At 48.4% G+C, this 228,238-nt stretch carries 230 protein-coding genes, 2 tRNA genes and 1 pseudogene; 122 read left to right on the forward strand and 111 right to left on the reverse strand.

Annotation, left to right across the window (positions count from 1 at the left end; translation table 11 throughout):
* Positions 1-692: 692 nt before the first annotated feature.
* The 5 genes from XMM312_RS04210 to XMM312_RS04230 all read right to left on the reverse strand — a co-directional run bounded on the left by XMM312_RS04210 (position 693) and on the right by XMM312_RS04230 (position 5,120).
* The gene (locus XMM312_RS04210; protein WP_173488759.1) at positions 693-1,880 is read right to left on the reverse strand and encodes a tyrosine-type recombinase/integrase; all 1,188 of its coding nucleotides are present in this window, start codon (positions 1,878-1,880) and stop codon (positions 693-695) included.
* Positions 1,881-2,085: 205 nt separating this feature from the next.
* Positions 2,086-2,161 (reverse strand) — tRNA-Phe (locus tag XMM312_RS04215).
* 67 nt (positions 2,162-2,228) lie between these two features.
* Positions 2,229-2,498: an oxidative damage protection protein gene (locus XMM312_RS04220; RefSeq protein WP_173481822.1), complete on the reverse strand. Its 270-nt coding sequence runs from the start codon at positions 2,496-2,498 to the stop codon at positions 2,229-2,231.
* A complete protein-coding gene (mutY, locus tag XMM312_RS04225; protein WP_173488760.1) occupies positions 2,499-3,551 on the reverse strand; it encodes an A/G-specific adenine glycosylase in 1,053 nt (350 codons plus the stop codon). It lies immediately after the preceding gene.
* A gap of 12 nt (positions 3,552-3,563) precedes the next feature.
* Entirely contained in the window at positions 3,564-5,120 is a 1,557-nt protein-coding gene (locus XMM312_RS04230; protein ID WP_173488761.1) for an AsmA family protein, read from the reverse strand.
* A gap of 123 nt (positions 5,121-5,243) precedes the next feature.
* Between XMM312_RS04230 and hisB the strand changes: the two genes are divergently transcribed.
* The 9 genes from hisB to cysZ are packed head-to-tail and all read left to right on the forward strand — an operon-like array spanning position 5,244 to position 10,373.
* A complete protein-coding gene (hisB, locus tag XMM312_RS04235; RefSeq protein ID WP_173481825.1) occupies positions 5,244-5,837 on the forward strand; it encodes an imidazoleglycerol-phosphate dehydratase HisB in 594 nt (197 codons plus the stop codon).
* Between the two features lie 3 nt (positions 5,838-5,840).
* Positions 5,841-6,491: an imidazole glycerol phosphate synthase subunit HisH gene (gene hisH / locus XMM312_RS04240; protein ID WP_173482644.1), complete on the forward strand. Its 651-nt coding sequence runs from the start codon at positions 5,841-5,843 to the stop codon at positions 6,489-6,491.
* A 26-nt stretch (positions 6,492-6,517) separates the two neighbouring features.
* Positions 6,518-7,258 (forward strand): 1-(5-phosphoribosyl)-5-[(5-phosphoribosylamino)methylideneamino]imidazole-4-carboxamide isomerase, encoded by a 741-nt coding sequence (gene hisA, locus XMM312_RS04245; RefSeq protein ID WP_173482643.1) that lies wholly within the window; start codon positions 6,518-6,520, stop codon positions 7,256-7,258.
* Between the two features lie 10 nt (positions 7,259-7,268).
* A complete protein-coding gene (gene hisF, locus XMM312_RS04250) occupies positions 7,269-8,042 on the forward strand; it encodes an imidazole glycerol phosphate synthase subunit HisF (RefSeq protein WP_173481828.1) in 774 nt (257 codons plus the stop codon).
* Between the two features lie 22 nt (positions 8,043-8,064).
* The gene (locus XMM312_RS04255; RefSeq protein WP_173481829.1) at positions 8,065-8,667 is read left to right on the forward strand and encodes a DUF416 family protein; all 603 of its coding nucleotides are present in this window, start codon (positions 8,065-8,067) and stop codon (positions 8,665-8,667) included.
* Positions 8,667-8,939, forward strand: coding sequence for a hypothetical protein (locus XMM312_RS04260; RefSeq protein ID WP_173484187.1), 273 nt, complete (start codon positions 8,667-8,669; stop codon positions 8,937-8,939). Before XMM312_RS04255 ends, XMM312_RS04260 begins: the two co-directional genes overlap by 1 nt.
* A complete protein-coding gene (locus tag XMM312_RS04265) occupies positions 8,936-9,367 on the forward strand; it encodes a hypothetical protein (RefSeq protein ID WP_173481831.1) in 432 nt (143 codons plus the stop codon). The genes XMM312_RS04260 and XMM312_RS04265 overlap by 4 nt, the downstream gene beginning before the upstream one ends.
* Positions 9,368-9,377: 10 nt before the next feature.
* Positions 9,378-9,608, forward strand: coding sequence for a hypothetical protein (locus XMM312_RS04270; protein WP_173481832.1), 231 nt, complete (start codon positions 9,378-9,380; stop codon positions 9,606-9,608).
* A gap of 6 nt (positions 9,609-9,614) precedes the next feature.
* Complete coding sequence (cysZ, locus tag XMM312_RS04275) at positions 9,615-10,373, forward strand: sulfate transporter CysZ (RefSeq protein ID WP_173481833.1); 759 nt, start codon at positions 9,615-9,617, stop codon at positions 10,371-10,373.
* A 6-nt stretch (positions 10,374-10,379) separates the two neighbouring features.
* Here cysZ and phoR read toward each other — a convergent pair whose 3' ends face one another.
* The 4 genes from phoR to phoU all read right to left on the reverse strand — a co-directional run bounded on the left by phoR (position 10,380) and on the right by phoU (position 14,128).
* Positions 10,380-11,666 (reverse strand): phosphate regulon sensor histidine kinase PhoR, encoded by a 1,287-nt coding sequence (gene phoR / locus XMM312_RS04280; RefSeq protein ID WP_173482639.1) that lies wholly within the window; start codon positions 11,664-11,666, stop codon positions 10,380-10,382.
* A 9-nt stretch (positions 11,667-11,675) separates the two neighbouring features.
* Complete coding sequence (gene phoB, locus XMM312_RS04285) at positions 11,676-12,371, reverse strand: phosphate regulon transcriptional regulator PhoB (RefSeq protein ID WP_173481835.1); 696 nt, start codon at positions 12,369-12,371, stop codon at positions 11,676-11,678.
* A 71-nt stretch (positions 12,372-12,442) separates the two neighbouring features.
* A complete protein-coding gene (gene ubiA, locus XMM312_RS04290) occupies positions 12,443-13,303 on the reverse strand; it encodes a 4-hydroxybenzoate octaprenyltransferase (protein ID WP_371739804.1) in 861 nt (286 codons plus the stop codon).
* Between the two features lie 105 nt (positions 13,304-13,408).
* The gene (gene phoU, locus XMM312_RS04295) at positions 13,409-14,128 is read right to left on the reverse strand and encodes a phosphate signaling complex protein PhoU (protein ID WP_173481836.1); all 720 of its coding nucleotides are present in this window, start codon (positions 14,126-14,128) and stop codon (positions 13,409-13,411) included.
* A gap of 198 nt (positions 14,129-14,326) precedes the next feature.
* On the opposite strand from phoU, the gene ppk1 reads away from it, so the two are divergent.
* Both ppk1 and XMM312_RS04305 read left to right on the forward strand, forming a co-directional pair.
* Complete coding sequence (gene ppk1 / locus XMM312_RS04300) at positions 14,327-16,396, forward strand: polyphosphate kinase 1 (RefSeq protein WP_173481837.1); 2,070 nt, start codon at positions 14,327-14,329, stop codon at positions 16,394-16,396.
* Complete coding sequence (locus tag XMM312_RS04305) at positions 16,380-17,891, forward strand: exopolyphosphatase (RefSeq protein ID WP_173481838.1); 1,512 nt, start codon at positions 16,380-16,382, stop codon at positions 17,889-17,891. The genes ppk1 and XMM312_RS04305 overlap by 17 nt, the downstream gene beginning before the upstream one ends.
* Here the strand turns inward: XMM312_RS04305 and pstB are convergent.
* From pstB to uvrD, 6 genes are all read right to left on the reverse strand, one after another.
* The gene (pstB, locus tag XMM312_RS04310) at positions 17,888-18,688 is read right to left on the reverse strand and encodes a phosphate ABC transporter ATP-binding protein PstB (RefSeq protein ID WP_254442847.1); all 801 of its coding nucleotides are present in this window, start codon (positions 18,686-18,688) and stop codon (positions 17,888-17,890) included. The genes XMM312_RS04305 and pstB overlap by 4 nt on opposite strands.
* A 50-nt stretch (positions 18,689-18,738) precedes the next feature.
* Positions 18,739-20,046, reverse strand: a complete 1,308-nt coding sequence (gene pstA / locus XMM312_RS04315) for a phosphate ABC transporter permease PstA (protein WP_173484185.1) — start codon at positions 20,044-20,046, stop codon at positions 18,739-18,741.
* The gene (gene pstC / locus XMM312_RS04320; RefSeq protein WP_173484184.1) at positions 20,039-21,421 is read right to left on the reverse strand and encodes a phosphate ABC transporter permease subunit PstC; all 1,383 of its coding nucleotides are present in this window, start codon (positions 21,419-21,421) and stop codon (positions 20,039-20,041) included. The genes pstA and pstC overlap by 8 nt, the downstream gene beginning before the upstream one ends.
* 69 nt (positions 21,422-21,490) lie before the next feature.
* The gene (locus XMM312_RS04325) at positions 21,491-22,522 is read right to left on the reverse strand and encodes a substrate-binding domain-containing protein (RefSeq protein ID WP_173481842.1); all 1,032 of its coding nucleotides are present in this window, start codon (positions 22,520-22,522) and stop codon (positions 21,491-21,493) included.
* Positions 22,523-22,693: 171 nt separating this feature from the next.
* Positions 22,694-24,244 carry an inorganic phosphate transporter gene (locus XMM312_RS04330; RefSeq protein ID WP_217363589.1) on the reverse strand — a complete coding sequence of 517 codons (1,551 nt, stop codon included), beginning with the start codon at positions 24,242-24,244 and terminating at the stop codon, positions 22,694-22,696.
* A gap of 156 nt (positions 24,245-24,400) precedes the next feature.
* Positions 24,401-26,605 carry a DNA helicase II gene (gene uvrD / locus XMM312_RS04335; protein WP_173481844.1) on the reverse strand — a complete coding sequence of 735 codons (2,205 nt, stop codon included), beginning with the start codon at positions 26,603-26,605 and terminating at the stop codon, positions 24,401-24,403.
* 131 nt (positions 26,606-26,736) lie between these two features.
* On the opposite strand from uvrD, the gene XMM312_RS04340 reads away from it, so the two are divergent.
* Positions 26,737-27,906 carry a GAK system CofD-like protein gene (locus tag XMM312_RS04340; RefSeq protein ID WP_173488763.1) on the forward strand — a complete coding sequence of 390 codons (1,170 nt, stop codon included), beginning with the start codon at positions 26,737-26,739 and terminating at the stop codon, positions 27,904-27,906.
* A gap of 96 nt (positions 27,907-28,002) precedes the next feature.
* Here XMM312_RS04340 and XMM312_RS04345 read toward each other — a convergent pair whose 3' ends face one another.
* Positions 28,003-28,968, reverse strand: coding sequence for a homoserine kinase (locus XMM312_RS04345; protein WP_173481846.1), 966 nt, complete (start codon positions 28,966-28,968; stop codon positions 28,003-28,005).
* Between the two features lie 106 nt (positions 28,969-29,074).
* Here XMM312_RS04345 and polA point away from each other — a divergent pair, with 106 nt between their 5' ends.
* The gene (polA, locus tag XMM312_RS04350; protein ID WP_173488764.1) at positions 29,075-31,831 is read left to right on the forward strand and encodes a DNA polymerase I; all 2,757 of its coding nucleotides are present in this window, start codon (positions 29,075-29,077) and stop codon (positions 31,829-31,831) included.
* Positions 31,832-31,857: 26 nt separating this feature from the next.
* Here the strand turns inward: polA and yihA are convergent, their stop codons facing one another.
* A complete protein-coding gene (gene yihA / locus XMM312_RS04355; protein WP_173481848.1) occupies positions 31,858-32,493 on the reverse strand; it encodes a ribosome biogenesis GTP-binding protein YihA/YsxC in 636 nt (211 codons plus the stop codon).
* Positions 32,494-32,692: 199 nt separating this feature from the next.
* Between yihA and XMM312_RS04360 the strand changes: the two genes are divergently transcribed.
* The 11 genes from XMM312_RS04360 (at position 32,693) to XMM312_RS04410 (ending at position 40,874) form a co-directional block, all read left to right on the forward strand.
* A complete protein-coding gene (locus XMM312_RS04360; protein WP_173481849.1) occupies positions 32,693-33,286 on the forward strand; it encodes a cytochrome c in 594 nt (197 codons plus the stop codon).
* Positions 33,287-33,395: 109 nt separating this feature from the next.
* On the forward strand, positions 33,396-34,028 hold the full coding sequence (locus tag XMM312_RS04365; protein WP_173481850.1) for a thiol:disulfide interchange protein DsbA/DsbL: 633 nt from the start codon (positions 33,396-33,398) through the stop codon (positions 34,026-34,028).
* 110 nt (positions 34,029-34,138) lie between these two features.
* Positions 34,139-35,767 (forward strand): ubiquinone biosynthesis regulatory protein kinase UbiB, encoded by a 1,629-nt coding sequence (ubiB, locus tag XMM312_RS04370; RefSeq protein ID WP_173481851.1) that lies wholly within the window; start codon positions 34,139-34,141, stop codon positions 35,765-35,767.
* A gap of 9 nt (positions 35,768-35,776) precedes the next feature.
* Positions 35,777-36,184, forward strand: coding sequence for a phosphoribosyl-AMP cyclohydrolase (gene hisI, locus XMM312_RS04375; protein WP_173481852.1), 408 nt, complete (start codon positions 35,777-35,779; stop codon positions 36,182-36,184).
* Complete coding sequence (locus XMM312_RS04380) at positions 36,177-36,506, forward strand: phosphoribosyl-ATP diphosphatase (protein WP_173481853.1); 330 nt, start codon at positions 36,177-36,179, stop codon at positions 36,504-36,506. Before hisI ends, XMM312_RS04380 begins: the two co-directional genes overlap by 8 nt.
* 50 nt (positions 36,507-36,556) lie before the next feature.
* Positions 36,557-36,802: a twin-arginine translocase TatA/TatE family subunit gene (gene tatA / locus XMM312_RS04385; RefSeq protein ID WP_173481854.1), complete on the forward strand. Its 246-nt coding sequence runs from the start codon at positions 36,557-36,559 to the stop codon at positions 36,800-36,802.
* Between the two features lie 6 nt (positions 36,803-36,808).
* On the forward strand, positions 36,809-37,309 hold the full coding sequence (gene tatB / locus XMM312_RS11655) for a Sec-independent protein translocase protein TatB (RefSeq protein WP_173481855.1): 501 nt from the start codon (positions 36,809-36,811) through the stop codon (positions 37,307-37,309).
* A complete protein-coding gene (gene tatC, locus XMM312_RS04395; protein WP_173481856.1) occupies positions 37,287-38,117 on the forward strand; it encodes a twin-arginine translocase subunit TatC in 831 nt (276 codons plus the stop codon). Before tatB ends, tatC begins: the two co-directional genes overlap by 23 nt.
* A 16-nt stretch (positions 38,118-38,133) precedes the next feature.
* Complete coding sequence (locus XMM312_RS04400) at positions 38,134-38,811, forward strand: tRNA-uridine aminocarboxypropyltransferase (protein ID WP_173481857.1); 678 nt, start codon at positions 38,134-38,136, stop codon at positions 38,809-38,811.
* Between the two features lie 151 nt (positions 38,812-38,962).
* Positions 38,963-39,616 carry a peroxiredoxin gene (locus tag XMM312_RS04405; RefSeq protein WP_173481858.1) on the forward strand — a complete coding sequence of 218 codons (654 nt, stop codon included), beginning with the start codon at positions 38,963-38,965 and terminating at the stop codon, positions 39,614-39,616.
* A gap of 103 nt (positions 39,617-39,719) precedes the next feature.
* Positions 39,720-40,874: a glycerate kinase gene (locus tag XMM312_RS04410; RefSeq protein WP_173481859.1), complete on the forward strand. Its 1,155-nt coding sequence runs from the start codon at positions 39,720-39,722 to the stop codon at positions 40,872-40,874.
* On the opposite strand, the gene trxA is transcribed toward XMM312_RS04410, so the two are convergent.
* Positions 40,861-41,235, reverse strand: coding sequence for a thioredoxin (trxA, locus tag XMM312_RS04415; RefSeq protein WP_173481860.1), 375 nt, complete (start codon positions 41,233-41,235; stop codon positions 40,861-40,863). The two genes, XMM312_RS04410 and trxA, sit on opposite strands and share 14 nt — an antisense overlap.
* Before the next feature lie 135 nt (positions 41,236-41,370).
* Between trxA and XMM312_RS04420 the strand changes: the two genes are divergently transcribed.
* Positions 41,371-42,411 carry an NAD-dependent epimerase/dehydratase family protein gene (locus tag XMM312_RS04420; RefSeq protein WP_173481861.1) on the forward strand — a complete coding sequence of 347 codons (1,041 nt, stop codon included), beginning with the start codon at positions 41,371-41,373 and terminating at the stop codon, positions 42,409-42,411.
* Positions 42,412-42,478: 67 nt separating this feature from the next.
* Here XMM312_RS04420 and secB read toward each other — a convergent pair whose 3' ends face one another.
* The 3 genes from secB to XMM312_RS04435 are packed head-to-tail and all read right to left on the reverse strand — an operon-like array spanning position 42,479 to position 43,666.
* Entirely contained in the window at positions 42,479-42,961 is a 483-nt protein-coding gene (gene secB, locus XMM312_RS04425) for a protein-export chaperone SecB (RefSeq protein WP_173481862.1), read from the reverse strand.
* A gap of 28 nt (positions 42,962-42,989) precedes the next feature.
* On the reverse strand, positions 42,990-43,253 hold the full coding sequence (gene grxC / locus XMM312_RS04430) for a glutaredoxin 3 (protein WP_173481863.1): 264 nt from the start codon (positions 43,251-43,253) through the stop codon (positions 42,990-42,992).
* Entirely contained in the window at positions 43,250-43,666 is a 417-nt protein-coding gene (locus XMM312_RS04435; protein WP_173481864.1) for a rhodanese-like domain-containing protein, read from the reverse strand. The genes grxC and XMM312_RS04435 overlap by 4 nt, the downstream gene beginning before the upstream one ends.
* A gap of 167 nt (positions 43,667-43,833) precedes the next feature.
* On the opposite strand from XMM312_RS04435, the gene gpmI reads away from it, so the two are divergent.
* The 4 genes from gpmI to XMM312_RS04455 are packed head-to-tail and all read left to right on the forward strand — an operon-like array spanning position 43,834 to position 48,595.
* On the forward strand, positions 43,834-45,384 hold the full coding sequence (gene gpmI, locus XMM312_RS04440) for a 2,3-bisphosphoglycerate-independent phosphoglycerate mutase (protein WP_173488765.1): 1,551 nt from the start codon (positions 43,834-43,836) through the stop codon (positions 45,382-45,384).
* Between the two features lie 6 nt (positions 45,385-45,390).
* The gene (locus tag XMM312_RS04445) at positions 45,391-46,518 is read left to right on the forward strand and encodes a murein hydrolase activator EnvC (RefSeq protein WP_173488766.1); all 1,128 of its coding nucleotides are present in this window, start codon (positions 45,391-45,393) and stop codon (positions 46,516-46,518) included.
* A 24-nt stretch (positions 46,519-46,542) separates the two neighbouring features.
* Positions 46,543-47,817 (forward strand): S41 family peptidase, encoded by a 1,275-nt coding sequence (locus tag XMM312_RS04450; protein ID WP_173484173.1) that lies wholly within the window; start codon positions 46,543-46,545, stop codon positions 47,815-47,817.
* Between the two features lie 10 nt (positions 47,818-47,827).
* The gene (locus XMM312_RS04455) at positions 47,828-48,595 is read left to right on the forward strand and encodes a 3',5'-cyclic-nucleotide phosphodiesterase (RefSeq protein WP_217364313.1); all 768 of its coding nucleotides are present in this window, start codon (positions 47,828-47,830) and stop codon (positions 48,593-48,595) included.
* Here the strand turns inward: XMM312_RS04455 and XMM312_RS04460 are convergent.
* Genes XMM312_RS04460 through coaBC form a run of 5 tightly spaced genes read right to left on the reverse strand, consistent with a single transcriptional unit; the run spans position 48,592 to position 52,971 of the window.
* On the reverse strand, positions 48,592-49,776 hold the full coding sequence (locus XMM312_RS04460) for an MFS transporter (protein ID WP_173484171.1): 1,185 nt from the start codon (positions 49,774-49,776) through the stop codon (positions 48,592-48,594). The genes XMM312_RS04455 and XMM312_RS04460 overlap by 4 nt on opposite strands.
* A complete protein-coding gene (gene slmA / locus XMM312_RS04465; RefSeq protein ID WP_173484170.1) occupies positions 49,776-50,375 on the reverse strand; it encodes a nucleoid occlusion factor SlmA in 600 nt (199 codons plus the stop codon). Before slmA ends, XMM312_RS04460 begins: the two co-directional genes overlap by 1 nt.
* Positions 50,372-51,286, reverse strand: a complete 915-nt coding sequence (gene argB, locus XMM312_RS04470) for an acetylglutamate kinase (RefSeq protein ID WP_173484169.1) — start codon at positions 51,284-51,286, stop codon at positions 50,372-50,374. The genes slmA and argB overlap by 4 nt, the downstream gene beginning before the upstream one ends.
* A 31-nt stretch (positions 51,287-51,317) precedes the next feature.
* Complete coding sequence (gene dut, locus XMM312_RS04475) at positions 51,318-51,773, reverse strand: dUTP diphosphatase (protein ID WP_173481872.1); 456 nt, start codon at positions 51,771-51,773, stop codon at positions 51,318-51,320.
* A 1-nt stretch (position 51,774) separates the two neighbouring features.
* A complete protein-coding gene (gene coaBC, locus XMM312_RS04480) occupies positions 51,775-52,971 on the reverse strand; it encodes a bifunctional phosphopantothenoylcysteine decarboxylase/phosphopantothenate--cysteine ligase CoaBC (RefSeq protein ID WP_173484168.1) in 1,197 nt (398 codons plus the stop codon).
* 99 nt (positions 52,972-53,070) lie between these two features.
* Between coaBC and radC the strand changes: the two genes are divergently transcribed.
* From radC to hemB, 8 genes are all read left to right on the forward strand, one after another.
* On the forward strand, positions 53,071-53,745 hold the full coding sequence (radC, locus tag XMM312_RS04485; RefSeq protein WP_173488768.1) for a DNA repair protein RadC: 675 nt from the start codon (positions 53,071-53,073) through the stop codon (positions 53,743-53,745).
* Between the two features lie 317 nt (positions 53,746-54,062).
* Complete coding sequence (locus tag XMM312_RS04490) at positions 54,063-54,497, forward strand: transposase (RefSeq protein ID WP_173481875.1); 435 nt, start codon at positions 54,063-54,065, stop codon at positions 54,495-54,497.
* 657 nt (positions 54,498-55,154) lie between these two features.
* Positions 55,155-55,391, forward strand: a complete 237-nt coding sequence (gene rpmB / locus XMM312_RS04495; RefSeq protein WP_173481876.1) for a 50S ribosomal protein L28 — start codon at positions 55,155-55,157, stop codon at positions 55,389-55,391.
* Positions 55,392-55,408: 17 nt separating this feature from the next.
* Positions 55,409-55,576, forward strand: coding sequence for a 50S ribosomal protein L33 (gene rpmG, locus XMM312_RS04500; RefSeq protein ID WP_027854336.1), 168 nt, complete (start codon positions 55,409-55,411; stop codon positions 55,574-55,576).
* Between the two features lie 221 nt (positions 55,577-55,797).
* Positions 55,798-56,676 carry a DMT family transporter gene (locus XMM312_RS04505; RefSeq protein ID WP_173488769.1) on the forward strand — a complete coding sequence of 293 codons (879 nt, stop codon included), beginning with the start codon at positions 55,798-55,800 and terminating at the stop codon, positions 56,674-56,676.
* Positions 56,677-57,489: a bifunctional DNA-formamidopyrimidine glycosylase/DNA-(apurinic or apyrimidinic site) lyase gene (mutM, locus tag XMM312_RS04510; protein WP_173481878.1), complete on the forward strand. Its 813-nt coding sequence runs from the start codon at positions 56,677-56,679 to the stop codon at positions 57,487-57,489.
* Positions 57,489-58,373 (forward strand): alpha/beta hydrolase, encoded by an 885-nt coding sequence (locus tag XMM312_RS04515; protein WP_173481879.1) that lies wholly within the window; start codon positions 57,489-57,491, stop codon positions 58,371-58,373. Before mutM ends, XMM312_RS04515 begins: the two co-directional genes overlap by 1 nt.
* A gap of 346 nt (positions 58,374-58,719) precedes the next feature.
* Positions 58,720-59,736: a porphobilinogen synthase gene (hemB, locus tag XMM312_RS04520; RefSeq protein ID WP_371743468.1), complete on the forward strand. Its 1,017-nt coding sequence runs from the start codon at positions 58,720-58,722 to the stop codon at positions 59,734-59,736.
* 6 nt (positions 59,737-59,742) lie between these two features.
* Here hemB and XMM312_RS04525 read toward each other — a convergent pair whose 3' ends face one another.
* Entirely contained in the window at positions 59,743-60,597 is an 855-nt protein-coding gene (locus XMM312_RS04525; RefSeq protein ID WP_173488771.1) for an NAD-dependent epimerase/dehydratase family protein, read from the reverse strand.
* A 46-nt stretch (positions 60,598-60,643) separates the two neighbouring features.
* Here XMM312_RS04525 and XMM312_RS04530 point away from each other — a divergent pair, with 46 nt between their 5' ends.
* Genes XMM312_RS04530 through XMM312_RS04540 form a run of 3 tightly spaced genes read left to right on the forward strand, consistent with a single transcriptional unit; the run spans position 60,644 to position 64,139 of the window.
* The gene (locus XMM312_RS04530; RefSeq protein WP_173481882.1) at positions 60,644-61,546 is read left to right on the forward strand and encodes a hydrogen peroxide-inducible genes activator; all 903 of its coding nucleotides are present in this window, start codon (positions 60,644-60,646) and stop codon (positions 61,544-61,546) included.
* A 6-nt stretch (positions 61,547-61,552) separates the two neighbouring features.
* Positions 61,553-63,628, forward strand: a complete 2,076-nt coding sequence (recG, locus tag XMM312_RS04535; protein ID WP_173488772.1) for an ATP-dependent DNA helicase RecG — start codon at positions 61,553-61,555, stop codon at positions 63,626-63,628.
* Positions 63,603-64,139 carry a DUF501 domain-containing protein gene (locus XMM312_RS04540; protein ID WP_254442848.1) on the forward strand — a complete coding sequence of 179 codons (537 nt, stop codon included), beginning with the start codon at positions 63,603-63,605 and terminating at the stop codon, positions 64,137-64,139. Before recG ends, XMM312_RS04540 begins: the two co-directional genes overlap by 26 nt.
* A 58-nt stretch (positions 64,140-64,197) precedes the next feature.
* Here the strand turns inward: XMM312_RS04540 and XMM312_RS04545 are convergent, their stop codons facing one another.
* The 3 genes from XMM312_RS04545 to rsmD form a co-directional block, all read right to left on the reverse strand.
* A complete protein-coding gene (locus XMM312_RS04545; RefSeq protein WP_173481884.1) occupies positions 64,198-64,443 on the reverse strand; it encodes a YfhL family 4Fe-4S dicluster ferredoxin in 246 nt (81 codons plus the stop codon).
* A 32-nt stretch (positions 64,444-64,475) separates the two neighbouring features.
* A complete protein-coding gene (gene coaD / locus XMM312_RS04550; RefSeq protein WP_173488773.1) occupies positions 64,476-64,955 on the reverse strand; it encodes a pantetheine-phosphate adenylyltransferase in 480 nt (159 codons plus the stop codon).
* A 124-nt stretch (positions 64,956-65,079) separates the two neighbouring features.
* The gene (gene rsmD / locus XMM312_RS04555) at positions 65,080-65,691 is read right to left on the reverse strand and encodes a 16S rRNA (guanine(966)-N(2))-methyltransferase RsmD (protein ID WP_173481886.1); all 612 of its coding nucleotides are present in this window, start codon (positions 65,689-65,691) and stop codon (positions 65,080-65,082) included.
* Positions 65,692-65,938: 247 nt separating this feature from the next.
* Here rsmD and ftsY point away from each other — a divergent pair, with 247 nt between their 5' ends.
* The 10 genes from ftsY (at position 65,939) to XMM312_RS04605 (ending at position 72,091) form a co-directional block, all read left to right on the forward strand.
* Positions 65,939-67,210: a signal recognition particle-docking protein FtsY gene (gene ftsY / locus XMM312_RS04560; RefSeq protein WP_371740528.1), complete on the forward strand. Its 1,272-nt coding sequence runs from the start codon at positions 65,939-65,941 to the stop codon at positions 67,208-67,210.
* Positions 67,211-67,215: 5 nt separating this feature from the next.
* Positions 67,216-67,881 carry a cell division ATP-binding protein FtsE gene (gene ftsE, locus XMM312_RS04565; RefSeq protein ID WP_173481887.1) on the forward strand — a complete coding sequence of 222 codons (666 nt, stop codon included), beginning with the start codon at positions 67,216-67,218 and terminating at the stop codon, positions 67,879-67,881.
* Positions 67,871-68,848: a permease-like cell division protein FtsX gene (ftsX, locus tag XMM312_RS04570; RefSeq protein ID WP_173481888.1), complete on the forward strand. Its 978-nt coding sequence runs from the start codon at positions 67,871-67,873 to the stop codon at positions 68,846-68,848. The genes ftsE and ftsX overlap by 11 nt, the downstream gene beginning before the upstream one ends.
* 171 nt (positions 68,849-69,019) lie before the next feature.
* Positions 69,020-69,880, forward strand: a complete 861-nt coding sequence (gene rpoH, locus XMM312_RS04575; RefSeq protein ID WP_173482621.1) for an RNA polymerase sigma factor RpoH — start codon at positions 69,020-69,022, stop codon at positions 69,878-69,880.
* A 73-nt stretch (positions 69,881-69,953) separates the two neighbouring features.
* Positions 69,954-70,337 carry a DUF423 domain-containing protein gene (locus XMM312_RS04580; RefSeq protein WP_173482620.1) on the forward strand — a complete coding sequence of 128 codons (384 nt, stop codon included), beginning with the start codon at positions 69,954-69,956 and terminating at the stop codon, positions 70,335-70,337.
* Positions 70,334-71,032: a tRNA (guanosine(46)-N7)-methyltransferase TrmB gene (gene trmB, locus XMM312_RS04585; protein WP_173482619.1), complete on the forward strand. Its 699-nt coding sequence runs from the start codon at positions 70,334-70,336 to the stop codon at positions 71,030-71,032. Before XMM312_RS04580 ends, trmB begins: the two co-directional genes overlap by 4 nt.
* A gap of 1 nt (position 71,033) precedes the next feature.
* On the forward strand, positions 71,034-71,249 hold the full coding sequence (locus tag XMM312_RS04590) for a VF530 family DNA-binding protein (RefSeq protein WP_173481892.1): 216 nt from the start codon (positions 71,034-71,036) through the stop codon (positions 71,247-71,249).
* 16 nt (positions 71,250-71,265) lie between these two features.
* Positions 71,266-71,514, forward strand: a complete 249-nt coding sequence (locus XMM312_RS04595; RefSeq protein ID WP_173481893.1) for an RNA-binding protein — start codon at positions 71,266-71,268, stop codon at positions 71,512-71,514.
* Positions 71,515-71,552: 38 nt separating this feature from the next.
* Complete coding sequence (locus tag XMM312_RS04600) at positions 71,553-71,840, forward strand: hypothetical protein (RefSeq protein WP_173482618.1); 288 nt, start codon at positions 71,553-71,555, stop codon at positions 71,838-71,840.
* Between the two features lie 65 nt (positions 71,841-71,905).
* Complete coding sequence (locus XMM312_RS04605) at positions 71,906-72,091, forward strand: CPXCG motif-containing cysteine-rich protein (protein WP_173481895.1); 186 nt, start codon at positions 71,906-71,908, stop codon at positions 72,089-72,091.
* Between the two features lie 95 nt (positions 72,092-72,186).
* On the opposite strand, the gene XMM312_RS04610 is transcribed toward XMM312_RS04605, so the two are convergent.
* The 4 genes from XMM312_RS04610 to purT all read right to left on the reverse strand — a co-directional run bounded on the left by XMM312_RS04610 (position 72,187) and on the right by purT (position 76,574).
* Positions 72,187-72,459: a hypothetical protein gene (locus XMM312_RS04610; RefSeq protein ID WP_173481896.1), complete on the reverse strand. Its 273-nt coding sequence runs from the start codon at positions 72,457-72,459 to the stop codon at positions 72,187-72,189.
* Entirely contained in the window at positions 72,459-73,391 is a 933-nt protein-coding gene (locus XMM312_RS04615) for an SPFH domain-containing protein (protein WP_173481897.1), read from the reverse strand. The genes XMM312_RS04610 and XMM312_RS04615 overlap by 1 nt, the downstream gene beginning before the upstream one ends.
* Before the next feature lie 191 nt (positions 73,392-73,582).
* The gene (locus XMM312_RS04620; RefSeq protein WP_254442850.1) at positions 73,583-75,385 is read right to left on the reverse strand and encodes an ABC transporter ATP-binding protein/permease; all 1,803 of its coding nucleotides are present in this window, start codon (positions 75,383-75,385) and stop codon (positions 73,583-73,585) included.
* A gap of 13 nt (positions 75,386-75,398) precedes the next feature.
* Positions 75,399-76,574, reverse strand: a complete 1,176-nt coding sequence (purT, locus tag XMM312_RS04625; protein WP_173481898.1) for a formate-dependent phosphoribosylglycinamide formyltransferase — start codon at positions 76,572-76,574, stop codon at positions 75,399-75,401.
* A gap of 126 nt (positions 76,575-76,700) precedes the next feature.
* On the opposite strand from purT, the gene XMM312_RS04630 reads away from it, so the two are divergent.
* Positions 76,701-77,549: a WYL domain-containing protein gene (locus tag XMM312_RS04630; RefSeq protein ID WP_173481899.1), complete on the forward strand. Its 849-nt coding sequence runs from the start codon at positions 76,701-76,703 to the stop codon at positions 77,547-77,549.
* Here the strand turns inward: XMM312_RS04630 and XMM312_RS04635 are convergent.
* Complete coding sequence (locus tag XMM312_RS04635) at positions 77,546-78,388, reverse strand: fumarylacetoacetate hydrolase family protein (RefSeq protein ID WP_173482617.1); 843 nt, start codon at positions 78,386-78,388, stop codon at positions 77,546-77,548. The genes XMM312_RS04630 and XMM312_RS04635 overlap by 4 nt on opposite strands.
* A gap of 150 nt (positions 78,389-78,538) precedes the next feature.
* Positions 78,539-78,934: a hypothetical protein gene (locus tag XMM312_RS04640; protein WP_173481900.1), complete on the reverse strand. Its 396-nt coding sequence runs from the start codon at positions 78,932-78,934 to the stop codon at positions 78,539-78,541.
* Between the two features lie 143 nt (positions 78,935-79,077).
* On the opposite strand from XMM312_RS04640, the gene XMM312_RS04645 reads away from it, so the two are divergent.
* Both XMM312_RS04645 and XMM312_RS04650 read left to right on the forward strand, forming a co-directional pair.
* Positions 79,078-79,782: a response regulator transcription factor gene (locus XMM312_RS04645; protein WP_173484163.1), complete on the forward strand. Its 705-nt coding sequence runs from the start codon at positions 79,078-79,080 to the stop codon at positions 79,780-79,782.
* Complete coding sequence (locus XMM312_RS04650; RefSeq protein WP_173488774.1) at positions 79,782-81,038, forward strand: HAMP domain-containing sensor histidine kinase; 1,257 nt, start codon at positions 79,782-79,784, stop codon at positions 81,036-81,038. Before XMM312_RS04645 ends, XMM312_RS04650 begins: the two co-directional genes overlap by 1 nt.
* A gap of 32 nt (positions 81,039-81,070) precedes the next feature.
* Here the strand turns inward: XMM312_RS04650 and glnK (XMM312_RS04655) are convergent, their stop codons facing one another.
* From glnK (XMM312_RS04655) to glnK (XMM312_RS04665), 3 genes are all read right to left on the reverse strand, one after another.
* Positions 81,071-81,409: a P-II family nitrogen regulator gene (glnK, locus tag XMM312_RS04655; RefSeq protein ID WP_173481903.1), complete on the reverse strand. Its 339-nt coding sequence runs from the start codon at positions 81,407-81,409 to the stop codon at positions 81,071-81,073.
* A 200-nt stretch (positions 81,410-81,609) separates the two neighbouring features.
* The gene (locus tag XMM312_RS04660) at positions 81,610-82,860 is read right to left on the reverse strand and encodes an ammonium transporter (protein WP_173481904.1); all 1,251 of its coding nucleotides are present in this window, start codon (positions 82,858-82,860) and stop codon (positions 81,610-81,612) included.
* Positions 82,861-82,895: 35 nt separating this feature from the next.
* Positions 82,896-83,234 (reverse strand): P-II family nitrogen regulator, encoded by a 339-nt coding sequence (gene glnK, locus XMM312_RS04665; protein ID WP_173481905.1) that lies wholly within the window; start codon positions 83,232-83,234, stop codon positions 82,896-82,898.
* A 293-nt stretch (positions 83,235-83,527) separates the two neighbouring features.
* Between glnK (XMM312_RS04665) and XMM312_RS04670 the strand changes: the two genes are divergently transcribed.
* The 3 genes from XMM312_RS04670 (at position 83,528) to rep (ending at position 87,400) form a co-directional block, all read left to right on the forward strand.
* Positions 83,528-83,776, forward strand: coding sequence for an accessory factor UbiK family protein (locus tag XMM312_RS04670; RefSeq protein WP_173481906.1), 249 nt, complete (start codon positions 83,528-83,530; stop codon positions 83,774-83,776).
* Positions 83,777-83,815: 39 nt separating this feature from the next.
* Positions 83,816-85,309 (forward strand): YifB family Mg chelatase-like AAA ATPase, encoded by a 1,494-nt coding sequence (locus tag XMM312_RS04675; protein ID WP_173481907.1) that lies wholly within the window; start codon positions 83,816-83,818, stop codon positions 85,307-85,309.
* A gap of 75 nt (positions 85,310-85,384) precedes the next feature.
* The gene (gene rep, locus XMM312_RS04680) at positions 85,385-87,400 is read left to right on the forward strand and encodes a DNA helicase Rep (protein ID WP_173481908.1); all 2,016 of its coding nucleotides are present in this window, start codon (positions 85,385-85,387) and stop codon (positions 87,398-87,400) included.
* Between the two features lie 51 nt (positions 87,401-87,451).
* On the opposite strand, the gene XMM312_RS04685 is transcribed toward rep, so the two are convergent.
* The 5 genes from XMM312_RS04685 to XMM312_RS04705 all read right to left on the reverse strand — a co-directional run bounded on the left by XMM312_RS04685 (position 87,452) and on the right by XMM312_RS04705 (position 90,312).
* Entirely contained in the window at positions 87,452-87,871 is a 420-nt protein-coding gene (locus XMM312_RS04685) for a cytochrome c5 family protein (RefSeq protein ID WP_173481909.1), read from the reverse strand.
* Between the two features lie 315 nt (positions 87,872-88,186).
* The gene (locus XMM312_RS04690) at positions 88,187-88,855 is read right to left on the reverse strand and encodes a rhodanese-like domain-containing protein (RefSeq protein WP_173482616.1); all 669 of its coding nucleotides are present in this window, start codon (positions 88,853-88,855) and stop codon (positions 88,187-88,189) included.
* An 82-nt stretch (positions 88,856-88,937) separates the two neighbouring features.
* Positions 88,938-89,606, reverse strand: coding sequence for a rhodanese-like domain-containing protein (locus tag XMM312_RS04695; protein ID WP_217362111.1), 669 nt, complete (start codon positions 89,604-89,606; stop codon positions 88,938-88,940).
* Positions 89,607-89,656: 50 nt separating this feature from the next.
* Positions 89,657-89,818 carry a hypothetical protein gene (locus XMM312_RS04700; RefSeq protein ID WP_173481911.1) on the reverse strand — a complete coding sequence of 54 codons (162 nt, stop codon included), beginning with the start codon at positions 89,816-89,818 and terminating at the stop codon, positions 89,657-89,659.
* A 149-nt stretch (positions 89,819-89,967) separates the two neighbouring features.
* A complete protein-coding gene (locus tag XMM312_RS04705; protein ID WP_173481912.1) occupies positions 89,968-90,312 on the reverse strand; it encodes a hypothetical protein in 345 nt (114 codons plus the stop codon).
* A gap of 89 nt (positions 90,313-90,401) precedes the next feature.
* Between XMM312_RS04705 and rluF the strand changes: the two genes are divergently transcribed.
* The 7 genes from rluF (at position 90,402) to XMM312_RS04740 (ending at position 95,433) form a co-directional block, all read left to right on the forward strand.
* Positions 90,402-91,388 carry a 23S rRNA pseudouridine(2604) synthase RluF gene (rluF, locus tag XMM312_RS04710; protein ID WP_173482615.1) on the forward strand — a complete coding sequence of 329 codons (987 nt, stop codon included), beginning with the start codon at positions 90,402-90,404 and terminating at the stop codon, positions 91,386-91,388.
* Between the two features lie 185 nt (positions 91,389-91,573).
* Positions 91,574-92,146 (forward strand): cytochrome b/b6 domain-containing protein, encoded by a 573-nt coding sequence (locus tag XMM312_RS04715; protein WP_173481914.1) that lies wholly within the window; start codon positions 91,574-91,576, stop codon positions 92,144-92,146.
* Complete coding sequence (locus XMM312_RS04720) at positions 92,136-92,522, forward strand: DUF1924 domain-containing protein (protein WP_173481915.1); 387 nt, start codon at positions 92,136-92,138, stop codon at positions 92,520-92,522. The genes XMM312_RS04715 and XMM312_RS04720 overlap by 11 nt, the downstream gene beginning before the upstream one ends.
* 15 nt (positions 92,523-92,537) lie before the next feature.
* On the forward strand, positions 92,538-93,155 hold the full coding sequence (locus XMM312_RS04725) for a diheme cytochrome c (RefSeq protein WP_173481916.1): 618 nt from the start codon (positions 92,538-92,540) through the stop codon (positions 93,153-93,155).
* 64 nt (positions 93,156-93,219) lie between these two features.
* Entirely contained in the window at positions 93,220-93,429 is a 210-nt protein-coding gene (locus XMM312_RS04730) for a PepSY domain-containing protein (protein WP_173481917.1), read from the forward strand.
* A 2-nt stretch (positions 93,430-93,431) separates the two neighbouring features.
* Entirely contained in the window at positions 93,432-94,103 is a 672-nt protein-coding gene (locus tag XMM312_RS04735) for a response regulator transcription factor (protein WP_173481961.1), read from the forward strand.
* A 1-nt stretch (position 94,104) separates the two neighbouring features.
* On the forward strand, positions 94,105-95,433 hold the full coding sequence (locus XMM312_RS04740; RefSeq protein ID WP_173482614.1) for a sensor histidine kinase: 1,329 nt from the start codon (positions 94,105-94,107) through the stop codon (positions 95,431-95,433).
* Positions 95,434-95,517: 84 nt separating this feature from the next.
* Here the strand turns inward: XMM312_RS04740 and XMM312_RS04745 are convergent.
* Positions 95,518-95,594: transfer RNA gene (locus tag XMM312_RS04745), tRNA-Arg, on the reverse strand.
* A gap of 242 nt (positions 95,595-95,836) precedes the next feature.
* On the reverse strand, positions 95,837-96,871 hold the full coding sequence (pyrC, locus tag XMM312_RS04750; protein WP_173488775.1) for a dihydroorotase: 1,035 nt from the start codon (positions 96,869-96,871) through the stop codon (positions 95,837-95,839).
* A 165-nt stretch (positions 96,872-97,036) separates the two neighbouring features.
* Here pyrC and XMM312_RS04755 point away from each other — a divergent pair, with 165 nt between their 5' ends.
* Positions 97,037-97,252, forward strand: a complete 216-nt coding sequence (locus tag XMM312_RS04755) for a DUF2892 domain-containing protein (protein ID WP_173481920.1) — start codon at positions 97,037-97,039, stop codon at positions 97,250-97,252.
* A gap of 30 nt (positions 97,253-97,282) precedes the next feature.
* Here the strand turns inward: XMM312_RS04755 and XMM312_RS04760 are convergent, their stop codons facing one another.
* Together XMM312_RS04760 and XMM312_RS04765 are read right to left on the reverse strand one after the other, a co-directional pair.
* The gene (locus XMM312_RS04760) at positions 97,283-98,158 is read right to left on the reverse strand and encodes a DMT family transporter (RefSeq protein ID WP_173488776.1); all 876 of its coding nucleotides are present in this window, start codon (positions 98,156-98,158) and stop codon (positions 97,283-97,285) included.
* Entirely contained in the window at positions 98,145-98,540 is a 396-nt protein-coding gene (locus XMM312_RS04765) for a nucleoside-diphosphate sugar epimerase/dehydratase (RefSeq protein ID WP_173481922.1), read from the reverse strand. Before XMM312_RS04765 ends, XMM312_RS04760 begins: the two co-directional genes overlap by 14 nt.
* Positions 98,541-98,642: 102 nt before the next feature.
* Between XMM312_RS04765 and XMM312_RS04770 the strand changes: the two genes are divergently transcribed.
* Both XMM312_RS04770 and XMM312_RS04775 read left to right on the forward strand, forming a co-directional pair.
* The gene (locus XMM312_RS04770; protein ID WP_217362110.1) at positions 98,643-99,371 is read left to right on the forward strand and encodes an AzlC family ABC transporter permease; all 729 of its coding nucleotides are present in this window, start codon (positions 98,643-98,645) and stop codon (positions 99,369-99,371) included.
* A complete protein-coding gene (locus tag XMM312_RS04775; protein WP_173484136.1) occupies positions 99,368-99,688 on the forward strand; it encodes an AzlD domain-containing protein in 321 nt (106 codons plus the stop codon). The genes XMM312_RS04770 and XMM312_RS04775 overlap by 4 nt, the downstream gene beginning before the upstream one ends.
* On the opposite strand, the gene XMM312_RS04780 is transcribed toward XMM312_RS04775, so the two are convergent.
* Both XMM312_RS04780 and XMM312_RS04785 read right to left on the reverse strand, forming a co-directional pair.
* Positions 99,657-101,393 (reverse strand): diguanylate cyclase, encoded by a 1,737-nt coding sequence (locus XMM312_RS04780; RefSeq protein WP_173484135.1) that lies wholly within the window; start codon positions 101,391-101,393, stop codon positions 99,657-99,659. The two genes, XMM312_RS04775 and XMM312_RS04780, sit on opposite strands and share 32 nt — an antisense overlap.
* 9 nt (positions 101,394-101,402) lie before the next feature.
* Complete coding sequence (locus XMM312_RS04785; RefSeq protein WP_254442851.1) at positions 101,403-102,662, reverse strand: PotD/PotF family extracellular solute-binding protein; 1,260 nt, start codon at positions 102,660-102,662, stop codon at positions 101,403-101,405.
* A gap of 189 nt (positions 102,663-102,851) precedes the next feature.
* On the opposite strand from XMM312_RS04785, the pseudogene XMM312_RS11445 reads away from it, so the two are divergent.
* From XMM312_RS11445 to XMM312_RS04800, 4 genes and pseudogenes are all read left to right on the forward strand, one after another.
* A pseudogene (locus XMM312_RS11445) lies at positions 102,852-103,256 on the forward strand (ATP-dependent zinc protease); the annotation flags it as partial.
* 75 nt (positions 103,257-103,331) lie between these two features.
* Positions 103,332-104,225 (forward strand): 30S ribosomal protein S6--L-glutamate ligase, encoded by an 894-nt coding sequence (rimK, locus tag XMM312_RS11450; RefSeq protein ID WP_217362114.1) that lies wholly within the window; start codon positions 103,332-103,334, stop codon positions 104,223-104,225.
* 25 nt (positions 104,226-104,250) lie between these two features.
* Positions 104,251-106,710, forward strand: a complete 2,460-nt coding sequence (locus XMM312_RS04795; protein ID WP_173488777.1) for a glycoside hydrolase family 3 protein — start codon at positions 104,251-104,253, stop codon at positions 106,708-106,710.
* A 117-nt stretch (positions 106,711-106,827) separates the two neighbouring features.
* The gene (locus XMM312_RS04800; RefSeq protein WP_173488778.1) at positions 106,828-107,253 is read left to right on the forward strand and encodes a rhodanese-like domain-containing protein; all 426 of its coding nucleotides are present in this window, start codon (positions 106,828-106,830) and stop codon (positions 107,251-107,253) included.
* Positions 107,254-107,322: 69 nt separating this feature from the next.
* On the opposite strand, the gene XMM312_RS04805 is transcribed toward XMM312_RS04800, so the two are convergent.
* The 7 genes from XMM312_RS04805 to XMM312_RS04835 are packed head-to-tail and all read right to left on the reverse strand — an operon-like array spanning position 107,323 to position 113,365.
* Positions 107,323-107,703 carry a rhodanese-like domain-containing protein gene (locus XMM312_RS04805; protein ID WP_173481928.1) on the reverse strand — a complete coding sequence of 127 codons (381 nt, stop codon included), beginning with the start codon at positions 107,701-107,703 and terminating at the stop codon, positions 107,323-107,325.
* Positions 107,704-107,713: 10 nt separating this feature from the next.
* Complete coding sequence (locus XMM312_RS04810) at positions 107,714-108,406, reverse strand: Crp/Fnr family transcriptional regulator (protein ID WP_173481929.1); 693 nt, start codon at positions 108,404-108,406, stop codon at positions 107,714-107,716.
* 17 nt (positions 108,407-108,423) lie between these two features.
* Positions 108,424-109,095: a cytochrome c gene (locus XMM312_RS04815; protein WP_173488779.1), complete on the reverse strand. Its 672-nt coding sequence runs from the start codon at positions 109,093-109,095 to the stop codon at positions 108,424-108,426.
* Positions 109,092-110,426: an NAD(P)/FAD-dependent oxidoreductase gene (locus tag XMM312_RS04820; RefSeq protein ID WP_173488780.1), complete on the reverse strand. Its 1,335-nt coding sequence runs from the start codon at positions 110,424-110,426 to the stop codon at positions 109,092-109,094. Before XMM312_RS04820 ends, XMM312_RS04815 begins: the two co-directional genes overlap by 4 nt.
* A complete protein-coding gene (locus tag XMM312_RS04825) occupies positions 110,423-110,725 on the reverse strand; it encodes a c-type cytochrome (RefSeq protein WP_173484129.1) in 303 nt (100 codons plus the stop codon). The genes XMM312_RS04820 and XMM312_RS04825 overlap by 4 nt, the downstream gene beginning before the upstream one ends.
* A gap of 10 nt (positions 110,726-110,735) precedes the next feature.
* Positions 110,736-111,959, reverse strand: coding sequence for a hypothetical protein (locus tag XMM312_RS04830; RefSeq protein ID WP_173488781.1), 1,224 nt, complete (start codon positions 111,957-111,959; stop codon positions 110,736-110,738).
* A gap of 11 nt (positions 111,960-111,970) precedes the next feature.
* Positions 111,971-113,365 carry a cytochrome ubiquinol oxidase subunit I gene (locus XMM312_RS04835; protein ID WP_173488782.1) on the reverse strand — a complete coding sequence of 465 codons (1,395 nt, stop codon included), beginning with the start codon at positions 113,363-113,365 and terminating at the stop codon, positions 111,971-111,973.
* Between the two features lie 258 nt (positions 113,366-113,623).
* Here XMM312_RS04835 and XMM312_RS04840 point away from each other — a divergent pair, with 258 nt between their 5' ends.
* Entirely contained in the window at positions 113,624-114,835 is a 1,212-nt protein-coding gene (locus XMM312_RS04840; RefSeq protein WP_173481934.1) for a hypothetical protein, read from the forward strand.
* A 78-nt stretch (positions 114,836-114,913) separates the two neighbouring features.
* Here XMM312_RS04840 and XMM312_RS04845 read toward each other — a convergent pair whose 3' ends face one another.
* The 10 genes from XMM312_RS04845 to pyrE all read right to left on the reverse strand — a co-directional run bounded on the left by XMM312_RS04845 (position 114,914) and on the right by pyrE (position 125,509).
* Positions 114,914-115,966, reverse strand: a complete 1,053-nt coding sequence (locus XMM312_RS04845) for a GTP-binding protein (RefSeq protein ID WP_173481935.1) — start codon at positions 115,964-115,966, stop codon at positions 114,914-114,916.
* Positions 115,967-115,978: 12 nt separating this feature from the next.
* The gene (locus XMM312_RS04850; RefSeq protein WP_173481936.1) at positions 115,979-117,589 is read right to left on the reverse strand and encodes an amino acid ABC transporter ATP-binding/permease protein; all 1,611 of its coding nucleotides are present in this window, start codon (positions 117,587-117,589) and stop codon (positions 115,979-115,981) included.
* On the reverse strand, positions 117,586-119,271 hold the full coding sequence (gene cydD, locus XMM312_RS04855) for a thiol reductant ABC exporter subunit CydD (protein ID WP_173481937.1): 1,686 nt from the start codon (positions 119,269-119,271) through the stop codon (positions 117,586-117,588). The genes XMM312_RS04850 and cydD overlap by 4 nt, the downstream gene beginning before the upstream one ends.
* 73 nt (positions 119,272-119,344) lie before the next feature.
* The gene (gene cydX, locus XMM312_RS04860) at positions 119,345-119,449 is read right to left on the reverse strand and encodes a cytochrome bd-I oxidase subunit CydX (protein ID WP_173481938.1); all 105 of its coding nucleotides are present in this window, start codon (positions 119,447-119,449) and stop codon (positions 119,345-119,347) included.
* 12 nt (positions 119,450-119,461) lie between these two features.
* Positions 119,462-120,598: a cytochrome d ubiquinol oxidase subunit II gene (gene cydB / locus XMM312_RS04865; RefSeq protein WP_173481939.1), complete on the reverse strand. Its 1,137-nt coding sequence runs from the start codon at positions 120,596-120,598 to the stop codon at positions 119,462-119,464.
* 2 nt (positions 120,599-120,600) lie between these two features.
* Positions 120,601-122,169, reverse strand: coding sequence for a cytochrome ubiquinol oxidase subunit I (locus XMM312_RS04870; RefSeq protein ID WP_173481940.1), 1,569 nt, complete (start codon positions 122,167-122,169; stop codon positions 120,601-120,603).
* 145 nt (positions 122,170-122,314) lie between these two features.
* The gene (modC, locus tag XMM312_RS04875) at positions 122,315-123,397 is read right to left on the reverse strand and encodes a molybdenum ABC transporter ATP-binding protein (RefSeq protein ID WP_173481941.1); all 1,083 of its coding nucleotides are present in this window, start codon (positions 123,395-123,397) and stop codon (positions 122,315-122,317) included.
* Positions 123,394-124,086, reverse strand: coding sequence for a molybdate ABC transporter permease subunit (gene modB / locus XMM312_RS04880; protein ID WP_173481942.1), 693 nt, complete (start codon positions 124,084-124,086; stop codon positions 123,394-123,396). The genes modC and modB overlap by 4 nt, the downstream gene beginning before the upstream one ends.
* Complete coding sequence (modA, locus tag XMM312_RS04885) at positions 124,079-124,858, reverse strand: molybdate ABC transporter substrate-binding protein (protein ID WP_173481943.1); 780 nt, start codon at positions 124,856-124,858, stop codon at positions 124,079-124,081. The genes modB and modA overlap by 8 nt, the downstream gene beginning before the upstream one ends.
* Before the next feature lie 3 nt (positions 124,859-124,861).
* Positions 124,862-125,509 (reverse strand): orotate phosphoribosyltransferase, encoded by a 648-nt coding sequence (gene pyrE / locus XMM312_RS04890; protein ID WP_173481944.1) that lies wholly within the window; start codon positions 125,507-125,509, stop codon positions 124,862-124,864.
* A 167-nt stretch (positions 125,510-125,676) separates the two neighbouring features.
* Here pyrE and XMM312_RS04895 point away from each other — a divergent pair, with 167 nt between their 5' ends.
* Entirely contained in the window at positions 125,677-126,450 is a 774-nt protein-coding gene (locus XMM312_RS04895; protein WP_173481945.1) for an exodeoxyribonuclease III, read from the forward strand.
* Positions 126,451-126,496: 46 nt separating this feature from the next.
* Here the strand turns inward: XMM312_RS04895 and XMM312_RS04900 are convergent, their stop codons facing one another.
* From XMM312_RS04900 to rph, 3 genes are read right to left on the reverse strand one after another with little or no spacing between them, the layout of a single operon-like run.
* A complete protein-coding gene (locus tag XMM312_RS04900; RefSeq protein ID WP_173481946.1) occupies positions 126,497-127,105 on the reverse strand; it encodes a hypothetical protein in 609 nt (202 codons plus the stop codon).
* Positions 127,106-127,108: 3 nt separating this feature from the next.
* The gene (locus XMM312_RS04905; protein WP_173481947.1) at positions 127,109-127,693 is read right to left on the reverse strand and encodes a HupE/UreJ family protein; all 585 of its coding nucleotides are present in this window, start codon (positions 127,691-127,693) and stop codon (positions 127,109-127,111) included.
* 31 nt (positions 127,694-127,724) lie between these two features.
* The gene (gene rph / locus XMM312_RS04910; RefSeq protein WP_305792080.1) at positions 127,725-128,492 is read right to left on the reverse strand and encodes a ribonuclease PH; all 768 of its coding nucleotides are present in this window, start codon (positions 128,490-128,492) and stop codon (positions 127,725-127,727) included.
* A gap of 85 nt (positions 128,493-128,577) precedes the next feature.
* On the opposite strand from rph, the gene XMM312_RS04915 reads away from it, so the two are divergent.
* The gene (locus XMM312_RS04915; RefSeq protein ID WP_254442852.1) at positions 128,578-129,429 is read left to right on the forward strand and encodes a YicC/YloC family endoribonuclease; all 852 of its coding nucleotides are present in this window, start codon (positions 128,578-128,580) and stop codon (positions 129,427-129,429) included.
* A gap of 54 nt (positions 129,430-129,483) precedes the next feature.
* The gene (locus XMM312_RS04920; RefSeq protein WP_173481664.1) at positions 129,484-129,879 is read left to right on the forward strand and encodes a DUF3429 domain-containing protein; all 396 of its coding nucleotides are present in this window, start codon (positions 129,484-129,486) and stop codon (positions 129,877-129,879) included.
* Positions 129,880-129,883: 4 nt separating this feature from the next.
* Here the strand turns inward: XMM312_RS04920 and XMM312_RS04925 are convergent, their stop codons facing one another.
* From XMM312_RS04925 to bktB, 9 genes are all read right to left on the reverse strand, one after another.
* The gene (locus XMM312_RS04925; protein WP_173488783.1) at positions 129,884-130,351 is read right to left on the reverse strand and encodes a MaoC family dehydratase; all 468 of its coding nucleotides are present in this window, start codon (positions 130,349-130,351) and stop codon (positions 129,884-129,886) included.
* A gap of 71 nt (positions 130,352-130,422) precedes the next feature.
* The gene (locus XMM312_RS04930; protein WP_173481666.1) at positions 130,423-131,349 is read right to left on the reverse strand and encodes a branched-chain amino acid ABC transporter permease; all 927 of its coding nucleotides are present in this window, start codon (positions 131,347-131,349) and stop codon (positions 130,423-130,425) included.
* A gap of 3 nt (positions 131,350-131,352) precedes the next feature.
* Complete coding sequence (locus XMM312_RS04935; RefSeq protein WP_173481806.1) at positions 131,353-132,231, reverse strand: branched-chain amino acid ABC transporter permease; 879 nt, start codon at positions 132,229-132,231, stop codon at positions 131,353-131,355.
* A gap of 64 nt (positions 132,232-132,295) precedes the next feature.
* Positions 132,296-133,501, reverse strand: coding sequence for an ABC transporter substrate-binding protein (locus XMM312_RS04940; RefSeq protein WP_217363841.1), 1,206 nt, complete (start codon positions 133,499-133,501; stop codon positions 132,296-132,298).
* 51 nt (positions 133,502-133,552) lie between these two features.
* Positions 133,553-134,266, reverse strand: a complete 714-nt coding sequence (locus XMM312_RS04945; RefSeq protein ID WP_173481667.1) for an ABC transporter ATP-binding protein — start codon at positions 134,264-134,266, stop codon at positions 133,553-133,555.
* A complete protein-coding gene (locus XMM312_RS04950) occupies positions 134,266-135,045 on the reverse strand; it encodes an ABC transporter ATP-binding protein (RefSeq protein WP_173481668.1) in 780 nt (259 codons plus the stop codon). Before XMM312_RS04950 ends, XMM312_RS04945 begins: the two co-directional genes overlap by 1 nt.
* 257 nt (positions 135,046-135,302) lie before the next feature.
* Positions 135,303-137,060, reverse strand: coding sequence for an acyl-CoA dehydrogenase (locus tag XMM312_RS04955; protein WP_173481669.1), 1,758 nt, complete (start codon positions 137,058-137,060; stop codon positions 135,303-135,305).
* A gap of 14 nt (positions 137,061-137,074) precedes the next feature.
* On the reverse strand, positions 137,075-139,198 hold the full coding sequence (gene fadB / locus XMM312_RS04960; RefSeq protein ID WP_173481670.1) for a fatty acid oxidation complex subunit alpha FadB: 2,124 nt from the start codon (positions 139,196-139,198) through the stop codon (positions 137,075-137,077).
* Positions 139,199-139,282: 84 nt separating this feature from the next.
* On the reverse strand, positions 139,283-140,461 hold the full coding sequence (gene bktB / locus XMM312_RS04965) for a beta-ketothiolase BktB (protein ID WP_173481671.1): 1,179 nt from the start codon (positions 140,459-140,461) through the stop codon (positions 139,283-139,285).
* A gap of 144 nt (positions 140,462-140,605) precedes the next feature.
* Between bktB and XMM312_RS04970 the strand changes: the two genes are divergently transcribed.
* Positions 140,606-141,610 (forward strand): AraC family transcriptional regulator, encoded by a 1,005-nt coding sequence (locus XMM312_RS04970; RefSeq protein WP_173481672.1) that lies wholly within the window; start codon positions 140,606-140,608, stop codon positions 141,608-141,610.
* On the opposite strand, the gene XMM312_RS04975 is transcribed toward XMM312_RS04970, so the two are convergent.
* On the reverse strand, positions 141,607-142,632 hold the full coding sequence (locus tag XMM312_RS04975; RefSeq protein WP_173481673.1) for an MBL fold metallo-hydrolase: 1,026 nt from the start codon (positions 142,630-142,632) through the stop codon (positions 141,607-141,609). The two genes, XMM312_RS04970 and XMM312_RS04975, sit on opposite strands and share 4 nt — an antisense overlap.
* 19 nt (positions 142,633-142,651) lie before the next feature.
* Positions 142,652-144,292, reverse strand: coding sequence for a fatty acid--CoA ligase (locus tag XMM312_RS04980; protein WP_173481674.1), 1,641 nt, complete (start codon positions 144,290-144,292; stop codon positions 142,652-142,654).
* Between the two features lie 179 nt (positions 144,293-144,471).
* On the opposite strand from XMM312_RS04980, the gene XMM312_RS04985 reads away from it, so the two are divergent.
* From XMM312_RS04985 to XMM312_RS11660, 3 genes are all read left to right on the forward strand, one after another.
* Entirely contained in the window at positions 144,472-147,222 is a 2,751-nt protein-coding gene (locus tag XMM312_RS04985) for a cache domain-containing protein (RefSeq protein ID WP_173481675.1), read from the forward strand.
* Positions 147,223-147,228: 6 nt separating this feature from the next.
* Complete coding sequence (locus tag XMM312_RS04990; protein WP_173481676.1) at positions 147,229-147,927, forward strand: response regulator transcription factor; 699 nt, start codon at positions 147,229-147,231, stop codon at positions 147,925-147,927.
* A gap of 341 nt (positions 147,928-148,268) precedes the next feature.
* A complete protein-coding gene (locus XMM312_RS11660) occupies positions 148,269-148,376 on the forward strand; it encodes a hypothetical protein (protein ID WP_371740525.1) in 108 nt (35 codons plus the stop codon).
* Here the strand turns inward: XMM312_RS11660 and XMM312_RS04995 are convergent.
* Both XMM312_RS04995 and XMM312_RS05000 read right to left on the reverse strand, forming a co-directional pair.
* Complete coding sequence (locus tag XMM312_RS04995) at positions 148,326-148,598, reverse strand: MaoC/PaaZ C-terminal domain-containing protein (RefSeq protein ID WP_173481677.1); 273 nt, start codon at positions 148,596-148,598, stop codon at positions 148,326-148,328. The genes XMM312_RS11660 and XMM312_RS04995 overlap by 51 nt on opposite strands.
* An 18-nt stretch (positions 148,599-148,616) precedes the next feature.
* On the reverse strand, positions 148,617-149,642 hold the full coding sequence (locus XMM312_RS05000; RefSeq protein ID WP_173481678.1) for an MBL fold metallo-hydrolase: 1,026 nt from the start codon (positions 149,640-149,642) through the stop codon (positions 148,617-148,619).
* 187 nt (positions 149,643-149,829) lie between these two features.
* Between XMM312_RS05000 and XMM312_RS05005 the strand changes: the two genes are divergently transcribed.
* Positions 149,830-150,294, forward strand: coding sequence for a DMT family transporter (locus XMM312_RS05005; RefSeq protein WP_173481679.1), 465 nt, complete (start codon positions 149,830-149,832; stop codon positions 150,292-150,294).
* Between the two features lie 38 nt (positions 150,295-150,332).
* The gene (locus XMM312_RS05010) at positions 150,333-151,136 is read left to right on the forward strand and encodes an enoyl-CoA hydratase-related protein (protein ID WP_173481680.1); all 804 of its coding nucleotides are present in this window, start codon (positions 150,333-150,335) and stop codon (positions 151,134-151,136) included.
* A gap of 165 nt (positions 151,137-151,301) precedes the next feature.
* Here the strand turns inward: XMM312_RS05010 and XMM312_RS05015 are convergent, their stop codons facing one another.
* The 6 genes from XMM312_RS05015 to XMM312_RS05040 are packed head-to-tail and all read right to left on the reverse strand — an operon-like array spanning position 151,302 to position 158,755.
* The gene (locus tag XMM312_RS05015) at positions 151,302-153,188 is read right to left on the reverse strand and encodes an AMP-binding protein (protein WP_173481681.1); all 1,887 of its coding nucleotides are present in this window, start codon (positions 153,186-153,188) and stop codon (positions 151,302-151,304) included.
* 41 nt (positions 153,189-153,229) lie between these two features.
* Positions 153,230-154,120: a 3-hydroxyisobutyrate dehydrogenase gene (gene mmsB, locus XMM312_RS05020; RefSeq protein WP_173481682.1), complete on the reverse strand. Its 891-nt coding sequence runs from the start codon at positions 154,118-154,120 to the stop codon at positions 153,230-153,232.
* A gap of 38 nt (positions 154,121-154,158) precedes the next feature.
* Positions 154,159-155,256, reverse strand: coding sequence for an enoyl-CoA hydratase/isomerase family protein (locus XMM312_RS05025; protein ID WP_173481683.1), 1,098 nt, complete (start codon positions 155,254-155,256; stop codon positions 154,159-154,161).
* Between the two features lie 10 nt (positions 155,257-155,266).
* Positions 155,267-156,043 (reverse strand): enoyl-CoA hydratase, encoded by a 777-nt coding sequence (locus XMM312_RS05030; protein ID WP_173481684.1) that lies wholly within the window; start codon positions 156,041-156,043, stop codon positions 155,267-155,269.
* Between the two features lie 18 nt (positions 156,044-156,061).
* Entirely contained in the window at positions 156,062-157,219 is a 1,158-nt protein-coding gene (locus XMM312_RS05035; protein WP_173481685.1) for an acyl-CoA dehydrogenase family protein, read from the reverse strand.
* A 42-nt stretch (positions 157,220-157,261) separates the two neighbouring features.
* A complete protein-coding gene (locus tag XMM312_RS05040) occupies positions 157,262-158,755 on the reverse strand; it encodes a CoA-acylating methylmalonate-semialdehyde dehydrogenase (RefSeq protein WP_173481808.1) in 1,494 nt (497 codons plus the stop codon).
* Between the two features lie 257 nt (positions 158,756-159,012).
* Between XMM312_RS05040 and XMM312_RS05045 the strand changes: the two genes are divergently transcribed.
* From XMM312_RS05045 to XMM312_RS05070, 6 genes are all read left to right on the forward strand, one after another.
* The gene (locus XMM312_RS05045; RefSeq protein WP_256368478.1) at positions 159,013-159,786 is read left to right on the forward strand and encodes an AraC family transcriptional regulator; all 774 of its coding nucleotides are present in this window, start codon (positions 159,013-159,015) and stop codon (positions 159,784-159,786) included.
* Between the two features lie 12 nt (positions 159,787-159,798).
* Positions 159,799-160,194 carry a GFA family protein gene (locus XMM312_RS05050; protein ID WP_173481687.1) on the forward strand — a complete coding sequence of 132 codons (396 nt, stop codon included), beginning with the start codon at positions 159,799-159,801 and terminating at the stop codon, positions 160,192-160,194.
* Between the two features lie 83 nt (positions 160,195-160,277).
* The gene (locus tag XMM312_RS05055) at positions 160,278-161,435 is read left to right on the forward strand and encodes an acyl-CoA dehydrogenase family protein (RefSeq protein WP_173481688.1); all 1,158 of its coding nucleotides are present in this window, start codon (positions 160,278-160,280) and stop codon (positions 161,433-161,435) included.
* A gap of 3 nt (positions 161,436-161,438) precedes the next feature.
* On the forward strand, positions 161,439-162,542 hold the full coding sequence (locus XMM312_RS05060) for a CaiB/BaiF CoA-transferase family protein (RefSeq protein ID WP_173481689.1): 1,104 nt from the start codon (positions 161,439-161,441) through the stop codon (positions 162,540-162,542).
* 44 nt (positions 162,543-162,586) lie between these two features.
* Positions 162,587-164,242, forward strand: coding sequence for an AMP-binding protein (locus tag XMM312_RS05065; RefSeq protein ID WP_173481690.1), 1,656 nt, complete (start codon positions 162,587-162,589; stop codon positions 164,240-164,242).
* Between the two features lie 72 nt (positions 164,243-164,314).
* Positions 164,315-164,719: a PaaI family thioesterase gene (locus XMM312_RS05070; protein ID WP_173481691.1), complete on the forward strand. Its 405-nt coding sequence runs from the start codon at positions 164,315-164,317 to the stop codon at positions 164,717-164,719.
* Positions 164,720-164,722: 3 nt separating this feature from the next.
* Here the strand turns inward: XMM312_RS05070 and XMM312_RS05075 are convergent, their stop codons facing one another.
* From XMM312_RS05075 to XMM312_RS05125, 11 genes are all read right to left on the reverse strand, one after another.
* Positions 164,723-165,337, reverse strand: a complete 615-nt coding sequence (locus XMM312_RS05075; protein WP_173481692.1) for a response regulator transcription factor — start codon at positions 165,335-165,337, stop codon at positions 164,723-164,725.
* 2 nt (positions 165,338-165,339) lie between these two features.
* Positions 165,340-166,851, reverse strand: a complete 1,512-nt coding sequence (locus XMM312_RS05080) for an ATP-binding protein (protein WP_173481693.1) — start codon at positions 166,849-166,851, stop codon at positions 165,340-165,342.
* On the reverse strand, positions 166,848-167,672 hold the full coding sequence (locus tag XMM312_RS05085; protein WP_173481694.1) for a class I SAM-dependent methyltransferase: 825 nt from the start codon (positions 167,670-167,672) through the stop codon (positions 166,848-166,850). Before XMM312_RS05085 ends, XMM312_RS05080 begins: the two co-directional genes overlap by 4 nt.
* 47 nt (positions 167,673-167,719) lie before the next feature.
* Positions 167,720-169,411: an AMP-binding protein gene (locus XMM312_RS05090; protein ID WP_173481695.1), complete on the reverse strand. Its 1,692-nt coding sequence runs from the start codon at positions 169,409-169,411 to the stop codon at positions 167,720-167,722.
* A 33-nt stretch (positions 169,412-169,444) separates the two neighbouring features.
* Positions 169,445-170,029 (reverse strand): peroxidase-related enzyme, encoded by a 585-nt coding sequence (locus XMM312_RS05095; RefSeq protein WP_173481696.1) that lies wholly within the window; start codon positions 170,027-170,029, stop codon positions 169,445-169,447.
* On the reverse strand, positions 170,029-170,952 hold the full coding sequence (locus XMM312_RS05100) for a hydroxymethylglutaryl-CoA lyase (RefSeq protein ID WP_173481697.1): 924 nt from the start codon (positions 170,950-170,952) through the stop codon (positions 170,029-170,031). Before XMM312_RS05100 ends, XMM312_RS05095 begins: the two co-directional genes overlap by 1 nt.
* A complete protein-coding gene (locus XMM312_RS05105; protein ID WP_173481698.1) occupies positions 170,952-172,946 on the reverse strand; it encodes an acetyl/propionyl/methylcrotonyl-CoA carboxylase subunit alpha in 1,995 nt (664 codons plus the stop codon). The genes XMM312_RS05100 and XMM312_RS05105 overlap by 1 nt, the downstream gene beginning before the upstream one ends.
* Before the next feature lie 6 nt (positions 172,947-172,952).
* Positions 172,953-173,747, reverse strand: a complete 795-nt coding sequence (locus XMM312_RS05110) for an enoyl-CoA hydratase/isomerase family protein (RefSeq protein ID WP_173481699.1) — start codon at positions 173,745-173,747, stop codon at positions 172,953-172,955.
* 9 nt (positions 173,748-173,756) lie between these two features.
* Positions 173,757-175,364: a carboxyl transferase domain-containing protein gene (locus XMM312_RS05115; RefSeq protein WP_173481700.1), complete on the reverse strand. Its 1,608-nt coding sequence runs from the start codon at positions 175,362-175,364 to the stop codon at positions 173,757-173,759.
* A gap of 71 nt (positions 175,365-175,435) precedes the next feature.
* Entirely contained in the window at positions 175,436-176,602 is a 1,167-nt protein-coding gene (locus tag XMM312_RS05120; RefSeq protein ID WP_173481701.1) for an isovaleryl-CoA dehydrogenase, read from the reverse strand.
* A gap of 21 nt (positions 176,603-176,623) precedes the next feature.
* Positions 176,624-177,040 (reverse strand): MerR family DNA-binding transcriptional regulator, encoded by a 417-nt coding sequence (locus XMM312_RS05125; RefSeq protein WP_173481702.1) that lies wholly within the window; start codon positions 177,038-177,040, stop codon positions 176,624-176,626.
* A gap of 300 nt (positions 177,041-177,340) precedes the next feature.
* Between XMM312_RS05125 and XMM312_RS05130 the strand changes: the two genes are divergently transcribed.
* The 11 genes from XMM312_RS05130 (at position 177,341) to XMM312_RS05180 (ending at position 188,046) form a co-directional block, all read left to right on the forward strand.
* The gene (locus XMM312_RS05130) at positions 177,341-178,108 is read left to right on the forward strand and encodes an ABC transporter ATP-binding protein (RefSeq protein WP_173481703.1); all 768 of its coding nucleotides are present in this window, start codon (positions 177,341-177,343) and stop codon (positions 178,106-178,108) included.
* On the forward strand, positions 178,105-178,815 hold the full coding sequence (locus XMM312_RS05135; protein ID WP_173481704.1) for an ABC transporter ATP-binding protein: 711 nt from the start codon (positions 178,105-178,107) through the stop codon (positions 178,813-178,815). The genes XMM312_RS05130 and XMM312_RS05135 overlap by 4 nt, the downstream gene beginning before the upstream one ends.
* A 92-nt stretch (positions 178,816-178,907) precedes the next feature.
* Positions 178,908-180,119 carry an ABC transporter substrate-binding protein gene (locus tag XMM312_RS05140; protein ID WP_173481705.1) on the forward strand — a complete coding sequence of 404 codons (1,212 nt, stop codon included), beginning with the start codon at positions 178,908-178,910 and terminating at the stop codon, positions 180,117-180,119.
* Between the two features lie 62 nt (positions 180,120-180,181).
* Positions 180,182-181,069 carry a branched-chain amino acid ABC transporter permease gene (locus XMM312_RS05145; protein WP_173481706.1) on the forward strand — a complete coding sequence of 296 codons (888 nt, stop codon included), beginning with the start codon at positions 180,182-180,184 and terminating at the stop codon, positions 181,067-181,069.
* 8 nt (positions 181,070-181,077) lie between these two features.
* On the forward strand, positions 181,078-182,007 hold the full coding sequence (locus tag XMM312_RS05150; protein ID WP_173481707.1) for a branched-chain amino acid ABC transporter permease: 930 nt from the start codon (positions 181,078-181,080) through the stop codon (positions 182,005-182,007).
* 77 nt (positions 182,008-182,084) lie between these two features.
* Positions 182,085-183,266 (forward strand): acetyl-CoA C-acyltransferase, encoded by a 1,182-nt coding sequence (locus XMM312_RS05155; protein WP_173481708.1) that lies wholly within the window; start codon positions 182,085-182,087, stop codon positions 183,264-183,266.
* A 17-nt stretch (positions 183,267-183,283) separates the two neighbouring features.
* Entirely contained in the window at positions 183,284-184,045 is a 762-nt protein-coding gene (locus XMM312_RS05160) for an SDR family oxidoreductase (RefSeq protein WP_173481709.1), read from the forward strand.
* A gap of 23 nt (positions 184,046-184,068) precedes the next feature.
* Positions 184,069-184,521, forward strand: a complete 453-nt coding sequence (locus XMM312_RS05165; protein ID WP_173481710.1) for a MaoC family dehydratase — start codon at positions 184,069-184,071, stop codon at positions 184,519-184,521.
* 19 nt (positions 184,522-184,540) lie between these two features.
* Positions 184,541-186,490, forward strand: a complete 1,950-nt coding sequence (locus XMM312_RS05170) for an acetoacetate--CoA ligase (protein ID WP_173481711.1) — start codon at positions 184,541-184,543, stop codon at positions 186,488-186,490.
* A gap of 4 nt (positions 186,491-186,494) precedes the next feature.
* Positions 186,495-187,280 (forward strand): alpha/beta fold hydrolase, encoded by a 786-nt coding sequence (locus tag XMM312_RS05175; protein ID WP_217363843.1) that lies wholly within the window; start codon positions 186,495-186,497, stop codon positions 187,278-187,280.
* 10 nt (positions 187,281-187,290) lie between these two features.
* Positions 187,291-188,046, forward strand: a complete 756-nt coding sequence (locus XMM312_RS05180) for an enoyl-CoA hydratase (protein WP_371731463.1) — start codon at positions 187,291-187,293, stop codon at positions 188,044-188,046.
* Between the two features lie 8 nt (positions 188,047-188,054).
* On the opposite strand, the gene XMM312_RS05185 is transcribed toward XMM312_RS05180, so the two are convergent.
* A complete protein-coding gene (locus XMM312_RS05185; RefSeq protein WP_173481713.1) occupies positions 188,055-189,074 on the reverse strand; it encodes an AraC family transcriptional regulator in 1,020 nt (339 codons plus the stop codon).
* 166 nt (positions 189,075-189,240) lie between these two features.
* Between XMM312_RS05185 and XMM312_RS05190 the strand changes: the two genes are divergently transcribed.
* The 11 genes from XMM312_RS05190 (at position 189,241) to XMM312_RS05240 (ending at position 203,943) form a co-directional block, all read left to right on the forward strand.
* A complete protein-coding gene (locus XMM312_RS05190; protein ID WP_173481714.1) occupies positions 189,241-190,080 on the forward strand; it encodes a 3-hydroxyacyl-CoA dehydrogenase family protein in 840 nt (279 codons plus the stop codon).
* Between the two features lie 107 nt (positions 190,081-190,187).
* Positions 190,188-191,816, forward strand: coding sequence for an acyl-CoA synthetase (locus XMM312_RS05195; RefSeq protein ID WP_217362097.1), 1,629 nt, complete (start codon positions 190,188-190,190; stop codon positions 191,814-191,816).
* A gap of 47 nt (positions 191,817-191,863) precedes the next feature.
* The gene (locus tag XMM312_RS05200) at positions 191,864-192,613 is read left to right on the forward strand and encodes an electron transfer flavoprotein subunit beta/FixA family protein (RefSeq protein WP_173481716.1); all 750 of its coding nucleotides are present in this window, start codon (positions 191,864-191,866) and stop codon (positions 192,611-192,613) included.
* 13 nt (positions 192,614-192,626) lie between these two features.
* A complete protein-coding gene (locus XMM312_RS05205; protein WP_173481717.1) occupies positions 192,627-193,553 on the forward strand; it encodes an electron transfer flavoprotein subunit alpha/FixB family protein in 927 nt (308 codons plus the stop codon).
* Positions 193,554-193,627: 74 nt separating this feature from the next.
* A complete protein-coding gene (locus tag XMM312_RS05210) occupies positions 193,628-195,397 on the forward strand; it encodes an acyl-CoA dehydrogenase (protein WP_173481718.1) in 1,770 nt (589 codons plus the stop codon).
* 38 nt (positions 195,398-195,435) lie between these two features.
* The gene (locus XMM312_RS05215; protein ID WP_173481719.1) at positions 195,436-197,064 is read left to right on the forward strand and encodes an electron transfer flavoprotein-ubiquinone oxidoreductase; all 1,629 of its coding nucleotides are present in this window, start codon (positions 195,436-195,438) and stop codon (positions 197,062-197,064) included.
* A 250-nt stretch (positions 197,065-197,314) separates the two neighbouring features.
* Positions 197,315-197,746, forward strand: a complete 432-nt coding sequence (locus XMM312_RS05220) for a rubrerythrin family protein (RefSeq protein ID WP_173481720.1) — start codon at positions 197,315-197,317, stop codon at positions 197,744-197,746.
* A 59-nt stretch (positions 197,747-197,805) separates the two neighbouring features.
* Positions 197,806-199,146: a heterodisulfide reductase-related iron-sulfur binding cluster gene (locus XMM312_RS05225; protein WP_173481721.1), complete on the forward strand. Its 1,341-nt coding sequence runs from the start codon at positions 197,806-197,808 to the stop codon at positions 199,144-199,146.
* A 10-nt stretch (positions 199,147-199,156) separates the two neighbouring features.
* The gene (locus tag XMM312_RS05230; protein WP_173481722.1) at positions 199,157-199,741 is read left to right on the forward strand and encodes a DUF3501 family protein; all 585 of its coding nucleotides are present in this window, start codon (positions 199,157-199,159) and stop codon (positions 199,739-199,741) included.
* Between the two features lie 127 nt (positions 199,742-199,868).
* Positions 199,869-200,867, forward strand: coding sequence for an efflux RND transporter periplasmic adaptor subunit (locus tag XMM312_RS05235; RefSeq protein WP_173481723.1), 999 nt, complete (start codon positions 199,869-199,871; stop codon positions 200,865-200,867).
* Between the two features lies 1 nt (position 200,868).
* Positions 200,869-203,943, forward strand: coding sequence for an efflux RND transporter permease subunit (locus XMM312_RS05240; RefSeq protein ID WP_173488785.1), 3,075 nt, complete (start codon positions 200,869-200,871; stop codon positions 203,941-203,943).
* Here the strand turns inward: XMM312_RS05240 and XMM312_RS05245 are convergent.
* Complete coding sequence (locus tag XMM312_RS05245) at positions 203,940-204,992, reverse strand: aldo/keto reductase (protein ID WP_173488786.1); 1,053 nt, start codon at positions 204,990-204,992, stop codon at positions 203,940-203,942. The two genes, XMM312_RS05240 and XMM312_RS05245, sit on opposite strands and share 4 nt — an antisense overlap.
* Before the next feature lie 187 nt (positions 204,993-205,179).
* On the opposite strand from XMM312_RS05245, the gene gmk reads away from it, so the two are divergent.
* From gmk to spoT, 3 genes are all read left to right on the forward strand, one after another.
* A complete protein-coding gene (gene gmk, locus XMM312_RS05250) occupies positions 205,180-205,797 on the forward strand; it encodes a guanylate kinase (protein ID WP_173481727.1) in 618 nt (205 codons plus the stop codon).
* Positions 205,798-205,862: 65 nt separating this feature from the next.
* Positions 205,863-206,075 (forward strand): DNA-directed RNA polymerase subunit omega, encoded by a 213-nt coding sequence (gene rpoZ, locus XMM312_RS05255; RefSeq protein WP_173481728.1) that lies wholly within the window; start codon positions 205,863-205,865, stop codon positions 206,073-206,075.
* A gap of 63 nt (positions 206,076-206,138) precedes the next feature.
* On the forward strand, positions 206,139-208,265 hold the full coding sequence (gene spoT / locus XMM312_RS05260; protein WP_173481729.1) for a bifunctional GTP diphosphokinase/guanosine-3',5'-bis pyrophosphate 3'-pyrophosphohydrolase: 2,127 nt from the start codon (positions 206,139-206,141) through the stop codon (positions 208,263-208,265).
* Between the two features lies 1 nt (position 208,266).
* Here the strand turns inward: spoT and XMM312_RS05265 are convergent, their stop codons facing one another.
* Positions 208,267-210,174, reverse strand: coding sequence for an ATP-binding cassette domain-containing protein (locus tag XMM312_RS05265; protein WP_173481730.1), 1,908 nt, complete (start codon positions 210,172-210,174; stop codon positions 208,267-208,269).
* A 67-nt stretch (positions 210,175-210,241) separates the two neighbouring features.
* Here XMM312_RS05265 and XMM312_RS05270 point away from each other — a divergent pair, with 67 nt between their 5' ends.
* On the forward strand, positions 210,242-210,709 hold the full coding sequence (locus XMM312_RS05270) for a TIGR02444 family protein (RefSeq protein ID WP_173481731.1): 468 nt from the start codon (positions 210,242-210,244) through the stop codon (positions 210,707-210,709).
* A gap of 93 nt (positions 210,710-210,802) precedes the next feature.
* Positions 210,803-211,495 carry an FKBP-type peptidyl-prolyl cis-trans isomerase gene (locus XMM312_RS05275; protein WP_173482565.1) on the forward strand — a complete coding sequence of 231 codons (693 nt, stop codon included), beginning with the start codon at positions 210,803-210,805 and terminating at the stop codon, positions 211,493-211,495.
* A gap of 63 nt (positions 211,496-211,558) precedes the next feature.
* Here the strand turns inward: XMM312_RS05275 and rsd are convergent, their stop codons facing one another.
* Positions 211,559-212,026: a sigma D regulator gene (rsd, locus tag XMM312_RS05280; RefSeq protein WP_173481733.1), complete on the reverse strand. Its 468-nt coding sequence runs from the start codon at positions 212,024-212,026 to the stop codon at positions 211,559-211,561.
* 72 nt (positions 212,027-212,098) lie between these two features.
* On the reverse strand, positions 212,099-213,664 hold the full coding sequence (gene gshA / locus XMM312_RS05285; protein ID WP_173481734.1) for a glutamate--cysteine ligase: 1,566 nt from the start codon (positions 213,662-213,664) through the stop codon (positions 212,099-212,101).
* Between the two features lie 165 nt (positions 213,665-213,829).
* Between gshA and XMM312_RS05290 the strand changes: the two genes are divergently transcribed.
* The 3 genes from XMM312_RS05290 (at position 213,830) to XMM312_RS05300 (ending at position 218,037) form a co-directional block, all read left to right on the forward strand.
* Entirely contained in the window at positions 213,830-216,100 is a 2,271-nt protein-coding gene (locus XMM312_RS05290) for an ATP-binding protein (RefSeq protein ID WP_173488787.1), read from the forward strand.
* Positions 216,097-217,458 (forward strand): sigma-54 dependent transcriptional regulator, encoded by a 1,362-nt coding sequence (locus XMM312_RS05295; protein ID WP_173488788.1) that lies wholly within the window; start codon positions 216,097-216,099, stop codon positions 217,456-217,458. Before XMM312_RS05290 ends, XMM312_RS05295 begins: the two co-directional genes overlap by 4 nt.
* Before the next feature lie 69 nt (positions 217,459-217,527).
* Positions 217,528-218,037 (forward strand): hypothetical protein, encoded by a 510-nt coding sequence (locus tag XMM312_RS05300; RefSeq protein WP_173481737.1) that lies wholly within the window; start codon positions 217,528-217,530, stop codon positions 218,035-218,037.
* A gap of 10 nt (positions 218,038-218,047) precedes the next feature.
* On the opposite strand, the gene ilvA is transcribed toward XMM312_RS05300, so the two are convergent.
* The gene (gene ilvA, locus XMM312_RS05305) at positions 218,048-219,562 is read right to left on the reverse strand and encodes a threonine ammonia-lyase, biosynthetic (RefSeq protein ID WP_173481738.1); all 1,515 of its coding nucleotides are present in this window, start codon (positions 219,560-219,562) and stop codon (positions 218,048-218,050) included.
* Positions 219,563-219,689: 127 nt separating this feature from the next.
* Here ilvA and rpiA point away from each other — a divergent pair, with 127 nt between their 5' ends.
* A complete protein-coding gene (rpiA, locus tag XMM312_RS05310) occupies positions 219,690-220,361 on the forward strand; it encodes a ribose-5-phosphate isomerase RpiA (protein WP_173488789.1) in 672 nt (223 codons plus the stop codon).
* 61 nt (positions 220,362-220,422) lie between these two features.
* On the opposite strand, the gene XMM312_RS11605 is transcribed toward rpiA, so the two are convergent.
* The 3 genes from XMM312_RS11605 to XMM312_RS05320 all read right to left on the reverse strand — a co-directional run bounded on the left by XMM312_RS11605 (position 220,423) and on the right by XMM312_RS05320 (position 223,807).
* Positions 220,423-220,545 carry a hypothetical protein gene (locus XMM312_RS11605; RefSeq protein ID WP_256368476.1) on the reverse strand — a complete coding sequence of 41 codons (123 nt, stop codon included), beginning with the start codon at positions 220,543-220,545 and terminating at the stop codon, positions 220,423-220,425.
* 104 nt (positions 220,546-220,649) lie between these two features.
* The gene (locus XMM312_RS05315) at positions 220,650-223,127 is read right to left on the reverse strand and encodes an ABC transporter permease (RefSeq protein ID WP_173488790.1); all 2,478 of its coding nucleotides are present in this window, start codon (positions 223,125-223,127) and stop codon (positions 220,650-220,652) included.
* Positions 223,124-223,807: an ABC transporter ATP-binding protein gene (locus XMM312_RS05320; protein ID WP_173488791.1), complete on the reverse strand. Its 684-nt coding sequence runs from the start codon at positions 223,805-223,807 to the stop codon at positions 223,124-223,126. Before XMM312_RS05320 ends, XMM312_RS05315 begins: the two co-directional genes overlap by 4 nt.
* Before the next feature lie 94 nt (positions 223,808-223,901).
* On the opposite strand from XMM312_RS05320, the gene XMM312_RS05325 reads away from it, so the two are divergent.
* A complete protein-coding gene (locus XMM312_RS05325) occupies positions 223,902-224,510 on the forward strand; it encodes an arylesterase (RefSeq protein ID WP_254442853.1) in 609 nt (202 codons plus the stop codon).
* A 48-nt stretch (positions 224,511-224,558) separates the two neighbouring features.
* Here the strand turns inward: XMM312_RS05325 and XMM312_RS05330 are convergent, their stop codons facing one another.
* The gene (locus tag XMM312_RS05330) at positions 224,559-225,143 is read right to left on the reverse strand and encodes a superoxide dismutase (RefSeq protein WP_173488792.1); all 585 of its coding nucleotides are present in this window, start codon (positions 225,141-225,143) and stop codon (positions 224,559-224,561) included.
* Positions 225,144-225,357: 214 nt separating this feature from the next.
* Here XMM312_RS05330 and XMM312_RS05335 point away from each other — a divergent pair, with 214 nt between their 5' ends.
* Entirely contained in the window at positions 225,358-225,642 is a 285-nt protein-coding gene (locus XMM312_RS05335) for a hypothetical protein (protein WP_173481743.1), read from the forward strand.
* On the opposite strand, the gene nudE is transcribed toward XMM312_RS05335, so the two are convergent.
* Positions 225,643-226,188, reverse strand: coding sequence for an ADP compounds hydrolase NudE (nudE, locus tag XMM312_RS05340; protein WP_173481744.1), 546 nt, complete (start codon positions 226,186-226,188; stop codon positions 225,643-225,645).
* Between the two features lie 40 nt (positions 226,189-226,228).
* Here nudE and yrfG point away from each other — a divergent pair, with 40 nt between their 5' ends.
* The 3 genes from yrfG to hslO all read left to right on the forward strand — a co-directional run bounded on the left by yrfG (position 226,229) and on the right by hslO (position 228,214).
* Positions 226,229-226,891, forward strand: a complete 663-nt coding sequence (gene yrfG / locus XMM312_RS05345) for a GMP/IMP nucleotidase (RefSeq protein ID WP_173481745.1) — start codon at positions 226,229-226,231, stop codon at positions 226,889-226,891.
* Entirely contained in the window at positions 226,888-227,268 is a 381-nt protein-coding gene (gene hslR, locus XMM312_RS05350; RefSeq protein ID WP_173481746.1) for a ribosome-associated heat shock protein Hsp15, read from the forward strand. Before yrfG ends, hslR begins: the two co-directional genes overlap by 4 nt.
* Positions 227,269-227,335: 67 nt before the next feature.
* On the forward strand, positions 227,336-228,214 hold the full coding sequence (hslO, locus tag XMM312_RS05355; RefSeq protein WP_173488793.1) for an Hsp33 family molecular chaperone HslO: 879 nt from the start codon (positions 227,336-227,338) through the stop codon (positions 228,212-228,214).
* The last annotated feature ends 24 nt before the right edge of the window (positions 228,215-228,238 follow it).

Genomic DNA, 228,238 nt, shown 5'->3' on the forward strand with positions numbered 1-228,238 from the left:
GGCTCATTTTTCGGTACATTTCCGCCCTGTACATCGAACCTTAAAGTACCGTAGACTGGCGTAATCAGTACGCTTGTTAGCTATTAAAGTGCTCGTGGAAGGCAACATAGAAGCCTCGAGGCACCATTCTTTAAGGCTTGCAGATGTTGCAGGCCTTTTTTGTTTGTGCCCCGTACACCCTTAAAATTACTAAGCCGAATAACCTCAAAGGTAATAATCGCAAGGTATTCAGCGTAGGTAACTTTCTAGGGATACCCTCCACGTAACACCTCAAAGTAGTCATTCCTAAGCGTGCGTCCTAAGAACTGTTTTAAGGCGTGGTAAAACTTACTTTGTGGACTTGCATTTATAACGCTCCGAAGGGTAGAAGTGCTCTACCGATATACCTAATAGCGGTTTTTGTCATTCTGCCGATTTTAGTTCTCTACTCTGGAGGGAATGCGCAAAACGCTAGTTACTACATAGGCGATCCCGATACCACGAGATTGCAGGCACGCTTCTTCGTTAAAGCATGTATATTTACTGCGCTACTTGTTGTTTATGTACTGATAGCCTTTAGAGGCACTTGGCGCTACTTCCTTGATAAACGAAAGTGGCGCAAGTTAGTTGGTGCGCTAATGGTTTTACTCCAGCTACCCATGCTGTTGTTGGCATTCTCAGAAAACATACGTATTGGGTATCTGCTGTTCTTCTCAATCCTCGCTGATCTTTAGCATCCACTGACTCTTCATTTCAATTGAATGGCCTTCTCCATAGTGCTGTCCTACTGAGGCTTTTGCCCACCCACCAAGCTCGTCTATTAGCTCAGTAGGGCACTCAACATTCCTCAACCTGTCCCTGAGGCTATGCCTGAATGAATGCACTACACATCCATCAGGTACTCTTGGTTTAAGCCATTTATTCAATGCACCACTGGCTGAATTAGCCTTGGTAGATTTCCCATCACAGAATTTTGGTATTAACGGTGCCGAGAGAGCCCTGCATCGGCTTATGAGTAATTTGGCCGCTGACAGTGACGCCCCCACGAGAGGAACAATACGCTCACTCTCAGCTGTCTTTAGCCTTCGCCATGGATGTGGCTGAACAATAATATGTGGGTTGTCTGTCAGTACAACATCAGACGCTTGAAGACCAAGGGCTTCAGCTAAGCGAAGCCCAGTGTTTGATATGAGAGCTATGGTGAGCCTTGGGTCATCCGCAATCGCTAAGCATTCCGTTTGTACTTTCCTTATGTGAGCAACTGGTATTGGTTTGCGCAGAATGCTCCCTTTATTTGGTTCAGCAAAGTGAATGGCTGAGAATGCTGATACGGTTGGTAAGTCCTTCTCCCTAGCAGTGAAGGTGACAATGGCTTTAATGGTAGTAATTATTCGCTTCGCACTTGCTGTAGATAGCCCTCTCTCTTGGATTAGGTAATCTCTAAAAGCATTCGCTAGTTCTCGGTTGTACGCATTGATTGGATGAATGCCAACCGATTCCTCTATATATCTAACTGCACGCCTTACTGAACCATAAAACTCTTCAGGCCGATTAGTTCCTTTCTGGCTTAGGTAATATTCTGCGGCTTCAGTAAGAAGTGGGCTGTTTGAAAATGACTCTGTTGGGCTGACTAATGCTGTGGTGAGAGCAGGAGAATAATCCTGCCTGAACTTATTAGCCCAGTTACCCAAGGCGGAGAAGGTGAGAACTTCCCACTCACGCTCTAATTCATAGCTAATCTTCTGAGCGCGGCGGCGTGCAATCTCAGGATGGCGTGTGTGAAGGGATGTGCGTATCCGGTCTAGACGGTAGTGCTGAAGAACCCTCTTCGGAACCCTCCGGCAGTAATAGAAATAGCCGTGTTTACTTTCTATGTAGTTCGATTGCCTCTTTTGTACCAAAATTTGTACCCCACGCCTTAAAACAGTTCTTAGGACGCACGCTTAGGAATGACTACTTTGAGGTGTTACGTGGAGGGTATCCCTAGAAAGTTACCTACGCTGAATACCTTGCGATTATTACCTTTGAGGTTATTCGGCTTAGTAATTTTAAGGGTGTACGGGGCACAAACAAAAAAGGCCTGCAACATCTGCAAGCCTTAAAGAATGGTGCCTCGAGGCGGAATCGAACCACCGACACGAGGATTTTCAATCCTCTGCTCTACCAACTGAGCTATCGAGGCAACTCATTGGAGGCGCGTATTAAACCGAGATCTGCTTTGGGTGTCAACAGTCTGATTTAAAAAATCTTTATTTAGTGGGTACGTAGCCTTCGGCTTTCTCGAAATCTTCTCCAGCGAAGAACTTTTGCATTTCGCCTTGTAAGAATTTGCGCGATTCTGCATCCATCATGTTGAGGTGCTTTTCATTGATCAACATGGTTTGGTGATCGGTCCACTCTTGCCATGCTTTTTTAGAGATGTTGTCGAACACATCTTGGCCGATTGGGCCGGGGTAGGGTGCGCGCTCTAGGCCTTCTAGTTCTTCTTGGTACTTACGACAAAATACAGTGCGTGACATTTAACTCTCCTTGTGTGCGGCGCTGAGTGTATCAATCAGTGTCTTAACAGGCGCCGCTAAGCCAACTTCGCTAGGTTGTACGCTGTTATACCAGAGTGTGGTTCGCTCTTCCATGACGTGTTCGACTTGCAGGTAGTCTGCATTGATGACGACGGGTGTGATCTCTAGGTGGTAGTGCGAGAAGGTGTGTCTAAACGGCTCTAGGATCTCTAGGTTGTTTTGATCAACTGCCCAGTGCATCTCTATATCCCGTAGGTCTGTGACTTCTGGAAAACTCCACAGTCCACCCCATATGCCTGCCGCAGGCCGTTGCTCGAGAAGGAACTTTTCACCCTCTTTTATCAACAACATAAAGGTCTGTTTTGTGGGCTTCTCTTTTTTGGGTTTTGATCCAGGAAAATCTGTAACGCGATCTGCTTTTAGAGCTAAACAACCGTCGCTAATTGGGCAATCTGCACAACGGGGTTTGGAGCGAGTGCAGAGTGTCGCACCAAGATCCATCATCGCTTGGGTGTAGTCGGCATTGCGGCTATTCGGGGTCAATGAATCGGCATGATCCCAAAGCCGATTAGCGACTTGAGTATTGCCGGGCCAACCTTCGACAGCAAAGTATCGTGCTAAGACGCGTTTTACATTGCCATCCAGAATGGCTGCTTTGGTGCCATAAGCAATGGAACTCACTGCGGCAGCGGTTGATCGTCCTACACCTGGAAGTTGCTCGAGCAGGTGGGGGTCTTGCGGGAAGTGACCTTTAAACTCATTAACGACCATGTTGGCGGCTTTGTGCAGGTTTCTGGCGCGGGCGTAGTAACCCAGACCGGTCCAGTGATGCAAAACTTCATCAATCGGTGCTTTGGCTAAGGCTTCGACTGTGGGGAAACGCTCCATAAAGGCGTTGTAGTAAGGAATCACAGTCGCTACTTGGGTCTGCTGCAACATGATTTCAGAGATCCAAGTGTTGTATGCGCTTTTTGTCTGTTGCCAAGGGAGGTGCTTGCGACCGTGTTGATCAAACCATTTCAACACGATCGCAGAGAAGTGACTGTTATCCATTCGGTCTCTTTATTAATTACCGAACAGCCCTTTAATCAGAGATCCGGCGTCTTGGCTTTTCAGCTGTTCGCCCAATTTATCTTTAAGAGAGTCTTGTAGCTTCTCTTTGGCTTGCTGTTCGAGTGCTTCTTTTTTCTTGTCGATCTCTGCTTGCAGCTTCTCGCCAGCTACTTTCTTCAGCATGTCACCAACAAAGCGGGTATCCAGTTTGCAGAGTTTAACAGGGTCGGTGTCGAATGTGCCTCTGCAATTGACGGGGATACGGGTGCCACGCAGTGCTGGATTGATGCCACAGCTCTTCTGGAAGAGGTCCTCTTTTATGGTAAGCCCAAGGGTGTAATCCAGTGACTGTTTGGGCAGGTTAACGGTCCCGTTGGCATCTAGGTTGGCGGCATCGACACTAGCTAGAAGTTCAGGATTGGTCACAACGCCATTTTTAATAATGAAATCGCTGCTCAGGTTAGCAATCGGGGTGGTTTTGTCGACCTGGTCAGGGTTGAAGCCGAACGAAGTGATGTTCTCGATCTTTTGGCAAAGCTCTTGTGCCATATCGATCCCTTTGATTACCCCTTCGTCAGCGGTCAGTGTCATTTTGCCGTTGAGGTTTTCGATGAATGCCTTAACGGATGTCCCCTTAGTGCTCAGCGTTCCTGCTAGGTCGACTTTGGCCGAGAGTATGGGATCTTCCATAGCCAGTGCCATCAGTTGTTCAGCGGCAATGTCTTTAAACCTTGGATTGAACGTTAAGGTTGGCGCTTTGTTATCTGCTCGAATCTCGGCAGTGGCATTTAAAGAGCCACCAAAGGCTTTAGCATCTAACTGATCGACGGTCAGCACGCCCCCTTTGGTTTTGGCGCTGAGTTTTATGTCAGAAATGGTCTGCTTTTTGAGGATAAGGGTGTCGAGCGATAGCTGGTAGGTAGAGTTATCAGCAATGGGTAGTGATATCTCGATTGGATCTGTTGGCCAGCCTTTTTCGGAAGAACTACTATTTGCTTCAGTGTCGCTTGAGGGTAGGTAGCGATCCAGATCTATGCGGTCCCCTGCTAAATTCACTTGCATGGCAAGGCTGTTCAGATCGACGGTTGTTGACCCTTTAAAGCGGCTTTCATCAAATTGTAGATCGATGTTGGAGAGAGTCAGAATCTGCTTCTCGGTATCGAATTGCAGAGCTGTTGTCAGATCGATGGCTAGATCGAGGTTGCCCTGGTCTTGATTGGGCATAGAGAGCATCAGCCCTTTGATTTGAATGCTGTCCGCTTCAATTTTGCCGCCCAACAGTGCTGAGATACTAATAACGGCTCGTGCGTTTTCGAGGGTGGCCTGTTGTTTAGAGTCGTTCGTTTGTGCAGAGATATCGCTCAGCTCCACCGCAAGCGTAGGGTAGAGCGACCAGCCGATCGGGCCATTTATTGCCAGTTCAATGCCAGCTTTTTCTTTGGCTTGCTGCTCGATTTCGGCTTTGTATTCGTTGGGATCAAACAGGTAGGCCATGTAGCCTGCCAGTGCACCAACCATTAAAACAGCCAGCAAAAGTAGAGCGACGATTATTCGAATAGCGACTTTCATAGTGTGTTCCAAATTAGGGATTTACATTCAGTGTAGTCGAAAATTAAAAAAAGCCAGTTAACCTGCCGTTTCCAGCGCGATTTCGCTATACTTGCGCTTTGCGCATGACTAGCGGAGAGAAACATGGCTGCACGCACAGCAAACGTATCACGCGATACGCTAGAAACTCAGATCAGTGTTGAGATCAATTTGGACGGTACCGGCGAGTTTAAAGCCGATACTGGCGTCCCTTTTCTTGAGCACATGATGGACCAAATTTCGCGTCACGGCTTGATTGATATCAACGTCAAAGCGAATGGCGATACACACATCGATGATCACCACACAGTCGAAGATATCGGCATTACACTGGGCCAAGCGTTTAAGCAGGCAGTTGGTGATAAAAAAGGCATTCGTCGTTACGGCCACGCTTACGTGCCACTTGATGAGGCATTGTCACGTGTCGTGATCGACTTTTCGGGTCGTCCAGGTCTAGAGATGCACGTCGATTTCGTGCGTGGTTCTGTGGGTGGTTTTGATGTCGATCTGTTTGGCGAATTCTTCCACGGTTTTGTGAATCACGCGGGCGTTACGCTGCACATTGACAACCTGCGCGGTAAGAACACTCATCACCAAGCAGAGACTGTTTTCAAAGCCTTTGGCCGCGCTCTACGTATGGCATTGGAGTTTGACGATCGTGCTGCCGGCATGATGCCTTCAACTAAAGGGTGTCTATAAGTTATGAGCACGATTGCCGTTATTGATTACGGTATGGGTAACCTGCACTCGGTTGCCAAAGCGCTTGAACTGGTTTCCGACGACGGCACTCAGGTCGTGTTGACGGCTGATCCACAGAAGGTTCGCGATGCGGATCGCGTCCTTCTGCCAGGTGTTGGCGCTATTCGCGATTGTGTAGCAGAGATGCGCCGTCTTGGTGTGGATCAAGAGGTGAGCGAAGCGATCAGCTCTGGAAAGCCCTTCCTAGGTATCTGTGTGGGTTACCAAGCACTGACTAACTTCTCTGAAGAGAATGGCGGTGTGGAGTGTTTAGGCGAGTTTGAAGGCCGTGTTAACTTCTTTGGTAAAGATCTTAAAGACGACAACGGCGACAAGCTTAAAGTGCCGCACATGGGTTGGAATCAGGTTCAGCAGAGTATTGATCACCCACTTTGGCAGGGCATAGAAAACGACACACGTTTCTACTTTGTGCACAGCTACTACGTTAAGTTGGCGGAACAAGCATTGGTTGCCGGTACCGCAAATTACGGTGTCGACTTTGATGTGGCTTTGGCAAAAGACAATGTCTTTGCTACGCAGTTCCACCCAGAGAAGAGCTCGAAAGCGGGCCTTCAGCTTCTAAAGAATTTTGTAAATTGGAACGGCCAAGTTTAAGTCGTTCACCCATAGGAAAAGCTTCAATGTTAATTATCCCTGCGATTGATCTTAAAGACGGTAAATGTGTGCGCCTGCGTCAGGGCCGTATGGATGACTCAACCGTATTCTCTGACAACCCCGTTGATATGGCGGCAAAGTGGGTCGATGCGGGATGTCGACGTTTGCACCTTGTCGATTTGAATGGCGCGTTCGCAGGCGAGCCAGTCAATGGTGGTATCGTTCGTGAGATCGCTAAAGCATACCCTGATCTACCGATTCAGATCGGTGGCGGTATCCGTTCTGCAGAGACCATTGAAGCCTACCTAGATGCCGGCGTCTCTTACGTGATTATCGGTACTAAAGCGGTTAAAGAGCCTGAGTTTGTTACCGAGATGTGTAAAGCCTTCCCAGGCAAAATAATTGTGGGTCTTGATGCGCAAGATGGCCGCGTTGCGATTGATGGTTGGGCGGAAGTGACTGATGTAATGGCGGTTGATCTGGCTAAACGTTTCCGTGATGACGGTGTCTCTTCAATTGTCTACACCGATATCGCTCGTGACGGCATGATGCAGGGCGTTAACGTAGAGGCTACCGTTGATCTGGCGGTACAGGGCGGTATTCCTGTTGTCGCTTCAGGCGGTGTCACGAACATCGACGATATCCGTGCATTGGCGGAAGTGGCTGACCAAGGCATTTTGGGTGCGATTACTGGCCGAGCTATTTATGAAGGCACACTGGATGTGGCTGAAGCACAGGCTCTTAGCGATCAGCTGACGGCTAAGTAAGGATTTATAGATGGCACTAGCGAAGCGCATTATCCCTTGTCTGGACGTCGAAAACGGACGCGTCGTTAAAGGCGTTAAGTTCCTCGATATTCGTGATGCTGGTGATCCAGTTGAGGTCGCCCGTCGATACGACGAACAGGGGGCTGATGAGATCACCTTTTTGGATATCACAGCCAGCCATGAAGGCCGTGACACGATGGTGCATACGGTTGAGCGTATGGCGTCGCAAGTGTTTATCCCGTTGACCGTTGGCGGTGGTGTTCGTACCTGTGACGATATTCGTACGCTGTTAAATGCTGGCGCTGATAAGGTCTCTATTAATACGGCAGCCGTATTTAACCCCGAGTTTGTGAAAGAGGCAGCGGATCGTTTTGGTAGTCAGTGTATTGTCGTGGCGATTGATGCAAAACGAGTCTCTGCTCCAGATGAAGAGGGCCGCTGGGAGATCTTTACCCACGGTGGCCGTAAGCCAACCGGCCTAGACGCTGTTGAATGGGCGCAAAAGATGGAAGAGCTTGGTGCAGGTGAGATTCTACTGACCTCCATGGACCAAGACGGTGTGAAAAGTGGTTATGATTTAGGCGTGACTCGAGCAGTGTCTGAAGCGGTGACCATTCCCGTCATCGCATCAGGTGGCGTTGGTAACTTAGATCATTTGGTTGATGGCTGCATCGAAGGCAAAGCCGACGCAGTGCTGGCCGCCTCTATTTTCCACTTTAACGAATACACAGTACCCGAAGCGAAAGCGTACATGCGTGAGCGCGGTATTGAAGTACGTCTTTAATCAACGGCAAAGGTAGGCATCGATGCTAGATCCCAATGAACTAGAAACTGAGATTCGTAACCTTGAGCACTGGCAGCAGGTTGCCTTCTCTGCTGCGCTGACCGAGCGTATGTTCAATAACTTCGCGCTGTTCTCCAAGTTGATGGAGTTTGGCGATTTAGATCGCATGCGCACAGTGCTTGATGGCGTATGGGGTGAATTGGCTCAAAACGGCAGCAAGCTAAACTACGACGTTCAGCTTGGCCATGTTGACGATAACCTGGTGGATCTCGATGAGTTCGACACCTTTGGTGCCATTCCTGCCCGCGATGCAATGCTGGCGCTCTACTCAACGCTGATGTGTAAGCTAGAGAAAGAGGCGAGCGACGCGGTTGCGGTATCGAACCTCTCTTACGAGACCGTATCGGCTTACATTGAGTTTGCTGAAGCGGACGATCAGATGTCTGATGAAGAGCTGATCCGCATGATCAACTCTCACGACATGATGCTGGATGAAGATGCGTTTCAGAGCGAAGTTCTGGAACAGCTAAACGGCGCTAAACAGAATGCTGCAACCATTTCAGCTCTGCGTGAACTTGGTGAAAACCAAGGCATTTCAAACATAGGGATCAGCGACGAAGAGTAATGCTTAGACTGGGTCTTATTCTTCTGATTGTTCCAAGCCTCGCACTGATGGGGGCTTACATGTACGAGCAGCACTTGATCGAGAGCTGCACGGCGACCGGTGGCTTCTACGACTATGCTCTCTCAGAGTGTAATCCACAGACAGAACAACCTTTCATTCCTTTTATGGTGCGCTACCCACTGTTGGTGAACGGCGGCATGCTGTTGAGTGTGTTGGGTCTTCTGTTAACCATCGTTGGCCTCTATAAACCCAATAAGCGAGACGTTGCGTGATTAAAAAGATCATCTGGGCTCTTATTTTAATGTCAGGCATCGGCTTCTACCTCTGGGCAGAGTTTGCCGGTGATGATTGGCTAGAAGCGTTTAACTCAGAGCGACAACAGGCGGCTGCCGAGTTCTTTGCTAAAGGTGAAGAGCAGGGTAGGGTAAAAACGGACGCAGCTTGTTTTGATGATGCTATTGGTCAGATTGCTGAGTGCTTAAGCATCTCGTGTACGGTCGATGCCGGTCAGTATCTACGCGGTTGTTGGGGCGTTGCCGAACGTGCAGAGAGCTTCTGTGATGGGGTGCCTGAGTTCCAAGAAGAGAAGACTGAAGATGAGAAAGAGTGGGCTCGTTTTGCCTGCTACGATCTGAACAGTCGCGGCGATGGCTGCCGTCTTCTGATGCGTCAAAAGCAGCAGCACTGCGCAACACAATAAGGACAATTGAATGAACTACTATTTAGCAGCGATGGAGCCCTTCCTATTCTGGGGTGGCTTGGGCATCTACATCATCTCTCTGGCCATGTATGGAACTCGCAGTGGCGATTGGAAAGCGATCATTCGCTTTTGGGAGCCGCTACTCAAACTTAACCCAACCGAGTTTCGTATCAACCGCATCGGTCTGAGCGGCATGATTCTGGCGGTTGTGATTCGAGTCTACCTAAACTTCCTAGCGTAATTCACCATGCGCACGAACTCGCCTTTCTCAGGGTTGGCCTATCTAGGCCGCGGTTTCAAAATGCTGTCGGAGCCCGGTCTTCGCGCCTTTGTATTGGTACCTTTGCTGATCAATACAGTCATCTTTGTTGGGGCGATCTATCTTCTGGTGACCAACTTCTCTGCTTGGGTTGATGCTCTAATCGCCCTTTGGTTACCCGATTGGGGGTGGTTGGATTATCTAATCTACTTCTTATGGCCTATCTTCGCGTTGGTCTTGGTGCTGATGGTCTATTACGGCTTCTCGGTTGTTGCGAACTTTATAGCCGCGCCATTCAACGGCATCCTTTCAGAACGGGTCGAGCAGCGTCTGCGAGGCGATGCGATCAGCAATGAACTCAGCCTATTGCAGATGATTCCCGGCACCCTCGCGCGTGAGTTAGCTAAGTTGGCGTACTTTATTCCAAGGGTTTTGCTCTTGTTGATTCTAGGCTTTATCCCGCTCATAAACCTAGCGACCCCAGTGCTTTGGTTCATCTTCAGTGCGTGGATGATGGCGATTCAATACATCGACTACCCGATGGATAACAACGGCCTGACCTTCAAGCGAATGAAGGGGTTATTGAAAGAGCGTCGTTGGTCTGCGTTAAGTCTAGGCTCGGTGATACAGCTTGGCATGTTGGTACCCCTGCTGAATCTGATTTTGATGCCGGCGGCAGTGATTGGCGCAACGATCTTTTGGGTGGAAGAGTATGAAGCTGATGGTGAGCAGGGGCGTTTAAAGTAAGCGCTGCTAAATCTTAACCACTCGACTTTCAGGGAAGGTCACACTGAAGCGACTACCTTCACCCGGTTTGCTAGTTACTCCCAACTTAGCATTGTGCCGAACCAACACGTGTTTCACTATGGCCAGCCCAAGACCAGTACCACCACTGTCGCGTGATCGACCCTCATCCACTCGGTAGAAACGTTCTGTGATTCTTGGAATGTGCTCTGCTGGTATACCGACACCGGTATCGGTCACTGAAAACTGTACGCCGTTGTCCAGTTTCTCCAGTGCTATATCAATGACTCCGTTAGCCGGTGTATATCGAACCGCATTGAACACAAGGTTGGAGAGGGCGCTACGTACCTCACCCTCATTACCAAGAATCTCAAAGCCTTGGTCCATTTTGAGCGAGATTTGATGCTGTTTTGGCCCTGACACCTCTTTTGCTTCTTCTGTGATCCTTTCTAGCATTTCTCTAATGAAAATGGGCTTTCGGCTCTTATTTTCTGAGCTGGTTTCCAAGCGAGAAAGGGTTAGAAGGTCAGCAATCAGAGCAGCCATACGACTGCTCTGAGACTGCATAGAGTGGATCGCTTTTTGTATTGGTTTGGGCAGCTCTTGCTCTTGTAATGTCTCCAGATACCCATGAATAACTGTGATTGGAGTTCTCAGTTCGTGTGACGCATTGGCTAAGAAGGTATGACGCATAAGGCCAATTTTTTCGCTCTCAGAGATATCCCTAACAATTAGAACTTTGTCACCTTCACCAAAGGACTCTACACGGTACTCAAGCACTCTTTTCTGGTCTGCTGAGTCTGCTTTGAATGAAGCGATATGAGACGATTGAGAGTAAAATTCTAAAAAATTAGGTTCAGAAAAGACCTCCTGTACCCTTTTATGTTTCTGCTCAATGGTTATCTCTAATATCTCTTCAGCGGCATTATTCCACCACTCAATATTGTCTTGATTATCAATGATGACGATGGCGTCTTTCATGGCAGAGGTGGCTGCTTGAAACTGATCCATATCGGCATGGATCTCATCGTATTCTGCTTCCGTCTTATTCCGATAGTTGGCTATCGAGCGAACAATACGCCCCTGTTCAAAGGGTAATTTAGGATCTGGCGAGCTGAGATTTTGGTCTAGCCAAGTGACTAACTTTGCGTTCAGCAGCGAACTCAATATCGACCAAAGCAAAGAGCCAAATAATGCACCCAGTATTAGGTTGTGACTTGTAAAAAAACCGAGAACTGCACCAGCAAGAGTAAAGCTGAGAAGGCCAAGTAGTTGGCGTGCTATCGATTCGGTCACAAATCTATCCTAGAGTTTGGTTGAAAAACGGTATCCTGTACCACGAACTGTTTGGATTAAATTACCAAGGTCTGGCCCTAGTGCTTTGCGAAGACGTCGAATGTGCACATCCACTGTTCGCTCCTCCACATAGACATTCCCGCCCCAAACCATATCTAATAATTGGCCCCGGGAATAGGCTCTATCTTGATGTGTCATAAACAGATGAAGCAGTTTGAACTCTGTTGGACCTAGATTGAGCGACTGGCCGGAAGCATCCGAAACCCGATGTGAGACTGGATCTAAAATAATCCCACCGATTGAGATGGCGCCCTCATCACTCTCGGGAAGGCTTCTTCTAAGAACCGCTTTTAAGCGAGCGATCAGCTCTTTGGGTGAAAAAGGCTTAGTAATGTAATCATCTATACCCGCTTCAAGGCCCTGAATTTTATTGTCTTCATCAGCTTTCGCCGTCAGCATGATGATCGGTAGGTCTTTGGTGGTAGGGTCGCTGCGAAGGCGTTTGGCTAGCTCTATTCCGCTGGTACCAGGCATCATCCAATCGAGCAGCATCATGTCAGGCTTTTCATCAATGACCATGGCATGGGCTGTTTTTGCATCACAGGCCTCTAGTGTCTCAAAGCCGGCGAGCTCTAGTGCCATTACAATCATTTCACGAATAGCGGATTCATCATCAACGATCAGTATGCGTCTGGAACGACTCATGGTAACTCTCTCATCTGTTTCATTGACCTCATTAAATGATGCTTTCGTTACAAAAAGATGACAATGACGTTTTACAGTGCGTAATCAGCAGCTAATCCCACCAAAACAACTAGTTCAGCATAGTGATTATTTAAAAATGCTTTGAAACAGGGCATGCGTTCACGATCTTTTATCAGCCAGTGCTGGTAGATAAAGAACCCTACAGCACCTATCAGTCCAAGATAGAAATAGATTCCAAGGGATTCCAGTATTCCAATCCAAACCAGTACAGCAAGAGCAGCAATCTGTAGGCCGGCTATAGCCATGCGATCGTATTGGCCAAAAAATACAGCTGTCGATTTGATGCCTATCTTTAAATCATCATCCCGATCGACCATGGCGTACATGGTGTCATAAGCGACCGTCCATAAAATTTTAGCAAGGAAGACTAACCAGCCGACTAATGGCACTTCGCCTAAGGTTGCAGCAAAGGCCATCGGAATTCCCCAACCAAACGCCATACCCAAAACGACTTGGGGGAAGTGGGTGTAGCGCTTCATAAAGGGGTAGCTGAAGGCTAATAACAGAGCGATGGGCGATAGCAAGATCGCGGCTTTGTTCGTGAACAGCACTAAGATAAACGCGATCAGCATTAATCCGACGAACAAGCCAATGGCTTCTTTGCTAGTGATGCGTCCCGTTGGGAGTGGGCGTTCTGAGGTGCGCTTTACATGGCCATCCACTTTGCGGTCTGCAAAGTCGTTGATGACACAGCCGGCTGAACGAGTCACCCATACCCCAAAGGTAAAGATAAACAGTAGATCCCAACTGGGTAAGCCACTTGCGGCGATCCATAAAGCCCAGAGAGTTGGCCATAACAAGAGATAGGTGCCAATCGGTTTGTCTGCTCGCATCAATTGCCATGCGGCATGGAGTTTATCTGCAGTGATCACAAGTGACTCAAGTATCTTTAAATTAAGGTGGTAGTATGAAGTGAGGGAGTGCTTAAAACAACAAAGCCACCTGAAGGTGGCTTTGTTAGAAGCAGAGTCGCAAGCTTACTCTCGAACGATCTTTTTGATCTCTTTAGTCTTCATGTGACGAACATCGGTACCGCTGACTTGGTAGATGACTTGCTCAGCCAAATTGCAGGCATGGTCACCGATTCGTTCTAGTGCACGAAGAATCCAGATAATATTTAGCACACCACTGATAGAGCGTGAGTCTTCCATCATGAAAGTGATTAAAGCTCGCATGGTCGACTGGTATTCACGATCAACATGTTTATCACTCTTGACCACTTTGTACGCTAATTCGATGTCACGATTTTCAAAAGCGATTAATACTGAGTTGAGCATGTCTGTGACCATCTCACCAATGTGGCTGACCTCATGAAGACTTTTGCTACTCGATTCATTATTTGACAGATCGATGGCCTGTTTGGCAACGCGAGAGGCTTCATCTCCGATACGCTCCAGATCAACAATGGCACGGTTGATTGACAGAACCAGCCTTAAATCAACGGCTGCTGGCTGGCGAAGCGCAATGATCTGTTCACACGCTTTATCTATCTGATTTTCGAAGCGATTGGTCTCTCGATCCAGCTCACGAGTTGATTCAGCCAGTGAGATATCTTGATTGAGCAGTGCATGCAAAGAGTCAGTGACTTGCTGCTTAACGGTTCTGCCCATCTCTAAAAATTCGGAACGAAGCCTCTCAAGCTCTTCGTTGAACTTATTTGATGTGTGTTGCGAATAGATCTCGCCACTGTCGCGCATTACAAACCCTCTTTTTAGGTCAACTAGGTCTAATTACCTTTAGTATTTCAAAAGAATGTTAGAGATTTGTGACAGTTTCGTGTCGATTTGGTTAAAGGAAAATATATCTCTAAAGGGTAGGCTTACCTTGCGATAAAACTTATGATTATCAAAGAAATCAGCTTTTTAGGCTGTTGAGATAAGCCCAATGGACACGCAATGCAGTTAATTGAAAAAGAGTTAAGTTGGTTATCGTTCAATGAACGCGTACTGCAGGAAGCTGCGGATGTAAACGTACCCATCATTGAGCGTGTCCGTTTTTTGGGTATTTACTCCAGCAATTTAGATGAGTTTTTCAGAGTTCGGGTTGCAGACTTGCACCGTCGCCTACGTCTTGAGCAACTAGGCAAGGTCGAACCCAAAGGGATGTCGGCTGAAAATCTGTTACATCTAGTGAATGAGAAGGTACAAACTCTCGCAGATCGTTTTAATGACATCCACATTGATGTCATCAAGGGACTCGCCCGTCGCAATATCTTTCTGATCAATAACGATCAGTTGAACGAGAAAGAGGGTGGCTGGTTACGGAAATACTTCCGAGATGAGGTCCTGCACCACATCACACCCATCTTAGTGAATGAGAACACCAAGCTTGCTAGCGTCATGAATGACGAAGATGCGTACCTGATGTGTGCCCTAAAAAAAGGGACTTCAGTTCAGTATGCACTTCTTGAAATTCCTTCTGATAAAACCAACCGATTTATCCAACTGCCTCGAATCAAAGGTCAGCGGCGAAAGCCAATCATCGTGCTCGATAACGCCATTCGCTATTGCGTTGACGATATCTTTGATGGATTTATCGATTTTGACTCGACCGAAATGTTTGCCGTTAAGGTGACGCGAGATGCGGATTATGACTTAGAGCGTGATGTTGAGTTATCCCTACTAGAGAAAATGTCTCAAGGCATCAAACAGCGTGATACGAATAGGCCTGTGCGACTGGTCTATGACGAAATGATGCCTGATTACATGTTTGACTTCATGTGTGAGAATTTGGGGCTACAACCCGATGCGGAAACCACTGCGAGCGGACGTTATCGAAACTTTAAAGACTTTATTAATTTTCCAAATGTTGGTCCTCGCTATCTAGAGAACGAAAAGCTCTCGGCTCTGAATAGTCATCAATTTGATAGTGCATCGAATGTATTCGAAGCGATCTCTAAAGAGGACATTCTGCTCCACTACCCCTACTATAAATTTCGTTATTTGACTGATTTTGTGCGTGCGGCGTCGTTCGATCCCGCTGTTAAGCAGATACAGGTAACGGTTTATCGAGTAGCGAACAATAGTCAGATTCTCAAATCACTGATCGAGGCTGTTAAGAACGGTAAAAAAGTGATTGTCATTGTCGAACTCAGTGCACGATTTGATGAAGAGGCGAATATTGAATGGGCACGTGAACTTACTGAGGCAGGGGTTGTTGTTGAGTTTGGTGTTGCCTCACTTAAGTGTCATGCAAAAATAATTCACGTCGTCCGAGAAGAGGAGGGTGAAGAGGTTGCTTATGGTTACATCAGTACGGGTAACTTGAACGAGAAAACTGCTCGAATTTACACTGATTTTGGTCTGTTTACTAAACGACCTGAGATTACAGAAGAGCTCGATAAAGTCTTTGATTTTATTATCAATCCTTACAAAAATTTCAAGTTCAAACATCTTCAAGTTAGTCCAAATTACAGCCGTGACCCAATCAATCAATTGATTGATGATGAGATTGAAGCGGCACGCAATGGCAACCGTGCCGAGATCTTTTTGAAAGTGAATAATCTAGTCGACGAAGGACTCTCTAATAAACTTTATGAAGCGAGCCAGGCGGGAGTCAAAATACGTCTAATTGTTCGCGGAATGTGTAACATTTTAGCCGGTATACCAGGCGTGAGTGACAATATCAAAATCATCAGTATTGTCGATCGCTATCTTGAGCATGCTCGTGTGTCACTGTTTTATGCTGGTGGTAAACGAAAGATGTTTTTAACTTCTGCTGACTGGATGACTCGCAACATCGACCACCGAATTGAAGTCGGTTGCCCAATTTTGGATAAAAATGTTCGTAAGCTCATTAAGGACCAGCTCGACCTACAATGGCGAGATAACACTAAGGCTAGAGCCTTAGACCCGGAGCAGGCCAATCATTATGTAACTCGTGGCAATCGTAAGAAAATACGCTCACAGATGGCGATTTACGACTACTTAAAACAGCTGGAGCGCTCTCGTGAACGACAAGCATAACTCTGAATCTGAATCACGACACTTTGCAGCGATTGATCTAGGTTCTAATAGTTTTCACATGTTGGTCGTGCGTCAACTTCACGATGATGTGCAGCCCCTTTTTAAACACAAAGAGCGTGTTCGCTTGGCTGAGGGTTTAGACGCTAAAAATAACCTCTCTGAAGAGGCTATCGAACGAGGAGTCGCAGTACTCAAGACATTTGCTGAACAACTAACGCCCTTTCCAAACTGTACTGTGCGCGTGGTCGGTACACACACCTTGCGAATTGCTAAGAATCGCAGTGAATTTCTTGCCTCTGCTAGACAAGTCTTTCCATACCCCATCGAGATTATCAGTGGTCAAGAAGAGGCTCGCCTGGTTCATTTGGGTGTTTCAAGTTCAGAGCACTTAGCGGGTAACACCTTGGTCATTGATATTGGTGGCGGGTCCACTGAGGTTGCACTCGGTCGTGAGAATAGCTTGGAATTAGGTCGCTCTCATACTATGGGTTCGGTGAGTTTTACCGAGGCCTTCTTCAGTAAAGGCGTTGATAAGGCCTCTTATAAAAAAGCGAAGCTCTATGCGCAACAGCAGCTGGAACGCTTTTCTGCCCTCTTTGCATCCATCGGTTGGAATCAAGTCCGGTGTACTTCAGGTTCAGCACAAGCGATAGCGACAGCCAGTGAAAACTTGGGCTATGATCCGAAAGAGATTTCCGCTAAATCGATAAAAGCCTTACGTAAATTAGTCGTCAAAAATGAGTTATCCAGTAAAGTTGTAAAAGGCATTAGTGAGCAACGATTGCAGATTTTCGCTGGTGGTTTGGCGATTCTAGATGCCGTTTTCTCTAGCCTCGAGATTGAGCAAGCCAAGTTTTCCTCTGGTGCGTTACGTGAAGGTTTGCTGGGAGAGTTTACGGCGTCATCGGGTGATCAGCAGGATACTAGAACGCGTGCGATTCGCTCATTGATGGCACGTTACCACGTTGATACCAAGCATGCGGAGCGAGTCAGTGATACCGCAACGAAACTTTGGCGGCAGTTAGCTCCAGAATTACGACTTCCGGTTTTTACTCGTCGTTACCTGCAATATGCGGCACTGACACATGAGGTAGGACTAAACCTAAATTCAAGTGGTTTGCAGAAGCATTCAGCCTATATTTTAGAGCATTCAAACCTAGCCGGTTTTAGTTTCGACCAGCAAAAGCTGGTCGCGCTAATGGTTCGATTGCATCGTAAAAAGATTAAAAAGTCCCTAGTGACCAACCTTGGCATGCTATCCAAAAAACATGCCATCGCGTTGATTCTGATTTTACGTATCTCTGTTATCTGGCACCTAAGTCGAAGCAGCGAGTACCCTGAAGTACCTAAAATTGAATTCGATGGCGAACGACTCACCCTCTCATTAGATGCAGAGGTCAGTGATGAATATCCACTCCTGATTGCGGATCTGGAGCGGGAAGAGTCTTTCTGTAAACAGTACGGCATCGATATGCGAATTGAATTTCTGCTCTAACCAAAACGGCCTGTAATGTAATCCTGCGTTAGCTGGTGTGATGGGTTGGTGAAGATCTGTTCAGTATTACCCACCTCAATCAGATCACCCAGGTGGAAGTAGGCTGTACGATCAGAGACACGCGCTGCCTGTTGCATTGAGTGCGTGACGATAACGATGGTGTACTGACTTTTAAGCTCTTCGATCAACTCTTCAACCTTTGCTGTCGCAATAGGGTCCAGTGCGGAACAAGGCTCATCCATAAGAATGACCTCTGGGCTTACCGCAATAGCGCGTGCGATGCATAGACGCTGCTGTTGACCGCCCGATAGGCCTGTACCCGGTTGATCTAGACGATCTTTAACTTCGTTCCAAAGGCCCGCTTTCTCTAGTGCTGACTCTACGATGTCGTCCAATTCACTTTTGCTTTTCGTTAAGCCATGAATACGAGGACCGTAAGCAATGTTGTCGTAGATCGATTTAGGGAATGGGTTTGGCTTTTGGAAAACCATGCCGACACGCGCACGAAGTGGTACAACGTCCACGGATGGCGCGTAAATATCCTGGCCATCCAATGCGATAGTACCCTCTACTCGACAGATATCGATGGTATCGTTCATACGGTTCAAGGTACGAAGGAAGGTTGATTTACCACAGCCGGATGGGCCGATGAAAGCAATGACTTCCTGCTCACCAATATCGATGGTGACATCATTGATGGCATGTTTGTCGCCGTAGTAAACGTCAACATTACGAGCAGTCATGCGCGGGTTTTCAACAAACACATTACCCGTCGTTTTGATATTACTGTTTTCCATCTTCTTGTCCGTTGAATTGTTTAAGTCTTTAGATTCGTTCATTTTTTCGCTTACCAACGACGCTCTAGCTTCTTACGAAGCAAGATTGCAGCAGCATTCATCGTGATAAGGAAGGCCAGTAGTACGATGATTGCAGCACTGGTTTTCTGAATAAACATTCGCTCTGCAAAGTCAGCCCACATAAAGATTTGAACCGGTAATACTGTCGCAGGGTCGGTAAAGCCACCAGGAATATCAACAATGAAGGCGACCATACCAATCATCAACAGTGGTGCGGTCTCACCTAGAGCTTGCGCCATACCAATGATGGTACCCGTCAGCATACCCGGCATCGCCAATGGGATGACATGGTGGAAAATGGTCTGCATTTTCGACGCGCCAATACCCAGTGCGGCATCACGAATACTCGGCGGTACTGCACGAATCGCCGCGCGCGAGGAGATGATAATCGTCGGCAGAGTCATCAGTGCCAGTACGATACCGCCCACTAGCGGAATAGATCGTGGCATACCAAAGGTGACGATGAAGATCGCCAAGCCCATGATACCGAACACCACTGAAGGCACTGCCGCTAGGTTGTTGATATTGATCTCAATGATCTCAGTCCAGCGGTTTTTCGGAGCAATCTCTTCAAGATAGACGGCTGCTGCAACCCCAAGAGGGAAGGCGATGCTGACACAGATAGCCAGGGTCAGGAGCGATCCAAAAAGCGCTCCTTTGATGCCTGCCATCTCTGCATCACGCGATGCAGAACCGAAGAACAGGTAGTCACTTAACTCGTAGCTGATTAAACCGGCTTCTTGCCACTTATCTACGATCTCAATGGTGAAGTCGTTGATTCGACGATCCTTTTCTGGGGTCTCACGTTTAATGAATCCACGCAGGAACGAGTCGATATCATCATCCACAGCAAACTTAATCGTTTGGGTTGTCCCCATCAGTTCAGGGTTCGCCTTTACGAAATCGATCAGGCGCTGTGAGCCACCCGAAGAGACCATCTTACGAAGGGCCTTCTTGGTTTTTCGGCCTCCCTCTTCACCAATAGAGGCCAGTGAGGCTTCCAAAATAATTTTGTCGGCATCGCCCGAGAAAAGCGAGGCATCTGACATATCACCTTGTGGGTCAAGACGCGCTTTGTCCAATACCACATCCAGCTGAACGTAGTGCTGGAACATACCTGGCAAGCCTTTCGTTAAGATGCCCGAGAACAGAATGACTAGGAATGTTAACGCTAAGCCAACAGCCGATAAGCCCATCAGACGAAAGCGCTTCTCTTTCTTGCGACGTTGTTTAAGTGACGCTTCAACGCGCGCAGTCGCCTCTTGAGGTGAGAGGCCTTTGAATGCCTTGTTAGTCATATTGTTCCCTGTACTTCTTAACAATTTGAAGGGCGAAGAAGTTTAGACCCAAGGTCAAAATAATCAGCATCGTAGATAGCGCAAATGCTGATAGTGTTTTCGCCGACTCAAACTCTTGGTCACCGACCAGAATTGTAACGATCTGAGATGTCACCGTTGTGACAGCATCGAGAGGGTTGAACGAAAGGTTAGCCGCTAGGCCCGCAGCCATTACTACGATCATGGTCTCACCGACTGCACGAGACACCGCAAGAATGACGGCCGCAACAATACCCGGTAGGGCCGCAGGAAGAACTACTTGGCGAGTCGTCTCGCTTTTTGTTGAGCCCAGTCCGTAAGCTGCATCACGAAGTGATTGAGGTACAGCGTTAATCACGTCATCTGAAAGTGATGAGACGAATGGAATGATCATAACGCCCATGACGAGACCTGCCGCGAGTGCTGATTCAGACGCAACAGTAAGACCTAATGATTCCCCCAACCCTTTGATAGCAGGTGCAACAGTTAAGGCTGCGAAGAAGCCATAAACCACAGTGGGTACGCCGGCAAGAATCTCAAGAAGCGGTTTAACAGTAGAGCGTACTTTGGGTGATGCATACTCTGCTAGATAGACCGCACTGGCTAGACCGACAGGCACTGCAACGATGATCGCGATAGATGAGATTAATAAGGTGCCGGCAAACATCGGAAGCATACCGTATTTAGCTTCACCTCCACCCGATCCAGCGCGCTCTGCGCCTTCGAATTGAGGGTTCCACTCGGTACCAAAGATGAAATCAGTTGGCGGTACCAGTTGGAAGAATCGAATGGTTTCAAACAGTACAGACAGTACGATACCAATGGTTGTTAGTATCGCGATAGTCGATGCTGCAATCAGACCGTATGAGATCAGCTTTTCTACACCGTTACGTGCACGAAAATCGGAATCGATCTGACGGTAAGCGATTAGACCACACACAGTTGCTAGGCCTAATACCACGGCTGATTTCAGCATCGTAGAGGTTGCAGCCCAGCCAATCCAAGCATCTCCTGCTTGCAGAACCCATGCTTCAGGTTCACCAAAACGGATGCCTGCGACTATGTTTTCTACCTTGGCGAGCGCCACAATGGCTTGTGAGCCACCGGCAGCAAGGATTTCAGGAGGATAGAAATCACGCACCCAGCTCTGGAACAGCTGAATATCGATGATAGACCAGAGAATCAATACAACAACCGCTGGGAAGAAGGCTAAAGAGCCAGCCCAAAGGCCATAGTAGTTCGGAAGTGAGTGGAATACCTGCCCATTTGATCGAGCGATAAGAACCGTCCTTTTAGCTATGAAGTAAAAGGCGAGACTGATGACTGTTAAAATAATTAGCAACGAAGTCAGTGTCATTTCAGTATCTCAAATGCTGCAAAATCCGGCCTGTAATACAGGCCGGATTAATTTCAATCTAGGATTGGGTTACTTAAGAGCATCAGCAGTAAGAACTGGCAGTGCTGTCATGCGAGCAGCCATCTCTTCACGTTCTGCAGTTGGCATTGGGATCATGCCTGCGTCCGCTAGGATGCCATCTTCGTCCCAGTGTTTAGTCCACTCAGTCATGTACTCAGCAATGCCTGGTACAACACCAACGTGCTGGTGTTTAACGTACATGAACAGTGCGCGTGATGCTTTGTAAGAACCGTCAGCAATCGCTTCGAATGTTGGTGCTACGCCATCCAGTTTCGCACCCTGTAGAGTGTCAGAGTTCTGATCAAGGTAAGAGAAACCGAAAATACCGAAAGTTTCTGAGTCTTCTTGCAGCTTTTGAACGATCAGGTTGTCCTGCTCGCCAGCTTCGATGTACGCACCGTCAGTACGCATCGCACGACAAGACTTTGCTTTTTTGCCTGCTGCTTTTAGTGCTGCTTTCATCTCGTCGTCTTTTTTACAGAACGCTTTTTCGTTGATGATTTCAGCGAATGATGCACGAGTACCAGAAGTCGTTGGTGGACCGTAGACACGGATTGCAACATTTGGAAGCGCTGGGTTAACGTCTTTCCAAGTTTTGAATGGGTTATCAACTAGCTCACCGTTAACGGCCACTTTAGCTGTTAAGGCTTTACCAAGGTCTGAGCGAGAGATCTCTAGTTGAGCAGCGTCTTTAGAGTTAGCAAATACGATACCGTCGTAGCCGACTTTGATCTCAGTGATCTTCACGCCGTTTGCATCACAGTACTCTAGTTCGCCACTCTTCATGCGTGAAGAAGCGTTACCGATATCGATGAACTCAGTACCGATGCCGTCACAAACGCCTTTTTTACCAACAGAAGAACCGCCTGATTCAACAACAGGTGTGTTGAACGCTGGGTTACGACCTAGACGCTCAGCAACGATTGTTGCGAATGGAAGAACGGTAGATGAACCAGCGATGCTCACGTTATCTCGGGCCATTGCTGGAGTGCTCATTAGAGCGGTTAAAGTAGCAGCTGTTGTTGCGAGTCGTAGGAACATTTCAAACTCCTTAGTTTCTAAATCAGTCGGTAGGCTGTCGCTTACCTCTTTGATAACTATTAGGCGCTTGCTTTGTTACAACTCTGTGAAGCGTTTATGACAATTTAATGATAAATATAAGACGCAAAAAAGCCCCACGAAGGGGCTTTTTGATGGATAGTTTGGCGTTTATTAGACCATGATTCCACGGATTACGTAGAACAGAATCGCAGCCAATGTACCTGATGCTGGAACTGTAATAATCCATGCAGCGGCAATTTTGTAAACAGCTGAACGCTTAACCAACTCCTGTTTGTAAGCTTTCTTAAGCTGCTTGCGCTCTTTTTTGCTCAGCTCTGCAGAGGCTGTTTTCTTCTTAAGTTGCTTAAGCATTTTAGCTTTGTCATCGATTGATGCACTTTCAAACTTAGCAAGAAACTCTTCTACTTCCTCTTGATCGGCGCCTTGGTGGTGCGATTTGATCTCGTTGATCATGCGTGCGTGGCTTGATTTCAAGTACTCACGAAGGAAGCCCACACCGAATACACCGCCCACAGCAATGTGAGTTGAAGAGACTGGAAGACCTAGCTGAGAAGCGATGATAACCGTGATCGCTGCCGCCATAGCGATAGAGAATGCACGTGTCTGATCCAACTCAGTAATCTCAGAACCAACAGTTTTGATCAGTTTTGGACCAAATAGTGCTAGACCCAACGCGATACCTAGAGCACCGATCATCATGACCCAAAGTGGGATTGCTGCTTTCGTTGAAATGCCGTGGTTAACGATCGCATCGTTGATCGCCGCTAGTGGACCAATGGCGTTTGCAACGTCGTTTGCACCGTGTGCGAAACTTAGAAGTGCTGCAGCGAAGATTAGAGGAATGGTGAACAGTTTGTTAACACCCGCTTTGTCGTTATCCAAGCGGTCAGCTGCTTTAGCAACCAGACCTTTAACAATGAAGTAGATAACAACCGCAATGGCTAGACCGATTAGAAGAGCTGTCACAAAATCGAGTTTGATCAGCTTCTTAACGCCTTTAAGTGCTAGGTAAGTCGAGAATGCCCAAGCCATCAACATGATCAGCAGAGGTACCATCTTCTTAGCTGCAACACGCATGTCCGACTTATAAGTAATGGTGCGTTTGATTAGGTATAGGAAACCAGCTGCAATCAGACCGCCAAGTACAGGTGAGATCACCCAGCTTGCTGCGATCGCGCCCATCTTGTCCCAGTTAGCAATACCAAAACCGCCTGCAGCGATACCAGCACCCAATACACCACCAACAATAGAGTGAGTAGTAGAGACAGGAGCACCAACAGCCGTTGCTAGGTTAAGCCATAACGCACCGGCGAGTAGTGCGGCTAACATCAACCAGATAAAAGTATCGGCATCGCCAATCACTTCAGGGTTGATGATCCCTTTTTTAATTGTGCTGACTACGTCACCGCCTGCAATTAAAGCACCAGATGCTTCAAAGATAGCCGCGATAATAATAGCGCCTGTTAGGGTAAGCGCCTTTGAACCTACTGCTGGGCCGACGTTATTGGCTACGTCGTTAGCGCCGATGTTCATTGCCATGTAACCACCGATCATTGCGGCAATGACAAGGATGTAACTTCCTGGGATATCCCCAACTTGTGCTGAGATAAAGAGAACAATACCTACTAGGAAGAGTAGGGCGTAACCGATGCGCATAACATCGCCACGGTTAGATGCTGTCGCTTTATCAAGCTTATTCATATCTTTGATTTCCAAGAGAAGCTCCTCTTGCTTGGTTCATTGATTTACCACTACTTAAAGTAGTCGCTAATTTAAGTTGACGCTATTTAAATACACTTTTGTTACAAGAATGTTACACAGGTGTAATTTTTCTTTAAACAAACTGAAATGTTTTGCTCACAGCGTCGTAAGATTAGCAAAACCAACGACCAGCCATTTGGTGCCTTCATAGTCGAAGTTCACCTGTACTCGGGCTTTCGGTCCGGACCCCTCGAAGTTTATGACCATGCCATCACCAAATTTAGGGTGGTTGACCCTCTGGCCTAGACTGAGTTGAGTGTCGGGCACTTCGCTGGCAAAAGCGGATTGTGGTGTGAAGCTGACCTCCATATCCGAGCCACTCGAAAGCGGTCGGCGAACGCTAGCATTCAGGCGCACCTCTTCTATCAACTCCAATGGAATCTCCTGAATGAAGCGTGAAGGGCGGTTGTAGTTGTCTTGGCCATGAAGTCGGCGGGACTCAGCATAGGTCATGTAGAGTTTCTGCATGGCACGCGTAATGCCTACATAACAGAGGCGGCGCTCCTCTTCTAAACGTCCGGGCTCTTCGGCCGACATGCTGTGTGGGAACAAGCCTTCTTCCATACCGCATAGGAAGACCAGCGGGAACTCCAAGCCTTTCGCTGAGTGCAGTGTCATCAGTTGAACGCTGTCGGTATTGGGATCCGCCTGTGATTCACCGGCATCCAGTGCAGCTTGATCAAGAAAGGCTGCCAGCACGGAAGGGAACTCAGGGTTCTCCTCCTGGGACCACTGCTGCTCAAACTGGCGCGCTGCGGTCACTAGCTCTTCTAAGTTTTCGATGCGTGATTGAGCTTTTTCACCTTTCTCTTTTTCATGGTGAGCAATCAGTCCAGAGAAGCGAATGGTATGTTCTGTCCGCTCCTGCAGGGATGCCTCTTCTGTATCAACCGTCAACTGATTGACCAGATCTAAGAAGGCCTGCAGTGCATTGCCGGCACGTGCAGGTAGTTTCTTATGCTCGATAATCTCGTTCGAGGCTCGCCACATTGATATGCCTTGGCTTCGCGCGTAATCGCGTACCTCTTCAATGGTGCGGGTGCCGATGCCTCGGGTTGGCACGTTAATGACGCGCTCCATCGCCGTATCGTCATCGCGGTTGGCTATTAGGCGCAGGTAGGCGAGGGCATTTTTAATCTCTAAACGCTCATAGAATCGTTGGCCGCCATAGATGCGATAGGGAATTGCGGCACGGATCAGCATCTCCTCAAGCACACGGGATTGTGCGTTGGAACGGTAGAGAATGGCGCTCTCGTCACGACGATTACCATCCGATACCCACTGTGCGATGCGATCGACAATGAATCGCGCTTCATCCTGTTCATTAAAGGCTGCGTAGAGGCTGATAGGATCGCCTTGATTGCCCTCGGTCCACAGCTCCTTACCCAGTCGTCCAAAGTTGTTGCGAATGACGGCATTGGCCGCAGACAGAATGTTGTCTGTCGAGCGGTAGTTCTGCTCTAACTTGATGGTCTTAAGCCCACCAAAGTGTGCCTCAAGGTTTTGAATGTTCTCAATACGTGCGCCACGCCAGCCGTAAATCGACTGATCGTCATCGCCCACGGCCATCAGTTTGTGTTCACCCTGACAGAGCAGGCGCAACCAAGCGTACTGAATGGCGTTGGTGTCTTGGAACTCGTCTACTAAGACGTAACGGAAGCGCTCTTTGTAGTGCTGCAGCAGTTGTGGGTTCTTATCACGCAGCAGTTCAAGGCAGCGCAGCAGGAGTTCACCAAAATCGATCATGCCGCCGCGATCACAGGCTTGTTCATACGCCTCATAGACACGTATTAAGGTGTCTTGTACCAGGTCACCGGTGCGCTCTAGATGTTTACTGCGTAGCCCTTCATCTTTCTGTGCATTGATGTACCACTGAATCTGTTTCGGCGGCCAGCGTGAATCGTCTAATCCCATCTCCTTAGAGATGCGTTTAACCAAACGTAACTGGTCATCGGAGTCCATGATCTGGAAGTTCTCACGCAGCCCGGCCTCTTGCCAGTGCGAGCGAAGCAGTCGGTGCGCCAAGCCGTGGAAAGTACCGACCCACATGCCATGCACATTGACGTTGAGCAGGCTCTCGATACGTCCACGCATCTCTTTAGCCGCTTTATTGGTAAAGGTAACCGCCAATATCGAATAGGGTGAAATCTGCTCGGCTTCTATCAACCAAGCGATTCGGTGAACCAAGACACGCGTCTTGCCTGATCCTGCACCGGCCAGCACCAGAAGGTTGCTGATATCCGCGGTAACCGCTTCACGCTGCGCATCGTTGAGGGAGTCGATAATGTGAGTTACATCCATAGTGCCGCACTGCTCAAAAAGAGAAATTACTGAATGGGCGTACAGTATACGCATAATTATTATGGGAGTCTTGGCATTCCTACGCAGCAAACTTACACTGGGATGACATATCCACCTTTATTGAGTAGTGAATGCCCTTATCTGCTGACCATACGACTGCCCGTTTGGCTGAGTATCAAGCCAACCCTGATACCGGGCCTAAGTTGCTTTTTTTTAGCGGTGGCACTGCGTTGAATGGCTTTTCGCAGATTCTCAAACGCTATACCCATAACTCTATTCATTTAGTGACTCCCTATGACTCTGGCGGCAGCTCCGCTGTGTTGCGAAACGCATTTGATATGCCTGCTGTTGGCGATTTGCGCTCCCGCATGATGGCGTTAGCTGACGCTTCACTCGCCGGTCACCCTGAAGTGATCGAGCTGTTTGCGTACCGCCTGCCGACCGATGAATCACAGTCGTTATTACGTGCAAGGGTCGAGGCGATGCAACAACGCAACGACAGGCGCGTTCAGTCCATTCCCGAGCCAGTTCAGAGCATTATTTGTGATTTTTTAAACTACTTTCTTGAGTCAGCCCCCAAGGATTTTGACTTCAGGCGAGCCAGTATTGGTAATCTGATATTGGCGGGGGGCTACCTGAGCCATAATCGATCATTAGATCCTATTGCTCTGCTGTTTAGTCGTCTGGTTCATGTTAGAGGCCAAGTACGCACTGTTACGGACGAGTGCGGTGAACTGAAAGTGACGACAGAGAGTGGGCGAGAGATCATCGGGCAGCATCGGATGACAGGAAAAGAGTCCCAGCCATTAAATGAGCGTATCGCCTTACTTGATCTGCATTTGCCGCAGGGCACGGAATCGCATTTGGCTGATCAAGAGAGAGGTTGGATCAATTCAGCAGATCTGGTCGTCTTCCCGCCCGGTAGTTTCTATAGCAGTATTCTGGCTAACCTACTCCCCAAAGGGGTGGGTAAAGCGATCATGGATAACCCTGCCAGCAAAGTGTATGTCCCAAATTTAGGTATGGATCCTGAGCAGTTTGGTATGACCTTGCAGGAGCAGGTTGAGCAGTTGGAACGATTTGTTGCTCGAGATGCAGGCGGTGGTTTTCAAGGTGGATCGGAGCGCTGTATCGATATTCTGCTGACCGATTCCACACTGTTGAGTGGCATTGATGCAGAGTTTCTAAACTGGCTTGGTAAGCGTGGCATTCAGCTTTTGGATGTTGATCTGGCTAATCCTGAACGCACAGATCGCTACGACGAGATTAAGTTGGCGGAAGCTTTATTATCACTGGCATAGATAGATGGGTCAGACCAGAGGTCAGACCCACCGGTTCCTCACAGGTGTCTGACCTCCGGTCTGACACCACTATCTTTTAAATGTAGAAATTCGTTCCTACAGCTGACTCGGCGATTTAATTCGGTGCATCAGCACCTGTTTAAACTCATCAGGGTCTTTCAGTGTCTTATCGCTGCCGTTGCCTTGCTGGGCATCAACCCAAGGCTCAAGGCGTGATAGCCAAAAACGCATCGCGGCGGTACGAGTCAGCTGCGGCCAAACCTCATGCTCTTCTGCACTAAAGGGGCGAATCGCTGAATAGGCTTTTAACAGCGCTTGCTCTCTCACCGGATCAATCTGCAGATTCTCATCCAGACACCAATCATTGGCGACAATCGCAAGGTCATAGAGCCAGTAGGCGGTTGCCGCATTGTAGATATCCAGAATTGCCGTCAGCTTATCCTCATGGAACAGCGCGTTGTCATGGAAAAGATCGCCATGGGTAATGCCCATCGGCAGGTTGGTGTAGGTGTCGCGTAGCTCATCAAACCGAGCGACCTCTTCGGATAGCAGATCACGAGACTCTGAATCGATAAAAGGCGCGAGTCGTTCACTCTCTCTGCGCCACCAAAATACCCCACGGTGTGCCTGACGCTTTAGATAAAAATCCTTAGAGGCTTGGTGGTAGTGTGCAAGGGCTGTGCCGATTTGAGCACAATGATTGGCCGTCATAAGCTCGCGTTTTAGGTGTGCACCGGGGTATCGCGGTTGAATAATGGCCGGTTTTTTTGAGATCTGTTTCAGACCAATGCCATTGCGATCTTCGATGGCATAAGAGACGGGAACATTACGTTTCGCTAGCCAGCTGCCCAGTTCAACAAAGAAAGGTGCCTCATCTCTGTCAAGCTCTTCAAAGAGAGTGAGTACATACTCCGCCTGCTGGCCGCTCTTTTCTGTTGTTAAGAAAAAGTTGGTGTTTTCAATACCACCGTCAATGCCTTTAAGTGCCACGGCCTGGCCAATATCAAAATCAGCGAGCAGTTTGTCGAGGTCGGTGTCAGACACCTGAGTGTATACAGCCATGGTTGGTTCTCAATGATCAGGGGCTATCTGCTGCTAAAGCTTGGGTGCAGCAGCGCTTTTGTCTATGATTGTGTGCCTTGCTTAAAAATACAATAGATATCTTATTATGACCGACACAAAAGCCCCCGTAGTTCTCGTTGATGGCTCCTCTTATCTGTTCCGCGCCTTCTTTGCGTCACAACAGGCTGATTTAAGAACATCCGACGGACGTCCAAGCGGTGCGGTGCGACTGGTCACCTCAATGATGCGCAGTCTGCTAAAGAGTTATCCAAACTCTCCTGTGGCGGTCATCTTCGATGCTAAGGGTAAAACCTTCCGTGATGAGATCTATCCTGAATACAAAGCACAGCGTCCTCCGATGCCCGATGATCTGCGTGAGCAAATTGAGCCGGTTCACAACATTATTAAGGCAATGGGATTGCCACTGTTGGTGGAAGAGGGCGTCGAAGCGGATGATGTGATCGGTACACTGGCGCGCCAGGCCGAAGCGCACAATTTAGAGGTTGTGATCTCAACGGGCGATAAAGATATGGCGCAGTTGGTCGATGATAAGGTCACCCTAATCAACACCATGACTGACACTAAGATGGATCGCGACGGGGTGGTCGAAAAGTTTGGTATTCCCCCAGAATTGATCATCGATTATCTGGCTCTGATGGGCGATAAGGTCGATAACATTCCAGGTGTGCCTGGCGTGGGCGAGAAGACAGCACTGGCGCTTCTGCAAGGTATTGGCGGTATCAGTGACCTCTACCAAAATCTCGATAAGATTGCCGATCTAACCTTCCGTGGCTCTAAAACCATGGCCAAGAAACTTGAAGAGCATCGTGAAGCGGCTGAGCTCTCTTATCTGTTAGCGACTATTAAAACGGATGTTGAACTGTCGATCTCTCTATCGGATGTGCACCTTCCGCAACCTGATAACGCTTCGTTGATTGAGCTGTTTAAGGATTACGAGTTCCGCTCATGGGTGGCGCTATTAGAGGGCCCCGATGGGCAAGCTGTTGAAGACTCTGCGCCTTCAAACGAGCCCGTTGCTCCTAAGCCCAGTGTTGAACGCCACTACGAAACCATTTTGGATCAGGCGACGGCCTCTGCGTGGTTTGCCAAACTGCGCGCTGCGGGCACCTTTGCCTTTGATACCGAGACGACCAGCCTAAACTACATGCAAGCTCAGTTAGTGGGTGTCTCATTCTGTTGTGAAGAGGGCAAAGCGGCCTACTTGCCACTGGGCCATGATTACGTCGGCGTGCCGGAGCAAGTTAATTTTGATTGGGCGTTAGCTGAGCTTAAAACGCTGCTCGAGGATGCCTCCCTCAATAAAGTGGGTCAGCACATTAAGTACGATATGAATGTGCTGGCGCGATATGGCATCAATGTTCAGGGCGTATCAGCCGATACCATGCTGGAATCCTATGTACTGAACAGCACCGCGACACGCCATGATATGGACAGTTTGGCTAAGTTCTATCTAGATGAGAGTACCATCAGCTTTGAATCCTTGGCCGGTAAAGGCAAGAAGCAACTGACCTTTAATCAGATCGAGATAGAGCAGGCCGCCCCTTATGCCGCTGAAGATGCCGATATTACGTGGCGTCTGCATGAGACCTTGCAGCAAGCTCTAAATGAAGTGCCTTCGGTGAAACCGATTCTAGACGAGATCGAGATTCCACTGATTCCGGTTCTGTCACGCATTGAACGCAACGGTGCGCTGATTAAATCGGTACTGCTGGCGCAACAGAGTGCTGAGATCGAGCAGCGCCTTAAGGTGTTAGAGAACGACGCGTTTGAAGCGGCGGGCGAGCCGTTTAATCTATCCTCACCTAAACAACTGCAGACCATTCTGTTTGAAAAGCAGGGGCTGCCGGTGATTAAGAAGACTCCGAAAGGCGCCCCGTCGACGGCAGAAGAGGTGCTGCAAGAGTTGGCGCTGGAGTACCCACTGCCCAAGCTGATTATTGAGCACCGCGGTCTAACCAAATTGAAATCGACCTACACGGACAAGCTGCCGACGATGGTTGATCCCAATACGGGTCGTCTGCATACCTCATACCATCAAGCGGTGACGGCTACAGGACGTCTCTCTTCGACTGACCCGAACCTGCAGAATATTCCGGTTAGAACGGCCGAAGGTCGACGCATCCGACACGCCTTTGTCGCTCCAGAGGGCTACCGCATGGTGGCGGCCGACTATTCACAGATCGAACTGCGCATTATGGCGCACCTCTCTGGCGATGCGGGATTGGTCAATGCCTTTGCCAATGGCGATGACATTCACAAAGCGACGGCTGCCGAGGTCTTTAAGGTCTCACCGGATGAGGTCAGCACCGATCAGCGCCGCAGTGCCAAAGCGATCAACTTCGGCTTGATCTACGGTATGTCTGCGTTTGGTTTGGCCAAGCAGTTGGGTACGTCGCGTAAAGAGGCGCAGACCTACATTGAGCACTATTTCGAAACCTACCCAGGTGTCCAAAACTACATGGAGAGCACCCGCGACATGGCGCGCGAGCAGGGGTACGTTGAGACCATCTTTGGTCGCCGTCTCTACTTGCCAGAGATCAACGCCCGTAACCCAATGTTGCGCCAAGGGGCTGAACGGACTGCGATCAACGCTCCGATGCAGGGTACCGCCGCCGATATCATTAAGCGCGCTATGTTGGCGGTAGATGCTTGGCTAACAGAAAGCGGCTTTGATGCCAGAATGATCATGCAGGTGCACGATGAATTGGTCTTTGAAGTGGCTGTAGATCAGGTTGATGCATTTAATGCTGAGATTAAACGTCTAATGGAGTCGGCCGCTGAATTGAGTGTGCCGCTGTTGGTCGAAGTGGGTGTCGGGGATAACTGGGAGCAAGCGCACTAAGCTTGCCCCCATTCACACAATTAGCTCTATTCTGCGTCGAACGGCTCTGGCAATAGCCAGCTGTCTAAACGGTTACGTAGCTGATCAACGCCCGTTTTCTTCAGTGCTGAAAAGACCTGTACGCTGACTTTGTCGGCCAGACGCTCTTTGGTCTCTTTCTTAATTTTCAACAACGTAGCCTGAGCTGGGCCGCGTTTTAGCTTGTCGGCTTTGGTGAGCAGAATGTGCAGTGGCACGCCCGTAGATTCACACCAGTCGATCATCATCTCATCGAACTCTTTCATCGGATGGCGGATATCCATCACCAGTACCACCCCGCGCAGACATTGACGGCGCTGTAGGTAGTCATCGAGATGCTTTTGCCAGTGCTCTTTCATTGCGATCGGCACTTTCGCATAGCCATAACCAGGAAGGTCGACAATGCGCACACCTTCGACATTCAGATCGAAAAAGTTGATCAGCTGGGTGCGACCTGGTGTTTTTGAGGTGCGCGCTAAACTGTTTTGATTGGTTAGCGAGTTAATGGCACTCGACTTGCCGGCATTGGAGCGCCCAGCGAAAGCAACTTCTGCACCGACATCCTCTGGACACTGACTGAGTTTTGCTGCGCTTATAAGAAAACGTGCTGTGTTGTAATGAATTTGTTCTAACTCTTCAGTCATATCTGGCCTTTAGTACTATATAAGTACGGGGTTTATCGGTTTTCGTTATAGATGATTAGGTTTATAATGCACCGCAATTTTAGCGCTGTCGTCAACTCGTAACCACCAAAAGTGAAAAAAACGAGCGCGTTGAACGGATTCGACGAAGCCAGCACCACTGGTTTCAAACTTTTCAAAGATGAAATGTGGGTAGAGAGCCATGAAAAAAGTATTACTCGGAATGTTGATCAGCGTTGGTCTGGTTAGCGGATCGAATGCGGCAGATGTCGCTCAATTAACGGCTGTATGTGCTGGCTGTCACGGTGCTGATGGTAACAGTATGGTGGGTAACTTTCCTAAGATTGCCGGCCAAGGCCAGCCATACCTGCTAAAGCAGCTTAAAGAGATCAAGTCAGGTGCACGTGCTATTCCTGAAATGACCGGTCTTCTTGATGCGATGAGCGATGATGAGCTTGCTGCGATTGCCGCTCACTACGCGGGTAAAACGATGGTTGGTGGTCAGGCAGATCCAGCACTGGTTGAGCTTGGTCAGAAGATCTACCGCGCAGGTAACCCAGAGAGTGGCGTTGCAGCGTGTACTGCCTGTCACGGTCCTGCAGGTAAAGGCATTACGTCTGCAGGCTACCCAGCTCTAGCGGGTCAGCACGCTCAATACACTGAGAGCACGCTTAAGAAGTTCTACTCAGGTGAGCGTAACAACGATCCAAACGCGATGATGCGTACGATCGCTGCGAACATGAAAGAGAACGAAATGAAAGCGGTAGCCGCTTACATCCAGGGTCTATACGAGTAATCGTAGACTTCTATAAAGAGGCAGCTTCGGCTGCCTTTTTTGATTTCAGCTTCAATTCAGCCATGACCATTACTTTAGTTATTAAAGATAAATTCCAAGGAACTAAATCATGTTAAGACGTTCATTCAATCTGTTTGCTGTTGCCGTTTTGTCGCTTGGCGCCACACTTGCTCATGCGACAGAGTGGAAAGCGGGTGAGCACTACACCGTTCTTAAGCAGCCTGTACCGACAGCGGATGCGAGCAAAATCGAGGTGGTTGAGGCCTTTGGTTACTCTTGTCCGCACTGTAATGCCTTTGAGCCGATGCTTCACGCTTGGAGCCAGAAGCTTGCAGACGATGTGACGTTTGAAAATATGCCGGTTGTGTTTGGCCGCAGTTGGGAGCCGCTCGCTCGTGCATATTACGTAGGTAAGCTATTGGGCGTTAAAGATAAGGTTCACCAAGCGATGTTTGATGCGATTCATGTTGAACGTCGTCGTTTCCGCAGCCCAGAAGATATCGCTGAAGTATTTGAAGAGCATGGCGTGTCGAAACAGGACTTCCTTAAGACCTACAATTCCTTTGCGGTTGGCATGCAGTTGAAGCAGAGTGATGCGCGTGTCCGTGGATACCAGATTCAGGGTGTACCCAGCATCATCGTTAACGGTAAATACTTAGTCACCTCTACTCTAACGGGCTCACACGCCAACATGTTGAAAGTGGCAGAACACCTAATCGAGAAAGAGCGCAACGCTCAATAAAGGCACAATAACCTTCTAACAACTGCTCCTTTTGGAGCAGTTGTTTTTTTATACTCCTCTAAGGTGGCATAATAGCCGCTTCATTATCGATCAGTGCTGGCGGCCGTTTCGTGCAAAGCATTCTTAGAATCATCAAAATTTATTGGGTTATCGCCCGTTTTCGTCTTGATACCTTCATCAACACGACCCGCTTGCCTTGGTACCTTCGCCTTGTGGTTACGCTTTTGCCTTGGCGTCTCTTCTTCCGTGCCAACGGCAGCTCTGAGGCGCGTTTACGCGGCGCATTGATCGCTTTAGGTCCTGTATTTATTAAGTTTGGACAGACCCTATCAACCCGACGTGACTTGCTGCCGCCAGATCTCGCCAATGAGTTGGCACTTCTGCAGGATCGAGTGCCTCCGTTCGAAGGCGCACAAGCGCGTAAGTTGATAGAGAAACAACTGGGTGCCAGTGTCGATGAGCTTTTTGCAGAGTTCGATGCCGAACCCCTAGCCTCGGCATCCGTTGCCCAAGTTCATCCAGCCCGACTGAAAGATGGCCGTGCTGTCGTTGTTAAGGTGATTCGCCCTGGTATTGAGCGTGTGATCCGCCAAGATGTTGCGCTGCTCTATGTCATGGCTCGTATGGTGCAGAATCTTTGGTCCGAGGGTAAGCGCCTGCGCCCCGTTGAGGTGGTTGAAGAGTACGAGCAGACCATCTTTGATGAGCTCGATCTGCGTAAAGAGGCGGCCAATGCGACTCAGCTAAGACGTAACTTTGCCGACTCAGATATTCTTTACGTGCCCGAAGTTTATTGGGACTTCACGCGTCAAAGCGTCATGGTGATGGAGCGTATATCCGGTATTCCTGTAGCGGATGTCGACGCTTTGCAAGCTCAGGGTACCAATATGGAGAAGCTGGCTGAACGTGGCGTAGAGATCTTCTTTACCCAAGTCTTCCGTGACAGTTTTTTCCATGCTGATATGCACCCAGGCAATATCTTTGTGTCGCGTGAAAATCCTGACGACCCACAATACATTGCCGTTGATTTTGGTATTGTGGGATCGCTTTCACCTGAAGATCAGAGCTACCTGGCCCGTAATATTTTGGCCTTCTTCCAGCGCGACTACCGTTTGGTGGCACAGCTACACATCGACTCCGGTTGGGTACCTGCTGATACCAATGTTCACGCTTTCGAGACCGCTATTCGCAGTGTTTGTGAGCCGATTTTTGAAAAGCCATTGAAGGACATATCCTTTGGAATGGTGCTGTTAGGACTGTTTCAGACGGCGCGTCGCTTTAATATGGTCGTGCAACCTCAGCTGATTCTTCTACAAAAAACCTTGCTCAATATTGAAGGGCTGGGTCGGCAGCTCTATCCAGAATTGGATCTTTGGAAAACGGGTAAACCCTATCTAGAGAACTGGATGAAAGAGCGTATGGGTGTCAAAGCGATGATCAAGAATATCAAGCAGCAGGCACCGGATTGGATTGAGAAGTTACCGCAAATTCCACAACTGGTATTTGATAACTTGCAACAAAACCGTCAAGCGGGTGAGTTAGAGTACCAACGCATGCTGGCTTTGCAGCAAGCGCAAGAGCAGCGATCACGTAATACACGCCGTACCCTACTGTTGGCAGCCACTTTAGCAGCTGCGACAGCATTGGCAGAGCCGGCCGTATTGGCTTGGGTAGAATCCCTACCCGGTTATGCTTGGCTGCCAGCCGGTTTGGCTTGGCTGCTTGTGTGGCGGGCATAGGAAAGAGAGATGTCTTGGTTAGATGAAATTAAGTGGGATGATCGTGGTTTAGTACCGGCGATCGCTCAAGATTACAAAACCGGTGAAAACCTAATGGTCGCTTGGATGAACCGCGAGTCATTAGAGTTGAGTGTGGCCGAAGGGCGTGCCATTTATTGGTCGCGTTCGCGTCAAAAGCTTTGGCGTAAAGGTGAAGAGTCGGGTAATGTTCAGCAGCTGCACGCGATCCGTTTGGACTGTGATGCAGATGTCATTCAGTTGAGCGTTGAACAAATTGGCGAAGTGGCTTGTCATACAGGTCGTCGTAGCTGTTTTTACCGTAAGCTCAATAGTGAGACCGGCGAATGGCAAGTTGAAACGGACGTGCTGAAGGATCCAGCGCTGCTGTATGCGAAAGAGGATACCAAAGGTGAATAACGTTATTGGCGAACTGTCCGCTATTCTTGAAGAACGTAAAGGGGCGTCAGCTGACTCGAGTTATGTAGCCAGTCTTTACTCTAAAGGGTTAAATAAAATCTTAGAGAAAGTGGGTGAAGAGGCGACTGAAACCATCCTTGCGGCTAAAGATGCAGAAAAGAGTGGTGACAATTCGGAGCTAATCTACGAAACTGCTGATCTTTGGTTCCATACCATGGTGGCGTTAAAGCACTTAGATGTGTCACCGGAACAGGTTTTAGAGGAACTGGCACGACGTTTTGGTCTGTCAGGCCTTGAAGAAAAAGCAAATCGCACCAAATAATAGGTGTATAACAAACTAAAACAGAACAACAACGCGTTAGGAGAACTGTAATGGGTTTTGGTGGTATCAGCATTTGGCAATTGGTTATCGTACTCGGCATTATCATTCTGCTGTTCGGTACTAAGAAACTTCGTAACCTGGGTGGTGACGTAGGTTCAGCTGTAAAAGGCTTCAAAAAAGCAATGTCTGATGAAGGCGCAAAAGAAGAGCCTAAATCAATCGCTCAAGAGAGTGATGCAGAGTTCAAAGCTGCAGACGCTGAAAAAACTGAAGATAAAACCGAATCTAAGTCTTAATTTAAGATGTTTGATATCGGTTTTGCCGAGCTGCTCATCGTTGGTGTAGTAGGTCTGGTCGTACTTGGTCCAGAGAAACTGCCGACAGCAGCTCGCACGGTTGGCCTATGGGTAGGTCGTATTCGCCGCTCTATCGGTTCGATTCAACGCGAGATCAATGAAGAGTTGCGCGTTGACGAGCTAAAACGCACCACGGCGATGAGCAAAGATCAGCTAGAGAAAGAGCTTGGTGATGTTACCGAATCTTTCCAGCGTCCTTTTGGTGAGGATTCGCCTGCAGAAAAAGCGGCACCTGACGCCCCCAAAACCGACTTTGACCCAACTTCATTTACCAGTGACCCTTCCGTTCACGAAGCTTACAAGCCAACCGCCGTAGCCGAAGAGAACGCTCAAGAAGAGAGCGCTGCCCAAGTCGCTGAATCAGATGTTGCCGAGCCGGTAACTGCTGAACCAGCTGAGCAGCTAGCGGACAATACAGAGCAGAATGAGCCAAACAAACACAGCTGATAAAGAGCAGCCATTAATTGCCCACCTAATCGAGTTACGCCAGCGCGTCATGCGCATCGTGTTGTTCGTGTTGGTGATTTTTGCGGGGCTTTTCTACTTCGCGAATGATCTTTATGCCTACCTATCGGCACCGCTGACTGCGCTGCTGCCTGAAGGGACCAGCATGATCGCGACGGACGTTACGTCGCCGTTCTTTGCGCCCTTTAAATTGGCATTGGTGTTAGCGGTATTCATCGGTATTCCTTACATTTTGCATCAGATCTGGAGCTTCATCGCACCGGGTCTATACGAAAATGAGAAGCACCTTGCCGTGCCTCTTCTGATCTCATCGATCTTCCTCTTCTACGCCGGTATTGCCTTTGCCTACTTCGTGGTCTTCCCACTGGTATTTGGCTTCTTTACCAGCGTAGGTCCAGAGAACGTTGCGGTGATGACGGACATCAGCAGCTATTTGAACTTCGTTCTAAAACTGTTCTTCGCTTTCGGTGTGGTCTTCGAGATCCCTATCGCAACGCTGTTACTGATCTGGTCAGGCGCGACAACTGCACAGTCACTGGGTGAAAAACGTGCCTATGTGATCGTTGGCTGTTTTGTTGTCGGCATGCTGCTGACACCGCCAGATATCATCTCTCAATCACTACTCGCGCTGCCAATGTGGCTGCTGTTCGAAGTAGGTCTGATCATGGGCCGTATCTTTGTTCGCAACACGGATGAAGAGGAGTTTGAAGATGAGTTCGCCGCGGCCGAAGCCGAAGACGATGCAAACCGTTCAGACTCAGAAGAGACTGATAGCAGCGCTAAAAGCTAAGTTTTAACGCTGCTCAATGCCTCAGATCGACAACCCCCCTCGTAAACCCTTTGTTACGCGTGGTGCTAATGTAAAGCGCTGTGAACATTGCCGTCTGCCAATCACCGCCTGTATCTGTGAGTACCGATCTGAGGTTGAATCACAGGTTGAGTTTGTGGTGCTGATGCATCGCTACGAAACCTATAAACCCACCAATACCGGTAGGCTAATCGCCGACAGTATCGCTAAAACCCGCGTCATAGAGTGGCAAGGTCGCAAAGAGCCAGGTGACGAGTTAACAGCTTTACTGAACGATCCCTCTTATCAGCCTATCATTGTCTTCCCACCCGCAGAGGACTACCTCGAGCGAATGACAACGCCCGTTGAGGTCCAACAACGTTCGGGTAAGCCACTTTTAATTCTGCTGGATGGTACCTGGCGACAAGCGCGCAGGATCTTCCGCCACTCTGACTACCTACAACATCTACCAGTGATCAGTCTGGATGAAGTGCGCGAGTCGAGTTATGGATTGCGCAAAGCGATTCATGAAGGACAACTCTGCACCGCCGAAGTTGCCATCGCACTGCTTGAACAGTTAGGCGATGAACCTGCCTCGAACCACCTCAATGCCTATTTCAAACGCTTTAATCAGCACTACGTCGCTAGTCGTGGTCGATTAGCCAAGCGTGATCGTGACACAGGCGAACTAGTTTAAGTTCTTTTTTCGCCAAGCTCTTCGATGACCAACATAGATATAATTTATCAAGGCCATAAACATAATAAAATTTATTATGTATTTTTGTTATGTAACTATAACCATATCGACTGAAGATAAGTCGAAATTAAATTAACAATGGAGATAAACCATGGCTTTACGTATTAATGATACTGTCCCAAATCTTGATCTTGTCACTGATCAGGGTGAATTCAAGCTTCATGATTTCATTGGTGATAGCTGGACAATCCTTTTCAGCCATCCGAAAGACTTTACTCCAGTATGTACAACTGAATTTGGCGCAGTTGCTCAACTGGCCGATGAATGGGCGAAGCGCAATACCAAAGTGATCGGTCTATCGGTTGACGGTGTTGATGAGCACAAAGAGTGGAAGTGCGATATCGAGAGCTTTGCCAATGCAAAGGCTAATTTCCCAATCATTGCTGATGAGTCGCTAGAGGTTTCTAAAGCACTCGATATGTTGCCAGCGGAAGCATACCTTCCTGATGGCAGAACAGCAGCTGATTCTGCTAGTGTTCGAGTTGTATTCATTTTTAGCCCAGATAAAAAGCTTCAGCTTTCGATGACATATCCGATGTCTGTTGGTCGCAATTTTGCTGAAGTACTGCGTGCGCTTGACGCACTTCAAGCTTCTTACGGTGTGCCAATTGCGATGCCAGCTAACTGGGTGCCTGGTGAGGACGTAATCGTAGCTCTATCACTTAACGATGAAGAGGCTAAAGAGCGTTTTGGCGATGTAGACATCAAGCTGCCTTACCTACGCACCACTAAGCAGCCCTCTTAAGACCGGTTCTGTAATAAGACCCAGCCATGTGCTGGGTTTTTTATTGCTTGATGCAGTGCACAATGCGATAGTTGGGTGAGTCCCAACTTCTGGAGCCTTGTTGATGAAGCTAGTCATTGCCCCTGATTCGTTCAAAGAGAGCCTAGATGCAGAAGGCGTCGCACGTGCGATTGCCAAAGGCATTGAGTCAACGCTAACGGATGTCGACATTCACTGCGTACCTGTGGCGGACGGTGGCGAGGGAACGACGGAAGCGCTGATTGCAGCAACCTCTGGGAAGCAACACACGGCCGAAGTGACGGGGCCATTAGGGGGCTCCCTCAATGCTATCTGGGGCGTACTGGGTCACCAAGAGGGTGTGCCACTGACAGCGGTGGTCGAAACAGCGGCAGCCTCAGGATTGGATAAGATACTGCCTGAACAGCGTGATGCCCTAACAGCTTCAACCTATGGTACGGGTGAGCTGATCCTTAAAGCCCTGGATCAAGGCGCGCGTCGCATCATTATGGGCTTAGGAGGCAGTGCCACCAATGATGGTGGAACGGGATTGTTAAGGGCTCTGGGTGCTAAGTTTCTTGATGCGGCAGGTCATGAACTTGCCGAAGGGGGTGCGGCACTGGCTGATCTGGATCGTATAGATCTAACCGGATTTGACCCACGTTTAGCCGAGACAGAGTTCTTAGTCGCCTGTGATGTTGATAATCCGCTGTTAGGTGAGCGGGGGGCTTCTGCTATTTTTGGTCCGCAAAAGGGGGCGACACCTGAACAGGTTCAACAGTTGGATGACGCCCTAACTCGATTGGCCGACGTGAGTGCTGACTTGTTGGGTAAGGATTTACGAGATCGTGCCGGCGCTGGCGCAGCGGGTGGCCTTGGCTACGCGTTGGTTCAGTTTTTAGATGCTCGCTTAGCACCAGGTATCGATCTGGTGCTGGAGGCGGTCGATTTCCATAAAACGCTTGAGGGTGCCGATCTGGTGATTACCGGTGAGGGACGCATGGACGGTCAAAGTCTAAGCGGTAAAACCCCGGTTGGCGTTGCACGTTGGGCTAAACAGCACGACTTGCCTGTAATTGCACTCTGTGGCTCTATTGGTGAGGGTGCAGAGGGCGTGCATGACGTGGGGATAGATGCACTTTTCTCAGTGGTTCCAGGTGTTTGTAGCTTGGAAGAGGCGCTTGCTAATGGCGCTGAAAATTTAGAAAGAACTGGCGCCCAAATTGGACGCCTGTTGAGCCTGAAGACTATTCAGCTTTAGCTGCGGCTTGTTGCTCAATCTCTGCACGAACGGTATCCATATCAAGTTCAGCCGCTTTGGTCAGCAGTTCGCGAAGCTGTCCCGCTTGCAGTGCACCGCCTTCGTTGTAGATCAGAATGTTGTCGCGGAAGATCATCAGTGTTGGAATCGAGCGAATGCGGAACTCTGCTGCAATTTGCTGTTCAACCTCAGTATTCACCTTACCAAAGACAACGTCTGGGAACTCTTCAGAGACGGTATCAAAGGTTGGGCCAAAGGCTTTACAAGGACCACACCAAGGCGCCCAGTAATCGACAATCACAAAGTTGTTTTGCGTAATGGTCGATTCAAAATTCTCTTGGTTTAGCTCAATAACCGCCATGTTGCTCTCCTAATGTTTAGTTTATATTAGAAACAGCTTATCAATGATTGATGGCAGTTAATAGGATTAAAGCGGTCTAGGTCTAAAACACTAGCGTACGTGATACATTAATTAAAATTTAGAAGAGTCCTTTATATGAACATAGATCGTTCTCTTTCCGTCGCAGTGACGGGTGCTACAGGCTATGTTGCTGGTTGGATTATTAAGCGCTTATTGGAAGAGGGGTTAACTATACATGCCACGGTGCGTGATCCCGAGGCCACCGATAAACTTAAAGCGTTGAACGCCTTAGCTGATGGAAGCCCGGGTACGCTTAAATTCTTCAAAACCGATCTGCTCTCCAAAGAGGGGTTTGCCGATGCGATCGAGGGGTGTGGTGTTGTATTTCATACCGCATCGCCTTTTACCTCAAATTTTAAAGACCCGCAGCGGGAACTTATTGATCCTGCGTTGATCGGTACCCGCAATGTGCTCGAGACGGCTAAATCCTTCGAAACCGTTAAGCGGGTGGTGGTCACCAGTTCTTGTGCTGCAATCTATACTGATGCGACAGAGTGTGACTCGGTCGAGGGCGGCGTGCTAACGGAAGCAAACTGGAATGAAACCGCATCCATAGACTATCAGCCCTATTCGTATTCAAAAACTCTGGCCGAACGTGAAGCCTGGCGCATCGCTGAGGATGCATCGTTTGACTTGGTGACGATCAATCCCTGTTTAGTGATGGGGCCAGCGATAGGTGGCATTCCAACGTCAGAGAGTTTCTCGATCATCGAACGTGTGGGTTCGGGTGAGTTCAAACAGGGTGCGCCACGTTTAGGTATTGGTTTTGTTGATGTTCGAGAGGTCGCAGAAGCTCATCTACGTGCAGCCTTCACCCCTGAGGCAGTAGGGCGCTTTATTCTTTCTGGACACTGTAGCGACCTACTAACCGCACTACTGACACTGCAAGCGCGATTCGGAAAGGACTACAAACTTCCCAAGAGAGCTGCACCTAAATGGTTGGTTTGGTTGCTTGCTCCGTTCATTAAATTGGATCGAAAGTTTATTGCTAACAACGTCAACATCGAATGGCGAGCGGACAACAGTAAGAGTCGGGAGGTATTAGGTATTGAGTATCGTCCACTCTCTGAAACGATGAATGATATGTTCGAGTATTGGGTGGAGCATCGATCGTAAAACACCGATCTTTAGACAACAAAAAAGGAGGCATTCGCCTCCTTTTTATATTGTGTGCAGTGCGTGCTTATTCAGCCGCTTCAGCTTCGCCTTGCTCTGCTTTCTGCTGTTCCATTACTTGCTGAACTTTCTGTGCGTACAAAGCATCGAAGTTCACCTGTGCAAGCATCAGTGCAGGGAAGCTAGCTTTAGTCGCTAGGTTGTCTACTGCTTCACGTGCGTATGGGAATAGAAGCGTTGGGCAGTATGCACCTAGAGTGTGGTGCAGCTGTGCTGGCTCAAAGCCGCTGATCTGGAAGATAGCTGCTTGCTGTACTTCGATCAGAAAGGCTGTTTCATCTTCTGTCTTAACGGTCACAGTCAGTGTTAGGTTCACTTCGTAGTGATCATCGCCCAGTACACGGCTAGCCGAATTAACATCTAGACCAACCTGTGGCTGCCAAGCTTTGTTGAAAATTTCTGGGCCAGCAGGTGTTTCAAGTGATGCGTCTTTTAGGTAGACACGTTTCATACCAAACTGTGGTGCTGGTTGCTGATTCTCTTCAGACATGTTGCTTCCTTACTTTTAATCGTTCTAATTATTCGCCGGCGTTGTTTGCCAGCAGTCCGTCCAGTTCACCATTGCGCTCAAGTGCGAACAGATCGTCGCATCCGCCAACGTGGTGCTCGCCGATAAAGATTTGAGGAACGGTACGTCGACCACTGCGTTCCATCATTTCAGCGCGTTTTGTTGGATCCTGATCTACGCTGATCTCGTTAAATGAAACACCTTTGTGATCAAGTAACATCTTTGCACGAGTGCAAAAACCGCATAGAGCTGAGCTGTAAATTTCTACTGTCATTTTGTTACCACTGGCATGCTTTGGTGGCGCCACTCAGAGATGCCTCCGGTAAGACGCATCGCCTGTGTGAATCCAGCCGATTTCATTTTGCGACACGCGGTGCCCGCTGTCTGACCCATGTTACACACTACAATGATCGGCTTCTCTTTGTACTGATCCAACTCAGTCATGCGGCGATCGAAATCAGCCAGTGGAATGTTGATCGAGTTAGTCAGGTGGCCAGTGCTGAAATCTTTGTGCGCTCGGATATCAAGAACAACAGCATCTTCTTTATTGATTAGGCGCGTTGCTTCAGCCGCCGTCACTGATTTACCGCCTTTCATACGCTCAGTAAAGATCAGCATGGCTAGGGTAAATGCCCAAGCAACAACCATCATGGTGTGATTGCCGATAAATTCGATTACGTTTTCCATTTCAGACCTGTGTATGCAATAAAAATTAATGCGCGAAAGTATACATTGCAGAGCCTCAAGGGATAAGGGGGCTGACTGAAAAATCACCAATGTTTAATGGTTTTAACGGGCCTCAACGGTTAAAATCTCTATCAATCTAAAGTCTTATAACCGGAATATTCATAACTATGAGTGATATGCGCACCCCAAGAGCGCTTCTTATCCTAGATGGGTACGGAGTCGAAGCCACTGAATCATCAGCTGTAGCCGCTGCTAATACGCCTGTTTGGGATGGTCTATTGGCCAATAATCCAAACTCACGTATTCAAACATCGGGCATGGCCGTGGGCCTTCCAGATGGTCAGATGGGCAACTCCGAAGTAGGGCACATGAATATCGGTGCAGGCCGAACGGTTTACCAAAACCTGACACGTATTTCCAAAGCGATTGCCGATGGTGACTTCTTCGAGAACAGCGCGCTGGTTAACGCGATGGATGCCGCGATTGCAAAGGGTAATGCGGTGCATATTACTGGCTTGTTATCCCCTGGCGGTGTTCACAGCCACGAAGATCATATTGTTGCGTTGGCTAAAATGGCCGTTCAACGCGGTGCGAAGCAGGTTTACCTACACGCTATTTTGGATGGTCGTGATATGCCGCCTCGCTCTGCAGAGCCGTCTATTGCCGCTGCTGAGAAGGCGTTTGCAGATCTGGGCGTAGGCGCCATCGCTACCGTTGTCGGTCGTTACTACGCAATGGATCGTGATAACCGTTGGGATCGTGTGCAGACGGCATACGATGCCATGACAATGGGTAAAGGTGTTCAAACGGCTGCGTCCGCTCAAGAGGCGCTCTCTGCTGCTTACGCTCGTGATGAGAACGATGAGTTTGTCGCGGCCACCGTGATTACTGACGCATCGGGTGCGCCAGTGGGTACGATCAATGATGGTGATACTCTAATCTGTGCTAATTTCCGCCCGGACCGTGCTCGTGAAATTACGCGTGCCTTTGTTCTGGATGATTCATTCGATGGTTTTGAACGCGCTAAACGCCCAGCACTTGCTGACTTTGTCATGCTGACCGAATATGCAGCGGATATCCCGGCCTCTTGTGCCTACCCTCCTCAAAAGATCAGTAATGATTTGGGTGAGTACCTTTCGGGTATGGGTAAAACTCAGTTGCGTATCTCTGAAACCGAGAAGTATGCACACGTCACCTTCTTCTTTAACGGTGGTCAGGAAGAGGTCTACCCAGGTGAAGAGCGCATCTTGGTGCCCTCTCCCGATGTGGCTACTTACGATTTGAAACCTGAAATGAGCTTACCAGAGGTGAGTGAGAAACTCTGTGAGGCTATACGAAGCCGTCAATACGATCTGATTGTCTGCAACTTCGCCAATGGTGATATGGTCGGTCATACCGGTAAATTTGATGCAGCGGTTAAAGCCTGTGAAGCGGTCGACGAAGCGCTTGCTAAGGTGCTGGCGGCGATGGCAGAAGTGGACGGTGAGACACTGATCACAGCCGATCACGGTAACGTTGAGTTGATGGTCGATCCAAACTCAGGACAGCCTCATACATCTCATACCAACTGGCCAGTCGCTTTGATCTACGATGGTCCTCGTAAAGCGTCGCTAACCCTAGCGGATGGCGCGCTATGTGATCTGGCACCGACGCTGCTGGATCTAATGGATATTGATAAGCCGTCTGAAATGACCGGCTCTAGCCTGGCTTCACGCTAATCCGTGTTGCGCCACTGGCTCCTTCTAGGTCTCTTCTGTTGCTCCCCAGCATTAGCGGGAACGGCTGAAGAGACTGAGCAGAAAATCAAACAGCTGACTGCACAGATGCAGTCACTGCAAAAAAGTGTCGCTAAAAAACAGGGCGACCAGCAAGCGCTCCAGAAAAAACTTCGTGAAGATGAGCGTAAAATTGCTGAAATTTCCTCTAAAAAGCGCGAAGTGTCCCTATCTATCAATAAACTAACTGGTCGAGCGAATACGCTAACCAGTGATCAGACTCGTCTAAAACAGGCGGTCGAAAAAGAGCGCGCATTGTTAATCTCTTTGCTGCAAGAGCAGTACCGTAAAGGTCGTCAGCCAAGACTGAAAATGATTTTGAGTGGTACAGAGCCACAGACGGTTGATCGCATGCTGCGCTACTACGATCACCTCAGCGATGTTTTAAAAACGCGAGTGACTAGCTACCAAAGGCTATTAAGTGACTTTGATCAGAATCGCGCAGACCTCAGTGCGACAGAGTCGCAACTAGTGTCTGAAAAGCAGGCGCTAGTTGAGCAGGAAAATCGCTTAAAACAAGCCTACCAGCAGCGCTTAAAAACCTTGGATGAAATCAAGCGAGACATTGGCAGCGAGAAAAATCAGTTGGTCAAACTTGAGCAAGATCGCAAACAGCTTGAGTCTCTCCTCGTTGAGATAGAGCAGTCGCTGAAAGATAACTTCGTCGATATCGATACGCCGCAGATTGCCAAACGCAAAGGGAAGTTAGATTGGCCGGTGTCGGGTAAGTTGGCTCTTAAATATGGCAGTAAAAAGAGCACGCTATCGACCGATGGTATCTTCATCAGTTCCGATCCAGGTAAGGCTGTTAGAGTGATCCATCCAGGTCGTGTTGTCTTTTCTGAATGGTTAAGAGGCTATGGGCTTTTGATCATAGTGGACCATGGGGATGACTACCTCAGCCTCTATGGTCACAATCAGAGTCTGTTGCGTAACACAGGTGATTGGGTGCAAGCGGGCGAGACCATATCACTCACCGGTAGCAGTGGTGGCTATGATCAGACTGGCCTCTACTTCTCATTACGTCATAATGGTAAGAGTTTTAACCCGGTTCCCTGGCTAAATAAAAAGAGATAATTCGAATCAGTGATAGGTGGTTTTATGTTGTTCCGTTCCGTTAGCTTTCTGCTCCTTTCAAGCCTCTTATCATTGAACGTCTTTGCCTACCCGATAGAACAGACCAGTGAAGAGTCCTCCGAGAATCAGTTGCCACTCGATGAGCTGCGCCGTTTTGCGGAGGTATTTAGCAGTATCAAAAAGAGTTACGTCGAACCGGTTACTGATCAGCAGTTATTAGAAGATGCCATTGCCGGCATGGTACGTGGCTTAGATCCGCACTCGGACTACTTGATTAAAGAGGCGTTCGATAACCTGCAAGAACACACGAACGGCGAGTTCGGTGGATTGGGCATCGAAGTCGGTATGAAGGATGGCTTTGTACATGTCATTACGCCGCTGGACGATACCCCTGCTCAAGAGGCCGGTATCAAAGCGGGTGACCTCATCACTAAATTGGGTGATACGCCGGTTCAAGGTATGTCTCTCAGTGACGCAGTGAAATTGATGCGCGGCAAAATTGGTGAGTCGATTCGCATCACCATCATGCGTGAAGGCGTCGATGCCCCCTTTGAAGTTGAGTTGGTTCGTGCAGCAATCAAGATTCGAAGCGTCAGAAGTCGCCTGTTAGAGCCTGGCTTTGGGTATGTGCGAATCAGTGAGTTTCAAGCTAATACAGGTCAGGATCTGTTAGATGCTCTGGCTAAGCTGCAAAAAGATGAGGCGCTTAAAGGGCTTGTCTTGGATCTGCGAAATAACCCTGGTGGCGTGCTTCAGGCGGCTGTTGCGGTGTCGGATGCATTCTTGGATGAAGGTCTGATTGTCTATACAGAGGGCCGCATTGCTCGATCTGAGTTGGAGTTTAATGCCACAGATGATGTGGCGATCGGTAATGTACCGTTAATCGTGCTGATTAATGGTGGGTCCGCATCGGCGTCAGAGATCGTCGCAGGGGCTCTGCAGGATCAAAAACGTGCCGTAATTATGGGAACCCAGAGTTTTGGTAAAGGCTCGGTACAAACGGTTGTTCCGCTGTCAGAAGATCGTGCTGTTAAAATTACGACGGCACGCTACTTTACACCCAATGGACGATCCATTCAGGCGCAGGGTATCAGTCCTGATGTGGTGGTCGAAGACCTACAGCTGGATCGCAAAGCCCCTAATCTAGATCAGGTACGCGAAGTGGATTTGGCAGGTCACCTTGAGAACGAGTCAGAAGAGACAGTTCAATCCTCAGTGCAGTCCGATTTAGCCGGTGATGACTTCCAGCTCTATCAAGCGCTGACTATGCTCAAAGCGTTGAACATCCTTAATCGATGATTGATCAGTGATGAAGGTTCGAAATTTAGGTTGTTCAGGAGGCTTGGCAGAGGGGCTGTTCACCACCAGCTTTCTATTGGATGAGCGCACACTCTTAGATGGGGGCACTGGGGTTGGTCTCCTTAGCTTAGCGCAGATGAACCAAATCGAAACGGTGCTGCTGACCCATGCCCACATGGATCACATAGCGGGCGTCGCCATGATGCTCGCTTCTCTTTCTGAGCATCGTCACAAGCCAATTATCTTAGCGGCACCTAAAGAGGTGTTAGAGGCGGTTAAGGCGCACATATTGAACTGGGTGATCTGGCCAGACTTTTCAAAAATACCCAACGAGCAGACCCCGGTTCTTGAATATCTTGAGCTAGAGCCCTTACAAAGATTGGAGTTAAACGGCTATCAGGTGATGCCGATTCCTCTGTCGCATACGGTGCCGAGTTTTGCCTACCGGATCAGCAAAGGAGAGGGTGCTTTCTGCTTTTTTGGTGATACCGGACCGACCGAGTTGGTGTGGCAAACCCTGAACCAGCAGCCGGTCTCAGATATCTTCATAGAACTCTCCTACCGAAATGACTCTGCCGAACTGGCTGGAATCAGTAAGCACTATACATCGGTTACTTTGGCTGAGGATTTGGCCAGATTAGACGAGGCCAGCAAGGTGCACATCATGCATCTAAAACCGGGGGCGGAAGATCAAATCATTGCAGAGTTTTCTGACCAGTCTAAATCACTGCCTCATAGCTTCGATCTCTGCCATGAGATCGAAACCTTCAATATTTAACGCGTTGCATCGACCTTGCCGGTGCCACTGATTGGCCAACCGGCCACCGCTTGTGCAATCAGCAGCAAGACAAGCGTGAGCATCGGCAGTGTCCAAGCTTGTTGCCAGTCGTAAAGAGCGCCGATCAGACTCGGTGCGATGCTTGCGAGCAGATAACCGACCCCTTGGACCATGGCTGACAGAGCGGTTGCTTGGCGCATATCATGCGACTTCATCGCGATCAGAGCCAACGCAAGTGAGAGCGAAGCCCCACCATAGGTACCTAAACAAGCGACCCACAAGTAGCGACCTTCAATGGGCGCTAGCCATATTCCAAAAACGCCCACCAAGCCGATTAAGGTGATGATCGCGACAATGCTGCGTTGCGTTGGCAACTTAGCCGCTATCATCGGGGTTAGGAGTGCCGCCGGTATACCGATCATGGTGAAGATGGCGGTCATCAGCCCTGCTTCTGCATCACTTAACCCTGCATCCATAAAGATGCGTGGAAGCCAAGTCGCTAATACATAGAACTGAATAGACTGCAGTCCCATGAAAGAGGCCAAAGACCAAGCTCGTGGTAAACGCCAAACGCTGCTGCTGACACTGTTCGGTGCAGCCGGTTTAAACTTAACCCGCAACATCGGCAGCCAGACCAATAGAGCAATGATCGGCAAGATGGCCCAAACGATCATAGGCACATGCCAATCATTAAAGGCATCTCGCATCGGGATCGCGGAGTAGAAGCTAAACGCGGCCCCTGTGGTTAGCACCAGTGTATAGACACCGGTCAGTGAGCTCGCGTTCTCTGGGAAGAGTCCCTTAACCAATGATGGAATCAGTACATTCAAAATGGCGATGCCGGCCCCCAGTGCTAGCGTGCCAGAGACCATCATCCCATAGTCGCCAAAGAGGCGCGCCGCTGCTCCTATGCCAAGAGTCAGCAGAGCAAGTGCCACGACTTTCATCGGTGCTAAACGGTTAGCAACCCAGGGCACGACCAGAGAGAATGAGGCAAAACAGAGCAGTGGCAGTGTCATCAAGAAGCCGAACGCAGCTGCTGAAATCCCCAGGTCCGACCGAATATCCTCGACCAGCGGGCCGATAACGACTAGGCCGCCGCGAAGGTTGGCTGCGGCCAGCATCAAGGCAAAGATCGCCGCAAAAAAACTGAGGCGATCTTTGAAGTAGTTATTACCCATCAGTTCGATGGGCTTCTGAACAGACCGATTGACATGCGGGACCACTGTTCTGGCCAGAACTCCGTGGGGCGTTTCTTGAAGTCCGTTCTAACGTACTGGCGAATGCGACCTTCAGCCGTTGCCAAAATCAAGTTGGCGGTAGAGCCGGCTGGCAGCTGGGTGCGAATACCCTCTTTCAATTCGGCTTCGCGTAAGGTCTGCTTGATTTGCGTCTCGATACGCTCGAACAGTTGATTAATTTGACCGCGCAGACGCTCATTTTCGCCCGAAAGAGCATCACCACCAAGCAGTCGGCACATCCCTGGATTGCGCTCTGAAAAGGCGAGTAGCAGGGTAATGATCTGCTCAACCTGACGAACAGCGCTGACATCGGATTGTGTGATGGTCTTAATGCGTGTGAATAGGGCCTGTTCGATAAATTCGATTAGCCCTTCAAACATGCGCGCTTTACTTGGGAAGTGGCGGTAGAGTGCCGCTTCTGATACCCCAACATCTTTTGCAAGGGCCGCCGTGGTAATACGTTGTCCTGGATTGACCTCCAGCATCTGGACGAGTGCTTGGAGAATTTGGTCGCGTCGTGAAATTTTGGTCTCGCTCATGCTTCCACCTTCAACGATTTGTTAGAGATCAGGGTGCCGACACCTTCGTCAGTGAAGATCTCCAGCATGCAGGAGTGCTCGACACGACCGTCGATGATGTGCGCTGAAGTCACGCCTGATTTTACCGCACTCAATGCACAGTCGATTTTAGGCAACATGCCGCCGTAGATCGTGCCGTCGGCAATCAGAGCATCGACCTGTTGGGTTGAGAGGCCTGTTAACACCTCGCCCTCTTTGTCCATCAATCCCGCAATGTTGGTCAGTAGGATCAGCTTCTCTGCCTGAAGAACTTCTGCAATTTTACCCGCGACTAGGTCCGCGTTGATGTTGTATGAGGCACCGTCTGTACCAACCCCAATAGGGGCGATGACTGGGATGATGTCCGAATCTACTAGCATCTCTAGAACGCTGACGTTAACACGCTCAACTTCACCGACGTGGCCGATATCGATGATCTCGGGTGCTTCCATCTCTGGCGTCTTGTGTTTTACTTTCAACTTGCGTGCACGAAGCAGGTCGCCATCTTTACCGGTCAGGCCGATCGCTTTACCGCCAGCGGAGTTGATGAGGCCGACAATCTCTTTGTTGACCATGCCGCCCAGCACCATCTCAACCACGTCCATGGTTGCCGTATCGGTGACACGCATACCATTAATGAAGTGAGATTCGATCTTCAATTTGTCGAGTAGATCACCAATCTGTGGGCCGCCCCCGTGCACAACAATGGGATTTAGTCCAATCAATTTCAGCATAACGATGTCGCGTGCAAAGCTGGCTTTTAGCTTCTCATCGGTCATGGCGTTGCCGCCGTATTTAACGACGATGGTTTTACCGACGAAGCGTTGAATATAGGGAAGCGCTTCAGAAAGGACGGTGGCGGTCGAGATCGCTTGTTGGCGTGTTAATGGCATGGTGAAAAAACCTCTAAATCAAATGTAAAAATTAGTGACGACCCGAAGAGCCAAAGCCGCCTTCGCCGCGATCCGTCTCAGTAAACTCTTCGACAAATTCAAAATCAGCTTGAACCACAGGAACCAAAACTAACTGTGCGATGCGCTCGCCTGGCTCAACTGTGAAAGTGGTTTGACCACGGTTCCAGCACGAGACAAATAGCTGGCCCTGGTAGTCAGAATCGATCAAGCCAACCAGGTTGCCAAGCACGATGCCATGCTTATGCCCCAGGCCAGAACGTGGAAGAATCATTGCGCAGAGGCTAGGGTCTTCAATAAAGATCGACATGCCGGTTGGAATCAGTTCGGTTTGGCCTGGCTCTAGAGTCAGCGGCGCTTCAACACAGGCACGAAGATCCAGACCCGCTGATCCAGTGGTGGCGTAAGTTGGCATGGGAATCGAGTCACCTAGGCGCTTATCTAGGATTTTTACTTGTAGCTTTTGCATATCAATCCATCAATTGTGAAATGTGTGAAATGAGTTGTTCGGCCAATTCGCTCTTACCGGCTTTGGGAAGAGGGAGTTCGCCGTTAGGTCCAACCAGAATGACTTCATTCTGATCAGCATTAAATCCAATATCGGCTTGCGAGACGTCGTTAGCAATCACCAGATCCAGCCCTTTGCGAACCAGTTTGCTGCGAGCGTACTCAACGAGATTTTCAGTCTCAGCAGCGAAGCCAATCATCAGTGGGCGCTCAGGTTGCGCGGCAATGGTAGCGATGATGTCTGGATTCTTGGTTAATAGAATCTCCATCACCTCTTCGGCCCCTTTCTTGATCTTCTGCTCTGCGACCAGTTGCGGACGGTAATCGGCCACAGCAGCGGCGCCAATGAAGATGTCAGCTTGTTCTGACGCAATCAAAGCGGCTCCAAGCATCTGCTCTGCTGACTCGACATCAACTCGTCGAACCCCTTTAGGCGTTGGCAGTGATACAGGCCCTGCGATCAAGGTGACATTGGCACCCGCTTTAGCGGCTGCTGAAGCCAGTTCGAATCCCATTTTGCCTGAGCTGTGATTCGAGATGAAACGAACAGGGTCGATCGCTTCACGGGTAGGACCAGCGGTAATCACAACGCTCTTCTCATTGAGCGGACCGTTCGCAATTAGATTGGCGCAACTGGCTAGGATATCAGTGGGCTCAATCATGCGACCAGGCCCCGTATCACCACAGGCCTGTTCACCCGAACCAGGTCCAAAGATATTGACGCCTTGAGATAGCAACGTCTCTAAGTTCTGCTGGGTGCGAGGGTCACGCCACATAGCCTGGTTCATGGCTGGCGCTAACGCGATAGGCGCGTCCGTCGCTAGACAGAGGGTTGTCAGCAAGTCGTTTGCCATGCCGCCTGCAAATCGAGCCATAAAGTCAGCCGTCGCTGGCGCTACGATGATGAGATCCGCCCAACGGGCCAGCTCAATATGCCCCATGCCCTGTTCAGCTTCCGGATCGAGCAGAGACTGATGCACAGGGTTGCCCGATAGCGCTTGTAGGGTCAGCGGGGTGATGAACTCAGCACCTGCATCCGTTAGAACAACGCGTACCTCCGCGCCGACTCCTTTGAATAGACGCGTCAATTCAGCTGCTTTATACGCTGCAATACCGCCAGTGATACCGATCAAAATGTGGCGGTTAGTAAGTCTATGCATACCTCGAAAGCCTTATAAACAGTGACAATGTTTAAATTGAATTATCTTCTATACTGGGATCAGAGTATAGCGAAATATCGTTCATCACAGGGAGGTGATATGAAAATTTTGGATTGGCCAAGTTCAGAGAGGCCGCGTGAGAGACTATTGCAACAGGGCGCATCGGCGCTGAGTGATGCTGAGCTGCTGGCTCTTTTTGTAGGGCAGGGGTTGCCGGGCTGCAATGCCGTCGATCTGGGCCGCCAGTGGTTGGATCAAGCGGGTAGCTTAAATGCACTGCTCAATAGAGAGTGTGAACGCTTTATCGATTTGGCCGGCGCCGGTGTTGCTCGGTACGTTCTGCTTCAGGCAGCTCTGGAGCTGGGGAAACGCTACCTAGCCAGTGAAATAGCACAACGTTCGGTGATCGAGAGTCCGGAATCGGTTAAGGCCTATCTTAGCCATGAGCTGGCCGGCGCCAGCCGAGAGCACTTCGGTTGTCTGTTTCTGGATGCACAGCATCGAGTGATTAAATGGCAGATACTCTTTTCTGGCACGTTAAATGCGGCTGCGGTCTACCCCAGAGTCATCGTTGAAGCGGCGCTGTCGCTCAACGCCTCAGCCGTTATTCTCGCCCATAACCACCCCTCAGGTGTCTGCGAGCCCTCGATGGCCGATCAAACCATTACCCAAAAAATCTCAGAAGCGCTAGCTCTGATCGACATCAAAGTGCTCGATCATCTGATCATAGCGGGCAGCCAATCAATGAGTTTTGCAGAGAGGGGGCTGCTATAGGTCACGGTTTACCTGCGGTAATTCGTTCTTACGGGGTGGGGGTTGCGATGATGCGTCGCGGTTTGCCTGTGGCAATTTGTTCCTACGGGGTGTGGGATGTGATGATGTGTCACGGTTTACCTGCGGCAATTCGTTCCTACAGGGTGGGGGTTGCGATGATGTGTCGCGGTTTGCCTGCGGCAATTCGTTCCTACAGGGTGGCGTTGTAGGAGCGAATTTGAGCGAAGCGAAAAACCGCGAAAATAAAAAACCGCGCATAAAATCGCAAAACACAAACAAATACCGCAAACATAAATTACATAACTCAAGGATGAGTCATGATTAAAAAACCAGGTTACAGTTCGTTAAGAAAAGGCCGTGTTTCGATTCCAGGGCAGATTTATCATCTAACCACGGTGACGCTGGGGCGCCAGTGCTTTTTTGAAGATTTTCATGTGGCTCGATCTCTAGTTAAATGCCTGCACAGTCAACAGATTGAGAGTCTGGCCTATGTCATAATGCCCGATCATTTCCATTGGCTAATTCAACTCAATGAACACTCAGGTTCAATTTCACATGTGATGAGAAAAGTTAAGCTGAGTTTGGTTAAAGGTCAGGGTATCAGCTGGGAAAAAGGCTTTTATGATCGAGCGATTAGGCGATCGGATGATATTGAGAGTATTGCTAGATACATTGTGATGAACCCAGTAAGAGCGGGTTTGGTAACAACAGTCAGAGAATATCCGCATTGGGATGCCATATGGCTTGATTAGACGTGTCACGGTTTGCCTACGGCAATTTGTTTCTTCGGGGTGTGGGTTACGATGATGTGTCACGGTTTGCCTGCGGCAATTCGTTCCTACAGGGTGGAGGTTTCGATTGGGTGTCACGGTTTACCTGCGGCAATTCGTTCCTACGGGGTGTGGGTTACGATGATGTGTCACGGTTTACCTGCGGTAATACGTTCCTACGGGGTGTGGGTTACGATCATTTGTCACGGTTTGCCTGTGGCAATTCGTTCCTACGGGGTGTGGGTTACGATGATTTGTCACGGTTTACCTGCGGTAATTCGTTCTTGCGGGGTGGGGGTTGCGATCATGTGTCACGGTTTACCTGCGGTAATTCGTTCTTACGGGGTGGCGTTGTAGGAGCGAATTTGAGCGAAGCGAAAAACCGCGAAATCTAAAAACCGCGAACAAAACCGCAAAACCACGATCTCACATCACTCCTAAGATTGAACAAAAAACAGACAAAAAGGTGGCGTTTGGGGTGGTTCTTCTGTAATATCACGCGCCTCTGTCTCATTGGTACGGGATTTCTGTCTCGTTTTCGGACGCTCCGCCTGAGATTGCCAAGGTTTTCGTTATGAAAGTGGCATTCAATAAATATCTGACAGAGTAAAAGAAAACACTATTAACTGAGGTTTTAAAATGTCTCGAGTATGTATGGTTACTGGCAAATCCCCAGTAACAGGAAACAACGTTTCCCACTCACAACGTAAAACACGTCGTCGCTTCCTACCAAACCTGCACTGGCACCGTTTTTGGGTAGAGAGCGAAAACAAATTCGTTCGTCTACGCGTATCTTCTAAAGGTATGCGCATCATCGACAAGAAAGGCATCGACGCTGTTCTTGTTGACGTTCGTAAAAATGGCAACAAAGTCTAAGCATAAGGAGCTAAGTCATGGCTAAAGGCGCACGCGAAAAGATCCGACTAGTCTCTTCTGCAGGTACTGGTCACTTCTACACTACAGATAAGAACAAGCGTAACACTCCGGACAAATTCGAATTCAAGAAATACGATCCGGTTGTTCGTAAGCACGTTATCTACAAGGAAGCTAAGATCAAGTAATTGATACAGCATCCCAAAGATACCCGCATTCGGTTACACTGATGCGGGTATTTTTTTGCCTGCTATAAACTGGCTACGCAGCGCCGGTGACTGGCTTCAGCCTGTCATCCGCTATATCAGCGTATTCCAGTCTTAGTAGTGTAAAACAAAAGAGGATGACAGGCTGAAGCCAGTCACCCAAGCTACTATCAGAGTGCAATTTGTTGGATTGGGATTAATAGATGACAAGATCATGGATGAGTGTTGTACCTTTTGCATTTGTTCTGCTTTGGAGCACCGGCTTTATCGGTGCTCGATACGGTTTGCCCTATATTGAACCGTTTAACTACCTATTTATCCGTATGCTGTTCACGTTGGCGGTCTTCTTTTTATTGATTCAGATCTTCCGTGGACGTTGGCCGAGCTGGGATGTCGCTAAACATCAGTTGGTTACGGGATCGTTGATTCATGCAGGCTATTTGGGTGGCGTATTTGCAGCCATCAAGTTGGATATGCCGGCCGGTGTAACGGCGATTATTGTCGGTCTGCAGCCGCTACTGACCGCCTTTATCTCACAGATATGGCTCAAGTCGAAGTTGAGCCCTATGGGTTGGGTTGGGTTGTGGCTTGGCTTGATCGGCGTCGTGACAGTGCTCTGGTCAGGTGTGGCGGATGAGGAGATTACCCTTACGGCGGGAGCGATCACGGCCGCCTTGGTGGCACTCTTTGCGATCTCTATTGGCACCCTCTATCAGAAACGTTTTGGTGGGGGGGCGGATCTTCTTACTGGATCGTTCATTCAATACGTGATGACGGCGATTATCATGGGCGCTTTAACCTTCGCTTTTGAGACTCAAGAGGTGGTTTGGCACATTGAGTTAATTGGCGCGTTGACCTGGTTGGTGCTTGGTCTGTCGCTCTCTGCTATTTTGCTATTGATGTTGATGATTCGTGAAGGTGAGTCAGCCAAAGTAGCCAGCTATTTCTATCTTGTTCCGCCCGCAACAGCGCTAGAAGCTTGGTATCTGTTTGATGAGCGTCTGTCGATGCTAACCTTGGTGGGTGTGGCTGTGACGGTGCTAGGTGTCTTTTTAACCCAACGTGCGGCTAAGGTGAGTTAAGTGCCAGAGTTACCCGAAGTAGAGACAACACGACGAGGCATAGAGCCGCACATTGATCAGCAGCGTGTGGCCGATTTTGTGGTGCGTGAGCCTCGTTTGCGTTGGTCTGTGCCTAGTGAAATTCCTAAAAACATCGTTGAAAAAAAGGTTAATAGCGTCGAACGTCGAGGAAAATATATCCTGATACGTTTTGATGAGGGCGATCTCATGGTGCACTTGGGTATGTCAGGTAGCTTGAGAGTTCTTCCCAAAGGAACAGAACCGGCCAAACATGATCATGTGGATCTCGTGATGGAAAATGGCTTGTTGGTGCGCCTAACCGATCCTCGCCGTTTCGGTTCTGTGCTCTGGCAACCCAAAGGTGAGACGCACAAGTTATTGGAGAAGCTAGGCCCAGAGCCTCTGTCCGATGCATTTAACGTGGATTATCTGTTTAAGGCGTCACGTAATCGCTCTCTAGCCATCAAGCAGTTCATCATGACCTCTGAAGTCGTCGTCGGTGTTGGCAACATTTATGCTAATGAGTCTCTCTTTAGAGCGGGTATCGATCCGCGTAAGCCGGCGGGTAAGGTGTCAAAACAGCGTTATGAGCGTTTGGTCGGCGAGATTAAGAGCGTGCTTGAGTACGCCATCACGCGCGGTGGTACTACCTTAAGGGATTTCCTCTCCAGTGACGGCAAGCCAGGTTATTTTGCGCAAGAGCTCTCGGTCTACGGTCGAGGCGGTGAGGCCTGTAAATCCTGTGGCTCGACGCTTAAAGAGATTCGTCAGGGTCAACGGGCGACGGTATTTTGTCCTAGGTGTCAGCGTTAATGAGCTTTAGGCAGGCGTTCCCCGTTGAGACGGTAGAGCAGAAGGCTCGTCGTCAGGGGTTGGGTATTTCGGATGCGCTGACACATCGTGAAGTGTGGCGATTGGATGCCAGCATTAATGTCGAGATCTACCCTGTCTCGCACAGCGCCCCCAATATTCTGTTTCTCGCAGGGATCGGCACCTATGTCGAGCTCTATGCTGAATTAGCTGTAGCCCTTAATCAGCAGGGTTTTAATGTGATTGCGGTCGATCCTCCGGGACACGGCTACTCTGCAGGTAATCGCGGTCGATATACTGTTGAACAGTTCCAGCATCACCTTTCCCATGTGCTGAATGCCCTTGAATCCCGCTTTACCGGTCCATGGTCCGTCTATGGTTACTCGATAGGGGCTGTCACGGCGGTTGCGTTGGCTGAGCTAGATCAGCGCATTCAATCGGTGCTCTGTACCACGCTGCTGTTAGGGCAAGAGCCTCCCGATATGATGTATGCCTTGGGTTGGAGCTGGACTCGCTTCAGCGCTCTGTGGTTTCCCAATATGCGCCTGCCACTTAAGAGCTTTATCGATTTTGAGTCGCTTCTGGGTGATCACCCCGCAGGGCCCTACATCAATGACGATCCATTGATTATCTTTGACTACCCTCTGGCAACGCTTGCTTCACTGTTTACCCATCAAGCTGGGATTGCTGATTCGGTGTTCCCATTTACATTGATCAATCTGCAAGGTGATCATGATGAGGTGTTATCCAAAGAGTATGCGCTACGTGTGGCTAATAGGATTAAGCAGCCGATGCATTTGGAGTTCATTGAAGGGGCTGGGCATATGATGCCCTGGGATGATCCCGAGGATCTGGCGCATCGCATCGCATTGCTGTTGGGCAAATAGCAGGCAAAAAAATAGGGCGGCCACTCCATGGCACGCCCTGTTGGAAGACTTTCCTTGCAACCTAGTCGCGTCCTGCGATGTCCCTGTGTTGCTTTACTTCCATTGAAACCAATCCTTGGTCTCACCGGGTCAATCCATGACCTCAGTTATTCCGTGGTGCGTACTTTAGGGATTGAGATAGGGTTTGTATATAGTCATAACAGCTAAAAAGAGGTTATTTAGATATTATTTAGTTATATGTAAATAACCAAAGCCATTTTTGTGTCGATTTGTTGGTCGGCGGGTTAGTCTTGCCGCCATCTTGAGCGTTATACTTGTTAAAAATCATCTACTAATGAGGTGTCTCGTGGCATTCGATCCTAGCCAACGCATTTTTCCACTCACTCGCATGCGTCGTATGCGTGCTAGCACTTTCTCTCGTGATTTGATGCGTGAGAACCAGCTGACAGCCCCAGATCTGATCTACCCAATGTTTGTGATTGAGGGCGAAGGTGAGCGTGAAACGGTCCCCTCTATGCCGGGTGTTGAGCGACTCAGCATTGATCTGCTTGTTGATGCCTGTCAGGAAGCTTATGAACTAGGTATTCCTGCCGTGGCTCTATTCCCAGTCACACCTGCATCCGCTAAGTCTGAAATGGCCGAAGAGGCATTCAATCCAGAGGGTTTGGCACAGCGTGCCGTGCGAGCGATCAAAGCAAAATTACCAGAACTGGGTGTGATTACTGACGTTGCGTTGGATCCATTTACTACCCATGGACAGGACGGCATCATCGATGAAGAGGGTTACGTACTCAATGACATCACTGTTGATGTATTGGTGAAGCAGGCGCTCTCACACGCTGAAGCGGGCGCTGATGTGGTGGCCCCGAGTGATATGATGGATGGCCGTATTCAGGCGATCCGTGAAGCGCTAGAGGCCGGTGGTCATGTCAATACTCGCATCCTTGCCTACTCTGCCAAGTATGCAAGTGCTTACTACGGTCCTTTCCGTGACGCAGTAGGCTCTGCCGGTAATCTTGGCAAAGGCAATAAATACAGCTACCAGATGGACCCTGCTAACAGCGATGAAGCCCTGCACGAGGTTGCTCTCGATCTAGCTGAGGGTGCTGATATGGTGATGGTAAAACCGGGTATGCCCTATCTTGATATCGTGCGCCGTGTGAAAACTGAGCTACGTGTGCCTACCTATGCTTACCAAGTGAGCGGCGAATATGCGATGCACATGGCGGCGTTTCAAAATGGCTGGTTGGATGAGGAGTCGGTGATGATGGAGTCACTGCTGGCATTCAAACGAGCAGGTGCCGATGGCATCTTGACCTACTTTGCCGTTAAAGCGGCACGCCTGCTTAAATCGAAGGCTTAACCGCTGTTAAGTGATCTGCCTCTGTTGCGATTTGAAATCATCCAGCAGAGGCGCAAATCCGGCTTTGTAGTCCTGGTATCGACAGACAAAGCCACTCTCCCTCATCGCTCTGTTAGCGATGCGTTTATTCCCGCCACGCTGTATCGGCTCCTGATGATGGGCTGCCACGCCCAGTTGCTCTGCAAGCCACTTGGTAATCTCATGAATCGGTGCTGGGTGACCGTCGCTGGCTAAATAGAGTTCTTTCAGTGGTTGTTGGTCGATCGCTTTGCCAATTAAGTGCACAACAAAATGGGCCAAGTCGTCACTGTGTATACGATTGCTAAAATGAGTCGGCGTCTCTAACGCAATGGTTCCACTGAGGATGCGTTTTAGAAGGTGGGTACGGCCAGGGCCGTATATGCCGCTGCTGCGGATCAGGGTGCAAGCTGATCGCTGTTTAAACTGTGATTCGCCTTCCAAAAGTAGAACGGAGTGCGCCGTGTTAGGTTCAGCAGCGCTGAATTCATCAATCCACTCACCACGGTTTTGAGCATAGACGCCGGTTGAGCTAACCACAAAAGAGCGTATCGGTGCAGTTGGCAGTGCTTTTAATATGGCAGCCGGGGCATCGACGTATATCTGTCGGTAGTGCTCAATATCGCGTGATTTTGCGGCGGCCGAGAAGATGACGTAATCGACTTCTGGAAGGGGCGGGAGATTTTCAATTTCATAAAAGTCGCACGCTATTGGTTGTACGCCTTCCGATAGCTGGTCTATATTACGTCTAAGACCATAGACCTTATGTTGTTTACTGATGAGCTTGGTTGCAATGGTATTGCCCAAGTCACCACAGCCAATGATTAGAAAACGTTTCGACACGGTAGTGTTCTCCCTTTAGTCGTTAAAGATTACCAGAGGATCGAAAATGACGCTTACAGAACTTCGCTACATCGTCACGCTAGCTCGTGAACAGCACTTCGGCCATGCCGCCGAAAAATGCTTTGTCAGTCAGCCGACGCTCTCTATCGCCGTTAAAAAGCTGGAAGATGAGCTCGGTGTCGCGTTGTTTGAACGCAGTAAAAACGCCGTACGCGTGACGCCCATAGGTGACAAAGTAGTGCGTCAAGCACAGCGCGTATTAGAGCAGGCTGAAGCGATTAAAGAGCTCTCCCGTGAAGGTAAAGATCAGCTGGCTACCCCGTTACGTGTGGGTGCAATTTACACCATCGGTCCCTACCTTTTCCCTCGTCTAATTCCCGAAGTTCAGCAGATTGCACCGCAAATGCCTCTCTACATCGAGGAGAATTTGACCGAAGTTCTTCGAAGCAAAATACGCACTGGTGAGTTGGATGCGATCATCATCGCGTTGCCTTTCCATGAGCCCGATGTGCTGACTCGGGCGGTTTATGATGAGACCTTCAGTTTAATTACTCCAAAAGGGCATGAGCTGAGCAAAGCGGGCTCAGTGGACTCTCAGAAGTTGAACGAGCTGGATATGCTGCTGCTGGGTGAGGGGCACTGTTTCAGGGATCAGGTACTGGAGGCCTGCCCAAGCTTGAATCAGTCGTTCCATGATCAACACAGAGTCACTGAAGGCAGTTCACTAGAGACCATTCGTATGATGGTCGCCTCTGGCTTAGGAACCAGCGTGTTACCAGAGTCGGCTTTAGCGAATCACCCCTCCAATTCGTTGGTTGATATTGTGCCGTTCAATGATCCCAAACCGATGCGATCGGTTGCTGTTGCTTGGCGTGCCAGCTTCCCTCGTCCACAGGCGATTGATGTGTTGGTTGATGCCATCGCTAAGTGCCGAGCGTTGGATAGTTAACTGGCCGTGTCTTCTCAGGTAGCCCATCGAAAGGTCACTGAGCTAAAGGGTGTTGGCGCTGCGCTAGCGTCCAAACTTGGCAAGCTAGGTATTCATAACTTTCAGGATCTGCTGTTTCACTTGCCGTTGCGCTACCAAGATCGAACGCGCATCACTGCGATAGGAGCGATGCGCCCCGGTGATGAGGTGGTGGTTGAGGCGCGTGTAATCGCGTGTGACATCGTGATGGGGCGCCGCCGAAGCCTGGTCTGCCGTATTCAGGATGGCACTGGTACCCTAACTCTGCGTTTTTTCCACTTCAGCGCTGTGCAAAAGAGCGGCTTGATCAATGCGGATATTCGCTGTTTTGGCGAGGTGCGCCCTGGTGCAAATGGTTTAGAACTGATTCATCCCGAGTACAAGCTGATGAAGGGCGATGGCTTTGATCAGTTGGAAGAGACGCTGACCCCAATCTATCCATTGACTGAAGGTTTGACTCAACCGCGCCTTAGAAGCCTGGTAGGGCAGGCACTCTCCGCTTTAGGTTCTGAACCCTTAGATGAGTTGCTGCCGGACTCTGAGCTAGCGCGCAACCATTACCCCTCACTAACCGATGCCGTGCGCTTTCTTCACCAGCCTCCTGTTGGTGTGGATTTGGAGTCGCTACTTGAAGGGCAGCATCCAGCGCAGAGACGCTTAGCTTTCGAAGAGTTATTGGCACATAACCTATCGCTTCGCGTGGTACGTCATCAGATGCAGACGCAAGGTGCGCCAGCGCTGAAATCGACGGGTCGACTCACGCTGCCGTTTCTAGATCGGCTGCCTTTTTCACTTACAGAGGCTCAGCTTCGTGTGGCACGAGAGGTGGCCCGTGATATGGGGCGCCCTTTGCCGATGTTGCGGTTGGTGCAGGGTGATGTGGGCTCAGGTAAGACCATGATTGCTGTATTGGCCGCGTTACAAGCGGTTGAAAACGGCAAACAAGCGGCGGTTATGGCTCCGACAGAAATTCTGGCCGAACAGCATCTAATCAACTTTAAAAGTTGGCTGGAGCCGCTTGGGATTAAGGTCTCGTGGTTGGCGGGTAAGGTAAAAGGTAAAGCACGGGAAGCGGCATTAGCTGAGATCAGTGGTGGTGAGGCTCAGGTGGTTGTCGGAACCCACGCCCTGTTTCAAGATGAGGTCGCCTTCCATGATCTGGCGATGGTTGTGATTGATGAGCAGCATCGATTTGGCGTCGATCAGAGGCTAAGTTTGCGTGAAAAGGGGCGAAATGACGGTAAAATACCTCATCAGCTCATAATGACCGCTACCCCCATCCCTCGTACACTAGCAATGAGTGCTTACGCTGACCTGGACTGCTCCATCATCGATGAGCTACCACCGGGCCGAACGCCAGTGCAAACGGTCGTGATTGATGACAGTCGTCGCGATCGAGTGGTTGAGCGCGTTGAACAGAACTGCAAACAGGGCCTGCAGGCCTATTGGGTCTGTACGCTGGTAGAGGAGTCCGAAGCGCTGCAGTGTCAGGCAGCCGAAACGACTGCCGAAGAGCTGCGCGAGGCTCTGCCCGATCTTAGAATTGGTCTGGTGCATGGTCGTCTGAAACCGGCCGAAAAAGCGGATGTGATGGCGCAATTCAAAGCGCATGAGTTGGATCTTTTGGTGGCTACGACGGTGATTGAGGTCGGCGTAGACGTTCCGAATTCGAGTTTAATGATCATCGAGAACCCCGAACGACTGGGATTATCACAGTTGCATCAGTTACGCGGCCGTGTAGGTCGAGGGTCGCGAGAGAGTTTTTGTGTTTTGATGTATCATGCGCCTCTTTCGCAGCAGGGTCGCGACCGTTTGGCAATCATGCGTGAGACCAGTGACGGTTTCCGTATTGCAGAGCGTGATCTTGAGTTGCGAGGCCCGGGTGAGGTGTTAGGCACCCGCCAGACAGGCATGATGAGTTTCAGAATCGCCGATCTGCAACGTGACGCTGACATGCTCGACAGTGTCCAGCAGACAGCAGAGCGCATAGAGACATCAACAGAATTAACCCGTCAGCTGTGTGATCGATGGATCCTCAATGCTGATCAATACGCACAGGTTTAAGATGCAACCAACAGAGAGACAGCTTCAAATAGTACGCCAGCAGATCGGTCGCGAGCCTCGCGGTATCGAGGCGATAGCGGCACAAACCCCTAGTGGTGTGCCATTGGTGTTACAGATGCGAAGCCTGATCGATGATAAGCCTTTCCCAACCCTCTATTGGCTGAGCAGTAAGGATTTAAGTGTTGAGATCAGTCGTGTCGAGATGACGGGCTGGATTAAGCGTTTTGAGGAGGAGCTGCAAGAGGATGCAGAGCTTCGTGATACCTACATGGCGCAGCAGAAACACTACATGGAGCGCCGCTGGGAACTGATGCGTCCGGAGGACAGACAGCGAATCGAAACTCTTGGGTTCACTAAGATGTTCAACGAGGTAGGCATTGGCGGTATTGCTAACTGGGACAAAGTTCGTTGTCTGCACATGAACTACGCCTACCACTTGGTGGAGCCCAATGTGGTTGGCCAGCGTCTTGATCAAGAGTTTCAGATGAACGAGCTGGCGCCGGAGTTTTAGGTTAATCAGGCACAAAAAAACGCGACCCAAGGTCGCGTTTTTTTGTCTTTGAGTTCGATTAGCCAACCAGCTTCTCGTACTTGATCATCAGTTGCTCTTCAGTTTCAACGTGATCAGGATCTTTTGGAATACAGTCAACCGGACAAACCTCAACACACTGTGGCGTGTCGTAGTGGCCTACACACTCAGTACATTTACTTGGCTCGATCTCGTAGATCTCATCCCCTGGGCTGATCGCCTCGTTAGGACATTCTGGTTCACACACATCACAGTTGATGCATTCGTCGGTAATCATTAGTGCCATCGTGTCTACCTCACTCTAGGCTCAAATCTAAACTAGTTAGAAAAATGTCGTTTCAATGCCGCATCGACAGCCGGATGAACAAACTCTGTCACGTCTCCACCTAATGACGCGATTTCGCGAATCAGCGTCGATGAGATGTACGACAAGTGTTCAGCCGGTGTTAAAAACAGGCTCTCAGCTTGTGGAGCCAACTTTCGGTTCATATTGGCAAGCTGAAACTCATATTCAAAATCTGAAACCGCTCGCAAACCTCGTAAAATGACGTCGCATTGCTGATCTTTCAAAAGATCGATCAGTAGGCTGTTAAAGCCAACCACTTCTACGTTGTCGAGGTGTGCCAAGGATTCGCGTGCAAGTTCTACTCGAACATCCAAATCCAGCAGGGGACGTTTTTTTGGGCTCTCTGCCACAGCGACTACAATCTGACCAAACAGTTTGGAGGCTCTCTCCACCAAATCTACATGGCCGTTCGTAATAGGATCAAACGTTCCTGGGTAAGCTACCCTTTTCATCCCAGCTACTCCTAATAGCGGTAATATTCCCGCGGATGGTAACGGAATTGCGTCAAGGCGACAAATTATAGGAGAAACTTTTAATAATTAATAGATATATTAAATTATTTATCTATAACTAAAATTAATTTCTTTTATACAAGCGGTAGCTGACGTCACCTGCCTGTTTGTCGCGATACAGTTGCCAGTTATCTGGAACTAATAGGGTACTTAGCGATCTCTCAGTCTCTATATATATCATCGATCCATCTGCAAGAACTTGATTTTCCTCAAGTAGCTGACAGATGCCTGAAACTAAGTCTTTGTTGAAGGGGGGGTCTAAGAAGACCAGGTCGTATCGAAATTCACGGCTCGCTTGCTGCAGGAGCCATTGAGTAGCGTCTGTTTCGAGCACTTCAGCGTTTTGTGCCTTCAGCTCTTGCAGATTGTGTTTAAGTGAATTGCAGACCAAGCGCGATGCATCAATCAGTGTGGCGTGAGCTGCACCGCGCGACAGCGCTTCAAACGCCAGCGCACCGCTGCCGCTAAACAGATCCAGGCATTTGGCTGCTGGTGTGTAAGCTTGTAACCAGTTGAATAGCGTTTCTCGAACCCGATCCGGTGTTGGGCGAAGTCCTTCACTCTCTGGAAAGCTCAGTTTTCGTGAGCGCCAATCTCCGCCGATGATGCGAACGAACGAGTCATTTGCTCGATTATGAGGGGCGGGTTTGCTGTTTCTGTTGCGTCTAGGGCTCATTGAAAAAGGTCTCTGCCAAAGCAGTTTTAGGTAAACAGAAATTTTAACCTCAGCTTAGGCTAATAGATAGGCTTTCACAGCGTCTGATGTGGTAGAATTCTGGACTTATATTTTGACTGTTTAGTTCCCTCTGATTAGGACTGTTTAGACTATGGAATCTCTCTACAACTGGATGCTTGATAACGGCTATGATCCAGCCATTATCCCTTACGTTGCGGCCGCTTTTGCCGTCGTCATTTTGATTGTGATGATGCGTTATCTGAAAGGGGATAAAACTGAGGCTATTCAGGATTCTGCTTCAGAAAAAAGCGTTGAAGAGAGCGTTACAGAGGCCCCAGTTGAAACACCATCGGTTGACGAAGCGCCCGTTGAAGAGCCGCCTGTTGCTGAAGACGCAGTCGAAGAGGTAGTTGAGCCAGCAGCTGCAGAAGAGACGGTTGAGCCAGAAGCTGTTGAGACCGAAGTGGAGGTTGAACAGACTCCTGCAGAGCCAGAGCCAGAGCCAGAGCCAGAGCCAGAGCCAGAGCCAGAGCCAGAGCCAGAGCCAGAGCCAGAGCCAGAGCCAGAGCCAGAGCCAGAGCCAGAGCCAGAGCCAGAGCCAACAAAAAGCTTCTTCGATCGTGTTAAATCCGGTCTAAGTCGCACGAAAGCCGGCCTGACTGAGCAGATTACAACCCTCTTCGCCGGTAACCCTGAGATCGATGAAGATCTTATGGAAGAGATCGAGACCTTGTTGCTGATGGCCGATATTGGCGTTGAGGCAACGACAGAGATTATCGAACGTTTAACCGATCGTGTAGAGCGTAAACAGCTCTCGGATGGCGACGCTCTGCAGGCGGCTCTGAAACAGGAGCTGGCCGAGCTATTAGAACCCGTTGATCAACCGCTTGAATTACAGAGTGACAAATCCCCAATGGTGATTCTGATGGTGGGTGTTAACGGTGTCGGTAAAACAACGACCATCGGTAAACTGGCCAAGAAGTATCAGGGTGAAGGTAAGTCGGTGATGTTAGCGGCGGGTGATACCTTCCGTGCCGCGGCGGTTGAACAGCTTCAGGTTTGGGGTGAGCGAAATAACGTCCCAGTGGTTGCTCAACATACCGGTGCAGACTCAGCCTCTGTTCTATTTGATGCGCTTGAGTCAGCTAAAGCGAAAAACGTTGATGTATTGATTGCAGATACAGCGGGTCGTTTGCAGAACAAAGATAACCTGATGCAAGAGTTACAGAAGGTTGTTCGTGTGATGCAGAAGTTAGATCCTTCGGCGCCACATGAAGTGATGTTGGTACTCGACGCGGGTACGGGTCAGAACGCCATCAGCCAGGCTAAAGAGTTCAAAGAGGCGGTGGGCGTGACGGGCATTACCCTAACGAAACTCGATGGCACAGCGAAGGGCGGTATTATCTTTGCCATCGCCAAACAGTTTGGTCTGCCTATTCGATTCATCGGTGTCGGTGAGCAAGCTGATGACCTACGTCCTTTTGAAGCGAAAGCTTTTGTTGAGGCGTTGTTCGACTAACTCCTATGGCGGCTATTCAATTCACTAACGTCAGTAAGCGCTATGACTCTGGTCAAGAGGCCCTAAGGTCTGTCGACTTTACATTGGAGTCGGGCGAGATGGCCTTTTTGACAGGCCACTCGGGAGCAGGGAAGAGTACCCTGTTAAAACTGCTGACGCGCGTTGAGCAACCTAGCCGTGGTGATGTGTGGGTCGGTGATCAAAATCTATCTGAATTGTCTCGCAGCGAGATTCCGCAATATCGCCGAACCCTGGGTGTGGTCTACCAGAATCATCGTCTGTTAGAAGATCGCACTGTTTACCAGAACATTGCACTTCCACTGCGTATCGCAGGCTATAACGAAGAGGATATTGGTCGTCGCGTACGCGCGGCACTCGATCGAGTAGGACTGTTGGAGTCAGAGCAGAAGCTCCCACAGGCGTTATCGAGTGGCGAGCAGCAGCGTATCGGTATTGCGCGTGCCATTGTTCATAAGCCTAGGGTGCTGATTGCCGACGAGCCGACCGGTAACCTCGACCCTAGACTCTCTCTCGACATCATGAGTCTATTCGAGCAGTTCAACCGCATTGGAACGACCGTCTTGATCGCGACCCATGATGTGGCGTTGATCAAGCGAATGCGTCATAGAGTGCTGATTTTAGATAAGGGGCGACTGCGTCATGTCCAGTAGTGAGACTCGATCACGCGGCGCCTCTGATATCAGCGTCAGCCGTTGGCAACGCGTTAAACACTGGGCGGTACAGCACCGTCTAGAGAGTGCCGATGCCGTTAAGCGTCTTCTACATAATCGACTGTCGACGCTGGTGACACTGCTGCTATTGGCGGTTGTACTCGCTGTGCCAACCTTTATGTATTCGCTGTTGGGTAATTTGAAACAGCTGACACCGGGTACTGACTTTGAGCCTCAGCTTGCACTCTATTTAAGCCCAGAACTCAAAGCCGACGAGTTAGATCGATTCAGCCGTTCACTCCTGCTGCGTGATGATCTACTTTCGGTTGAATTGATCAGTAGCGATGTAGGTGCCAGCGAGTTTAAAAGCCACTCTGAACTGGGTGAGCTGATCAACCTATTGGATGAGAATCCACTCCCAGCGGTTGTGCTCGCGACGCCGCGTGATCAAGATCCTGCGACCATGAAAGCACTGCGTGAAAGCATGGCAGCCTTGCCAGAGGTGGATGTCGCCGAGTTAGACGTAGAGTGGTTAGAGCGTCTCGAAGTGATTTTAGGCTCATTCTCCAGCATCAGTTTTGTGCTGGCGCTGTTATTGGGTATGACCGTGCTTCTGGTGATCGCTAACACCATTCGTACCATGATCAGCAGTCGCCAAGAGGAGATTGAGGTCAGTTTGTTGATAGGCGCTACCGCTGCTTGGGTGAGACGCCCATTCCTCTATGCAGGACTGCTGTACGGACTCTTTGGTGCACTGTTGAGCCTAGTATTGGTTTACTTCTCACTGGCACTTGTCGAAGCGCCATTGGCTGAGTTAACAGAGCTCTATATTGGTCGTTTTGATCTTCAGGGACCTGATTTGTCATTAATCATGGCGCTGTTAGTGGGCGGGACTATACTAGGATGGATAGGGGCATTCATTGCTGTATCCAGACAGATGGGGCAGTTAAATCAAGGCTCTGATTGATCGGATTTAGCCGGATTTGCGTTTATCTGTCACTCTGGTATCTTTTTGGGTCCAGTGTTGGTAAATATTAGTAATTCCTAATGAACTTTTTTGTCAAAACTGGGTCTAACTAGACAGTTAAAACGATTTAAAACAGTGTAAAAAACGAAAGTTTTTGAGGTTTAAAGAGAAATGGGCACTAGCTTGCAATTAGTTGAACATCTGACTCCGGGGCGCGATCTTGACGCTTACGTTCAGAATGTCAGCACTATCCCTATCCTCACTCCAGAGGAAGAACGGGAGCTTGCCGAGCGTCTGCATTTTGAGCAAGACCTTGATGCGGCTCGCCAGTTGGTTATGTCACATCTGCGCTTTGTTGTGCACATTGCGCGCAGCTACAAAGGCTACGGCCTTCCTCTCGGTGATTTGATCCAAGAGGGTAACGTTGGTTTGATGAAAGCGGTTAAACGTTTTGATCCAACCGTCGGTGTTCGTCTGGTGAGCTTTGCTGTTCACTGGATCAAAGCCGAAATGCATGAATTCATTCTTCGCAATTGGCGTATTGTTAAAGTTGCGACGACCAAAGCTCAGCGTAAGCTGTTCTTTAACCTACGCTCACAGAAGAAGAGCCTAGGTTGGATGAACAACGATGAAGTTGAAGCGATCGCAGAAGATCTAGGCGTTGATGCTGCAGTAGTGCGTCAGATGGAGGGTCGCATGGCCGCCACTGACATGGCCTTTGATGCGCCTGCTGCTGATGATTCTGAAGAGAGTGCGCCTGTTGCACCGGCACTGTTCTTGGAAGACAAGTCTGCCGATCCAGCCGAGCTACTTGAAGAGCAGGATTGGGAAGATAATTCTAACCGCCAGTTAGCCGCAGCGATGGGCCAGTTGGACGAGCGCAGTCGAGATATCTTGGCACAGCGTTGGTTGCTTGATGAAAAAGCAACGCTGCACGAGTTGGCCGCTAAGTATGAGGTCTCTGCAGAGCGTATCCGTCAGCTTGAAAAGAACGCGATGAAGAAAATTAAAAACGCTTTAGTCGTTATCTAACGGATGAAAGTGTTGTGAAAAAGCCGCATTAGCGGCTTTTTTTGTGTATGCTTGCGGCCCAAATGAGGTGATGATGCACGCGAAACGTTTTTTGATGATTGGTGCGCTTTTAGCGATGTTTTCGGTGATTTTTGGCGCTTTTGGTGCCCATTTACTGAAAAGCACCCTGTCAGCTGCTCGCTTTGAAACCTTCAGCACCGCTGTGGATTACCAGTTTTGGCAGGCTCTAGGTTTGATGGTGGTCGGTATTACCGGTTTTAAACTCAATAGTAAAAGCTGGCGCCTTGCTGGGTATTCGCTGTTGGCAGGGACGTTGATCTTCAGTGGCAGCCTCTATCTGCTAATCGCAACTGATACTGGTTGGTTAGGAGCGATCACCCCCATCGGTGGTATATTAATGATTATTGGCTGGGCACTGTTTGCCTGGTCGTTACGAACCTTACGGATAGAACAATGAGTGACACAGAACAGCAGCGCCCACACCGTACGATTAGAAGTTTTGTCGTACGCGCTGGACGCATGACAGAAGGGCAAGAGCGTGCAATGAAAGAGAACTGGCCTCTGTATGGGCTAGAACTTGAAGATGGCATGGTCGACTTTAAAACTCTGTTTGGCGATGATCGCCCCGTCACTCTAGAGATCGGTTTTGGTATGGGCGCGTCGCTGGTAGAGATGGCGCGCCGCTCACCTGAGAAGGGCTTTATTGGAATCGAAGTGCATCCTCCCGGTGTTGGTCGTTTGTTAGCTGATGCACGTGCCGAAGGGGTCGACAATATTCGCGTCTATTGTGAAGATGCGATCGAGGTACTGGCACAGTGCATACCGGATGGCTCTTTGGCGGGTGTGCAGCTCTTCTTCCCAGACCCTTGGCATAAGAAGAAGCACAATAAACGCCGCATTGTACAACCTGAATTTGCTCAAACCATTCGTCAAAAGCTGGCGATTGGCGGTGTCTTCCATATGGCGACTGACTGGGAGCCCTACTCAGAGCATATGATGGAAGTGATGAGTGCGGCAGAGGGCTATCAAAACCAGATGGGCGAAGGTCAGTTTTCGCCACAGCCAGACTTCCGCCCTGTGACTAAGTTCCAAAAACGGGGTGAAAAGCTAGGTCACGGTGTTTGGGATCTGATGTTCGAGCGCGTCAACTAAGATGGACAATCAACCGAATAATCCACTGCACGGCGTTAAGTTGGCTGATGTTGTCGAGCGTCTTGTGGATCATTACGGCTGGGATGAGTTGGGCGAGCGGATCGATATTAACTGCTTTCAGATCGATCCATCCGTTAAGTCATCCCTAAAATTTTTACGCAAACAGCAGTGGGCTCGCGATAAGGTAGAGCAGCTCTACATTGATACCTTCTGCTGAATAGAGAGAGTTAATTATGAAATTGTTAGTCCGTAATTTGGATCGTTCAACCACAGAAGCTGAGATTAAAGAGCTCTTTGAAGGTTACGGTAGCGTTCAGTACTGCACCTTGGTGATGGACGAGAAAACGGGCTCATCGAAGGGCTTTGGGTTTGTTGAAATGCCTAAGCCAGGTGAAGCGAAAGCGGCGGTTAAAAATCTAAACCACACACTGGTTGGCCGTAATATGATTCGTGTAAAAAAAGCGGAAGAGAGAGCGGACTGATCGCTCGAGTCACTTCTCAACTTAATTAAGGAGCCGATATGACAGCAATACTCCTCTCAATACTCTCTTCGTTAATTGGTGTGTGGGTGTTGGTATGGTTAATTGGTAATCTGCTGTTTAAGAAAAAGAGCTCGCCGCAAAAAGAGCTCTTCTCGCTACCATTAGCTTGGATGCTGGCCTCAATTGCTGGGGGTTACGCCATTGCTAACGGCGGTCCGCCACGCTTTGATGTGTCCCTGCTTCAGTACGGTATTGGCGCCTTTCTGCTGCTGATCTACTACGTCTCTGCCAGCTTTGCGAAAAAGCGCAGTAAAGATTCCGAGTAGTCATTGGGTGATCCAACGGGTTAAAGCTCACTTATAGAAGTTAACTCTTTAAGCTGAGATCGCCCATGCTGCCCAGTCAAAATGTACAGTGTCCCTATTGTTGGGAGATGATCGAGATTGTCTACGAGCCCGATGAGGCTGAGATGTTTGTCTGTGATTGTACGGTCTGTTGCCACCCCATCCACTTTTCTGTCTCAGTGGATGGGTATGGCGATTATTACATTACACCGCACTCAGAAGATGATTTCTGATCAGTCTTATTCGCGGCCTTTGTAAGACCGCTCCAACAGTGCGCCGACAGAGCTCCAACACTGGGTTGGAGCCTTATCGAGGATGAGGCGATAGATCAGTACTGGTTGATATCCTGATCACTCTTTTTATTGAACAGTGCGCGCAGAGCAATCAGCGTGATCACTGAGATAATACCGACGATCAGTAGCTCATCGATTACGCCAGAATCCAATAGGGTCGGGATCAGATTCAACTTAATCAATAGGCCCGTTAGGATTGACCCGATACCGAAGCTGATAGAGATGTAAGCGAGGTTCAACACCATCTCAATGATGATGAGCCCCAATCCAAGAATCAGCCAGCCGTTTCCGTTTGTAAAAAAATCCATCATTTACTCTTTAATCCGTCGCCAACGGTCTGTGCTAATAGCTCTAATGAGCCAATTGCTTTAGTGATGTCTGTCGGCATGATCACTGTTTTGCTGTTATCAGCTGCTGCAACCTCAGACAGTGCTGCAACCTGTTTCTGTAGAATATCGAAGTTGATCGCCGATTGCCCGCCGTTATTAATAGCATCGGCTATCATGCGCGTCTGCTCGGCGGTCGCTTCGGCTTTCACTTTTATCGCATAGGCATCTGCATCGGCCGCGACTCTTACCGCTTCAGCTTGCTTTTGTGCTTCGTAGAGTTGTGCCTCTGCATTCAGCTCCACAGAGCGTTTTTGGCCTTCTGCCTGCGCAACCTGTGCCCGACGCTGACGTTCTGCATTGAGTTGCTGACGTTGCGCCTCTTTGGTCTGCTCATCCACTTGAACATCGGTGATCTCAGTACGAGTAATCTCAATTCCCCAGACTTCAGCTGCTTTTTGCAGATTGGTCAGGATCTCTTCGTTCATCTGAGCGCGTGATGATTGCAGCTCATCAAGGTCCAGCTTGCCCGCTGCAGAGCGAACAATCGACTCGGCTGTCGTCTGAATGGCTTGATCGATGTTCTGAATACGGTAGACCGAGCGGGCCGCATCGGTAATACGGTAGAAGTTGGTCGCCTCTAGGATCACTTCAACGTTATCTTTGGTAATGACGCTGATCTCAAAGGCCGGTAGCTGGCGTTCAAGTATAGAGATGCGGTGACGCACTTGGTCGATCATAGGGACAATAAAGTTGATCCCTGCGTTCAGGGTTTTGGAGAACTTACCAAAACGTTCAACGACAAATACCTGTGACTGTGGAACAACCTTAACGGCAGACCAGGCGAGTACGAGGAAGAAGATTGCAAAAGCTAAGGTGACGATCATGCCGCCACTAAGGAATTCACCGTTCATTGATCACTCCAAATTGATACTGTTTTACTTAGCATAGTACATAGATTCAGATTAATCTTTGATGGAAAGCTTTAAGATTCGTTTTGGTGCCTGAGTGCATTTATCGCGGCCTTTTTAAGACCGCTCCAACAGAGCGCCAATAGTTCTCCAGCACTGGATTGGAGCCTTATCGAAGATGAGGCGATTGCTCTCTATTGTTGCTGTAGAGACCACATACCAGCATAAACGCCCTGTTGGGCAAGGAGTTCTGTGTGAGTACCCTGTTCCACCACTTCGCCTTTGCGCATCACTAGGATGTTATCGGCATCGATAATCGTCGACAGACGGTGCGCGATCACCAAACTCGTATGGTTTTTCGAGAGTGATGTAAAGGCGTTAAGGATCGCCTGCTCATTGTCGCTATCCAACGCTGAGGTCGCTTCATCAAAGAGCAAAATGGGTGGGCGTTTCAGAATCACGCGGGCAATCGCAATGCGTTGTTTTTCACCGCCAGAGACTTTTAGGCCACGTTCGCCAACCAGGGTATCCACCCCCTCAGGGAGTGCCGCAATGAAGTCGTTTAGGTTGGCCAGCTCAATCGCTTTGAGAACCTCTTCTCTGCTTGAACCTGGGCGTCCATAAGCCACGTTGTTGTAGATCGTATCGTTAAACAGGACGGTATCCTGCGGAACCACGCCAATCGCTTGTCGTAATGAGTGCTGAGTCACTTGGTCGATCGGCTGGCCATCTATGCTGATCTGCCCCGACTGAACATCATAAAATCGAAACAGCAGTCGCGCTAAGGTCGATTTGCCCGATCCACTTGGCCCGACGATGGCGACCTTTTTACCCGCTTCTACTTTGAAGCTGACACTTTTCAAAATTTGACGGTCGGGGTGGTAAGCAAAGTTGACGGAGTCAAAGCAAATGGCGCCCCCTTGAGTTATCAAGTCGGTTGCATCGGGGCGGTCGACAATCTTAGGCTGCTTCTTCAACAACCCAAACATATTCTCAATGTCTGTCAGGGCTTTGCGCACTTCACGGTAGACCATGCCAAGGAAATTAAGCGGCATGAATAGCTGTAAGATGTAGGCATTAATCATGACTAACGAACCCAGGGTCATGGCTCCGCTTGCAACATCCTCTGCGGCCAGCCAGAGCATTAAGATGATCCCTAGCGAGATGATGAATGCCTGACCGCTGTTGAGGATCATCAACGTCATGCGCGTTTTTAAACGAGCCGTTTCCCAGCTGGCTAGGTTTTTATCGTACTGGCTGGCCTCATACTCCTCATTGCCAAAGTATTTTACGGTCTCATAGTTGAGCAGGCTATCAATGGCTCGAGTATTGGCTTGAGAGTCGAGTTGATTGGTTTCTCGCACGTAGCGGTTGCGCCATTCGGTAGTGAGTATGGTGAAGTAGATGTAGATACCAACGCAGACCACAACCACCAATGCGTACCAGACACTGAAGTTGAACAGCAAAATGGCAGCAACGAGGCTGATCTCAATCAGCGTTGGTACGATGTTAAAGACCATCATCCTCATCAAAAAGCTGAAGCCATTACTGCCACGGTCAATGTCGCGAGAGATACCACCGGTCTGCCGAGAGAGATGGAAATCGAGTTCTAATGAGTGGAGGTGGCGAAAGACTTTGAGCACCATCCGGCGCATCGCTCTCTCTGTGACTCGGCTAAACACCGCATCGCGAGCTTCTGCAAAGAAGACCGAGCCAAAGCGGAGCATCCCATAGGCTACGACCATCGCAATGGGCACTGTAATCAATGGATTCAGAGAGGCATCTAGACCATCAACGATCTGCTTCAAAGCCAGTGGCATAGCAACCACTGCAAGCTTGGCGGAGATCAACAACAGAAACGCGACCGCCATGCGACGGCGATACTCCCATAAGTATGGCCAGATCATTTTAATGACCGACCAAGCCTCGCTCATGCCAACAGTGTTGCTGCTATTGGAGTCGCTCTTGTAGTGCCGGCCGCCGCCGTGTCGTGACATATTGAGTCTCTGATCAGTAGTTGATACTAACTTTGCCGGCAGCGGTTACCGCCTTCTCGATGGCCGCTTCAACGCTGTCAGCCTGACAAAGCGCCACACCTAGGCGGCGACTTCCAGCGATTTCGGGTTTTCCGAATAGACGCAGTTGCGTGTCGTTATCACTCAGCGCTTCCCTAACCCCATCAAATTGAATGTCTGTAGAGTGTCCATCACCCAAGATGACCGCTGATGCAGAAGCACCAAGCTGGCGAATGTTACCGATAGGGAAGCCGAGAATGGCACGGGCATGCAGCGCAAATTCAGAGAGATTCTGGGAAATCAGTGTGACCAATCCCGTATCGTGTGGTCGGGGTGACACTTCGCTGAAGTAGACCTCATCGCCTTTGATAAACAGCTCGACACCGTAAATGCCAAAACCCGCTAAGTTCTCGACCACTTTGCGAGCGGTCTCTTGTGAGCGTTGTAGTGCAAGATCTGACATCGCTTGTGGTTGCCAAGATTCACGGTAGTCACCCCCTTCCTGACGGTGGCCAATCGGTGCACAGAAGTGGATGCCATCAACGGCGTTGACCGTCAGCAGTGTGATCTCGTAATCAAAATCGACAAACCCTTCAACGATGACACGGCCTTTCCCGGCACGGCCACCCTCTTGAGCGTATTGCCAGGCCGGTGCCACATCCGCTTCAGAACGAACCAACGACTGCCCTTTGCCGGATGAGCTCATGATCGGTTTCACGACACAGGGAATACCAATCTCTTTGATAGCCTCTTGATAGTCAGCCTCAGTATCTGCGAAGCGATAAGCTGAAGTCGGTACTCCTAGTGTTTCAGCCGCTAGGCGACGAATACCTTCACGATCCATTGTCAGACGCGCGGCCCGTGCGGTAGGGACTACCTTGAATCCTTCGCTTTCAAGCTCAAGCAGTGTCTCGGTTGCTAAGGCTTCAATCTCGGGCACGATATAGTCCGGTTTTTCGCTCTCAACAACGGCACGCAGTGCACCACCATCCAGCATGTTGATGACGTGGCTTCGGTGAGCGACATGCATAGCAGGCGCATTTGCGTATCGATCTACGGCAATCACCTCTAAACCCAAGCGCTGAAGTTCGATGACAACCTCTTTACCGAGTTCACCAGAACCCAACATCATGACGCGTGTTGCGCTGTTACAAAGAGCGGTACCTAACATTTTTGACTCCTAAAATTTTTACTCCATATTACCATGCTAACAGGAGATCTGAGAGGGTATTAGAATATCCCCAACTTTGATTCTGAATGCGCTAGACTTTACCTAAAATGGGATGGAATAGATAAAATGGCAGTCACAATTAACGAGACATCTTGGCCGCAGCTGCAGCGCTTAAGGTTTATTGAGCGTCAGCTGTTGTGGGAGCGTGAAGTCACCGCGCCTATGTTGGTTGGGGCCTTTGGTATTGCTCGTCCAGAGGCGCAAGAGGCGATTAATACCTACTGTGAGTTCGCGCCTGAAAATGTTCGCTCCTATTCGCCATCTGATCGCAGTTACAAACCCACTCAGGGGTTTAAGCCTAAGCTGATTCCAGATTCGGCTGACTCGTTGATCACCATCTCCCGCCTATCGACTCCGGCGAACCCCGACTTCTTCTCTGTACCCGTATTGAATCGATCGACTGCGCCCGGCGCGTTAGCCACTATTTTGGCAGGCATTGAGAATCGAAGCCGTATAGAGGCGGTCTATGTTTCGATGCAGAATCCAGAGGGTTCACTTCGATCGATTACACCCTGTGCCATCATCAGTGCCAGCAATCGATTGCATGTACGTGCCTATTGTTGGGAGCGACAAGCTTATCGTGACTTTGTGTTAAGTCGCTTCCGCGGTGCTCTGACTCTTAAAGAGGGTGGAGATGAGCTGCCGGTCGACAATGCGTGGAATGAATCACTCTCTGTTCGACTGGTCGTTAATGACGCGCTTACAGCGGCACAACAACGACTGGTCATCGATGATTTTGACCTGGAGCAGCTTGAAGCGTTTGAGATTCGTAAAGCGCTGATCGGTTACTTTTTGCAGGCGAATCTACTACCCACCAGTGAGTCAGAGCTTAATGAGGCCAAAACTCACCCTGAGCGCTTCCCCGTGTTAGCGGTTAGTAACTCAGGTGAGTCGGTCATTAGTTACGCGTTTTAAGCATCGATGCAGAGCTGGTGCTGCTCACCGAGCCCTTCGATGCCAATTCGCACCCTATCACCAGCCATAAGATACTTTTGGGGTGATTGACCCATACCGACACCAGGGGGAGTCCCCGTCATAATGACGTCGCCAGCTTCTAAGGTCATAAATTGGCTCAAATAGGCGACGATCGTTTTGACATCAAACACCATCGTATTGGTATTTCCGTCTTGGAAACGCTCACCGTTAATCTCTGTAAACATCCTTAGATTTTGCGGATCAACGATTTCATCTTTGGTCACTAAGTAGGGCCCGATAGGGGCAAAGCTGTCATGGGATTTCCCTTTGTCCCAGCTGCCTAAACGCTCAAGTTGAAAAGCTCGTTCGGATAGGTCGTTGGCAAGACAAAAGCCAGCAATATGATCCATCGATTGATCTTCTGAAATGTATTTTGTTTTTTTGCCAATGACGATGGCCAGCTCGACTTCCCAGTCTGTTTTATCGGCACCACGTGGAATTTGTATAGGGTCATTTGGGCCTGAAATCGCGCTGGTGGCTTTCATAAAGAGAACGGGTTCTGAAGGAAGCTCCATACCCGCTTCTGCAGCATGATCTGAGTAGTTCAAACCGATACAGACTATTTTGCCAACCTCACCAATACAGGGGCCGACTCTTTCTGATGAATCGATAATGGGAAGTGAATCGAGATCTACCGCTCTTAATCTCTCGAGCGCTTGATTCGATAATAGATCGCCGTTGATATCTGGAACAACAGAAGAGAGGTCTCGAATCTGTTGATCTTTATCCAGAATGGCAGGTCTCTCTTGCCCTATGGCGCCGACTCGTAACAATTTCATTAGGAGCTCCTTATAGTTTAGGCCTAATTAACTATGCGGACCTAGTCAGGTCAAGAGAAACTAAAAAGGGAGCCGAAGCTCCCCACACTGCAAAAGGTTCTAACCTATTGTTGGTTTCAAAAACTCATTCAGAGCCTGCAGTGGTGTCTCTTAGTGTTTGCCGCCTTTACCACCTTTGCCGTGGCCGTCTTTACCAGAGTGCATGTTTTCGAACTTAGCGATTTGATCTTCTGTCAGCAGCGATTTTATATCTTTGTGCATCTGGTCACGCATGCCATCACGCGCATTGGCTTTCATGTTTTCACGCTGCTCTGCCGTTAGGGTCGCTTGCATCTGTTCACGATCCGCATCACGTTTTGTGAACATAGCTAAAAGCTGTGATTGTTGGTCGGCTGATAGATCCAGACGCTGAGTCAGTTTCTCAACACGATCTTCAGCGCTTTTTGGGCCACCTTTACCCCCTTTTTCATGTGCGTATACCGCGCCTGATAGTGCACCGATTGTTAGTGTTACAGCAGTAATTGAAGCGATGATTGTCTTTTTCATGTGAACTCTCCGTTCGTTGTTCGTTTCGATGTATCCATTATTGATGATGGCAATGCTAAGTTGGGTTGCGAGTTCGTAAAGTTGCGTAAAGTTTTGGGAGTTTGACGCAGCCAAGCGTAAACTGGGCCCAAATAGGAGTGAATATGAGCACACAAATACTGTTAGTTGATGACGATCTTGATCTGACGGACATGCTGGGTGAATACCTTGAGAATGAGGGGTTCTCAGTGACTCAAGCAGGGTCAGCAGAGCAGGCTATGGAGCTGTTTGATGCGGGTCGTCAGTTTGATCTCTGTGTGTTCGATATCATGATGCCTGGCCTATCTGGACTTGAGTTGCTGCAGCAGGTTCGTCCTAAGGTCTCTACACCTGTCATCATGTTGACCGGTAAAGGGGATGATATTGATCGCATCCTGGGACTAGAGATGGGGGCTGATGACTACCTGTCTAAACCGGCCAACCCGCGCGAGCTGCTGGCGCGTATTCGTGCCGTGTTACGCAGGTCTGTTCCCGTTAAAGAGGAGACTAACAAACAGACGCTTTCGGTTGGGGCAGTGAATCTTACCCCAGCTCGTCGAGTGGCTTGTGTTGATGAGATAGAGTTACAGCTAACCGCAGCTGAATTTAATGTGCTGGCTTTGTTGATGGAGCGTGCTGGGCAGGTCGCGTCAAAAGAGTGGCTGACCGAACAGGTACTGCACCGCAAATTAACGGCTTACGATCGATCGATCGATGTCCACGTCAGCCGTGTTAGACAGAAGCTTGAGCAGGCAAAGCCTGGCTTAGCCGAGATGATTAAAACAGTCCGTGGTGAAGGCTACCAGATGGTCGTTGGGGTGGAGGGTTAATGCGCTGGTATCAACATCTATTCTGGCGCATCTTCGGCGCCGTCTGGCTGGTCAGCACGCTTGGTATTCTTATCAGCTTGACCCTGTTCATCTCTGTCACTGATACTCCCGATCGCACCGAGAGCCAAAAGCAGAAAGCGACCATCATCGCAGAGCAGTTAATCTCCGATTATCAGTATGGGATGCAACGTAAAGAGCAGCGCCGACGTCTACCGCTTTGGATCTATGAGAAGCGATCCAATCAACTGATCTACTCGTCAGGTAGACGGTCACAACCCAAGGATGCAATGGTGACAGAGATCATCGCTGCTGATGGCACCCCATACCTCGTCTACTTCCCACCCGAACGAAATGAAGAGCTGTTTGAACGGATGTGGGGGTTCTTACTCTCCTTCCAAGTTTTGTGGGTCATTGCGGTCTCCTTTGGCAGCAGCCTTCTGGTCACGTGGTTAGTCGTCAGACCGATTAACGACTTGAAGGGGTTTGTTCGCCGCCTTCATCAACAGGGTAATTTAAGCAGTCGAGCAGAGGGTAAGCTCGTCAAGCGTGGCGATGAGCTCGGCCAGCTGGCTCGTGAGTTTAACCAGATGGTTGATTACGTTGAGCAGACGCTCGATAGCCAACGGCACCTTCTGCAGGATGTCTCGCATGAGTTACGAGCACCTTTAGCCCGTCTTCAGGCGGCCGCTGGTTTGGCAGAGCAGAAGTGGGGTGAGGATGATCGTACCCTGCAACGCATCAATAAAGAGTGCGTGAAATTAGATGGTTTGATCTCTGAAATACTGACACTGGCTCGCGCTAGAGATGCCGAAGCAACTGCACCAATTCTGGATGTGGCACTGCTGTGTCGGGATCTGGTTCAGGACGCTCGTGTCAGCGGTCCAGAGCATCAATTCGACCTGTCGCTTGCCGTCGCCGATGGAGCAACCATTCGAAGTGAGCCACTGAGTCGAGTCGTCAGCAATCTGTTGAATAACGCCATCAATCATACGCCAGAGGGTACGTTGATTAAGGTATCTGTCGCGACTGATAACGGCAGGCTAACGATTCGAGTGGTTGATAATGGGCCCGGATTACCAGAGTCGATTTTAGATTCGATTGGGCAGCCATTTAGACGTGGAGCTAACTCAGGTGGTTACGGTTTGGGTTTGAGTATCGTGACTCGAGCGACTGAACGCGTCGGTGGAGAGGTTCAGTTCAAAAACCTCTCGCCAACGGGGCTTCAAGTAGATATAAAAATGCCGCTAGCGAAATGATCGGTAGCGGCATTTTTGAAAAATATCGAAGCTTATAGCGCTTCTGAACCGGTCTCGCCAGTACGAATACGTACCACCTGCTCAACAGGCATAACGAAGATCTTACCATCACCGATCTTACCAGTATTGGCAGTCGAGCTGATCGCTTCAATGACTTGATCTAGCATGTCGTCGTCGATAGCGACTTCAATTTTTACCTTAGGAAGGAAGTCCACTACGTACTCTGCACCACGGTAAAGTTCTGTGTGACCTTTCTGGCGACCGAAGCCTTTAACTTCAGTCACAGTAACACCTTGGATACCAATGTCAGACAGTGCTTCGCGCACATCATCCAGTTTGAACGGTTTGATAACTGCCGATACCAGTTTCATAGTTTCTCCTTGTTGGATTGCGCAGGAGGCCTGTCCCAATCCGCTGTAAATTTTCATCCATTATGTACATGGATGGTTGAACCTTCAAGTTTCCTGATCAACCTGTTTGTCCAGAAACAAAAAAAACCCTACCTGGGGGTAGGGCTGAGAAGAGGGGTGTATCGCTACACCCCGGGTTTCAACAGAAACTGAGTTTCATTTTACTTACGTGAAGTGACGAACTCTGGGTACGCTTCCATACCACATTCAGAGATATCGACACCTTCGTACTCTTCCTCTTCAGTCACTCGGATGCCCATCACAGCTTTGATGATGCCCCAAACCACTAGGCTGACAACGAATACCCATACGAAGATTGTTAGGGCGCCGATGATCTGGCCAGAGAAAGTAGAACCGTCGTTTGTTACTGGTACTAGTAGTAGACCAAGAAGACCTACAACACCGTGTACAGAGATCGCACCGACAGGATCGTCAATTTTTAGTTTATCCAGCGTTAGGATAGAGAAGACAACCAGAACACCACCGATCGCACCGAAGATGTGAGCTTGTAGTGCAGAAGGGGTTGAAGGCTCTGCTGTGATCGCTACTAGACCTGCTAGTGCACCGTTAAGTGCCATTGTAAGGTCCGCTTTGCCGAACAGTAGACGCGCTGTGATTAGTGCTGCTACTACACCGCCAGCCGCAGCTGCGTTAGTGTTCATGAAGACAACGGCAACTGCGTTTGAGTTCTCAACGTCAGACGTTGCTAGAACCGAACCACCGTTGAAGCCGAACCAACCCATCCAAAGGATGAATGTGCCCAGTGTTGCCATTGGTAGGTTAGCACCAGGGATCGCATTGATCTCACCGTTCTTACCGTATTTGCCTTTACGTGCGCCAAGCATTAGGACACCTGCTAGTGCTGCTGCAGCACCTGCCATGTGGACGATACCTGAACCCGCGAAGTCAGAGAAACCAAGATCACCTAGAGTGTACATGCCGAATACAGCGTTGCCGCCCCAAGTCCAAGAACCTTCCATTGGGTAGATGAAGCCTGTCATCACAACCGCGAACGCTAGGAACGCCCATAGTTTCATACGTTCAGCCACTGCACCCGATACGATAGACATTGCTGTTGCAACGAATACCACCTGGAAGAAGAAGTCAGCTGATGGCGCGTAGGTCCACTCATCGGCAACACCGTCACCCGTGATGCTAGATAGGAAGTAGTCACCGCCGTACATGATCGCGTAACCGCAAACGAAGTACATGATGCAAGAGATCGCGAATAGCGCGATGTTCTTAGTTAGAATTTCAGTGGTGTTCTTAGAACGAACAAGACCTGCTTCTAGCATTGAGAAGCCTGCCGCCATCCACATAACCAGCGCACCACACACCAAGAAGTAGAAGGTATCGAGTGCGTACTTCAGCTGGGTAACATCACCAGCTGTTGTATTCAAAAGTTCTTCCATTGTTATGCCCTCCAATAAGGCCAAAAATCAAAACGTTATAGAGCTTCGTCGCCGGTCTCACCGGTACGGATGCGAACCACTTGTTCAAGCGCTGAAACAAAAATCTTACCGTCGCCAATTTTGCCGGTTTGCGCAGCATTGGTGATCGCTTCGATAACCTGATCTACGATCTCATCAGAGACAGCAGCGTCTAGGCGAACTTTAGGTAGGAAGTCCACAACATACTCTGCACCACGGTAGAGTTCGGTGTGGCCTTTTTGACGGCCAAAGCCTTTAACTTCAGTCACGGTGATACCTTGTACACCGATCTCTGATAGCGCTTCGCGCACGTCGTCAAGCTTGAATGGCTTAATTACGGCTGACACTAGTTTCATCAGATTTCTCCTTAATGTGAAAAGGGAGGATTAATTTTTTCCTGTGAACTCTATTTGCGAAACTTGTGCCAACTTTTAAAAATAACTTATAAAACATTGACTTATAAATTTTTCATGGGTCTCTTTACCGTTTTATCAACCTTTATAGTGCACGCCAGTATGCACCACAAAAGTGCATGCACTACTTTGGTGCGCCATATTGAGGCTAAAATAGTGATCATAGACGCTTGTCTTAAAAGGGTTCTGGTATAGTGCATCTATTGAGACGCATATCGATGTTAAAGGGGGCTGAGATGCTTGATCCTAAGATGTTTGAAAACCTAAGTCAGACGATGACCCAATTCCTTCAGGGTAACTCATCACTTCCAGGTCAGGAGGCGATGCAGCAGCAAATTAAAACTGTACTTCAATCAAGTTTTGCTAAACTGGATTTAGTCACTCGGGAGGAGTTTGACGCTCAGGCCGCTGTACTTCAGCGAACTCGAGAAAAATTAGAGCAGTTGGAAGCGATGGTTGCTGAGTTGGAGTCAAAAGAGTCCTAAAGCAACGCTAGGCCAACTGCAGGACCCAAGGATGGCGTCATGGCATTGGCAACTCTTTATAGCCGAGCTCAGCTCGGTATCGAGGCACCTCGCGTTCGCGTTGAAGTGCACCTTTCAGGAGGCTTACCCTCCTTTGCAATTGTGGGTATGGCAGAGACCGCGGTGCGTGAAAGCCGCGAGCGTGTGCGCAGTGCACTGTTAAACGCCGGCTTTGAATACCCGCAACGACGAATCACCGTTAACTTATCACCGGCCGATCTCCCCAAAGAGGGCGGACGCTATGACCTAGCCATTGCGCTTGGCATTCTGTTGGCATCCAATCAGCTTAAAACAACTCACCTGCAGCAGGCAGAGCTCTACTCAGAATTGGGCTTGGACGGCAAACTGCACCCTATTAGAGGCCTATTTCCGGCCGCCTATGCCTGTGCTGAAGCGGATTCACTGATTGTTATTGCCCCCGATAATAGCCAAGAAGCCTCTCTCGCGGGTGCTAAGCAACAACTTTCAGCTAAGACGCTGTACGATCTATGTCAGGCGTTGAGTGCTGAAAAGCTACCTGAAATAGACCCTCAACCCCCAGTTCATTATCCGCCGAGTTACCCCGTAGATCTTTCAGAAGTTCGGGGACAACCGATGGCCCGTCGTGCCTTGGAAGTGGCCGCCAGTGGAATGCATAACCTGCTTTTGAGCGGTCCTCCGGGCAGTGGTAAAAGTATGTTGGCCCAAGCACTGCCATCGATCCTACCGCCACTTTCGCAATCCAGTTGTATCGAAACGGCCAGTATCTATTCGGTCTCGGGTTTGCCGGTCGAGCGATTGTTTCGGGGTGAACGACCCTACAGAGCACCGCACCACAGTGCCTCATCACGGGCGATGGTGGGGGGTGGATCTTCCCCTAGGCCGGGTGAGATCTCACTGGCGCATCAAGGGGTTCTATTTCTGGATGAGCTGCCAGAATTTCCCCGTTCTGTTCTGGAAGTTCTGCGAGAGCCGCTTGAAACCGGTGAGGTCAGTATTTCTAGAGTGGCGGGCACGCTGACCTACCCTGCGCGTTTCTCTTTGATGGCGGCGATGAATCCTTGCCCCTGCGGTTACTACGCTGATGGGACCGAGCGATGTCAGTGTTCTCAGGCTCTAATCGATCGATATCAGGGTCGAGTCTCTGGCCCATTGTTGGATCGATTTGATATGCGTCTGGCTTTGAGTGCGGTGCCCACAGAGGAGCTATTACTGGGCGAATCGCATGAGGAGTGCTCTGACGCAGTTCGTAAGCGAGTTAGTCAGTGTCAGCAGCGACAGTATGATCGGCAGGGCAAGCTCAACTCTGAGCTAACAGGCAGTGAAGTCCAAAAAGAGCTGAATGCTTCAGAGTCATTATCAAAAGAGTTTATGGTGATAGCGACACGCTTACAGCTCTCCGCTAGGGCTTGCCATAGAGCACTTCGCGTGGCTCGCACACTGGCGGATATGAATGCAGATCAGGCGATCGAAAACAGCCACATTATGGAGGCGCTCAGCTATCGACAGCTTTAACTGATGAGCAGATCTTGGGCTTGCTGATGTCAGGGTGTACACTGTGCGCCCTAATATCGAGTCTGCTCATCAAACATGTCACGCCTTAACCCCCGTCAGAAAGAAGCCGTCGAATACATCAGTGGTCCACTGCTGGTATTGGCTGGCGCTGGCTCAGGGAAAACCAGTGTCATCACGCGAAAAATCGCTTATCTCATTGAAGAGTGCGGCATTGAGGCGCGCCACATTGCGGCGGTTACCTTTACCAACAAAGCCTCGCGTGAGATGAAAGAGCGAGTCATGTCGCTGGTGGAGGGTAAAGCGGCACGCGGTTTGATTGTCTCAACCTTCCACAATCTTGGTCTAACCATCTTGCGCCGTGAGCATAAAGCGCTCGGAATGAAGCCAGGCTTTTCGTTGTTTGATGACCAAGACAGTCGCATCTTAATTCGAGATCTTCTAGTCCATCACGATGAGGACACGGATAAGATCAATGTCGTTCAGAGCCAAATCTCCTCTTGGAAGAATGAGATGATCACGCCTCAACAGGCTCTGGAGACTGTCTCAGAGCCGATCGACATTCTCTGCGCCAGAGCCTATGAGGCATATGAGCGCCACCTTCGTGCCTATAACGCGGTCGATTTTGATGATCTTATTTTGGTGCCTGTGCGGCTGTTTGATCAAAAGCCAGAGGTGTTAGAGCGTTGGCAAAACCGCATTCGCTACTTGTTAGTCGATGAGTACCAAGACACCAACTTGTCACAGTACCGTCTAGTTCGACAGCTGGTGGGGCATCGTACAGGTTTAACCGTCGTAGGTGATGATGATCAGTCGATCTACGCATGGCGTGGTGCTCGTCCAGAGAATCTGGCCCAACTGCAGCACGACTTTCCAAGTTTAAAACTAGTAAAGCTAGAGCAGAACTATCGCTCTACAAGCCGCATACTCAAGGCGGCTAACACCTTGATTGCGAACAACCCCCACGTGTTTGATAAGACGCTGTGGAGCGAAATGGGCATGGGTGATCCGCTGCGTCTGATACACCTACCCAGTGAAGATGCGGAGTGTGAGCGCATCGCGACCGAGATTCTGGAACGACACCTGCGAGAGCGCGCACCCTTTAAAGATTTTGCTGTGCTCTATCGTGGCAATCACCAAGCCAGGTTGCTCGAGATTAAAATGCAGAACTTTAAGGTGCCTTATAAGCTCAGCGGCGGCACCTCGTTCTTTGCTCGCGCCGAGATCAAAGATTTGATGGCTTACTTCAAAGTGTTGATCAATCGCGACGACGATAACGCCTTCCTTCGTATCATCAACTTGCCGCGTCGAGAGATCGGACCTACCACACTGCAGCAGCTCGGGGAGTATGCAACCGAGCGACATATCAGCATGTTTGCAGCGGTCGATGAGTTGGGTATCGAGCAGGTTATGAAGCCCAACGCGCTGGCTCGGCTGCGTGCCTTTACTGAGATGATAGAGCGTTTGCACTCACTCTGTTTGGGGTCGGATCCCATTGGGGCGATTCGTGAACTGATCGCCGAAATTGGCTACGAAGAGTGGATTACCGCTAACGCCTCAAGCGATATTATCGCGGAAAAGCGTATTCAGAATGTCTGGTTCCTAGTCGACTCCCTTCGTGCCTCCTTGGAGCGTATCCAAGAAGATGATCCAGATGCGGGCATTGAAGAGGCGATTGCGCGACTTGTGCTGCTCGACTTGCTAGAACGCCAAGAGGAGGAGGATGACTCCGATCGTGTTCAGTTAATGACGCTACACGCCTCGAAAGGATTGGAGTTCCCCCATGTCTATCTAATGGGCATGGAAGAGGATCTGCTACCGCACCGAAATAGCATCGAATCGGACACCATTGAAGAGGAGCGTCGTCTCGCTTATGTGGGTATCACACGAGCGCAGCGTACCTTAGCGATGACGTTAGCGAAGAAGCGTAAACAGTTTGGAGAGTGGCAGAGTTGTGAACCGAGTCGATTCTTAGACGAACTGCCCGACGAGGATATTGAGCGTGAAGGGCATGGCGAAGTCGATCCAGAACGAAACCGAGTCAGAGGCAAACAGACCTTGGCTGGATTAAAAAATCTATTGGATGATTTCTGATAGTACACACAAAAACAGCGCCTATAGGCGCTGTTTTTTATCGAGTATCGCTTATTGAGCGATCATGTACTCAATTGATGCTTTGATCTCATCATCAGTACAGTCAGAACATGTACCGCGGGGAGGCATTGCACCGATGCCATTAATTGCATTGCTAACCAAGGTGTCTAGACCTTTAGCATCTAGGCGTGCAGCCCATTCACCAGAGCCGATCTTAGGAGCGCCTAATACACCTGCACCATGACAAGAGTTACATGAAACCGCGACGATATCCGCTGCAGTTCGGGCACCACCCGCTGGTGCTGCAGAAGCTGAACCACAGCTTTCATCACCTTGTAGACACACTTTGCCTACTGGCATTAGACGTTCTGCGATGACATCTTCAGAAGTAACGGCTTGCGCTGATAGAGCTACAAACGTTAGACCTAGAGTACATAGTGCTGTTGAAGCCTTAGAAATGATTGCTTTCATTGGCTGCTCCTCTCTGTATTGAAGTCGGCTCTACTTGCTACCTTGTGGGTAACCTAGACCGAAGGCTAAAAATTCTGCGCGCATTATAACGATTATTAGTTTTATTCGAAATAACGCTATCTTTGGTTCTTATCGTTTAAAGATGTAAGGGGTTGGTATAACTAGCATATAGGGGCAACTTGTGACTGTTTTAGTGCTTTATCGAGGATCAGAGATGATCGGTGGGATTGGCTTTAGACTAAAAGATGAGAAGATTAAAGGTGAAAGGATAAGAGAGCCGAAGCTCTCTTATCCTTATCCTTAGGGACGCACGACTTAGGGTTTAACGGTTGTGAAACCGAGTGTTTCCCAATCCTGCATACCACCACGGTACCACTTGATCTTGTCAGCCGGGTAACCGAAATCAAGCAGCGCTTTGATGTTGGTTGGCGATTGGCCACACCACATACCGTTACAGTACATCACTAGAGTTTTAGCCTTACCGTACTTCCATAGGCCATCAAACTCTTCACCACCGAAATCTTCCACGATGATCTCGCCGATAGAGATAGGGTCTGCCCCTTTACGAGTCGACAGCTTAGTCCATGGAATGTTTACTGCTCCAGGAATCATGCCGCGAGCAGCCCAGTCTGGGGTGCGTGAGTCGATGATAAGGATTGAGTCATCACCTGCAGAGACCGCTTCCATATAGCCGACCATCTCTACTTCACCAATGGTCTCAACACCGGGTGCCAGTACGATTGGCTGAATACAGAATGGCGGACAAGGGCGTGATGTCATTGCGAAAGAAGGGTTCACGGTGTTTTTAGTATCTTGGTTACGCATGACGGTTACTTTTTCACCCTTATGCATGACCTCAGCCGACATTAGGCTGCCAGTGATACCCACAGGCTTGGTTGCTGCAGCCGACTCTGTTTTAGTTGCTGCAGAGTTACAGCCAGCCAGTGTGAGAGCGGCCAGTGACGCGATTAGAATTTTTTTCATTGTATCTTCCTTATTTTTAGGCAAAAAAAAGCGCAGTCGTTAATAACTACGCTTTTTTGTTCAACTAGGTATAAAACCCCAATTAAGGCTTAACAGTTGTTAGGCCAAGGTTTTCCCAGTTCTGCATACCACCACGGTACCACTTGATTTTGTGCGCTGGGTAGCCGAAGTCTAGAAGTGCTTTGATGTTAGTTGGCGACTGGCCACACCACATACCGTTACAGTACATTACTAGAGTTTTAGCGTTACCGAACTTCCAAAGACCGTCGAACTCTTCAGCACCGAATGTGTCAGTGAAGATCTCACCAATAGAGATTGGGTCAGCACCTTTACGAGTTGATAGTGCTGTCCATGGTAGGTTGATCGCACCAGGGATCATGCCACGCGCAGCCCAGTCTGGAGTACGTGAGTCGATGATTAGGATAGAGTCGTCACCTGCAGACGCTTTCTCCATGTAGCCAATCATCTCTACTTCACCAATGGTTTCGACACCAGGTGCAAGTTTCATTGGTTGGATACAGAAAGGAGGACAAGGACGTGAAGTCAATGCGAATGATGGGTTTACAGTGTTCTGGTTGTCAGCGTTACGCTCAACAGTCACTTTGCTGCCGTTGTGCATGACTTCAATCGACAATAGGTCGCCAGTGATGCCGACTGGTTTGTCGTCCGAGTGAGAGCCAGCCATTGAAAGACTCGCCATACCTGTAGCAACTACGCCAACTAGGCCCATTACAAGAGATTTACGGATCATGTTTGATTCCTCAGTGATGTTTCTTTTTTAATAATTATTGAGTGTTGAAATTAATCACACTCTGGTTCTGGCTCACCCTCTGGTACACAAAGTGAACCGTCATCGCAGTAGATAGACTTTGCTTCGCCCTCATCAGCTGCATGAGCTGGTGATACAAATGCGAAAGCCATCATCAACGATGTAAGGATTGCGGCTAGAAATTTAAGATTCATGATGTTCTCCATTTTTAGAAGTATCAGAATTAACTTTGCAGTCAATTTCTGACTTCTCCCATAACAATAGATTGATATTTATCAATTTTCAAAGTTTACGGCCTGAAAACGTATATTGATTAGTAATTAACGTAAATTGTTAAGAGATATCAGTTATTTTCGACGTTGGTCGCACAAGGGAAGTTGTTTAGCATCATCTGAGTGATTGCCTCAGTTCCACTGTCGGGAATTTGGCGGTTCTGCCAATAGTCTAAATAGGTTGAATAGATAACGGCATCCGCATCGGGACGCATAGGAATCACAAAACAGCTACTGGAATCTGTGCTGTGCTTCAGTGCATCGGTCACGCCTAACACATACCCCTGAACGACCATCGACTCCTGTGATAAAGCTTCGTAAATATCACTTCCCGATATAAAGGTGTAGTTATCTGTATCGGCTAATACCGGTGCTGTTACAGACAGGGCCAAGAGCAAAGCGGTTATGTTTGTCATTTTTTCACTTATGAATCTGCGGTCTAAGTTGGTGAAGCCTGGTTCGATCGATACAATAGACGATCAATTAATCAGGATTACTCTAAGCCATGTTCAACGGTTCAGCAAAGCGACTCAATAAATTTATCAGTGAGAGTGGTATCTGCTCTCGACGAGAAGCCGATCGCTTTATTGAACAGGGTAATGTCTTTATTAACGGTAAACGGGCTCAGATTGGAGACCAAGTACACCCTGGAGATCAGGTTCGCGTCAATGGTCAGATGATCGACCCACCAGAGCCCGATGACTTCGTCTTTATTGCCCTAAATAAACCTGTAGGGATTGAATCGACTACAGAAAGCTCTCGTCCCAACAATATCGTTGATTTCGTTAATCACGGTGTGCGTATCTTCCCAATCGGCCGTCTAGATAAAGACTCTCAGGGTCTGATTTTTATGACCAATAATGGCGATTTGGTTAACAAAGTCCTGCGCGCGGGTAATAACCACGAGAAAGAGTATGTGGTCACGGTTAATAAACCGATCACTCCGGCGTTCATAGAAGGGATGGCGGGCGGAGTCCCCATTCTTGGCACAATGACCAAAAAGTGCCCCGTGAAAAAGCTAGATACTCGTGTATTCAACATAACGCTTGTTCAAGGGCTTAACCGACAGATTCGCCGTATGTGTGAACATTTTGGCTATGAGGTCGTAAAGCTAGAGCGTACCCGCATTATGAACGTCGACCTGAAGGGCCTAGCGCTTGGCGATTGGCGAGATCTGACACAAAAAGAGTTAACAACACTGTTAAAATCAGTAGAGCACTCCTCGTCAGAGGCGAAGCCCGGAACACGTAAGTCACGCAGCCCGAACAGATCAAAGCCCTCTCAATCCACACACAAGAAAGGGCATGCAAATCGTAATAGCCACGGAGAGGGTAAAAAACCCAATTCCAACGGACCAAAACGAAATGCTGCAGGCAAACCGATCGTGCGTAAACCAACAACCAAGCATCCTGATCGAGGAGCAAAACGCGGTGGCGCGGCTAAAAGCGGAAAGTCTTCCAGTGGGTCTGGCGGTCGTGCCAGAAAGCGATAACCGATTAGACGGATATCTCCAATAAGCTATTCTAAATTCGCACTGCATAAAGAAGCACTATTAGCTGCTTCTCCTCAATTTTTTGTAACTCCAATCTCATAATAAATTTTTAAGCTTGGTTTTATCTTGCTCAAGGCAAGATCTCATTCAAGTTGAGAAATTTGAATAAACCTTTGGAGTATTCAATGAAAAAAGAGATCAGGGTTTGGGATCCATTAGTCCGTGTTTTTCACTGGGCGCTCGTGTTGAGCTTTGCGATCGCTTGGATAAGTGCAGACGAATTTGACACTCTACATTTCTGGGCCGGTTATACCATTGCCGCTTTAGTAGCTTTCCGTATTGTGTGGGGTTTTATTGGCACCCGCCACGCACGCTTCAGCGATTTTGTTTACCGTATAAATACGATTAAAAGCTATCTGATTGATCTGGCTGCTTTGCGTCCTAAACACTATGTGGGGCATAACCCGGCAGGTGGATTAATGGTGATTGTCCTGCTTCTCTCTCTTGGATTACTCACTTTTACAGGCATGGCTTCTGTAGCGCCAGATGGCATAGGACCGCTTGCTGGCACTTGGGTAGAGTCGATTTCAGGGTACTGGATGGAAGACGTTCATGAGGCCGTTGCTAATCTAGTTCTAGCCTTCGTGTTGTTCCATATATCAGGTGTCTTAATCAGCAGTTTAGTCCATGGGGAAAACCTAGTTCGAGCGATGATCAACGGGAAAAAAGAGATCGAGGAGAAGGGCGATGAGAATTAATAAATTTGCTATCGCACTGATAGGTTCACTCTTTGTAGTGGCTGCAAATGCAACGCCAGTGAGTGATCGCATGGTGGCAGCCTTCGAGGCGGCTAGTGGTAAAAGTGCTAATGCAGACGCAGGTAAAGCGTTGTGGAACCGAGACTTTAACGGTAAGAGCTGTACAACCTGTCATGGGTCTGATGTGAAACTGGTAGGCCAGCATGCAAAAACCAAAAAGGCGATTGATCCTCTAGCGCCAAGCGTAAATCCGGAGCGACTTACGCAGGATCATAAGATTAATAAGTGGTTCCTAAGGAACTGTAAATGGACGCTTGGCCGCGAGTGCACCCCAGCAGAGAAAGGAGACATCCTACTCTGGTTATCTAATCAATAAGAGCGAGATAGAAATATGAAACTTAGCATTAAAACGGTCCGTTGGATTTTGGGTACGACACTGCTTACTAGTGCTCTAGGGGTTGGAATGGTTGGTGTTGTTAATGTCGCCTTCGCTGATGAGGGCTGGAAAATCTTCGGTCAAGATGACGATGAGTACGGTGAGCGTCGAAATGGTGCTTTAAAACAGACAGATAATTCGCCAGCACGCCAGCTCTATATTGATGAGTGTGCAGACTGTCATATGGCCTATCCTACAGGATTTCTACCTGAGCGAAGTTGGCAGAAGATGATGGGTAATTTAGATAATCACTTTGGTGAAAATGCCGAGTTGGATCCTACATCACAACAAGCGATTACTCAGTATCTGGTTGATAATGCGGCTGAAAACAGTTCAAATCGAAGGGCACGTAAGTTTTTACGCAGCGTATCAGATAACGCTACACCACTGCGTATTACTGAGTTACGTTACTTTAAAAAGAAGCATGATGAGGTACCGGATCGTATGGTAACCGGTAATCCAGATGTTGGTAGTTTTAGCCAGTGTCAGGCTTGTCACGGGGATAGAGCAGAGCAGGGCTACTTTGATGACGACTCGGTCAATATTCCGAATCACGGCCGCTGGGATCATTAATCTCCTAGCACTTTCGTTGCCTTCTATTGCGGGAGATAACCTCTCACAGCGGGAGGCGAGGGAGTTGTTGGAGTCGGGTCATATCCTCTCACTTTCGGAACTACAGGACAGACACGCACAGACATTTATCGGCAAAATCTTAGATCTTGAGCTAGAACGCAAAGATGGCAAATTGATCTATGAATTTGAGGTTCTCGGTGGTGACGGTGAGGTGCGTGAGTATTACATCGACGCAGCTTCGGGTGAGCTTCTTCAAGAGAAATTGGAGGATTAATGATGCGCCTACTGCTCATTGAAGATGACACCGAACTCATCGATCAATTAAAACCCCAATTGCAAAAAGCGGGCTTTGCAGTGGAGGTGGCCCGAGATGGAGTAGATGGCGAGTTTCTTGCTCAAGAAGAGTCATTTGACGGCATTATTCTCGACCTGGGGTTGCCTAAACGCCCAGGAATTGAGGTGCTATCTAACCTGAGAGGTGCGGGTATTGATACCCCCATTGTGATTCTTACGGCTCGCGACTCCTGGCAAGAGAAGGTGGATGGTCTTAAGCATGGTGCAGATGACTACCTTACTAAGCCTTTCCATTTTGAAGAGCTCCAAGCGCGTATAGAAGCGGTGATGCGCCGTAATCAAGGGCGTGCAGATAACACTTTAGTCTGTCAGGGCGTTTCTTTAAACGTTGATACCCAACAGGCAATTGATGCGTTAGGGCAGAGTATTTCATTGACCGGCAAAGAGTTTCGATTGCTGCGTTATCTGATTACTCATGCAGGAAAAATCGTATCTAAGACAGAGCTGAGTGAACATGTCTATGAAGAGGAGATGCTCAAAGATAGCAACGTGATCGAGGTCTACATCAACCGTCTTCGCCAATATTTTGGGAAAGAGTTCATTGAGACCAAACGTGGCCAGGGATACATCGTTCAGTTGGATGTGAGCGAATAAGATGTTTAAGCAGGGATACTCAATTGAGGCGCATCTCCAGTCTCGCTTAACTAAACTTCTGCTGCTTCTTGCTGTTCTGCTGTTAGTGCCCTTACATCTTACTGTTCGCTCGTTTGTTGATGACATTATCGAACAACGCCTTGGTCATGATGCAGAGACGATTATCACCGCTTTGAGTTTGGATACAAACAGTCAGTGGCAACTGCAACAAGAGCGTATCTCCTCTATTTATCAACGCGTAGAGTCTGGCCACTATTTCAAACTTCAGTCCGAGCAGTTTCAGGCACTCTCTCGCTCTCTTTGGGATCGCGAGCTTAATGTATCGTCAGTTGCCCCTGGCATTGTTGATATTGCGGTGATTATTAATGATGACCAGCGCTGGATGATTCTTACTCAAGGATTTAAAAAATCAGATGTCAATTTTACGCTTGCGGTTGCTGAGGATGTAACGGAGCTCTATCACAATCAGTGGCTGCTAGAACTGCTGCTATTTCTAATCATGGTGGTTGTTTTTGGGGTGGTCGTTTGGCTACAAAGGCGAATGGTTAAATCAGGTTTTGCTAGCCTAGAGCCAGTTCGGCAAGCGATTGAGGCTGGTGACATCAGTTCATCGATTCAATTCCCGGATCAACTTCCTCGAGAGATAGCGCCTTTAGCCTCTGCGCTCAATCGATTATTGGCTCGCTCAGCTGCGCAAATAGAGAGATCACGCACAGGTTTAGGCAATCTAGCTCATGAGCTGAAGCGGCCTATTCAGAAGTTGCGCTGGCTCTCCTCTGAACTAGATTCAAATGAAAACTCTGCCAAGGCAATAGCTCTAAGTGAAGAGTTTCAGCATTTGATGGACCGCGAACTTCGACGAGCTCGTATTTCAGGAACACCAACGCCCGGCAAACTGTTTGCTCCTTACGCTGACTTGACCCCTATGGTTGAGCTCTTTAAACGAATTTACCCCAGTAAGGAGTTACACCTAAAACAACTGCCCCGATATGAACTCCCCTATGATCGAGATGATATGCTCGAGCTTATTGGCAATTTGCTAGATAACGCCCTAAGGTATGCGACTTCAAAAGCTGAGTTATCGATAACCTACTCACGTGAAAATCACCGTTGGATTCTTTTAATAGAGGATGATGGAACAGGGGTGTCGCAAGAGAATATGATTCGACTAACTCAACGAGGCGTTCGTTTAGACGAAGATTCTGCAGTGTCAGGTTCAGGCCTTGGTATCGCCATCAGTAAAGCGGTAGTAGAGAGCTATTCGGGTAATTTAAGCTTTAGTGACGGATTGCTTGGTGGGCTTGGCGTTAAAGTCGAATTACCCATTTAAACGGATTGGTTTTGCTTGGTGAAGGTAGAGATGGCGCGCCCGGGATTACTCGGTCAATCCTGACCTCGGCCTTTCAGGTAAAGATGGCGCGCCCGGAGGGATTCGAACCCCCGACCAACAGGATCGGAACCTGCTACTCTATCCAGCTGAGCTACGGGCGCGTTGAGTTGTTGAATTGTATAGTGCTATCCATCATCGGGATAGACTCGTTGAATCGCTTAAGCGATTCAACGCCCCTTCGGGCGCTTACAGCGGTCCAAATTCTTGCCACAATTTGTCGAACCCCCGACCAACAGGATCTGAAGCTGTTACTTTATCTAGCCGGCCGGCGCTCCGGTGAGCTACGGGCGCTTTATCTTGAGGCGTGAATCTTACTGATACCGCCTCGCTTTGCAAGTGAGTTCTAGCTTTTCAGCTTCCACTGAACCTCACTTCCGGCCATGAATGGGATGATGGGGCGGCCATTCGGTAGAGTGATGCTCTCTGGTAGTGTCCAGGACTCTTTTAACAGTGTGATGGTGCCGCTGTTTTCCGGTAGGCCGTAAAATTTAGGGCCGTGTAGGCTCGCAAAACCCTCTAGTTTGTTCAGTGCCCCTAACTCATCAAACACTTGGGTGTATAGCTCAATGGCTGCCCAAGCGCTGTAACAGCCTGCACAGCCACAGGCGGTCTCTTTTTTAGCCTGTTCATGAGGTGCTGAGTCAGTGCCTAAGAAGAACTTATCTGACCCTGATGCAACGACATCACGTAGCGCTTGCTGGTGAATGTTGCGCTTTAAGACAGGTAAACAGTAGTTGTGTGGGCGAATACCACCCACTAACAAGTCATTTCGGTTCAGCATCAAATGTTGCGGTGTAATGGTGGCACCAATGTTACCGCCCGCCGCAAGCACAAACTCAGCTGCGTCTTTGGTGGTGATGTGCTCAAAGACAATTTTAAGCGTTGGGTACTTCTGTGTGATTGGCCCCATGCGTTGATCGATGAACTCTTTTTCGCGATCAAAGATATCAATATGCGAATCAGTGACCTCACCATGGACCAGTAGAAGCATGTTGTTCGCTTCCAGCGCAGCGAACACATCGGCTAAGCCATCGATGTTCGTTACTGCAGCATCCGAGTTTGTAGTCGCACCGGCAGGGTAAAGCTTAACGGCTTTAATGCCCGCTTTAGCCGCTTCATTGATATCTTCAGCGGTGGTTCTGTCGGTGAGGTAAAGCGTCATTAATGGCTCAAAGTTCGAACCCGCTGGTCGTGCAGCAAGGATGCGCTGTTTGTAGGCCTCTGCGTCAGCAGCGTTACGAACCGGTGGTGCAAGATTAGGCATGACAATCGCACGATCAAAACAGCGAGCGGTAGCTGCTACTGTCTCAGCAAGGATATCGCCATCACGAAAGTGAAGGTGCCAATCATCGGGTGTTTTGATGGTGATTTCGTTCATGGGATCGCCCACTCCTTAAAAATTTTCGATCTGAATATTTTACACGGTTTGGTTAGAGGTCGCTGTGCATTTTATAAATTAGTTGCTTGTTTAATTAGTAAAAACTAATATATCGATATTGGTTCTAGTTGAACCACTTAATTTCAATTTTGAGAGGGACGGAACATGTCTGTAGAACGTATGGTATTTGCCTTTGCTGGCTTTATGGTTTTGTTGAGCTTGGCACTGGGCGTAGCGGCTAGCCCACTGTTTGTCAGTGAGTACTGGTTGTGGTTCACAGCCTTTGTTGGTGCGAACCTATTCCAAACAGCCTTTACTGGATTCTGCCCATTGGCAATTATCCTGAAGAAGCTAGGCGGTAAAGCGGGTACAGCGTTTTAAGTTCCGCTAAGTGATTGAAGAGCCGCTCTATTAAGCGGCTTTTTTGTTGCGTTCAAAACCTGCAATCAGTGACCCACCGACAATAGCCAGACAGGCCCAGGCAAGAGACCAGCTCGGTTCCGCTAATCCAAACAGAACCAACAGCACGACCGAGATCAACGGTGCCGAATAGGCTAGTACCCCCAGCAGTTGAATATTGCCGTGCTTTACCCCGTAATCCCAAGTGAAAAAGGCGATGCCGACTGGCCCCAGGCCAAGGCCAATCACTCCTATCCATTGAATCAGATTGGCTGGCATGACGGTTGTCTCCCAGGCGAGGTGACAGAAGAAGGCCAATACCGCTGTGGCACCACAAAACCAGCCAGCCGCATCGGTCGGTACATTGGCGGCCAAACGGCTGGTGACAGAAAAGCTAGACCAGATTAGAGCGCAGGCTAGGGCGATTAGATAGCCTGACGTGTATTGCGGTTCGAAGGCGTCACTGCCACCCCCAATCAATAACCAACAGCCCGCTAGAGCTGATAGAGCGCCGACTAGATGCGCCCATCTAAAACGGTGGCCTGGAAGTAGGGTAGAGAATAGAACAATCAGTAGGGGCCAAAGGTAGGCTAATAGACTGACCTGCACAGCCGGCGCTTTCGACATCGCTAAAAAGTAGCAGAAGTGGTAACCAAAATAGCCACTTACGCCTAATAGCCAGACAGACTTTTTCTGTTTTGCGTAACGGACACCCCAGTGACCCTCTTTACGCCATTTGGTAAGCATCAGTAGAAAAGCAATGGCGAAGGTCATCGACATTAATTGAAAGGGTGGGATCTGGTTATCCGTTAACCGAGTTAACAGAGCCAAGGCACCCCAGAGCGCTATGGCTGAAAAACCAATCAGTGTCGCGTTACTTCTGTTCATATGAGTCCAGCGTTGAAGAGATCGTATTCAGTTGTTCTTCCAAACTCAGGTTTGGGTCCATTTGGACAGTGGGTATGTTCATTGAGCTAAGTTGCTTAACGCATTCATCAGGCAGCAGCTCAGATCTTTGGTTGAATGTAACCACAGCTTGAACATGATGTCGCTGAGCCAGTGCTTCTATTTCGCTTGGATATCGAAGCGGGGCTCCAAGCATCTCGGTTTTATGGCTCCATGGCTCATCATCGACAAAGGCTATTATTTTTCCACCTCTCTCAATCAGTGCTTGGGCGAGTTGATGTTCTACAAAATCGATACCCACGATAATGAAACTTGAGCCTCGCCATTTTGAATTGCGAAATGCATTCAGGATTTTGTCGAGCACTTAGTTCCTCTTTTTACTTGTTGTCGCGTTGGCTAAAGATCACAATAGTGGACCTAACTGAAACACTATTCTCACTTTTTCCGTCCCATAAGGAAACCTCTGTTGTTTGGTCGTAATAAGCTATTTTGGCAAGGCGCTAGGCGTGGTTTTATCTCGTCGCTCCCTTTCTATATCGTCATGGTTCCATTTGGCACACTGTTTGGGCTTTTAGCCACAGAAGCAGGTTTAAATGTGCTTCAAGTGATGGGGTTTAGCTTTGCGGTCTTAGCAGGCGCTGCGCAAATTACAGCCGTGACACTTATGGAGGAGAATGCCCCTACCGTCATTATTCTAGCCACCTCGCTTGCGGTGAACCTGAGGATGGGCATGTACTCAGCTGCCCTAGTGCCACTGATTGGGAAAGCGAAACTCTGGCAGAGAGTCCTAGCAAGCTATTGGATTTTTGATCAGTCATACGCTGTGACAGCGCTAGAGCACAATAAAAACCCCAACCTTTCGTTGGATGAGCGGTTAGGTGTCTTTTTTGGGGTTGCGATTCCGGTCTCCTCTCTATGGTATCTCGGCACTTATCTTGGAGCGGTGGTGGGCAATCAAATTCCATCCGAATTAGGGCTAGAATTTGCGGTCCCCGTCACCTTTTTAGCCTTGGTTGCACCACTTTTAAGAAGTATTCCACACCTACTTGCAGCATTTACCTCAGTCCTGTTTACCTTGTTATTTGCAGATTTCCCATTCAGTTCAGGACTTTTGGTGGCCGGAGTCATGGCGTTGGCGGTGGGCTATCTATCGGAAGTTTGGCTTGAAAAGCGCCGTTCGAAGGAGGCTGTATGATTCACTCTGATCTGTATGTTTGGATGATCATAGCGGGCTTAAGTCTGGGCAGCTTTGCGATTCGTTTCTCTTTCTTAGGGCTAATTGGTGATCGTCAACTTCCCAAACCGGTTGAGCGAGCTTTGGGCTATACATCGGTGGCTATTTTGCCGGGTATAGCTATGCCTATGGTGTTAAGTAGCAGCAGCGGAGAGTTAGAGCCGACTCGACTGATCGCTGCGTGTTTAACCTTGTTGGTTGGCGCTTGGACGCGAAGCCTACTCTACTCATTACTAGCAGGAATACTCAGCTACTCCCTTCTGATGGCGGTTTTGTAGAACAGATGCCTAATTGGTTTCGCCCGCTATCTTTAGATCGATACAGCGCTTTGTCTGCCTGATTTAAAAGCTCTTCGCCACTCATGAATTCTGTATCAGGTGTCCAGGTGCAACAGCCCAAACTCACCGTGACACAACCAATGGGTGATGCACGATGCGGAATGTTTTTCGATTCAATCTCTTTACGCAGTTTTTCAGCAAGCGCTTGTGCCGCTGGTGCAGGCGTGTCGAAAAGGAGAGCAACAAACTCTTCTCCACCGTAACGAGCGACGGTATCAGTAGAGCGATGAAATATATGACTCATCGCTTGGGTGACACGTTGAATACAGGTATCGCCCGCCTGATGGCCGTAGGTATCGTTGTACGCTTTGAAGTAATCGATATCTAAGATAATAACCGATAGTGGAAGGGCGCTGCGTCGGGCACGATTAAAGTTTTCGACCAAGCTTGCATCGAGGAAGCGTCGGTTATAGATCTGCGTAAGTCCATCTTTTACTGATAGATCTTTTAATCGGTGATTCGCTTTCTCGAGCTCTTTGGTTCGTTGTTTGACCTTCTCATCGAGTTGCGAACTGAGCTCTTGGTACTTATCGAGCAACTTCTGTGTGTTTTCGTTGGCCTCCCTAAATGCCTCTGCTGAAACAGCCAGGGCCGCTATCTCGTCTTTAGAGTGGTAAGTTGGGATGGGTACTTTTCGCTCGCCATTGGATAGTCGATCAAAAATCTCTCTCAGTCTGGCAATGGGTCTCTCTATACTTCTGCCGACGACCATTCCGATAATGACCGTCATCAAGATGAAGAGAATGCAGAGTGCAATTAGCTGCTGTGATAAAGAACTGACTATGCTTGAAGATTGTTCTTGAGTGCTGCTTAGGGCCTGCCTGAACTCTTGAGTTAATTTCTCAGAAAGATATTTAATTTCATAACTCTCGGCCGCCATGACAACATTAATTAAAAAGAGATAGTTTCGGGTGGTTTGAACACCCTCATTGAATGTTGAGTAACCACGAGCCAATGAGTCATGGATGATATCTAAACGGGTGATTTGTGGGGGGTAGCTCTCTAGAATGTAGAGATCTTCTATCAACCCCATTACGTGTTGATAGTACTCATCCACCAGTTCCAGCTCGGCTGGGTTGAGTGACTCAAAATATTGCCCCATGTGTTTTTCGATGATTAATAGGTCTCGCCAAATATTGTTGCTAATCGCTAAAGAGCCGGCCGATATGGTCTGCTTTTGATAGGCTTCGATTAGAGCGCCCCAACTATTCGTGACACTGGGAAGTGTTGTCTTTACAAGCTGTTGTCGGCGCGATCGCTGAGTTTTAGCTGCCTTAAACGCCTTTTGAAAAGTATGAAGATGTTCATCCACTCGTTTTATGATCGGTTTGGCTGTTTCGCTCTCTAATGACGAGAGCGTTGATAGCTCGTACAGTGCAGATCGGTAGGCAATGTCGACAGAGTCGGCTGCTTGGGTCTGACCAACTCTTAAAAAGGTTTCAGCGCGGCTCTGCATCTCGGCTGCATGAAAACCTAATTGCGTTGCATGTTTTAAATTGCTCGATAGATCGTTTTGTTGATCAAACTGTTTGTTAAGGGTTGTGAGCCCGATAAAAGCAATAATCCCCAGCGCAAGGGTAATCAGCCCCATTAAAAAATAACCGGTGTAAATTCGAGTGGTAAAAGGAACTCTTTGAGCAGGCATTCAAATCCCCTAACTCAGCACAAATTCTTTCCATTTGGGCAGTGTATAGTCATAGGTGTCCATGACACTGTTCCAAACGGCAACATTACTGAAGCGTTGTTCGTAGGATCCGCCCGTTCTTATGGAACCTTCTGCTACTGAAATCGAGCCATCTGTCCCTTTTAGCGATGTAGCGGCGGGTTTGCCCGCGTACCAATAGTCCCACTCCTCTGGACTCATAAACTGTTTAGAGCGTTCTGGGTTGGAGATGTAATAACCCTGTCTTGCAATAAAGGCTCCTGGGTAACCCGATAACCACCAATTCATAAATTGGTAAGCTGCATCTTCTTGCTCACCCTGCGTTTGGCTGGAGAGACACATGACCCCATGCCATGCTCGATAGCCCTCTTTCGGCGCAGCGTAAATGCACGGGATCCCTTGCCCTTGGAGTGCAGAAGCACCGGGACTGAACATGCTCTCAATGATGACTTCGTTGTTCGCCATCAACTCAACGGAGTGGGGGACGGATGACCATACCCCCCTGAAATGGCCGCGTTTTTTGTAATCAATTGCGATCTCAAACAGCTGATCGATCTCACTGATACTCATGTTACCTATGTCATTAAAGGTCATAAGTCCTTTTGCTTGAGCGGCTAAGGCTAAATCAAATATGCCGATCGTGGGTTCGTTCACAATGGCGACCTTACCGGAATAGTTATCGTTTAAGAGCCAGCCCCAGCTCTCTGTGATGTAGGGTTCGCCAACATCAATGTAGCGTGAGTCATAGCCAAAGGAGTCGGTGTTGTGCACATAGGGTAGGAAACTAACGTTTTGGCTAGGCTCACGGCCTAAAGTTTTATCCTTCTGTACATAGAGAATACGGTGTGGTGCATCGCCGCGGCCGATCTTGGCGCCCTCCGAAATCTGACCGTTTTTCGAGAGGTTATTGATCTCATTCCAGTACTGAATTCGTTGTGTATCGATTGATTGAATCGCACCGGCATTCCATAGAACTCTTATGGAGTTTGACCACTGCTCATACAGATCAAATGAGGAGGGGTTGGTTGTTGCGCGCATGAGTACTTCAGCACTACCGCCTGGGTAGAACTGAATATTAATCCCGAGCTCTTTTTCGGCACGCAGACGTAGCTCTTCCTGCAGGGTAACGTGAGTTCCCATGACACGAATAGTCGGGCGAGCATTCTCTGCTTTTAAAATCGCAGGGAAGCCCCCAATTGCTGCAGGCAGTGCAATACCCGCAGCGTTTTTAATAAATTGCCTACGTCGCAATTTACAACTCCTGAATTCAGTAACTTAACTCTATCTCCTTCAATATAGACCTATTTTTTGAAAGTGGTATTAAATATGGCTAAAAAATATACAGATAAAGGCTGAGTATTTTTCACCAATCGTTGCTATAAAAAGCTACGTGATTGGGGATTTATGAGCTATGGTTCGCCCCATTAAATGGAGAACATTATGGACAAACTGATCGTTGGTTCTGAGGAGTGGTGTGGCCTTCCTCTATTGGGCCTGCCCGCTGTTAAAGCTCGTGTCGATTCGGGGGCAAAAACCTCATCACTGCATGCGTTTAACATTCGTAAATTCACTCGTAATCGAGACACTTGGGTCTCTTTCGAGATCCACCCTCTGCAAAAAAATGATGAGCTAGTTGTTCGTTGTGAAGCTCAGGTAGTTGATCGCCGTACTGTAAAGTCATCAAGCGGAACAGCCGAGAGACGTTACGTTGTAAAAACCAACATTACCCTGGCAGATCAAACGTTTGAGGCTGAGTTAACACTCACTAACCGTGATTCTATGGGTTATAGAATGTTGCTGGGTCGTGAAGCGATGTCAGGTCGCATGATCGTTGATCCTGAAGGTAGTTGTCTGCAGGGTGAGCGCACCATTACTGAGTGTAATCAGATGTACGGTGTGAACCCAACAGCTCGCACTGCTCTGAAAATTGGTGTGTTGGCTAGCAATCCGGATCTCTACTCAAACCGTCGTTTGATTGAGGCGGGTGAGGCGCGCGGACATGAGATGGTCTTCTTGAACATCAAACAGTGTTACATGAAGATGGATGCTGATAATCCAGAGGTTCACTACCGTGGTGGCGCTATCCTGAACGATTTTGATGCCATCATTCCTAGAATTAGACCTTCAATGACGTTTTATGGCTGTGCACTGGCTCGTCACTTTGAGAGTCTTGGCGTCTATGTTCAGAATACGGCAGAGGCGATCACAAGTTCGCGTGACAAACTCTTCTCGCTGCAACTGCTGCAGAAGTCGGGTTTGGATATTCCTACAACAGGCTTTGCCAATTCACCGATGGATACCAATGACCTCATTGAGATGGTCGGCGGTGCACCTTTGATCGTAAAGCTACTCGAAGGCTCGCAAGGTCGTGGAGTTGTGTTGGCCGAAACGGGTAAAGCAGCTGAGTCGGTAATCAACGCGTTTAAAGCGCTTCGAGCTAACTTGTTGGTACAAGAGTTTGTCAAAGAGGCGGATGGCAAAGATCTACGCTGTTTTGTCATTGACGGCAAAGTAGTCGCTTCGATTATGCGTACTGCGGCACCAGGCGAGTTCCGTGCAAACATACACCAAGGCGGTTCGGCCTCTTCGGTTCGCATTTCAGCAGAAGAGCGCAAGCTAGCGATTAAAGCGGCTAAAACCCTAGGTCTGAAGGTGGCGGGTGTTGATATCATCCGTTCTCGCAAAGGCCCTCTTCTATTGGAGGTTAACTCATCCCCAGGTTTAGAGGGTATTGAGGGGGCTTCCGGTAAGGATGTTGCGGGCGCTATGATCACCGCTATTGAGAAACGTTTTGCACGACGTTTAAAAGGGTAAAACCAATAAATAAAAGGGAGAGGTGATGGCTGACCGACAGACGGCTGAGGTACTGGTTGATTCGATGAGTTTGAGAGAGCAAATCTCTCTACTGTCCGGTGAAGATGTTTGGTCAGTTAATGCTATCCCTAGACTAGGAATCCATAAGCTGCGTGTCACTGATGGACCTAATGGTGCACGTGGTGGTGGTTCTCTATTTGGCGGTGTGACGGCAGCCTGCTTCCCCGTTGGTATTGCCTTAGGCGCAACCTGGAACCGAGCCCTGCTTGCGAAGGTGGGTGGCGCTATTGCTGATGAAGTTAAATCTAAATCGGCACACGTGCTGCTTGGTCCGACCATCAATATTCAACGATCTGTGACTAATGGCCGTAACTTTGAGTGCTATTCAGAAGATCCTGAGCTAACCGCTGCACTGGCGGTCTCATACATCCGAGGGCTTCAAAGCGCAGGGGTTGCTGCCACACCCAAGCATTTCATCGGAAATGAATCTGAAATTGAGCGCACAACGGTCAGTTCCGATATTGATGAGCGCACACTGCGCGAGATCTACCTTCGCCCCTTTGAAGCTGCCATTAAAGAGGCGGGTACTTGGGCTATTATGGGCTCATACAACAAGATTAATGGTACCTATGCCGCCGAAAATCACTGGTTATTGACAGAAATTCTTCGCAACGAGTGGGGCTATGACGGCATTGTGATGTCCGATTGGTTTGGTTCTAGAACAACGGCACCAACCATTAATGCGGGTTTAGATTTAGAGATGCCAGGGCCAACCCGAGACCGCGGTGACACATTGCTCAACGCCGTGGATCGCGGTGAAGTGCCTGTTGAACAGGTTCGTCAGCTGGCCGTTAACATGGTTCAGTTGATGGAGCGTTGCGGTGCTATTAATGATGCTTCGCCGTTCAAAGAGATTGCCGATAATCGCCCTGAACACCAGCAGCTGATCAGACGTGCCGGTGTTGAGGCTAGTGTGCTGCTTAAGAACACTGGCTTGCTACCCCTGTCTACTGACCTAAAGAGCGTTGCGGTAATTGGGCCTAATGCCATCGAGGCTCAGATCATGGGCGGTGGCTCCTCGATGCTTAATCCCCACTATTCAGTTTCACCTATGCAGGGATTAACAAACCTTCTGGGTGGCGATGCTATTCATTATGCACAGGGGTGTACTAATCATCGCTGGGAGCCCCTGGTCAACCAAAAGATACGAGTCGATTACTTCGCTAATCGAGATCTTTCGGGTGAGGTGGTTTTCACTGAAGAGGTTGATGAGAGCCAGAGTTTCATTCTGCCCCCTGTTGCGAATGGACTGGTCGATCAACACGCATTTTCTCTGCGAGCGAGTGTTGATTATATAGCAACGGTGACGGGCGATTTTAATATTGGCCTTCACAGTGCAGGCCTTGCCAAGTTCTATGTGAATGGCGAGTTGGTGATCAATGTGTGGGATCACTGGCAGAAAGGTCGAACCTTCTTCGAGGAGGGATGTGATGAGGTCGTTGCCAGTTATCGATTCGAGGAAGGTAAAACCTATACCCTTGAGATGGAGTTTGCTACCAAGGATACGGACAATCTCGACCTTGCCGCTTGGCGCTTTGGTCTATCAAAACCCTTAGGGGATGAGGCAATACAAGCTGCGGTAGAACTAGCAAAAAGTGCCGAAGTAGCCATCCTGTTTGTTGGTCGATCCGGTCAATGGGATACGGAAGGAAGTGACCTTGAAGGCATTAAACTCCCTGGACGTCAGGATGAGTTGGTCGCAGCCGTGGCCAGTGCTAATCCTAACACCCTAGTGGTATTGCAAACGGGTGGACCGGTTGAAATGCCTTGGGTAGATCAAGTATCTGGCATATTGCAGGCTTGGTACCCAGGACAGGAGTGTGGCAATGCGATTGCCGATGTTTTGTTCGGCAAACAAGATCCCTCCGGCCGTTTGCCTCAGACCTTCCCAGTCAAGTTGGAAGATAATCCTACCTACACCGATGACCCACTGGTCTACCCTGGACGAGACGGCCATGTGCTTTATCGTGAAGGCGTGTTTATCGGCTATCGTCACTATCAGGCCAACAAGATTGAGCCGCTATTCCCCTTCGGATTTGGCCTCAGTTACAGTGATTACCAACTCGAAAATCTAAGTTGTCGAAAGGTGGCTAATGATTATGTCGAACTGAAGGTGAGTGTTAACAATATTGGTCAGCGACAGGGTCAGACCGTTGTTCAGATTTACTGTGGTGAAGTTAACTCTGACATTGAACGTCCAGAACTCGAGTTGGCCGACTTTGAGAAGCTGGAACTGAAAGCTGGAGAGAGTGCTGATCTAACATTTCATCTACCTCTTCGTCGTTTTGCATACTTTGATATCAAAACAGGTATGTGGACGGTTGCGGAAGGTGACTATCGAGTGCGGGCTAGTTTCCATGCCAAGGACCCAGGTTGTGAAGCGGTGATTAATTTGTCAGCCAAGACGCTCTGTCCATCAGCCTGATGCACTAACGTTATAGAGAGACTTTTATTTGTGGCAAAAGAGTCTAAATGAATCACTGAGTTTTACAGGTTGTGTCGTTACAATGCAGCCAATTGATAATTTTAAGAGTAGGGTTTAATGATGCGTGCCTTAATGACCTCGTTGGTTACGATTTTATTCACATTTAATATGTCTGCTGCGGTTGCCAACGAAGAGGCGATTGAAGCGATGAACGACTACATGGCTTTTCAAGAGTATGAGTCGGGTATTATGGTCCCTCAGCAGATTGATCAAGTCGTATTTGAAGCATCAACCTTTATCGATACTCGTGATGCAGAGCAGTTCGCAGAAGCGACTATTCCGGGTGCGATCAACATTGAGTGGCGCCAGGTATTGGATCGCATCGACGAGATTCCAGAGACTGGCAAGGTGATTCTGTTCTGTAATACAGGTTCTCTCTCAGCACAGGCTACTTTTGCACTGCGTGTCGCGGGACGAGAAAATGTTGTGGTTCTGCAGTCTGGTTTTATTGGCTGGCAACAAAACGCCGCCTATAAACCCTAGTCAGTAAATCAAAAATAAAAACGGCGCTTTTGAGCGCCGTTTTTGATTCTTAGGGTGTGGCTCTTGTGATTAACCGAACTCAGGCAAGTTCTGGGTCACAACCGGCTTACCTGCCTCTACCCATCCGTCGTAACCGCCGGCAATGGATGTGACATTCAGGTAGCCCATTTCGGCAAGAGATGCAGCGGCAAGAGCAGCACGACCACTGGTCTTACAGTAGATTACGATGTTGGTGTCACGCGACTCTAGAGCCGGCATGCCACCGATTTTAAACTCGAGAAGACCACGCGGAATATTGATAGCACCACTTAGATGGCCCTGTTCATATTCGGCCGGTTCACGCACATCAATAACGATCTCAGCGTCGTGAATGGCACCATCGGCATCTGCAACGCTGACCTCTTTAATGGTCGCCTTTGCGGCCATGACTAGATCTTGTGCTGTCTTCATTGGAACTCCTTTAGCTGTTCGCTATTTCCTGCAGAGCATCTCTGTCAGATATCGTTAACAAGTTCTTTGATTCGCTAATAATGCCTTGGCGTTTCCACTCCGCGGTATGGCGTGAAATGGTCTCGATGGTTAAGCCTAGGTACTGAGCGAGGTCTCTACGACTGATCGGGAAGCTGACCGCTTCTGCAGTCTCACCCACCCATTGAAGCAGGAACCAAGCCAAACGAGGTTTGGATTTGAGTAGACCTACCTGGGTTAGGTGATCTTCTGTTTTCATCACCTGCTGCAGTGCACGTTCAATAATGGCTTGGTTGATGGCGCCACTCTGATCACGCAGGTGGTTCAACTTCTCAACCGAAAGCTGGCAGAGCTCGATCGGTTCCAGCGCCTCGGCTGTGTGCATATAGGTGCCACTGCTGATCAGCTTTTCATAGCCAAAGAGATCGCCAGGACGAACTAAGCGAACAATCTGAGCATTGCCCTCATTGTTGAATTTAGTCAGTTTGATATGGCCGGCTCGAAGAGTGTAGATCAGTCCGAGACTCTCGCCCTCGTTGTAGATAATGTCGCCCGTCTCAAATTTAATGACACGCGTCTGAAAATCTTCAATCAGCGAAAGCTCGGACTCTTTTAGACATCCAAACAGACTCGACGGCCTAATCGGGCAGGTTAAACAGTGCCCTTGACCAACCAGTGTTCCCATACTCAACGCTCTTATAGTTAATTAGTTCCACTATAATAGTTGGCTAATGAGTCAATTTCACTACTTGTGAGTCTTTGACTTGCTTGTCGCATGACAGAATAGAGATCAGAGTCACGATCACCACTGCGATACATCTCTAACGCACGCTTCAAAGTCTCGGCAGTTTGGCCCGCAATAGCAGGGGTTCCCTTAATACCACCTTGGCCACTTAGACCATGACAAGAGGCACAGGCAGTAATCAGTCGATCTTTATCACCCTCGGTTACCAGTGCCGGTGCTGACTGTTGCGCTAGGGTCGGTGCGGGTAGCGATGCGTAGTAGGCAGCAACATCTGACATGTCTTGTTCGGACATTAGGTCAGCGACGGCCGTCATGATGTTAGCTCGGTTATCCTCGCTTCGCGCGCCGGACTGATAGTCCAACAGCATCTTGTAGGTGTAGCTCTCCAACTGTCCTGCAACGGCTGGCCAACGGTTAGTCGGTGGTAGCCCCTCTTTACCGTGACAGGAGCTGCACATCAAATGCTCATTGAGTTGGGCACCACGTGTCGCATCGCCTGCGGGACGAGTGGATACGGCCTGCCTAAGAGTGCTAGAAGTCCACTCTTTTGTTGCGATGACTGCGTCACTCGCCATCACGTTTGTTGCTAGCAGGGAGGTAACGACGGTCGAGAGAATTAACTTTTTCATGCGAAACAATCCTCAGTAAATGACTTCATCCAAGCCTGTTGATAGACGGCACTTAAACGACGTTGAGCCTCTGTTGCATTCAGGTCTTGTAGGCCTGGAGCCTCTTTTTTGGCGATTTTTCCATCCCGAAGTTCATAGACTGCAGAGACAAAGAAGCCGTAATCTGAACCTGCCAATGCGTAACAGGTGTTTTCAAATGCAGGGCTCTGCTCCGGTGCTTCGCCGGCCAATAGATGCGCAATGGCATAGGCTGCTACTTTCGCTTGAGTGTTAGCGGCAAAGCCTGATTTGGGCATAGCGTCTGCTATGGAGGCGTCGCCAAGCACATGAACATTTGCGATCTTTTGTGATTCAAAGGTGACTCGATTGACCGGACACCAACCCTGTTCATTGGTTAGGCCAAACTTTTGAGCAATTTTGCCGGCTTTCATTGGAGGAACGATGTTGATGACATCGGCTTTGATGTTGCCACCTTCAGTTTCAATGCTCATATTGGCCGCATCAAAAGAGAGAGGGGTGCCGCCGTCTTTGCCAGGTATCCAGTCGATCATGCCAGGTGTTGAGTGTTCAACGACATCGTCTGGCATACCATCCATGAATTCCATTGGAATGTTGTAGCCGTAGAGGCGGTTCCAACCCAATAGGAAGTTGTTGCCCGCGGTAAATTTGTTCTTTGGATCGGTGATAATCACCTTGCCAGTTGGATTGTGCTTCTGCATCCACTCTGCAATCAGCGCACCGCGTTCATAAGGTCCCGGAGGGCAGCGGTATGGATTGGGTGGAGCAACAATCAGCATCGTGCCACCTTGGCGCATGTTTTTGATCTGGTCACGTAACAGAGCAGTCTGTGATCCTGGAATCCAGCCAGAAGGTGCTTTGGTTTCGGCTAGCTCTTTTGTGTAGCCTTCGACCTTTTCGTAGTTGAGCTCGATACCCGGTGAAACAACCAACCGATCATAGGCATAGTTAGCCCCCGAGGCTGTCTTAATGATCTGACGGTCAGCATCAAGTCCAATCGCTCGATCAATCACCACATTCACGCCATATTTATTGCGCAGTACATCGTAGTTTACCTCTAGGTCAGACATGTCGACGTGACCTGTCAGTACCTCGGATGAACCGTAGGGGCGAACATAGATTGGATTCTGTTCGATGATCGTAACGTTAACGTTGGGTGCTTTGCGTCGAAGGTACTTGGCAAATGTCGCTCCGCCAACACCCCCTCCGATCACAACAATGTTTGCTTTACTTGCAGCAAAAGCACCAGCGGGTATAACAGCCGTTGCACTGAACGCAGCGGCTAATGATAGAAATTCGCGACGTGAGATCATTTCTCTTCTCCCGTAGGCAGTGTTTCAAAGTATTGAGCCATGGCTGATATCTCATCATCAGTGAGTGCTAAAGCAACATTTCGCATAATGGTTGAAGAGCGTTCGTCACTACGGAAATCTTTCATGGTCTGAATGAACACATCAGCCTTAAGCCCCGCAATACTGATGAGCGGAGAGTTTTCAACAATGCCATCTGTGCCATGACAGCCTGCACAATTGTTCGCCATAATTTCTGCTCGTTCATCAGCAAAAGCTGTGGTCGATAGGAGCAGGGCACTTAAAATCATTACTTTTTTCATCGTCATCTCCTTACTGTGCCCATACCCAGAATCCGACGGCAAAGTAGTGCACGATCCAGATTGCGATGATGTAAATGGTCCAGTTGCCGAGGCGTGAGATAGCCACAGAGGGCGTGTAGGTCCCCTCTGTTTGACCTGCCTGCCACGCGACCGTGAGAAGGTAAGTACAGGCCATACCACCTACCACCGCGAAGGTCGCAAAGAACAGAATGGTGCTGTACCAATCCATGTTGATTGGGTAGTCCATTGGGTTGTAGCCAGACTCAACGACTAGGGCAAACCAGCGAATGATTTCACGATCAACCGCGACCAGTGCGATCACTACAAAGGCGATCGCCACTAACCAGTAGGCGGTGTAGCCGTTGTTAATTTTGCTGCCAAACAGAGTCGGCACCATCGCTAAAGCGATCAATGCTAGGGCGGTGATGTAGAGCATCGGGTTGGTTAAAAACTCAGTTTGGTTTTCTGGCAGGCTAACCATCCAGAGTGCACCAATAAGAAGCGATACCACAGAGCCTTGTGCAAGCAGTTTGCGCGCTAGACTATGAACAAACTCAAGGTAACCCGAGTCGCTACCAGGACGAACGCTGATGTAGTGGCGGTAGCCGTAAAGCCAAGCGCCGGTCACAGGTGCTGCGAGAGCGATCATAAAGATGAAACGCGCCCAGTTGATGGAGTGTAACTGAGTGCCGCTGGCATCGATTTGACCCTGTGGTGCGTACCACTCCATCCACTGATCAGGGGATAGCATCTGGTTGGTTAAGGTGTGCATGATCAGACCCACAACAATGAATAGCGCGAGCGATAGCATCATGCTGCCGGGGCATTTTGTCTTATTCTGAGTCAGATCTTCATTTTTAAAATAGAAGAGGTAGATCAACAGATAAGCGACTGACAGTATGATGATGAATCCAATGACCCACCAAGCGGACAACACGTTAGAGGTGTACCAGAAAGGATCATAGATCACCTGCACAAACAGCAGAGGCGCAACGCCGATAACCACGGCAACCGACACCGCAATCTTTGCGGTCGATAGCATGGCATTAGCAAGCTGGCGCCAGTAGCTGTCTTGGCTTAATGCACCACGAATAGTCAGTGCTGCACCGCCCAACATAACGTGAACCGCAAACATATGAAGTGCAAAGGTGACGACACCTAACACTAAAAATAGAATCGGATGTGAGGGAACCCCAGCCACATCACGAAGTGCGTATAAAGAGTCTACATTCATCGTGATACTCCTTAGTGAGACTGAGACACAGTGATCGGATTACCCTGATCAGCCGCGACAGCAATAGATTGATCTTTCAACTGACGAATAAAGCTAGCCAAGGCCACGGCTTCATCTTGTTGAAGTGGAATTTGTGGCATGTAGAGCGTTGTGCCACTCGACAGTGCAGCTCTTAGATAGGCCGCAATATCCGACTCGCTAGAGTCGTCACCAAAGTAATTTGTCAGTGGACGAATCCCTGTATCGGTCAGTGAGTGACAGTTTGAACAGGTGTTCAACGCCAGAGCTTGACCAACCGCCTCTTTATTAGAGTCAGTCACCGTGCGGAGCTCCTCGGGAAGGAAGATTAGAGCGTTAGTGAAACCATGCTCTTCAATGGTCGGGATCTCACTGTGAATCCCCAGCCCCGGAACATCTCGACCAATAACCTGGTTAGAGTAGACGTATCCACCTGCTACATAAGGCTTACGAATCGACTCACGCGCCACTTCCTCTGGCCAAAGTCCGAACACCAAAATGACGACCGTCATTACGCCCGCGATGGCTGGTTTTAGCAGTTTAGGTGCGGCCAACGTCGCTGCGAAATAGGCCATGATGCCGCCCATTACAGAGATTAGAGCGGGTGTGAAGTACTCCGGTAGACGATTCTCCATCACCAATTCAGCGGTTGCTGGAATGGTTGATAGGTACCATTTGAATAGACCAAGACCGGCTGCAGTTGCTACCAAACCTAGAATCGCCAAACGACGGACCATCTCTTTGCGGAAATCGATATCTTTAATTGAAGAGGCAACAATGCCACCGACCACAGCTGTCATCGTGAACATAAATGCCGTTCGCATAGCCAATTGCGCAAAGGTGTTGGCGCCGTAGAAACCGTTCAAGTAACCGCCTTCGGTGTACCAGTTTTCATTACCAGGCATCAGCATGAACGACAGAATACCGATAATGATTAGCATGGTGGTGTAAGAGGCTAGGCCAAAGATGATACTGATGCGCAGGTGTGTTTTCTGATCCACCTTATTCACCAAGTAGACGATCATGTAGACACCGATGACCTCGATGACAAAGAAGACCCACTCGGTTGCCCACTTCCAGACAAAGCTATGAATCAGTGCAGAGATACCACGCGGACTGCCGACCGTAGTTGAGAACCAGATGCCTGGTCCGGTAATCGAACCTAAGACATAAGAGAAGACCAAAAGAAACAGGCCGTAACGACGAATGTAGTCGAGAAGCTCTGGGCGGTTCTTACGGTAAGCGACCACCGCAAGGTAAGAGAAGACCAGTGCTGCACCCACAGATGTGTGTGAAAACAGAACGTGTATGGTCGCAATGATACCGATGATCCAACCTGAACCGAGTGTCGGCTCAAACCAGACTGGATAGAGTCCTAGCATCTCCATTGAATAATTCCCCTTGAAGACGATACGTTTTGGGGAGTACCTCCCCGCTCAATGGTCGAGTCATCTCGACCAGCTTGGCGAGCAGTATCTATTCATGCAGTGATCGTCGCATTGAGAATCCGCAACCGGATTTATAGGCTTTTGCGATAAATCAAAAGGGGATGATTAATATCTATATTAGATATTGCTAATTTAATGATTTGTTAATATATTAGAAAAGTCTAATACATTATGGTTTAACTAATTAGGAGATCTCCCATGTTCAGAAGAGACTCAACTCAGCCTTGGCATCCTAGCTTTTTCTTAGCTGCACTTGGCGCTGGCGGTATGTCAGTGGCATTTTTTATGTACCTAATGTGGATGGTTCCGCATAAGGGTTACCCTATGCCAACTTGGGACCACTGGACGAGTGCCTGGAGTGCTGACATTGCCAGTGGTATTCCAATGCCATTGATTATCGTTTTTGCTATTGCCGGTGTCGTTATTTTTGGCTTGTTGCACATTGCGCTGTTGGTTTGGAATATCCGCGAATACAACGCAGTTAAAGGCACTGACGCCCACGAGAAGATTTTGAACTCACCCGCTGAAGTTCAAATGATGGCCTTGCCTCTGACCTTCTCCATGACAGTGAACGTGATGTTTGTATCGGGTGCGCTATTTGTTCCGGGTCTATGGACGATTATTGAGTGGATGTTCCCCGGCGCGCTGATCGCCTTTTTGATCATCGGTTACTACGCGCTAAAAATGTACGGACGTTACTTGGGTCGCATGTTGACGCAGGGGGGTTACCGCAGTGAAGAGCACAACCACCTTTCACCTTTGATGGCGGCCTTTACCTTTTCGATGCTATCGGTCGGCTTTGCGGCGCCTGCAGCGATGTCACACATTCCCGCTGTTATTACAATTGCCGCGGTGTTCTCTTACCTGTTCTTAATCGCCGCAGTGTTGGTTGTTCTGGTCGTTTTGGTGTCGGGCGTCAATGCGATGATGCAGCATGGTCTACAAGAGCAAGCGACGCCAAGTCTTTGGATGTTGGTACCGATTGTGACACTGCTCGGTATTGAGTGGTTACGTATGGAACATGGCATTGCTCACCTAACCGGTGGTGCATTGGATGCTGGCGATAACTTCCAAATGATGACGTTGATGGTTGCCCTGCAAGCCGTGATCTTGATGGTTGGGTACCGTGTCATGAAGTTGAATGGTTACCTAGACAAGTATCTGCACGGAGGTGAGCACAGCCCAGTTGCCTTTGGTCTGGTCTGCCCAGGTGTTGCCTTCTTTGTGCTGAACCTTTTCTGGTGGCACGTTGCGATTGTCGGCAACGGCATTGTCGCTAAGTTTGGCTTAGTCTACTGGTTGGGTATCGGGGTTATGTTCTTGATTCAGGCCGCGACGATTTATGCGATTGTCCGCCTTACAAACAACATGCTTCGCCACCCAGAGTTAGTGGTAGAACCTGCAGTATAAACAGTAGGAGCGATCTCGAAGAGGTCGCGATTAACTGAAAAACCCCATGAAATGTCGTTATTTCATGGGGTTTTTACTTTACGGCTCCGCAATATCAATCAGCTCCTTAAACGTGTTCTCGATAAACTCTTTGCTGACGTTTTGCGTGATAAACACTAATCGTGTTCGCTGATCATCGTTTGGCCAGGCTGGTAGAGGAACGGGTGGGTGAAACAGTTGCTGTACCCCATGAATGACTAGGGGTTCTGCAACGCCTTCAATATTTAGTAGGCCTTTGATACGTAGGATGTTGCTGCCGACTAGACTCATTAATAACTGCATCCAATCTTGAAGCGCTTCTTTGCTAATCGGCTTTTCAACGGTCAGGCAGAAGGATTCGATGTTGTCACCATGACGTTTGGCATGATCATGATCGCAGCCATGCTGATGGCAATCATGGTCATGGTGGTGATCATGTTGTTCAGAATAAGCCTCCTCTTTTAACCAGGCCTCTACATCGGTTAGTTTGCCCTCAGTAGTGAACAATCCTAGGTTGAGCAGCTGATTAGGGTCTGCTTTACCGCTGGCCACCTCAAGCTTACGCGCACTGGGATTGATTTGGGTAAGTCGGCTGATTAACGCCTCTTTTGCCACTTTATCGGTCATATCCCCTTTGGTGAGTAGCAGCAGGTCTGCCAAAGCAGCCTGTTTTACGGACTCTTTATGCTGATCTAAGGTGTGTGACCCCGTAGCCAGATCGACCGTCGTGACAACACCATCTAATTGATAGGCTTCGGCAATCCAGCGATCGGTCATCAGAGTGTGAATGATGGGCGCAGGGTCTGCCAACCCAGTTGTCTCAATGATGATGCGCTTGAATTGTCGACCCTCAGGCTCTGAAATTTGTGCGGTTACTTCGTGAAGCGTGTTGACCAGATCACCCCGCACGGTGCAACACATGCACCCGCTGTCCATCTCCATCAAGACATTCTCGTTGCTCTCAGCCACCAACAGATGATCCAAGGCGATTTCACCAAACTCATTAATGATAACCAGAGTATCTGATAGTTCAGGCTGATTAATTAAGTAATTCAGTAGTGTGGTTTTTCCACTGCCTAAAAAGCCTGTGAGGAGTGTAATAGGGGTTTTCATAACAATGTCTCTCTACAGCTGGTGTAAGGCGTCCTGCGAAGCTCGTTGCTCAAGATCATGTGACACCAGAATAACCAGCTTATGTTGCCAAAGATCTCGTAGCGAATTGACGATGGTGGATTGAAGCTCAGCATCCATTCCAGCGAAGGGCTCATCTAACAGCAGGATGTCAGCCTGTTTCAGAAGCAGACGCGCCAAACCAATGCGTTTTAACTCACCGCCAGATGGCTCCCATTCACCAGGACCAATCCAAGTGTCGAGTTGCTTGGGTAGTGATTCGACCCATTCGCCTAGCTCTACTGTTTGCAGTGCACTGATAATCTCTTCGTCGCTTCGTTGGCCAGTGAAGTCCAGGTTGTGACGCAGTGTAGAGCGAACAATCTGTACTCGTTGAGGTAGATAAGCGATTTGAGATAAGGCGGTACCTTCAACGATCAGGCTGCCCTGCTGTAGCTCAAGTTCGCCAGCAATTAATCGAAGTAGTGTGGTTTTACCGCGGCCACTCTGTCCGGCAATCCAGTTTAAACCTAGCTGATTAAACTCAACAGATCGCGCTTCGAAGACGCTCTGTGCACTCCCCTCATAAGCGTATGAGAGCTCTTTGATTGAGATACCAAAATAGGGCTTTTCTATGCATATAGTGCGTTTTTCTTCGAAGTTTTGCTGATTTTTACTACTTTTGCCTAAGCGACTTAAAGCGCGTTGGCCTAACAGAAGGTGCGAGATGGCTCCATTTGCAGCGGCAAAGACCTCAATGGTTCCGAGAGATAACAGCAGCAACATAAAGATTAATGCGCCGGCCAGTTCACCCGTGAGATAGGCCTGCAGAGCCATGAGCAGTGTTAAGCCGACCAAAGATAAATTAATCAATTGCGATAGAAGGTTGATGAGTTGCTGGCGCTTTAGGGCTTGGAGTTCGAATAGATCCGACTGTCGGCTCTGCTGGCGCAACCTATTGCCCTCATGTTCAAGCTGCTGCGACAGGGTGAGCAGGCGCAAGCTTGAGAAGATACCGCTGGCGCGTGACCAGAGTGCATTTCGACTCAGATGCAGCTCAGACTCGGGCTCCAGAACCGCTTTAGCATAGAGCCAAGGAATTCCGATCAAAGCTAATAGAATTAATGGCAGGCTAGCTATCGCTAGACCGGGTAGAAACAGAGCCGTAACCAGAATAAACCCAAGCGCTGAAAAGAGAGCGGTAATGGCAGGCACGAGCGAATGCAGATGGATCCCTTCAATGTTTTGAATATCCTGCAGCATCTGACTCGCACTGTCGTGTCGATTCATCCGTGCGCTGATGTTTTGGCTGTTGGCTAATCGAGAGAAGATATCTCGTCTTAGTGTCGATATGAGCCTAAAGGTTGCTTCGTGATTGGCCAATCGCTCCCCGTAGCGACCAGCTGTGCGGGCAATGGAGAGACCACGAACGATGGCGCCGGGGGTGAAAAAGTTAAATGCATGAGCGGCGGCTGCCGTCACACCGGCTAAAGCCGCTGCACTGATGAACCAGCCTGATACAGCCAGTAGAGCGATGCCGGCAAATGCAGTGACAATGGATAGGGTTAAGCCGAGTAGAAAGACGCCTCGCTCTGCTAGCAGTAGAGACCAGTAGTGTCGATTCATGCATCTACCTCCGCTTTAGCTAAAGTGAGTCGTTGCGTGAAGTTGAAGCGATTGGTGCGGTGACTGGCCATGATGATCATGCCACCCTGTTCAACATACTGGTTTAGAGCATTCATAAACAATTCGGCGGTATCAACATCTAAGTTCGCTACAGGTTCATCAAGAAGCAATAGTTTAGGTCGATGCAGAAGCGCTCGCGCAATCGAAAGACGTTGTGTCTGACCTCCCGATAGAAAGTGCCCAGAGTCCGTGATGAAGTAGTCCAAACCCTGCGGAAGTTGCTTAACGACGGTTTCTAATTGAGCCGATCCTAGGGCAGCCCAAATGTCATCATCAGAGTAACTCTTACCTAAGCAGAGGTTCTCCCTTAACGATCCATAGATCAGTTCTGGGTGCTGGGTTATGTATCCAATGGTCTGCTGCCAGTGAGGGTTGCTGTAAGGTTCGATTGTTGTTTCGTCAGCAGACAGGGATCCAGATAGTGGGGGACGAAGCCCTGCTAGGGTATCGAGTAAGCTCGTTTTTCCTGTGCCAGAAGGCGCTTCAATCAGTAGTGATTCACCCGCTTTAAGCTCAACAGAGATAGGTTTGTGAATGGCTTGATCACTACCTGATACTAGGCCTTCGATTTTTATCGATGCTTTAAAAGAGCCTGCTTTTGAAGGTTCACTAACTACCCTTGACTGTTCAGCGGCCTGTTTGAGTTGCTCAATTTGCTCGGCGACAGCCCGAGCATTCGATTTTGCGTGGTATAGCGCGCCCATCTTACGCAGGGGTAAGTAGTATTCGGGCGCTAGCATCAATAGAAAGGCACCTTCAGCAAAACTGATGTCTGTTCCCCATGCACCGAGAGAGTATTTGTCCAAAAAGAAGAGTCCTAAATAGACTGCGACCAGTGCCACGCTGATCGCGGCAAAAAACTCCAAGAGCGTCCCGGACAGAAACGCCAAACGCAGAACTTTCATCGTGCTAATACGGAACTGATCCGATTGATGATGCAACGCCTCGGTCTCTCTATCGACTGCTCTCTCTTGCTGAAGCAGATCGACGTTACGAAGACGATCTTCGAGTAGATGGCCAAGCCGATTGAGCTGCTCTAAGTTGTTGCGTGACGCTTCCCCCGCTTTATTACCGACAATGATCATAAAGATCGGAATCAAAGGCGTGGTCAGCAACAAAATCAGCGGCACTAACCAGTTCACAAAGCTAGCGGCAATTAGAATCAAAACGGGAGTCCATACAGCCATCTGCTTTTGAATCTTAAACTCTGCGTAATACTCTTTGAGCTTGTCGACTTCACTGGTCAGCAGGTTGGCCAGTTGTGCCGGCTTGAAAGCAGGGAAGAGCGAAATCCCAGTTTTAAAACTGAGGCTAAGAATCTGCTCTCGCAAGCGATCGCGGATGGTGACTGAGTTGCGCAGATTGATAGTCGATTGCCAGAGTGATGCAGCCGCTTTAACGGCAAGAATGAGGAAGGCCGCAGCGACCAAAAGAAGCGGGCTGTGATCTAAGCTGCCCTGAGTTAATACCTGATCGATCAACAGAGCGACCCAGTAGGCGAATCCAATAGTACAAAGCGTTTGAATCACGCCCAATAGCAGCGACAGGCGCATGGAACCCTTCAGATCAAACTGGTGCTGATCGAGGATTGCGGTCGGGTTGGATTTTCGTTGTCTGGCCAACTTAACACTCACTAAGGTTTACAAAAAAAGGGGCTCGAAAGCCCCTTGATTACGTACAGCTAGAGCGTACAGATTAATCGTCTGCGCGCTGCTCCTCTTCAGCATCCAACCACATCGCGTTGATGATGCCGAAGCTGCAGGCTAGGAGTACGCCAAGGATCCAAGCAAAATACCACATCTTCTTAATCTCCTAGTAGTTTGAAACGCTGTTTTGTTCGATGAACTCAGGTTCAATTCGACGCCACATTTTGTAGTAGCCCCAGAAGGTGTAACCCAAAATGATCGGTACAAAGAACAGAGCCACCCAGAACATGATCTCAAGTGTCAGTTCACTCGACGTCGCATCCCACAGCGTTAGAGCGCTGGCTAGATCAGTCGATGAAGGCATCACGAATGGGAATAGGGTGAAACCGGTCATAAGAATGATCGCTGCGATCGCCAGTGAGCTCAACGTAAAGGCAAAACCACTTTTACCCGCTTTAGCCATTAAGCTTGTTAGCAGAGGGAGTGCCACAGATGCCGCTACCAATGTCCAAAGGATTGGGTAATCGGTGTAGTTACCGAACCAGTTGTCAGTGGTCGTTACGGTTTTGCTCAACGGGTTAGAAGGAGCATCACCCACGACAGTAGAGCTGATTTCGTAACCAGGAATACCGTAGTACAACCATGCACCCGCAACCGCTAAGAGTACCGTTAGAACCGGACCTAGCAGAGTTGCCATAGTTTGAGCGCGGCCTTGAACCTCACCGCCGGCACGCATCTGCAACCAAGTTGCACCCTGCAGAGCAAGCATTACCACGCTGGCTAGGCCACAGACAATGGCGAATGGGTTCAACAGAGCCCAGAAAGAACCGGTGTAGATTGGGCGGGTAAACTCGTCAAAGTAGAAGGGCACGCCTAAGAATAGGTTGCCGAATGCCACACCAAAGACCAGTGATGGAACAAACGAGCCCACTGCCAGTGCATAGTCCCAGTTGCGACGCCAAGCGACAGAGTCCTTCTTAGAGCGGTACTCAAATCCGACAGGACGGAAGAATAGTGCGAACAGTACCAGTAGCATGGCCCAGTAGAAGCCAGAGAATGCTGTTGCGTAAACCAGTGGCCAAGCGGCAAAGATGGCACCACCGGCAGTGATTAACCACACCTGGTTACCGTCCCAGTGAGGCCCGATGGTATTGATGATGACGCGGCGCTCAGTGTCCGTTTTACCCAATACAGGGATCATCATAGCAGTACCCAAATCCATGCCGTCTGCAATGGCAAAACCAATCAGCAGTACACCAACCAGCAGCCACCAAACAAGTCGAAGCGTTTCGTAATCAAACATCATTAAGCTCCTTGAGTCGCTGTGTTCTGTTCAAAGTGGTAACGGCCAGTCTGCAAGGCGCTTGGGCCTTTGCGGATGTATTTCACCATCAGGTAGATCTCGATGACCAAGAACAGAGTGTAGAGTCCAATAAAGCCCGCCAAGCTCATCCACAGATCCGTCTCAGTTAGGTGAGAGGTTGCGACATAGGTCGGAAGAATTTCACCGATCGCCCAAGGTTGACGGCCAAATTCAGCAACGAACCAACCCATCTCACTGGCAATCCAAGGAAGCGGTAGAGAGAGAAGTGCGAACCACTGCAACCAACGTGTCTGGTAAGCCTTACGCTTAGCGGTGTAGTAGAAGGCTAGGACAAATAGAAGCAGCATCGTAAAGCCTGCACCGACCATGACACGGAAGGTCCAGAACATCGGAGCCACCTGTGGAATGGTGTCCCGAGCCGCCAGTTTGATCTGCTCTTCGGTCGCGTCAACAACCGCCTGCGTGTAACGCTTCAACAGCAGACCGTAGCCCAGATCAACGCTGACTTTAGAGAACGCAGCACGATTTTCAGGAGTGTCTTCACCGTTACGCAGTTTCTCTAGAAGGCCATAAGCGACAATGCCGTTGCGAATGCGATCTTCAGCATGAGCCACTAGATCTTTAATACCGGTAACCTCCTCATCCAAGGAGCGGGTTGCAATTAGACCCAAGGCGCCCGGAATTTTCAGAGCGTAGTCAGTTGTCATGGTCTCTTCATTGGGAAGGCCGACAACGGTAAAGGCTGCAGGTGCTGGGTGTGTATCCCACTCCGCCTCGATCGCTGCCAATTTAACCTTCTGCACTTCGCCCACTTCGTAGCCAGATTCGTCACCTAACACGATGACAGAGATCGCAGAGGCTAAACCGAAGGCTGAAGCGATCGCGAATGAACGACGTGCAAATGGAATGTCACGGTTACGCAGCATGAAGTAGCTGCTGACGGCTAGAACGAAGATAGCGCCCGTTACATAACCTGCAGAGACAGTGTGAACAAACTTAACCTGCGCCACTGGGTTTAGCAGGACTTCCGCGAAGCTGTCCATCTCCATGCGCATGGTTTCAAAGTTGAAGTAGGCCCCAACAGGGTTCTGCATCCAACCGTTGGCGATCAAAATCCACAACGCAGAGAAGTTAGAGCCCAGTGCGACCAACCAGGTCACAGCAAGGTGCTGTACCTTGCTCAGGCGATCCCAACCGAAGAAGAACAGGCCGATCATAGTGGATTCAAGGAAGAAGGCTACCAGACCTTCAATCGCCAGCGGTGCACCAAAGACGTCGCCCACGTAGTGCGAGTAGTAGGCCCAGTTGGTTCCAAATTGGAACTCCATGGTCAAACCGGTGGTCACACCTAGCGCGAAGTTAATACCGAACAACTTACCCCAGAATTTGGTCATATCGCGGTAGATCTGCTTGCCGGTCATGACATAGACAGATTCCATGATGGCCAGCAGGAAGGATAGACCGAGGGTCAGTGGTACAAATAGAAAGTGATACATCGCGGTAATAGCAAACTGCCAACGCGATAGTTCCACAACCGATTCTGAAATCATCGGGGATGCCTCCAGTAGACAAATTAAGCACAAAAATTATGTGCACTGCACAAAGTTTCAGAATTGTAATCGGTTATATAGTCAAAAGTAATTGATATATATCTAAAGTCTTAACGATAAATGCTCACGACTAGTTGAGAAAATCTCAACCTTGGCAGCGGTTAGAGGGGCAGATGTTGACCGATTTTATGATCAGAACGCAGGGATCGCCGATCTTGAGGTTTAGATTGTTAAGGGAGCGTTTGGTGATGTGTGTTGAGACGATATCTGTTGCAATGCACACGTTAATAAGTACATCACTCGATGAAGTCGTTTCAATGGATTCAACCCTTCCGGAAACCTGATTCAAGGCAGAGATGCCTGCCACTTTTGCGGTCGATAGGATTAGATCGTTCGCGACCAGTTCAAGGCAGACCGCTGAACCTATGGGTGCATCAAGGGTCGGCACATAGAGTGTTTCGCTGGCCACTTGAAGCTCGGACAGTCCATCGGGGTGTTGTGCCACTAACTGGGTTGTCAGTGTCGACTTGATCGCACGATTGGCGGTTCGCGCGACCTTGCTGTTGGCCATCACCTCTCGCGCAGGCCCTTGAGTCACAATGCGGCCCTGCTCCAGTGCGATGACATGGTCAGCCAGCTCTAATACCTCTTCGGGTGAGTGGGTTACGTAGAGCATAGGAATACCCAATTCCCGGTTTAATTTTTTGAAGTAGGGGAGTAGCTCCGCTTTTCGGGCGCCATCGAGTGCTGCAAGGGGTTCATCGGCCAGAATAAGATCTGGTGCGCTTAATAACGCACGACCAATCGCAACACGCTGTTTTTCACCACCAGAGAGTGAATTTGGCGTTCGCCTAAGTAGGGGTTTTATACCTAAAAGTTCGACGATCTGGTAAAAATCGACGCTTTTGTCGACCTTATTGAAGCGTTTCGCGTAATTTAGATTCTGCTCTACTGTCAGATGTGGAAAGAGTCGGCTCTCTTGAAAAATGTAGCCAATGTTGCGTTGATAGGGCTTTAAGCTCGTGTTTGAAGCGCTATCAAATAACACCCGATCGGACAGAGTGACGCGGCCTTGGCTGTTGCTTTGCAAGCCGGCTATCGCATTGATTGTGGTGGTTTTCCCTGAACCTGACTCGCCAAATAGAACCGTGATGCCACTGGGGGCTTCAAAGGCTATATCAAGCGAGAAGTTTGGCATCGACTGCTGCAAAGTGACTGACAGTGTCATGACTGCAACCTCCGGCTCATACGACGTGACAGCCATTCAGAGGCAAGAAGTGCACTCATCGCAATGATAATAGAGATGATCACCAGTTTGGTCGCAGAGCTTTCACCACCGGGTACCTGAAGAAACGCATAGATAGCCGAAGGGAGTGTCTGAGTCTGACCTGGAATATTCGATACAAAGGTGATGGTGGCTCCAAACTCACCCATCGCTTTGGCAAAGCCCAGAACGGAGCCGGCGATCACACCAGGAAGCATTAAAGGTAGGGTGATGGTGATAAACACCCAGCGCCTTGAGGCACCCAGGGTTGCGGCCGCTTCCTCTAATTTAGGATCAATGGCTTCAATGGAGAGACGAATAGCGCGAACCAGTAATGGAAAAGCCATGATGGCTGCTGCTAATGCGGCACCGCTCCAGCGGAAAGCAAACTCAATTCCCCACTCAGCAAGGAATGATCCGACAGGCGTGCGTTTTCCGAAGGTCATTAACAGCAGATAACCCGTTACAACGGGCGGTAAGATCAAGGGTAGATGGACAATTCCGTTGAGAAGCTGTTTCCCTGCAAACTCCTTTTTCGCCAGAAGATAGGCAACGCCAATGGCCACAGGCAGGCTAAGCAGTGTTGCCCAAAAAGCTACCTTAATTGATAGGAGAACTGCCGCCCACTCGTTGGGGCCTAGCCAATCAGTCACGTTGTTGCGAATCCATTAAAAAGCCGTTGCGCTCTAGTATCGCCCTAGACTGCTCTGAGCGCAAAAACTCTAAAAATGCCGCGGTTGATTTATCACTCTCTGTAACAGCCGCAACCGGATATAGAATTCTGTCATGGGACTCTGTAGGGAAGGTGGCAGCTATTGAGACCTTGGGTTCAGCCACCGCATCCGAGTGATAGACGATCCCTAAAGGTGCTTCACCTGAAGCAACTAATGCAAGTGCAGACCGCACATTGTCTGATTGAGCGACTTGCTGCTTAAGGGGGTCCCAAAGATCAAAATAAGTAAGTGCTTGCTTACCGTAAATGCCAGCAGGTACAGATTCCACAAGACCCATGGCCAGGTATTCATTGTCCAGCCAATCGAGCAGTTCTTGCGACCTGGTGAGGGTGAGTTTTGCGTCTGGAGTATGACTTATCAGTACCAACTGATTACTGGCAAGGTTGAAGCGAGTCGGTTCATTAATTAGCGCCCTATCAGATAGGTAATCCATCCAGGCAGTGTTGGCAGAGATGAAAATATCGGCTGGTGCGCCCATCTCTATTTGACGTGCTAAGGTGGCAGACCCCGCATAAGAGACAACAATCGAGTCTGAATGGTCTGCCTCGTAATGTTCTGTGATCTCATCGATCGCATTTTTTAAGCTCGCTGCTGCAAACACAGTAAGTGTGTTTGCAACGGCTTGTGAGGATGCAAAAGCAGCCAGACTCAGCGTGAGTATTGATCTAAGTAGGACTGCTTTAAACTGCATAAGTTATGCGCTGATTCCGTATTCGTCACGGTAGGCTCGAATGGCCGTTAACTCAGCATCACGACCACCTTGCTCTTCAAGGTACTCAACGAGATCATCTAAGGAAATGATGCTAGCAACTTGCATGTTGTAGTCACGCTCAACTTCCTGAATGGCGGAAAGCTCACCTGTACCTCGTTCCATACGGTTCAGTGCGATCACCGTGGCGGCTGGTGTTGCACCATTTTCGTCGATCAGCGTCATCACCTCACGGATAGCGGTACCCGCGGTAATGACATCGTCGATGATCAGAACACGGCCAGCGAGTGGTGCGCCCACTAGGTTGCCACCTTCACCGTGATCCTTAACCTCTTTGCGGTTAAAAACATAAGGAACGTCTTTACCGAAATCATTTGCCAGTGCAACGACGGTCGTTGTTGCAAGGGGAATGCCTTTGTAAGCAGGCCCAAGCATGACGTCGTAATCGATCTTCGCGTCTTCAATTGCCGCTGCATAGAAACGACCCAGTTTTGCTATGGCATCACCGGTATTGAAAAGGCCTGCGTTAAAAAAGTAAGGGCTAGTTCTACCCGATTTTAGGGTGAACTCACCAAATTTAAGAACGCCTTTTTCGATTGCGAATTCGATGAACTCACGCTGGTAGCTTTGCATAATAGTGAAATCCTTAGAACTGGGTTTAATCCGCGTAGGATACCTGAACAGAGTTCAACTCCCAAACCAACTTCTTTCAGCTTTAAAAAATTCCGTTTTTATGAATCTATCGCTACAATTGCAATCTTTAGTCTAACAACAATAGTTATACGGAGCGCTTCGAACTCATGCGCGTAATTACTTTTAATACTCAAGGCATTGTTCAAGCCGCTGATCGGGGCTTTTTCGATTGGATGGTTAAGCAGGATGCGGATGTTGTCTGCTTGCAAAACATTCGTGCACGTGAGTATCAATTAGATGATTCTCGCTACCACCCTGAGGGTTACGAAGCCTACTTCTTTGAAGCCTTTGATGATGACTACAGCGGTGTAGCGATCTACACCCGCCGTCTACCTAAAGCGATTATGATCGGCTTAGGTTTTGAACAGTGCGATTTCCAAGGCCGTTATATTCAGGCTGACTTCGAACGATTCAGCGTCGGTTCTTTTAATGTGCCATCGGGTCTCAAAGGACCAGACGCTCAAGCAGAGAAAGAGAAGTTCATTGAGCAATTTGAAAGTCACTTTGAGAAGACTCTTCGCAAGCGTCGTGAATTCATCTTCGCCGGTAGCATGAAAATTGCGCACAAACCGGTCGACTTGAGTAACTGGTATGCCAATCAGACCGTATCTGGATTCCTTCCAGAAGAGCGTGAGTTCATGGAGGAGCTATTCGGTGAAATGGGCTACGTCGACACAATGCGTGAGTGTACAAAAGCGGATCGCGAATACACTTGGTGGCCAGACTACAACCGTGCCCGTGAGCTAAATGAAGGTGCGCGCTTGGATTACCAGATTACGACTCAAGGTCTGCGTAAAACCATTCAGCACTGCAGTATCTACAAAGGTCAGCAGTTCTCTGAGCATGCACCCTACATCGTGGATTACGATCTCGATTTTTAATTGAGAATTGGATTTTAGAAACCCTCTTTACGAGGGTATTTTATTGTTAGTGCGAGAAGAAAGCTAACATCATGATCTGAATCGCTGCGAGCCAAGAGCAGGCTACCCTGACGGCAATTCGTGAAAAGGTTGCGGGCAGCTTTTCCAGTAGTAACTCACCGGTTGCGGCGCCAAGCATCACTGGCAATATCGCCCCAAGTGTCACACCGACATAGATGGAGACGCTTAACTCCATCCAGACATGCCCCTCCAAAGAGACCATCTGGACAAGCAGGCCAGTAAACAGTGCAAGGATCAGTGTTAGCGGTTTGAACTGCTGGTTCAAGCTAGCACCCAGGGTTGCAGTGATAGCGCCGACAACCGTAGCCCCCATCATCACCCAGGTGGTTACTGAAGGCGCCAGTAAAAAGCCCAAGACTAACCCCACAACAAAGAGGGGAAGGGCTTGAACCACACCGCGATTCTTCCACAGTGCAATCATTAGGCCTAAAGAGAGGGTGGCAAATAGAGTGACTTGATCAAAGATCACCACGCTGGCCCCTTCAACAAAACTAGCAAATTGATCGGTGCCAGCCCCAAAACTATGCGCTACTGCCAGGTTAGGCAGTAACACTGAGGTCAAAAGAAGCAGTATTGAGCGTGATGGATAGACCATAGGTTAAAGCACACCAAATAGGTAGCCAGCACCGACTAATGCAATGATCGCCCCACCTAGACGAACCAAACTCGCACCAAAATCGAGTTTGGTTAGGAAGCCGAACGCGATACCGATAAGGTGCAGTAGACCAGTCGCAATTACAAATCCAACGGCATAACCGTAAGCGTTAAACTCTGTTGGGAACTCTGTGCCGTGAGCGTGACCATGGAAGATCGCAAAGATGCCCACGATCACAGCGGCTATCCATAGCGGTGCCTTAACAGCAAAGACAATCAGCAGACCAAGAACCACACCCGAAAGCGCAATACCCGTCTCCACTGCAGGAAGCGGCATACCGGCAATGCCTAAAGCACCGCCAATTGCCATGACCAGTGGAAAAACGACCGGAAGTATCCAGATGGCGGGTGCGCCTAAAAAAGCACCCCAAAGGCCGACTGCAACCATTGCAACGACATGATCCCAACCCATGATGGGGTGCCAGAAGCCAGATGCAAAACCTGTGTTGATACCTTCACCAGTATGGGCAAACGCCATGCTGCTGAAAATCATCAAAGATAGAGCTGTAGCGAGTTGTTTGATAGTCATTCTTAGTTCCAGGAAATTAAATTTTAGTTGCTTACGCCAGTGAGGCTTTTTGGATTGCTGTGAGCTCTTCAATGCCTTTCTTAGCTAAGGTTAGCATCTGATTCAGTTCATCTTGAGTGTAAGGAGCACCTTCTGCTGTGCCTTGGACTTCAACAAAACCGCCGGTTTCAGTCATGACGACGTTCATATCAGTTTCGGCTGTTGAATCTTCTGCATAATCCAAATCCAATACCGCTTGGCCTTTATAGATGCCCACCGAAATAGCTGCGACTTGGTTTTTAATCGGGTTGCCTTTTAGTGCGCCGTTTTTGTCTTTTTTCAGTTCGTTGATCGCATCAATCAGCGCAATGTACGAACCGGTAATTGAGGCGGTACGAGTACCACCATCTGCTTGCAGAACATCACAGTCGATGGTGATGGTGTTCTCGCCTAGCTTATCTAGATCAATCGCAGCACGCAGTGAACGGCCGATCAGGCGCTGAATCTCAAGCGTGCGTCCTGACTGCTTACCGCGCGATGCCTCACGATCGGTGCGGCTATTGGTTGCACGAGGCAGCATGCCATACTCAGCGGTTACCCAACCTGAGCCTGATCCGCGCAACCAGCGAGGTACACCTCGAGTAACTGACGCATTACAAAGGACTTTTGTATTGCCAAACTCGATCAAAACCGAACCTTCTGCATGCATTGTAAAATTACGAGTGACTTTAACGTCGCGCATTTGGTCTGGTTGACGCCCACTTGGGCGCATTGCATCTAAACCTAGGTTTTTCAATTGATCAGAGAGTGGAGAGCTCATGTAGGTACCTTAAAAGTGCCGGCATCGGCTGTTATAGTGACAATCAATCTATGGTAATCGAGTTTGACAGTATATGACACAGAGTATGACCGCTTTTGCCCGTTCAGAAGCTGAATTTTCATGGGGTACCTTGGTTTGGGAAATTCGTTCGGTTAATCAGCGTTTCTTAGAGCCTCATTTCAAACTTCCAGACTTTATGCGTCAGCACGAGATAGCCATTCGCGACAAGCTGCGCAAACGCCTGGCCCGCGGCAAAGTTGAATGTTCGCTTCGGTTCCATGAATCGGTGGGTCAGCAGAGTGTTCAAGTGGATCAAGTGCGGTTGCAGCAGATTAATGAAGCGCTACAGCAGATTAAACTCAGTGGTGCTTCAGAGGGAAGGGTTGATCCTTTGGCTCTGCTTCAATTCCCGGGCGTGATGAACAGCACTTCAGCTGATCCTGGTGAGGTAGGTCAGGCCGCGCTAGCGCTATTTGATGACGCATTGGCTCAACTTATTGAGGGCCGTCATCGCGAAGGGATTGAGTTGGCGGGTTTGATAGAGGATAGGTTGCAGTCAATTGCGGCGATCGTCGGCAAAATAAGATCAAAAATTCCGCAAATTATCGAAAATCAAAAAGCGAATCTAGTCGAAAGAGTGTCGCAATTAGGAGTCGACCTTGATGCCGAACGTCTTGAGCAAGAGGTAGTGCTGTTGGCACAACGTGCCGACGTTGCAGAAGAGCTGGACCGTCTAGATACCCATGTGACTGAAGTAAGACGCATCTTAATAGAGAAGGGGCCAATTGGTCGTAAGCTGGATTTTCTAATGCAAGAGTTGAACCGTGAAGCTAACACACTGGGCTCCAAATCCGTTGTCGTCGCAACGACTCAAAGCGCGGTAGAGCTTAAGGTTTTGATTGAACAGATGCGCGAGCAGATACAGAATATCGAATAAGATCCTGAATACCGACAGCTGCGTAACTCATAGAAACAGTTAAGAGTATTTCGCGTGATTAAGTTAGCACACCGTCTGGGTTATGCCGGGTTGATCCCTTTCGTCGGATTGGCTTTTCAGTTTGAAGATGCAGCGTCTGTATCGGCTTTTATGAGTTATTCCGCTGTGATCCTCTCGTTTTTAGGAGGGATTCACTGGGGAGTTGCTATGCGGGATAGCAACTTTGCTTCTGATGCTCGTTTGGCCATTTGCATGCTCCCTTCACTTTTAGCCTGGTTGGCACTTTTACTCCCCCTCTATTTAGGTTTGTGGGTTGGGTTAATTGCCTTTTTGGTTTGGTGGGCCTGGGATCATACTCAGATTGAAGATGGCGATTATCGGAGATTGAGAACTCATCTAACGGTGGTCGTTTCGCTATGCCACATCTGGTTGATTGCTCATTTAAATTAGTTGACTATTTTGGAGCGAAAATTCCGCCTTTCACTCCCGCGCTGGTGCGAAATACCAATAGCGAGCTATCAAATGTTTGGCGTGTTTCCCCATGCTGGTTGATGGTTTTAGCAAGAATCTTCACCACACCGCGATCTGGTTTCGACTTCGAAGGGATCACCTCTAAAATTTCTGTCTCAACGTGTAGTACATCTCCAGGACGCGTTGGTGTTAGCCAGCGAAGGGTGACTCCACCACCAATAACCCCTGAGGCAATCGGCAAGGATTTGGCAATCAGACGCATAGTGATAGAACCCACCTGCCAGCCACTTGCTGCAAGGCTCTCAAAGAAGGAGTCCTGCGCAGATTCATCTGATAGATGGAAGGGTTGTGGGTCATAGTGCTCAGCAAAGGCTACGATATTTTCATCAGTGATCTCATAGCTTTCACTCTCAAATCTATCTCCGGCATTCAGGTCTTCAAGGTAGAGCATTGATATATCCTAGTCTTAATAGATAAAAAAGGCCGACAAAATGTCAGCCCTTGTGAGAGTAACTTAAATTGTTAGAAGTTACGCTCTTTGAATTTTTTGAATTGGCCAACAATACCTGCGCGGAATGCAAGTACACAGATAACAAACACCGCACCCATAATGATGTGAATGTAGTTACCTAGGTCGCCTGTAGATAGGTAGTTTTGCATTGTTACTATGACACCTGCCCCCACCACTGGTCCCATGAGAGTGCCTACACCACCAACTAGAGTCATCAGGATAACTTCACCCGACATGTGCCAGTGAGCATCGGTAAGTGACGCTAGGTTGAAGACAATAGTCTTGGTTGAACCCGCTAGTGCTGCAAGTGCAGATGAGATAATAAATGCCAGCCACTTGTAGTTGTTAACGTTGTATCCCAGAGAGATTGCACGTGGCTCGTTCTCGCGGATAGCTTTAAGAACCTGGCCAAAAGGCGAGTGCACAGTACGCTGAATGATCGCAAACCCAATCAGGAAGATGACAGCGACCGTGTAGTACATCGCGACATTATCTGTAAGGTCGATGAGGCCAAAGAGGTTACCGCGGGGAATGCCCTGCATGCCGTTCTCGCCACCTGTGAAATCAGATTGCAGGTATACGAAGAAGGTTAACTGAGCGAGAGCAAGGGTAACCATTGCAAAGTAGATGCCTTCGCGCTTGATTGCCAATTTGCCGTAAATTGCCCCAAGTAGTGCGCCAGCTAGGGTACCCATAAGAATACCAATCTCAGTTGATACGCCAAGATTCATCATCGCCCATCCGGTAATGTAGCCGCCGGTACTTAGGAAGGCTGCGTGGCCAAAAGAGAGGATGCCAGCATAACCAAGAAGTAGATTGAATGCGGCTGCAAATAGCGCAAAGCAGAGAAGTTTAGCCAAAAAAACTGGGTAGAGTAGGTAGGGCGCCACGCCAAGCACTACTACGGCAATAATTAGATTTCGAATATTGGTATTCATCTGTTATGCCTCTTTTCCAAATAAACCAGCAGGTTTAAACATCAGAACCAGCATCATCACAACAAAAATGACTGTAGTGGATGCTTCTGGGTAGAAGTATTTAGTTAGACCTTCAACAACCCCCATGCCTAAACCGGTAGCGATAGCGCCACCGATGGAGCCCATGCCACCAATGACTACGATGGCAAATACAATAATCAAAATGCTAGAGCCCATATCCGGTGATACAGAGTAGACAGGTGCTGCAAGAACACCGGCTAAACCAGCTAGAGCCACACCAAAACCAAAGGTTAGTGTGACCATCAAGGGTACGTTAATACCAAAGGCTTGAAGGAGTTTAGGGTTCTCAGTACCTGCGCGAAGGTAAGCTCCAAGTTTGGTCTTTTCAATCATGAACCAGGTGCCTAGGCAGACCACAACTGATGCAACAATGATCCAAGCGCGGTAAGTAGGCAGGTACATGAACGGTAGTTTAATACCGCCTTTTAGTTCAGCTGGCACAGGGTAGCCCTGACCAGATGAACCGAATATGTGGGTAAAAGTACCCTGCAGCATGAGAGCGATACCGAAGGTTAAAAGTAGACTGTATAGATGGTCTAAATTAGCGATCGGACGGATTAAGAAACGTTCGATAAGTATGCCCAATACACCGACAGTTACTGGCACGACAACAAGTGCTGCCCAGTAATTCAAACCGGTCCATTTGAATGCTAATAGCGCAGCAAAAGCACCAAGCATATACATTGCGCCCTGAGCGAAGTTGATGATTCGCAACAGACCAAAAATGATGGCAAGACCTAAACTTAAAAGGGCGTAGAAAGAACCGTTTATCAGTCCTACCAGCAGTTGCCCGCTTAACGCCATAATATTGATATCGAACATGCTATTACCGATCTCAAACTGAAAGATGGGGAGCGCCAAGCACTCCCCCTTTATTTAACCGCAATTACTTAGCAGAGAAATCACACTCTGGGTTCATTGGGTTGTAAGCTTCGTTACCTGGGATAACTTTTACGATGTCGTAGATGTCATCTTCAGATTTACGGTTTGCAGGATCTTTGATCTCTACTAGAAGCATGTCGTGAACCATACGACCGTCGCCACGTAGAGACGCGTTACGAGCGAAGAAGTCAGTTGGGTTAGCAGACTTCATCTTAGCCATAACAGCGTCAGCATCGTCGGTACCTGCTGCTTCAACAGCTTTCAGGTAGTTCATAGTTGCTGAATAAGCACCTGCGTGAACCATTGTTGGGATTGAGCCGTGGATCGCTTTGAAGCGGTTGCTCCATTCACGAGTCTGCTCGTCCATATCCCAGTAGAAACCAGTTGTTAGACGCATGCCTTTAGCAACATTGCCGTCCATCGCTTTAGTATCTGTTGCGAAAACAAGCAGACCTGCGATATCAGACTGTTCTGTTAGACCGAACTCGATAGCAGCTCTTAGAGCGTTAGTTGTGTCGTTACCTGCGTTAGCAAGTGCTACAACTTCAGCGCCAGAAGCCTGAGCCTGTAGTACGTAAGAAGAGAAGTCTGTTGTACCTAGTGGAGCACGAACTGCACCTACTACTTCACCGCCGTTCGCTTTGATTACGCCGCTAGAAACACCTTCAAGCGCGTGGCCGAAAGAGTAGTCAGCAGTGATGAAGAACCACTTCTTCTTGCCTGCAGCAACCATGTTCTTAACAGTACCGTTTGCAAGAGCTGCTACGTTGTATGTCCAGTGAGCGATGTATGGAGAACAAACACCTGCTTTAGCTGTGAAAGAGTGTGAAGCTGAACCAGTGATCAGTGCGATGTTTTTGTTCGCAGAAGTCACCTGAGTTACAGCGCCTGTTACAGCTGAAGATACTAGGCCGCCGATGGTGTCTACGCCTTCGTCTTCAACCCACTTACGAACGATTGAAGAGGCAACGTCTGGCTTAAGCTGTGAATCTGCTGAAACAAGTTCGATTGGCTGACCAAGAACTTTGCCACCGAAATCATCGATAGCCATCTGAGTAGCTTCGGTCATACCCTTGCCGCCAACGTCAGCGTATATGCCGCCCATGTCGCCAATTACACCGATTTTAACTTTGCCGTCTACAGTTGCTGCAGTCGCTGTTGCTGCCATGCTAGCTGCGATCATTGAAGCGAGTAGTGTTTTACGCATCATCTTTTCTCCACATTGGATTTTTTTGTTATCTGACTATCTTCGGCTGTTTAATTAGACGCCTAGGTAGCTGTTTAGAAGCTCTGTTTTTGCTTCCAATTCATCTGCTTGAATCTCTTCAACTATGTGTCCGTGCTCCATCACGTAGTGACGGTCAGCTATCGGAGCCGCAAAGCGGAAGTTTTGTTCAACAAGCAAAATTGTTAAGCCGCGCTCTTTAAGCTGTACAAGAACATCGGCAAGTTTGTCGTTAATAACCGGTGCAAGACCTTCAGTGATTTCATCAAGTAGAAGGATGTTGGCACCTGTTCTTAGAATGCGAGCAAGCGCAAGCATCTGCTGCTCACCACCTGATAAGCGCGTGCCCTGACTCATTCGGCGCTCATATAGGTTAGGGAACATCTCAAAAATTTCATCGACGCTCATCCCGCCAGAGCGAACATTTGGAGGAAGCATCAAATTTTCCTCTACGTTCAAGCTTGCGAAGATGCCACGCTCTTCGGGACAGTAGCCAAGTCCCAAATGGGCAATGCGGTGTGAAGCCATGTTGATGGTTTCATTGCCATTAATGACGATCTGACCGCTACGTTTGCCTACCAGGTTCATGATCGCTTTTAAGGTTGTAGAGCGCCCTGAACCATTGCGCCCTAACAGGGTGACAAGCTCTCCCTCCATAACATGAAGGTCGATACCGTGCAGGATGTGACTTTCACCGTAGTAAGCGTGAAGGTTGCTAATGCGAATCTTTTCTCGATGACTATGGCTCATTAGTGTGCTCCTGCTGCATCTGCTTCGCGGCCCATGTAGGCTTCGCGAACTTGTGGATCTGCAGATACAGTTGCGTAATTACCCTCTGTAAGGATCTGGCCGCGTTGCAGAACGGTTATTTGATCGGCTAGGGTCGAAACTACCTTGAGGTTATGTTCAACCATAAGAATCGTGCGATTTTTGCTTACCTGTTTGATTAGATCCGTAGTGCGACCAACATCCTCATGTCCCATACCCTGAGTTGGTTCATCAAGGAGCATCAATTCAGGATCTAGTGCGAGTGTTGTGGCAATTTCTAGGGCGCGTTTACGGCCGTATGCCAGGTCAGTCGTAACTGTGTTTGCAAACTCTTTAAGACCTACTGATTCCAGTAGTTCCATGCAACGGTCATTAAGGCCGTTAAGAATTTTTTCTGAGCGCCAGAAGTGCATGCTGTGCCCCTCTTTACGCTGCAAAGCAACACGGACATTCTCAAGTACCGTCAGGTGTGGAAAAACTGCAGAGATTTGGAATGAGCGGATAATACCCATTCGCGCAATCTCAGCTGGCTCTTTTCGAGTAATGTCATGCCCATTGAATGTAATGACGCCCGAAGTTGGCTGAAGGAACTTAGTCAGCAGGTTGAATACTGTGGTTTTACCTGCTCCGTTTGGACCAATAAGCGCGTGGATATTGCCGCGTTTAACATTCAAGTTAACATCAGAGACGGCGGTAAAGCCTTTAAACTCTTTCGTCAAATTTTTGGTCTGGAGAATGAATTCTGACTGATTTGAAGCCATTACTTTTATTATCCCTTGGTTTCCACTTCATTTAGTGGTTCTAGCTTTTCATCCAAGGTTAAGTAGTAAGCTTGTCGTAACTATTAAGAGAATGCGACGAATTGTGTTTTGCGGGGCGGTCTTTTCAACATTTGTGACACAATTTAAATAAATGCATATTTTTCAGATGCTTAGATAATATTATCCATTGGTATTAGAGCGCTTTTTAGACAAAAAAATGCCCTGCTGTGACAGGGCAAAAGATTTAAGTCTGAAATTTAAAATTGACTGATTTCGAACTTAAATAGGGAGTTAAGACCTTTTTGTGCCAGACCTAGGTGGGTTTGAGCACGTGGAAGTAGATACTCTATGTAGAATTGAGCGGTAGCTAACTTAGCTGCAATAAAGTCGCTAGAATAGCTGTCGGTTGAGCTCGTTTTTGCTGCCGTAGCCGAGCGCGCAAGCATCCACCCGCCGCAAAGGTAACCCATGCCCATGAGGTAATCGAAGCTAACGGCCGCACCCTGGTTTAGATCTGATGCTGTTATAGCTTTTACAGCGGCTTGAGCCTCTTTCACTGAGTTGGCAAGCGCTTCCCCGATTACAGATAAACCCTCAACTTGGGCAGTTTCTTGTGCTGTATTTAACACTTCTGCTAGGAAGTTGTTCACTGTAGCGCCCTGATCTAGAAGCGTTTTGCGTCCCACTAAATCAAGCGCCTGGATTCCAGTTGTTCCTTCGTATATTGGAAGAATTCGTGCATCTCTAAAGTGTTGCGCGGCACCTGTCTCTTCAATGAAGCCCATGCCGCCATGAATCTGCACATTAAGTGAGCATACCTCCTGGGCAAGTTCAGTCATCCAGCCTTTAACAATAGGTGTGTATAGTTCAACGCGCTTTTGGGCTTCTATGTTGTCCGCGTCGTGGTGTGCACGATCAATCTCTGCAGCTGCTTCAAGGACAAATGCGCGCATCGCCTCAGTTGCAGCTCTTTGCATCAGAAGCATGCGACGAACATCAGGAAATTCGATGATGGCAAGTTTGTCGCCATTTTTTGAGCGGCCTTGGATACGATCGCGGGCATAGCTAACAGATTGTTGGCGAGCGCGCTCAGCGATTGAAAGGCCCTGTAATCCGACAGATTGGCGAGCGTGATTCATCATTGTGAACATGTACGCTAAGCCTTTGTTTGCTTCCCCAATTAGGTAACCCACTGCGCCGCCCTGATCACCAAAACTCATGACACAAGTTGGACTAGAGTGGATGCCTAGCTTGTGCTCAAGGGCTATGGCATGTGCATCATTTCGTTGTGTGTAATTACCCGACGCGTCTTTAAGAAACTTAGGCACTAAGAATAGTGAAATCCCTTTTACGCCTGCTGGAGCATCTGGAAGGCGTGCTAATACCAAGTGGACAATATTATCTGTCATCTGGTGATCGCCCCAGGTGATGAAGATTTTTTGACCTTTAACTAGGTAGTGATCGCCCATAGGTGTTGCTGTTGATCGAATGGCAGCCAGATCTGAACCTGCATCTGGTTCTGTAAGGTTCATGGTGCCCGTCCACTCACCTGTAACCATTTTTTCTAGGAACTCTGCTTTAAGTTCTTCGGAAGCGTGTTCTGTTACTGCTGCAACAGCACCCTGGTTTAGTAGAGGGCAAAGTGCAAATGCTAGATTGGCGCTCTGCCAAATTTCGTTCACAGCGGTACCTAATACATTGGGTAGATTTTGACCCATGTACTCCTCTTTAGAGGTGAGGCCGTTCCATCCGCCTTCTACAAATTGTGCATACGCCTCTTTATATCCCGCTGTCTCTTGGACGCCGTTAGAGTCCAGTTTTGGTGGGTTTTTATCACCAATAGAGTTTAATGGTGCCAATAGTTGGCTGCCTAGTTTTCCTGCTTCGTTTAAAACTATAGCGCCTAATTCGGAGTTGCACTCTTCAGCGCCAATCGTATTGCAAAGCTGATCAAACCCAATCACTTCATTGAGTACGAAAAGTGCATCATCTTGTGGGTGTTGGTAGTCACTCATGGATAATACTCCTATTAGTAAAATGTTCTGTTTTCGGTCGCGCGAGCGATGAAGCTTTCAGTTGTTTGGTATAGCGCGCCTAGCGAGGCATATTGCACTACCTTTGCTTGGAACTCTTTAATGCCTACTAGGTCGATATAACGTAGCGCACCGCCTCGGAATTTTGGAAAGCCTAGTCCGAGTATTAAACCCATATCTGCTTCGGCTGCAGATGAGACGATTCCATCTTCTAAGCAGCGAACGGTTTCCATGCACAAAGGAATCATGAGGCGATCAATGATCTCTTGATCGGTAAAGCTGCGCTGATCCGATGCATGCTCTGAAATGAGCGTAAGCGTGCTTTCTGCTGGACGTTTGAAACGATTACCATTTTCATCTTTGCCATAACTATAGAAGCCTGAGCCACTCTTCTGTCCTAGCTCACCTTTTGCAAGCAACGACTCAGCAATTACAGTACCGTCATGCCCCATGCGATCAGGGAAGCCTTGCTGTAGAACCTGATCAGCATGTACTAACACATCGATGCCAACAACATCGGCAAGGTAAGCAGGTCCCATCGGCCAGCCGAACGTCTCCATTACACGATCAATCTGCTCGAAATCTGCGCCATCTAGAAGTAGGCGGTTAAATGCATTGAAGTAGGGAAATAGAATTCGGTTAACTAGAAAGCCTGGACAATCATTTACAACAATAGGTTTCTTACCCATGGCGAGTGCGTAATTTACTGCACGAGCAACTGTTGCTTCGCTGGTTTTTTTGCCGCGAATAACTTCAACTAGAGGCATCGCATGTACGGGATTGAAAAAGTGCATACCGCAAAATTGCTCTGGACGCTTAAGCGATTCTGCCAAGCTTGTAATTGAGATGGTTGATGTATTCGAAGAGAGTACAGCGTCATCCCTTAACACACTCTCTACATCACTCAATACCATCGCTTTAACTTTTGGATTTTCGACCACAGCTTCAACAACCATATCGACATCACCAAAGCCTTCGTAATCGAGCGTTGGATTGATTTTAGTGAGTGTTTCAATCTTCTGTGCTTCGGATAGCTTACCCTTCTTAATTTGGCGATCGAGTAGTACGGTTGCTGTCGAAACACCGAGATCTAATGCAGGTTCGTTGATGTCTTTCATCTCAACCGGAATGCCGCTGATTGCAGACTGGTATGCAATACCACCGCCCATGACGCCGGCGCCAATAACTGCACCCTTGCTTACAGAACCGCCTGCTTTCGCAAAACGTTTAGCTTGAGTTTTAATGAATTGATCACTCGCAAAGAGGCCGCTTAATGCCTTGCCGGCATCGGATTGCATCAAAGTTGCAAAGCACTGAGCCTCAGCCTCGAGTGCTGAAGTGAAGTCTAATTGAGCTGTGTTACTGATTAGTTCGATGATCTCATTTGCAGCGGGTGTATTTGCATCCAACTGGGATCCAAATTTATTTAGAGCTGCAGCTTTGATGGCTTCACTGGTTTGTTCTGATGCTAGGTGTTTACGCAGACGTTGACTCTCTGTCTTTTGCTTGTTGCTGCTTAAGATTAGTGAGTTGGCGGTTTCAATTCCCGCATCATCAACAATCGCATCAACTAATCCTATCTCACGGGCTTTATCTGCCTTTAATGGTCTGCCAGATAGGATCATCTCAAAAGCCTTGTCTGCTCCAGCTAATCGAGCAACTCGAATATTTCCACCCCAGCCTGGGCAGAGACCTAGAGTAATTTCGGGTAGACCAATAAGTGCGTCCTGGGTAGCTACACGAAAATCGGTAGTTAAAGCGATCTCTAAACCACCGCCCAGCGCCATGCCGTTAATGATACTGACTGTTGGGAATGGCAGGTTTTCAATTGAATTAAAAAGGGCATGGGTTTCGTCAAGCATCTCAAGTATTGCAGCCTTCGGCTGTTTCTGTAGCTCGATTAGCTCAAGTATATTTGCACCTACAACAAAGGAAGATTTACTGCTGCGAATAATTAAGCCCAGCGCACTGCTTTCAGATTTGATCGTTTGAATCGCAGTTTTCAGTTCAGATAAAACAGCGGCGCTTAATGTGTTTACACTTGCATTATTCGAGTTGATGACAAGCTCAATTATAGAGTCTTTGCGTTGAATAACTTGGATATGTTCGCCTGTATACATCGTTCTTTTACCTTATAAAAAATGGCGGGTGAAATTCACCCGCCTAAAGACACTTCAAGGGTGATAGTGTCGAGCGAAAATTGATTAAGTTCGTTCTATTAGTGCAGCTATTCCTTGGCCGCCACCGATACATAGGCTAATGATTGCAAAGCGGCCTTGGGTGCGCTCAAGTTCGTAAAGTGCTTTTGTCGTGATGATGGCGCCCGTCGCACCAATTGGGTGTCCTAGAGATATCCCGCTTCCGTTTGGATTTAGACGATCCATAGGTAGTTTTAGCTCTTTAGCAACAGCCAAAGCCTGTGCTGCAAAGGCTTCATTGACTTCATATAGATCGATGTCATCTACAGAAAGGTTCTGGCGCGCAAGGATCTGTTGAATCGCAGGCACTGGACCAATTCCCATGTAGGCTGGGTCTACACCAGCAACGCTGTAATCGACCAGTCGTGCCATCGGTTTTAGGTTGCGACGCTGAGCCTCTTCTGCAGACATCATGACTACAGCAGCTGCCGCATCATTCAGTCCCGATGCATTACCTGCAGTTACCGTACCCTCACGTTTAAATACAGGTTTTAAATTGCTCATGTCAGTTAATGCGCAGTTGTGGCGAACATGCTCATCGGTATCGAATAGTTGTTCACCTTTACGGGTTTTCAATGTTACCGGTACGATCTGCTCTTTGAAGAAGCCATTTTCTATCGCCTTCTGAGCTCGATTATGGCTTGTGACTGCCAGTTGATCCTGCTCTTCACGGGAGATGTTGTATTTTTCTGCAAGATTCTCTGCAGTGACACCCATGTGTACTTTATTGATGGGACAGGTGAGTGCTCCCACCATTGCATCAACCATTATTCCATCCCCCATACGTTGTCCAAAACGTGCCGAAGGAAGGTGGTATGGAACTCGGCTCATCGATTCGGCACCGCCAGCGACCACTGTTTTGCAAATGCCTAATTGAATCTGTTGGGCTGCAGTTAGAATTGCCTGTAATCCACTACCGCAAAGGCGGTTTACTGTTAGTGCAGGTGTTGTTTCTGGGATGCCTGCGCCGATAGCAGCCACGCGCGACATGTACATATCTGCAGCTTCACTATGGGTCACATTTCCTATGACAGCCTGTTCGATGTCAGAGCTTTCTACGCCAGCGCGTTTAATCGCTTCGTTTATCACAAGTGCCCCAAGTTGTGTTGGTGCTTGATCCTTAAAAGAGCCGCCAAAGGTACCGATAGCTGTACGGGCAGCGCTTAGAAAAACTACTTCTTGCATGAAAAACTCCGACTTTGAATTGTTACAAAGGACACATTTTACGGATGTTAATAGGGGTTAGAATTGCAAAAACAGATCATAAATTAGCAAAAACGGACATGCTTATATAAAATAATTGCTCACTTATTACGGAATAGAAAAAGCATGAAATCTGTTCAGCAAACTATCTCCATTCACTTCGTTCATGAATTGATAAGCGCTTTGGATGATACGAGTATTGATGTGCCAATGTTACTCAGTAAGGCGGGTATAAATCCCCGTCTTCTTACTAGTCGGTTGTCACGTGTTACGCCAACGCAATTTTCCCGTTTTATTTTGTCTATTTGGCGTTCCATGGATGATGAGTTTATGGGAATGGCCAATAAAAAAGCCAGGTTTGGCTTGTTCATGCTAATGGCTAAACACGCCGTTCACTTACCTGATCTTGGCTCTTTATTGCGATATTTATGTGACTTTTATGTGCTTACTAGTAGCGCAATGAAACTGGATATAGAGGAGGATGCTGAGTGGGTGCGCCTAACACTGAAAGTCGATCCAAGTGACCACTACACTGGTCACACTTTAGAGGAGTTTTATCTGATGGTTTGGCATCGATTTGGTAGTTGGTTAGTCGGGAAAACAATAAATCTTAAAGTTATTGAATTTGCATTTTCGGAACAGCAGTATTTTTCTGAATATCAGCTCATGTACCCCTGTCCAGTTGTGTTTAATAAAACCGCTAATGCTTTGGTTTTTAAGCGCAGTCAGATGTCACTTCCTATCGTTCAAGATGAAGGTAGTTTGGATCAATACATAAGGCGCTTACCGTACGACTGGTTTACAAAGCAGGCGTATCAGCAAACATTTACTAAAAAAACCTATGACTATTTGGTGCGGGTTGGGTTTGCTGATGCATCAATTGAGAATTTGGCGAAAGGGCTGTACCTAACTTCCCGAACTTTAAGACGCAAACTTGCGGATGAAAAGAGTAGTTTCCAATCCATTAAAGATCGCGTGAGGCTGGATCAAGCAATTACACTACTTGGCCAGAAAAAATACTCAATCCAAAACATTTCAATAATGCTTGGCTTTTCTGACGCGCCTTCATTCTCTAGGGCGTTCAAGAACTGGACTGGCGTTTCGCCGCATACGTTTAGAGCTAAAAGTTAAATGGCAACGTATAGAGGAATGTCGCTCTCACCACCAATCACTTCAAGTTTCTGCTGTGCAATTTGATAGTTGATGTATGACCTCGTTTCTCCATAAGCAAGGTGGTGTTCGAACGGAGAAAGACCGCGAGGAAACAGTGCTCTTAACAGCTCTTCAACGGTACTTGGTGTTTTACAAAAGCGAGTGATTTTGTTTGCGTTTTCAAGATAACCGTTGACTAGCTCATCGATTCGAGCTGAAAGATTGGTCATAGATTTTTCATGGGAAGGCAGCACGAGTGTACTAGATGGCAATGCTTTAAGCTCAAGTAGTCCATCGATCCAAGTTTTTAATGGATTGCCTTTGGCATCACCAAATCGAACGCTTACATTAGAGCTTATTCTGGCAAGTACCTGGTCTCCTGAGATCAGTATATTTCTATCTCGGTTGAACAGTGATACGTGGGCTACGGTGTGGCCATCATTTACAAAAATGTCCCAGGTCTCGTTTTTGATTGTGATCGTGCCTGATTCAAGTTCAACGTAATTGCTTGGGAGTGGATAAAAGGCCCGTTGAAAACCCAATAATCCTTTTATGATTAGCTCGTACTCAGACTCAGGAATACCTCCTTGATGGTAAAACTCATTGAGACTGCTTGATAGGTCAGCATCTTCAGAGGGATTCATTGCTAAAAATTGATTTATTCCATCGTATTCGGGTTTGCTTACCCAAAGAGGTACTTTCCATTTTTCACAGATCCAACCTGCTACACCGATGTGGTCTACATGAGCATGAGTGGCTAGTACGGCCTTTAAAGGTCTTGATTCAGGCAGCTTTTCTAGGATGTTTTCTAGAATTTTTTGCGACTTTTCGCTTTTTATGCCTGTATCAACAAGGATCCACCCGTCGTAATCTTCCACTAGGTAAACGTTAATATGATCCAGTGCAAAGGGTAGAGGTAACCGAATTTGGTAGATGCCTTCTGCGACCTCTGTGGGGATACCCAGTAGGTTGTCTTCGGGTATTGATTGCACTGAATTCATATTGTCTAGTTTGCCGTTGTTATACGTTTGCCCGTATTACCTTTTTGTCGATTTTACCGACACTTGTTTTCGGAATCGACTCAACAATCTTAACCTGTTGAGGAATAGCCCATTTATTTATTCGGCCACTCTCTACAAACTGCATTAAGTGTTGTTGGATTTCAGTTGGCTCTATAGTTGTATCGGCAGCAGCTACGATGAGTGCAAGCGGGCGCTCATCCCACTTTTCATCTGGTATGCCAACTACAGCGACTTCGTTCACAGCTGGGTGTTGGCTAATCAGATTCTCAAGTTCTAAGGAAGATATCCACTCGCCGCCAGTTTTGATGACATCTTTGATACGGTCTTTGATCTGCAAGAAACCGCGACCATCAATTGAGCCGACATCTCCGGTATGCAGCCAGCCGTTACTCCACAGCTCTTCGCTTCGTTCGGGCTCTTTTACATACCCTTGTGTTAACCAAGGTGCACGAACCACTACTTCGCCCATAGCTTCGCCATCGTGCGGAACATCGTTGCCATTAGGGTCAACGATGCGCAGGTCAACAAGACCCATTGGAACGCCTGTTTTGATACGCGTGCTCATCTGGTTTTCGATAGACAATTCACGTGTATCGGAGTGCAGGTAGGTTATGGTCAGTAGAGGACAGGTTTCGGACATGCCGTATCCGGTATGGAATTTAATTCCTTTGGCAGCCATAGCATTTGCTAGGCCAAGTGTCGGAGCACTTCCTCCGGTCATTAATTTCCAACGCGATAGATCGGTTGTTTTGGCCTCTTCAGACTCAAGGATCATCTGGAGCACAGCAGGAACACCGTGCGAGAAGGTTACACCCTCTTCGCGGTATAGGCGGACCAGTTTGTTTGGCTCATAACGACCCGGGTATACCTGCTTAATGCCTTTCATTGTTGCTACGTATGGAATGCCCCATGCGTGAACGTGGAACATAGGCGTCATAGGCATGTAGACGTCATCAGAACGAAGCAGTGGAAGTGCGTCGTATGCCCCCATGGTGACAGCAGCATTAAGTGTGTGCAGTACCAGTTGTCGGTGTGAGAAAAAGACCCCTTTAGGGTTTCCGGTTGTGCCGGTTGTATAGAAGGTTGTAGCTACAGAATTCTCATCGAAATCAGGGAAGTCATATTGTTCAGAAGACTCTGCAAGTAACGCTTCATATTCGCCAAGTGTCGCAAGCTTTGTGGATTTTGCACTCTCTTCATCTGTTAATTGAACCACCGCTTTCACAGATGGAACCTGAGGGGCAATGTCTTCAAAGAGTTCTACAAAATCATCATGTACTAAGACCATGTCATCTTCTGCATGGTTCATCGTGTAAGCAATTTGATCTGGGCTTAGACGAATATTTACATGGTGCAAGATTGCACCAATCATTGGTACAGCAAAGTACGCTTCTAAGTAGCGATGGCTATCCCAGTCCATTACAGCAACAGTATCGCCGGCACCTACACCCGACTTTGTAAGAAGGTTCGCGAGGCGAGCAATACGTTTGTTTAGTTCAACGTAGTTGAATCTAACCTTATCGCCGTAAACGATCTCCTGGTTAGGTTCATATCTAACACCTGAAAGAAGTAGGCTCTTGATTAGAAGGGGGTATTGGTAAGCACTTTCCGTTGGCGCCAGTATTTTTGTTGTTTTCATCGGTGTTTGCTCTTCTTTAAATTTGTTGCTGGGAAAAGTTTTAATGGGATTTAGTGAGTATCTATTAAATATCTTAAGGTTTGCGCAGTTCTGTCTAAATTCCACCGAAATGTGACTGATGCAGAAATTAACTCCCATAACGAATAGACTAGCTTCTTTGGTGATGAATATTTGATTTCATGAAACAGAATAAGATTCGAAATCGCTCCATACTGCTCATCTTGGCGATGCTTGGAATGACCTTTATTGGTATCTATAGCTACTCCGTGCCTCTTATTCGTGCGGAGGTGTACAAGATTGAGCGTAACTCTGCTCGTTTGGCGCTGGATAATGTCTATCAGCTGGCGGACAAGATGTTCTCGAGTGTCGATACTTATAGGCTACAGGCGCTTGAATCACGTAAAGCTTCTTTGCGTACCATCGTTGATCTAGTGGGCGCACAGTTAAGTCGCTCTGTTGTAGCAGGCGGCGATCCAAGAGCGATTATTAAACTGTTCGAACAGCTTCGATATGACGAAGAGGGTTATATCTGGATAGCGGATCGCAACGGTGTGCTCCTATCACACCCCAACCCTGAGTTAATTGGTAAGCCAATCTCCGATAGTTCTGATGGTCAGCTCGCTAAACTCGCGAAAATACACCGCGAAGTAACAGAGAAAGGCGAGGCTTTCATTAGCTATCCTTGGCAGCCAGTTGGCAGTGAGACCTCTTCTGAAAAACTATCCTTCATCCGCTTTTTTCCTGATCTAGGTATCAGTATTGGTACCGGCGTGTTTATGGCTGATATTGAGCGACAAGTGGTTGAACGGCGCCAGCAGTTGGTTGATGAGCTCCGTTCAGCGTTAATGGAGATTAAGATAGCCAGCACTGGCTACATGTTTATTTTTGATTCAGCGGGCTATTTGGTTTCGCACCCTAACTCTAATATAGATAAGACTAATGCTACCAATTTAAAAAATCCCACCACGGGAAGGTCGATTATTTTCGATCTGAAATCAGTTGCTGACACTGGAGAAGAGCTTGTCTATGCCTGGGACTCGCCTGCTGATCCGGGTAACTATGTGCATGAGAAGATCTCGCTTGTTCGCAAATTAGAAGGCCTCGACTGGTATATCTGTTCATCTGTTTATGTGGATGAATTGCAAAGTAGCGCTTTCACTCTAAGCCAGCGAATCCTGTTGATTGCGCTTACCACAATTCTTATAGCCGTCATTGTCGGCTCTTTTGCTATTGACCGAATTCTTTCGCCTCTTCGTCGCCTTGCATCCGCTGCCCAGCGTGTAAAAGATGGTGATTTTAGAGTTCGATCAGGTATTCAGCGCGATGATGAGCTCGGCATTCTAGCTTCAACTTTTGACAGTATGGTCGCACGTATCGGGCATAGTGTGGATGCTCTTGGCCAAGAGGTTGTGCGTAAATCCAACATGGTCGAACAATTAGAGGAGCGACAAACACTTATTCTGGATGCCCTCCCTGCTCAGGTTGCTTATCTAACTAGCGATCTACGTTTCCTTTTTGTTAACCGTGAATATGCGGCGTTTTATGGATTGAACAAGGAGGGCATTATTGGTCGCAGATTAAGGGATGTTATTCCGGGATCTATGCAGGTAGAAATTGCCTCTCACATTAATCGCTGCCTCTCTGGTGAGGATGTTGTTTTTGAGTATGTTTCCGAAGGGCCAAAGGGAGAGTTAATAACGCGTCGTCGATTCATTCCTGAGTTTGATGCTGCTGGAAACGTTGTTGGCATTTTCAACCTATCACTCGATATCACAGATGAGAAAAATTCAGAGCGAAGGATGCTTGAGGCCTCTCGCATGACTGCTGCCGGCCAGTTGGCGGGCGGTTTGACGCATGACTTTAATAATTTGCTTACAGTTATAATCGGGAACCTTATAGCAGCTAAAGATCATAATGAGTCAAAGAGCATTGAGGCCAATCTATCGCCTGCGTTGAGAGCGGCCTATCGTGGGGCTGATATTATTAGGCGCTTGATGACTTTTGCTCGTGCACAGTCTCAAGAGCTAGTCGTTGTGGGAGCGGCAGATGCTATTAATGGGGTTTCAGAGCTTATAAAAAGTTCTTTGCCAGCTTCTATAGATTTTAAAGTCACAAGTATTTCTGATGCTTTAATAGAAGTTGACTTGTCGCAGTTTGAAAATGCCCTAATCAATTTAGCGCTCAATGCGCGCGATAGCATGCCCGATGGTGGTCAAATTGAAATTCGAGTGGTCAACAGTGCCAACGCATCCCTTAATGGTTTTGATGAGGCGGTTGTCCCAGGGGACTATGCACTAATAGAAGTAATAGATACCGGTTCTGGATTTAGTGGTGATGCAGTTCAGAGAGCATTTGAGCCGTTTTTTACGACCAAGAAAGGTCGTGGCTCGGGGCTTGGTTTAAGTATGGTCTATGGCTTTGCTAAGCAGTCAAATGGTTACATTAGCATTCGGAATAATCCAGATGTGGGTTCGACGATCGCTATTCTTTTACCTTTGGCAGAACAGAGTGGGGTAGAGGTGCATCAGCTCTCTGGGGATACTGAGAAATTATCGCCAGTACTGAAGGACGGGCTTTTACTGTTAGTTGAGGATGATCTTGATGTGCGTCAGGTTGTGCGTGATCAATTAACCTCTTTGGGCTTAAGCGTAGTAGAAGCCTCGGATACTGATGAGGCGCTTTTATTGATAGATGCCATTCCTGATATTGGCACCCTAATCAGTGATATTGATCTTCCGGGACGTTTTAATGGCATTGAGCTTGCTAATCATCTATGTGGTAATAAGGGTGTTGAACGTATTTTATTAATGACGGGTAACTCTGAGTATGCAGGCGAACGCTCAACTGCGGCCTGCTACGAAATATTACTTAAGCCATTTACACGAGAACAGATTGTGACTGCCCTTAATAGGACGGTAGCAAAAGGATAACGATATATGGAAAAGAATCTGATCTACGTGGTCGATGATGAGTCAGATATTTGTGATCTGATTAGATTAGAGCTAGAGAAATTTGGTTACCAAGTAGCGACCTTTAACACGGGCGCTGCAATTCTTAAAGGACTTAAGCAGCAAAGACCAGAACTCTGTGTTGTCGATTTGGGTTTGCCAGACATGGATGGGCTGACGCTGGTCGGAGAGATGGTGAATCAGTTCAACGTGGGGGTTTTGATCCTGTCAGGTCGTGGCAGTCTTCCCGACCGTGTGCTTGGTCTAGAGTTAGGTGCTGATGATTACCTCACTAAGCCTTTTGAACCGCGTGAGTTGGTCGCAAGGGTCAAGAGTCTATTGCGTCGAATCCATCGTGACGATGTGGCTAATGCTGTACGTATAGCTCGTTTTTCAGGCTGGAGTTTTGATTTGGATTCATTAACTCTTACATCACAAACAGGCGAAGAGACGATTTTAAGCACGGCTGAGGCCAATATGCTTGTCTCGTTTTTGAAGGCGCCCAAAAAGATATTAACGCGTGATCAACTTCTTGGTGATCAGATTATTCCTTACGACCGAAGTATCGATTCGCGTATGTCCAGATTGCGTAAAAAAGTCGAAGAAAATGTTAAAGACCCAAAAATTATTAAAACCGTTTATGGAGCTGGGTATATGCTAACAGTTGATGTTAGATGGGAAAATTAAGAATTATCTGGATTGATTGCTAACATCTGCTACTTAATTCAAAAACAATATAAAAACCATATTTTTTATGTCCAGGTCTAACAAGTAAATGTCTGTATTTAACATTTTTTCGTGAAATCCCTACCCCGATAATTGTACTAATTAAAAGTAGTTGCTGAGATAAATCACTCAGCAATTTCATACGTTTGCATTTAGTAATAATAAGGAACATTAAAATACATAACTCACCCTTTGAAACAAACCTTGACCAATGTGCAGCGAACTACGCGGCACTTACACCAATTAGTTTTCTGGAGCGTTCGGCTTTTGTTTATCCAGATCGCACCGCAACGGTAAATGGCTTGGTACGTCGTACCTGGAGCGAAACCTTTGCTCGCTGTAAGCAATTAGCAAGCGCCTTAAACAAGGCGGGTGTTAAGAAGGGTGACGCCACCACCAATAACCCCTGAGGCAATCGGCAGGGATTTGGCAATCAGACGCATAGTGATAGAACCTACCTGCCAGCCACTCGCTGCAAGACTTTCAAAGAAGGAATCCTGCGCAGATTCATCTGAAAGGTGGAATGGTTGAGGATCATAGTGTTCGGCAAAAGCTACGATATTCTCGTCAGTGATCTCATAGTTTTCACTTATATATTTATCGCCTGCTTTTAAATCTTCTAAATAGAGCATCGTAACGTCTCTTTAATGTTATTGGTTAGGCAGAGCTTTATAAAGTGGAATATCACTCTCAGCCCCCAGTGTTTGAATATTCTTTTCAGTCAACTGGTAGTTGATATAAGCCATCGTCTCACCATAAGCTAGGTGATGATCCAAAGGTGAGAGCGCCCTTGGAAAGAGAGCTCTCAGAATCTCTTCGGCAGTACTCGGTGTTAGGCAAAAGCTGAGTATTTTGTGAGCGTTTTCTAGATAACCTTTAATAAGCTCATCTACACGATCATGGAGATTGGAGATCGTCTTCTCATGTGATGGAAGAACCAATGTGTCTTTAGGCAGTGATTTAAGCCGCTCTAAACCGGCAATCCAAGTTTTTAGTGGGTTGCTATTAAGTTCTCCAAAACGGACGCTGACATTAGAGCTAATCCTAGCGAGCACTTGGTCGCCCGATATTAATATGCTCCGGTCCTGATTAAACAGTGATGTGTGTGCAACCGTATGGCCATCATTGATTTGTATCTGCCAGGTTTCACCATTGATGACTAATTTTCCCTCTTCCAGCGATAGGTATTTATCTGGGAGGGGGTGGAATGCTTTCTGAAAGCCCAATAAGCCTCTAATTATTAGCTCGTAATCTGTCTCAGGTATGCCTCCGCAATGATAAAAGTCGTTTAACTCTGTAGCTAGAGTAGTGTCATTTTTCGGATCCATTCCCAGAAAATGCTGTAACCCGTCATACTCCGCTTTAGTGACCCAGAGAGGCACCTGCCAGGTTTCACAAATCCAACCAGCTACACCAATGTGATCCACATGAGTGTGTGTTGCGAGCACGGCTTTAAGGGGCTTTGCTTTTGGAAGCGTATTTAAAATCTCTTTTAGAATAGTTTGCGATTGTTCGCTCTTGATCCCTGTATCCACCAGAATCCATCCGTCAATGTCCTCAATAAGGTACACATTTATATGATCTAATGCATAGGGAAGTGGGAGTCGTATTTGATAGATGCCATCAGTAATTTTTGTTGGCTTGCCAGTTAAGTTGAATAATTGATCTGAATGCATGAGCTCATTTGTGGTCGCTGGGTTATGGGGTGTCTTCTTAAAGATTTTATTTTATAGATTTTTGTGTATCGTATCGAGATACTGTCTTTGAGTTGATTTCTGTCGACCAGATAGATTGCTATCATTTCAAACAATAAAAACAATTATTTACAGTTAGGCCATGAAGGCTTTGTGGGAAGATCAGAAAATGAATAATTCAATTGTATATGCTTTGGTCATGTTGCTTGCAGGGATTGGTATACCGACTATGGCAACCCTAAATGGTGGTTTAGGTGGGCGTTTGATGAGCTCATCATTGGCTACTGCAATGGCGCTTGCATTAGGATTTACATCAGTTGCAGTTTACTTGCTCGTAACAGAGGGCTTCCCGAGTAAATTTGTTGCAGATGATCTCCCCATCTATTTCTACTTGGGTGGCTTTTGCGTTGCTTTCTATGTCATCAGCGTCACTTGGATTGTTCCTCGATTTGGCGTCTCAAATGCTATCGCTTTTGCGCTGCTTGGACAGCTAATAGCGATGAGCACTATAGATCACTTTGGGCTATTTGGTGCGCAGCAGTATGCTATTACCCTTAAGCGAATTGCTGGACTGTTGATAATGGCGTTGGGTATCTATTTAGTATTAGATAAGTCTGTTGCAAACAACCATTAAGACCTTCAATCAAAGCATTTTTATATTCGAGGTATAGAGTGAAAATACCAATATTAAAGGACGCTCTTTTTCGCAAAGAAGGAAGAGTCGCTATTTTAACCATGGACCGCGACGATGTTCGAAATGCATTGACGGGCACAAATCTAGTTGAAGATATCCTTGAAACAGTTGAGTGGATTAATCGCGATTCGGAGATTTCTGTACTCATTATTACTGGAGCGGGCTCTTCATTCAGTGCAGGCGGTAACGTTCATGATATGGCTAATCGGGAAGCAGATTTTGCTGGTGATGTTGCGGAATGTGCAACGCGTTATAGGCATGGCATTCAACGGTTACCGGTGGCACTGCAATCATTAGAGGTACCAATAATAGCAGCAGTGAATGGTGCTGCAATTGGTGCAGGATTTGATCTGGCAAATATGGCCGATGTGAGACTTGCTTCAGAACACGCAAAATTTGGTGAAACATTTCTCAATTTGGGAATTATTCCTGGAGATGGAGGGGCTTGGTTTCTGCAGCGACTAATCGGTTATCAACGTGCCTTTGAATTGACTCTGACGGGCAGAGTAATCGATGCGATAGAGGCAAAAGAACTCGGAGTTGTACTGGAGGTTGTTCCAGATGATCAGCTTTTAAACGCATCATTGGAATTGGCAAACCGCATTGCAGCACAACCTCCAAAAGCAACGCGCCTAACTAAAAGGTTGATGAAAATGGCACAGCGTATGGAGTTAAAAGACTTTCTCGATCTTTGTGCCTGTTTTCAAGGAATGTGTCATAACGAACCAGAGCACCTTGAAGCAGTACATCGATTACTGGAGTCGCTATCGAAAACTAAGTGAATTTATGTGCGCCCTCGCTACAGCCTAAGTGGTCTCGAAAGGCCAAGCAGTAAAAACTGAGGCGTTGAATTTGATGTGTAGGAAATGGCAATTTGTCTTTATTGATAAATTGCCATTTACACTGTTTGTATCAGCAGCTTTGGAAGTTACTAATTTATTGAGTTTTTATAAGCCTGCTTTAGATAATACCTGTTGGATTTCATCTAAAATCAGAGGGTCATCTATAGTTGAAGGCATTACGTATTCCTCTTTAGCAGCTATCTTACGAAGAACTGCTCGAAGCACTTTGCCTGATCTTGTTTTAGGTAGACGTTGGACTATAAATGCTTGTTTGAAACACGCAACAGCTCCAACTTGGTCTCTAACCATATTAATTAGTTGAGTGACTAACTCTTCTTCAGAGATATCCTCGCCTGCTTTAAGCACAACTAGCCCAAGAGGGACTTGCCCTTTTAGCTCATCAGGTACTCCGATAACGGCACACTCTGCTATAGCATTGTGTGCTGAAAGAATCTCCTCCATCTCACCAGTTGAAAGACGGTGACCAGATACGTTGATTACGTCATCAGTTCTACCTGTAATGTAGATGTATCCATCTTCATCGATATAACCGCCATCGCCTGTGTGGTAAAAGCCTGGGAAGCTTTCCAAGTATGAAGAGAAATATCGTTCGTTATTGTTCCAGATGCTCCAGGCCACTCCTGGTGGCATGGGCAGGGAAACGCAGATATTGCCCGCTTCTCCCTTCTCAACCTCGACACCTTCATCATCGAGAACACGGATGTCATAGCCGGGAATTGGTTTGTTAGTTGAACCTAGTCGCTCTTTTGAGGGGCTCTCCCAACCCATCATGGGTGCGGTCATTGGCCAGCCGGTTTCAGTCTGCCACCAGTGATCCAATATAGGAACATTTAGCAATTCATCTAGCCAGCCGTAGGTCGACGAATCAAGTTTTTCACCTGCAACAAATACCCATTTAAGTGAGCTGAGGTCGTACTGATTGGCGAGACTGCCGCTCGGATCCTCTTTTCGAATGGCGCGGAAGGCGGTCGGTGCACAGAACATAGAGTTGACGCCGTACTCCGCAATCACACGCCAGAATGTGCCGGCGTCTGGCGTTTTAATTGGTTTACCCTCAAAAAAGATTGCTGAGCACCCCCCCATTAACGGGCCGTATACTATAAATGAGTGACCCACGACCCAGCCAATATCTGAAGCGCCCCACCAAACATCGCCTGCCTGCATCCCGTAGACGTTGTTTAGGGCATAACTCAGTGCAACAGCATGGCCACCGTTATCGCGCACTATCCCTTTGGGCTGACCTGTAGTGCCTGAGGTGTAGAGTATATAAAGTGGATCTGAACCTTTGACGACGACACACTCTGCAGGTTCAGCATCTTTTTGAAATTCTTGCCAATCCAGGTCCCATGGCTTGTCGAGTTCCGCGGATAGCATGGGTCGCTGATAAACGACAGTGTTCTGTGGTTTGTGAGTCGCTAAGTCAATCGCTTGATCAACTAACGGTTTATAGGCGATCTGTTTGTCGAATTCGATGCCGCAAGATGCGGTAAGTATCATCTTGGGGTTTGCGTCGTCTATTCGGATAGCCATCTCGTGTGGGGCGAAACCACCGAACACGACCGAGTGCACAGCTCCTAGGCGGGCGCAGGCGAGCATCGCTACTGCCGCTTCTGGGATCATCGGCATGTAGATCAGCACCGTATCACCCTTCTTAACACCGCGTGCTTTGAGTGCGCCGGCGAACCGCTGTACTCGAGTCAAAAGATCTGAGTAGGTGATCTTCTCTTTGGTATTACTAACCGGTGAGTCATAGTAAAGAGCGACCTGATCTTGGCGACCAGCGGCTACATGACGATCTAGAGCCAGATAACAGCTATTCAGTTCACCATCGGGATACCAGCTGTAGGTGCCAAAATCTGTTTTGCTAAGTGTCGTGCTTGGTGCTTTGAACCAATCGATGCGACTCGCCTGAGACGCCCAATAAGCTTGCGGATCTTCAAAAGCTGCGCTGTATTCGTCGTCGTATCTCATAACCTTCCTCTTATATTTATTGTTGATAGTGAGTTAAGTCGTTACTGATCTTGATAGAGTTTTAAGATGCTAGAGAAGTCCAGTCCGCCATTACCTTTGCTTTTGTGTAGCATGAATAATGAGCGAGCTGCGGCACCCATTGGTGTAGGAGATGCACTCTGCTGACTCACATCCATTGCGAGCCCGAGGTCTTTGAACATCAGATCAACCTGAAAGCCGCCTTGATAGTTGTTGGACGATGGGACATTTGGCATTACGCCAGGAACTGGGTTGTATACTTGTAGAGCCCAGTTGTTGCCAGAACTCTGTTTCATGATTTCTGAGAGAACAGCTGGGTCTAGCCCATTTTTCATTCCCATATTGAGGGCTTCTGCAGTGCCAGTCATCAGTATTCCAAGCATCATGTTGTTACAGCATTTGGCGATTTGTCCTGCGCCACTATCGCCCGCGCGGAATATATTTTTGCCCATTCCTTGGAGAATCGGTTCGGCTTTAGCGAAAAGGTTTTCACTCGCACCTACCATAAATGCCAACGTGCCAGCAGTTGCAGCACCAACACCACCTGATACAGGCGCATCGATGAAGTCGATGCCTCGAGAGGCCCCTGCTGCAGCGACACGCTTGGCGGTCTCAGCGTCGATAGTTGAACTGTCGATCAACAGAGCTCCTGCCTCAACTGCATCAAATAGTGGTTGATCGCCCGTTACGTAAAGGCTCTCAACGTGCTTGCCGGCTGGAAGCATGGTGATTACAAACTCGGCACCTTTCACTGCCTCATAAGCTGAAGTGGTAGCTACTGCGCCGGCCTCTTCAGCTTGTGTAATAGCGGCACTGTTGAGGTCAAAAACCCTTACCATGTGGCCCGCTTTAACTAGATTAGCCACCATTGGGCAACCCATATTGCCTAAGCCAATAAATCCAATTGTTGCCATTTGTATTTCCTCTGTTTTTATTTTTAATGTGCTCAAGTTTAGAGCGAAGCGAGTGGGTTCTCGCTCCAGGGTGACTCGAAAAACTGCGCTACAAAGTTGCTATTAACATCTTGCACGGTTTTATAGATCCAATCAGGACTACCATCTTTATCGATCAAAAGCGCTCGGACTCCCTCGGGGAGCTCGCGATTACGACAGCACTGCACCGAAAGCACCAGTTCGGCCATAAATACCTCTTTAAGGGATAGGTGGCGAGAGCGCTGGAGTTGCTCTGCGATAATGTGTACTGAGAGAGGTGAACCATGAGAGATCGCTTTTTTCGAACGTTGAATCCATGGATCATCGCTTTCCAGTTCGTGCATCGCAGACATAAGGTCGGACAGTGAATCTTGGTCGGTGATCTGCTGGATAAATGCAAAGTGATTCTGAATAGGAGAGTCAGCCCGGAAACTGTCAGTAGAGTTCTGTTCAAACGCACGAAGCACCTGCGTCACTTTGGTGTAGGCATCGCCGCTCCAGTCGCTAGCTTGTAGCTGGGCCACCATTTCCCCATATTTACCCGCGTCGACGAAACGATCCGCAAGGCCTAAAAAGATAGCATCGGCTGCATAAATAGGGTTGCCGGTTAAGCCAAGGAACAGACCGGTTCGTCCTGGCATACGGTTGAGGAAGAAGCTTCCTCCAACATCAGGGTACAAACCAATGGTGACTTCCGGCATAGCAAGGTGTGACGTCTGAGTCACTACTCGGTGGCTACAGCCATTCATCAGTCCCATGCCTCCACCCATAACGATGCCGCTGGCCCAACATATGATTGGTTTGGGGTAGGTGTGGATCTGATAGTCGAGCTGGTACTCACGTGTGAAGTAGTTTTCAGGGAAGTTCGGCTGTTCACCTGATGTGATTGACTTGTAGAGTCCGACTACATCACCACCTGCACAGAAGGCTTTCTCGCCAGCACTCGTAAGGAGGACTGCTTTCACGCGTTCGTCGTTTGCCGCTGCGGTCAGGCGCGGTTGAATCAGCTCAATCATCTCCAGGGTTAACGCGTTTAGCGACCTTTCTGAATTGAGTGAAATTTCCAGGATAAGGTGGTTATCCTGGGTCGCGTGTTCGGTAAATAGTACGCAACTCATAATGATGCCCTTAGCAGTTTTTCCAGTTTGGCTTACGTTTTTCGAGGAAAGCATTTACGCCTTCCTTCTGGTCCTCAGAGTGGAATAGATCGACAAAAAGTTCACGCTCAAGCATATAGCCTGCATTCCAGTGATGTTTTCGGTTGTTTTGAATAAGTAGCTTACAGCTTGCAATAGACATTGGGCTCTGTTGATCCGCTTGTTTGGCCAGCTCCATAGCACGGTTGAATGATTCACCGGTTGCAACAAGCTCTTCAACTAAACCGATCTCTTTTGCTTTAGTAGCGTTTACGCGTTCGCCAAGGAGAATCATGCGCTTGGCCCAGCCTTCTCCAACCAGCATGGTTAAATTTTGAGTGCCGCCTGCACAGGGAAGTAGGCCAACTTTTGCCTCAGGTAAAGCTAATTGAGCCTGCTCTTCTGCAACACGGATATCACAAGCGAGAGCGACTTCTAAGCCCCCTCCCATAGCAAATCCATTTACAGCAGCGATAGATACGCCCCTAAAATTAGATAAAGCTTCAAATGCTTCTCCAAAATAACGTCCCATATCACGTGCTGTAGCGCGATCGCCGTCTGCAAACATATTTAGGTCTGCACCTGCACTGAAGAATTTATCGCTATCTGATTTCAAAACTAATGAAAAAATATTTCGATCTTCATTCAGTTCATTCACTAATGAAATAAGCCCTTTTAGACTCTCCTCTGTCCAAGTGTTAGCTGGAGGATTGTTCATTGTGATGATGGCTGTATGGCCTTGTTTTTCGAGTAGAAGTGTATCTGTCATGCTGTCTCCTATTTGTGATCAAAGAATTTTGGCGCAATCTTGCATTAGTGCGCGTCTAGCAATGATCAAACGCATTATTTCATTAGTCCCTTCAAGAATACGGTGTACACGGTTATCACGCAGATAACGCTCCATTGGGTATTCTTTGATGTAGCCGTTGCCTCCAAATATCTGCAGTGCTTCATCGGCGATGTTATAACCTGCATCCGTGGCAAACTGCTTCGCCATAGCGCAATAAACAGTTCGATCGGGATGTCCAGCATCTAGACGGCTAGCTGCCATACGTATCATCTGGCGAGCAGCTACTAACTGGGTCGTCATATCAGCTATTTTGAATTGCAGAGCTTGAAAATTGCTTAGGGTTTTTCCAAACTGACTGCGGTCGAGCATATAGTCGCGAGCACGTTGAAGTGCCGCTTGAGCAGTACCTATCGAGCAGGCCCCGATATTTATGCGTCCACCATCCAACCCCTTCATCGCTATCTTGAATCCATCGCCTTCGGCTCCAAGAATGGCAGAGGCAGGTACACGTACATCGTCAAAGGTGATCATTCGTGTTGGCTGACTATTCCACCCCATTTTTTGTTCTTTACGTCCGTAGCTAATACCCGGTAGTTTGGCATCTACCACAAATGCAGAGATGCCTTTCGCGCCAGCTTCACCAGTACGGGCCATAACGACTAGGACATCAGTTGAACCAGCTCCAGATATAAAGATTTTGCTGCCGTTGATTACGTAGCCATCACCATCGCGACGAGCAGTGGTTTTGAGGGAAGCTGCATCTGATCCCGCGTTGGGCTCTGTCAAACAGTAAGATGCGAATTGTTCACCAGCGGTTAGTTTTGGACACCAATCCATACGAGTATCGCTGTTGCCAAATTCCGCGATCATCCAAGTCGACATATTATGGATGGTGATGTAAGCAGTAGTTGAAGTGCAACCCATGGCTAGCTCTTCAAAGATGATACTAGCGTCAAGGCGGCTAAGACCTAGACCGCCAACATCTTCTGATGCGTAGAGTCCACAAAATCCAAGCTCTCCCGCTTTTTTAAGCGTATCAACCGGAAATATCTGCTCTTCGTCCCACATGGCCGCGTGAGGTTCGAGTTCTTTCTGTGCAAAACTGCGAGCCATATCTGCAAAAGCAATTTGGTCTTCGTTTAGTTCAAAATCCATACGCTTTTCCTTTGTTATCTTTATCTGTTAAAAGTGGATGACTTACTTTAGCTGAATAGTAGTGTTTACCCCAGTATCGATATCCTCTTCAAACCAGCGTGCTGTTACTGTTTTGGTTTCGGTGTAGAACTTAACTGCCTGTTTCCCGTAAGCGTGCTGATCGCCGTAGAAAGATTTGCGCCATCCAGTAAAAGAGAACATTGGAAGCGGTACAGGTACAGGTACGTTAATGCCAACCTGACCAACCTTGATTTCATGCTGGTATTTACGCGCGACAGCTCCAGATGATGTAAAGATCGATGTTCCATTACCGTATGGATTTGCATTGATTAACTCAATAGCATCTTCGAGAGAATCCAACTCGATGGCGCAAAGTACAGGACCAAAGATCTCCTCTTGGTATATAGACATGTCAGTAGTTACACCGCTAAAAAGTGTCGGACCCACCCAGTTACCGTCAGGAAAGCCTTCAACTTGGCAGTCAGTACCATCAAGCAGACAATTTGCCCCCGAGTCTTTGCCTTGCTGAATAAAATTGAGAACACGCTGGCGTGCTGCTGGGTTGATTAGAGGACCGTATCCAGCTTCGGGGTCATTCCATGCGCCAGGGCGAACCTTCTTCATAGCTTCGCGCAACTCAGGAATCCACTCTTTAGCACTGCCTACAAATAGTGCGACAGATATGGCCATACAGCGTTGTCCGCCTGCACCTACAGAGGCGCCTACTAAATTGTTAATAACCTGGTTTTTCGAAGCGTCAGGCATTATCACCATGTGGTTTTTTGCTCCGGCGAAAGCTTGCACGCGTTTTAGGTGTTCGGTACCTGTGCGGTAGATATGTTCACCAACTGCAACAGATCCTACGAAAGATATAGCAGGCGTGTCCTTGTGAGTGAGTAGTTGATCAACAACTTCTTTGGTGCCATGGACTACCTGGAGTAGGCCAGCTGGTGCACCAGCCTCGATAAACAACTCCGCGAGACGCATAGGTGTCAACGGGTCCTGTTCTGATGGCTTAAGTACAAATGTATTTCCGCATGCAATAGCCATGGGGAACATCCAAAGAGGAATCATTGCGGGGAAGTTGAATGGGGTAATGCCTACACAGACACCTAAAGGCTGAGTAATACTATAACAATCGATCTTGCGAGCTACGTTTTCAACAGTTTCGCCCATAGACAATGACGCGATGTTACAGGCATGTTCTACGACTTCAATTCCACGCCATACATCACCCTTAGCATCTTCAAACGTTTTGCCAGTTTCGCTTGATAGTAGGGTGGCAATCTCATCATGATGCTCTTTCAAAAGCGCCTGATAGCGAAGCATTAAGCGGGCACGTTCGCCGACGGGTGTCTCTTTCCAGGTTTCAAATGCTTTCTTAGCTGAGTCGATAGCTTGATCAACTTCTGCTTCAGTAGCGCAAGGTACCTCTGCGATAACATTTTGTGTAGCAGGATCGGTAACTGGAATGAATTTGTCTGATTGGCTTTGAACCATCTGGCCATCAATAAGTAAAGGAACACGAACAGTCATGAGAAACTCCTGATATATATTTTTTTTGTATTTCGCTTACATTTGTAGCACCGTTTTAAGTGGAATGAGATTGATAATCTTGTTTAGTTGATGGACTATATTGCGATAACAATTAATTCATTAGTAGAAGATTCATAAAAATGAGCAGACCCTCCAATTGGCCTCTACCTCCTGAAAGTGTTCGCTATTTGGTCCCAAAAGCCCTTTATAAGGAACTCTCAAATAATCCACTCAGTTGCGATCTATTCCCTAAAGCGATGGGATATTATTGCCACGCTAAAGGGCACATGATGGAACGATTGATACACGATGATTATTTGATGATTTACTGTATCCAGGGGGAGGGGGTTGTTAGTGCAAGTGGTCATTCAAGCTCAGTAAAAATGGGAGATGTATTAATAGTCCCGTCGGGCTTATCACATCGTTACACTTCGTCTCTAGCTTCTCCGTGGACAATTTATTGGGTTCACTTCGAGGGAGCGCTAGTGAAAAAATTTTGCAGTAACACTCAAGTTGAACGGTCGCCTGGAGGGTTTTATTTAAAAAATATTGGTTTTCATCCGCAGTTAACTGGTAGTTTTGATGCCTTATTGAGTTGCCGCTACTCTGCCCATGATTTGACAGTTCATATCTTTTCGGCAAGCTTGCTTCGTCAAATTTTGTCACATGTTGCGTTTCTTAAGCCGCCTGAACAGTTGCGTCGCCAACGAGAGAGTTTGGACTTAGATAGCCTTCATACACTCATGCAAACGCACCTCCATGAACAGATAGACTTAGATACTTTGGCAGCCAGTGTGAATTTGTCGAAGTACCATTTTGTGAAGCGCTACAGAGCTATTACTGGCACAACACCGATTAATCGCTTCATTCAACTTAAAATAGAGCGCGCTTGCTACTTGCTCGATACCACTGCTATGGAAATAAAGGAGATCGCATTTGAGGTAGGTTATGAGGATGCTTACTACTTTTCGCGTATCTTTCGAAAGCAGATTGGGATTTCACCTAGCCAATATCGCAAGGCTCTGACTTAAAGGAATCTAAGCATGCCTAAATACCAAGCACGCTGTAGTTGTGGACAGTTAAACGCTGTAGTTCAGGCTGATCCATTACAAGTTTTTGTCTGTCACTGCTTCGATTGTCAGCGAAGGACCGGGAGTGCCTTTGGCCATCAGGCACTGTTTGAACAGGAGTCTGTTCATATTGAAGGCGAATCAAGGGAGTACACACAGATCGGGGACGAGGGGTTTAGTGTAACGTTTAATTTTTGTCCTTGCTGCGGGAGTCAGGTTTGGTATCGCGCCGAGCGTGCTAAAGGCATGATCGGTATACCTATTGGTGCTTTTGCTGATGCTGATTTCCCAGCACCGCGTACCTCAATTTATGAGTCGCGCAAACACCCATGGGTTGAATTAGTTGGTGATGTTAAAAGACTGCCTTAATTAACTAGAAACTGAAGAAAAGGGTTTACTAGTAATTCAGATTCGGATATTAATAAGGGAAAACCCCTACAGGAGTTCCCGTAATGAATCTGCAATTGAGTGAAGAACAGCTTCTGATACAAGAGACTGCAAAGCGTATTGCCGAGTCCCAGATAGCAGATGTTGCCGCTGATCTTGATCGCACAAAAGAGATCTCCCCGCTACTAGCGAATTGCAAGTCATTAGCTGAGTTAGGTTTCATGGGGCTGAATATTGACTCTAAGTATGGAGGTACTGAAGCGGGGACTGTTGCATTTAGTCTTGCTCTAACTGAAATAGGTCGCGCTTGTGCTTCAACTGCTGTCACCATGTCTGTAACTAATATGGTTGCGGAAGTTATACAGGCGGTTGGTAACGAAGAGCAAAAAAATCACTATCTACCTAAAATCTGCTCTGGGGAATACAAAGCGGGTAGTTTCTGTCTAACGGAGGCAGGAGCTGGTTCAGACCCTGCATCTATGCGCACGAAAGCGGAGCGGGTCGAAGGTGGTTTCTCAATCTCAGGTACCAAACAGTGGATTACCAGTGCACAGTTCGCTGGTGTATTTGTTGTTTGGGCTGTCACCGATCCAAATGCACCCAAGGGTAAGGGTATCTCATGCTTTTTGGTGGATGCTGATCTCGCTGGAATCAGCATCGGCCCTGCCGAACATAAGATGGGGCAACAGGGATCAGCAACTAACGAAGTACACTTCGATCAGGTTTTTGTGAAGGAATCGGCTCTGCTGGGAAAACTTAATGATGGCTTTAGGATTGCTGTTGCTGAGTTGGCTGGTGGGCGAATCGGTGTGGGCTCTCTCGCATTGGGTATTGGGCAAGCTGCGATGGATTACGCATCGCGATATGTTACTGAGCGTCAACAATTCGGAAAAGCGATTGCCGATTTTCAGGGCATACAGTGGATGATGGCTGATCGTTATACTGAGCTTGAAGCAGCCCGACTTTTACTGATGTCAGCGGCAGATCGAAAGGATCGCGGTATGAGCTTTGCCAAAGAGGCCTCTATGGCGAAACTATTTTCTACCGAGAAGGCGAATGCTGCTTGTTACACCGCGCTTCAGCTCTTAGGTGGATACGGCTACATGCGGGAGTTTCCGCTCGAGCGGTTCAGTCGAGATGCTCGAATCACCACGATTTACGAAGGGACTAGTGAAATTCAGCGGGTCATCATTTCGCGCGAAATTTTGCGTGAATTAGGTTAGTCGATGAAACCCTTAACAGGATTAAAAATACTCGATTTTTCGACACTCTTGCCAGGGCCATATGCCACTATGTTGCTCGCGGATTTGGGGGGGGATGTCATTCGCATCGAGTCCCCTGATAAGCCAGATATTGTGCGTGATCTTGAGCCCCAAATAGAGGGGCAGTCTGCTGCATTTCGTTACCTCAATCGAGGTAAAAGGTCGTTAGCGTTAGACCTAAAAAATCCTAATTCGATAGAGATAGTTCATAAGCTTCTGGAAGAATTCGATATTGTAGTTGAGCAGTTCAGGCCTGGTGTAATGGCCAAGTTGGGACTAGGGTACGAACAACTTAAACAATACAAACCTGATTTGATCTACTGCTCAATCACTGGTTATGGCCAAGATGGGGAGTATGCCGATCGGGCTGGCCATGACATCAACTATTTAGCACTTGCAGGTATATCAAGTCATACAGGACGTGTCAGCAGTGGCCCTTGCTTAAGTGGCCTACAGATGGCTGACCTAGCTGGCGGTTCTCAACCCGCAGTGATTGGTATTTTGAGTGCGGTTATTCATCGCACCCGCACGGGGGAGGGTGCTCACATCGATATTTCGATGGCGGATAATTGTCTTGCGCTTCAGCCCTTGTTGGCGCCCGGTCAGTTAAATGGTGCGTCCGACGAAGGGCTGGAGACGCACTTTCTAAACGGTGGTGGCTTTTACGATTACTACCCCACGCGCGACGGGCGATATATGGCTATTGGTAGCCTTGAGCCCAAGTTTAAGCAACAGCTACTAGAGCAATTAAATATTTCTGAGCTGGGTGCTTTGGATGACTGTACTCTCAAAGATAAGCTGCAAGAGCGTTTTTTATCGGCAGATCAAAGTTACTGGATCGAGAAATTTGCCGCAGCTGATGCCTGTGTTGAGCCTGTACTCAGTATAAAACAGGCGGCAGAGCACCCCTTGTTCAAATCGCGAGACATGGTGGCCCATAGCAATGGCGCAGAGCTTCAAGTAGCCCCCGCCATTCGTTTTAACGGCCATTCGAATCCGTTGCCAAAGCCTGCACCGCTGTTAGGTTGCGACAACAATGAGATTTTAAAACAACTAGAGCTCTTGTAGCTCTTAGGTAGTAAAAAACAATAAAAATAGTTTAAGGAGCGAAAATGAGCGCACAAAACTACCAGAAATTCTACGACCAGTTTAGCGTTGAATCAGTTGAACAGGAGATGTTAGGTACGCTAGAGAAAGGCTTTAACGTCTGTGAAGAGATGATCGATAAGTGGTGCTCTGATCCTACCGCCGTTGCCCTTAGGCATGAGTCGGTGAATGGAACTTCATCCGCTTATACCTTTGTGGAGCTGCGTGACAGAGCTGCGCAGTTCGCCAACTATTTGACCTCGCAGGGTATTGGTCAGGGTGATCGAGTTTCTGCACTCCTGCCTCGTTCAGCGGAATTGATGGTAGTGATTCTCGGTACTCTTCGAGTTGGAGGTGTCTATCAGCCGCTCTTCACTGCTTTTGGTTCAGGAGCCATCGAATATCGAGTGCAGCAAGCGGATACGCGGTTGATCGTGACAGATCCTGCAAATCGCTCAAAACTGGATGATGTCGAAGGTTGCCCAGCGGTGCTGTTAGTTAACGCGGCTCAAGCTCCGGAGCAATATGCTCAAGAGCCTGATTTCGTTACGTCTGTATATAATCAGTCCACTGAGTTTGTCCCCGTGCGTGTGGGTAAAGATGAGCCTTTTCTGCAGATGTTTACCTCGGGTACTGTAGGCAAATCTAAGGGGGTTGCAGTACCTACGAGAGCGATACTCTCTTTCTACGTCTATATGCGCTATGCCATTGGCTTGGTGCCCGAAGATAAGTTTTGGAACGTAGCCGATCCGGGCTGGGCCTACGGTCTCTATTACGCTGTTGTAGGCCCCTTACTCTTAGGAAACACTACTCATTTCTGCGAGGCTGGCTTTACACCTGAAACCACCTATCAGATGCTTCGTAAATATGGGATCACCAACTTAGCTGCGGCTCCTACGGCTTATCGCATGTTGATGGCAAATGATGATCAATTAGGGGCGGATGAACGCTTCAACCTTCGACTTGCGAGCAGCGCGGGTGAACCGCTTAACCCAGAAGTTATTTCCTGGGTTAAACGTCGCTTGGGGTGCCCTGTGATGGATCACTATGGGCAGACAGAGACAGGGATGACCGCTTGTAACCACCATGCGTTGGACCAGTCGGTTGTTCGCGTGGGTTCGATGGGCTTTTCAATGCCAGGGCATAGAGTCGTAGCTCTAGATGCTGATTTCAATGAAGTGAATGAGGGCGAACAGGGGCAGTTGGCGGTTGATATATCTAACTCCCCCCTCTTCTTCTTTCCAGGATACACCTGGCAGGAGAAAGAGCCCTATCATGGTAACTACTATCTCACGGGTGATGTGGTACTCAGTCATGGCGATGGAAGTTTCTCGTTTACTGGTCGAGATGATGACATTATTACTACCGCAGGGTATCGCGTCGGACCGGCTGATGTGGAGAGTACGTTACTAGAGCATGATTCGGTCGCGGAATCCGGTGTGGTGGGTAAACCCGACCAGAAGCGTGGTGCAATTATTAAGGCGTATGTTGTGATTAAATCTGGTTTTGCGCCGACAGAAGAGCTGGCGGAGACGCTGCAGACTCATGTCCGTAGTCGTCTTTCGACTCATGCTTTCCCAAGAGAAATCGAGTTTGTTGACGAGCTGCCTAAGACACCAAGCGGTAAGATACAGCGTTTTGTGCTCCGCAATCGTGCTCGCGACGAAGTCGACGCCTACTAAGGGTGAGTCATCAGATTTTTGGGACTTATCTCTTAGGGGTTCTTCCTTTAAGCAAGTTCATACGAGGTAAAAATGCAGTTAGATGAGATGCGGGCATTTCTTGCCGAACAGTTTCCTCAAGGGGATCGGTTTGGCGAGTTAGTTGAGTTGGAGCCTGGAAAAGCAACAATGGTACTAGCCGTGGGTGATGATCATCTTCGCCCTGGTGGTACTGTATCAGGTCCTACCATGATGGCTTTGGCTGATGTTGCAGTCTATGCAGCTTTACTGAGTGTTATTGGCCCGGTCAGCTTGGCCGTAACCACCAATTTGAATATCAACTTTCTTCGAAAACCCAAAGCTGATGCTAACATTGTAGCGATCGCTGAGATGCTCAAGGTAGGAAAAAGGCTGGCAGTAGGAGAGGTGACTATAGTTTCGGAAGGGGATACTGATCCGGTTGCACATGCCACCATGACCTACGCAATACCGGTCTAAGTATTACTTAGGGGCTAGATTGTTGTGAAGGCGAATCAGATCGGCAATGTTGCTTGCTTGCATTTTTGCCATTACACGGGAACGGTGTACCTCTACCGTCTTTGGACTGATATTAAGCTGATCTGCAATTTCGCGATTGGCATTACCCTGCACAACTAAATCCATAACCTCCACTTCGCGCTGACTGAGGTTGGCGTATAGCTCACGAATGCGTGTCTCTTCGGTACGCAGCTCGTAATTGTCCTCGGCGAGCGAAAGTGCCTTTTTTACCAAACGTATAAGTACATCACCATCGAACGGCTTCTCTATAAAATCTATTGCGCCCTGTTTCATTGCACTAACTGCCATCTGAATATCTCCATGACCAGAGATCACGATGATAGGCATCTTAATATTCCGTTCGATCATAATCTGTTGCAGCGCCAGTCCGTTGATCTCAGGCATACGTACATCCAACAACATGCATCCAAGGCCGCCGTCGTAGCGTTCTAGAAAACTCCGAGCACTTGAAAAACACTCAACCCTGCAGTTAACCGACTCCAATAACCAACTCATCGAGTTGCGGAAGTCTTCGTCATCGTCAACGATGTATATTGTGCTATTGGTTAGCTGATCCATGGCTAGTCTCTTATCGGAAGCTTGAGTGTAAATCGAGTTCCATCTTCTGCATCACTGGTCGCATACAGCTGCCCACCGTGTGTCTCTATAATGGTTCGTGATATGGATAAGCCCATCCCTAAGCCGGTCGATTTGGAAGTATAGAAAGGTTCAAATAGTCTCTCTAGCCCCTCTTGAGATATACCGCTGCCCTTATCTTCTACATGAATAACCAGTTGCTTTTCATTCAATTCTGTCTTTATGGTAACGGACCTCTGCGATCGCTCGCAATCACTGTATGCCTCAATCGCGTTACGGATCAGATTAAGAAGTACCTGCTCAATCTGTATTTTATCGGCCACCAGAAGAGGGTCCTGCTTAGCTAACTCGAAAATGAAGCGGATATTGTGATCCAGTGCTTCCTGATAGAGGAAGGTAGAAACCTCGCGGCAGCACTCGTTAATTGAGAACTCCACCTGATGGTGCTCGGTCTTTGCCACAAATGCACGCATACGTTTGATGATATCCGATGCACGTTTCGCCTGTTGAGTGATCAGTTTCATTGACTGGGTTACAGTTTCAACCGGATTTGTAACTCCCTCACTTAAACGTAAGGCCGTTCCGTGACAGTAATTGAGAATGGTTGCGAGAGGTTGATTGATCTCATGTGCCAATCCGGCAGCCATCTCACTTACAGACATCAGACGTGACATATGTGCAATTTCAAGCTGGTGTCGTTTTGCAGCTTCCTCTGCTCTTAATTTGAGGGTTATATCGCGACCAATAATAGAATAGTAGTCGACTTTATCGTCTTCGCGGCGATTGCGGTGCGCGATGATCTCACGAATTTCAGCGACCCGCTCTAGACTATCAGGCAACTCCATCGGGATGCTGCCGTACCAGACTCCGTGATCAAAAGCGTGCTTCAAAGCATCGCATACCAGTGAGTGATATATTTCTTGAGTGAATAGCTCTGGTAGGTAATAGCTTACTGGAGTCTCTTGTTCCGTTCCTAGTGTGTGGTAGGCGGATTCATTTAGGTATGTAAGCCTGTGCGTCTCATGGTTACAAAACATGATCATATCTGAAGATGCTTCGACTACTCTTGCAAGACGTGCCATAGTCTGCTGAATCTCTTCGCGTTCGGTTACGTCGCGTGAGACACAGATGATTTCCAGCGGTTTCCCGGCTGAATCACGGATGACGCGACTAGTGGTTTCTAACCAGATGTAGTGTCCCGCTTTATGACGATAGCGATATATGTTGCTATACAACCCTTCACGGTATCGCACGCTGGCGTCACGCTTGGTGAGGTTGTCTGCATCATTGGGATGGAATGCTGCATAACCAGAAGTGCCAATGATCTCTTCAGCGGTGTACCCTAGAATCTTCTCTACCGCAGGACTGACATCTATATAGGTCCAATCAGGCGAAGTGGTATGGCGAGAGATCATATCAGTCGACTGCTCTGCAAGCAGACGATATCTGTCGGCATCTTCGCGGCAGTTTTGAAGTTCGTCGATCGGTTTTATCATCTCGCCCTTGCTAATATTTCTACGACGCGTACCGCGTTATTAGAAATATTAAACACAATATTCTTTCCCATGGCTAAAAATTCTTGTCCAAAGATCATAGTAGGCGCTAGTTTTGCACGCGACTGTTGAGAAGTTGTTTCTTTGGCTACTTGCTTTTGGCGCCAGTTAAGCGCCTCCTCTGTCCAATCTTCTATTGACTGGATGTCGAAATCTGCAGACTTCAGTAGCTCAGTCATTTTTTCTATGCTGATTATATGCGATGTCGCGCTAGAGCGTGCCCAAGGAACAGGATAGACCATCATTTCGGGTGTGGTTCCTGTAAAAATTTCGTGCAGCAATAGTGAACCTTTCTCACGCAAAAGCCTATGGCACTCGTTTAACAGCGCTTGAGTATCGGGTATGTTGAGTAAAGAATGTTGAAATATAATTAGATCAAAACTGGAGTCTTTGAAAGGTAAAGCAAGTGCATCAGCTGTTACTACTCGACCTCTGAAATCGCCCACTGCAACACGGCTAAGCTCGCGGTTAAGGCGGTTGAATTCGTGACAGATGTCGATTCCGGTGACTTGCATCGTCCCGTGTGACTCCACTTGACGCATTAATCCACCTAAACCTGACCCGACCTCCAAAACATGTAGCGGTTTCAGAGGTGTTAGTCGCTCAAGTAGCCTTTTTGATGCGCCCAAACCACCGACATGTAGTTGGTCAACTGGCGCTAGTTGAAAGTCTTCTGCGCCTTCAGAGAAATGTTTGCGAATTTGCCCGACGATCAGTTCTACATCGAGTTCATTTTGGTAGTGATTTTGAATTGTTACAGACATATTTACCTGAGAAGATAAGGGGAGTATTTAGCTCCCCTTGTTGACTATTACTCGCTCTCGATCTCTAACTCACTAATAGATATTTCACGCATCTTGAATTTCTGGATCTTGCCGGTCACGGTCATTGGGAAGCTATCAGTAAATTTGAAGTGCTTAGGAATCTTGAAGTGTGTGATCTGTCCTTTACAGAACTCCTTCAAATCATCTGCGCTTACCTCAGGTGCATTTGCAACCAGCTTAATCCATGCGACTAACTCTTCACCGAAGCGTTTGTCAGGAACCCCGATCACCTGTACGTCAGAGATGTGTGGATGGGTGTATAGGAACTCCTCAATCTCTTTCGGGTAGATATTTTCACCTCCACGAATCACCATATCTTTGATGCGGCCCACGATTTGGATATAGCCTTCATCGTCCATAATGGCGAGGTCACCTGTATGCATCCAGCGTGCCTCATCAATCGCATTGCTAGTCGCTTCTAAGTTGTTCCAGTACCCAAGCATTACGCTGTATCCGCGAGTACAAAGCTCACCAATCTCGCCTCGTGGGACCGTATGGCCCGTGGCTGGGTCCACCAGTTTCGTCTCCAGGTGCGGTTGAGTGCGACCAACAGTGGTGACCTGTTTTTCGAATGGATCACTGGCAGCAGTCTGGGTAGATACTGGGCTAGTCTCAGTCATACCGTAGGCGATCTGTACCTCTTTCATGTGTAGTTTTGAGTTGACAGCTTTCATCACTTCGGCGGGGCAGATAGAGCCGGCCATGATGCCAGTACGAAGAGTTGATACGTCGTACTTATCAAATTCCGGGTGCTCAAGTTCAGCAATGAACATTGTAGGAACACCGTAAAGTGCGGTAGCTCGTTCAGCCTCAACGGTTTCGAGCACTGACTGGGGCTCGAACGCATCGGATGGGTAAATCATTGTCGCGCCATGAGTCACACATCCGAGGTTACCCATCACCATACCGAAGCAGTGGTATAGAGGGACTGGAATAACCATGCGATCTTGATCGGTCAGGTTCATCGACTCTGCCACGAAGAAACCGTTGTTAAGAATATTATGATGCGACAGGGTGGCACCTTTCGGGAAGCCGGTGGTACCAGATGTATATTGAATATTAATTGCATCATCAGCCTGTAGTGCCGACTGAACAGATTCAAGGTGCTCACTTGAGACACCCTGTCCTAGCTCTACAAAGTCGTTCCAGCGCCACATGCCGGAATGTTTGTCTGAATCGAGATTGATCACTCCTTTTAGGTGGTTCAACTTGGTCGATTCGAGTGCTCCAACAGCAGCGTGTTGTAATTCAGGTGCTAATTCATAGAGCATGCCGCGGTAGTCGGAGCTCTTAAAAGAATCTGCGGTTACTAAATACTTGGCCTCTGATTGGTTGAGTGCATACTCAAGTTCATGTAAGCGGTAAGCAGGGTTGATATTTACTAGAATCGCACCGACTTTTGCAGTAGCGAATTGGGTAATAGTCCATTCAGCGCAGTTCGGTGACCACATGCCAACACGATCACCAGGTTCGACACCGATCGCGATGAAGGCTTTAGCCGCCTGTTCCACTCTTTCAGCCAGCTCAGCATAGGTCCAGCGGATGTTTTGATGACGCACAATTAATGCGTCATTATCAGCAAAGCGATGAGCAATTTCATCAAACTTGTCACCGATTGTAGTGCCGAGTAAAGGTGTAGTTGAAACGCCATTCGTGTAGCTTAGGTTTATTGTTTTCATTCCTTAGCTCCTTAGAGTTGTAGTGATTTAAGGTTAAGACCGATTCTGTGTGTGGTATTCAAGGTTTGGTTGCATATCGACAGCACTTGCTACGCGGTTGGTCATATTGTAGAAACCAGCGACATTGGCTATATCCCAAATGTCGCGATCGCTGAAGCCAACATCTCGGAGCGCTTGGCGATCAGCTTCGATCATAGCCTCTGGAGACTCTGTTAACTTTACTGCGAAGTCGAGCATTGCGCGCTGACGCTCGGAAAGCTCAGCTGCACGATAGTTCATCACCATTAATTCACCTAAGGTTGGATCACCAGAGTATCCCCGCACGGCGGCTCCGTGAGCTACTTGACAGTAGTAGCAGCTATTCGATGCTGAAACAGCAACAGCAATCATCTCTTTCTCTAATTTGGTTACGCCGCTTTCACCGAACATTAGCTCGTTGTAAATGCGAGAAAAGACGTCCAGTTGATCCGGTCGATGACTGTAGGCTTTTAGTACATTTGGAACCATGCCAAGCTTTTCATCACAAACATTAAAGTATTTTTGAAAATTATCTGGCAGTTCTTCTCGTGCTGGGATGCCAAGTTCGAGAGCGGTTATATGTTTTGGTTGTGCGCTCATTATTGTTCCTCCAACTGTAATCGATCAGCTCCCATTGCCAATGCGACCTTTGAGTTATTTTTCTTATCCAGTTTTTTGGTGATCCAGTGGCTAGTTTTCACTAAAGCATCCAGATTAATACCTGATGAAATGCCTAAACCTTCCAGCAAGTAGACCACATCTTCAGTTGCCACATTCCCAGAGGCACCCTTAGCGTATGGGCATCCTCCAAGGCCTGCAACAGAACTATCGATGACTGCAATTCCCTCTTCAAGAGCTGCGTAAATATTCGCCAACGCTTGCCCGTAGGTATCGTGAAAATGAACAGCCAAACGCTCTTTAGGGACGAGAGCACTCACTGCGGCCAGCATGCGCTTCACTTTTAATGGAGTTCCGACCCCTACCGTATCACCTAGCGATATCTCATAGCAGCCCATTTTGTACATAGCTTCCGCAACTTTCGCCACAGCCTCTGGATCGATATCTCCAGCGTAGGGGCAGCCAATTACTGTCGAGACATATCCGCGAACAGGAATACCAGCCTTTTCGGCGGCGGACATGACGGGCTTAAAACGCTCTAAACTTTCACTTATTGAACAGTTGATGTTTTTTTCAGTAAACGCCTCAGAAGCTGCACTGAATACGGCAATTTCATTAGCGCGACCGCTAATTGCGCCTTCAAGGCCAATCAAGTTAGGAGTTAATGCTGAATAGGTCACACCCTTCTTGCGTTCAATACCACTCATGACTTCAGTAGCATCTGCCATCTGAGGCACCCATTTCGGTGAAACGAAGCTTGCAGCTTCAATATGAGTGAGCCCAGCATCCGCCAGGGAATTGATCAGTTCAACCTTAACCTCGGTGCTAATGAATTCACCTTTTTCATTTTGAAGACCATCACGGGGGCCTACCTCAACGATTCTTACTGAATTGGGTAAATTCATTAAGCTTCAACCTCCGCGAGTGGCTCTATCGCAATAAGGTCTGCGCCTTCGCTAACCATGTCACCATCAGCATAAAAAATTGAGCTTACCTTCCCGTCGTACGGTGCGGAAATTTTATGCTCCATTTTCATAGCTTCCATAATCACAAGCGCCTGTCCCGCAGTCACCTCTTGACCTTCTTCGACTAGAACGGCGACCACCGCTCCGTTCATTGGAGCTGAGAGTGAACCTTCGTTGTTCTCATTTGTATCAGTAAATGTCTGACGATGGCGAATACATTCAAATTGTTCGCCTTGGTAAAATAGTGCCAGCTTGTCTCCATCTAAATTCCCATGAACAGAGAGTTTATGGCCATCAATCACCAGAGAAAGGAGATCCTCCGATAGGCAAGCTTTCACTTCATAGTGGATATCACCGAGACTGAGGTGATAGCAATTTCCTATCTCTAATACATTAAGATCATAGTGCTCATCATCAATCACTAACGTAACTGGCCGAGAATATGAAGAGTTCAAACGCCAGCTACTAGTTGAGCTGAAAGGGGAGAACTGGTCGCCTGGAATGATTGAGTTGCTTCGTTCAGATTCGCAAAAGAAAGCCGTAGCAATAGCAAGTAAGCGATTTTTATCTGCAGACTGTGATTTGAAAATTAGTTTTTCGTGTTTTTCAATGAATCCTGTGTCTAATTCGCATTCTCTAAATGGAGTTGAATCAGCAAGTGCATGAAGGAATTGGGTGTTAGTTTTAACACCTGAAATACGATAATCCTCAAGTGCTTGTACCATGCGATCAACGGCTTTTTCTCTGCACTCATCCCATACAATCAATTTAGCAATCATAGGGTCGTAATAGATGCTGACTTCGTCACCCTCAACAACACCAGTGTCAACTCGGACATGATTGCTTTCTACAGGCGTTCTCAGGTAGTTCAGTTTGCCTGTAGCTGGAAGGAAGTCATTCTCTGGGTCTTCAGCATATATGCGCGCTTCAAGTGCATGCCCTTTAATTGTTAGTTCGTTCTGAGCAAGAGGAAGTGCTTCGCCACTAGCTATACGAAGTTGCCATTCGACTAGGTCTAGGCCTGTAATCATTTCTGTTACAGGGTGTTCTACTTGTAGACGTGTATTCATCTCCATGAAGTAGAAGGAGCCATCTACGTCATACAGAAATTCAACTGTGCCGGCGCCAACGTAATTAATAGCCTCTGCTGCTCGAACAGCGGCCTCTCCCATCGCACGCCTGGTTTCATCTGAAAGTCCTGGAGCAGGAGCTTCCTCGATTACTTTTTGATGGCGGCGCTGCACAGAACAATCGCGTTCAGCAAGGTAAATTGAATGACCTAATTGATCACAGAAAACTTGAATTTCTACGTGGCGAGGTTGAGTAAGATAGCGTTCAATAAGCATGTCGGGATTGCCAAAAGCGTTTTGCGCTTCTCGGCGAGCAGACTGCAATGCACTATCAAACTCTTCTAATGAATTTACAACGCGCATCCCTTTACCACCGCCACCCGCAATGGCTTTGAGAAGCTGTGGGTAACCACAACGCTCTGACTCTTTGCGCAGCAACTCAGGTGATTGATCTTCACCATGGTAGCCAGGAACTAATGGAACACCTGCATCTTCCATAATTGCTTTCGCGGCAGATTTGGAGCCCATCGCAGCAATAGCGGACGAAGGAGGGCCAATGAATGTTATTCCCTGTGCTTCAAGAGCTTCTGCAAAAGAGGTGTTTTCAGATAAGAAACCATAGCCTGGGTGGACTGCTTGTGCACCTGAGCGCTTGCAGATATCTATAATCGCATCTGTGCGTAAATAACTTTCTGAACTAGGTGCAGGGCCTAATAGGAATGCTTCATCGGCCATGGTTACATGTCGCGCATTCGCATCTGCTTCTGAGTAAACCGCAACACATTTTATGCCTAAACGATGTGCTGTCTGAATAACGCGGCATGCGATCTCGCCACGGTTTGCAATTAATATTTTACTAAACATCTTGGGTTACTCCTGAATCCAGTTCGGCTTGCGCTTTTCAAGGAAGGCACCTAGTCCTTCCTGACCTTCTGGGCTTACACGAATTTCTGCTATGCGGCGAGCTGTATCATTTATTAGAGGTTCATCAATTTCTTTATTGCTAACGGCAAAGATGAGATCTTTAGCTGCATGCATTCCCTGAGGGCTGTTCCCGATCAAAATGCTTGTGAACTTTTCTAGGGCCTCATCAAATTGAGTTGAGTCACTCACTACCTCATGAACTAATCCAAATCTATATGCTTCAAGTGCATTAAATGGCTCAGCAGTTAGGAAAAATCTTCGTGATTGTCTTTCGCCAATTGCACGAACGACATATGGCGATATAACTGCTGGAATTAGTCCGATTTTCACTTCACTCAAGCAGAATCGACTTCCTTCTTCAGCAATCACGATATCGCAGCATGCGGCTAGTCCAACCGCACCGCCATAAGCAGCACCTTGAACGAGGCAGATAGTTGGTTTAGAAAATTGGTAAAGACAACGCATCAGCTCGGCAAGTCGGCCTGCATCAACGAGGTTTTCTGCATAACTGTTATTTGCTATCCGTTTCATCCAGCCAAGATCAGCCCCGGCAGAAAAGTTCTTACCATTAGATCGTAGTGCTAAGACGCGAACATCGGGATCGTTTTCGGCTTCTTTAAGTCCAGTAATGAGCTGCTCGATGATAGTGTCATCAAAAGCGTTGTGGACTTCAGGACGATTGATTACAAGATTCGCACAGCCTGATTTGGTTTTTTCGAGAAGAACTAAAGATTCAGACATATTCACCTCTTACATACGGAATACGCCGAACTTAGTGTCCGGGACCGGTTTGTTTAGCGCTGCAGAGAGCCCCATAGCTAGAACTTCACGAGTTTGTGCTGGATCTATGACGCCATCATCCCACAGTCGAGCGCTAGCATAGTATGGATGCCCCTGACGCTCATATGTGTCTAACACAGGCTTTTTGAACTCAGCCTCTTCCTCAGCAGACCAGGTTTGTCCTTGGCGCTCTAAACCGTCTCTTTTTACTGTGGCTAGAACGCCTGCTGCTTGTTCACCGCCCATCACAGATATGCGAGCGTTCGGCCACATCCACAAGAAGTTAGGGCTATAGGCTCTGCCACACATTCCATAGTTACCAGCACCAAATGAGCCGCCAATCAAAACTGTAAGCTTAGGAACATCAGCACAAGCAACTGCTGTGACTAGTTTCGCACCATGCTTGGCAATACCTTCCGATTCACTTTTTTGTCCAACCATGAATCCAGTTATATTTTGCAAGAAGATAAGAGGAATCTTTCTTTGGCAACATAGCTCAATAAAATGTGCCCCTTTCTGGGCTGAATCGCTAAACAGGATGCCGTTATTGGCCAAGATGCCTACTGGATATCCGTGGATGTGGGCAAATCCCGTAATAAGTGTTGTGCCGTATAGCTTTTTGAATTCATCGAATTCAGAACCATCGACGATACGAGCGATAATTTCTCTAACATCGAATGGTTTTTTAAGATCTGTTCCTACAATTCCGTAGATTTCATTCGCATCGAAAAGTGGTGCTTTTGGTGCTCGGATATCTCCTTCAACCTGCTTGCGGCGGTTTAGGTTAGCCACACAGGTTCGTGCGATCTGTAAAGCGTGTGCGTCATTTTCTGCATAGTGGTCTGCTACGCCTGAAATTTTACAGTGAACATCGGCACCGCCAAGATCTTCAGCGCTCACCACTTCACCTGTAGCGGCTTTTACGAGGGGAGGGCCTGCTAGGAAGATAGTGCCTTGATTGCGTACAATGATTGATTCGTCCGCCATTGCAGGAACATAAGCTCCACCTGCCGTACAAAGCCCCATTACTACCGCAATCTGCGGTATCCCTTTTGCTGACATTCTGGCCTGATTGAAGAAGATGCGACCGAAATGGTCACGATCCGGAAATACTTGATCTTGTTGGGGTAGGTTCGCACCCCCTGAGTCTACAAGGTAGATGCAAGGTAGATTGTTTTGCTCGGCAATCTCTTGCGCACGCAAATGCTTTTTAACCGTAAGAGGGAAGTAGGTGCCGCCCTTAACCGTCGCATCATTTGCGATAATCATGCATTCCTGGCCGCTAACCCTGCCAATGCCAGTAATAACGCCTGCAGCAGGTACGTTATCGTCGTAAACTTCATAGGCTGCTAGTTGTGAAAGCTCTAGAAAAGGTGAACCTTCATCCAGAAGGACGTTTACTCGATCTCGAGGAAGCAGCTTGCCGCGTGAAAGATGGCGCTCTTGATACTTAGCGCCACCCCCTTGTTCGACTAGCTTTACTTTTTCTCTAAGATCGTTGACTGCATTGGTCATGCTTGTGTTGTTGTTAATAAATTCAATTGCACGTTTATTAACCTTGCTTTGCAGTATAGGCATACACTGTTCCTCACAACTTGTATCAAATGATGATGAGGTGATGAATGACTCTCCACCTCTGATTGGTTCTGTTACTTGTTTAGGAACAGCTCTCGGCCAATAAGCATTCGACGGATTTCTGATGTGCCGGCGCCAATCTCATAAAGCTTAGCGTCGCGAAGAAGTCTGCCAGTAGGGAATTCATTGATGTAACCGTTGCCGCCGAGGAGTTGAATAGCATCGAGTGCTAGCTTTGTCGCCGTCTCTGCTGTGTATAAGATAACACCAGCACAGTCTTTACGGCTTGTTTCACCACGCATCGCAGCTTGAGCTACCGTGTATGTGTATGACTTACATGCGTTCATCAACGTGTACATATCAGCCACCTTTCCTTGCACTAGTTCAAATTCACCAATGGCTTGGCCAAACTGCTGTCTGTCACGGATGTATGGGATGGAGATATCCATCGCCGCTTCCATAATTCCCAGAGGCCCACCAGCTAGAACTAGACGCTCATAATCTAATCCAGACATAAGTACACGAACACCACCATTTAGCTCGCCTAAAATGTTCTCTTTAGGAACAGGGCAGTCGATGAAAACTAGTTCACAAGTGTTGGATCCTCGCATACCTAATTTATCAAGCTTCTGGTGACGCGAAAAACCAGGGTAATCACGCTCTACGATAAATGCTGTAATGCCTTTTGCTCCAGCAGATGTATCTGTTTTTGCGTAGATAACATATGTATCAGCGTCTGGTCCGTTTGTGATCCACATTTTATTACCGTTAAGTAGGTAATGATCGCCGTTATCACGCGCAGTTAATTTCATTGATACAACATCGGAACCAGCATTAGGCTCAGACATTGCGAGAGCCCCTACGTGTTCCCCACTAATTAACTTTGGTAAGTATTTCTGTTTCTGTTCTTCAGTGCCGTTTCGGTGAATCTGATTTACGCAAAGATTGGAGTGAGCGCCGTATGATAGGGCAACAGATGCAGAAGCTCGGCTAAGTTCTTCCATTGCTATTACGTGTGCAAGGTAGCCCATGTCAACGCCGCCATACTCTTCCTTAACAGTAATGCCTAACAGACCCATGTCTCCAAACTTGCGCCACAGGTCTTTGGGGAATTCGTTATTAAGATCAATTTCGGCTGCGCGAGGTGCGATCTCTTTTGCAGCAAAAGCATTGACTTGGTCACGCATCATTTCAATGGTTTCGCCAAGGCCAAAGTTGAGTCCAGAGTATTGTGAAATCATCGTATATTCCTATTATTTGTATTAAACAGCGTTGCGTTTGTTTGTTGATTGCTCACGAAGTTCGTTAAGTGCCTCGAGGCATCGAACCTCGGCAGCGGAAAGTTCGGTTTGGAGGTTGGCTATATCTTCAAGCTGTTGTGCCAGTTCTGCTCGCTTGGTGTTGATTACCTCTAGTAGTCGCTTGAGTTGCTTTTCACTGCCCGAACTAGTTTCGTCCCAGAGAGAGAATAGCTCGCCTATCTCAGCTAAAGAGAAGCCTAGGCGCTTGCCTCGTAGAATAAGCTTCAAACGCACGCGGTCCTGCTTGGAGTAAATTCGTGTCTGTCCTCTTCTTGTTGGGAAGAGAAGATTTTGGTCTTCGTAGAAGCGAACGCTTCGGGTGGTTAGGTCAAACTCTTTTGCAAGATCGCTAATTGAGAAGGTGGTTTGCTCGGTCATGGGCTGCCTTATAAAAAATATATAAAGCTACAATAACCCAGCTTTACGTTTACGTAAACATTAATAAGTGAAAACCTTTATTTATTATTAATGATGTGAATTTTTTCTTAAGTTGTTGAAAAATAATAATAATATTGAGTTTTTTTAGTAAAAATACCCTCTCGTATTACTAAAGTAGTACTTTGCTTTCCGGGTTATTACTTGCTAACTTTACGCTCAAGCTAAAGCATTTTGAAAGTCGTTTTCTCATGCTGTGCTGCAATAAAAACAACATCGAATAGACGGGAAAAGCTAAGCTTCATGAGTGCCGATTACGTATTGCAGACGAAGAATCTGATTAAAGAGTTCAAGGGATTCACTGCTGTAGATAATGTGAACTTGAACATTGAGCGCGGAAGTATTCATGCGCTTATTGGTCCTAACGGGGCTGGTAAAACCACGGTCTTCAATCTGTTAACCAAATTTTTGATCCCGACCTCGGGGCAGATTCTTTTTAATGGCAACGACATTACGAATATGCGTTCCGCTGAAATTGCACGTCGTGGCGTGATTCGTTCTTTTCAGATCTCTGCGGTATTCCCTCACCTGACAGTCCTGGAAAATGTTCGTATTGCATTGCAGCGCAAAGAGGGTAATAGCTTTCATTTTTGGAAGTCTGAGAAAGTTTTAGATCGATTAAATGATCGAGCTATCGAGCTATTAGATTCGGTTGGATTGGCGGACCATGCGAACTCTTTAACGGTTGATCAGCCATACGGTCGCAAGCGAGCACTTGAGATTGCAACTACGTTGGCGCTAGATCCTGAGTTGATGTTGCTGGATGAGCCAACTCAGGGTATGGGTCATGAAGATGTTGAGACGGTTGCTGAATTGATTAAAAAGGTATCGAAGGATAGAACGATATTGATGGTCGAGCACAATCTTCATGTTGTCTCAAAACTTGCCGATAATATTTCGGTGCTACAGCGAGGCGCTATCCTTACAGAGGGTGACTATGCAACTGTTTCTGCCGATAGCCGGGTACGAGAAGCTTATCTTGGTGTTAGCGAAGAGGAGGCTGAAGCATGATGACTGGTAATGAAAAAATCCGGATTCGTGATTTGCATGCTTTCTACGGTGAGTCTCATATCCTTCACGGTATTGATCTGCATGTAATGCAGGGTGAGCTTGTAACCCTGCTGGGTCGTAACGGTTCTGGTCGTTCAACGACGTTGCGCTCAATTATGAATATGGTCGGGCGTCGCACAGGTAGCATCAATATTAATGGTGCTGAGACCCTTGAACTTCCTGCTCATCGTGTCGCTCATCTTGGCGTTGGGTTTTGTCCTGAAGAGCGTGGCATCTTCGCGAGTTTAAATGTTGAAGAGAATCTTATGCTTCCACCGACAGTTCGTAGTGATGGGATGAGTGTGGAGGAAATCTACGAAATCTTTCCTAATCTCTTAGAGCGTCGCTTTAGTCAGGGCACTCGTTTATCGGGTGGTGAACAGCAGATGTTGGCGATTGCACGTATTTTGCGTTCTGGTGCCAATATTCTATTGCTTGATGAGATTACTGAAGGGTTGGCTCCAGTAATTGTCAAGAAGCTGGGTGAGGTTCTAGTTGAGCTAAAACGTCGCGGACTAACAATACTATTGGTAGAGCAAAACTTTCGTTTTGCTGCTCCTATCGCAGATCGGCATTATGTGGTTGAACATGGCCATATAGTCGAAGAGGTCGCTAAGCATGAGCTTGAAGCTAAAACGCCTCTGTTAAACACACTTCTTGGTGTGTAAACGAACTGAGCAGTTTTTGAATTTCCTCAAGAACTATCGGTGAAGTTACTTCGGCCCTTAGGCTAATAAATATAAAAATGAAGGATATATCCATGAAATCAATTAAACCTCAGCTATTAGCAACTGCTATCGGTGCGGCTATGTCAATCAGTGCTGCAAGCGCTGCTGGCATTAGTGGTGATGTTGTTAAAATTGGTGTGCTTGCAGATATGGGTGGTGTTTACGCTGATATCTGTGGCGCTGGTTGTGTTACTGCTACTCAGATGGCAGTAGAAGATTTTGGGGGTACTGTATTAGGTAAACCAATCGAAATAGTTAGTGCAGATGACCAAAACAAAGCCGATGTTGGTGCTTCAATTACCCGTAAGTGGCTTGATACTGAAGGCGTTGATGCTGTTTCAGGTTTGGTGGCATCCTCCGTAACTGGTGCTGTTACAGAAGTTACAAAAGAGAAAGGTAAGCTTGCTCTTATTTCTACATCTGCATCGCATGCCTTTACAACTAAAGCATGTTCACCTTACAACGCTCATTGGACCTACAACGTAGTTGCACTAGCAAACGGTACAGTTAAGCCAATGGTTCAGTCTGGTAAGAAGAAATGGTTCTTCATTACTGCTGACTACGCATTTGGACATGCGCTTGAGGGTGTAGCTAGTAAAGTTGTTACTGATAATGGTGGTGAGGTGCTAGGTGCAGCTCGTGCACCACTTGGTACAACGGACTTCTCTTCATTCATTCTTCAGGCTCAGTCGTCAGGCGCAGATGTTGTCGCACTAGCAAATGCGGGCGCTGATTTCGTTAACTCACTTCAAGCGGCTGCAGAGTTTGGTTTGACTGAATCGGCTGATGTAGCTGGTCTATTGGTGTTTACACCTAACGCACAGGCGCTAGATCCAGATGTTGCTGGAGGAATGCTTACAACTACAGGTTTCTATTGGGATCTAGATGAGCAGACACGTGCGTGGTCTAAGCGTTTTAAAGAGCGTCATGGTTCTATCCCTGCAATGGGACAGGCAGGACAGTACTCTATGGTCATGCATTACCTAAACGCGGTTAAAGAAGCGGGTACTGATGAGGCTGAAGCAGTTATGGCTGTGATGAAGAAGAACAAGCCTAACGACTTCTTCGCACGCAATGCATACCTTCGTGCCGATGGTCGTATGGTTCATGATATGTACCAAGTGCGTATCAAAAAAGGTGATGAGCGAAGCTCTGCCGATGACATCTTCGAAGTACAGAATGTTATCCCTGGTGACCAGGCATTTGGTCCAATGATGGATCAGTGTAACTTCGCAGCGAAGTAATCTGACCAACGTGTGCTGATGGGTTTTATGACCCATCAGCCATTCCCTCAAAGGAAAAGGTAATGGCGTCACTTTTTGATATTAATGTTTTCGGCCTCTTTGGGCAGCTTCTAATCGGCCTTATTAATGGCTCATTTTATGCGCTTCTGAGTTTAGGACTGGCAATAATTTTTGGTTTGCTAAAAATTATTAACTTTGCTCAAGGTGCACTTTATATGCTGGGTGCCTTCATGGCATGGATGGTGCTTCAGTATTTTGGAATAAATTATTGGGCAGCTCTTTTTATTGTTCCTTTGGCTGTCGGTTTAATAGGCGTAATAATGGAGCGTTTTCTATTGCGCCGCATCTCTAATGAAGACCATCTTTACAGTCTTCTACTAACCTTCGGTATAGCGCTGATTCTTCAGGGCGTATTTACTCATATTTTTGGTTCGTCAGGCTTGTCGTACAAGATTCCTGCCGAGTTAAAAGGCGGTTTCAAACTGCCATTCATGTACCTGCCGACCTATCGTGCGTGGATTATCGTAGTCTCGGTACTTGTGTGTGGTTTGACTTGGTACATGATTGAAAAAACCAAGTTGGGCGCTTATCTACGCGCAGGCACTGAAAATCCCAAATTGATGCAGGCATTTGGTATCAATGTGCCATTGATTGTCACACTGACCTTTGGATTTGGTGTTGGCCTTGCAGGTTTGGGTGGCGTACTGGCTGCCCCTATATATTCGGTATCTCCATACATGGGGGCTGATCTATTAATCGTTGTTTTTGCGATAGTAGTTATTGGCGGAATGGGCTCTATTGGTGGAGCGATTCTTACAGGGTTGGCAATGGGTATTTTAGAAGGATTAACAAAGTACTTCTATCCCGAGGCTTCAACCACGATTATTTTTGTCGTAATGGTGATCGTGCTGTTACTTAAACCGTCGGGTCTTTTTGGTAAAGAGGCGTAGGAGTTAAGATGTTTAAAGTTTCTAAATCGACACTTATTCTTGTGGCCTTGGGTCTGATTGCGCCTTATATCCTTTACCCTGTTTTTGTGATGAAAGTGCTGTGTTTCGGTCTGTTCGCGATGGCTTTTAACCTGCTACTAGGTTATGTAGGTTTGCTCTCATTTGGACATGCAGCCTTCTTGGGTACCGGTGGCTATGTAACTGGCTACTTGGTTATGGAGACCGGCTTGTCGCCTGAGCTAGGCATACTCTGTGGCACCATTGCCGCAGGCTTGCTTGGTGCACTTTATGGTAAGTTGGCAGTTAAGCGAGAGGGCATCTATTTCGCAATGGTGACCTTAGCGCTCGCGCAGTTGGCTTTCTTCTTCTATCTACAAGCCCCATTTACGGGTGGCGAAAACGGCATGCAGGGTATACCGCGCGGTGAATTATTTGGCTTTATCGACTTAAGCGATAGTCTAAATATGTACTACACCGTTCTGGTAATTTTCCTGTTCGGCTTCTGGTTAATAAACCGTACTATCCATTCACCCTTTGGCCAGATACTGAAAGCGATACGCGAGAATGAGCCTCGTGCTGTTTCTCTTGGATACAATGTGAATGACTATAAGTGGGTCGCATTTATTATCTCGGCGAGTCTGGCTGGTTTGGCTGGTTCGACAAAAACCTTGGTGTTTCAGCTTGCGTCGTTATCTGATGCTCACTGGCATATGTCAGGAGAAGTTGTACTTATGACCCTTCTGGGTGGCATGGGAACGCTGTTGGGGCCGCTTGTTGGGGCAGCTTCTGTAGTTACTATTCAGAACTATCTTTCGGGTGGTGAGTTAGGTAATTACATTCATATCATCATGGGGCTAATTTTCGTTGTCTGTGTGCTGGCATTCCGTAGCGGAATCGTGGGTGAATTCCAGAAGTTCATGAAGAAGAATTTTAGTTAACTAATTGAGAGGCACTGCCTCTCTCTTTTTAATCTCAGGATTACGTTTACGTAAACTTTCATTTAGATAGGTAAGCCATGAACCAAGATCCAATTGTAATAGTAAGTGCAGCCCGAACTCCTATGGGAGGGATGATGGGTGTCTTTTCACACGTGAGGGCGCCAGAGCTTGGGGCTACGGCGATAAGGGCGGTCATCGAACGTGCAGGTATAGCACCAGCCGATGTTGATGAAGTTGTCATGGGTTGTGTCCTTCCAGCAGGCCTTGGTCAGGCGCCTGCTCGTCAGGCATCACGCGGGGCTGGTATACCTGATGCAGCTGGCTGTACAACTATTAATAAGATGTGTGGATCAGGTATGAAAGCGGTTATGTTGGCCCATGACCAGCTTAAGGCAGGCATGGTTGATGTTATGGTGGCTGGAGGTATGGAAAATATGAGCCAGGCGCCATACCTACTTCCTAAGGCGCGTTCCGGTATGCGTATGGGGCATTCACAGGTGATTGATCATATGTTTTGTGATGGTCTTGAAGATGCCTACGAAGGTGGCTTGATGGGTCTCTACGCTCAAAAAAGCGCTGATGATTATCAGGTTACTAGAGAGGCAATGGACGACTTCGCGATTGCTTCACTCGAAAAGGCTCTTGGTGCAATGGATCGTAAGGAATTTTCAGAAGAGATCGTTCCTGTGAATGTTAAAACTCGTAAGGGAGAGGTGATCGTCGATTTTGACGAGCAACCCGGTAACGCTCGTATTGATAAGATCCGTTCTCTTAAGCCTGCATTCAAAAAAGATGGCACAGTCACAGCTGCCAATTCTAGCTCGATCTCTGATGGAGCATCTGCGCTATTACTTATGCGAGAGTCCACGGCTAAGGCTAAGGGGCTCACACCGTTGGCTCGTATAGCTTCGCACAGTACCCATGCTCAACTACCTGCGGAGTTCACAATTGCGCCAATCGGTGCGATTAAGAAAGCAGCTGAACGTGCTAACTGGGATCTAAATTCCATTGATCTCTTTGAGATTAATGAAGCCTTCGCGGTAGTGACCATGTTGGCGATTAGTGAACTAGGTTTAGATGGTTCTAAAGTCAATGTTCGTGGTGGTGCTTGTGCGCTAGGACACCCGATAGGTTCAAGCGGCTCGAGAATCCTTGTGACTCTTCTGCATGCTCTAAAACAGAGCGGGAAAAAGCGTGGCTTAGCTTCGCTTTGCATTGGTGGTGGCGAGGCTACTGCAGTCGCGATTGAAATGATTTAAGACAGGGTGAAATCAATATGCAAATAAAAAATAACGTGTTTGTTATTACCGGTGGTGGACGTGGACTTGGCCGAGCAATGGCCGAAAGTCTTGCTAGGCAGGGGGCTGGTTTGGCTCTTATCGACCTGAGTGAAGAAAACCTCAACGAAGCGGTTGCCTCGTGTCAGTCTCTAGGTGGTGAAGCGCGAGGATATCTTTGCGATATTACTAACGAGACAGCGGTAGAAGACTGTTTTGTTAAGATCAAAACAGAGTTTGGAAAGATCAATGGATTAGTGAATAACGCCGGACTCATGCGCGATGGTATGTTGATAAAAGTTAAGGATGGAGAGTTGCAAGACAAGATGTCACTCGATCAGTTCCAGTCTGTTGTGAACGTTAATATGGTCGGTAGCTTCCTGTGTGGTCGTGAGGCTGCTGCGATTATGGCGGTTCAGGGTGAAGGTGGCGTTATTGTAAATATCTCCTCAGTTTCACGTGCGGGTAATATCGGTCAGACCAACTACTCGGCAACTAAAGCGGCTGTTGCAACAATGGTAGCAAGCTGGGCGGGTGAGTTGGCGCGACATAAGATTCGTGTTGGTGGAATTGCACCAGGTGTTATTGCTACAGAAATGACTGCGCAGATGAAACCAGAAGCGATCGACAGGATGATTTCATCTGTACCGCTGCGTCGCTTGGGTGAAACCGAAGAGATGGCTCACACTCTACAATATATTATTGAAAATGACTTCTTCACCGGTCGAATCGTTGAGATGGATGGCGGGCTAAGAATCTAGTAAGAGAAACGGAGCTATATTTTATGCGTTATTTCGATGATTTCACTATAGGAGAGCGCCTCGAAGGCGGCAGTGCAACGTTAACTGAAGCTCAGATTATAGACTTCGCGATGATGTATGATCCGCAGAGTTTTCATGTAGATAACCAAGCGGCAGCTGAAAGCCATTTTGGAGGTTTGATTGCCAGTGGCTTTCAAACGATTGCCCTCTGTTTCAGACTATTTATTCAGCGGGATCACTTTAGGGCCTGCTCTATGGGTGGGCCAGCAATCGATGAGCTCCGTTTTTTGATCCCAGTGCGTCCAGGTGACACTCTGAGGTGTGAAGCGCAGATCGAGGAGTTAAGCCCTTCAAAATCAAAACCAAACATCGGCATCGTACGTTACCGCATAGAGGGCTTTAATCAGCATAGAGAGAAGGTCGTGAGCTATCTTGTGACTAATATGCTTAAACGTCGACCTGAAGATAAGCCTTAGCGCAAAAGAGATTCCTATTATGGCTAAACAACTTTGGCAACCGACTCAGTCCCAGATTGAACATACTCAGGTGTGGCAATTTATGCAGACCGTTAATCGCAAATACTCATTAACTCTGCAGGAATATTCTCAACTTCACGAATGGTCAGTTGAGAACTCTGAGCAGTTTTGGTCTGACATTTGGGACTCGGCTGATGTGTTAGGCGATAAAGGGCGTGAGCCTTATCTGGTAGATAGGCAAAAAATGCCTGGAGCGCGTTGGTTTCCCGGCGCAAAGCTAAACTTTGCAGAAAATCTGCTTAAGTTTCGTGATAATCGCACTGCGATTTTATTTCGCAATGAGCAGGGTGGGCGACAGAGCCTAAGCTACTCTGATTTGTATACTAGTGTTGCTCAATGTGCATCCGCTCTGCGTAATCTTGGTGTTGGGAAGGGCGATGTAGTTGCTGGTTTCTTACCAAATCTGCCGCAGACCTGCGTTGCTATGCTGGCTGCAACAAGTCTAGGTGCAACCTGGACATCCTGCTCTCCGGATTTTGGTTTTCAGGGGGTTCTCGATCGATTTGGTCAGGTTGCTCCTAAAGTTCTTTTCACCGTTAGTGCCTATCTCTATAACGGCAAACGTATCGAAACGTGGGAAAAGAGCGCACAGCTTGTAGATGCTTTACCGTCTGTAGAGCAGTTGGTAGTGATTCCCTACATTGACGAGTACGTTGAACTCTCTGTGATTAGCAAGGCGTTGCACTGGGAAGACTTTGTTGATAAGACAGCTTCCGACATCAGGTTTGAGCGAATGGCCTTTGATGATCCGCTTTATATTATGTATTCATCAGGCACTACTGGCCAGCCAAAATGCATAGTGCATGGCATCGGTGGGACACTTTTGCAGCATCTTAAGGAGCATCAGTTACACACTGATCTGAGGCGCGAGGATACCCTCTTTTACTACACAACTTGTGGCTGGATGATGTGGAACTGGTTAGTGAGTGGTCTTGCTACAGGCGCCACACTAATGTTGTTCGATGGCTCTCCCTTCGCTCCTGGACCTCGCGTGTTGTGGGATATAGCGGAACAGGAGTCTGTGACTATCTTTGGTACGAGCGCTAAATATTTGGCAGCGCTGGAAAAGACTGGCTTTAAGCCGCGTGAGTCTCATAATCTATCGCAACTACGAACGATACTATCGACGGGTTCTCCTCTTAGCAATGAGAGCTTCGAATATGTATACCGTGACATTAAAGAAGATCTTTTACTCGCCTCTATCTCTGGAGGTACAGACATTATTTCCTGCTTCGCACTCGGCTGTCCAATTTTGCCTGTATACGCTGGCGAGTTGCAGTGTCGCGGTTTGGGTATGGCTGTGGCAATACTCGACGATGGAGGCGAAACAGTAGTTGAACAGAAGGGAGAGCTGGTTTGCTGCGACCCCTTTCCATCAATGCCAATCGGTTTTTGGGATGACCCCGGCCAAGTGAAGTATCGTTCTGCCTATTTTGATCGATTTGAGAATATCTGGGCTCATGGTGACTACGGCGAAATTACGAAGCAGGGCGGTTTAATAATTCATGGGCGATCTGATGCAGTATTGAATCCTGGCGGTGTGCGTATAGGAACAGCTGAGATCTATCGTCAAGTTGAGCAGTTAGGAGAGGTGCTCGAGAGTGTCTGTATTGGGCAGCCGTACAGAGATGATACGAGGGTCGTTCTATTTGTCGTGCTTCGTGAAGATTTTCGACTGGATGATGAGCTCAAACTGAAGATTCGACAGCAGATTCTAAAAAATACAACGCCGCGTCATGTGCCTGCTGTAATTATTCAGGTTTCCGAAATCCCTCGCACAATTAGCGGTAAGATAGTCGAACTGGCCGTGCGCAAAACTGTCTTAGGCGAAAAGGTTAATAATGTGGAAGCGCTAGCGAATCCGCGCGCTCTAGAGCTATTCAAGAATTTAGCAGAGTTGCAGGAGTAATAGGGTGGAGAAACAGGTCACTACCGATCAGGGGCTGGTTAGCATAAAGATCTGGGGGGCAGAGCTATATCCCGAAATTGCGCCCCTGGTACTTATGCATGATTCCCTTGGTTCGGTTAACTTGTGGCGTGAATTTCCAGAACAGCTTCTCGAACGACTCCAACGACCTATTATCGCATATGACCGTCTCGGATTTGGAAACTCCGACTCCAGAGCAGTATTACCTAACCTCGACTTTATAGCTGAAGAAGCTAAGCACTACTTTCCACAAATTAAAACTGCTTTAGGGTTTAAAGAGTATCTAGTTTTGGGCCACTCAGTGGGAGGTGCGATGGCTGTGGAAATTGGTGCTTCGGACCCTGATTGTTTGGCGGTAATTACGATTGCAGCACAGGCTTTTGTGGAGAAGCAGACGCTTAAATCTATCAGCGAAGCAAAGTTACTCTTTACGCAGGATGGTCAGCTCGAAAAGCTTGAACGTTGGCATGGTGCGAATGCTCGGTGGGTACTTAGTGCCTGGACCGATGTGTGGCTAAATCCTGACTTCGCTGAATGGCGTCTAACCGATGCGCTTAATGAGCTAAAATCTCCAGTGCTCGCTATTCATGGTGAATTGGACGAGTATGGCTCGCAGGCATTTCCCCAATATATTCATGATCAGAGTGCAGGCCCCTCTGACCAGGTGATAATTCCCGATTGTGCTCACGTTCCGCATAGAACAAATGCAGAGCAGGTGCTTGAGAGTATCGAACAGTTTCTGAAAACTAATCTAGTCACAGACCAACAATAAGAGGAATGATGTGATGACAGTTTTAATACGTGAAGACAAAAGTGGTGTGGTGAAGCTAACCCTTAATCGCCCTGATCACTTCAATACTCTATCTGAAGCATTGCTTGAAGCGCTGCAGCACGAACTCGATGATATTGCACAGGATGAAAGTGTGCGCTGTGTGGTGATAGCAGGTAGCGGTCGCGGTTTTTGTGCTGGGCATGACCTGAAAGAGATGCGCGCTCATCCTCAGCAGAGTTATTACCAGGACCTCTTCGGGCGTTGTGGTAAAGTAATGCAAAGCATTGTGGCGCTTCCTGTGCCTGTAATAGCGAAGGTTCATGGAATTGCGACTGCCGCAGGATGTCAGTTGGCTGCTAGCTGTGACTTGGTAATTGCGGCAAGTTCTGCCCGCTTCGCAGTATCGGGTATCAAGCTAGGGCTCTTCTGTTCGACTCCTGCGGTAGCGTTGTCTCGATCTATCGCACCAAAGCGAGCTTTCGATATGCTCGTGACCGGTGATTTTATCAATGCTGATACAGCGTATGACTGGGGTCTAGTCAGTCAGGTCGTAGAAGAGGAAGAGCTTGATCAAGCTGTGGCCGACAAGGTTGCTAAAATTACCGAAAAGAGCCCTGATGCAATCCGCTTTGGCAAAGCAATGTTCTATCCGCAACGTCAGATGGCTCTATCAGATGCCTACGCATTTGCTGGCGATGTTATGGCTGAGAATATGATGTGCCAATCTGCCATCGATGGTATTGATGGTTTTTTGCATAAATCTTAAAGGATCTATTATGGGGCAGACCTGTTACCAGACCTAAATTCTCTAGGAGTTTGGCCGGTCCACTTCTTAAAAGATCGGGTAAATGCAGCAGTTTCAGAAAAACCAAGCTGTTGCGATATCCGCTGAATTGAAAGAGAGGATTGGTTTAGTAGATGTAGAGCACTGTCTCGTCTGAGCTCGTCTTTAATATCTTGAAATCCAGTACCCTCATCATCAAGTTTTCTTCGTAGCGTTCTAACAGTCATATTGAGTTGATGGGCGACACTTTCCATATCTATCTCGACAAACTCCATGTGACCCATGATATCTCTGACGCGACGGGTGAATACCGGTAGATACTCTTGTCGCGTGAACCATTGCAGCGGTGCACTTCTCAAATGATCTCGAAGGGTGTCGAGATTTTGGATAATTGGCGCTTTTAACGCCTCTACCTCAAAGATGAGTCGGTTAGCGGATGCTTCATATGAGACTGGGCAGGGGAAGATAAGCCGATACTCATCTGCGTGTGGTGGTTTGGGGCCTGTCATTTGCGCTTCAAATAGTTGGATCCTGCGGCCAATGAGCCAGCTTGGAAAGCGGTGCCACAACAGAAGTAGGAAGTCTCTTAGAAGGTAATCTGGATCCAATTCAGGTTTAGATAGCGACATCTCTAACGTCACTTTTTCTCCGTCGATAGATAGATTAAGCGAGAGGGATTCGTTCACTAAGCGGTAAAAGCGGCATAGGTGCTTGTAAACCTCTAACAGGTTTTCTGCACGCACGGCCTCTCTCGCGAAAAGACTAAACGTTCCGTACCGGGCTGGACGTTCGGCACAGGCCATGAACTCATCGTCACCCCGCTCCCATGAGAGTCGAGCTAGCGAGCCAAATTGCGCGGGCGTTAACCTAAACTTCTGGTTACCGAGAAGTCGCCCGTCCAGATTTGCGTCTTTAAGCAGTGAGCCAATATCAACACCCATTCGAGCTGCAGATTTAAGTGTTCCCAATGCAAAATGACTGGAGATGCTGTTGTTATCAAAATTCTGCATTGATCTGACCGAAAATCTATCTATTGGCTTCTACTTAGGTATTAGTGTCACAATATAGCGCAATTTCATGTCCGAAAATATCAATAAATAGTCTCGCCTTGTCATTTAGTCCTTGCTTTAATTGCTAGATAATTCCAAACATGCAAAAAAGCTTAAGGTTGGTTACATGATTCAGCAGGTTGGTGTCGTTGGTGCAGGTCAGATGGGGCAAGGTATCGCCCAGGTTTTGGCGTGCGCAGGCATCCAGGTTGTTTTGGTAGATATCTCCGCAGATCAGTTGGAGCTAGCGCTCGGTCGAACTGAAACGAGTGTTGCTAAGTTGAAAGAGCGCAACAAGCTGGCTGCGGGATGCAATCCACTCCCTTTCATTACCACATCTGTATCAATGGATGCGCTAGCTAATTGTGACCTGGTGGTTGAGGCTGCTACTGAAGATGAGATGACCAAGCGTAAGATTTTTCAAGCGCTCAATGGTGTATGTAAACCTTCAGCTATTCTGGCGAGTAATACCTCCTCAATTTCAATCGGTCGATTGGCAGCTTTAGTAGAAAATCCAGATCGTATGTTGGGTGTGCACTTCATGAATCCGGTGCCTTTGATGGCCCTGATTGAAGTGATAGTGACTAAGCACACCTCAGAAAATACTCGATCGGCTGTGCTCGAGCTCGCTGAGAAATTAGGTAAAACAGCGGTTGTTGTTAAAGACCGTCCAGCTTTTGTGCTTAATCGAATTTTACTTCCGACCATTAATGAAGCGATTCGTGTTGTCGAAGAGGGTACTGCAACACCAGAACAGGTCGATCAAATCATGACACTTGGGGCAGGCTTCCCAATGGGGCCGCTAGCTCTCGCTGATATGATTGGTCTAGATACCTGCTTAAGTATTTTGGATTTGATGTTTGTTGAGCTGAAAGATGCTCGTTATCTACCTGCACCTCTTTTGCGTGAAAAAGTGGTTGAGGGAGAGTTAGGTAAGAAAAGCGGAAAAGGTTTTTATACCTACTAAAATTAGGGAATTAACGCTGTTTAAGCTGCTCAAAGCGGTTTAAGCTGTGACGATAAACAGAATAAACGAGTGGTAAAACTCGCAAAAAATAAATGAGGGATAATCAGATGCACAACTCACCCTTTGAGACCAACCTTGATCAATGCTCTGCAAACTATGCAGCATTAACACCTATCAGCTTCCTTGAGCGTTCTGCGTTCATCTACCCTGATCGAACTGCAACAGTGAATGGCGCTGTTCGTCGTACTTGGTTAGAGACTCTCACACGTTGTAAGCAGTTAGCGAGCGCCCTCAATAAAGCGGGTGTTAAAAAGGGTGAGGCCGTATCAATCATTGCATCTAACCTTCCAGAGCATTTTGAATCGCACTTCGGTGTGCCGATGGCTGGAGCTGTTCTTAACTCGATTAACACGCGTCTGGATGCGGCAGCTGTTGCGTTTATCCTTCAGCACGCTGAAGCAAAGGTATTCCTAGTCGATAAAGAGTTTGGTGAATTGGCTACGGCTGCACTAGGCATGCTAGACAACAAACCGCTTGTGATTGGTATTGATGATGCTAGCTATGATGGCGGTGTGATGATCGGTGAGATGGACTACGAAGCGTTTATCGCTGGTGGTGATCCGGAATACGATTTCCCGCGCGTTACTGATGAGTGGAATGCGATCTCATTAAACTACACTTCAGGTACTACAGGTGATCCGAAAGGGGTTGTTTACCACCACCGTGGTGCTTACCTGAATGCTGCAAGCAATGCGTTATCTTGGGGTATGGAAATTCACGCATCGTACCTTTGGACTCTACCAATGTTCCACTGTAACGGCTGGTGTTTCCCTTGGACCATTGCCGCACAAGCGGGCGTCAGTGTGAGCTTGCGTCATGTCCGTGCCGATAAGATTTTTGAACTAATCAAAGAAGAAGAGGTTGGCTACTTCTGTGGTGCGCCAATCGTTCTTAATATGCTGAACTCATCTCCTGCTGAGATGAAAGCGGGCATCAACCACAAAGTTAAAGTAATGACCGCGGGTGCTGCTCCTCCAGCTCCAGTTATCGCTGGTATGGAAGCAATTGGTTTTGAGGTAACTCATGTCTACGGTCTAACTGAGACCTATGGTCCATGTGCTGTTTGTGCATGGAAAGATGAGTGGAATGAAAAATCACCTGCAGAAAAATCTGTGCTTAAAGCTCGCCAAGGTGTGCGTTCGCCAATGATGGAAGGCATGGTGGTTATGGATCCAGAGACCATGGAACTTGTGCCTAAAGATGGTGAGACCATGGGTGAGATCTTCATGCGAGGTAACCTTGTCATGAAGGGCTATCTGAAGAACCCATCAACTACTGAGAAGTCATTCAAAGGCGGCTGGTTCGCATCGGGTGATTTGGCGGTATGGCATGCAGATGGCTACGTGCAGATTAAAGACCGTTCGAAAGATGTCATCATCTCGGGTGGTGAGAACATCTCTAGTATCGAAGTTGAAGGTGTTCTTTATTCTCACCCTCACATTCAAGAGGCTGCAGTTGTAGCGAAGAATGATGAGAAGTGGGGCGAAACACCGTGTGCATTCGTCACTCTAAAAGAGGGTGCGCCAGAGGTAAGTGAAGCGGATGTGATCGAGTTCTGTCGTGAGCACCTAGCACGTTTCAAAGTACCTAAGAATGTTGTTTTCGGTCCGCTACCAAAAACGTCGACTGGTAAGATTCAGAAGTTTGTACTGCGCGATCAAGCAAACGCGCTGTAACACAGTTTAGTAGACTGGTCTTAGTGGCCAGGATTTAAGGAGTTAACATGAAAGCATTAGTCGCAGTAAAACGCGTTATTGACTACAACGTTAAGGTTCGCGTTAAAGCGGATAACAGCGATGTAGATTTGGCAAACACTAAGATGTCGATCAACCCATTCTGTGAGATTGCAGTTGAAGAAGCTGTACGTCTTAAAGAGGCGGGTGTCGTGTCTGAGATCGTTGTGGTTTCAATTGGTGACAAGTCTTGTCAGGAGCAGATGCGTTACGCAATGGCACTAGGTGCAGATCGAGGTGTGCAGGTCGAAGCGGAAGGCAAACTAAACTCTCTTGATGTTGCTCGCATTCTTGCGAAAGTGAACGAGTCTGAAAATGCTGGCATCTTTATTCTTGGTAAACAAGCGATCGACTCTGATAATAACCAGACTGGTCAGATGCTTGCGGCTCTTCTAGATGTGCCACAGGCAACTTTCGCATCTGAAGTAAAAATTGCAGACGGTAAAGCTCAGGTAACTCGTGAAGTGGATGGCGGTCTTGTGACTGTTGAGATGGATCTTCCAGCAGTTATCACTACTGACCTTCGTTTGAACGAACCACGTTTCGCAGCACTGCCAAAAATCATGCAGGCTAAACGTAAGCCACTGGATGTTAAGACTCTAGCTGACCTTGGCGTTGAGCTAACAAACAGCGTAGAGCTTATCTCTGTTGAGACTCCAGCAGAGCGTAGCGGCGGTATCAAAGTGGATTCAGTAGATGCACTGATCGACAAGCTACGTAACGAAGCACAGGTTATTTAAGGGAGAGTTGATGATGAAAACGTTGATTATTGCTGAACACGACAGTCAGTCACTTAAAGGTGCAACTCTTTCCGCAGTGACTGCTGCAACTAAACTAGGCGCGCCAGTTGATGTGCTAGTGGTAGGTTCTTCTGTAGCTGCGGCTGCAGCGCAGGCAGCTTCAGTTGCGGGTGTTGATCGTGTCCTAACAGTTGAAGATTCTGCTCTTGAACACTCACTTGCTGAGTTTGTTGCACCAATCGCTAAGCAGCTTGCAGGTGATTACACGCACGTTATTTTAGGTGCGAGCACTTTCGGTAAAGATTTGGCACCACGTGTTGCTGCACTTTGCGGTGTGAATCAGCTATCTGAAGTTATCGAAGTGATCGATGCAGATACGTTCAAGCGTCCAATCTACGCTGGTAACGCTATCGCGACTATGAAGAGCAGCGACGCGCTTAAAGTGATGACTGTTCGTGGTACTGCATTTGCTGCTGCTGGTAATGGCGGTTCAGCTGCTGTTGAAGCGGCATCAGTGACTGTCCCAGCTGCGAAAGTACGTTTCGTAGGTGCAGAGGTGAGCGAATCAGATCGTCCAGAACTTGAATCTGCAGATATCGTTGTTTCAGGTGGTCGTGGTGTAGGTTCTAAAGAGGACTTCGCTAAGGTATTCGAACTTGCAGATAAGCTTGGTGCTGCAGTGGGCGCATCACGTGCTGCGGTCGACAGCGGCTTTGTGCCAAACGATATGCAGGTTGGCCAGACAGGTAAGATGGTAGCGCCTAAGCTATACATTGCTGTAGGTATCTCAGGCGCTATCCAGCACCTTGCAGGTATGAAAGAGTCAGGCACTATCGTTGCTATTAACAAAGATGAAGAAGCGCCAATCTTCGGCATTGCAGACTACGGTCTAGTGGGTGATCTACACGAGATCCTTCCAGAGCTAGTATCGAAAATCTAAATCAAACAAGGGCAGCCTAGCTGCCCTCTGTTTTTAAGAGCTTTCCAACGCTTTCCAAATCGGGAATCTATTCTATGAGTATCTATAACGCGCCTGCACAGGACACCGCTTTTGTATTGGATCAATTGGTTGAATTCGATCAACTTTGCCAGGCGATGGGCCTGGATGAAGTTAATCTTGAACTGGCCAATGTCGTCGTTGAAGAGGCGGGTAAGCTCGCATCTGAAGTACTGGCTCCGCTCAATGCAGTGGGTGACCAAAATGGCGCACGCCTTGACGGTGATAAGGTTATAGAGACCTCAGGTTTCTCGGATGCTTACCAGCAGTACATGGAGAACGGTTGGGCAACCTTAACCGCGCCGGAAGCTTTTGGTGGGCAGGCCCTTCCGAATGTAGTGGGTACCGCCGTGAACGAGCTTTGGCACTCGGCCAATATGGCGTTTGCACTCTGCCCGATGTTGACTCAGGGTTCGATTGAAGCACTGATCGCTCACGGCAGTGATGAGCTAAAAGATCAGTACCTATCGCGCTTAGTCAGCGGTGAGTGGACCGGCACCATGAATCTGACTGAACCTAACGCGGGTTCAGATTTAGCAGCCGTTTCAACCAAAGCGGTACCGAATGGCGATCACTACCTGATCTCAGGCCAGAAGATCTACATCACTTGGGGCGATCATCAGATGACCCCGAACATTGTGCATTTAGTCTTGGCGCGACTTCCAGATGCACCGGCCGGTGTAAAAGGGATTTCGCTGTTTATCGTGCCTAAGTTCTTGCTGGATGAGAACGGAGAGCCTGCAGAGCTAAACGATGCAAAATGCATCTCTCTAGAGCACAAATTGGGCATTCATGGTTCGCCAACCTGTACGATGAGTTTTGGCGATAATGGCGGTGCAGTAGGCTACCTGGTCGGTGAAGAGAACAAAGGCTTGGCTTACATGTTCACCATGATGAACCATGCACGTCAGTCGGTGGGTCTGCAGGGTTTGTCGATCTCTGAACGTGCTTATCAGCAAGCGGTTGCCTACGCGAAAGAGCGCACACAGGGCAGTCGTAAAGATGGTTCGAAAATCCCTATTATTGAGCATCCCGATGTGCGTCGCATGTTGATGGCGATGCGCTCGGGCTGTGAATCGATGCGTGCATTGGCCCTAGTTGCTGCTGCTGAGATTGATCGTTCGCACATCGAGGGTGATCAAACGGCGGCTAAAGCGCGTGTTGAACTGTTAACGCCGATCGTGAAGGGCTGGATGACAGAGATGGCCAATGAACTGACCTCTCTGAATATTCAGGTTCATGGTGGCATGGGCTTTATCGAAGAGGCTGGCGCGGCTCAGCACTACCGTGACGCCCGTATCTTAGCCATTTATGAAGGTACTAACGGCATTCAGGCACTGGATCTGATTGGTCGTAAAACCTTGAGCGATAACGGTGCAGCGTTAGCGGATCTGCTTGATGAAATGGCGGCTATTGAAGCCGATCTTCGAGCGTGCGGACTTGATAAGATGGCCAATCGTTTTGTGGCATCCGTGGCCCGCGCACGAGAGATTCGAGAGTTTATTCTTGATCGTGCTGCTGCCGATCGCAGCTTAATGGGTGCGGTCGCATTCGATTTCTTAATGCAGATGGGCTACCTCACCGGCGCCTACCTAATGGCAAAAGAGGCCATTCGAGCTAAAGCCTTAAGCGGAGCAGGTTCTGCTTACTCGGATGAGTTTTTGGCCGCTAAAGTTGCCACCGTGCGCTTTTATGCAGAGCACTACTTGCCACGAGCAGAAGCTCATGCACAAACGATTATGACGGGCCTTGATGCCGCATTTGTGCTGAGTGACGAACAGTTTTAATTTACATTTCAGTGATTGAGTCGTTTTAGGAGAGATCAATGGATTATGAAGTAATGGACTTTGATGTCCTAATTGTAGGTGCAGGCCCTGCGGGACTTGCAGCTGCTTGTAAGATCAAACAACTCAATGCTGATCTGATGGTCTGTGTTGTTGAGAAAGCGGCTGAGGTGGGTGGTCATATCCTGTCAGGCGCGGTGGTCGATCCTAAAGCGTTAACTGAACTCTTCCCAGATTGGAAAGAGCAGGGCGCACCCCTGGTCACTGAAGCGAAAACAGACGAAATCGTCCTTCTGAAAAACGAGATAAAATCGATTACAGTGCCTAACTTTGTGGCACCTAAAACGATGCACAACCACGGCTGTTACATCGCCTCTGTTGGCAATCTGTCACGTTGGTTGTCAGAACAGGCTGAAGCCTTGGGTGTTGAGGTGTTTCCTGGCTTCCCTGCGGCTGAAGTTCTTTATAACGAAGACGGCAGTGTCAAAGGTGTTCTCACCGGTGCGATGGGCATTGGCGAAAACGGTGAAGAGAAAGATAGCTACGTGCCGAGCATGGCGCTGCAGGCTAAGTTCACACTCTTTGCCGAAGGCTGTCGCGGTCATTTAGGTAAAGAGCTGATCAGTCAGTTCAACTTGGATGAGGGCAAAGATCCTCAGCACTACGGTCTTGGTATTAAAGAGCTATGGGATATCGATCCTGCGCAACATAAAGAGGGCTTGGTGATTCATGGCTCTGGTTGGCCATTGAGTGACGGTACAAGTGGTGGCTTCTTCCTTTACCATGCTGAGAATAATCAGGTCGTTGTGGGCCTAATCGTCGATTTGAACTACTCAAACCCTTGGGTCAGTCCTTTTGATGAATTCCAACGTATGAAGCACCACCCGAAAATCGCGCAGTACTTAGAGGGCGGTACTCGTGTCTCTTACGGTGCACGTGCCATTGCTAAGGGTGGTTACAACTGTCTTCCAGAGATGACCTTCCCTGGTGGTCTATTGATCGGTTGTGATGCCGGTACCTTGAACTTCTCGCGCATCAAAGGTGTTCACACGGCAATGAAGTCGGGCATGTTGGCGGCCGAAGCGGTAGTCTCTGCTATTGCTGAAGAGTCAAACACGGCAACCACATTTAATGATCTCTACAAAAACTCTTGGTTGTACCAAGAGTTGTACAGCTCACGTAACTTTGGCCCAGCTCTACATAAGTTTGGTCCAATTCTTGGTGGCGCTTTCAATACGCTGGATCAGAACATCTTTGGTGGTCGTATCCCAGTGACACTGCACGATACTCACGTCGACCATGAGATGCTGCGTCCAGCAAGCGAGTGTACGAAGATCGATTACCCTAAACCAGACGGAAAGCTATCATTCGATAAGCTTTCGTCAGTGTTTATTTCGAACACCGTGCATGAGGAGGATCAGCCTTGTCACCTACAGCTGAAGGATAGCCGTGTTCCTATCACCGTTAACTTTGCTCAGTATGCAGAGCCAGCACAGCGTTACTGCCCAGCCGGTGTATATGAAGTGCTTGAAGATGAAGCCGAACCACGCCTTCAGATTAACGCAGCCAACTGCCTGCACTGTAAGACCTGTGACATCAAAGACCCCACCCAGAATATTCGTTGGGTGGCACCAGAGGGTGGCGGCGGCCCTAACTACCCGAACATGTAAATCAGGCATTGGTTTAGCGGCCTGGTGAATTACTAATTAAAGAGAGCTTTTTAGCTCTCTTTTTCGTTTCTTAAAGAGACCGCTTTATGTTGCCAGCTTTAGGGTTGAAAGGTGAATAGGAAAGATCTATCAGCACCATAGAAAATTAAAATTAAGCCAATTTTGAGATCCTGGCGTATTTTTAAGTGAGACAAGAAATTTTCTTGTCCAAGCTCTGTTTAGTTAGCTAACAAAAATAGGAGAGAACATCATGGATCTCAAAGGTACTAAAACAGAAGAGAATCTAAAGGCAGCATTCGCTGGCGAATCAAAAGCAAACCGTCGTTACCTATATTTTGCCAACATGGCAGACATCGAGGGTGCTCCAGAAGTAGCCAACGTATTCCGTAATACGGCTGAAGGTGAAACTGGTCACGCGCACGGCCACATGGAATACCTAATCGATGGTGGTTCAGGTGACCCTGAAACTGGTCTAGCTGCAGGTAATGTGGCGGAAGCACTGGAATCTGCGATTGCAGGTGAAACTCACGAGTACACTGACATGTACCCAGGCATGGCGAAAGCAGCTCGTGAAGAGGGCTTTGACGAGATTGCTGATTGGTTCGAGACGCTTGCAAAAGCAGAACGCAGTCACGCTAATAAGTTCCAGAAAACACTGGAAGCTTACAAAGCGGAAGCGTAATCAGCCCACGATAGGTCGGGCAACCTGTTCGACCTATCGATCTTTGCCTGGAGAGTGTTATGAGTACAAAAAAAGAGGGCAATCTAGAAGCCCCAACACGCCATCCTCTGGATTGGAAAAATCCAACTTTTTACGACAAAGATGACCTTCACCAAGAGATGGAGCGCGTCTTTGATATCTGTCACGGTTGCCGTCGTTGCCTGAGTTTATGTGACGCCTTCCCAACGCTGTTTGATCTGATTGATGAAAGCGAAACTATGGAAGTCGATGGTGTTGCTAAAGAGGACTACAAGAAGGTTGTTGATCAGTGCTACCTCTGTGACATGTGTTACATGGCGAAGTGCCCTTACGTACCTCCACACCCGTTTGATTTAGATTTTCCGCATCTTATGCTGCGCGCTAAAGCGGTCGAGACCAAAGAGAAGGGTCTCCCCATGCGCGACAAGATTTTATCCAGCACTGACACCACCGGTAAGCTAGCCGGTATCCCCATTGTCAGTGAGACGATTAATACGGTTAACCATTGGAAGCCGACGCGCAAAGCACTCTCTGCAACCTTAGGCGTTGACGAAGAGGCATGGTTACCGCCATTTGCAAGTAAGAAGTTACGCAGCAAAGCCAAGCCGAATGAGATTTTTGACGTTGTAGCGGGTGAACGCACACCCGGCAAAGTGGCACTGTTTGCGACCTGCTACATCAATTACAACGAGCCGGGTATTGGTGAAGATTTTATTGCAGTACTAGAGCACAACGACATACCTTGGACCTTTGCTCAGAAAGAGGTCTGCTGTGGCATGCCGAAGCTAGAGCAGGGCGATCTTGAAGGGGTGGACTCACTAAAACGTATCAACATCCCGCAACTGGCTAAGTTAGCCAAAGAGGGTTATGCGCTGACGTCGGCTGTGCCAAGTTGTACCTTGATGTTTAAACAAGAGCTGCCACTAATGTACCCGGATGACGAAGAGGTTAAGTTGGTACAGGAAGCATTTTGGGATCCGTTTGAATACCTGATCGCACGTCAAAAAGATGGTCTATTGAAAGCGGAGTTTGAACAAGGACTAGGTAAAGTCTCTTACCATGTTCCCTGTCACGGTCGCGTGCAAAACGTCGGTAAGAAAACCGAAGAGATGTTGAAGCAGATTCCTGATACCGAACTAAAAACAGTAGAGCGATGCAGTGGTCACGCGGGCACTTACGGTGTTAAGAAAGAGTTTCATGAAAAAGCGATGAAGATAGGTAAGCCGGTATTCCGTCAGATGGCTGATTTTGATCCGGATTACATTTCGAGTGACTGCCCATTGGGAGGAGCTCACATCGCACAAGGTATCGATAAAAATCACGATAAGCAGCCAGAAAAGTCACACCCAATATCACTATTGCGCAAGGCTTATGGCATTTAAGGAGTAGAGTATGACCCAATTAGTACGCGACTCGTTAATGTCGCTGGAAACCTACCACAAAGAACGTCCTGAATTTCGTAAAAAGGCACTGGAGCACCGCCGTCGAAGAACGGTCTTTATTGGTCCCAACGTCACGCTTCAGTTTGAAGACGAGTTGACCATCCGCTACCAGATCCAAGAGATGCTTCGCATCGAGAAAACCTTCGATGAAGAGGGTATTCAAGATGAGTTGGATGCCTACAACCCACTGATTCCAGATGGGACCAACCTGAAGTGTACACAGCTCATTGAATTTGCCGATCCAGATGAGCGCAAAGTGGCACTGGGTAAGTTGGTCGGGCTTGAACACAAAACCTATGTTCAGGTATTCGGCCATGAAAAGGTGTTTGCAATAGCCGATGAAGATCTAGAGCGCAGTACTGAAGAGAAGACCAGTGCCGTCCACTTCATGCGTTTTGAATTGACCGATGAGATGATCGCGACACTCAAAGCGGGTGCGGCTCTTGCTGTCGGTGTGGACCACCCCAACTATCAGCACCATGTTGATGAAGTGGACCCAGAAACTCAGGTTACTTTAACCGCTGATCTTAAATAGTTCTGATCCCTGAAGAGAGGGTGCAGTCGGCCACCCTCTCACTCTTTCATTTTGCAATGCACCATTCCTTGCTAGACTGCGTAGATATCGGTCTAGATTTTTAGACCATCCGTCACAATCGAGGTTAATGATGCGCTCCCTTCTTTTTGTTCTAGTGTTTGGCATAGCTAATAGTGTTCAGGCAGCACCTGTGGTGTCGACTCAGTCTTTTGCTGACTTAGTCTATTACCCAACATTCTCAGCACCTGCAGAAGTGATCAGTGCCAATGATGCTGCGCTGAGTGCAGAGCTCTCTGCACGTATTGTGAAGATCAATGTTGAGGTGGGTGATCGAGTGAAGCAGGGCGACGCTCTGGTGAATTTAGATTGCCGTACCTACGAGAGTCAGTTGGCGACGCAAAAAGCGGTTTTGAGTGAGTTGCGCTCACAACGCCCACTTTTGAGTGATCAATACGAACGTGCCAAGACCTTGAACAAACGAGGCAATCTAGGTGACGATGCTCTGCAACAGCGTGAAACGGCGCTTACCTCATTGGATGCCCGCATCGATGTGCAAAACCGTCAGATTGAACTGGCTGGTATTGCGACTGAAAATTGTTCGCTGGTTGCTCCATTCGATGGAGTCATTGCAGCACGAATGGCTCAGCTAGGTGCCTTAGCCGCTCCCGGTATGCCTCTGCTTCAGTTGGTTCAAACGGATGGGGCAGAACTAGAAGCCAAAGTCGCCCCTGGAAAAGGGGTTGCTGAGAGCAAGGTGTGGTTTGAAAGCAACGGCCAATCTTTCGCGGTTGAGTTAAGAGCTAAATTGCCCATTATTGATCGTCGCGAACGCACGCAGACCTACCGTTTTATTTTTACTGAAGCGACGCCCGAGATTGGTGCAACGGGTCGTTTAACCTGGACCGCCAATCAACCGCACGTCTCCTCTGAACTGTTGGTTCGTCGTAAAGTCGATGGCGAATGGAAGCTTGGTCTGTTGCTTGAAGAGCAGGGTGTCGCACAATTTGTCGTCGTCGACGGTGCCATAGAGGGTCAGCCTGCGGCGGTTGATCTTCCCAAGGGGTCACAGGTCATTACCGAGGGTCGATTGCTCGCAGTCGAGGGCGAAGCGGTAGAGGTGCGCTGATATGTGGCAACGCTTCATTACTAACCATGTGCTAGCTAACCTGACCTTCTTGCTAGTACTGGCGGTCGGTCTGTTGAGTTATCAAGGACTACCCCGCCAACAAGATCCAACCATCAACTTCAACTGGATCATCGTCACCACACCGCTGCCGGGTGCTACAGCGCTTGATGTTGAGAGTAAGGTGACGGATCCGCTTGAAGATGCGTTACGTTCACTGGCCGATGTAAAGTTTGTCTCGAGTAATTCACGTGAAGGGATCTCTAGTATCCTAGTGCGCTTTGAGGACATCGATGATCGTACCTTCGATAAACGCTTAGCCGATCTGCGTCGTGAAATACAAAACACTGAATCTGAACTGCCGGATGCTGCGTTAGATTCACTGATTCTGGAGATCACCAGCTCCAATGCCTTCCCTGCCGCAACGGTGGCGGTGACCAGCTTGGCGGATGACGAGAACCTGCGTCTGCAAGCGACTCGTATCGACAAAGATCTGTCCCAGCTTAAAGGCGTTTCTCGCATCGACCCTGTGGCACTGCCTGACCCAGAACTGCAGGTCAATCTGGATGTCTCTGAACTGGAAGCCCTAGGCATTACCCCACAACAGGTTGCCAACACCGTTACTGCCTTCTTCCAAGATGAGGCGGCTGGTAACTTGGTACAAGGCGATCGTAACTGGTTGGTGCGTGTTGTCGGTACGGCCGCTGACCCAAGCTATCTGGCCAATCGACCGGTATTGGGGGCATCGGGAGAAGTGCCACTGTCACGTGTCGCCAGTGTCGAGCGCGCTCGTGAAGATTCTAGTTTCTTAGTACGTGTCGATGATAAACCGGCTGTGCTGTTGGCGGTAATGAAGAAAGAGGGTGCCAACACCCTGGAATTGGTTGAGCGTGTTCAGACCTACATGGATGAGCGAAATGCTCTATCGGTTGAGACCGGTGTCGAGATGGTCTTGATCGATGATCAGACCATTGCGACGCGCAAGTCGATTCAAATCATGGAGAACAATGCCCTGATCGGTCTGATCCTGGTGTTGGTTGTGGCTTGGCTCTTCTTAGGTACACGCATCGCACTGCTCACAGCGATCGGCATCCCCTTTATTTTGGCAGCCACTTTCTGGGTACTGGCGGGACTGGGCGAAACGTTGAACGTCACCGTGCTGTTGGGTGTGGTGATTGTGTTGGGTATGTTGGTTGATGACGCCGTCGTTGTGGTCGAATCGATCTACTATCGGCTACAGCGCGGATTTTCGGGGATTGCCGCCGTTCAGGGTTCGTTGAAAGAGGTAGCGGCTCCCGTCACAGCGGCGGTACTGACCACCATCGCCGCTTTTTTACCGCTGATGCTACTGCCCGGTATTTTGGGCAAGTTCATGAAGGTTATTCCTATGGTGGTGTCGATCGCCCTAGCGATCAGTCTGATTGAAGCCTTTTGGATGCTGCCTGCCCACATTTTGGCGGCTAAGGTTGGGTTTGATAAACCGAGTCGAATTCAGCGTCTGCGTGAAACCATGACCCACCGCGTGCAGATCACCTATGTTCGTCTGTTGATCAAAGCGCTGCGCCGTCCGGTTCTCTCACTGATTGTCGCCGTATTGCCACTGATAGGCGCGGTCGGTGCCCTAGGCAACGGCTACATTAAGATGGATTTCTTTGCGGCCGATCCTGTCCGCCTATTCTATGTGAACGTTGAAATGCCGGCAGCGACGCCTGTCGCGAAAACGATGGAGGTGGTCTCACGTGTGGAAGAGCGTGTCCGTCAAAATGTGCGTGACGGGGAAGTGCGCGCCATCGCAAGCTATGCCGGTCAGATGTTTACCGAGACAGAGCCGCGTATTGGCGAGCAGTACGGCCAGATTCTTGTCGGTCTAAACCCTAAAACACCTGAACTGCGCACAGTTGAAGAGATGACCGATGCGGTGCGTGAAGATTTGGGTGACATTGCCGGTCCGATTCGCATCTCATTCTTGCGCCTATCGGGTGGTCCGCCTGCCTCTAAACCGATCTCGGTCAAGGTACGTGGTGATGATTACCAAGAGATTCGCGACGCTACCAACATTCTGATTGAAATTCTGAACAGTCACGAAGATTTCGTGGATGTTGAAGACGATGCGGCTCGTGGTCGTTATGAGTTGAGTCTGGAGTTAGACAGTGATGCGATCAATCGTACAGGTTTGAACCCTGCGGATGTTCGTCGCACCCTGCGCCTATTGGTCGACGGTGAAGTTGTCGCGAGTATGCGAGATGCCGGTGAACGCCTGGATGTTCGTGTTCGTGCTAATCCTGAGTCGCTACCCTCTCTTGAGCGTCTGCTTAGCTACCGTATTCCTGTTCCCGCGGGCGGTGCTATTCCTCTGTCGGAGTTGGTAATAGAGGAGCGTAAACAGTCGTTGGGTAACATTCGTCACTACAACTTCCGTCGTGCAATCACCTTAGAGGCTGACCTTCGCTCTGGCGGTATGGATACCGTACAAGCCAACGCCTTCTTGCTAGAGCGCTGGAAGGAGTACGAAGCGCAATATCCTGCCATCGATCTCGACTTCTCGGGTGAGTTGGATGATATTCAAGAGAGTATGGATTCGATTGCGATTCTCTTCTTGGTCGGCGTCGGCTTGATGTATCTAATATTGGGCACGCAGTTCCGCAGTTACTGGCAGCCACTGATGATCTTGGCGACAGTACCCTTGGCGTTTACTGGTGTCGTATTGGGTTTGATCGTGACGCAAAACCCGCTCAGTCTCTACACCATGTACGGCGTCGTGGCGTTGGCAGGCATCGCCGTGAACGCGGCGATCGTACTGATATCCGCCGCTAATGACCGAATTGGTAATGGCATGAGTCTGATGCATGCGACGCTCTATGCCTCGCGTCGACGGGTGATTCCGGTATTGATCACCACCCTGACCACCATGGCGGGTCTATTCTCGCTTGCAGCGGGTCTGGGGGGTAAGTCTCTGATCTGGGGCCCAGTCGCCACCTCGATTGTATGGGGTCTGGGCTTCTCGTCTGTGCTAACGCTGTTTGTCATACCGCTCCTCTATCGTCTATCGATGCGCAGAGCGGTTAAGCGACTCTCTTAAAACGGCTGAGGGTGGCGTTTAAACACCGCCGCTAGCTCGCTTTGCAACTCTTCAGACAGTGGCATATCGAAGGCGGCGATGTCCTCTTTAAGTTGTTCCATTGAGGTAGCACCAATGATGGTAGAGGTTACGCCATCGACTTGATAACACCACGCGAGTGCCAGCTGCGAAGGGGTGTAACCAAATCGATGTGCCAGTTTGACGTACTCAGCAACGGCTTCGTGAGCCTCAGGCGTATTACGATGCAGTGCGGCAGGGTTAGAGATACTCCAACGGCTACCTTCCGGCATCGCTCCGCCCGCGTATTTACCAGAGAGTAATCCGGATGCAAGTGGTGACCAGGGCAGGTAAGCGATCTCTTCATGAACGCAGTTTTCGATCAAATAGGGCCAATCTTTGGCATGCAATAGACTAAACTCATTCTGAATCGATACGGGTTTTGGCAGATCGTATTCACGGCTCAGTTTTAGATAGGTGTTGATACCCCAAGTGGTATCGTCAGACAGGCCAAAATGACGAATTTTTCCCGCTTTTATGCAATGGTCTAACCCTTTCAAGATATCGAGCATCTGAGCTTCATGCTCCGCCGCGTTAATGTCGCTGAACTTGAAGAAGTTTGGCGTATGCTTACCAAAGTGGGGTGATGTCCGGTTTGGCCAGTGCAGTTGGTAAAGATCGATGTAGTCAGTCTGTAGACGCTCAAGTGAGTTGTCGACCGCTTCAATTACTGCCTTGCCAGTAATGGGCCCCCCGCTTCGAACCCAGGGTAGTCCAATTCCAGCGATTTTGGTGGCGATGATCATCTCACTGCGACGAGAAGGGTTGCGGGCAAGCCAGTTACCAATAATCGCTTCTGTTTTTCCGTAGGTCTCAGCCGTTGGGGGTACTGCGTACATCTCGGCGGTATCAAAAAAATTAATGCCAACCGACAATGCATGCTCGATCTGTTCATCGGCTTCGGCTTGGGTGTTCTGTTTCCCCCAAGTCATGGTGCCTAAACAGATTCGCGAAACGTCTAAACCACTGGTTCCTAAACGGCTGAACTGCATGCTAACTCCTTCTAAGCTGAATCAAATTCTAAGTGGGCAGGTTAATGCTTTACGCTAACACACTCTGTATAGATTCGGTGACTCTATTGTTAGTTGCCCTCTGCTGGTTCTAGTGTTTCGGTTCTATCCCTAAACAGGAGCCTTATGTTGTTATATCATTCTCGGCTTATTAATCAGGGTGTCAGTTATGTCAGCAGCTCAGGGCTTTCTTTATATCATTTCCGCTCCGTCCGGTGCCGGTAAAACCAGTCTCGTTAAAGCGTTATTAGAGCGCGATCAGCGCATTCGCGTGTCGGTGTCTCATACTACCCGCGCTGCTAGGCCTGGCGAGGAGGACGGTGTTTCCTACAACTTCGTTGATCTACCTGAATTTGATCGTCTGATCGAAGCGGGACAATTTCTCGAATACGCAGAAGTCTTTACCAATAAGTACGGCACATCAAAAGGCTGGGTGGAGTCGCAACTGGCACAGGGTATCGATGTGATTCTAGAGATCGATTGGCAGGGTGCTGAGATCGTTCGTGAAAAGATGCCCAAAGCGCGCTCTATTTTCATTTTGCCACCGAGTCGCGAAGAGCTTCTGCGTCGATTAACCGGGCGTGGCACCGACAGTGACGAGGTGATTGCCGGTCGTATGGCGCAAGCTGAATCTGAGATGAGTCACTACGGCGACTTTGACTACCTAGTGATTAATGACCAGTTTGAGACCGCTCTGGATCAATTGGCCGCTATTTTTACCGCAAATCGTTTAGAAATGGCGGTTCAACAGCAGGCGCAGCAAAGATTACTGGCTGAACTCTTGTAGAGAGCTGCCTAAACTCTGTACAATCGCCGGTTCGAATTTGTTACTACTCTTTAAAGAGGTTACTCATGGCACGTGTTACTGTAGAAGATTGCCTAGACAATCTTGATAACCGTTTTGAACTTGTAATGGTTGCGTCTAAACGTGCGCGTCAGATCGCTACGGGTGGTCAAGATCCTAAAGTTGAATGGGAAAATGACAAACCAACGGTTGTTGCTCTTCGTGAAATCGCTGAAGGTCATACAACTCGCGCTGTCCTTGACGAGCCAGTTCTAGACTAACTCTTCCAACTCTCTTCAAAGTGGGGCATCATCCTTATCATATTGTTTGTTAAGCGATAACTGATGCCAACTATAGACGCTCTATCTGAACGCCTTACCGAATATTTGGACTCCGATGAGATCCGAAAGGTAAGGCGTGCTTATTTTTACGCGGAACAGGCCCATGATGGTCAGCGTCGTAAAAGTGGTGAGCCCTACGTTACCCATCCCCTAGCCGTTGCCAGTGTTCTTGCTGAGATGCACATGGATCGCGACTGTCTAATAGCAGCCATGTTGCACGATGTCATCGAAGATACTGAGATCGATTTTGACGGTATCTCTGGCCAGTTTGGTGAAACCGTTGCACGAGTTGTTGATGGTGTATCTAAACTGACGCATCTTGAGTTCGAGAGCAAAGCGGAAGCGCAGGCAGAAAACTTCCAGAAGATGGTCTTAGCGATGGCAGAAGATATTCGCGTCATCATCGTTAAGCTAGCGGATCGTCTTCACAATATGCGTACGTTGGGTGCTATGCGCCCAGATAAACAGCGTCGTATCGCTAAAGAGACTCTGGATATCTACGCGCCGATTGCTGCCCGTTTGGGTATGCGTGATGTTCAGGTAGAGCTAGAGGATTTAGCGTTTAAATCTTTCCACCCGATGCGTGCTAAGTACATTCGCCGTGCGGTGGTGCAAGCGCGGGGGCAGCGTAAAGATATTATCTCTGAGATTCAGGAGGCCATTAATCGCCGCTTGAAACAGGAGGAGTTAGTCGGTGAAGTGACCGGCCGTGAGAAACACCTCTACTCAATCTATCGCAAAATGAAGAGCGAAAATCGCAGTTTTGCCAGCATCATGGATGTGTTCGCTTTTCGTATTGTTACGACATCTGTTGATAACTGTTACCGAATTTTAGGCGCAGTACATAACCTGTTTAAACCCGTACCGGGGCGCTTCAAAGATTACATTGCTATCCCAAAAGCAAATGGCTACCAATCGCTGCATACCGATCTGTTTGGTGCACGCGATATTACTATTGAGGTACAGATCAGAACCCATGAGATGGATGCCGTCGCTGCGCAGGGTATTGCCGAACACAGCCACTACAAACAGAGTGGCGATGGCAGCAGTGCCGAAGGCTCTTACAACCGTGCGCGCAAATGGCTACAAGGCCTGCTTGAAATGCAGCAGGCTGCCGGTGACTCGATGGAGTTCATCGACAGCGTTAAGAAAGAGCTGTTCCCAGATGAGGTCTATGTCTTCACTCCGAAGGGACGCATTCTTGAGCTACCGAAAGGGGCAACCCCGGTCGACTTTGCTTATGCGGTTCATACCGACGTGGGTAACTCCTGTATCTCCTGTCGTGTTGATCGACATCTATCGCCGCTGTCAGAGCCGCTGAAAACCGGTCAGACCGTTGAGATCATCACAACCCCACGTGCCCAACCCAATATGGCTTGGCTCAACTTTGTTGTGACCGGTAAAGCAAGGACAGCGATTCGCCACTTCTTGAAGAACCAAAAACAGCATGAGTCGATCGAGTTGGGTCGTCGCCTGTTGAACCAGTACTTGGCTCAATATGAGATCAGTGATCAACAGCTTGATCAGAATAAGCTGGACAAGCTGTTACAAGATTTGAACTTCGAGACTCTCGATGATCTGTTAGAAGATATCGGATTGGGTAATCGAATGGCTTACGTCATCGCTCAGCGTCTACAACCGACGGATGGTGAATCTGACGAACCAGAATCACTTATTGGTACAGACGGTAAACCGATCTCGATTCGGGGTGCAGAAGGCATGGTCATGCACTTTGCTCGCTGTTGTTACCCCATTCCTGGCGACAATATTGTCGGTAATATCTCGGCAGGACGTGGCTTGGTGGTGCACCGCTCTGACTGTCGCAACCTCAACGGTAAGCGTGACGAGACCACCAATCGCAACATCTACATCGAGTGGGGCGAAACAGGTGAGGATGAGTACACCACCGTTTTAGAAGTTCAGGTTGAATCACAACGAGGCATCATCGCACAGCTGGCGATGGCGGTCTCTTCAGTAGGCGGGAACGTCAATCAGCTACTGTCAGGCGAGAAAGATGGTCAGATGAATGCCGTTACCATTGAACTGACAGTGACCAACCGTGTTCATCTGGCGCGGGTTATGAAAAAGCTGCGTGCTATTAAGCAAGTGACCCGAGTGAGTCGAATTTAGCCTAGGCGTGCTCTTGTTCAAGCTCTTCGAGCTGCTCTTGAGTTTCAAACCACTCCAGCTCAACACCCTCTAATTCGCTTTTAGCTTCGGCCTGCTGGCTTAGTAGGGCCTTTAACTCATCTTTGCGTTGATCCGTATACAGATCCGTGTCGGCAAGCTGTGACTCTAGGGCTTCCAACGATTGATTGAGCTTCTCCATTTTCGCATCAAGCTTCTCAAGCGCTTTTCGCAAAGGGCGTAATTTAGAGCGTTTTTCAGCCTCGATGCGTTTCTGCTCTTTCCGATCGGCGGCGCTTTGTGAGCGGCCTTCCGATGCGATGACCGGTGAAGAGTCCTCTTGCCGTTGGGTCGCTAGCCATTTGTGGTAATCATCGAGGTCACCGTCAAACTCGGTCACTTTGCCCTCGGCGACCAGAAGAAACTGATCGACGGTGTTCGCCAGTAGATGGCGATCGTGGGACACCAAGATAATCGAGCCTTCAAAGTCCTGAAGGGCTAGAGTCAGTGCGTGACGAACTTCCAGATCCAGGTGGTTGGTGGGCTCATCGAGCAGCAGCAGATTGGGTTTGTGCCAAGCGATCAATGCTAATGCAAGGCGAGCCTTTTCACCGCCAGAGAAACGTCCAATCGGATCCAGTGCATCATCGCCACTGAAACCAAAAGAACCGGCAAACGAACGCAGTTGAGCTTCGGTTGCCTTAGGAGCAATACGCTGCAGATGCAACAGAACCGAGGCGTTCATATCCAGTGCTTCGAGCTGATGCTGTGCGAAGTAGCCAATCTTTAGATGCTCACCACAGGAGCGCTCGCCACTGATTAGAGGTAGATCTCCGACCAAGCTTTTGACTAGGGTCGATTTACCAGCGCCGTTTCTACCCAGTAGGCCAATTCGCTGACCGGGTACAAGACTAAGTGATACACCGTTAAGAATTTTACTCTGTTCGCTGTAACCCAGTTCCGTGTTGTAGAGATTCAGCAGGGGCGATGAGAGTTTGTCGGAACAGTCGAATCGAAAACTAAACGGTGAATCGATGTGTGCCGCGGAGATCATCTCCATGCGCTCTAGCTCTTTAATGCGGCTCTGCGCCTGTTTGGCTTTGCTCGCCTTGGCTTTAAATCGACGCACAAAGCTTTCGATGTGTGCTATTTGTGCCTGCTGCTTGTCGTAAGCGGCTTGTTGTTGCGCGAGTCGTTCAGCGCGCATGCGTTCAAAAGCGGAGTAGTTGCCTTTATACAGGGTGAGCTGTTGCTGATAGAGGTGTACGACTTGGTTAGCGGTTGCATCGACAAAGGCGCGGTCGTGCGAAATCAGAATCAGGGTGCCTGGGTATTGATTCAACCACTGCTCTAGCCAGATGGTGGCATCCAAATCTAAGTGGTTGGTCGGTTCATCCAGTAGTAGCAGTTCAGATCGGCACATCAATGCCTGAGCAAGGTTAAGACGAATGCGCCAACCACCCGAAAAACTCTGAACGGGTTTGCTAGCGTCATTAGGTGCAAAGCCTAAACCATTGAGTAGAGTGTGGGCGCGGGATTCGGCACGGTAGCCATCAATGGCATCCAGTTGTGCGTAAAGCTCACCTAACTCTGGGCTATGTTCCTGCTCGGCAATGGCCAGTTTGCTCTGCAGCTGGCGCAGCTCCTTGTCACCATCGAGTACATAATCCAACGCGCAACGATCACTGCTGGAGACCTCTTGGGCCATATGCGCAATCTTGCCAGGAGCGGGTTTGTGTAGCTCCCCGGTGTCCTGTGATAGCTCACCTAGAATCAGCTTAAATAGACTCGATTTACCGACGCCATTGGCACCAATAAGGGCGACCTTCCAACCAAAATGGATGTTTAGGTCGGCGTGGTCAATTAGGCGCTGGGCGCCACGTTGTAAACTGAGCTGTTCAAGTCGTATCATGGGCGGCAAGTCTATCACAGCAAGGGCCGTAATCCTCTCTGTTAGATTCCTTATATTTGGAGATATCGTGGTTCCTTCAGGATTAAAACTCGACAACCCTTTGTGGTCTTTCGCCCTAGAGATCTACCCGTCAGTCGCTAAGCCGATGCTATCGATTCAGTCGAAAGGTGGGCGAGTCAATTTAATGTTGGCCGCGCTCTGGTCGGCTTCTGAGCAGATCGAATGGCCTGATTCGGTTCCCGACGCTATTGAGGCGTGGCATCAAAAAATTTTGCCGATTCGGTCGCAGCGTATGTCGTTAAAACCTCAGCTTAATGACTACCCCGAACTTGAAGCCCTGTATCAGCATTTAAAAGGGGTGGAGCTGAACATGGAGCGCGTCGAGATAGCGATGCTTCATCAGTGGCTTGCGCCCAAGCCTAAAGCGATGAACCTGATAACAGCGCAATCTAATTTGGACAGAGTCTCAGCCGGCGTCAGTGATATTGATCAGGATAAGGATGCCGTTCTTCAACGCCTGAAACCGCAAACCTAATGGGTTTTAATCCTGCGGTGTATAGGTTTTAATGTTTCTTTCATCTCATTCAGAGACACTGGTCTCATTGATAACACGAATAAGGATTTTCCAATGAAAAAAGCGGTATTAGCGCTTGCTCTATCTTCTGCAATGCTAGCGACACCTTCTCAGGCGACTGAACTTACGACCGATGATCAAAAGTTGAGTTACGGCATGGGCTTGGTACTTGGTGAGCGTCTAATGGCTGATTTCGACTCTCTTGACTACGATCTACTGAGTCAGGGTGTTAAGGACATGTTCGAAGGCAACAAGCCGTTGATGACCATGCAGGAGCTGTCTGATGTGATGATGGCATTCCAAGCGAAAAAGCTAGAAGCTGAACAGGCGAAAGAGCAAGCACTAGCGGATGCTAACCTGAAAAATGGCCAAGACTTCATGGCAGAGAATGCTAAGCGTGAAGGTGTTGTCACTACTGATACGGGTCTTCAGGTAGAGATTTTGGAAGAGGGCGCAGGCCCTACACCAACAGCAGAAGATAACGTCAAAGTGCACTACAAAGGTATGCTGATCAATGGCCAAGAGTTCGATAGCTCTTACGGTCGTGGCGAACCAGTGACCTTCCCGCTGTCTGGCGTTATCAAAGGGTGGACTGAAGGTCTGCAGATGATTAAAGAGGGTGGTAAAGGACGTCTAGTGATCCCATCTGATCTGGCTTACGGCCCTGGCGGTGCTGGCGGTATGATCGGACCAAACGCGACGCTAGTGTTCGAAGTTGAACTGCTTGCGATCAATCCGGCTGAGTAAATTGCTCATATATAAAAGAGGCTGCCATTTGGGCAGCCTTTTTTGTTTCAGTGTCCCGCAAATTTAGCTAACGGCTTCGCGATGTGTCTCATGCAGCATGGCGATCATCTGATCCTCTAACTCAAATCGATCAGCCAAGGCTTCGCCCAGTTTAGAGACCTGTTCGCTGAAGTAGCGGATATCTTCAACGGTCGCTGCAGGCAGATCAGAGAAACGGTCGTTAAAATCGAGCGCAAGATCGGTTGAAATCTGAATCTTGGGAAGGAGTGCTTGAGCCTCTGCTAGTTGTGAATCGCTGAAGGCTTCTCCCTCTGCTACCAGCTGTTGGTAAACTTCAAAGTGTCCTGATGAGAGGTAGTCTACCAAGAGTTGGCAAAATTCACCCAGTCGCGCATCCAACTCTTCGCCCACTTGAGTATGGGGAATTTCCATTAGAATTCGAATTAACGCGGCACGTTCATCCAGCCAATGGTCAATAATGGTGCTGACACCGCCCCAGCGTTCACGAGCATCTTTGCAGTTCTCTAACATAACAAAACCTCCAACTGAGATTTCAGTCTATGCCGATCGATAGAGTGCTGGCAAGTGATAACTAAGTTCCACTTAGGAGGCTAGGTAGTGCTGAAGGAATTCATCAAAGGGTGCTTCATCTTGTGATTCAGCATCGCGCTGTTTGGCCAGTGACTGTTCAGCCTCTTCAGTTAGTCGATGTTTAACAGCTGGATCAAGCGGTTCGCGTGACAGGGTCTCGCGGTGCACCTGTCCCATTTTGAGCGTCCACTGTTGGAAGGTGAGTGAGCTCGATTTCAGCTCGCTAATAATTTTAGCTGAAGGAGTCAGCTGCGGATCAGCTACCAGTTCATACTGTTTCTGAACCGCTTGTTGATAGGCATTTCCGCCGTGGATCTGATCGAGTAATTCAGCGACCAGAGTCACCTGATCGAGGATGTCGCGAGCAAACTGCTCACGTGACACTTCGCCCTCAAGAGTCTCAAGCATCAGACCTGGGCGACGCCCTTCAGAGACAATCTTGTCTTTGTTGTGAGCTACCATAGCGCATTCAGTGCTAGTAAGTAGTTGCTCACCTGCAAATAAACAGGTTAACAGGAAGGCGTCCATAAAGAGGCTCTGCTGCAGATCGATACCAATCGGCAGCAGTGGGTTGATATCGGTGTTACGTACTTCGATGTACTGAACCCCTCGTTCCATCAGTGCGTGGACAGGTTTTTCACCGCTGAAGGCAACGCGTTTCGGACGAATGTCACTGTAGTACTCATTCTCAATCTGCAACACATTGGAGTTGAGCTGGCGATACTGGCCATCGACTTTAATACCAATCGCTTCATAGGGTTGGTGCGGTTGGTGTATCGCAGCCTGAAGAGAGTCTGAGTAGGTATCAAGATGGTTGAAGCAGACGTTCAGCCCCTCTTGGGCTCTGTTTGAATAGCCCAGATCACTCATACGCAGTGACGTTGCGTAGGGGAGGTAATAGGTATCATCGTCGAGAGGCTCTAGGTGGTGCTCTACAGAGTGCAAGAAATCTTTGCTGACAGCCGGTGATGCACCGAACAGGTAGAGCAGCAACCAGCTGTAACGACGGAAGTTACGAATCAGTGCAAAGTAACGATCGGAGGCGAAATCTTGGTCGCTAAGTTCCGAGTCGCACACCTGTTTCCACGCTGGCCAGAAGGCTTCCGAAATCGAGAAGTTGTAGTGAATGCCTGCGATGGTCTGCATCATCTTTCCGTAACGATGCTCAAGGCCCACACGATAGATGTACTTCAGTTGTCCAATGTTGGAGCTGCCGTATTCGGCAATGCGTATGTCATCTACCGATTTGATCGCACAGGGCATGCTGGCACACCAGAGCGATTCATGACCTAGTAAAGAGTAGGTGAATTGATGCAGTTCGGTCAGCTCTTTGAGTGAGTCGCGCACATCGGTGCTGACTCCGGTAATGAACTCCATCAGAGCTTCAGAGTAGTCGGTCGTGATCTGTCCATGGGTCAGCGTAGAACCCAGCGCGGCGGGGTGGTCTGTCTTGGCAATATGACCGGCACTGTCGATTCGAAGTGCCTCTTTCTCGATGCCGTGACCTAGCTCACGCAACAGATGTTGATGACCGCTTGCAACGAGGCGATCCAGATTCTCTTTAACTGCTTGTAACACCTTGAAGCTTCCTTACTCTTGGTTGGCGAAGTATATCAGAGAGCCTTCAGAAACCACGAGGATTGCAGACGATTTAATTTCATATTCAACATCGGGGTTGTGGGATGCCCTGCAAGGTGGAAAAATCGATATCTGTTTATTTAAAACGCCTATACAGGATAGTCGATGCCCGAGCGTTATACGCCCAAACAGTTCTTACCTTTCCGACCCGAAGTGATTCTAGGTGTGCTTACGCTGTTTGTCGTCTCTTTGATCTACTTGACCCTGTTTACCCGTCAACAGGCATTAGAGGAGCTGCATCAGCAGGCCTCCAGTGAGCTTGATCGTTACCGAGTGTCAGTGGAGCAGAGACTGGATCGTTTTCGTAGCTTGCCCGAACTGTTAGCCGATCATGAATTACTGGCTGATGCGGTCACTGGCGCCGAAGAGGAGCGTGTTGGGCAGGCGAATCTCTATCTGCAACGAGCCGTTGATCTGGTCAATGCATTGGATATCTATGTGATGGACAGTGCGGGCTACACCAGAGCCTCCAGCAACTGGTTTAAAGAGACCAGTTTTATTGGGCGGAACTTCTCATTTAGGCCCTATTTCACCGATGCCATGAAAGGGCAGTCGGGGCGCTATTTTGCTTTGGGCAGTACGACGAATAAACGGGGCTACTACTTCAGTCACCCGATGCACCGCAATGGTGAAATCATTGGGGTTGTCGTCGTTAAGATCGACTTGGATCAGATCGAAGAGCGCTGGAACAACCCGGCCACCGAAGTGATGGTGTCAGATGAGGATGGCGTTATCGTTATCAGTACCGAGCCAGATTGGATGTTTAAGACACTCAGCCCGCTGTCAGATGAGCAGATGAAGCGGATAGCCGAAAGTCTTCGATACGGTGATCAGCCGCTTAATTCTTTGAATATTGCTAAACGCAGTGTGGAGGATGAGCAGTTTGAGATCATTACTGTGCTGCACAATGAGAGTGACAACCCTGCAGCATCGGCCGAGCTCGACACACGACAGTATCTGCTGTTGGCGGACCAGATCTCTAACACTGGTCTGACCGTTCGCCATCTCGCCAATCTGCAAACGGTTGAAGATCGCGTATTGGTGGTGCAGTTGATTACCACGATACTGGGTGTGTTGATCGTTCTGGCCAGTCTTGTGGCCTTTCAGCGACGCCGCATTCGCATTGAGCGTCAGCGCTATACTGAGCGTGAAAGCCGAGTTCGAAAAGAGCAGGAAGCGCGCATTGAAGGCGTGATTAATAATACTCAGGTTGGCCTCTCTCTGATCGATACAGAAGGTAAGATTGAGTACTTTAATCCGGTGCTGGAGAGACTGCTGGGGTATCGCTTGGATCAGATCATCGGCAAGCCGTTTCATGAGCTACTGTCGCCGCAGGATCAGTTACTACTGAAGCGCTATATTGAGTTAGAGGTCGCAACCCGTGAACAGCATCTGAAGCTGGAGGTGGATTGCCTCAACGCTAATGGTAGCGTTATCCCGGTTGAACTGACCCTCAGTAACATGGAGCAGAGTGGCCGTTATCACCTGATTGTCACCTTGGTTGATATCACCGAACGTCGCGAGCATTTACAGGCCTTACAGCGTGCACAAAATGAGCTTGAACGTCGTGTTGCAGAGCGTACTCAGGACCTTCAGGCCGCCAACAAAAAGCTATTGTCCGAGATCGAAAATCACCAGTTAACTCAGAACGAGTTGGTACAGGCGGCTAAGTTGGCGACCATTGGTCAGATGTCAGCCGGTATAAACCACGAGTTGAATCAACCACTGACGGCAATTCGCAATTACGCCGATAACGCCTTGAAGTTTCAGACACTGAATAATGCAGAACGAGTCACGAGCAATCTGCAGCAGATTGCCAATCTGACGCAGCGAATGGCCAACATACTGCACCCCCTGAAAGAGTTCTCGCGTAAGCAAGATCCGCAACAGAGTAGTGTGTCGCTGCGTGATCTGCGCGATGGGGCTATGTCTATCCTTTACGGGCAGTTAGAGCGTCAAAATGTTGAGATCACCTGGCCCGATAACTCGGATCAAATTTGGTTGAAAGCGGATCTTCTGCGTATGGAGCAGGTGATGGTGAATCTGATCAACAACGCTGCTCAAGCGATGGAGCAGAGTGAAGATAAGCAGATTCAGGTTCGTACAGAGTTTCTCGGGGAGCAGATCGCCATCTCTGTATGCGATACCGGACCCGGTTTAAGTGATGAGGCGTTAGAGCAGATCTTTACACCATTTTTTACCACAAAAGAGCATGGGCTTGGTTTGGGGCTTGGTCTCTCTATTTCGCAGCGGATTGTCGAGTCGCTTGGTGGTATGCTTAGCGCCCACAACTTACCCGAGGGTGGCGCCGAGTTTCGTATTCTTCTAAATAGGGCTCAACCACCCAGTGCACAAGCAACTAAGGAGTCCGAGTGACAGAGTCTAGAGCTGACGAGATTCAAGTATTACTGGTAGATGATGACGCCTACATCTTGGATTCGGCTGGGCAAACGCTGGAGCTTGAAGGTTACTCTGTGGTGACCTGTGATCGTGCTGAAAAGGCGTTGGGTATCATCAGTTCAGGTTGGTCGGGGATTGTCGTCACCGATATCAACATGCCGGGTATGACCGGTTTAGAGCTACAGGCTAAGATCAAAGCCATCGATTCTGATATTCCGGTCATCATTATTACCGGTCATGGCGACATCTCTATGGCGGTAACGGCGATCCGTGATGGCGCCTACGATTTCATTGAAAAACCCTTTGCCTCTGAGCTGCTGATTGATGTCGTACGTCGTGCGATCGAAAAGCGCTCGTTAACTCTCGAAAACCGAGCGCTTAAAGAGGAACTAGCCACTCACAACGCGGCAGGCCCTCGTTTAATTGGCGCCAGTCCGCGCATTCAACAGCTGCGTAATATTGTTCGAGCGGTTGCTGATACCCCTGCGGATATTTTGATTCACGGTGAGACCGGAGCGGGTAAAGATCTGCTAGCTCGCTATATCCATGAAAACAGCAGCCGTCGCGGGGCCAACTTTGTCGCCATTAACTGTGGGGCGGTTCCTGAAAACCTAATTGAGAGTGAACTCTTTGGCCATGAGGCGGGCGCCTTTACCGACGCCAAAAATCGTCGAATTGGTAAGTTAGAGCATGCTCAAGGTGGAACACTGTTCTTAGACGAGATCGAAAGCATGTCGATCTCTTTGCAGATTAAACTGCTGCGTGTGTTGGAGGAGCGTGTCATTGAGCGTTTAGGTTCGAACGACCCTATTTCACTGGACTTAAGAGTCATCGCCGCCTCTAAAGTGGACCTGCGTGAGGCTGCCGACCAGGGCGATTTCCGAGAGGATCTCTACTATCGACTCAATGTCGTTCGAGTCGATCTACCCGCCTTACGGGAACGGCGTGAGGATATTCCACTGCTGTTTAAACACTTTGCTCTGGTCGCCTCAGGTCAGTTTGGCCGTGAAGTCGAACCGCTAACACCGGAGCAGATTCAGCAACTTGTCGCCTATGATTGGCCAGGTAACGTGCGCGAACTGCGCAATGTGGCGGAGCGTTTTGTGCTACTCGGTGAGCTCAATTGCGGGGAAGCGGGCGAGTTGGAGAGTAATCAGAACACCGTAATGAGCTTGCCTGATCGCGTTGAGTACTTTGAGAAAACGTTGATTCAAACCGAATTGGCGCGTCATGCTGGCTCAATCAAAGAGACGCTGGCGGCCTTAGGTCTACCCAGAAAAACCCTCTCTGACAAAATGCGTAAGTACGGTCTTGATAAAGCGGACTACAAATAACGCACCCGGTTGTCAGGACCAGACTATTCGTTATACTTGCCCGCTTGTTTGAATATAAGGCGACTCTCTATGTTGGGTTCAATTGCAGCTGTTTGGGGTATTGTTGGCGTTGTTGCTCTGTTGAGCAGTGCAATCTATCGCTTAGCACCTATGGCTTTGGAACTTCCGTTTGCTGAATTGAGTTTTGGCCATTGGGTGGCACTGGCTTTCTCGTTGGTCTTTATGGGCTTTGCCGAGGGATATCGCGGCTTCCAGCAAAACTTTTCACCTCGTGCCGCTGCTCGAGCGCGATACCTTCGTCACCATGTGACGCCTGCGCGTTTGGTACTCGCACCGCTCTTTTGCATGGGGTTCTTCCATACCACTAAGAAGCGCAAAATCGTCAGCTATTCACTGACCACATTTATCATTGTGTTGATCATTGTGGTGCACTCTATCCCGCAACCTTGGCGCGGCATTGTCGATGCTGGTGTCGTACTGGGTCTGACCTGGGGAACTATTTCGTTGCTGGTATACGGAATGAAAGCGCTAACTAAAGAGGTGTTCGACGTCTCACCCGAGACCCCAGAACACCACTGATGTTTTTCGGTTAACCTAGGAAGAGCTGGTAGGCTGGGTTGGTGGTCTCTTCAAACCAGGTGTAGCCCAACTCGTCTAAATACTTACGCACTTCAGAACGCTCTTTCTTAGGCACTTCCATACCCACTAAAACGCGTCCATAGGCAGCGCCGTGGTTGCGGTAGTGGAACATTGAGATATTCCAACGCCCACCCAGAGTATTTAGGAACTTCATCAACGCGCCTGGACGCTCTGGAAATTCAAAGCGGAAAAGCGCTTCGTCACCACAGGCATCAGGCTTGTGACCGCCAACCATATAGCGAATATGACTTTTTGCCACCTCGTTATCGGTAAGATCTGTCACTTCATCTAATGCGTCGTTGAGTTCGGCCAGTAACTCTTCGCGACCATCATTGTTTTTACGGATTTGCACACCGGCAAAAACCACGGCCGCATCGCTGTCGCTATAGCGGTAGTTGAACTCAGTGATGTTGCGATTCCCCAGCGTTTTACAGAACTGCTTAAAGGCACCTGGTCGCTCTGGGATTTTGGCCGCTATTAATAACTCACGTTTTTCACCGATCTCTGAACGCTCAGCAACATGACGCAGACGATCAAAGTTTACGTTGGCCCCTGAGTTGATGGCGATTAGATTTTTGCCGGTGCACTGCTCGCGCTCGACATAGCGTTTGAGGCCGGCAACCGCTAGGGCACCTGCGGGTTCTGACACCGCACGGGTATCGTCAAAGATATCTTTAATGGCCGCACAGATCTCATCCACGCTGACGGTGATCACTTCATCGACATGATCTTTACAGATTTCCCAAGTGTGCTTACCGATCTGAGCTACGGCGACACCGTCCGCAAAGATGCCAACTTGTGGCAGTGTGGCACGACGACCCTTCTCCATAGCCAGTGCAAGACACGCGGACTCATCCGATTCAACGCCAATGATCTTGGTCTCGGGACGAAGGTATTTAACGTAAGCAGCAACACCGGCAATCAAGCCGCCACCGCCGACCGGTACAAAGATCGCCTCGATGGGGCCAGTATGCTGGCGCAACATCTCCATCGCAACGGTACCCTGTCCTGCAATGACATCGGGATCATCGTAGGGCGGGATGTACGTTAAGCCTTTCTCTTGCTCCAGTTTTGCAGCATGCTGGCGCGCATCGTCAAAGGCATCACCGTGCAGAACCGCTTTTCCGCCCAAGCGACGCACGTTGGTGACTTTCACGTCTGGCGTGGTTTTGGGCATGACAATGGTCGCTTTGATACCAAGGTACTTAGCCGCATTTGCAACGCCTTGAGCATGGTTGCCGGCGGATGCAGTAATAACACCGCGCGCCTTCTCTTCATCGGTCAGCTGAGCCATACGGTTGTAGGCACCACGAATTTTGAACGAGTAGACAGGTTGTTCATCCTCACGTTTTAGTAGGACTTTGTTACCTGTGCGCTCGGACAAACCGGGTGCGTCATCCAGTGCGGTTTCGACGGCTACGTCATAAACACGCGCTTCAAGAATTTTTCGTATGTATCGCTGCATAGTGATCAAGAGCTGTTTTGCTTAAGAAATATGGATGCAAATGGTATAGACTCACTGCTATTGCGTCTAGATAGCCAGGCAAATGGCTGCTAAAACACCCAAAAATTGACTGTTTAGAGATGGATTGATGACTCAAGACGAAATGAAACAGGCTGTCGCACAAGCGGCACTGGATTATGTACTGCCAAAATTAAAAGCGGATTCGGTGATTGGTATCGGAACCGGCTCTACGGCTAACTGCTTTATTGATGCATTGGCAGCACACAAAGGTGCATTTGAATCGGCCGTGGCGAGCTCGGAAGCTTCTGCCGAGCGTCTGCGCGCACATGGCATTGAAGTGGTTGATTTGAACTCAGTCTCAGGCATTGAGGTCTACGTCGATGGCGCCGATGAGTTCGATCCACACCTAAACCTAGTCAAAGGTGGTGGTGGTGCGTTGACTCGCGAGAAGATTGTCGCAGCAGCATCCAAAGAGTTTGTCTGCATTGTCGACCAGACTAAACAGGTGGATGTATTGGGTGCTTTCCCTCTGCCGGTAGAGGTAATTCCGATGGCTCGTTCTTACGTAGCTCGCGAGTTAGCGAAGCTGGGTGTTCAGCCTGAATACCGCCAGGGCTTTGTAACCGATAATGGCAACATCATCTTGGATGTCCACGATATGGAGATCCTCAATCCAAAAGGGCTAGAGCGAGAGTTGAACGACTTGGTGGGTGTTGTCACCAATGGTCTGTTTGCGCTTCGTCCTGCAGATATTGTTCTGATGGCAACGCCAGAGGGTGTTGAGACACTGACTGTCTAAGTCGGAAAAGTACAGCCAAAAAAAAGGAGCCATTAGGCTCCTTTTTTGTTGGTTGAGTGGCTTACCACTGAACAACCTGAGTCAATGCGATGCTGACTGGCATAGTGATCCAAGCAAGAGCAACTAGGTTGATTGCGATCCAGCCCCAGCCAGAATTGTCACGGAAGTTTTCGTCGTGTGCCATGGTTTTAAACCCTCAAATTTGTTGATTTAGATCAAAATTTGAGCGAATTCTACACATCTTTGATCAAAAATAACACTACTCCAATAGTGGAATTAGCCGTAGTTTTACCCATGGGATTTAAGAATGGCATAGCACTGCTCTATCTTAAGTGGAGCACGCAGCAGACTGGCTATCGCAATAAACGCGAAACTGGCCAGTATTGGCAGAGTGAACCACAGCTCCCAGTGAGCAGAGAGCGGTATCTTCAACAAAAACTGATTCATGGCTGCCAAGGTGATCTCTGCACTGAACACAGCGAGTGAGCCACACACTAGACCCAAAAGACCAAACTCCAAGAGATCAAGCTGTTTGGTCTCAGTCGCTCTTGCCCCTAATGTCTGCAGCAGTGCCACCTCAGTTTTACGCTGTTCTAAAGCTTGGAGCAGGGTGATAGTGACCAGAATAAGGCCAGTCGCCAGTGTCATGATCAACACAAAAGCCGAGCTTTCAGCGAGTCGTTCTAACCAGCCAGCGAGCTGTTTCATCAGTTGATCGATGTCGATCAAGGTTAACGACGGGAATTCGCGAAGCAGTTCGTTCGCCTGTGCTTTGCGCTCCTCGGCCAGTTTAAAGCTAGTGATCCATGTGCCCGGATAAGATTGCAGTGCTGCTGGCGAAAAAATGACGTAGAAGTTGGGCTGGAAAGATTCCCACTTCACTTCACGCACACTGGTGATGACACCACTGACGGGTTGGCCACCGACGTCAAAGCCGAGCTTGTCACCCAGTTTAAGCCCTAGATCCTCCAGCATGTCCCGCTCGATTGAGATCTGATGCTCGCTAGAGTCTGAATCCCACCACTCACCTTGGATGATTTGGTTATGCACCGGTGGTTGCTGACGCCAGGTCAGGTTTAACTCACGGCGTAGAGAGTTATCTTTTAGTTGCTCTTCGTTGAGCTGAGGTCTAATCGGTGCATCGTTAAGGTCCACTAATCGCCCGCGTATCATGGGATAGAGTTCGGTATCAATGTCGCGATCCGCCAAAAACTGATCGACCCCTGGCTTTTGCCACTCTTGGATATTGATTAAGAAGTAGTTCGGCACGTCCTCAGGGAACTGCGCTTGCCACTCTTTGACTAAGTCCTGACGAGCCACCCAGATAACGCTTAACAGCATCAGCAACAGAACCATGACCCCCGCTTGTAATCGGTGCCATTTACGTTGCTGGCGCAAACGCATGATGAGCAAACGCCCAAGGGAAAGGCGGTTAGCTAAAAAACGCCCGAGGCTGTGCAGAATCAGTTGGGCCAACCACCCGAACAGTAGGCCGCTGATACCCAGCATGATCAGTAATACCGCAGCAGCGGCAGGCGCCGCCAAAAATAGCAGTAAGACGGCGCTTAGCAGTACCAGACTGACGAGGTAGAGCCCCCAGCTTGCTTTTTGAGTCGTGTTTGTCTGGTCGCTTCGTAGTAACTGTGCAACGGGCACCTTGGCCTGCTCCAGTGCTGGAGGCATGCCGAGTAGAAGTAGCATCGCATACCCCAACGTAGGGCCTATTAAGTAACTACTCCACTGCGCGTTAGGGAGCGCTTGTGGAAGCAGACCGGATAGCCAGATATCGGCTAGGCCAGCGAGAAGAGTGCCAGCGACACCACCAATCACCGCGATAAGGGTTGCGGCTATGCCAAGCTGCCAAAAATAGAGCCTTACTAAGGCGTTGGGTGTAAGACCCATACTTAAGAAGAGCGCGCTGCGACTCTGCTGTGCATGACCGAAGCGACGCAGTGCCAACAGAATGGTCAGTGATGCAAGCAGTAGGGTCGTCAGTGAACTCAAGCGAACATAGGAGAGACCGTTAGCGAGAGCGTTACCGGTGACCGGTTGATCATTGATCAGTGACAGTATCCGCTCGTGGTTCTCCAGCGTCGGTTTTAGACGTGCCTCGTACGTTTTAAGCTGATCATTGTCACCACTGATCAGTAGACGGAACTCGGCTCTAGAGCCAGGACCCAGTACCGCGCTCTTCTCAAGATCTTGCTGATTGACCAGAAGATGTGGGTTGAGTGTGTTGAAACCGCTGCCTCTATCGGGGGACTGCTTTAACCTGGCGGTAAGCACTAGATCGGCGTAACCGAACTGCAGGGTATCTCCAATCGACAGACCCAGTTGATCAATAATGCGCTCTTCAGCCCATGCGGTTCCCGGCTCAGGTGCCGCTACTTGCATAGGTGGATCAGTAATCACCTCTCCCCTGAGCGGGTAGGGATCAGAGATTACTTTGGCTGAGCTTAGGATGAGGTTGTCACCAGCACCGACCATGGTGGGAAATTGAATCACTCGGGTGGTGGTTAGCCCCAGCTCTTCAGCTAGGTCCGTGCGTTGTTCATTAATGGGTCGACTGGATCGAACGACTAGATCGGCCCCTAGCACTGAGGCACTCTCTCTGAGGAGGCCACTCTCTAAACGATCACTGACGATCGATAAAAAGCTGGTCAGTGTCACAGCGAGTAGAGCCGCAAGGATTAATACTCGCCACTCAATGGTCCGCAGTTGGACCCACAGCTGACGCCTTGCAATACGGGGGATGGCAGAACTCATGATAGCTCCTCGATAGCCCCATTACTCAGTTGAATTCGACGCTGACAGCGTTTTGCTAGCTCAAGGTCGTGAGTGATCAATATCAGCGTTGTGCCCTGTTGCTCGTTTAATGAGAAGAGCTGTTCAACGATTTGCTGCCCCGTCGCTTCATCGAGGTTGCCGGTAGGCTCATCGGCAAAGAGCAGGGCAGGGTTACCTGCAAAAGCACGCGCTATCGCCACGCGTTGCTGCTCGCCACCGGAGAGTTGTGAAGGATAGTGATCAGTTCGATCACCCAGCCCGACGTTTTGTAGCCATTCCGACGCTGTTGCCTCCGCGTTTTGCTGCTGGCGAATCTCAAGGGGTAGTGCGACGTTGTCCTGTGCTGTTAGCTCGGGCAGTAGGTGAAAGGATTGGAAAATAAAGGCAATTTTATCGGCTCTGAGTTTTGCTCGTTCTGCATCCGACAGTGACTCTAAAGGCTTACCTTCAAATTCGACTGTCCCAGAGGTGGCCGTATCCAACCCCGCAAGCAGACTGAGTAGCGTCGATTTACCGGCGCCAGATTTACCGATGATCGCTATCGTCTCCCCGGCATTAATGGTTAGGTTGAGATTGACGAACAGATCCAGTGTTCCGCTTCCGGTCTTAAACTGTTTTCCCAGCTGTTTTGCTTCAAGTAGAACGGAGCGGCAAGTCATGGTGTCCTCTTAATGATCCAATAGTCTTCTAATACCCTTACGACTATTATTAATTTTGGGTTTGTTACGTCGCTTTTAAAGGTTCGAGGTCGTTTTGTTAAAGAATTTTATACTGCACTTATTCATCGTTTTTGGGTTAGCGCTGCCGGTTAAGGCAGCGGATATTATGGTGTTGGGAGATAGCCTCTCGGCCGGTTATGGATTAACCCCGGGTGAAGGTTGGGTAGAGTTAATGGAACAGCGTTTGGAAGGTTCCGGTCTGACGTTATTAAATGCCAGTGTCAGTGGTGAAACCACAGCCGGGGGGCTGGCGCGACTTCCCGATCTGTTAGAGCTACACGAACCTAAATGGGTCCTGCTTGAGTTAGGAGCCAATGACGGTTTACGCGGTACCCCTCTGAATATTATTCAAACCAATCTTGAAGCATTGGCCAATAAGATTACAGAGTCAGGTGCAAAGCTGATTGTGATTGGTATTCAGCTACCGCCCAACTATGGTCCACGATACACCCGCGCTTTTTTTAATCTATTCCCTCAGCTAGCTGATGCATTTGATGCGCCACTCGTGCCTTTCTTATTAGAGGGCGTGGCGACCGATTGGGATCTGATGCAGTCAGACGGCTTACACCCTAAAGCGGTAGCCCAGCCGATCATTCTTAAGACCGTGATGAGCGTTGTGGGACCGGAAATAGGCGTGCAGTAGACAATAAAAAAGAGAGCCGAAGCTCTCTTTTCAATGACGGGCTACTGATTAAGTCGCTAGGTTTGCGTTAGCAAAGTCCCAGTTCACAAGTGACCAGTAACCGTTTAGGTAATCTGGACGTACGTTGCGGTAATCGATGTAGTAAGCGTGTTCCCAAAGGTCAACAGTTAGGATCGCAGTCTGACCGTTAGTCATTGGCGTGCCTGCGTTGCTAGTGTTAACGATCTCTAGAGAACCGTCAGCGTTTTTAACCAACCAAGTCCATGAAGAACCGAAGTTGTTAACCGCTTTGTCGTTTAGCTCTTCTTTGAACTTGTCGAAAGAGCCCCACTGAGCGTTGATCGCGTCAGCAATAGCGCCTGTTGGCTCACCGCCACCGTTTGGTGATAGGCAGTTCCAGTAGAAGGTGTGGTTCCATACCTGTGCTGCGTTGTTGAATACGCCGCCAGCTGGTGCCGTTTTGATGATCTCTTCTAGAGATTTACCTTCAAACTCAGTACCTGGTACTAGGCCGTTTAGCTTAACCACGTAAGTGTTGTGGTGTTTGCCGTGGTGGAATTCTAGAGTTTCAGCAGAGATGTGTGGTTCTAGTGCATCTTTTGCGTATGGCAGTGCTGGAAGTTCAAAGCTCATTTTATGCTCCAATCATTTCAGTTAGTCAGGGCATAAAAACCCTGGCGGTAAGTTAGTGGATGCGATCATATCACCTTTCGCCCGACTATTAATGGCACAAAAAGTAATGTCTTTAGATCACTCGGTTGTTTCGTATCTGCAACTAAAGATAGCTGAAATTATGTTCACCTCTGATTACAATGCGGCCATCTTGATCATTTACAAGGCTTAAAGCATGTCAAAGGTTCTGTTGTGGATCGCCGTTGTTATGGGCGCCATCTACATTGTTCGTGTTAACTACTTTGGATCCAAAACCTACGAACCGTTTATGAACGGTTGTCTGGTGTCAGGTGCCTCTGAAGCGCGCTGCAGCTGTCTAACCGATTATGTCCACGAGCGCTTTGACGACTTGGAAGTCGGTCGCATTCTGCGTAGTGATCGGTCTGATGCTGGTTTTTCTGAGCGCGTGGATCGCGTTATTGCAGCTGGTACGTTGGCCTGTAAGTCTGCGGATCAGTAACTACTGCTCGGCAAGCCATTGCTTGACCAGAAACAGTGCGGCAATGGCTCGGCCTTCATGAAAATCACTCTGCATCGCCAGTGTCTCGATATCCGCCAGTGGGTATTTCACAACTTCCAGAGGCTCTGGCTCATCCCCCTCTAAGCGACTCTCATAAAGATCTTGTGCCACAACCAGCGTCAGTGAGTTGCCCATGTAGTTGGGCACCGCGCTCATATTCCGGATAACCTGAAGTTGATTGGCAGCAAAACCCGCCTCCTCTTGAAGCTCACGATTGGCTGCCTGTAGTGCATCTTCGCCAGGATCGATCACCCCTTTGGGTAGTGTTAAGACATAATCATCAAAGCCGGTCGCATACTCTCGAATCAGAACGATGTTCTGTTGGGCATCGATGGCAAGCACCATGACGGCGCCTCGGCCCTTGGATGCCAGGCGTTCAAATCGACGCTCCTCACCATTGCTGAAGCGAAGGTCGACCTGCTCGACATGAAACAGCGCACTCTTCTCTGGCTTAGTGACCTTCAAAATTTCCGGTTTGATCGGCATACTGGTATCCAAATAACGTTTCCTAGAGTGTTCCCCGATTATGCTTCAATGGCAAGAGATAGACACCGTCTTCTTAGATATGGACGGCACCCTGTTGGATCTTCACTTCGATTCACACTTCTGGCTTGAGTTTCTGCCTGCTCGTTACGCAGAGATTCACCAAATCGATGTTGAAGAGGCTAAGAAATATATCCTGTCGAACATTATGGAGGAGCAGGGGACATTAAACTGGTACTGCTTTGACTACTGGAGCGAACGCTTTCAGCTTCCGATTGCTGAGTTAAAACATGAGGTGGCCGATAAGATTGGCTATCGCCACTCTGTGCCCGAGTTTCTTGCTTGGCTCAAACAGAGTGGCCGACGTGTGCTGATTGTCACCAATTCGCACCGTGCAGGGGTTGATTTAAAGTTCTCTCGTACCAATTTAGCGGATGAGGTACAGGGTGTGATCAGTTCACACGACTATGGCTATCCGAAAGAGTCGCAAGCCTTTTGGGAGACTCTTATGAAGCATGAGCCCTTCGACCCTGAGCGTACATTGATGGTGGATGACAGTCTACCGGTTCTGCAGTCCGCACATGATTTCGGCATCAAGCATCTGCTAACGATTGATCAGCCTGATCTGCAGATGCCCCCACGCGACATGAGTGATTGTGATTTTATGTCGATCAATGATTTTAATGAGGTAATGGTAAACGAATGAGTAGCGGTATCCGTCTAGATAAGTGGCTTTGGGCTGCCCGGTTCTACAAGACCCGAGGCATTGCCAAAGAGATGATTGAAGGCGGTAAGGTGCACTACAACGGGCAAAGAGCAAAGTGCAGTAAAGCGGTTGAGATTGGTGCCAAGCTTAAGATTCGTCAGGGCTACGACGAGAAAGAGATCGAGATCGTTGCACTCTCTGATCAACGTCGTGGCGCGCCAGAAGCTCAAAAACTCTACGTTGAGACTCAAGCCAGTATCAATAAGCGCGAAGAGAACGCAGCGATGCGTAAGCAGTTGGGCTCAGGGCCTGATGCACGACCGGATAAAAAGAGCCGTCGTGAGTTGTTGCGGGTTAAAGGTTATTTACGAGATTGATAGCTGAAACCTGCACCAATTCCGCGTAAAATCGCGCCCCAATTGTTAAATTATTATAGGTCTTCTGATGAGCACACCTGATCAAATTCAACGCGTCCTGTTTGATAATGCCGACGTGCGAGGCGTTGTTGTCGGTCTTGAAGAGAGTTTCCAGCAAGCGATTGCTTATGGTGACTACCCGGATGAGATTCGCCACCTGTTGGGCGAGATGTTGGCGGCGGTTGTGCTACTCAGTTCAAACTTGAAGATCGAAGGGCGTTTGTCACTTCAAGCACAGGGCGACAGTGGACTGCGTCTGCTTCTTGCTGAGTGCAACGATAAAGGCCAGGTCCGTGCGATTGCTCGTTTTGACGAAGAGACCCTGAAGCACGGCGAGCGTTTCGATCACTCCTTTGTTAATGGTCGCATGGCGTTGACCATGGAGCCTGAACAGGGTCAGCGTTACCAAGGCATTGTACCGCTTGAAGGGGCGAGCGTTGCCGAGTGTATCGAAGGCTATTTCCGCCAATCAGAGCAGCTACCCACGCAACTTATTCTGACCACCAATGGTCAGCGTGCCGCTGGCATGATGCTGCAAGTGTTACCGGCTGCTGGCAATGGCGATGAGGATTGGAATCACATCTCTACTCTGGCGCAAACCCTGCAAAACGATGAGCTACTCGAGTTGGATAACGAGACACTGTTGTATCGTCTTTTCCACCAAGAGAGCGCACGTATCACAGATCCCGAGCCGTTAAGCTTCTCGTGTGACTGTTCACGTCAACGCAGTGCGGCCGCACTGCAAACGATGACCGAAGAGGAACTTTTAAGCCTTGCTGAAGAGCACAAGGGTGTCGTATCAACAACTTGTCATTTCTGTAATCGCAGCTATGATTTTGATGCGCAAGACATTAAAGCACTGTTCCACAACGATGGGGCATTGAACGAGAGTGACTCGTTACACTAAAGGTTATCGATCTGGGGGTTTGTT

Origin of the sequence: Marinobacterium sp. xm-m-312 (assembly GCF_013283295.1) — a bacterium.
Lineage (GTDB): Bacteria > Pseudomonadota > Gammaproteobacteria > Pseudomonadales > Balneatricaceae > Marinobacterium_E.

What these genes read in the sequence shown, in the direction of transcription:
- hslR (WP_173481746.1), top strand. Translation starts at nt 226,888, where the DNA reads ATGAGTAGCGGTATCCGTCTAGATAAGTGGCTTTGGGCTGCCCGGTTC.
- nudE (WP_173481744.1), bottom strand. Translation starts at nt 226,188, where the DNA reads ATGCCGATCAAACCGGAAATTTTGAAGGTCACTAAGCCAGAGAAGAGT.
- cysZ (WP_173481833.1), top strand. Translation starts at nt 9,615, where the DNA reads ATGCGCACGAACTCGCCTTTCTCAGGGTTGGCCTATCTAGGCCGCGGT.
- XMM312_RS05275 (WP_173482565.1), top strand. Translation starts at nt 210,803, where the DNA reads ATGAAAAAAGCGGTATTAGCGCTTGCTCTATCTTCTGCAATGCTAGCG.
- phoU (WP_173481836.1), bottom strand. Translation starts at nt 14,128, where the DNA reads ATGCGCGACAGTGGCGAGATCTATTCGCAACACACATCAAATAAGTTC.
- XMM312_RS04325 (WP_173481842.1), bottom strand. Translation starts at nt 22,522, where the DNA reads ATGTTCCTACGACTCGCAACAACAGCTGCTACTTTAACCGCTCTAATG.
- XMM312_RS05120 (WP_173481701.1), bottom strand. Translation starts at nt 176,602, where the DNA reads ATGATTTCACAATACTCTGGACTCAACTTTGGCCTTGGCGAAACCATT.
- modC (WP_173481941.1), bottom strand. Translation starts at nt 123,397, where the DNA reads ATGACACTGTCAGTCACTTTGCAGCAGTCGATGCCAAACTTCTCGCTT.
- XMM312_RS04755 (WP_173481920.1), top strand. Translation starts at nt 97,037, where the DNA reads ATGTCTGTAGAACGTATGGTATTTGCCTTTGCTGGCTTTATGGTTTTG.
- XMM312_RS04545 (WP_173481884.1), bottom strand. Translation starts at nt 64,443, where the DNA reads ATGGCACTAATGATTACCGACGAATGCATCAACTGTGATGTGTGTGAA.
- gmk (WP_173481727.1), top strand. Translation starts at nt 205,180, where the DNA reads ATGTCAGCAGCTCAGGGCTTTCTTTATATCATTTCCGCTCCGTCCGGT.
- purT (WP_173481898.1), bottom strand. Translation starts at nt 76,574, where the DNA reads ATGTTAGGTACCGCTCTTTGTAACAGCGCAACACGCGTCATGATGTTG.
- XMM312_RS05215 (WP_173481719.1), top strand. Translation starts at nt 195,436, where the DNA reads ATGGATTATGAAGTAATGGACTTTGATGTCCTAATTGTAGGTGCAGGC.
- dut (WP_173481872.1), bottom strand. Translation starts at nt 51,773, where the DNA reads ATGCAAAAGCTACAAGTAAAAATCCTAGATAAGCGCCTAGGTGACTCG.
- XMM312_RS05195 (WP_217362097.1), top strand. Translation starts at nt 190,188, where the DNA reads ATGCACAACTCACCCTTTGAGACCAACCTTGATCAATGCTCTGCAAAC.
- modA (WP_173481943.1), bottom strand. Translation starts at nt 124,858, where the DNA reads ATGCAGTTTAAAGCAGTCCTACTTAGATCAATACTCACGCTGAGTCTG.
- XMM312_RS05290 (WP_173488787.1), top strand. Translation starts at nt 213,830, where the DNA reads ATGCCCGAGCGTTATACGCCCAAACAGTTCTTACCTTTCCGACCCGAA.
- XMM312_RS04895 (WP_173481945.1), top strand. Translation starts at nt 125,677, where the DNA reads ATGCGCGTAATTACTTTTAATACTCAAGGCATTGTTCAAGCCGCTGAT.
- XMM312_RS04580 (WP_173482620.1), top strand. Translation starts at nt 69,954, where the DNA reads ATGCACGCGAAACGTTTTTTGATGATTGGTGCGCTTTTAGCGATGTTT.
- XMM312_RS04590 (WP_173481892.1), top strand. Translation starts at nt 71,034, where the DNA reads ATGGACAATCAACCGAATAATCCACTGCACGGCGTTAAGTTGGCTGAT.
- tatB (WP_173481855.1), top strand. Translation starts at nt 36,809, where the DNA reads ATGTTTGATATCGGTTTTGCCGAGCTGCTCATCGTTGGTGTAGTAGGT.
- XMM312_RS05245 (WP_173488786.1), bottom strand. Translation starts at nt 204,992, where the DNA reads ATGCAGTTCAGCCGTTTAGGAACCAGTGGTTTAGACGTTTCGCGAATC.
- XMM312_RS05145 (WP_173481706.1), top strand. Translation starts at nt 180,182, where the DNA reads ATGGCGTCACTTTTTGATATTAATGTTTTCGGCCTCTTTGGGCAGCTT.
- hslO (WP_173488793.1), top strand. Translation starts at nt 227,336, where the DNA reads ATGAGCACACCTGATCAAATTCAACGCGTCCTGTTTGATAATGCCGAC.
- pstC (WP_173484184.1), bottom strand. Translation starts at nt 21,421, where the DNA reads ATGACACTGACTTCGTTGCTAATTATTTTAACAGTCATCAGTCTCGCC.
- XMM312_RS04360 (WP_173481849.1), top strand. Translation starts at nt 32,693, where the DNA reads ATGAAAAAAGTATTACTCGGAATGTTGATCAGCGTTGGTCTGGTTAGC.
- XMM312_RS04950 (WP_173481668.1), bottom strand. Translation starts at nt 135,045, where the DNA reads ATGGCTTCAAATCAGTCAGAATTCATTCTCCAGACCAAAAATTTGACG.
- fadB (WP_173481670.1), bottom strand. Translation starts at nt 139,198, where the DNA reads ATGTATACAGGCGAACATATCCAAGTTATTCAACGCAAAGACTCTATA.
- XMM312_RS05320 (WP_173488791.1), bottom strand. Translation starts at nt 223,807, where the DNA reads ATGACTTGCCGCTCCGTTCTACTTGAAGCAAAACAGCTGGGAAAACAG.
- XMM312_RS05115 (WP_173481700.1), bottom strand. Translation starts at nt 175,364, where the DNA reads ATGCCTATACTGCAAAGCAAGGTTAATAAACGTGCAATTGAATTTATT.
- secB (WP_173481862.1), bottom strand. Translation starts at nt 42,961, where the DNA reads ATGTCTGAAGAGAATCAGCAACCAGCACCACAGTTTGGTATGAAACGT.
- XMM312_RS05065 (WP_173481690.1), top strand. Translation starts at nt 162,587, where the DNA reads ATGAGCGCACAAAACTACCAGAAATTCTACGACCAGTTTAGCGTTGAA.
- XMM312_RS04330 (WP_217363589.1), bottom strand. Translation starts at nt 24,244, where the DNA reads ATGAATAAGCTTGATAAAGCGACAGCATCTAACCGTGGCGATGTTATG.
- XMM312_RS04220 (WP_173481822.1), bottom strand. Translation starts at nt 2,498, where the DNA reads ATGTCACGCACTGTATTTTGTCGTAAGTACCAAGAAGAACTAGAAGGC.
- XMM312_RS04810 (WP_173481929.1), bottom strand. Translation starts at nt 108,406, where the DNA reads ATGGGAACACTGGTTGGTCAAGGGCACTGTTTAACCTGCCCGATTAGG.
- XMM312_RS05095 (WP_173481696.1), bottom strand. Translation starts at nt 170,029, where the DNA reads ATGAGCGCACAACCAAAACATATAACCGCTCTCGAACTTGGCATCCCA.
- XMM312_RS05055 (WP_173481688.1), top strand. Translation starts at nt 160,278, where the DNA reads ATGAATCTGCAATTGAGTGAAGAACAGCTTCTGATACAAGAGACTGCA.
- XMM312_RS04805 (WP_173481928.1), bottom strand. Translation starts at nt 107,703, where the DNA reads ATGAAGACAGCACAAGATCTAGTCATGGCCGCAAAGGCGACCATTAAA.
- XMM312_RS04620 (WP_254442850.1), bottom strand. Translation starts at nt 75,385, where the DNA reads ATGTCACGACACGGCGGCGGCCGGCACTACAAGAGCGACTCCAATAGC.
- XMM312_RS04540 (WP_254442848.1), top strand. Translation starts at nt 63,603, where the DNA reads ATGCTGATCAATACGCACAGGTTTAAGATGCAACCAACAGAGAGACAG.
- XMM312_RS04490 (WP_173481875.1), top strand. Translation starts at nt 54,063, where the DNA reads ATGATTAAAAAACCAGGTTACAGTTCGTTAAGAAAAGGCCGTGTTTCG.
- pyrE (WP_173481944.1), bottom strand. Translation starts at nt 125,509, where the DNA reads ATGCAAAGCTACCAGCGTGAGTTCATCGAATTCGCAATCGAAAAAGGC.
- XMM312_RS04830 (WP_173488781.1), bottom strand. Translation starts at nt 111,959, where the DNA reads ATGAATGTAGACTCTTTATACGCACTTCGTGATGTGGCTGGGGTTCCC.
- XMM312_RS04340 (WP_173488763.1), top strand. Translation starts at nt 26,737, where the DNA reads ATGCCCTTATCTGCTGACCATACGACTGCCCGTTTGGCTGAGTATCAA.
- XMM312_RS04460 (WP_173484171.1), bottom strand. Translation starts at nt 49,776, where the DNA reads ATGGGTAATAACTACTTCAAAGATCGCCTCAGTTTTTTTGCGGCGATC.
- rpoH (WP_173482621.1), top strand. Translation starts at nt 69,020, where the DNA reads ATGGGCACTAGCTTGCAATTAGTTGAACATCTGACTCCGGGGCGCGAT.
- XMM312_RS05155 (WP_173481708.1), top strand. Translation starts at nt 182,085, where the DNA reads ATGAACCAAGATCCAATTGTAATAGTAAGTGCAGCCCGAACTCCTATG.
- XMM312_RS04915 (WP_254442852.1), top strand. Translation starts at nt 128,578, where the DNA reads ATGACCGCTTTTGCCCGTTCAGAAGCTGAATTTTCATGGGGTACCTTG.
- ilvA (WP_173481738.1), bottom strand. Translation starts at nt 219,562, where the DNA reads ATGCAGCGATACATACGAAAAATTCTTGAAGCGCGTGTTTATGACGTA.
- argB (WP_173484169.1), bottom strand. Translation starts at nt 51,286, where the DNA reads ATGCCATTAACACGCCAACAAGCGATCTCGACCGCCACCGTCCTTTCT.
- XMM312_RS05085 (WP_173481694.1), bottom strand. Translation starts at nt 167,672, where the DNA reads ATGTCTGTAACAATTCAAAATCACTACCAAAATGAACTCGATGTAGAA.
- ppk1 (WP_173481837.1), top strand. Translation starts at nt 14,327, where the DNA reads ATGCAGTTAATTGAAAAAGAGTTAAGTTGGTTATCGTTCAATGAACGC.
- polA (WP_173488764.1), top strand. Translation starts at nt 29,075, where the DNA reads ATGACCGACACAAAAGCCCCCGTAGTTCTCGTTGATGGCTCCTCTTAT.
- XMM312_RS05330 (WP_173488792.1), bottom strand. Translation starts at nt 225,143, where the DNA reads ATGAGCTTTGAACTTCCAGCACTGCCATACGCAAAAGATGCACTAGAA.
- XMM312_RS04850 (WP_173481936.1), bottom strand. Translation starts at nt 117,589, where the DNA reads ATGAATCGACACTACTGGTCTCTACTGCTAGCAGAGCGAGGCGTCTTT.
- rpoZ (WP_173481728.1), top strand. Translation starts at nt 205,863, where the DNA reads ATGGCACGTGTTACTGTAGAAGATTGCCTAGACAATCTTGATAACCGT.
- bktB (WP_173481671.1), bottom strand. Translation starts at nt 140,461, where the DNA reads ATGCAAGAAGTAGTTTTTCTAAGCGCTGCCCGTACAGCTATCGGTACC.
- coaD (WP_173488773.1), bottom strand. Translation starts at nt 64,955, where the DNA reads ATGAAAAGGGTAGCTTACCCAGGAACGTTTGATCCTATTACGAACGGC.
- XMM312_RS04780 (WP_173484135.1), bottom strand. Translation starts at nt 101,393, where the DNA reads ATGCCTGCTCAAAGAGTTCCTTTTACCACTCGAATTTACACCGGTTAT.
- XMM312_RS04735 (WP_173481961.1), top strand. Translation starts at nt 93,432, where the DNA reads ATGCGCCTACTGCTCATTGAAGATGACACCGAACTCATCGATCAATTA.
- XMM312_RS04600 (WP_173482618.1), top strand. Translation starts at nt 71,553, where the DNA reads ATGACAGCAATACTCCTCTCAATACTCTCTTCGTTAATTGGTGTGTGG.
- rluF (WP_173482615.1), top strand. Translation starts at nt 90,402, where the DNA reads ATGTTCAACGGTTCAGCAAAGCGACTCAATAAATTTATCAGTGAGAGT.
- XMM312_RS04610 (WP_173481896.1), bottom strand. Translation starts at nt 72,459, where the DNA reads ATGGATTTTTTTACAAACGGAAACGGCTGGCTGATTCTTGGATTGGGG.
- XMM312_RS04670 (WP_173481906.1), top strand. Translation starts at nt 83,528, where the DNA reads ATGCTTGATCCTAAGATGTTTGAAAACCTAAGTCAGACGATGACCCAA.
- pstB (WP_254442847.1), bottom strand. Translation starts at nt 18,688, where the DNA reads ATGGAAAACAGTAATATCAAAACGACGGGTAATGTGTTTGTTGAAAAC.
- XMM312_RS04675 (WP_173481907.1), top strand. Translation starts at nt 83,816, where the DNA reads ATGGCATTGGCAACTCTTTATAGCCGAGCTCAGCTCGGTATCGAGGCA.
- XMM312_RS05240 (WP_173488785.1), top strand. Translation starts at nt 200,869, where the DNA reads ATGTGGCAACGCTTCATTACTAACCATGTGCTAGCTAACCTGACCTTC.
- XMM312_RS05130 (WP_173481703.1), top strand. Translation starts at nt 177,341, where the DNA reads ATGAGTGCCGATTACGTATTGCAGACGAAGAATCTGATTAAAGAGTTC.
- XMM312_RS05035 (WP_173481685.1), bottom strand. Translation starts at nt 157,219, where the DNA reads ATGGATTTTGAACTAAACGAAGACCAAATTGCTTTTGCAGATATGGCT.
- XMM312_RS04985 (WP_173481675.1), top strand. Translation starts at nt 144,472, where the DNA reads ATGAAACAGAATAAGATTCGAAATCGCTCCATACTGCTCATCTTGGCG.
- XMM312_RS05230 (WP_173481722.1), top strand. Translation starts at nt 199,157, where the DNA reads ATGACCCAATTAGTACGCGACTCGTTAATGTCGCTGGAAACCTACCAC.
- XMM312_RS05335 (WP_173481743.1), top strand. Translation starts at nt 225,358, where the DNA reads ATGTCAAAGGTTCTGTTGTGGATCGCCGTTGTTATGGGCGCCATCTAC.
- phoB (WP_173481835.1), bottom strand. Translation starts at nt 12,371, where the DNA reads ATGAGTCGTTCCAGACGCATACTGATCGTTGATGATGAATCCGCTATT.
- trmB (WP_173482619.1), top strand. Translation starts at nt 70,334, where the DNA reads ATGAGTGACACAGAACAGCAGCGCCCACACCGTACGATTAGAAGTTTT.
- XMM312_RS04455 (WP_217364313.1), top strand. Translation starts at nt 47,828, where the DNA reads ATGAAGGTTCGAAATTTAGGTTGTTCAGGAGGCTTGGCAGAGGGGCTG.
- cydB (WP_173481939.1), bottom strand. Translation starts at nt 120,598, where the DNA reads ATGTTTGATTACGAAACGCTTCGACTTGTTTGGTGGCTGCTGGTTGGT.
- XMM312_RS04640 (WP_173481900.1), bottom strand. Translation starts at nt 78,934, where the DNA reads ATGAAAAAGACAATCATCGCTTCAATTACTGCTGTAACACTAACAATC.
- XMM312_RS05265 (WP_173481730.1), bottom strand. Translation starts at nt 210,174, where the DNA reads ATGATACGACTTGAACAGCTCAGTTTACAACGTGGCGCCCAGCGCCTA.
- XMM312_RS05110 (WP_173481699.1), bottom strand. Translation starts at nt 173,747, where the DNA reads ATGTCTGAATCTTTAGTTCTTCTCGAAAAAACCAAATCAGGCTGTGCG.
- XMM312_RS04595 (WP_173481893.1), top strand. Translation starts at nt 71,266, where the DNA reads ATGAAATTGTTAGTCCGTAATTTGGATCGTTCAACCACAGAAGCTGAG.
- XMM312_RS04840 (WP_173481934.1), top strand. Translation starts at nt 113,624, where the DNA reads ATGTTCAGAAGAGACTCAACTCAGCCTTGGCATCCTAGCTTTTTCTTA.
- XMM312_RS04685 (WP_173481909.1), bottom strand. Translation starts at nt 87,871, where the DNA reads ATGAAAGCAATCATTTCTAAGGCTTCAACAGCACTATGTACTCTAGGT.
- hisI (WP_173481852.1), top strand. Translation starts at nt 35,777, where the DNA reads ATGTCTTGGTTAGATGAAATTAAGTGGGATGATCGTGGTTTAGTACCG.
- mutY (WP_173488760.1), bottom strand. Translation starts at nt 3,551, where the DNA reads ATGGATAACAGTCACTTCTCTGCGATCGTGTTGAAATGGTTTGATCAA.
- XMM312_RS04795 (WP_173488777.1), top strand. Translation starts at nt 104,251, where the DNA reads ATGGCTGACCGACAGACGGCTGAGGTACTGGTTGATTCGATGAGTTTG.
- XMM312_RS04820 (WP_173488780.1), bottom strand. Translation starts at nt 110,426, where the DNA reads ATGATCTCACGTCGCGAATTTCTATCATTAGCCGCTGCGTTCAGTGCA.
- XMM312_RS05225 (WP_173481721.1), top strand. Translation starts at nt 197,806, where the DNA reads ATGAGTACAAAAAAAGAGGGCAATCTAGAAGCCCCAACACGCCATCCT.
- XMM312_RS05070 (WP_173481691.1), top strand. Translation starts at nt 164,315, where the DNA reads ATGCAGTTAGATGAGATGCGGGCATTTCTTGCCGAACAGTTTCCTCAA.
- rsd (WP_173481733.1), bottom strand. Translation starts at nt 212,026, where the DNA reads ATGTTAGAGAACTGCAAAGATGCTCGTGAACGCTGGGGCGGTGTCAGC.
- XMM312_RS04995 (WP_173481677.1), bottom strand. Translation starts at nt 148,598, where the DNA reads ATGCTCTATTTAGAAGATTTAAAAGCAGGCGATAAATATATAAGTGAA.
- XMM312_RS04660 (WP_173481904.1), bottom strand. Translation starts at nt 82,860, where the DNA reads ATGGAAGAACTTTTGAATACAACAGCTGGTGATGTTACCCAGCTGAAG.
- XMM312_RS04705 (WP_173481912.1), bottom strand. Translation starts at nt 90,312, where the DNA reads ATGACAAACATAACCGCTTTGCTCTTGGCCCTGTCTGTAACAGCACCG.
- XMM312_RS05060 (WP_173481689.1), top strand. Translation starts at nt 161,439, where the DNA reads ATGAAACCCTTAACAGGATTAAAAATACTCGATTTTTCGACACTCTTG.
- XMM312_RS04775 (WP_173484136.1), top strand. Translation starts at nt 99,368, where the DNA reads ATGATTCACTCTGATCTGTATGTTTGGATGATCATAGCGGGCTTAAGT.
- XMM312_RS05080 (WP_173481693.1), bottom strand. Translation starts at nt 166,851, where the DNA reads ATGATAAAACCGATCGACGAACTTCAAAACTGCCGCGAAGATGCCGAC.
- XMM312_RS04615 (WP_173481897.1), bottom strand. Translation starts at nt 73,391, where the DNA reads ATGAACGGTGAATTCCTTAGTGGCGGCATGATCGTCACCTTAGCTTTT.
- XMM312_RS05075 (WP_173481692.1), bottom strand. Translation starts at nt 165,337, where the DNA reads ATGGATCAGCTAACCAATAGCACAATATACATCGTTGACGATGACGAA.
- XMM312_RS05205 (WP_173481717.1), top strand. Translation starts at nt 192,627, where the DNA reads ATGAAAACGTTGATTATTGCTGAACACGACAGTCAGTCACTTAAAGGT.
- XMM312_RS04980 (WP_173481674.1), bottom strand. Translation starts at nt 144,292, where the DNA reads ATGAAAACAACAAAAATACTGGCGCCAACGGAAAGTGCTTACCAATAC.
- XMM312_RS05165 (WP_173481710.1), top strand. Translation starts at nt 184,069, where the DNA reads ATGCGTTATTTCGATGATTTCACTATAGGAGAGCGCCTCGAAGGCGGC.
- XMM312_RS04270 (WP_173481832.1), top strand. Translation starts at nt 9,378, where the DNA reads ATGAACTACTATTTAGCAGCGATGGAGCCCTTCCTATTCTGGGGTGGC.
- XMM312_RS04255 (WP_173481829.1), top strand. Translation starts at nt 8,065, where the DNA reads ATGCTAGATCCCAATGAACTAGAAACTGAGATTCGTAACCTTGAGCAC.
- XMM312_RS04975 (WP_173481673.1), bottom strand. Translation starts at nt 142,632, where the DNA reads ATGAATTCAGTGCAATCAATACCCGAAGACAACCTACTGGGTATCCCC.
- XMM312_RS04695 (WP_217362111.1), bottom strand. Translation starts at nt 89,606, where the DNA reads ATGATCCGTAAATCTCTTGTAATGGGCCTAGTTGGCGTAGTTGCTACA.
- XMM312_RS05185 (WP_173481713.1), bottom strand. Translation starts at nt 189,074, where the DNA reads ATGCAGAATTTTGATAACAACAGCATCTCCAGTCATTTTGCATTGGGA.
- XMM312_RS04800 (WP_173488778.1), top strand. Translation starts at nt 106,828, where the DNA reads ATGATGCGTGCCTTAATGACCTCGTTGGTTACGATTTTATTCACATTT.
- XMM312_RS04515 (WP_173481879.1), top strand. Translation starts at nt 57,489, where the DNA reads ATGAGCTTTAGGCAGGCGTTCCCCGTTGAGACGGTAGAGCAGAAGGCT.
- XMM312_RS04645 (WP_173484163.1), top strand. Translation starts at nt 79,078, where the DNA reads ATGAGCACACAAATACTGTTAGTTGATGACGATCTTGATCTGACGGAC.
- rpiA (WP_173488789.1), top strand. Translation starts at nt 219,690, where the DNA reads ATGACTCAAGACGAAATGAAACAGGCTGTCGCACAAGCGGCACTGGAT.
- XMM312_RS04870 (WP_173481940.1), bottom strand. Translation starts at nt 122,169, where the DNA reads ATGATTTCAGAATCGGTTGTGGAACTATCGCGTTGGCAGTTTGCTATT.
- XMM312_RS05015 (WP_173481681.1), bottom strand. Translation starts at nt 153,188, where the DNA reads ATGAGATACGACGACGAATACAGCGCAGCTTTTGAAGATCCGCAAGCT.
- XMM312_RS04260 (WP_173484187.1), top strand. Translation starts at nt 8,667, where the DNA reads ATGCTTAGACTGGGTCTTATTCTTCTGATTGTTCCAAGCCTCGCACTG.
- ftsE (WP_173481887.1), top strand. Translation starts at nt 67,216, where the DNA reads ATGGCGGCTATTCAATTCACTAACGTCAGTAAGCGCTATGACTCTGGT.
- XMM312_RS04935 (WP_173481806.1), bottom strand. Translation starts at nt 132,231, where the DNA reads ATGTTCGATATCAATATTATGGCGTTAAGCGGGCAACTGCTGGTAGGA.
- XMM312_RS04955 (WP_173481669.1), bottom strand. Translation starts at nt 137,060, where the DNA reads ATGAGTGACTACCAACACCCACAAGATGATGCACTTTTCGTACTCAAT.
- grxC (WP_173481863.1), bottom strand. Translation starts at nt 43,253, where the DNA reads ATGACAGTAGAAATTTACAGCTCAGCTCTATGCGGTTTTTGCACTCGT.
- XMM312_RS05315 (WP_173488790.1), bottom strand. Translation starts at nt 223,127, where the DNA reads ATGAGTTCTGCCATCCCCCGTATTGCAAGGCGTCAGCTGTGGGTCCAA.
- XMM312_RS05100 (WP_173481697.1), bottom strand. Translation starts at nt 170,952, where the DNA reads ATGAATTTACCCAATTCAGTAAGAATCGTTGAGGTAGGCCCCCGTGAT.
- XMM312_RS04825 (WP_173484129.1), bottom strand. Translation starts at nt 110,725, where the DNA reads ATGAAAAAAGTAATGATTTTAAGTGCCCTGCTCCTATCGACCACAGCT.
- XMM312_RS04720 (WP_173481915.1), top strand. Translation starts at nt 92,136, where the DNA reads ATGAGAATTAATAAATTTGCTATCGCACTGATAGGTTCACTCTTTGTA.
- trxA (WP_173481860.1), bottom strand. Translation starts at nt 41,235, where the DNA reads ATGGCGGTTATTGAGCTAAACCAAGAGAATTTTGAATCGACCATTACG.
- cydX (WP_173481938.1), bottom strand. Translation starts at nt 119,449, where the DNA reads ATGTGGTATTTTGCTTGGATCCTTGGCGTACTCCTAGCCTGCAGCTTC.
- XMM312_RS05090 (WP_173481695.1), bottom strand. Translation starts at nt 169,411, where the DNA reads ATGAAAACAATAAACCTAAGCTACACGAATGGCGTTTCAACTACACCT.
- XMM312_RS04905 (WP_173481947.1), bottom strand. Translation starts at nt 127,693, where the DNA reads ATGACTATCAAACAACTCGCTACAGCTCTATCTTTGATGATTTTCAGC.
- ftsX (WP_173481888.1), top strand. Translation starts at nt 67,871, where the DNA reads ATGTCCAGTAGTGAGACTCGATCACGCGGCGCCTCTGATATCAGCGTC.
- XMM312_RS04700 (WP_173481911.1), bottom strand. Translation starts at nt 89,818, where the DNA reads ATGAATCTTAAATTTCTAGCCGCAATCCTTACATCGTTGATGATGGCT.
- XMM312_RS04435 (WP_173481864.1), bottom strand. Translation starts at nt 43,666, where the DNA reads ATGGAAAACGTAATCGAATTTATCGGCAATCACACCATGATGGTTGTT.
- tatA (WP_173481854.1), top strand. Translation starts at nt 36,557, where the DNA reads ATGGGTTTTGGTGGTATCAGCATTTGGCAATTGGTTATCGTACTCGGC.
- ftsY (WP_371740528.1), top strand. Translation starts at nt 65,939, where the DNA reads ATGATGCGTTATCTGAAAGGGGATAAAACTGAGGCTATTCAGGATTCT.
- XMM312_RS04690 (WP_173482616.1), bottom strand. Translation starts at nt 88,855, where the DNA reads ATGAAAAAAATTCTAATCGCGTCACTGGCCGCTCTCACACTGGCTGGC.
- XMM312_RS05040 (WP_173481808.1), bottom strand. Translation starts at nt 158,755, where the DNA reads ATGACTGTTCGTGTTCCTTTACTTATTGATGGCCAGATGGTTCAAAGC.
- XMM312_RS04945 (WP_173481667.1), bottom strand. Translation starts at nt 134,266, where the DNA reads ATGAGCCATAGTCATCGAGAAAAGATTCGCATTAGCAACCTTCACGCT.
- rsmD (WP_173481886.1), bottom strand. Translation starts at nt 65,691, where the DNA reads ATGAGCCCTAGACGCAACAGAAACAGCAAACCCGCCCCTCATAATCGA.
- XMM312_RS04760 (WP_173488776.1), bottom strand. Translation starts at nt 98,158, where the DNA reads ATGAACAGAAGTAACGCGACACTGATTGGTTTTTCAGCCATAGCGCTC.
- XMM312_RS05030 (WP_173481684.1), bottom strand. Translation starts at nt 156,043, where the DNA reads ATGACAGATACACTTCTACTCGAAAAACAAGGCCATACAGCCATCATC.
- XMM312_RS04740 (WP_173482614.1), top strand. Translation starts at nt 94,105, where the DNA reads ATGTTTAAGCAGGGATACTCAATTGAGGCGCATCTCCAGTCTCGCTTA.
- radC (WP_173488768.1), top strand. Translation starts at nt 53,071, where the DNA reads ATGAAAATTTTGGATTGGCCAAGTTCAGAGAGGCCGCGTGAGAGACTA.
- XMM312_RS04650 (WP_173488774.1), top strand. Translation starts at nt 79,782, where the DNA reads ATGCGCTGGTATCAACATCTATTCTGGCGCATCTTCGGCGCCGTCTGG.
- XMM312_RS04635 (WP_173482617.1), bottom strand. Translation starts at nt 78,388, where the DNA reads ATGAAATTGTTACGAGTCGGCGCCATAGGGCAAGAGAGACCTGCCATT.
- XMM312_RS04715 (WP_173481914.1), top strand. Translation starts at nt 91,574, where the DNA reads ATGAAAAAAGAGATCAGGGTTTGGGATCCATTAGTCCGTGTTTTTCAC.
- XMM312_RS04405 (WP_173481858.1), top strand. Translation starts at nt 38,963, where the DNA reads ATGGCTTTACGTATTAATGATACTGTCCCAAATCTTGATCTTGTCACT.
- XMM312_RS04845 (WP_173481935.1), bottom strand. Translation starts at nt 115,966, where the DNA reads ATGAAAACCCCTATTACACTCCTCACAGGCTTTTTAGGCAGTGGAAAA.
- XMM312_RS05045 (WP_256368478.1), top strand. Translation starts at nt 159,013, where the DNA reads ATGGGATATTATTGCCACGCTAAAGGGCACATGATGGAACGATTGATA.
- XMM312_RS04990 (WP_173481676.1), top strand. Translation starts at nt 147,229, where the DNA reads ATGGAAAAGAATCTGATCTACGTGGTCGATGATGAGTCAGATATTTGT.
- tatC (WP_173481856.1), top strand. Translation starts at nt 37,287, where the DNA reads ATGAGCCAAACAAACACAGCTGATAAAGAGCAGCCATTAATTGCCCAC.
- rpmG (WP_027854336.1), top strand. Translation starts at nt 55,409, where the DNA reads ATGGCTAAAGGCGCACGCGAAAAGATCCGACTAGTCTCTTCTGCAGGT.
- XMM312_RS04940 (WP_217363841.1), bottom strand. Translation starts at nt 133,501, where the DNA reads ATGATGCGTAAAACACTACTCGCTTCAATGATCGCAGCTAGCATGGCA.
- XMM312_RS04900 (WP_173481946.1), bottom strand. Translation starts at nt 127,105, where the DNA reads ATGGTCTATCCATCACGCTCAATACTGCTTCTTTTGACCTCAGTGTTA.
- XMM312_RS05170 (WP_173481711.1), top strand. Translation starts at nt 184,541, where the DNA reads ATGGCTAAACAACTTTGGCAACCGACTCAGTCCCAGATTGAACATACT.
- XMM312_RS04925 (WP_173488783.1), bottom strand. Translation starts at nt 130,351, where the DNA reads ATGCTCTACCTTGAAGACCTGAATGCCGGAGATAGATTTGAGAGTGAA.
- XMM312_RS04365 (WP_173481850.1), top strand. Translation starts at nt 33,396, where the DNA reads ATGTTAAGACGTTCATTCAATCTGTTTGCTGTTGCCGTTTTGTCGCTT.
- coaBC (WP_173484168.1), bottom strand. Translation starts at nt 52,971, where the DNA reads ATGCATAGACTTACTAACCGCCACATTTTGATCGGTATCACTGGCGGT.
- pstA (WP_173484185.1), bottom strand. Translation starts at nt 20,046, where the DNA reads ATGACTAACAAGGCATTCAAAGGCCTCTCACCTCAAGAGGCGACTGCG.
- yrfG (WP_173481745.1), top strand. Translation starts at nt 226,229, where the DNA reads ATGCTTCAATGGCAAGAGATAGACACCGTCTTCTTAGATATGGACGGC.
- XMM312_RS04420 (WP_173481861.1), top strand. Translation starts at nt 41,371, where the DNA reads ATGAACATAGATCGTTCTCTTTCCGTCGCAGTGACGGGTGCTACAGGC.
- XMM312_RS04400 (WP_173481857.1), top strand. Translation starts at nt 38,134, where the DNA reads ATGCCTCAGATCGACAACCCCCCTCGTAAACCCTTTGTTACGCGTGGT.
- XMM312_RS04345 (WP_173481846.1), bottom strand. Translation starts at nt 28,968, where the DNA reads ATGGCTGTATACACTCAGGTGTCTGACACCGACCTCGACAAACTGCTC.
- rph (WP_305792080.1), bottom strand. Translation starts at nt 128,492, where the DNA reads ATGAGCTCTCCACTCTCTGATCAATTGAAAAACCTAGGTTTAGATGCA.
- XMM312_RS11605 (WP_256368476.1), bottom strand. Translation starts at nt 220,545, where the DNA reads ATGGCACACGACGAAAACTTCCGTGACAATTCTGGCTGGGGCTGGATC.
- pyrC (WP_173488775.1), bottom strand. Translation starts at nt 96,871, where the DNA reads ATGAACGAAATCACCATCAAAACACCCGATGATTGGCACCTTCACTTT.
- XMM312_RS04630 (WP_173481899.1), top strand. Translation starts at nt 76,701, where the DNA reads ATGGCAGTCACAATTAACGAGACATCTTGGCCGCAGCTGCAGCGCTTA.
- XMM312_RS04930 (WP_173481666.1), bottom strand. Translation starts at nt 131,349, where the DNA reads ATGAATACCAATATTCGAAATCTAATTATTGCCGTAGTAGTGCTTGGC.
- glnK (WP_173481905.1), bottom strand. Translation starts at nt 83,234, where the DNA reads ATGAAACTAGTGTCAGCCGTAATTAAGCCATTCAAGCTTGACGACGTG.
- XMM312_RS05125 (WP_173481702.1), bottom strand. Translation starts at nt 177,040, where the DNA reads ATGACCGAGCAAACCACCTTCTCAATTAGCGATCTTGCAAAAGAGTTT.
- XMM312_RS05005 (WP_173481679.1), top strand. Translation starts at nt 149,830, where the DNA reads ATGAATAATTCAATTGTATATGCTTTGGTCATGTTGCTTGCAGGGATT.
- XMM312_RS05300 (WP_173481737.1), top strand. Translation starts at nt 217,528, where the DNA reads ATGTTGGGTTCAATTGCAGCTGTTTGGGGTATTGTTGGCGTTGTTGCT.
- gpmI (WP_173488765.1), top strand. Translation starts at nt 43,834, where the DNA reads ATGAGTGATATGCGCACCCCAAGAGCGCTTCTTATCCTAGATGGGTAC.
- XMM312_RS05160 (WP_173481709.1), top strand. Translation starts at nt 183,284, where the DNA reads ATGCAAATAAAAAATAACGTGTTTGTTATTACCGGTGGTGGACGTGGA.
- XMM312_RS05025 (WP_173481683.1), bottom strand. Translation starts at nt 155,256, where the DNA reads ATGAGTTGCGTACTATTTACCGAACACGCGACCCAGGATAACCACCTT.
- hisB (WP_173481825.1), top strand. Translation starts at nt 5,244, where the DNA reads ATGGCTGCACGCACAGCAAACGTATCACGCGATACGCTAGAAACTCAG.
- rep (WP_173481908.1), top strand. Translation starts at nt 85,385, where the DNA reads ATGTCACGCCTTAACCCCCGTCAGAAAGAAGCCGTCGAATACATCAGT.
- XMM312_RS05135 (WP_173481704.1), top strand. Translation starts at nt 178,105, where the DNA reads ATGATGACTGGTAATGAAAAAATCCGGATTCGTGATTTGCATGCTTTC.
- XMM312_RS04725 (WP_173481916.1), top strand. Translation starts at nt 92,538, where the DNA reads ATGAAACTTAGCATTAAAACGGTCCGTTGGATTTTGGGTACGACACTG.
- XMM312_RS04450 (WP_173484173.1), top strand. Translation starts at nt 46,543, where the DNA reads ATGTTGTTCCGTTCCGTTAGCTTTCTGCTCCTTTCAAGCCTCTTATCA.
- mmsB (WP_173481682.1), bottom strand. Translation starts at nt 154,120, where the DNA reads ATGGCAACAATTGGATTTATTGGCTTAGGCAATATGGGTTGCCCAATG.
- XMM312_RS04230 (WP_173488761.1), bottom strand. Translation starts at nt 5,120, where the DNA reads ATGAAAGTCGCTATTCGAATAATCGTCGCTCTACTTTTGCTGGCTGTT.
- yihA (WP_173481848.1), bottom strand. Translation starts at nt 32,493, where the DNA reads ATGACTGAAGAGTTAGAACAAATTCATTACAACACAGCACGTTTTCTT.
- XMM312_RS05190 (WP_173481714.1), top strand. Translation starts at nt 189,241, where the DNA reads ATGATTCAGCAGGTTGGTGTCGTTGGTGCAGGTCAGATGGGGCAAGGT.
- XMM312_RS04605 (WP_173481895.1), top strand. Translation starts at nt 71,906, where the DNA reads ATGCTGCCCAGTCAAAATGTACAGTGTCCCTATTGTTGGGAGATGATC.
- XMM312_RS05105 (WP_173481698.1), bottom strand. Translation starts at nt 172,946, where the DNA reads ATGTTTAGTAAAATATTAATTGCAAACCGTGGCGAGATCGCATGCCGC.
- XMM312_RS05050 (WP_173481687.1), top strand. Translation starts at nt 159,799, where the DNA reads ATGCCTAAATACCAAGCACGCTGTAGTTGTGGACAGTTAAACGCTGTA.
- spoT (WP_173481729.1), top strand. Translation starts at nt 206,139, where the DNA reads ATGCCAACTATAGACGCTCTATCTGAACGCCTTACCGAATATTTGGAC.
- uvrD (WP_173481844.1), bottom strand. Translation starts at nt 26,605, where the DNA reads ATGGATGTAACTCACATTATCGACTCCCTCAACGATGCGCAGCGTGAA.
- XMM312_RS04815 (WP_173488779.1), bottom strand. Translation starts at nt 109,095, where the DNA reads ATGAAAAAGTTAATTCTCTCGACCGTCGTTACCTCCCTGCTAGCAACA.
- slmA (WP_173484170.1), bottom strand. Translation starts at nt 50,375, where the DNA reads ATGAGCGAGACCAAAATTTCACGACGCGACCAAATTCTCCAAGCACTC.
- XMM312_RS04530 (WP_173481882.1), top strand. Translation starts at nt 60,644, where the DNA reads ATGACGCTTACAGAACTTCGCTACATCGTCACGCTAGCTCGTGAACAG.
- hisH (WP_173482644.1), top strand. Translation starts at nt 5,841, where the DNA reads ATGAGCACGATTGCCGTTATTGATTACGGTATGGGTAACCTGCACTCG.
- XMM312_RS05235 (WP_173481723.1), top strand. Translation starts at nt 199,869, where the DNA reads ATGATGCGCTCCCTTCTTTTTGTTCTAGTGTTTGGCATAGCTAATAGT.
- XMM312_RS05220 (WP_173481720.1), top strand. Translation starts at nt 197,315, where the DNA reads ATGGATCTCAAAGGTACTAAAACAGAAGAGAATCTAAAGGCAGCATTC.
- hisA (WP_173482643.1), top strand. Translation starts at nt 6,518, where the DNA reads ATGTTAATTATCCCTGCGATTGATCTTAAAGACGGTAAATGTGTGCGC.
- XMM312_RS04410 (WP_173481859.1), top strand. Translation starts at nt 39,720, where the DNA reads ATGAAGCTAGTCATTGCCCCTGATTCGTTCAAAGAGAGCCTAGATGCA.
- XMM312_RS05150 (WP_173481707.1), top strand. Translation starts at nt 181,078, where the DNA reads ATGTTTAAAGTTTCTAAATCGACACTTATTCTTGTGGCCTTGGGTCTG.
- XMM312_RS05000 (WP_173481678.1), bottom strand. Translation starts at nt 149,642, where the DNA reads ATGCATTCAGATCAATTATTCAACTTAACTGGCAAGCCAACAAAAATT.
- XMM312_RS05200 (WP_173481716.1), top strand. Translation starts at nt 191,864, where the DNA reads ATGAAAGCATTAGTCGCAGTAAAACGCGTTATTGACTACAACGTTAAG.
- XMM312_RS05210 (WP_173481718.1), top strand. Translation starts at nt 193,628, where the DNA reads ATGAGTATCTATAACGCGCCTGCACAGGACACCGCTTTTGTATTGGAT.
- XMM312_RS04970 (WP_173481672.1), top strand. Translation starts at nt 140,606, where the DNA reads ATGAAATCTGTTCAGCAAACTATCTCCATTCACTTCGTTCATGAATTG.
- XMM312_RS04505 (WP_173488769.1), top strand. Translation starts at nt 55,798, where the DNA reads ATGACAAGATCATGGATGAGTGTTGTACCTTTTGCATTTGTTCTGCTT.
- rpmB (WP_173481876.1), top strand. Translation starts at nt 55,155, where the DNA reads ATGTCTCGAGTATGTATGGTTACTGGCAAATCCCCAGTAACAGGAAAC.
- XMM312_RS05140 (WP_173481705.1), top strand. Translation starts at nt 178,908, where the DNA reads ATGAAATCAATTAAACCTCAGCTATTAGCAACTGCTATCGGTGCGGCT.
- XMM312_RS04835 (WP_173488782.1), bottom strand. Translation starts at nt 113,365, where the DNA reads ATGGAGATGCTAGGACTCTATCCAGTCTGGTTTGAGCCGACACTCGGT.
- hisF (WP_173481828.1), top strand. Translation starts at nt 7,269, where the DNA reads ATGGCACTAGCGAAGCGCATTATCCCTTGTCTGGACGTCGAAAACGGA.
- glnK (WP_173481903.1), bottom strand. Translation starts at nt 81,409, where the DNA reads ATGAAACTGGTATCGGCAGTTATCAAACCGTTCAAACTGGATGATGTG.